The following is a 230,686-nucleotide window of genomic DNA, read 5'->3' on the forward strand; positions in this document are numbered from 1 at the left end:
AAATTTTAGGAGGACTGGTCCCTCAAAAAGAAATCATTCAGAACCCGGCAATGCTTTATATTGCGATCGGAATTTTGGGAGCAACCGTTATGCCGCATAACTTATATCTTCACAGCAGTATTGTACAAACAAGGGATTATACCCGTGATACGGAGGGAAAAAAAGAAGCTATAAAATTTGCTACATTAGACAGTACAGTATCCCTGATGCTCGCATTCTTCATTAACGCAGCGATCCTTATCCTTGCTGCAGCTACATTCCATACAACAGGAAACGAACATGTTGCAGATATTCATGACGCTTATAAAATGCTAACCCCTATTTTAGGTGCATCAATGGCGAGTATTGCATTTGCTATCGCTTTACTTGCTTCCGGACAAAATTCAACGCTTACAGGAACCCTCGCGGGGCAAATCGTTATGGAAGGCTTTCTTAATATCAGATTAAAACCGTGGCTGCGACGACTGATCACAAGGCTTATTGCTGTTGTTCCGGCGCTTATCGTTACTATTCTTTACGGAGAAAAAGGCACAACTGATTTGTTGGTATTAAGCCAGGTTATTCTTTCGATGCAGTTAAGTTTTGCCGTAGTTCCATTGGTTATGTTCACGAATGATAAGGCAAAGATGGGAGAATTTGTAAACAAACCATTCCTTAAAGTTTGTGTCTGGATTATTTCCATTATCATTATTATTTTAAATCTATATCTGCTGTATCAAACATTTACAGAGAAATAAAAACATTCAAAATACAGTTATCCAATTGACTATTGATTATTCTTTAAAGGGAGTGCTCAATAGTCAATTTTGCTTTACAAAGCCTATGATTTTAAATGGCAGACATTATCAATTTACAGACGTAATAAATTGACCTATTTACAATTCACAAAGGCATTTTATATTCATGGTTTTCTGCCTTAATGTCCTGATTTTTCCATTTGGCAGACCTTTTGTCAAACAATTCTGTAAATAAATATTGAATTATGGAAAACCAGGATATTAACGAAGAAAGCATCAATAATCAGGAAGAAAACAATATTCAGAACGAAACAACAGCTCAGGACAATGTGACAGCTGCCCCTACAACAGAGGAACTTTTGGCAGAAGAGAAAGACCGTTACATCAGATTGTATGCTGAATTCGAAAACTATAAAAAAAGAACATCTAAGGAGAAGATGGAATTCTTCCAGTATGCCAATCAGGAAATGATGGTTTCTATGTTAGGTGTTTTAGATGATTTTGAAAGAGCATTAAAGGAAATCGCTAAAAACGGAAATCCGGCTGACCTTCAGGGTGTAGAATTGATCTATCAGAAATTCAAAAATAAACTTACCGAGAAGGGTTTAAAGACAATGGAAGTAAAGGCTGGTGACAGTTTCAACGTAGATTTCCATGAAGCTATTACCCAAATTCCTGCCCCATCAGAGGATTTAAAAGGAAAAATCGTAGACGTTATCGAAACGGGATACACTTTAAATGATAAAGTAATCCGTTTTGCAAAAGTAGTAACAGGAAACTAAAATTCATAAATGATAAATGATGAGTGATAATTGATGAATGTTTCACTTATTAAACTTTAAAATATCTTTTATCATTTATCAACAATCAATTATTAAATTGTCATGTCAAAAAGAGATTATTACGAGGTTCTTGAGATCAGCAAATCTGCATCTGCCGACGAAATAAAAAAAGCATACCGAAAAATGGCCATCAAATATCACCCTGATAAAAATCCGGGAGACAAGGAGGCTGAAGAAAAATTTAAAGAGGCTGCTGAAGCTTATGAAGTATTAAGCGATGATCAGAAACGTGCCAGATATGACCAGTTCGGCCATGCCGGAGTAGGTGGAAATGGTGGTTTCGGAGGCGGAGGCTTCGGAGGCGGAATGAATATGGAGGATATTTTCAGCCAGTTTGGAGATATTTTCGGTGGTGGTTTCGGAGGATTTGGCGGCGGCGGTGGCCGTCAGCAGGTGAAAGGTTCTAATTTAAGAATCAGAATCAAGCTGAACCTTGAGGAAATGGTAAACGGAACTCACAAGACCATTAAAGTAAAAAAAATGAAGATGGCTGAAGGAGCCACTTCAAAAACATGTCCTACCTGTAATGGTTCCGGTGTTCAGCTTAAAGTAATGAATACTATGTTTGGTCAAATGCAGACACAAACAACATGCTCTACATGTCAGGGAATTGGTAAAGTTGCTGATAAAATCCCGGCTGGTGCCAATGCCCAAGGTCTGGTAAAAGATGAAGAGGAAATCACAATCAATATCCCTGCAGGAGCAAGAGACGGTATTCAGCTTAATGTAAGAGGAAAAGGAAATGATGCTCCATTTGGAGGAACTCCGGGAGACCTGTTGGTGATTATTGAAGAAGAAGTAGATCAAACGATCAAGAGAGAAGGCGATAATCTTCACCAGGAATTATACGTTTCATTTGCTGAAGCTGCTTTAGGAACAAAAAAAGAAATCCCTACCGTAGGCGGAAAAGTGAAAATTACCGTTGATCCGGGAACTCAATCCGGGAAAATCCTGAGATTAGCAGGAAAAGGACTTCCAAGCATCGATAGTTATGGAAAAGGAGATATGTTTATTCACATCAATGTATGGACACCACAAAAGCTGACCAAAGAACAGAAAGACTTCTTTGAAAAGCAGATGTCCAGCGGAGAAATGGTTGCAGAACCATCCGGAAAGGAAAAAACTTTTTTTGATAAAGTGAAAGATTTATTCAATTAATAAAAAAACCCTTTTAAAAGGGTTTTTTTTATACAAATAAGTCATTTCAACGTAAATTTTATTTTATATTTATAATAAAAATATAAAATGTTACCTTTAGTAAATGATACTCAAAATATTTACATTGAAATAACCAATTTAAGGCATGGAGGACTTGGATGGGAACTTGGAACTTGTTTATGGAGTCCTAAATTTGATTCTAGCTCAAAGAAAGCCTGGAAATTAATGGAACAAGTCAAAATCAATGATATAATCTTACATTTAGTAAAGCTCAACAATCATTATCATTTTTATGGAGTTTCGAAAGTCTGCACAAAAATCATTGAAACACGAGAATCCCCACCATTACCCGATAAATGGGAAAATATGATTCCATATCAAAGAATTAACCTTACTAATTTTAATAAAATTCCCAAACCTTTTCCAGTAAGTGAAATTTTTAATATTTATGAAACGCGCTTAAGAAATATTAAAAACGATAACATTGAAGGGCAATTCTATAATTTATATCAAAATCAGCTAAGGGTCTCCCAAAGGTATTTTGCAATATGTCCTCCTGAATTATATCAAATATTTGACGAAATCACCAATTTTATTGATTTCACTCCGATTATTAAAGATGATTATTATGATAATGTCCCTACTCTTCATGAGCCCCAAAATCCAGACTACACCCCACCTTCTAGGGTTCAAACAGTTGTTACAAGAATAATTAGAGATACAAAACTATCTAGGAATATTAAATCTGAACATAATTGGAAATGTCAAGTTTGTGGTAAAAGTATTTTATTACCTAATGGCTTTAATTATTCCGAAGGGCATCATCTAAAACCATTAGGAGGTGAGCACCAAGGTCCTGACATTTCTGGAAATATAATTATTGTTTGCCCCTATCACCATACAGAATTTGATTATGGTAGTATTGCTATTAATCCTATTACTAATTTAATAGAACATATTGACCCTCATAATGTATTCCATCATCAACAGCTAGCTTATACAAGAACAGATGTTGATGAAGAGTTTATAAAGTATCATTATGAAAAAAGGTTTAATCAATTATAATTTAAAAATCCTGTACTCAATTGAATACAGGATTTTTTTGGTTATTTAAATCTAATTCTGTTTTATTTTTTCGTAGCTAAAGAATATATCGCTTTTCCAATGGTAAAAACGGCTACAGCAGCTAATCCTCCTACAATTCCGAATGTAAATTCTTTAAGAACAGACGGCCATGTTGGTAATAATTCATGCAAATAATGAATATTATGGGCAAAAATACCTCCTGAAACCAAAATCAAAGCAATGGTTCCCACGATTCCTAAAAGCTTGATAATGATAGGCAATGCTTTTACCAGCAAATGGCCAAGCTTGGAAAAAAATCCTTTATCATGGCTTTTTCTGATAAGGCTGAAACCTGCGTCATCCATTCTCACGATCAGCGCTACAATTCCATATACCCCAACGGTAGCAATAAATGCAACAAAAGTAACGGTAAGAATCTGTGTAATAAGCGGATGCTCTTGCTGAATAACTGTTCCTAAAGCTATAATAACAATTTCAATAGAAAGAATGAAATCTGTTCTGATGGCTGAGTTTATTTTTGATTTTTCAGAAACTTCCGAGTTTTCATCTTCCTTACTTTCCTCCATTACCTCATGTCCCTTTTTGGAACGATGAAACAAGAACTCAATAATTTTCTCTACTCCTTCAAAGGCCAGATACAATCCTCCTAAAATAAGAATGATTTCTATAGCCGGTTTGTAGAGCCAGTTGAGCAAAAAAGCAATAGGAAGAATAATCAGCTTATTGATGAATGACCCTTTCGTAATTGCCCATAAAACCGGAAGCTCTCTTGAAGAAAGAAAACCTGTGGCTTTTTCTGCATTTACAGCCAGGTCGTCGCCCAAAATACCTGCTGTTTTCTGTGTAGCAATCTTACTGGTAACCGCTACATCATCCATCAATGCTGCAATATCATCCAAAATTGCAAAAAAGCCTGATGCCATATTTTAATTTTTTTTTAATCTTTGTTAAGTTCTGCAAAAATAAATATTAAAATCTATTTTTAATTTATTTCTGAATATTAATTTAAAAAATTTTCTGTTCAAACTGTTGATATGAACAAAAGTCTGCTTACTTTTAACCGTTTTTTAAAACCAGATACTATGCGGCATTCATCTTATATTTTAGCTTTAGGATCTTTGATTTTTATGTTGAACCCATTTTGTTCACCTTTACAAGCCCAAAATCAAACAAATGCAGCCAGCATAAATCCGGAAAAGAAAAAGCAGGAAATAGACAGCATTATAAAAGCCTATGCATCTGTTAATAAATTCAATGGAACTGCTTTGATTCATTATCAAAACAAAATTATTTTCGAAAGATCATACGGCTGGCAGGATGCAGAAAAAAAAATTCCTAATCAGAACAAAAGTATTTATCAGATCGCTTCTTTAACCAAATCTTTTACTGCTCTAGTGATTGTAAAGCTGGACGAAGAAGGAAAACTATCCGTGAAAGATCCTATCTCGAAGTTTATTCCGGATTATCCAAGGGGAAATGAAATTACGATTGAGCATCTCCTTACCCACTCCTCGGGAATTTATGAAGCATTACGAAATAAAGAATATGTCCGTTTGCTTCATACAGGAGAAATCATTAACAAAGATAAAGAGCTTTCTTTTTTTAAAAACGAGCCTTTGGATTTCAAACCCGGAACCCAATTCTCATATACCAATTCCGGATATATTTTATTAGGAGTAATCATTGAAAAGGTAACAGGACTCTCTTATGAAAATGCTGTAAGAAAATTCATTCTAAATCCTCTCAAGATGACACATACAGGCTTTGATTATTTAGATTTGAAAAGTCCGTATAAAACGGTTCCTTATTCTTATATATCAAAGACAAGACAAGATAAAACGGAAATATGGAATTCTACATTAACCGGTCCTGCAGGGCAGATATACAGTACTGTTGAAGATTTATACAATTATTATAAAGGATTGAGAGATTATAAAATTGTTTCCAAAGAAGCATTTAAAAAAGCGACAACGCCTTATTTAAGCGGCTATGGATATGGTTGGTTTATTGATGATCTTTACGGGAAAAAACTCATTAACCACGGCGGAAATATCGAAGGCTCTACCAGTTATTTTGCCATGCTTCCAAAGGATGATATCAGTATCATACTTCTTAACAACATCACAAGTAAAAAGCTGGAGAAAGCAGGAAATACTATTTTAGCAGCCCTCTTAGGGGAGCCTTACACGCTTCCGCAACCTAAGAAAGAAATAATTCTGAGTGCTGATTCGCTCAAAAAATATGCAGGTAATTATCAACTTTCTGATGATGATATTATCCATATTCTGTATGAAAACGGTCAGCTTTTTATTCAGAACAATAATGAACCTAAAGTAAGAATGCTGGCTGAAAAAGAGGATGCATTTTTTCTGCTGGATGATGATACCGAAATTTCTTTCACTTTCAAAAAAGGAGAAAAAGATATTATTATGATCAAAAAAGGACTTTCATCAAAAACAGCCGAAAAGCTTTAAATATCGGTTTCATACTCAATTAGTTGATCATCAATAGAATTTTCAGTATTTTTACTCTATGAAAAGGCTCATTCTCAGGTATCATTTTTTCGTTATGGGATCTCTAGGCTTTCTGCTGCAATCCTGCAATACGAAATTCAGAGTCTGGGTAGGCCCCGGCGGCCAGCAGAAGATTTATAATCTGAAATACGGAGAACATAAAAGACAGAAAATGGATGTCTTTCTTCCCAAAGATTATGCGGAAGATTCTCCTGTTGCTCTTATTGTACATGGAGGAGCCTGGACTCTGGGAAAGAAAGAACATATGATCCAGATTCAGAAAATGCTTTTTGAAAATGGAGTTCCAAGTATCAATATGAATTACAGATTGGTTTCTGCCAAGAAAAAAATTACCTATAAACAGCAGCTTGAAGATATTGGCCTCGCGATAGAAAAGTTCAATTCCTTATCTGAGAAAGCCGAGCTCAGGCCCAACAATTATATCATTCTGGGAGAAAGTGCCGGTGGCCATCTTGCTCTACTTTACGGTTATCAGCATCCGGATCAGATCAAAAAGATCATTTCTTTAAGCGGGCCTACTGATTTCTACAGTCCGGAATATCTTAATTCATTTTATTCCAAATATACCTCGCCTACCATTCAGAAGGTGGTTGGAATTAAATTTGACCGCAGCAACATTTCTGAAGCCTTTAAAGAAGCCAGCCCTATTGCCAATATTACAGATGTGCCGACCTTATTATTTCAGGGAAATAACGATGTTCTGGTTAACCCGCATCAGGGAATAGCTATGGATTCGGCACTCAGCCGGATGAATGTTCCGCATAAATTTATTTTTATGAAAGGAGCCGGCCATGCTCCAAGATTTTTCAGCAAGAGAAAAAGAGACAGCATCATCTATCCTAATATTCTGGAATGGATCAGAAAATAGAATCAGTTTTTGCTAATCATCTCTTTGTTTTCTACATCTAAAGCAAAAAAAAGCCATCTCATTTATTGAGACGGCTGTTGTATTTATTTTGTGTTATTTAATACTTATTCAAAATCGTTGTTCTCGTATTTTGATAAATCATCTTTCTTTCCGAAAACAAATTTGATGATTACCGGAAGTGTGGTCACCAATACGATCACAATAATGATATATTCCAGCTTTTCTTTTAAATTGATTCCAAACTGTTCCATGAATAATTTATCCAGATAATGACCAGCAAAGATCAAAATAAATGACCATAAAACGGCTCCGATGATATTATCTCTTAAGAACTCTTTTTTATCCATTTTTACAATCCCTGCAACAATTGGAGTAAAAGTTCTTACAACAGGTAAGAATCTTGCCATGATGATAGCTAAAGCTCCGTGTTTTTCGAAAAAATCATGAGCCTGATAAAGATATTTCTTTTTGAAGAGCATTGAGTCTGGCCTTTTATATAAAGCGGGACCTGCTTTTCTCCCAAAATAATATCCTACTTCATTTCCGATAATAGCAGCAAGAGCTACTCCTGAGGATAGTAATGTAGTATCCAAGAAATCGCTTCCCGTAGAGCCAAAAGTCTCTTTGATGATTTCAACTGCATAAATTCCTGAAACGAATAAAAGTGAATCTCCAGGCAGGAAAAACCCTACAAAAAGACCTGTTTCAGCAAAAACAATAAATAAAATAAGCCAAAACCCTCCCATTTTAATATAAAACTCCGGGTTTAATAAATCCTTCCAGCTATTGAAATCTTCCATATATATTGATGAACAACAAAAATAGGTGTAAAATATCTGAAACAAAAATTAATTATAAGATTTTAACTAAAATTCAGATATGATTTTTAAAGATCCAGATCATCATCGGAAACTGCTGTCCCATCGGCCATCAGGAAAGCTTTCAGGAATGGTGTGATATTACCATTCATTACAGCATCCACATCAGATGTTTCATGACCTGAGCGAACATCTTTTACCAGTTTGTAAGGATGCATTACGTAATTCCTGATCTGACTTCCCCACTCGATCTTCATTTTGTTGGCTTCTATTTCATTTCTTGCCTTCATACGTTCTTCCAATTCCATTTCATATAATCTTGAACGAAGGAGCTGCATGGCCTTTTCTTTATTTTGAAGCTGTGAACGGGATTCTGAGTTTTCAATGATAATTCCGGTAGGTGCGTGACGAAGACGTACCGCAGTTTCTACCTTGTTAACGTTCTGCCCTCCGGCTCCGGATGCTCTCATGGTTTCAAAACTGATATCGGCAGGATTAATATTAATCTCAATAGTATCATCCACCAACGGGTAAACATACACAGACACAAAGCTTGTATGACGTTTCGCATTACTGTCGAAAGGTGAAATTCTTACCAAACGGTGCACTCCGTTCTCTCCTTTCAGATATCCGAATGCATATTCTCCTTCAATTTCCAGGGTAACGGTTTTTACACCGGCTACATCTCCTTCCTGAAAGTTCAGTTCACGGATCTTATACCCCTGTTTTTCTGCCCACATTGTATACATTCTCATCAGCATGGATGCCCAATCGCAGCTTTCCGTACCTCCTGCTCCTGCAGTGATCTGAAGAACCGCAGAAAGTTCATCTCCTTCATTGGAAAGCATATTTTTAAATTCCAGGTCTTCAATTTTTTCCACCAATTCCGGAAAGGTTTCATCCAGTTCCTTTTCAGAATCGGGATCTTCTTTAGCAAAATCGGCTAAAACCTGAAGGTCTTCAAACTGTGTCTGAATTTCATCATAGCTTTCCACCCATTTTTTTTTGGAACGAAGCTGCTTCAGAAATGTTTCAGCGGTTTTAGGATTATCCCAAAACTCAGGAGCTGCCGTTTTTTCATCATCATTGGCAATTTCTATTTTCTTTTTTTCAATCTGAAGGTATCTGTGTAGGTCTTCAATTCTGGATTGAACTTCTTTTATCTGGTCGTTGTTGATCACGAATTTTTCTTTTTGCAAAAATAAGGAATTCTTTTAGAGTGGAGAGGTACGGGTTCAAAGTTCCAGGTTTAAAATTTTGAGTTCTAACTGAGAACTTTTTTTACATTATATTTAAACTTTAAAACAAGGTTAAATGGATATTAATGATTTGATCAATGAACGTCATGGTAATTTTACGCATTTAAAAAAATTAATTGTTTCAATTAATCTAATGCCAGGTATTTCCAAAAGCAGTTTTGATCATATAACTGAAAAATTACTTCAACATCTGGAAAAAGGAGTTGACAAAAACAAACTAAAAATCGTCATAGAAACAGAATTATGTCTGACCTATGGTCTTTATACCTATGAATTTAATTCAGAAGAATTGTCGGAAACTATTTTCGATTGGTGGAAAAATCATTAAAAAAAATTTTCTCTTTTTAGTATGAAAACAAGGAAAGCACAAAGAATATGTGCTATAACAATAAAAGGTAAAACTTTTCTACAATTCACTTTATCCAGTAAAAACCCATATATAGGAAACTGTAATAACCCTGCAACAAATAGGAAGGGTGAAATATTTTCATTAAATAAACTCCCAGTCATACTGAAAGGAAAAAGAACCAAAAACGGCCAATAACTTCCATGTCCTCCTCCAGCTGAGAATATTACAAAAAGTACAAGAGGCAGACTAAGTAAAGAAAAAAATACCCTGTATTTATATTGAGTCATCCAACATTATTCGTGTTCAAATTTAGGTAAATTATTACTTTGGATTATCAACAATATTTTTTTTAAATCATCTCAGCAACTATTTCTCCGATCTTCGGAGCTAATGCTACTCCCATTCCGGAAAGCCGTACTGCACAAAACTGTCTTTCCGAAATCTGTTTTACAATAGGTGTTTTCTCTGTTCCCATAGCCATTATTCCTGACCAGCGCAAAGCAATTTTAAATTTCTGATCCGGTAAGATCACTTCTTTTAAAAAATTTTCAAGGTGATTTTGCAGAAACTCTGTGGTTTCAAAAGCCGTGGTTTCTTCCGTTTTAAAATCCTGATTTCTCCCACCTCCCAGCAAAATTCTGTTCCCAAGATTCCTGAAGTAGTAGAACCCTTCATCATAATGAAAAGTTCCTCTCAGCTTCAATCCATCAATAGGTTCGGTCAGAATGATCTGTCCGCGGGCCGGAATAATTTCTTCTTCTTTCAGAAACTGGCCAGTAAAAGCATTTGTACAGTAAATAATCTGATCTGCTGTTACAGAAAGATCTTCTGAGAGTTGAACATGTATCTCATCTTTTGTTTCATCAATCCTTTTTACTGATGTTCCGAATAGAAATTCTACTTTTAACTCATAACATTTCTCCAGAAGTTTCTGAAGCAGCTTTCCGGAATGCAGGCTTCCTTCACATGGGTTTTCAATGAGGAAAGGGGATTTTCCAAGCCCGAATTCTTTTATTTTTTCCTGATCAGCGTAATAAGTCTTATCCAGTCCTGTTATTGATTTCAATTTTTCATTAACAGTGTCAAGGTACTGTAATGGCTCTTCATTACTGAGAATTTCATATCCTCCGTTCAGTTCAAAATCTATTTCATCGCTTTTAAAATATTGTCTGATTCTCTGAAGTCCGGCAAACCTCATCGCAACCAGTTCCAATGTTTTTTCCCAACCCATTTTCCGGGAATCGGCAATTATTTCCGTAAGGCTTCCAAAACATGCAAAACCGGCATTCCGTGTTGAGGCTCCCAGCGGAATCGTATTTCTTTCAATAACCAAAACAGATTGATCGGGATATTTCTCTTTAATGGATATCGCCGTCCAAAGGCCGGAAAATCCAGCTCCGATAATGATAATATCTCTCTTTCTGTAAAAAGTTTCTAGCTCCCAAATGCTGTTCATAGATAATCAGTGATGAATCTTTTTATGTTTTCTTCTAAAAACTTCCGGCTTTAATCCTCTTTTTTCTCATCCTCATTATGCTGAAACCCAATAGCCCGCTGGGGTTCTTCAACAATCCTGTACGTTTCCAGTTCATTTTTTAATGCCTGAATTCTGAACCTGAATTCATCAAAATTATTAATGATTACATCTGCCAGGAATCTTGCTACCTGATCAAGGTATTCCTCGGTAAGTTTTGCGGAAGCATCTCTTAAAGCTCCGTTCAAAAGGTTCTGATCAATCTTAAGCTTCTCGTTACGGGTTCTCTGGTAAAGGTTTTTTATACGCTTTTTTAAACTCTGGGTAAAGTCGACCAACATGGTATTGCTGAATGCTTTCATTCTTGAAGATACTTCATGCCAAAAAGGGACTTTATCTGCTTTGTTGTTTTTAAGTATTTTGTAGAGTAGAGAATCTTCTTCAAGCCCTCTGGTCATAGCATATAGGATAATTTCCGAACGCTCGGAGGCATTAGGCGGAAATATAGGAATCATCACATCAAATCTTCCCGGAGCGAGAATTTCTTCATCTATTTCTGAAACGGAATTGGCAGATCCTACCATTAAAACCCCTTCTTTTTCGAATTTTCCTATATAATGAAGAATAAGTTCCTGCGCCTCCAGATTGCAGGATGCGAGGTCTGTTTCTGCTCTTCTCTGCATCATAATTTCGTCAAAATCATCAAGGAAGAGTAATATTTTATTTTCTTTCATCATGGAAAGCAGAAAATCACTGAAGTTGATCTCACTTCCGTCAATCAGAGTAGTTCCCAGATAGTGCTTTTTAACTTCTTTAAACTGATATCCGATGATTTCGGCAATTTTATTGGCCCAGAAGATCTTACCGCTTCCAGGAGGTCCGTACAGAATAATTCCTGCGGGTCTGTTGATTCCCCAGTCTTTGATCTGCTGCGGGTTCAGGAAGGGTTCCAAAACGGCTGATGTATAAAAGAAAAGATCTCTGTATCCTATGAAATCTCTTTGCTGGAGGCTTGTTTTATGCCCGAAATAATCATAAACAAACTGATAGTTTCCCCCTAATTTGTTATCAATTCCATAACTTGAAATGGAAGATTTGAAAAATCCGTTGTCAAAAATATTCGGATTATTATCTTTAATTACTTTTTCAACTTTATCTTTAGGCTGATTGATGACTTCTGCAATCTGTTCAACCGTTTTATTTTTATCCAGATCTTTTTCATATAACCTTAAAAAATCTACGTTTTCACGCGCAAATTTTTCAAAATCGTCTTTCACATCAAAATTGGTACTGATACAGTCTACAAGTTCAAGATCAAAATCCTGTATAAACTGTTTTATGGCTTCTGCAGAAACATTGAGTTCGTCTGCGAGTTCAATTAATTTCATAACTTTTGATTAATTCAATCAAATTTAATGTATTTACAACTAAATTTAAATTGATTTATGATAATTCTGTAACATTTTCTAATTTACATAGACTACTACTATGTAAAACAAATTACATGGAAAAAATATTATCAGTAAAGAATTTGACAAAAAAATTCAAAAAAATAGTGGTAAACAATATTTCTTTTGATGTTGAAAAAGGAAATGTCTATGGTCTTCTTGGTCCAAACGGAAGCGGAAAGTCCACCACTTTTGGAATGCTGCTTTCAACAATCAATCCTACGAGTGGAGACTGGTTTTGGTTTGGTAAAAAAGGAACAGATCCTGAAACACTAAAAAGAATAGGAGCTATTATTGAGCAGCCCAATTTTTATCCTTATCTGAATGCGGAAACCAACCTTAAAATTGTTGCAGAAATTAAAGGAACGCCTTATTCAAGGATTGAAGAAGTTTTGAAAACCGTTAATCTATATGAAAGAAGAAAAGATGCATTCAAAACCTACTCTTTAGGAATGAAACAGCGTCTTTCGATTGCTTCTGCAATGCTGAATAACCCTGAAGTCTTAATTTTGGATGAGCCTACCAACGGCCTTGACCCTGAAGGGATTATTCAAATCAGAGAAATCATCAACGATATTGCTAAACAAGGTATTACTATTATTATTGCGAGTCATCTTCTGGATGAAATTGAAAAAATATGCAGCCATGTGATAGTACTGAAAGAGGGAAATTCCATCTATTGCGGAAGAGTGGATGAAATGACTTCCAATAATGGTTATTTTGAATTAAAAGCAGATAATAATACCTTACTTTTAAATATATTGAATGAACTTCAATGGTTTACCACCATCAATCTGGAGGGAGATCTTATTAAAGCCCAGATTCGTGATGATGCATCAATCTCTGCATCGGCTCTGAACCAAAAACTGGCAGAAAAAGGAGTTTTCTTATCTCATCTGACTAAGAAAAAACTATCTCTTGAATCTCAATTCCTTGAACTTGTAAAAAACACAAATTAATTATGATAAAGCTATTAAAACTTGAATACTACAAAAACCTGAACTACAAACCCTTCAAGGTTTTTACAATAATATATTTTGCGATCCTTATTGCATTGCTTTTTATTGGGTTGGTAGATTTTGATCTTTTCGGAGCAACCATCAATTTAAAAGAACAAGGCATTTATAATTTTCCGGAGATATGGAATTTTACAACATGGATTGTTGCTTTACTGAAGATATTTTTGGGATTAATTATTGTTTTCTCAATTTCACAGGAATTCAGCAACCGCATGTTCAAACAGAATACAATTGATGGATTGAGCAGAACAGATTTCATCAATTCAAAATTGCTTACCATAACTATTTTTACCACTGTATCTACCGTAATCCTGTTTGTTATTACTATGTTTTTAGGTTATCAGTACTCCAACACAACGGAATCTTCTAAGGTTTTTGCAGAGATTTTCTTTATTGGTAATTATTTTGTGAAATTATTTACATTCTTCTGTTTTTTAATGTTCTTATCTATTCTATTGAGAAAATCGGTATTTGTATTTCTTGCTCTTTTTGTTTTCTGGATTGTGGAAAGTATTTTATCCAGCGTGGAAGTTCTCACAAAAGTAGGGGGCATGCAGGGGGCGCAAAGAAATGAAATTCTTCAAAACGAATTCTTTGTAACAAATCTTTTACCACTGGAAAGTATGTCCAATCTTATTGCTAATCCAATGGTAAGACTGAATATGGCAAAAGCAATCGGAATGAAATATGAATTTCACTACCCTACAGAAAGCCTTATTGCTTGTCTGATCTGGTGTGCTCTCTTTATTATCGGATCGTATTGGATTCTAAGAAAGAGAGACTGGTAAATTCTACTATCTAAAATTGATAAATATTGGAGTGAATGCTCCCGCTTTGTATTTAAAATTGTTTTTAAAGTGATTCATTTTGAGTCACTTTTTGTTTTTTTGGCTTAAGATTTTCATTCGGTTTTGCTAAAAAACCATCTATGAAAAAAATATATTACGTCCCGGGATTGATAAGTGCACTGATCATTCCGATTTTATTCTGGTATTACGGAAATCAGAGAGTTCATCCGCCATATACAGTTGTAGATCTTGGGATTCCGGCGAAAATAAGGTCTGATGCAACTTTTGACAATACTTTTGAACCTTATAGAAACTGGAATTACAAAAAAATTGTAGTTAAACCTAATACCGCACTTCAAAATCAGGAGTTTTATGTTTCTGAACTGAAAAAATTACAGGCAAGAAATCAGAAAGAATCAGGAATTGAATTTGTAATCAATGATGAAAATAATTATCAGGACTTCATTGCTTTAATCAATGCCATGGCACTTTCTAAACAGGAGACGTATGGTGTTGATATCGAAAAAACAGGTCATTTTTTTGCCGTTCATTTTTATAAAGATCCTAATGTTAAGAAATCTGAATATGATTGCTTACTTTGCTACGATATCATCAGACCCGAATACAGACCTAATTTTTTTGAAACAACACAAACTTTACTCCCAACCCTTCCTAAAAAAATATACTACTTTATTTTTGGTTTTTTACTATTCTTAAATATCTCCATGCTCAGTATCTGGGAAAGATTTCAATTACATTATGATTCAAAATAAAAAGGCTGCCATCTGGCAGCCTTCCTTTCACATTACTTTTTATCTAACAACGGAAGATACTTTCCGTAACCTTTAGTCTCCATCTCCGCCTTTGGAATAAACTTCAGTGAAGCACTGTTGATACAGTATCGAAGTCCTCCTTTATCCTGAGGCCCATCTGTAAACACATGTCCCAGGTGTGCATCTCCTGTTTTACTTCTCACCTCTACTCTTGTCATTCCATGAGTACGGTCCATTTTTTCGTCAATCAGACTTTTGGTAATCGGTTTTGAGAAGCTTGGCCAGCCACATCCGGATTCAAATTTATCTGTTGAAATAAATAATGGTTCTCCAGTAGTAATATCTACATAGATTCCTTCGCGGGTTTCATTCCAGTATTCATTCTGGAAGGGTCTTTCTGTACCGTTTTCCTGAGTCACATTGTATTGTTCAGCCGTCAGCTTTTCTTTCAATACTTTTTTATCTTGCTTCTGATAAGCAGTTTTTGGAAGCGGATTCGCTTTTTTGGCCATTTCAAAAAGTCCCGGTTCAATATGACAGTAACCGCCCGGGTTTTTGTCAAGATAATCCTGATGATAATCTTCAGCTTTGTAGAAATTCTTCAATGGAATTGTTTCCACCAGTAACGGCTTATTATAATTTTTTGACAGTTGATGAACCTCATCTTTTACAACTGCTTCATCAGTTTTATTTGTGAAATAAATTCCCGTTCTGTATTGATTTCCTCTGTCATTTCCCTGCTGATCCTTACTTGTAGGGTCAATGGTTTTAAAATACAGATCAATTAACAGCTTCAAATCTACCTGATCGGGATCATATTTTACTTTTACCGTTTCGGCGAAACCTGTTGTATGGCTTACCACCTCTTCGTAAGTAGGATTTTGAGTATTTCCGTTGGCATAGCCTACTTCTGTTCCCACTACTCCACGGATTTGTTGAAAAAAGTGTTCAGTTCCCCAGAAACATCCACCTGCAAAATAAATCTCTCTAACGTTCTTATTATCCATAATTTCCTGTTTTTCTTTTTTAGATTCGGCCTCACCGGGCTTATTTTTCTTAAAAAGCCCGCTTCCTGCAGCAAAGACTGCAATACCCAGAATGATTCCGAGTACAATTAATATATTTTTCATATTTAGCTTTTTATTCATTACTTATTATTTTGAACGATCATTAATCCAAATCCTAAAAGCATCAGATCTTTTAAAATAAAGAAATCTGTCACAGGTACTCCATCTACTACTTTCCATATTCCCGGAGTTGTAAACAAATAGCTTAATGTTACCAGAAAAGTGATTATCATTCCTATTCCCGCATACTTTTTCAATACTGCAAATTTCGCACTAAATATCAGTAGTAAAGCAATGATAATTTCTATCGCTCCGATAAGATTTGACACTGCCTGCACACTCATTATTTTATACACAAAAGAGGTTAAGAAATGATTTTCTACCAAAGGCTTTATAGCTGCAGCTTCCGTAGGAGTAAATTTGAAGATACCAATCCACAGCAAAATAAGAGCAGCTCCGAAAAGTGAGATATAATATCCTGTTCTGTAAGTTGACTGATTGATTTCCTGTGATGTTCCGACCATGTTTTAAGATTTTAAATTATACTTTATTGTTTTCGTAAGTATAGTCGGAGCCTTTTTAAAATCCTGACAAAAAATTTTCTTAGAAATTTAGTTTTTTGATCACCTTATTTTTAAAATCCTGAATCTCAGATTCATCAATTTCAGTTTTCTTTTCTGAAAAGGTCTTTTGAAAAATTTTATCCAGAACGGCTAATTTTTCGCTGTACACCTTACACAATTTGCAAACCATCAAATGCAAATTAAGTTTCCAGCTTTCCCTGGACGAAATGGTACGGGCATTGCGTTTTTCCATGAGCAGGGTTGCTTGGCTGCATGGTAAAAATATTATATGTAGAATCTTCTTTATCATTGCTTATAATCTTGAAAACCAGTTAAACTCCAGACATTCTCTTAGCTGCATACGGGTTCGTTGTAAGATCTTCCAAAGGTTAGTCGTGGAAACATTCAATTCCTGACTTACTTCGGGTGCTTTTTTTTCTTCAATATAATACATTTTTAACAGGATCTTCCATCTGGAGGGTAGTTCTTCAATACATTCCTCCAAAGTTTTATTAAAGTCCTGATTGTCCAAAAGCTCGTCTCCGGAGGCTGATACATTCCAATCATTTAAAACGTCAGTATTCTTCCATGAACCTGTTTCGTCAAAAAAATGATCAAGTCTGATATTAGGTTCAGATTTGTATTTTTGTCTGTAAAAATCAGCAATTTTTCTATTCAGAATAGCCATCAGCCATGTTAACGGCTGGCTTTTTCCTTCAAAAGAATCATAAGCAGAAAATGCTGCAAGAAAAACTTCCTGCACCACATCCTGGGCATCTTCTTTATTGGAGAGCAGATACAACGCTTTCTTCAAAAGCGCACCAGAATACTCTTCTATCCAGCTTTTTAGAGTTTCGTTTTTCATCATTCAATAACTGTTTTTTTATCCATTCAGATCATTACGAAGATAATAAGTTAAATGGGAACTACCATTATATAAATAACTTAATAATACAAATATGAATTAAAAATGCCTGTTATATCTATTTTAAGCTTTATTTATAACGCTCAAATCCTCACAGTTCTTAAAAATCTATAAGATGTCAGTATTATGCAAATACTTGTAAGCCCATACTTGCCGCCATTCAAAACATAGCACAAAATTATTACAAATCGCTTAAAAATAGTAAATTTGCATCTTATCAAAATTTGATATTAAAAAAAGCAAAAGCAATACTATGACATCACAAGAGATACGTCAAAAATTTTTAGATTATTTTAAAAGTAAGGATCACCTTATTGTTCCTTCAGCTCCTATTGTGCTGAAAGACGATCCTACCCTTATGTTTTCCAACTCAGGAATGACGCAGTTTAAGGATTTTTTCCTTGGCTACAAAACACCTACCGCCCCAAGAATCGCCGATACACAGAAGTGTCTTAGAGTTTCCGGGAAGCATAATGATCTGGATGATGTAGGTAGAGATACTTACCACCATACCATGTTTGAAATGCTGGGTAACTGGTCTTTCGGGGATTACTTCAAAAAAGAGGCTATTGCTTTTGCCTGGGAATTACTGACTGAAGTATACGGAATTCCAAAAGAAAATTTATACGTTACAATCTTTGAAGGTGACGCTTCTGAAAACTTAAACAGAGACCAGGATGCATACGATTTCTGGAAATCTCATATTTCAGAGGACAGAATCATCAATGGAAATAAAAAAGATAACTTCTGGGAAATGGGTGAAAGCGGACCGTGCGGACCGTGTTCAGAGATCCATATTGACCTTAGAACTCCGGAAGAAAAAGCTGCTGTTCCGGGAATTTCTTTAGTAAACCAGGATCATCCGCAGGTAGTGGAAGTATGGAATCTGGTATTCATGGAATTCAACAGAAAAGCAGATAAATCTTTAGAAAAACTTCCTGCTCAGCACGTAGATACGGGAATGGGCTTTGAGCGTCTTTGTATGGCGCTTCAGGGAAAATCTTCCAACTATGATACAGATGTTTTCACTCCGCTTATTGCTAAAGTGGAAGAACTTTCAGGTAAAAAATATACCGGAATTCTGGAAGACGAAAAAGATATTGCAATTCGTGTTGTGGTAGACCATATCAGAGCGGTTTCTTTTGCTATTGCAGACGGGCAGCTCCCTTCAAGCGGAGGAGCAGGGTATGTAATCAGAAGAATACTAAGAAGAGCAATCTCTTATTCTTACCGATTCTTAGGAATGAAAGAACCTTTCCTTTATAAGCTTGTAGCCGTTCTTCAAGAACAAATGGGACCTTTCTTCCCAGAGCTTGAAAAGCAAGGAAAACTGGTTACTGAAGTAATCAAAAGTGAAGAAGATTCATTCTTAAATACAATCGAAACCGGGTTAATCCGAGTTGAAAAATTAATTCAGCAAACAATTGCAAACAATCAAAAAGTTTTACCTACTCTTGAGGTTTTCGAATTGTATGACACTTATGGATTCCCTGATGATTTAACAAGAATTATTGCAGAAGAAAAAGGATTAACCATTGATGAGGAAGGGTTTGATGCTGAAAGAGAAAAACAAAGAAAGCGTTCTCAACAAGATTCTGCCCAGAAAGTATATGACTGGGTAAACCTTGAATCAAAACCTGAAACATTTGTAGGTTATGATCAGATTGAATCTGAAACCTATATTACAAGATACAGAAAAGTAGAAAATAAAGACGGAGAATTCTATCAGGTTGTACTGAGCAGCTCTCCTTTCTACCCTGAAGGAGGTGGACAGGTTGGAGACAAAGGTATTCTTGAAAATGCCACTGAAAGCTTTGAAGTATTGGAAACCAAAAAGGAAAACGGACTGATCATTTCTTTAATTAATGGTCTTCCGAAAGATGCTGGTGCTCTATTCTATGCAAAAGTAAATGCTTCAGACAGAAAGAACTCTCAGGCTAACCACTCTGGGACTCACCTTCTGCATGAAGCTTTAAGAGATGTTTTAGGAACTCACGTAGAACAGAAAGGTTCTTATGTAGGTCCTGATTATCTTCGTTTCGACTTCTCTCATTTCAACAAAATGACTGAAGAAGAGCTGGCTTTAATTGAAGAAAAAGTAAACCAGAAGATCAAAGATCGTATTGCTTTGCAGGAATTCAGAAATATTCCTATTCAGGAAGCTTTGGATAAAGGTGCAATGGCTTTATTCGGTGAAAAATACGGTGACAGCGTGAGAATGATCCAGTTTGGAAGTTCAAAAGAGCTTTGTGGAGGAACTCACGTAAAAAATACCAGCGAAATCGGTCATTTTAAAATTACGTCTGAAGGTTCTGCAGCAGCAGGAATCAGAAGAATTGAAGCGATTTCCGGAGATAAATCTGAAGAATATTTTAAAAATCTTGAAAAACAGATTATTGAACTGTCTCAGTTATTAAAATCTAAGGATGTTGTAAGATCTATTGAGAAATTGATCGAGGAAAATACATCGTTAAAAGCTGAAGTAGATGCTCTTAAAAAAGAGAAAGCAAAGGGAGAAATCGGTGACTGGAAAAATGCTTATGAACAAAAGGGCAACAAGCAGCTTTTAGTTAAGAAAACATCTTTGGATGCAGGTTCTGTAAAAGATATCGTATTCCAGCTAAAAAGGGAGATCCCTACTTCGGTAACAATTATTCTTTCTGATGCAGACGGAAAACCTATGATTACCGTAGGAGTTTCTGACGATCTTGCAGCAGATTATCAGGCGGGAGCCATCGTAAAAGATCTTGCAAAAGAGATCCAAGGCGGCGGCGGCGGAAATCCTGGTTTTGCAACAGCAGGAGGTAAAAATCTTGATGGTTTGGAAAATGCTTACCAGAAGGCTTTGAATATCTAAAAATAGCACCACTTTGTGGCTTTTGAAGGATTTCATTATCCTGATTTAATATAAACAATAATCCCTTTCAGTTTTTGAAAGGGATTATTTATTTGTTAAATTTAATTTACCTGTAGATCAGTATACAAATTATCAACTACTTTTTCTAAAATTTCTCCTGTTTCATTAAAGCTGGCATTTGTCAATATAGATATCCCCATATTTTTTTTAGGGTAAATCACAAACCAATTCTGCATTCCGTATATCCCACCGTGATGTCTGTACATTAATCTATTATTATCTTCTATGATGTACCAATGATAACCTTCCCAAAAATCAGTGCCTTCTTTATATAATTTTTTATGAGATTCCTTTACAATAAGATTAGACTGGTCAAGTTGCAGTTTCATATATTTCACCAAATCCGGTGTTGTAGAATGCAATCCTGAAATCCCACCCCATAAAGTTCTATTGAAGTTAGGCATTAACTCGTTTTTATCGTTGTAACCTTTCACCAATCTTGCTCTGTCATTTTCAGTGAGTGTAAACTTGGTTTGGTTCATTTTATTAGGTTTCAAAACAAATTCAGTGACCAATTCCTCAAAAGGTTTTTGATAGACTTTTTCAAGTATATATGCAGTCACTTCAGGAGCTGTATTTGAATAGTAATATATCTCTCCAGGTTTTGTTTCAATTTTGATGAGTTTTAATCCTTCAAAGAAAGCTTCTTTATTTTCGCTTTTTATAGGAAAATTAGGAAAGCCACTTGTATGGGTGATGAGGTGCTTAATTCTTATGGGTTCACCTTTAAACTCTAAATTGGGATAAGATCCGTTAAGATAGATTCTAATATCATCCTCCATATTTATTTTTTTATCCAGGACAGCCTTAGCGGCTACATATCCTGTAAAAGTCTTAGTGACGGAAGCTAATTCATACAGTGTGGAATCGTTGGGTTTGTTTCCCTTTCCAATCGTTAATTCCCCAAAATGTTTCATTGTAGATTCACCATCTTTCAATACTGCAATGGAAACGGAATGAAATCTTTTGTCCTCTAATAGCTTAAGAGCATTTTTTGTAATTGCAGTTTCAACATTCTGTTTACTGATTTGCGGAACATTTTTACACCCAAGTAAGGCTATAAATAAAATAGAGGTTAAATATTTCATGGTTATAGTTTATCGTTTAATCTTCTGATTAAATGGTTAAATAGCATCTGGTTGTATGCCATGCATCCATCCAAATTATAATTTCTTTAAAAATACATAATTATCCATTAAGAAAGTAATATTGAAAACAAAAGGAGAAATCAATGGATAAAAATTTCTACAAAAAATTATATTTCCATGTAGTCTGTAACTTTTTGATCAATAGTCTCGTCTTATCTATAAAAAACAATGGCAAGATTATTATTTCTTTTATTTTTATTTTTTACTGTGCTTTTTTTTGGTCAGACTCAACTGAGAGTGCTCAATAAAAGCAATAAGCAGCCTATTCCAAACGCAGGTGTTTATTGTGATGACAATTTGCTTGGGAAAACCAATCAGGAAGGAATTTTATCTTTCAAAACAAAATGTAAAAAAGTCGAAATTCTTGCCAGTAATTTTGAAGATATTATAGCGGACGTTAAGGGGTCCATGGAGGTATCTATGCAGCCATCATCCGAAAAGAGAGAAAATATCGAACGGATTATTATTACGGATAAGAGTGATCCCAGAGCCTTGAAAATTCTGGATGAAGTCAATAGAAAGGCAAAAGAAAACTCACCAAAATCTTTAGATTCTTATAATTTTAAGTCGTATACCAAATTTTCAATTGATGTTGATCAGGATTCTATTGACACTTTCAAAAATTTTTTAGCGGTAAGAAGAGACTCTCTTTCAAAAGTTGACAGAAGAAATTTCAAACAGAAAGAAAGTGAAAAGAAGGATTCCTTAATCAATGAAGACTTTTTGAATGCTTCACAGGAAAGCCAGATGTTTCTTTGGGAAAAAGCCACTGAATACAAATATTCCAGGAAATATGGAGAAAAAACCAATATTATCAATAACAGAATGTCAGGGTTTAAAAATCCTATTTACGAAGCGTTAGCTATCAATATTTCAAATCTGGACAAAACTCCAAGACAACTGAGACCTGAAAACAGAAAACTGTTTCATTTTTATCTTTCTGATACGTTGCAGATTGACGGCAGAAAAACATATGTCATCAAATTCAAAGAAATTACCGATAAGAAAAAGCAGAATCCCAGAAAATTTAATGGAAAAATATATATTGACGCCCAAAGTTTTGCTTTGAAAAAGTTTGAAAGTGTCAATAAAAAACAAAACGAGGGAAATATTGTCTCTGTGTGGAAACCCATCAATAATAAATGGTTTCTGGATTATGAAGACATTAAACTAAAAATGGGCGACCAAACCTTTAATACCTCTAAAAAAGATAGTTTAAAACCGGGAGAAAAAATAAAATACAATAAAAAAAGATTTGGAAACTATCTCTATGTCAAAAACAGATTCTTCGATTTTGAATTAAATGAAGCGCAAAAAGCATCCGAATTTAAAGGCTATTCTCTCGAAATGAAAAATCCGGACGGAAGTCTTATGCAAAAATACAGAACTGACAGTCTTACTTCCAGAGAAAGCGCAACCTATACCAAAATCGACAGTTTTGTAGAAAAACATGACTTCGAAAAGAAGCTGAGCTTTTTAACCCAGCTAATGAGAGGAAACCTGAGGTACAAAATGATTGATTTTGATCTTACAAAATTTATCAGTTATGATAAATACCAGGGAATTCGTTTGGGAGCAGGAGTAAAACTTAACGAAAAATTCAATAAAACATTTTCTCCTGATGGCTATTTCGGATATGGCTTTAAAGATCATCACTGGAAATATGGTGTAGGGTTAGATATAAAATTATCAGACAAAAGAACCTCTGTTTTCCGGATCGATTACGTAGATGATGTATTTGCAGCCGGGAGATTCAATAATACTATGTGGGATGCAATGATGAAATTTTCTGACATCAATCTTGATCTTCACAACGGTAATTTCTATAAAAATCAAAAATGGGGAGCATCATTTCTTTATGATATTTCCAATTCATTAAGCATGAAAGTGGCGGTGAATAAAGAAAAACAGGAAGCTCTTTTCGATTATCAATATAAAAACTCAGGCAATCGTTTTGACAATACAAGCGCAACACTGTCTTTGAAATTTTCTCCGAATGACAAAAATATCATGACTCCAAGCGGGAAATACACCTATGAAAAAGGGTTTCCACAAGTTTTCATGAATTATGAGCAAGGGCTTAAAACTTTAGGCGGTGATCTCGATTATCAAAGACTGGATCTACTGCTTATTCATCAGTTCAGATCAAAATTGGGATATACCAACGTCAAGCTTTTTGGAGGAATATCCTCCGGTACTGCCCCAATCTGGAAAAACTTTGAGATTGCCGGACAAACAGATAACAATGCCGATAAATGGTCTTCAAAATTAAGTACCCCTACAAATCTGGGGTTTGCAACCATGCCTGCCGGAACTTTTTTTACGGATAAATTTGTTGCTTTCCATGTTTCACAATATCTGCCTTTCCGATTTAAAACGTTTGGCGACAGATATTCCAACATAGAAATTGAATATCAGTCTGCCATCGGAAATTTTAAAAACAGAGGAGACCATCAGTTCAATTTTCAGGTTCTTGATCATTACTATCAGGAGGTTGGGCTTATCTGGAACCGTTTCTTAGGAAGAAGTTTTGGTGTTGGATTTTCTTACAGACTGGGGTATTATCAGACTTCCCAATTTAAAGATAATTTCGGAGTGCAATTCAGACTCAATGTTCTATAAAAAGATCAGATATTATAAACCTACTTTAAACTCCTGAAAATTTCAGGAGTTTTTTATTTATATCCGTTCTAATTATTGATCTTCTCTTAACAAACTCTTATTCAATATTAAACTATTTGTTTTGTCTTCTTAAAACTTAGTTAACAATAGACCTTTAGTTTTGCCATAATCGAAATTCAAAAAAACAATTATGAAAATTAACAAAACTATCGGAGCTTTATTATTTGCAGCCCTTGTATTCCAGGGTTGTAATGATGATAATAATGGAGACAGTAATACTCCTACGAATGACAAAATCAAAATTGAAAATTTTTCCAAAGAATCTGCTTTTGTTTTTGGAATGCCAGGTTTTGAAAATCTGAACATCACGACGCTTATCTCAAGCTCCGATGTGCTTTCCGGATCTCCTGATTTTGTATTCGGAGGACAGCCGGACGGAATGGGAATTATGAAGGATCCTAACTCTGACGGATATCTGATGATTACCAACCACGAAATCAAACAATCTGTATCAAGAGTATATTTAGATAAAACATTCAAACCTTTCAAAGGAGAATACATTCTTAACGGAACAGGAGGAATGACAAGGTTATGTTCTGCTACTTTAGCAACTCCTGAAATCCATGGTTTCAGCGCATTCCTTACTGCTGGAGAATCTGGAGAAGAAAGTATGGTTCATGCCATAAATCCACTGGCACCGGCTTCTCAGGCATCTGATAAAACAAGAGTAAAGCCAGCTTTAGGAAAAGCTTCTATGGAAAATGCAGTTCCGCTTCCTAAAGATGTTTCTAATGGAAAATCTTATATTATGATTGGCGAGGACCAATCTTACTCTTCTTCTCATCAGTCTGCCGGACAATTGATTATGTACGTAGCAGATACACAAGGTGACCTGGAAAACGGAAAATTATATGCATTAAAAAGAACCAACAATAACTACACGGAAACTGACATGACAAAAGGAACCAGCTACGATGTAGAATTTGTTGAAATCCCTGGAGCTAAAACCCTTACAGGAGCACAGATCAATCAGAAAAATATTGACAATAATGCGATCCGTTTCTCAAGAGTTGAGGATGTAGATTACAGAAAAGGGGCAGGAAAAGGAAGAGAAATCTATTTTACCGCTACCGGAGAATCTTCTGACGGAATCAACCCAAAACCGGGATTAACAATGTGGGGAAGAGTGTATAAACTTGTTCTTAATGCCAATAACATGTTGACAGGAAAATTGGAGGTTGTAGCAGAGGGAGACTCCAACCCGGGGAAAAACCTTATCAATCCTGATAATTTATGTGTAACTGAAAACTATGTGTATATTCAGGAAGACGGGGATTCATATTACAAAGCTGCAGCCCATGATTCTTATATCTGGCAGCTGAATATTGCTACAAAACAGTATAAGCCATGGTTAAACATGAAGCATAACAGAAATGACGCGGCATGGCAGACTGCTTATAACCAGTCCGGAGATCTTCAGAAGTTCGGTTCTTGGGAGTTTGGGGCAATGACTGATATTTCTGATATTATTGGTGTTCCTAACACATTTACGGTAAACATCCACTCTCATACATGGCAATTGGATAAATTTAAGAACCCTGACGGATCCGGAGTTAATACCAACAAGGAAGGCGGACAGGTTGTTATTATCAGAAACGTAGAAAAATAAGTTTAATTATTCCATAAAAAATCAAAAGTATCAATAGAATTCTCTGTTGATACTTTTTCATACCTATGAAGAAACTTTCAAAATATCCTATTCTCTTATTTCTGTATGCTGCTTCAGCTCTTTTTGTGCTTTCTTATTGCAAGAATGATAAACAGCAGCCCGTTAATGAAGATCTCGGTTCCGTAAAAAATCAGATTCTCAAAAATAATGAGGATTTTGAAAAACAAATCAATGAGTTGATTCAGCTTATTTCCGGTAATCAGGATGAAAAAAAACTTCAGGAAAAGTTTGAACAACTAAGAAAAACTTACAAAAAAATGGAATGGGCGGTAGAGTATTTTCTTCCTCATTCTGCCCGGTTCATCAATGGTCCTGCCCTTCCTGAAATAGAAATGGATGAACACACGGAAATAGAACCGGAAGGACTTCAGGTTTTGGAAGAAATGTTATATCCTTATGACAAAGCCAATAAAGAAGAGATCATAAGGTTTTTAAACAAACTCATTAATAAAAGCAACACGATCAAAACAAATTTCCAGGTCATTACCGTAAGTAAAGATCAGGTTTTTGATGGATTAAGGCTGGAAGTTTTCAGAATTTCAAGCTTAGGAATTTCCGGATTCGACACTCCTGTTTCCGGTACATTCTTGCAGGAAATACCTTATGCTCTTCAAGGTGTGCAGGAAACGCTGCAGCAGATTTCAACAGATCAGTCTAAAGAAAAAGCGTTAAAAAGCATCATTTCCGAGATCAATTCCGCTATTAAAGTTCTAAAAAAAAATACGGATAAAAACTCTTTTGATTACGTCAATTTTATTCCTGATCATTTTAACAGGATAACGTCTTTATTGCTGGAATTTAAAAAACAGGAAAAGATTCCGGAAGTAGAAGTTACCACAGCTTTGAATAAAAATGCAGCTACTTTCTTTTCAAAAAATGCTTTTAATCCTAATGCCTTTACTCCGGGGAAAGAATTTGTATTTTCTGATGCAAAAGCAGCTCTCGGACAAAAGCTCTTTAATGATAAAATTCTTTCCAATGATAACAATAGGAGCTGTGCTACCTGTCACATTCCGGAAAAAGCATTTACTGACGGGCTTGCCAAATCAATGTCACTGGAAAATTCGGAACTTGCAAGAAATGCTCCGTCTCTGAATTATGCCGGATTTCAGCATGGCCAGTTCTGGGATATGCGTAAAGATGATCTGGAAGGTCAGAGCGCCGATGTTATATCCAACAAAGAAGAAATGCATGGTAATCTTGAAGTGATTATTGCGAAAATTAATAAGGATAAAGCCTATCAGTCTGAATTTAAAAAGATATATCATTCCCCAAAAACAGAAGTGTGGCAGTTGCAAAATGTATTGGCAAGCTATATCCGGTCTTTGGCAAAATTCAATTCTGATTTTGATGAATATATGCGCGGAAATAAATCTGCCATGACAGAGAATCAAAAGCGTGGGTTCAATCTTTTTGTCGGAAAGGCACAATGTGCAATATGCCATTTTATTCCTTTATTCAACGGAACAGTTCCGCCTACATTTAAGAAAACGGAGCAGGAAGTTCTGGGAATTGCCGTAAATGGGGAGAATAAAGCATTTGATAACGATCCGGGAAGAGGAAAATTCCATGAAACAGTGGCTGCATTACAGCACTCATTTAAAACTCCTACCCTTCGAAACATCAGTAAAACAGGGCCATACATGCATAACGGAGGCTACAAAACCCTGAAGGAAGTGATGAATTTTTATAACAAAGGAGGAGGAAAAGGAATGGGCTTTAAAGTAGAAAACCAAACGCTTTCAGATGCGCCACTAGAGCTTACAAACCCTGAAATTGACGATATTATTGAATTTATGAAAGCTTTGGATGATAGATAAGCTTTTCAAAAATATACAATAGAATACTAAGTAGTCTGTTTAAACAGCTTTAATATTAAAAACTCCTGAATCAAATCTTTTCAGGAGTTTTTTTATTCGAAATTTTCACAAAAAACAGAAAGACTATCTGGCTTGAATATTTAGTCTTCTTTAAATGCAAAAAGCGCATAAAAACATTAGATTAAATCAATGTTATACTGTGTTAAAAACTTTTACAGAACAATAAATATTATTAATTTTGAACTAGTTTTTTTACATGAAAAGGGTTTTACTGTTATTATTATTTCTGACCACCTTTTTGGCTTATTCGCAATCAAAAATCAAAGTTGTGGATGATGCCAATCAAAAGCCTGTTTCTAATGCTAAGATATCATGTGACAGCAAAATTATTGGATATACTAATGAACAAGGGGTTCTTGAGTTCAAAACCGGATGCAAGATCATAGAAATTGAAGCAGACTCTTACCAGAATGAAAGTACCATGGTTGAGAGCAGCATGGAAGTTTCCATGGTTAAGAAAACATCAAAAACAACAGCTATTGAAGCCATCGTTATTGAAGATAAAAGTGATCCCAGAGCATTGGAGATCCTGAAAAAAGTCAATAAGCTTTTCAATGAAAATTCGCCTAAAAGTCTGGGTTCTTATTCCTACAAATCTTATGAGAAAATCTCCCTGGATATTGATGAGGATAGTCTTTCACAATTTAATCAGTATTTTAATGATCTTAATCTTTTCAAAAAGAAAAGAGAAAAAGACTCGTTAAACAACATAAAGGCCAGAAAGATATTTTCCAAAAGCAAACTTTTCTTATGGGAAAGAGCTCAGGAATTCCTGTACTCCAAAAAATACGGTGAAAAGATCAATATCCTGGATAACAGGATCTCTGGTCTTAAACAGCCTATTTATGAAATGATTGCGCTTCAGCAAAGTAACAGGGATGTTGTGCCGGAGCAGGTAAAACCAGAAAACAGAGGTCTTTACAGGTTCTTCCTTTCTGATACAGTAACACTTGACGGGAGAAAGAATTTTGTGATCCGTTTCCGTGAGGTTAATTATAAGAACCTCGATAAAAAAAGAAAATACAATGGTGCTATTTACGTAGATATGGAAACCTACGGAATTAAAAAAATTGAAAATTCCAGCAAAAATAAAAATGACGGAATTATCACCAGTACATGGGTATTCTACAACAATAAATGGTTTCTTGCCCACGAAAAAGCAAAGCTTAAAATGGGTAAAATGGCGATGGATGACAAAGACCACGCCGAGGATAAGAAAAACAAAAAAAGCTTCGGTACTTATGCTTTCCTGACCTCAAAATATTTCGATTTTGAAGCTCCTATTGAAGAAAATCCCAAAGATTTTAAAGGCTATACTTTCTCTGTAAAGAATATTGACGGACATTCACTGGACAAATACAGAACCGATCCTCTCACTGAAAGGGAGCAAAATACCTATAAAACAATCGACAGTTTAGGAAAAAAATACAAAATCGACGGTAAGGCACAGATATTATCCGGATTGCTTAACGGCCAGATCAGGGTTCGTTCTGTAGATTTTGCTGTGGATGAGATTGTTAACTATAACTCCTATGAAGGATTCCGACTTGGATTAAAAGCTAAACTCAACGAAAATTTCAACCCATATTATTCTCCGGATTATTATTTTGCCTACGGTGTAAAAGACAGAAAATGGAAGTATGGAATGGGGCTGGATATAAAGACCACCCTGGAAAAGAATTCATTTTTCAGAGTTGAAATCTATGATGATGTAACGGCATCAGGAGAGTTCAACAGAAAGCTATGGAATTTTAAAATGAGAATGATGAATTTCGGGAATAACCTGAATAATGACAGGTATTTTCACTTCAAAGGAGCCTCATTATCTTATCTTAATGATGTAACCAACGGCCTTACCCTTGCTTTTGCAGTAAGACGAAATATAGAAGAAGCTGAGTTCGATTACCAGTTCAGAGACAGAGGTTCTTCGTATAAGAATTTCAATACTTTATTCACCTTAAAATATTCTCCGAATTCTACCAATATCATGACCCCTCAGGGCAAATCCCTTATTGATCAGAAATATCCGGAGCTTTATTTTAATTATGAACAGAGTTACCAGGCGCTGGGCGGAAATTTCAACTACTCCCGTTTTGATGCTCTTTTTGTACATAATTTCAAAACACCGATCGGAACTACAGGTTTCAGGTTGTATGGCGGTCTTGTATTGGGACAAGCTCCTATCTGGAAAAACTTTACCATGAACGGGCTTGCTTCTCCGGGAAAGGATTTCAACTTCAACCTTACTTCTTATCTTGGATTTGCAACACTGGAAGGCGGAAAGTATTATAATGACAAATTCATAGCGTATTATTTCACACACAAGCTTCCATGGTACTTCAAAAGTTTCGGACATAATGTTTCCAGCTTTGATTTTGTGCTGAGAGGAACTATTGGAGACATGAAGCATCCGGAGTATCATCAGTTTAAGTTCAAAAAACTGGACCACCTCTATCAGGAAGTAGGATTGGAATGGAATAATTTCCTTTCCAGCTATTTTAATCTGGGAATATTCTACAGGGTGGGCTATTATGCAACCCCGCATTTTAATCAGAATTTCGCTATTCAGTTCAAATTGAAATTCCTGGAATTCTAATACTTCCCTCCAAAGAACACACATTATAATATAACATTTATAGATTAAAAGATATGCAGACAATCGAAATAAAAGCAGAGCAGTTTTTTGAGTTATTAAAACTGAAAGATACCTCAATGTGGGAAATTTTCTCCCAAATGATCGACGGAAATGAAAAGGAAATCATCTTTTTAGACAACGACAATAAAATCCTTTTCAACTATATTTTACCTTCTGCAGTGGAAAAACTGGAAGAGGACAGAAAGGAATTCTCAAAACAGTTCTCAGAAAAATTAGCTAACTTCAACTAAAAATCCTGATGAACAAAAGTTATTTTTTTTCCCTTCTGGGCTTATTTTTCTTTAGTATCGGAAGTGCTCAAAATTATAAAAAGCCACTGGTATCCGCCATTAAAGAAGCCGATCTTCGTAAAGATATGTATGAACTGGCTGCCGATCAGTTCTGGGGCCGGGAAGCAGGAACTTTAGATGAACTGAAAGTTTCCATGTGGCTAGCTGATAAAGCCAAGGAGGCCGGAATGAAACCTGCCGGAGACAATGGAACATTTTTCCAGTTCTTTGACATGTACAGACATCAAATCATTCCTCAAAGCAGTATGAAAATTGGAGGTAACAACCTGAAATTATGGAATGATTTTCTGGTCTCGGAACCTGTTAATGCTTCTGTGGATGCAGACATCATCTATGCAGGAAATGCTGAACCTGAAGATCTGTCTAAGCTGAATATCAAAGGAAAAGTACTGGCTGTAAATGCTTCTGATAAAAATATCTCGAAGGACATGACACTTTTCGTAAGAAGATATCCTGGATTTGTACGAACGAAATATTATAACAAAGCTTTTGAGCTTGGAGCAAAAGCCATTATTTTCATTACGGATGATATTTCCGAGCAAAGCTGGGTAGAAGTGCTTCCTCAGATGACAAGAGGCAGTTATGGTGTAGAAGGGCTAAGAGAAAAGATCACCAATAATATTCCTGTTTTATGGATCAAAAGAGATCATGCAGACTGGGTAAAAAACAATCCTAAGATTTCCCTGAACCTGATCACTGAAACCTACAAATACCCTTCAGTAAACATCATTGGAAAAATAGAAGGAACCGATCCGGTTCTTAAAAATGAATATGTTCTCCTCAGCGGGCATCAGGATCACGACGGGATAAGACATCCTGTAAAAAATGATACGATTTACAATGGTGCTGACGACAATGCCAGTACCTGTGTAGCGATGCTGGCCATGGCAAGAGCCTACAAAAAACAACCCGGAAAAAGAAGTATTCTGTTTGTGTTCCATGGTGCCGAAGAAAGAGGTTTGTTAGGTTCAAGATGGCACGCTGCTCATCCTGTAGTTCCAAAAGAGAAAATTGCAGCAGTATTAAATGGTGATATGATCGGAAGAAATGATAATAATGAAGCGGCTTTATTGGGAGGAAATGCTCCTCATAAGAATTCGGAAGAGCTTGTAAAAATGGCGGAAGAAGCCAATAATGAAAGTACAAAATTCAAGTACCTGAAAGATTGGGATTCTCCGAGCCACGCTGAATATTTCTATTTCAGAAGTGATCATCTTCCGTATGCTAAAATCGGAATTCCTGCTGTATTTTTTACGAGTGTACTGCATGATCAGTATCATACTCCTCAGGATGAATCTGAAAACATCAATTATAAAAAGCTGTATAAAATGACTGAATGGATGTACAGAACATCCTGGAAGGTGGCTAATGAAACTGAGCGGCCGAAGGTAATTTCCAACTTTTCGCTTGAAAGATAGGGTATAAAATTCATCCATTATTTTGCAGAGCCTTCATAAGAGATAAATAAAAAAGCTTCACAGATTGTGAAGCCTTTTTTCATCCTTGTGTTTTTAGAATCTACGAAAATTAAGTATTAAATCATTTGTGTTATATTGTTCCGAAAAAAGAAATCTTTTTTCGATCTGTTTTTTAGATAAGCAGATTCATCAGAGACGGATCATTGTTGAGATAGTTGACAAAGAAATCATACTGCTTCATTTTATTAATCAACGGTGAGAAATCTTCCTTCTGCTTTAAAGCAATCCCTACAACAGCAATTCCTTTCTCTTTTGAATTTTTCTGAGTGTATTCAAAATAAGTAATATCATCATCAGTTCCCAGCACATCCATTACAAAAGTTTTTAATGCTCCGGGACGCTGCGGAAATCTTACCAGGAAGTAATGTTTTAATCCGGCATACAGCAATGCTTTTTCCTTGATTTCTTCCATCCGGGTAATATCATTATTGCTTCCGCTGATGATGCATACTACATTTTTTCCCTGTATTTCATCTTTGTATTTTTCCAGTGCGGTAACTGATAATGCTCCGGCTGGCTCCACTACAATGGCATCTTTATTATACAAGGACAATATGGTTTCGCATACAGATCCTTCATCTACCGTTACCATATCATACAGTACATTTTTACAGTGTTCGAACGTGAGTTCACCCACCTGCTGCACTGCTGCACCATCTACAAACCGGCTTATCTTTTCCAGAAGAACGGGCTTTCCTTTTTCAATAGCTTTTTTCATACTTGCCGCTGCTGAAGGTTCTACCCCGATGATCCTGGTATGTGGAGACAATTCCTTAAATACGGAACAGATCCCTGCCGCCAGCCCTCCGCCACCTATCGGTACAAAAAGATAATCGACTGAGTTTTCTGCCTGCTCCAGGATTTCCAATGCAGTTGTCGCCTGCCCTTCAATGATCGCCGGATCATCAAAGGGATGAATAAATGCGCTGTCGTGGTCTTTGCAAAACCTCATCGCGGCATCTTTTGCAGCATCAAATGTGTCTCCGTACAGAACAACATCAATATAACTTCCTCCGAACATTTTTACCTGCTCCAGCTTTTGTCCGGGTGTTGGCAAAGGCATAAAAATGGTTCCTTTCACCTTCATGGTATGGCATGCAAAAGCAACTCCCTGAGCGTGGTTTCCTGCACTGGCACAAACAACTCCTTTCTCAAGCTCTTCGCGGGACATGGTTGCCATTTTATTATATGCTCCTCTGATCTTGTAAGATCTTACCCTCTGAAGGTCTTCTCTTTTAAAACTTATATTGGAATTATAAATTCCTGACAGGTTATTATTGACAGCTAAAGGAGTTCTTACCACAACATTTCTCAGTCTTTCCTCCGCTTTATAGACATTCTCCAAAACGGGGGAACACGTTTCCTCTTTCATCATTGTTATTATTGGTTTAGTTATTCTCCGGTCTCAGACTTCTTACGGTCTTTCCGGCCTGCCACATTTCACTTTCCCTTAATTCGGTAAGTTCTACTTCCAGCTTTTCTCTGTAATCAGGTTTGCTGTTGCTGTCGATGGATCTTTGTGCTTCGTTTCCTTTGGCAACATTATCATATAGTTCTTCAAATAAAGGAGAAGTAGCATCTCTGAAACGCTTCCACCAGTCCAATGCACCTCTCTGTGCTGTTGTACTGCAATTGGCGTACATCCAATCCATTCCGTTTTCTGCAACCAGTGGCATTAATGACTGAGTTAGTTCTTCTACGGTTTCATTGAATGCTTCTGAAGGGCTGTGTCCATTTTTTCTCAGCACATCATATTGTGCGGCAAATATTCCCTGTACGGCTCCCATCAATGTTCCACGTTCTCCTGCAAGGTCGCTGTATACTTCTTTTTTAAAATCGGTTTCAAACAGATAACCACTTCCAATTGCTATTCCCAAAGCGGTAACTCTGTCCCTTGCTTTTCCTGTAGCATCCTGATAAACGGCAAAACTGCTATTTAGCCCTCTGTCCTGCAAAAACATTCTTCTTAACGATGTTCCTGAACCTTTAGGAGCTACAAGAAATACATCTACGTCAGCTGGAGGAACAATTCCTGTACGTTCATTGAAGGTAATTCCGAAACCATGGGAGAAATACAGTGCTTTTCCGGGAGTCAGATGTTGTTTTACTTTTGGCCAGTATTCGATCTGTGCGGCATCACTCAACAGGTAGCAGATGATGGTTCCTTTTTGCAGCGCTTCTTCAATTTCAAATAAGGTTTCACCAGGAACAAATCCGTCTGCTACTGCTTTATCCCATGATTTGGAGTTCTTCCTCTGCCCTACAATCACGTTAATTCCGTTATCTTTCTGATTAAGGGCCTGCCCCGGTCCCTGTACTCCATATCCTATTACTGCTACCACTTCATCTTTTAATACTTCCTGGGCTTTTTTTAATGGAAACTCTTCTCTTGTTACTACGTTTTCCTCTACTCCGCCAAAATTTAATCTTGCCATTTTTTTGATTTTATTTATTATTATTTATCTGATTATGAAACGGTTTAAACTATTATTTTTAAGTTTAAACGACTTTAATGGTATGCTTAACTCGCATATTCTACTACCGTAAGATTCGGGCTTCTATGATAATGAACCTCCAGAACATCTACCTGCTTTTCCATCTGGCGGGTGATTTTCTGAACTGACTCTTCGGTTTCTTTAATAATGATTACAAACTTTTTTACTTTCTCAATTTCGGAAGGACCTGCATTGAAACTTACAATAGAAATCCTTCTTCTTGAAAAAATAGCATTAATCCTGCTGATCAGCCCCAGATAATCTTCTGTATAGGCGGTAATGGTGTATTCTTTATGATCTGTTTTCATCTTTTTGATTTTTTAAAATTTATTATTCAAGACAATCTCCGACACACTCTTCCCCTGTGGAATCATCGGAAATACATTATGTTCTTTTCCTGTCATCACTTCAAGAAGAAAAGCTCCTTTATGATCAAGCATATCATGAAGTGCTTCTTTTAAATCTTCTCTTTGTGTAACTTTTCTACCGGGAATACTATATCCCTTCGCTACCTGTACAAAATCAGGGCTCTGAATATCTACAAATGAATATCTCTCTTTATGAAACAACTCCTGCCACTGTCTTACCATTCCCAGGTAACAATTATTAAGAATTAAAATCTTAACATCCGGACGATACTGCATGATGGTTCCTAATTCCTGAATATTCATCTGTGCACCTCCATCTCCCATTATAGCAATTACGGGACGGCTATTTTCTGCATAAGCAGCTCCCATAGCGGCAGGAAGACAGAATCCCATAGTCCCTAAACCACCACTTGTAATATTCGTGCGGGAATGTTTAAAGCGGGAATACCTGCAAGTTGCCATCTGGTGCTGTCCTACATCCGTTACAATTACAGCTTCACCGGCTGTCATTTCATTAAGATGACGAATCACTTCTCCCATTGTAATCTCACCATCTGTAGGATAAAGTTCACTGTTGATCAGATTTATACTTTCAATCTCGTGACAGTCTTTAAATCTTTCAAGCCAATCCGGATGTTCTCCTTTTTCAATCATTGCTGTCAAAATAGGAAGTGTATGTTTACAGTTTCCAAGAACCGGTACATCAACTTTTACATTTTTATTGATTTCAGCTTTATCAATATCAAGATGAATAATCTTTGCCTGCTTTGCGTATTGATCCAGCCTGCCTGTAACACGGTCATCAAAACGCATCCCAACAGCAACCAATACATCACATTCATTTGTTAAAATATTGGGCCCATAATTTCCGTGCATGCCCACCATTCCAACAGCTTGTGGGTGATCTGTAGGAATAGCGCTCATCCCTAAAACCGTCCATGCTATCGGAACTCCTGCTTTCTCTGCAAATTCCAGGAACTCTTTTTCAGCTTTTCCCAACATAATCCCTTGCCCTGCAATAACAAATGGTTTCTTTGCTTCGTTGATCAGAGCAGCGGCTCTTTCAATATATTCCAAATCAGGAACGGGATCCGGTTTATAACTTCTTAATGAATGACATGGAGAATATCCTTTATATGCGACAGATTGAAGCTGGGCATTTTTAGTTACATCAATCACGACCGGCCCCGGACGACCTGATTTTGCAATATAAAATGCTTTCGCCAGTACCTCAGGAAGCTCGTTGGCATCCGTTACCTGATAATTCCATTTGGTGACCGGACTTGTTATATTCATTACATCAATTTCCTGGAAGGCATCTGTTCCCAAAAGATGGTCAAAAACCTGTCCTGTAATGCATACCAAGGGCGTATTATCCAATAAAGCATCTGCTAATCCTGTAACAAGATTGGTAGCACCCGGTCCGCTGGTTGCTAAAACCACTCCTGTTTCTCCTGATACTCTTGCTAATCCCTGTGCAGCATGTACTGCTGCCTGCTCATGACGTACCAGAATATGTTCCAGTTTTCCATGATAATCATAAAGAGCATCATAAATAGGAATAATGGCACCTCCCGGATAGCCAAAAACCGTTTTTACACCTTCCTGAAGAAATGCTTCCAGGATTACCCGGCTTCCGCTAAGCTGTGTTTCTGTCGATAAATTTAAATTCTTCATGATGTTGGGTATTATGAAATTTCGTCTGTAACACAACCTTCTGCGGCAGATGAAACAGTCAATGCGTATTTATAAAGCAGTCCTTTCTTTACTTTCAAAGGAGGTTTCTGCCAGCCTTCTTTTCTTTGTTTAATTTCTTCTTCCGAAACTTTAAGCTGTATGGTATTGTTAACAGCATCTATCTCGATAAGGTCATTATCTTTTACAAAAGCAATCAATCCTCCTTCGTGGGCTTCCGGAGTGATATGTCCTACTACAAAACCATGGGTTCCTCCACTGAATCTTCCATCTGTAATTAAGGCAACACTGCTTCCTAAGCCTGCTCCTATAAGAGCACTGGTGGGTTTTAACATTTCCGGCATTCCGGGAGCTCCTTTCGGTCCTTCATTGCGGATAACAATAACGTCTCCATGCTGTACTGTTCCATCCTGAATTCCTCTGATGAGATTTTTTTCGCCATCAAAGACACGGGCCTTTCCTACAAAACGCTCACCTTCTTTTCCTGTTATTTTGGCTACACTACCCTTTTCAGCAAGGTTTCCATATAATATTCTCAGATGCCCGGTAGCTTTCACAGGCTCAGACAGAGGTTTTATAATTTTCTGTTTATTAAAATCCAGATTCGGAACATCTTTCAGGTTTTCAGCCAATGTCTTTCCGGTAACGGTAAGGCAATCTCCGTGTAACAATCCTTCTTCCAGCAGATATTTCATAACAGCAGGTGTTCCTCCGTGTTCATGCAGATCCTGCATCAGATATTTTCCACTTGGTTTAAGGTCCGCCAATACAGGTGTGCAGTCGCTCATCTTTTGAAAATCATCCTGCGATAAAGCTACCCCTACACTTTTTGCCATTGCTATAAAATGCAGTACAGCATTGGTACTTCCACCAAGAACCACGATTAAACGGAGTGCATTTTCGAAAGCTTTCCGCGTCATGATATCAGAAGGTTTGATGTCTCTTTCCAATAATATTTTCAGATATTTTCCAGCCTCGTGGCATTCGTTCTGTTTTTCTTTGCTTAAAGCCGGATTGGATGAGGAATAAGGAAGACTCATGCCTAGTGCTTCTATTGCTGAAGCCATTGTATTGGCCGTATACATTCCACCACATGCCCCGGCTCCGGGACAGGAATTCTTTACCACGCCATCAAAATCTTCTTCTGTTATTTCTCCAGCTATCTTTTTGCCCAAAGCTTCAAAAGCTGAAACGATATTAAGCGGTTCTCCTTTATAACAGCCCGGAGCAATAGTACCTCCGTACACCATGATGGATGGTCTGTCCAGTCTTCCCATTGCGATGATCGTTCCCGGCATATTTTTGTCACAGCCCGGCAGTGCAATTATTCCGTCATAATACTGAGCTCCACAGATGGCTTCAATACTGTCTGCAATTACATCGCGGCTTACCAGTGAATAACGCATTCCGTCTGTTCCGTTGCTCATTCCGTCGCTTACTCCAATGGTATTGAATATCAAACCTGCCAGCCCGTGGTTCCAAGTCCCTTTTTTAACCATTTTTGCAAGATCATTGAGGTGCATATTGCAGGTATTTCCGTCATAACCCATACTGGCGATTCCGACCTGTGCTTTATGCATATCTTCTTCTGTAAAACCTATTCCGTAAAGCATTGCTTTTGCAGCAGGCTGTTCTTTGTTTTGCGTGAATGTCTTTGAATATTTATTTAACATATTATCCTTCATTTGCGGTTCTTCTCTTTTCTTTTAAATGAAATTCTTTATTTAATTTTCATCCAAAACTACAGCTTGTAATATTTTTTTCATTTCCAACTTTCCTGAAAACTACAATATCCAATTGTCTGAAAAACAGATTTATTTATTTAATAATCAGCTATTTAAGTTTTAAAAATTTACAATGACAAAACTCTTACCCGTTTTAAATATGCCTGCTGTACTTTTTCACTTGCTGTACCTTCCCAGGGTTTTGTAAAAGGAACATCATCCAGTGAATCCAGAGCTACAATTTCTGCAGCGGTACCACAGAAAAAACCAGCATCTGCACCCCGCATTTCTTCTGGTTTAAAGAAGGTTTCTTTTACCGGAATGTTAAGCTCTTTACATAGTTCAAAAACTGTCTGTCTCGTAATTCCAGGGAGAATGCTTCCTTTTGCAGGGGTAAATAATGTTCCCTCTTTTTCATAAAAAACATTCGCTCCCGAACTCTCCGCTACATTGCCATTTTCATCAAGTACCAAAGCTTCATCATAGCCTTTGTCTTTGGCATCCTGACAAGCAAGGATAGAATTTACATAGTGACCGCCTACTTTTGCTTCTACTTTAAAAGCTTTAGGATTGGGGCGTTGAAAAGGAGATGTCATGATCTTCATTTTGTCTGCCAGATAGCCGTTATTCCATTCCCAGGCAAGAAGAGACAAGTACGATTTTTGTCCCTTTGAAAGTGACATATTAGGAGAACATGTAACCAACGGACGGATATAAGCATCAGAAAATCCGTTTCTTTCTAACAGCTCGTAAGTAAGATCCGTAAGTTCATCTACTGAATAATCGAAAGGAATATGCATAAGTTCTGCGGATCTTTTTAATCTTTCGTAGTGTTCTCTGGCTTTAAAAATCCTGGTTCCGTTTTCTGTACTGTAGGATTTTATTCCTTCAAAAACAGAGTAACCGTAATGGAGAGATTGCCCGTAAAGATCTGTTCCTGCTTCCTTAGCCTTCATAAATTTTCCATCAAAGAAGATGATCGTGTCGTTGTTGTAATACATGTTATAGTGGTTTAAATTTTAACAAAAGGGAATAAAAAAAGCCCTCTCACATTGTGAGAGGGCCGAAATATATGTACAGTCATATACCTTCCTTCTCACAGACGCAAGGGAATAATAATGACGATAATAATTACTGCTACTAACTGATACATATGCTGTACAAATAAAAAATTAAAAACAAAAAGGCCGCTTCAAATATGAAACGGCCTGTATATAATTTAAATTAAAATCTATTTAAAATGCCGTTTCCTTACTGTTGTAAATGACAACAGCAGCAATAGAAATGACAATAATATTTTTCTGATTCTTAAAATCCATGTTGCAAATGTATAAACTTTTTAATTACTCGCAAGTTTTTTTAACACTTTTTTATTTTTTTTCTAAAAATTGCTTCACAATCTCTTTGGTTTCCGCTACATCATGAACCCTTAGAATTTTTGCACCCTGCTCCAATACTTTCATGTGTAATTTCTGGGTTTCTTCATTAATTTCCATAGGAGACTTCCCTAAGGGTTTATAGATAAATGATTTTCTTGAAATCCCTATTAGCAAAGGGAATTTTCCAAATCCAAGATACTTCACTTCGTCAATCATTTTCATCTGGTCTTCTATCGTTTTTCCGAAACCGAAACCGGGATCCAGGATAATATCATTCACTCCTTTTTCTAAAAGTTCTGTTGTTTTTTGAGAGAAGTATTTATTTACTTCCAAGGTGATATCTTCAAACTTTATTTTATCATGCATGGTATCATAAGACGGATTAACATGCATCAGGATGTAGGGAAGCTTTGTTTCAGCGGCTGTGTCAAACATCTTGTTATCATACTGTCCTCCTGAAATATCGTTGATCATATCAATCCCTTCATTAAATCCGAATTTTACGGTTTCAGCGTAGAATGTATCCAGCGAGATCAATGCTTCCGGAAATTCTTTTTTAATCTGAGCAATGATGTTTCCCAATCTGCTTATCTCTTGTCCGGCACTCAGAAATTCTGCATTTGGGCGTGTAGATTGCGGTCCGATATCGATGATTTCTGCTCCTTCTTTCAATAGTTTTTCAGCATGTTTCAAAGCAGGTTTTTCATTATTGAATTGTCCACCGTCAGAAAAAGAATCCGGGGTAAGGTTGAGGATTCCCATAATCTTTGGAGTGTCAAGCTGTACCAGGCGACCGTTGCAGTTGATTGAATAGGTTGATGCAGGAATTGGGAAGTTAGGGAACATAGTGTTTATGATTGTTCAATGATTTTTTATGCTGCTAAATTAGTGATTTGTGAGCTGAATGAGAAATCGGAAATTAAGTTGATTTGTGTTTTTATTATTACTCATTGCATATTACTGATAAACAAAACCTAATTCGTATATTTGGAAGATTAAGAAGATTTATGCTAAAAACATCAGTACAATTCGAGAAAGTTATCAATCAATGTCGTGATCTTTTCGGTAAAAAATTACAGGATTACGGTGCAGCATGGAGGGTTTTAAGACCGAGTTCCATTACGGATCAGATTTATATTAAAGTCAACAGAATCCGTACGCTTCAGATGACTGATAAAAAGATGGTGGATGAGAGTGAGGAAGATGAATTTATCGCAATTGTCAACTATTCTATCATTGGGCTTATTCAGCTTGAGAAAGGCCTTTCCAATGATTTTAATGAAAATAAAGAAGAAATTTTAGGTCTGTATGACAAATATGCCAATGAAGCCAAGGCTTTAATGGAGAGAAAAAATCATGATTATGGTGAGGCATGGAGGGATATGAGAATCTCTTCTATTACGGATCTTATTTATCAAAAAGTATTAAGAACCAAACAGATTGAAGATAACCAGGGAAAAACTATTGTTTCAGAAGGGCTTGATGCCAATTATTTTGATATGCTGAACTATGCTGTTTTCTGTCTGATTAAGTTCTCTGAAAAAGAAAATCAATTCGAACCCAAAACTATTTAATATGATCAAAGGTTTATTACGCTTTATTATTGCTGTCATTTTTATCCTTTCAGGTTTTGTGAAAGCTGTGGATCTGGTAGGTTTTTCCTTCAAAATGGAAGAATATTTCTCGCCTTCAGTTTTCAATATGCCATTTTTAGAAAAGTTTGCCCTACTGTTCTCAATTATTGTAGTGGTGCTGGAACTTTTCCTCGGATTTATGCTATTGCTGAAATTAAAGCTTAAATTTACCTTATCTGCATTAATAGCACTTTGTGTGTTCTTTGGTTTCCTTACTTTTTATTCTGCCTATTTCAATGTTGTAACGGATTGCGGATGTTTTGGCGATGCAATCAAATTTACTCCCTGGCAAAGCTTTTTTAAAGATGTTGCTCTTTTGGCAGGGCTTATTATTCTGTTTGTCTTGTATAGAAAAGAATTCCGTAAAAAAGATGATTACAGCTATAACCAAAAAGAGTCTTCCCATACGTTTAAATATGTGATTCTGGGGGCTTTTTCTTTGGTGATGATTTATATTATGACACAGGGAATCATGCATGAACCAATCATTGATTTCCGTGATTATAAGATAGGAACTAATATTAAAGCTGAAAAAGAAAAAATCAATAAAAATCCTTCTGAATACAAGACTTTTTATTCTCTGAAAAACCAAAAAACAGGAAAAGTTTTAAGAATCAATCAGGACGATTATATTAAAGAAACAAAATACTGGGCTGAAGGTTCACCATGGAAGATTGAAGAAGGAAAAAACGAATCTGTACTGGTAAAAGAGGGCTATAAATCTGAGATTGTAAAATTTAAAATCGAAGATCCTACAGGAATGGAACTTACAGACGAAATCATCAAGGCTCCAAAAGCTATTCTGGTATTTTCATATCACCCAAAAGAGGTTCCTGCCGATCTGCTTCAAAAGGTGGAAGCTAAGGTCAATGCTCAGAAAGGAAGTCTTATTTATGGAATTTCAACTGAACCGAACACTTTTAAAACCATCAAAAATGCTATGATGGACGGTACAGCTATTAAAACGATTGCCAGAAGCAATCCGTTTGTACTGGTACTGGAAAACGGAAAAATTGTTGACAAACAGCCAGCAAAAGACTACGTTAATTAATTATCAAATGTAAACACACAACTTAAACATCAACAAACTCATGCAAAAATCAAATAAATCAATCGCCGGTTACCACTTATTAATGATCCTTTCTTCTGTAGACGGAGAGTTTGCTCCTGAAGAAGGAATGCTTGTGCAGCAGTATCTGGCAGATGAATTTCCTTTCAGAATGAATCTTGATAATGAACTGGAAACCCTGGCCCTTTTACAGCCTGAGGAATGGAAAGATCATTTTGAATTCCATGCAAGATGTTTCCACGAAGATTCTACGGAAGATGAGCGTGTCAAATTTGTTCAATTTGCAAAATCGCTGATCAAAGCAGATAATAAAGTGACTGAAGAAGAACATACCTTCTATGTGCTTCTGAAAAACCTTTGGGGACTGGCATAAACACAAATTCAAAAACTTAAAAATTCAAAAAAATACGATGAAAAAATTTTATTTAGCATTATTAGTAATGAGTGCATCTACATTTCAATCGCAGCAATTTCCGAACCTGAAAGCTCCTGTTGCAGAAAAACAGGAACACATCAGGGAAATCCATGGTGATAAGGTTAATGATCCTTATTACTGGATGATCGATTATTTTAAAAAAGGAAAAGATTCTACCAAAGTTGTTAATTATTTAAAGGCCGAAAACACCTATTGGGAAGGAATGATGAAAGATACTGAACCTTTCAGAGAAAAACTTTTCCAGGAAATGAAGGCCAGAATCAAGGAAAAGGACGAATCTGTACCGGTCTTTAAAAACGGATATTATTATTATACCCGAACTGAAGCCGGAAAACAATATTTTAAATACTGCAGAAAAAAAGGAAGCCTTACTGCTCCGGAAGAAATTCTTCTGGATGTAGATAAACTGGCAGAAGGCCATCCTTACTACGCTGCATCAGGTTTCAGCATCAGCCCGGATAATATGAAAATGATCTATGGTGTAGATGATGTTTCCAGAAGGCAGTATAAATTATTTTTGAAAGATCTTTCAACCGGAAAAACAACTGATCTCGGTATAAAAAACACAACAGGTTCTGCAACATGGGCCAATGACAATAAAACGATTTTCTATACTGCAAAAAATCCTGAAACACTTTTAACAGAAAAGATTTTCAGACATACATTGGGAACCGATTCTGCCAAAGATGTTCTCGTATATGAAGAAAAGGATAAAACCAATTATATCGGGGTAGGAAAAACAAAAAACAATAAATTCATCCTTATTGATTCCCGTGCCACTACTTCCTCCGAGACAAGATACCTGGATGCCAATGATCCCAACGGAAACTTTAAAGTTTTCCAGCCAAGAATCAAAAACGTTCTGTATGATGTAACTTCTCTGGAGGATAAATTTTTGGTTACTACGAACAAGGATGCCCTTAACTTCAAAGTGGTAGAAACTCCTCTAAATAAAACCGGAATTGAAAACTGGAAAGACTTTATTCCGCACAGAAAAGATGTTCTGATGGAAGACGTTAGTGCTTTTAAGAATTATCTTGTTTTCAGTGAAAGACAAAACGGACTATCCCAATTGGTGATCTATGACAGAAAAACGGGTAAAAAAGAGTTCCTGAAATTTGATGAAGCGGCCTATACGGTTTACCCTTCATCAAATCCTGAATATAATACAGATAATTTCCGTTTTGGGTATACTTCCATGATTACACCAAGTTCTCAGTTTGAGCAGGATCTAAAAACAGGAAAAAGAACTCTGCTGAAACAACAGGAAGTACTGGGAGGCTATAATAAAGAAAATTATACGACCGAAAGACTTTTTGCCACGGCAAAAGACGGAACGAAAATTCCGATTTCCATAGTGTATAAAAAAGGGTTTAAAAAAGATGGAAACAATCCGTTATTACTTTACGCATATGGTTCTTATGGAAGCTCCATGGATGCTACTTTCAGCAGTACCAGATTAAGTCTGTTAGACAGAGGTTTTGCTTTTGCTATCGCACACATCCGCGGAGGTCAGGAAATGGGAAGACAGTGGTATGAAGATGGTAAAATGATGAAAAAGAAAAACACATTTACGGACTTCATTGATTCCGGAGAATATCTGGTGAAAGAGAAATATACTTCTCCAAAACATCTGTATGCTCAGGGAGGAAGTGCAGGCGGTTTGCTAATGGGTGCTATTGCCAATATGAGCCCTAATCTTTGGAATGGAGTAATTTCACAGGTCCCATTTGTAGATGTTGTAAACACAATGCTTGATACAAGTATCCCGTTAACTACTAATGAATATGATGAATGGGGAAATCCAAATGATAAAGAGGCTTATTTTTATATGAAATCTTATTCTCCATATGAAAATATTGAGAAGAAAAATTACCCGAATCTATTGGTTACAACCGGACTGCATGATTCTCAGGTACAATATTTCGAGCCGGCAAAATGGGTAGCCAAACTGAGAGATATGAAAACTGATAAGAATGTACTTCTATTGAAAACAGATATGGATTATGGGCATGGCGGTGCTTCCGGAAGGTTTGATTATCTGAAGGATATTGCTTTGGTGTATGCTTTCATGTTCAAACTGGAAGGGATCAACAAATAATAAACGCACGCAGATTTTGCAAATTCCGCAGAGTCTGATGAGAGAATAATAAAGTAAATCAATATATAAATCTTATGAGAAGAAAAATAGTTGCAGGTAACTGGAAAATGAACAAAAATGTAATTGATGCACAGCAATTAATGATTCAGTTATTAAGCTATAAAAACAACAATGCTACCCACTGTGAAGTTTGGATTGCTCCGCCATCTCTTTATTTAATGATGGCAAAAGACATCTTTGAAAAGGATGAGATCGGGGTATTTTCTCAGGATATGAGTGAGCATGAAAGCGGTGCATACACCGGAGAAATTTCTGCAGACATGCTGGAATCTATCGATGCAAACGGTTCATTGATCGGACATTCAGAAAGAAGACAATACCACGGAGAAACGGATTCTCACTGTAACAGAAAAGTAAAATTAGCTTTAGATAAAGGTCTTACACCAATCTATTGTAACGGAGAAACTCTTGAGCAAAGAAAAGCAGGACAACACCTTGAGGTAGTAAAAAATCAAACTGAAGTCGCTCTTTTCACACTTTCTGCCGAAGAGATCAAAAAAGTTGTGATCGCTTACGAACCGGTTTGGGCTATCGGAACGGGAGAAACTGCAACTCCGGAGCAGGCTCAGGAAATTCATGCACACATCAGAAATATCATTGCTTCTAAATACGGACAGGAAGTAGCTGATGAGGTTTCTATCCTTTACGGTGGTTCTGTGAAACCTGATAATGCGAAAGAAATCTTCTCTCAGCCTGATATTGACGGAGGTCTGATTGGAGGGGCTGCTTTGAAACTAGAGGATTTTTCTAAAATTATTGAGGGTTTCAACTAAAAAACTCTTCATCAATAAAAGGGCATCTTTGATGCCCTTTTTCACAACCTCTGATGTGATCAGTCTAAAACCATATTTACTTTCGTTTTTATTTTTTAGAAAAACTAGTACACCAAAAAATAGAAAATAGATCCCAAAGATTTCATTTTTCCGAATATGTCTCTTAAAATTACTTAAATGGATTTTTTAAAAACGATCGCCACCATATCTGTTTTTATACTGTTCCTTCTTATTTTGTTTCTATTAACCTTAAAGTCCAATAAAAAGATTTCCAATCGGCTTTTTGCAGGATATCTTTTTTTCACAGCTGTTGATGCAAGCGGAGTTTTTATTTCACAACCCATCATTAGCACTTACCCCAATTTAGAGATTTTCAGATGGACTCTCATTTTATTTAATATACCCCTGTTTTATTTGTATGTTTTATCACTTTGCTATGAAAATTTTCGATTAAAAAGAAAACATCTGCTTCATATTATCCCTTTTATTATCATTAATATCATATTGGTTTCAGGAATATATTATACAGGGGATTTTGAAAAAAAATATTTTTTACAACATCATCATGAGACTGGTGAAATGATCTTCTTCCAATATTTGATAGAAATCCAATATTTGATTTACACTATTTCCATTTTTATGGTTTTGAAAAAAGCCAGAAATATTTATCTGGAAAATCAATCTTATTCTACCAACTTAGTTTATAAATGGTTATTTCAAATGACCTTGCTTTTTATGGCTGTCCATTATTTTGCAACCTTCAAAAATATATTGAGGTATACTGACAATCATCAACTACTGATATTTATAAACGGTTTTTTGGAAATCATCGCATTGATTATTACCAGCTGGTTTGTTTTAAAAGCATTAAAATATCCTGAATTTTTCAGAGGAGTTGATACTCAGTTACAATTAATACATGATTTTAACAATGAGACGCTGCCAAAAACTAAATCAGAAAACCAACAAAATTCAGATGAAAATATCACTATCCAACTCGAACTGCTGAAGAAATATATGACAGAAAAAAAACCGTATTTAGATCCAGCTCTTACGGTACAAAGCCTTGCGGCACAAATGAATATACCCAGCCGGGAATTATCCATTTTAATAAATTCTAATATGAATCAGCATTTTTTTGATTTTGTAAATAAATACCGTATCGAAAATGCAATGGAATTATTAACCAACCATTCTAAAAAAGATTATACTGTTCTAGAAATTTTGTATCAGGTGGGGTTCAATTCAAAATCATCATTTAATACTGCTTTTAAAAAACACACCGCTTTAACTCCTACAGAATATAGAAATACCTTTTATAAAACCAATTAGCTTCTTTTTATTTGGTTCGACTTTTTAAAATCGGTCGCTTTTCGGAAGATAATAATTCAAATTTGTCTGCTATAAAAACAGAGACTATTTTGTCTCACTTATAAAACAAAAAAGAATTATGAAAACAAAGAAAATGCTTTTCAGTTTATTATCCTTAGGAGTAAGTCTGTTGGGATTTGGTCAAGACACCATTAGACTAAAACCTTATATTGAAAACATGAAAACCATAGAGGTGGATATTGAAGGAAAAAAATATAATTTTCTATTTGACACTGGTGGAGCAGAAACTATTATTTCTCCAGAAATAGCAAAGTATTTTAATAAAAAAATATACGGAAGGGCAATTGGATTTAGAATGAGCGGAGAGATGGTTAAAGCTCAAAGATCAGATCATTTCTCAATGACTATAGGTTCCACAAAAATAGACCATCCAACAGTTGGTGTTTTTGATATCATGTCTATTTTGCCGAAAGAATTTCCAAAACTAGATGGTGTCATTTCTTTAAAATCTTTTGTTGACCATATTCTGACCCTCAATTTTTCTAAAAACACCATTATTGTAGAGAGTAAATCCTCGTCACCAAAAGCAATAAACGGAAAAAATCTTGTTGCCAGTAGATTCGCCAATGGCCTGAGCGCTACTGAGCTAAATATTTTTTTGAATATTCCAAAAGACAATCAATCGTACTGGTTTCTTTTTGATTCTGGAAACAGTGGACCTTTGCTGTTATCTACCGAAACTGCTGCAGCCTGGAGACTCTCCAAAGATAAAGATGGTATGAACTCGGAAACTCAATTTGCCATCGGAGAAAAAGTATTGGTCTCAAAATCATTTACACGAGATATTATTTATGATGGTGTACTCAATTTTGGAACTTTGTGCAACTATATTTTCACGATTGATTTTAAAAACAGCAAAATTTGGATAAAATAGTATACAGAAGCCATATTTATTCTTTTAAAAACCTTTTATTTCTTATTCAGGCCCATGATAATAAAAAAAGCGGCGGAATCTTCGATTCCGCCGCTTTTCGTTAAAAAAATCTAATTATTGAATATCGACTACATACATTGTTCCTTTGTCTACCTTACCTGTTTTAGGCAAAATTTTGGCTTTTGGATTTCCATTCCCATCATCTACTACTCCGAAATCATCATCATTGAAAACAGCCAGTTTATTGTTTCCTAAATAAACAATCCCTTCAAATTTATCATGCTCATAACCCAATTTTGCCACCAGGTCTACTGCTAACGTCTTGGATACTGCCTTTATCCCTGCATTGGTAATTTCATCCCATGTACATTGCTCTAAGGCTTTACCATTCACTTTTAAACCATCTACGGCATTAATATCAGTTCCGTTTACATCACTGGCGTTATTGAGGTTGATTCTGTATACTTTTTTAATTCCTCCCTGTGATCCGAAATTACCGTCTCTTTCAATAACTAAGAATTCATTGTTGCTTAACGCGGTAATATCACAAACTGAGTCAGAAGCTCCTCCATCTTGTTTGTATAAAAACTGTTTGGTCTGCCCTGTCAAAATATCAAATGTTACAATTCTTGTTAAAGTAGTGTTGGTGGCCAATGCTTTTGTAGGGACAAACATCATCGACTGTATGGTACCTACAAGTGTTTTTCCATCCGGGGTAATGCACAGTCCTTCCATTCCTCTATTGGCTCTTCTTTTTGCCAAAACTGCCGGTAACTTTCTTGGTCCTGTATTTACTCCTACCGGGCTTATCCTTTCCATTTCTACCCCATCTGCACTGTAATGTACGATATGCGGACCATATTCATCAGAAACCCAAAAGGTGCCATCTGCTGCTGCTACAATACTCTCACTATCCAGTCCATACTTATCCGTTCCTAAAATATTGCCGGAAGCATCATAAGCAACTTCACCCGTACTTCCCATACCTGCAGGATTGGGAAGTCCTGTAATAGGCTGCCCTGAAGGGTTTTTAAGTTTTATATATTTTATCACCTCAATATTTCCGTCTGCATTAATCTTAAAATGCATGATGGTTGGTGTAAAATTGGGAGTCAGAAATTTTTTCCCATTCTGATAATCTGTATTCGGACCACGATCTGTAATCACATAGAACTCCCCTTTTCTGGTAGGATGAGCTGCCGCTCCGGAACCGAATCCTCCATTGATCACATCTACTCCATTGATCGTGGCTAGTTTGGAAAATGGAAATTCCTGAGGGAGTTTGGAATAGTTAATATCCTGATTGTTTACCGGATCATCATCTTTACATGATGCCAATACTGTAAACACCAAAGCAGATAATAGTAATTTTTTCATATGTTATTTTATGGCTGCGAAAGTATAAATTGATTATAAACTGATGTTGAATATAATGATAATTGTATTTTAACAATAGAAGCAATAAAATGAACTCAATATGAATAATAAAAATTTTAATTTAAAAATAAAAAAACAACATTTATATCTTTTTTTTAATTAATCCGTAATAATACATTCTTAGATTGATAAAAAAATATACAATTCACAAAACAGCACTTAGATTTATATGATATATTTGCAGCGCTTTAAGGTTGAATATCATTCATTAATAGGGAATCAAGTAAAAATTTTTAATTCTTGAGCTGTACCCGCAACTGTAAACTGTTTTTACTTACAGCAAAAGAGACCACTGGATATTACGTCCGGGAAGGTAGCTGTAAGATGTGAGCCAGGAGACCTGCCTTAAATATACTGACTTCAGGGAAATCTTTTTTCTGAAGAAAAGTTTCGGGAATAAAACTTTAAATTAATTATATCATGAAAAAAATCTATTTTTTTTTCTTACTGCTTTGTATGCAGCTTCTGTCAGCCCAATTCACAGAAAATGACGTTAAATTTTGGGTAGGAACCGGTTCAAAGAAAGCCTATTTTATTGCAGATTTCAACGATGGCAGTGCTCCCAATTCTTATGCTTGGGGTTATCGTTTTGATTCGGATGCTTTAACGATGGAAGACCTGATAAACGCTATTGCCAATGCAGAACCTAAAATAGAGGTTGATATTCCTTCTGGTTTTTTATATAGTTTCAATTATAACCATCATATTCCCAGTCTTGATGATTACTGGTCTACCTGGTCGGGAACCACTCCTGCAGCACTGGCATTCAATAACGGAGTAAACAATGATCCATTAGTTGACGGAAGATGGTATGGAATTTCATACGGTTTTGATCCACCTACAAAACCATCCGCGCCCGTTCCGGCATACAGCTCAAAATGGTATGCTTCATCACAGATCACGAATTGGATTGGAACCGGAAATAATAAAAGCCTGGTGGTTATTGATTTTGGAACTGATACCAATGGAAATGCAAATTCTTTCGTATTCGGAATCCAATACAGCGGGACCATTAATGCACAACAGGCTTTACAGTTAATTCAGACACAGGCTCCTTATTTTAATTTTACGTCTGCTAATAACCAGATCTCTGCTTTATCTTTAAATACACTTACAGGCAATACCTCCGGATCAGACAGCTGGAAACTGTATAAAGGAAAAGATCTTTCAAGCTGGCAGGCGAAAACGGATCTTTCTCAGATCCAATTGAGCAATAATGACTGGATGGGACTAAGCTTCGGGCAGAGAGCACCATTTATCCCAACGGAAGCCACCAATTCAACGTTGGGAGTTTCTTCCGTTAATAAGAAAAAAACAGGTATATATCCCAATCCCGCAAGTGATTTCATTCAGATTGAAACCGCTGAAACCGTTAAAGAAGTCAATATTTATTCTACTTCGGGGCAAAAAGTAATGACTGCCCAGACCATGAGAATCGATATTCAATCTTTAAATCGGGGAATTTATTTTGTTGAAATTAAAACACCTGAGAATTCTACAATACATAAGATTATTAAGAAATAATGAAAGCGCCTTGATGGCGCTTTTTTATGAGCACAGATTAAACCACCACTTCAAAAGTTCTTTGAATTTTCGCCATCTCTCCACAGAAGGGCAATTTTGAAGCTTCAATACCTGTTTTATAATACTTTATTCAACAAAAAAATCACACCAAAATAGTGTGATTTTTTAATTGATTATGCAATCAATTAATTATTTTTTCTCTGTGGATCTCTGTAAAACCTCGTCTACCATTCCGTAGCCTTTAGCTTCTTCAGATGTCATCCAATAGTCTCTGTCAGAAGATTTCTCAACCCACTCATATGTTTGTCCTGAATGGTGAGCGATGATTTCATAAAGTTCCGACTTCAATTTTAACATCTCTCTCAAGTTGATCTCCATATCAGAAGCAACTCCCTGAGCACCACCTGAAGGCTGGTGAATCATTACTCTTGAATGCTTAAGTGCGGAACGCTTTCCTTTTTCTCCGGCAACCAGTAATACAGCTCCCATTGAAGCGGCCATACCTGTACAGATAGTAGCTACATCCGGTTTAATGATCTGCATAGTGTCATAAATTCCCAGCCCTGCATAAACGCTACCACCCGGAGAGTTAATATAGATCTGAATATCTTTTGACGGATCTGCACTTTCCAAGAATAAAAGCTGAGCCGTTACGATGTTAGCCACCTGATCATCAATTCCTGTTCCAAGGAAGATAATTCTGTCCATCATCAAACGGGAGAAAACGTCCATCTGGGCAACGTTCAATCTTCTTTCTTCCATGATGTACGGAGTTAAATTCGTTGGGCCATACATTCCCATATACTGATCGGTAGCCAAACCGTTGTTTCCTAAATGTTTTACAGAGAAATCTCTGAATTCCTTTTTAATGTCCATATTTCTATTATGTATTATTTATAAATATTCTTGAAGTTTAAATTACAATATTTATTCCTAAAATTTTATAGGACTTTTTGTCACAGAATACATTTTTTTCTGTCTCTAAACTACCTTTTCCGATCTACATAAATTCCTTTGATAGGTGAATATTCAATGATATTGCTCAGCCTTATAGAAGCCTGTTTCAATAAGGTTATTTTCTTGATAAGTTCATAATATTTAACCTCATCTGTACTGCTGTGCTGATCCAGTTCTTTTGCTGTTTCCGTGATCAGATAGTCAATATATCGGTATTTATGCAGTAGAACATCACCTGTGACCTGATCTGCCACTTTATCTCCATAATTGGGAGGATAAATATTTCTGGAAGCCCAGTTTTCAAGTTCATCCAGCGGCATCAGAGCATCCACAACTTTTGTAGTAATCTCTTCATCCATAAAAGATACAAAAAAGTTTCCACTTCTGAGCTCATCTTTCTGAATTCCTTCTCTCACCTGATTGATAATGATCTCATTTTCTTTAACTAAAAATGTATACTGCTCTTCTTCAAAATGATGGAGAATCTCTTCAATAACTGTAATCTGGTATTCTTCATTATTTTCATTTCTCCTTTTAAGAACAATATCTCCGAACATCAGCATGTGATCTACCAGTTTATTCTCCATAAACAGCACATCAAACAGGAAAGGATCTTCTTTTTCCTGATCCAGAGGAACAATCTCCATTTTCGGAGCTGCTTTCTCTTTCTGTTGCTGCTGCTGAACATGGTGAGTCTGATTTTGTGTAATCTGTTTCTGAACATCCAGTTCATTAAAAAGGCTCTGTTCAGAAAGTCCGAATTTATTGGAAACTTCCTTTAGGTATACTTCTCTTTTCAGCGCATTCTGTACAAAAGAAACTGATTTTACAATATCCCGAATAGCTTCCGCTTTTTTAATGGGATCATTTCCAATATCTTTTAAAAGGATTTCCGCTTTAAAGTCGATGAAATCCATCGCTTCATTTTCGATGTATTTTTCAACATAATCCTGCGGGTGTTTTCTTGCAAAGGAATCAGGATCATCACCATCCGGGAAGAGTAATACACGGATGTTCATTCCTTCGGTCAACAGCATATCAATACTTCGGAAGCTGGCTTTGATACCGGCATTATCACCATCGAAAAGAATGGTAACATTTTCCGTAAGTCTTTTGATCAGCTTAATCTGTTCGGTTGTCAGTGAAGTTCCGGAGCTTGCCACAACATTCTCAATCCCGGACATATGAAGGGAAATAACATCCATATACCCTTCCACCAAAAGGCAGGCATTCTTTCTGGATATGGCTTGTTTACTCTGGTTTAAGCCATAAAGAACATTAGATTTGTGATAAATTTCCGTCTCCGGAGAATTGAGGTATTTCGCAGTCTTAACATTATTCTTAAGGATCCTTGCCCCAAAACCTAAAACCCTTCCTGAGAAGCTATGAATCGGGAAAATAACCCTTTCTCTGAAACGATCTATTCCCGCCGGCGAATTTTCAGGAAAAATAGACAATCCGGATTTCTCAAGGATATCCTTGTTATAACCTTTTTCCAGTGCATATGCTGTAAAAGCATTCTTCTTTTCTGGCGAATATCCCAGCTGGAATTTTTTAATAATATCGTCTTTAAGCTCTCTTTCTTTAAAATAAGCCAATCCGATGCTTCTCCCCTCTTCTGCATCCCAAAGTATTTCCTGGAAATAGGTGTTGGCTACTTCATGAATCTTATACAGAAGATCTTTTTCAGTCTGTGCATGTTTAGCCTCTTCAGAAATTTCACGTTGATCTTCTTCAATTTCAATCCCATATTTCTTGGCTGCATGGCGGAGCGCTTCAGGATAAGTGAAGTTTTCAATTTCCATCAGGAAAGAAATTGCCGTTCCTCCTTTCCCTGTGGAGAAATCTTTCCAGATCTGCTTACTTGGTGAAACGACAAAGCTCGGAGATTTTTCCTCATGAAAAGGACTGAGCCCTTTAAAGTTAGACCCTGCTCTTTTCAACTGCACATACTCTCCCACAATCTCTTCTACCCTGATCGTGGAGAATATTTTATCTATGGTCTGCTTAGAAATCATGCTGTAAAATTAAGTATTTTTATGTAGATGTTGAACGTTTTTGGATTCAAGAATTTCGAAGATATTGAGTCATAATAAATAATATATTTACATTCAGTATTTTTGAAAATCGTGAAACTTAATATCCTATGAAATATTGGAGAATATGTTTAATAGCAGCAATCTGTTTATGTATTATTTTTGTCTTGTATATAGAATTTGGCGGCAGGTATATCTTAAATAACAACGATAAAAGAGATATTACCTGGAAAATCCGAACCAGTAAAAAGATACCTGAAAATTTCAAAAATTTTTATAACACCATGTATCTTAATTCCTTATCAGAAAATTCATGGAAATTATACATCAAACAGCTGATAAGCTCTAAAATAAACAACCAAGATTGTCCTTGTCATACCACAGGCAACAAGTTTATGCCTACTTTGGATATCAATAATAAGGCATCGTTAGATTACTTTCTCATAATACGGTATATTGAGCAAAATTATACTCAGGAAGATTGTTTGAATTTTAATTTCAGTAATTTTGACTTTTTATATAACAGGAAAGGTATTGAACAAGCTTCTCAATCTTTATTCAATAAACCAGTTACGGAATTGCAACCCATTGAGATGGCGGAAATACTTGCCCTGTATGAAAACCCTTTAAAAAATAACCGTTATAGAAATCCTGAATATACAAAAGCCAGGGCTACATATTTTTATAATTTGTATTTGAATAATTTGAACGAAAAATAAAATGAATTTTATCATCCATACAATCGAAGATTGGCAGGAAGTTGTTGATACCATTATTCCTGAATTAAAACATAATATCTTTTTGTTAAAAGGAAATCTGGGAGCCGGGAAAACCACTTTCACACAATTTCTGATGAAAAAGCTGGGAAGTAATGATGAAGTCAACTCTCCTACTTATTCTATTGTGAATGAATATAATACTCCAAAAGGGAAAATCTATCATTTTGATCTTTACCGCTTAAAAAACATTGAAGAAGTTTATGATATCGGGATTGAGGAGTATCTGGACAATTCTTTCCTTTGCATCATTGAGTGGCCGGAAGTGTATGAAGAAGAACTTTATGGGCTCAACTACCACACAATGAGTATTGTGAATACGGGTGAAAACAGAGAAGTTTCATTCGATTAAATATTATGTATCTTTGCTCAATAATTGAATACAAAAAACAATCTGTAAGACATAATTTAATTTAAGGATGAGTACAAATATTTTTACTCCTTTCACAGAAGAAGAATTAATGCCGAAAGAGGAAAAATTGGAGGTTATAAAGAAGGGAAAACAGTTCAGTATTGGAATTCCCAAAGAAACCTGTCTCAACGAAAGGAGAACCTGCATTACTCCTGACGCCGTACAGGTGTTGGTAGAGCATGGCCATGAGATCATTGTAGAATCTGGGGCCGGAGAAGGTTCATTTTTTACAGATTTACAGTATTCCGAATCAGGAGCAAAGATCACTAAAGATCCTAAGGAAGCTTTCGGACAAGACCTTATTTTAAAGGTTAATCCTCCTACGGAAGACGAAATTGAATACATGAAGGCGAATACTTATCTGGTTTCCGCCCTTCAGATCAACCTTAGAGATAAAGAATATTTCTTAAAACTTGCAGAGAAAAAAATAAATGCCATTGCTTTTGAATTCATTGTTGATGAATACAAACAACTGGCACTGGTAAGACTGGTAGGTGAAATTGCAGGAACTGTTTCTATTTTATACGGTTCAGAATTACTAGCCTTATCTAATGGTTTAATGCTTGGCGGAATTACCGGAGTAAGGCCTGCAGAAGTAGTTATCCTTGGAGCAGGAATTGTAGGTGAGTTTGCAACAAAGGCAGCCATAGGATTAGGAGCCAGTGTAAAAGTTTTCGACAATTCTCTATCTAAATTGAGAAGGCTTCACACGATGGTAGACAGCCGCGTACCTACTTCCATCATTGATCCTAAGGAACTCAGCAAAAGCTTAAGACGTGCTGATGTAGTTATAGGAGCACTACCAAGATTAAACATGACTCCTATCGTTACCGAAGATATGGTGATGAAAATGAAAAAAGGCAGCGTCATCATTGATATTACAATAGACAACGGTAAAGTTATTGAGACTTCAGAACTTACCACAATGGAAGATCCTTACATCATCAAACATGGTGTAATCCACTGCGGACTTCCGAACCTTACCTCAAGAATGCCGAGAACCACCACAAAGGCCATCTCGAATTTCTTCCTTTCCTATATTTTAAATTATGACGAAGAAGGCGGTTTTGAAAATATGCTGATCCGCAAAAACGAAATGAAGCAGAGCTTATACATGTACAAAGGAAGACATACTAAGAAGATTATCTGCGACCGTTTCGGGCTTACGTACCATGATATCAATCTTTTAATTTTCTAATGAAAAAACTGAAATTTTATGCCATCGGTTTTGTACCAGGGCTTTTGATCGTATTTTTTATATTAAACAAAAAAGGGGCAAGCTGCAGCGGTTATCTGCCAAACAGCCGGGTTATTGCAGAAACCCTTTCTAAAGAATTCAAATATTCTGAGGAAGCGAAAAATGCAATGGCTGCTTACAAGATTGATGAAAAGTTTGTGAAAGACAGCCTTATTACCAATGGAAAAGTAGATTTTGACCGAAGCCATGCACAAAAAAAACCATGCCCGGATTATCTTTTAACCTATCCTGAGAAAAAACCTGCATACGAAATCACTTTTGAGAAATGTGAGGAGAGTGTAACGGTAAACAGTCTTAAAAAGCTTAAATAGTTCCCGTAAAAATAATTTATGGACGGCAATTACTACATGATTCATGATTATCTGATATTTATCGGAGTTTTTGCTATTTTCCTTTTTCTGACTACCAGCATTTATCTGTTCAGCCAACATCAGAAACTGAAACAAAGGAATGCCAAATTATCGGAAACCAATAAGCTCATTGAGCAGCGCCTGAATGAAGTTCGGCTGGAACATATCGGAACCAAGCTCAATCCGCATTTGTTTAAAAATATTCTCAATTCCGTGCAATCCCACGCCTATCAGACCTATATGTCTCTGGATAAGCTGGCCAATGTTCTGGATTATATTTTATACGAAAGCAACAATAAATATGTAAGCCCGAAAGAAGAGATTACTTTTGCCTTAAGCCTTATTGAGATTAATAAGATCAAAATCAATCCTCTTTTTGATTTCAGAATAAAATCCAGAATCAACAAATCTGACTCCGTGTATGAAGAAAAGGTATTCGCACCGCTGATCTCTGTGGATCTTATTGAAAATGCCTTTAAACATACAGACTTTCTTGCACAGGATTCTTTCATTTCCATTTATATGGAACTGGAGAACGGAATTTTCACAATGAAAGTAAGCAATAAAGCATCTTTAAAAAATGTGCTGGAAAAAGAAAAAAGCGGTTTCGGAAGTCAGTCTTTCGATCAAAGGCTAAAAATGATTTACAGCACTTATTATCAACTGGAAAGAAGCTCAAAAAACGGAATCTTTACTGCAGAATTAAAAATCAATTTAGGAGAATTCTATGATAAAATGCGTTATTCTGGATGATGAATTACTGGCCATCAGTTATCTGAAACTTCTATGCGAGCAAATCGATAATGTAGAAGTGGTAAAAGCTTTCAATGATCCTAAAATTTTTCTGAACGAAATAGACAGCCTTGATTGTAATCTCTGCATCCTTGATATTGAAATGCCCGGAATGACAGGGCTCCAGGTAGCCGAAATTATTTCAGGCTCCAAAAAGATCATATTTACAACTGCTTATAAAGAATATGCTGCAGAAGCTTTCGATCTCAATGTTGTAGACTATGTGAGAAAGCCCATCAAAAAAGAAAGACTCATCCAGGCCTTCGAGAAAGCTAAAGAACTGATGGAAAGCACACCTAAAAAAGCTTTTATCGAATGGAATACCAATATCGGAAAAACAGTCATCTTCACTGAACAGATCTCCTACATCAAAACTTCGGAAATTGACAGCAGAGATAAAGATATTATTCTTAATGACGGAACTACCATTGTTTTAAAGAATCTTAATTTTAAAAATCTACTGGAAATGCTTCCCTCAAAAGACTTTGCACAGGTTAATAAAAAAGAGATTATTGCACTCTCTTCCATTAAGGTATTTTCCACCAACGAAGTTATTACAACCATATCTATTGGTGATGATCATTTCCTGAAACTCCAGATCGGAGATGCGTATAAAAATACGCTGGTAGAGCTTTTCACCAAATAATCTTGTTGGTCATTTGCTTCTTAAGGATAAATGAATTAAAATCTCACTTTCCTAAAATCTTATTTCTATTTTTTTTCAGCACGAAGGTTTTTTTATTACATTTTTCAGAACATTCATTACATTTAGAAAGCAAGGTCTTTTAACATAAACATATTCTTATCAACTTTGCACTAAAATATAGGAATCATGAATTTGGGGAAATATAGAAATTTAATTTTCTACATCACTACCATAGCCGTTTTCTCCTGCCTGATGTACTTTTTCATCATTGAAGGACAAACGCTGGAAATCAAAGAAAACATTGTTGCAAAAACCAGCAATGGATCTACCTGGGAAAACTTTCAGGAATCTTTTAAAACAAATCTCCATCATCCTCTTGCTCTTCTTTTGGCACAGATCGTTACTATTATTTTAACAGCAAGACTTTTCGGATGGATCTGTATGAAAATAAAACAACCGACTGTAATCGGAGAAATGGTTGCCGGTATTGTGCTCGGTCCCTCACTTTTAGGAATGTACTTTCCTGAATTTTCAGCATTTCTTTTTCCAAAAGAATCGCTAGGCAATTTACAGTTTCTCAGTCAGATAGGTCTTATCCTGTTTATGTATATTGTAGGAATGGAGCTGGATCTGAGTGTTTTAAGAAAAAAAGCCCATGATGCTGTAGTGATCAGCCACGCAAGCATCATCATTCCTTTTGCACTGGGAATCGGGTTGTCTTATTTTATTTATCAGGAATTTGCACCTTCTGGGATACAGTTTACTTCTTTTGCTCTGTTTATTGCAATATCAATGAGCATCACAGCTTTTCCGGTACTGGCAAGGATTGTTCAGGAAAGAAATCTTCAAAAAACCAAGCTGGGTACTATTGTTATTACCTGTGCAGCAGCAGACGATATTACAGCATGGTGTATTCTTGCCGCAGTAATCGCTATTGTAAAGGCCGGATCATTTGCAAGTTCCATTTATGTAATCATTATGGCTATCGCATATGTATTTTTAATGATTAAAATTGTAAGACCTTTCCTGAAAAGAATCGGAGATCTTCAGGCAGGAAAAAACACCATCAACAAACCTATGGTTGCTATTTTCTTCCTTACCCTGATCTTATCTTCTTATGCTACGGAAGTAATCGGAATTCATGCTTTATTCGGTGCATTTATGGCTGGAGCAATTATGCCTGAAAATGCAAAATTCCGTACACTTTTCATTGATAAAGTAGAAGATGTTGCACTGGTACTTCTTCTTCCACTATTCTTTGTATTTACAGGACTCCGTACTCAGATTGGTCTGCTAAATGACAGCCATTTATGGATGACGGCAGGATTTATCATTTTGACTGCAGTGCTTGGAAAATTTGCAGGAAGTGCCCTTACAGCCAAATTTGTCGGAATCAACTGGAAAGAAAGTTTAACCATCGGAGCCCTGATGAATACCAGAGGTTTAATGGAGCTTATTGTCCTGAACATTGGATACGATCTTGGTGTACTCGGACCTGAAATCTTTGCCATGCTTGTTATTATGGCATTATTTACCACATTCATGACCGGACCGGCTTTAGATTTTATCAATTTCATTTTTAAATCTAAAAAAGAAACGGATGAGACTGTTCATGAAAATGATTCCAAATATCGGGTTCTTCTTTCGTTTGACAAACCTGAATCAGGAAGTACACTTTTAAAACTGGCTCATGATTTTACCAATAAAATGAACGGGAATAAAAGTATTACCGCCATGAATATCGCTCCTGTAGATGAAATGCATGCCTACGACATCAACGAATATGAAGAATCTCAGTTCCAGAATGTTATTGAAACCTCTCACGAACTGAATCTGGAAGTTACTACTCTGTTCAAAGCCTCTACAGATATTGAAAACGACCTTACCAGTATTACCAATAAAGGACATTATGATCTTCTGCTGATCATGCTTGGAAAATCAATGTACGAAGGAAGTTTACTCGGCAGACTGCTGGGATTTACCACCAAAATCATTAACCCCGAAAAACTACTGAATACGGTAAAAGGAAAAGGGAATATATTTAACAATTCTCCGTTTGACGATTTCACTCTTCAAATTTTAGATAAAGCCAATATTCCTGTAGGCATTTTGGTGGAAAAAGATTTTAAGACAGCAGATAAAGTATTTGTACCGATTTTCAACCTGAGTGATTTTTACCTTCTTGAATATGCCAAAAGACTTATCAATAACAATAACTCACAAATCATTATCCTGGATGCTGCCGGCCAGATCCGGAACAATATAGAAGTGAAAGAGCTCATCAGAAGTATTGAACAGGTAGCTCCTAATCATATTACGCTATACAATGAGAAAAAAATTGAAAAGGAATTTCTGAATGCCCAGGACCTGATGCTCATCAGCAGTAAAAGCTGGAAAAACCTGATCGATACGAAAAGTCTCTGGCTTTCTGATATTCCGTCAACATTGATCATATCAAATCCATAAACACATAATACACACCGATATTTCTATTTCTATCTGAAGCTGTAAATATTATTCGTTGTCTGTAAAGAAAAAACGGGTATATTTATGGCTTCAATTTTTTTAGATATGCTGAGAATTAACAATGAAGGTGGAGTTATTATGCTGAAACCCTTTAATACCAGACTTTATAAAGGAATGAGATTTGATCAGCATAAACAGACTGATTTTTATAAAGAAAATACAGGATGTACAGGATACAAAAGCCGGATACTTTTGGTTTATTATTTTAATTAAAAGAATAGAAACAACCAAAATATAAGGTATCTTTCAGCCCATGTTTTTAAGGATCAATTGAAAATAACAGCTATATAAATACATAGAAAAATGATGATGCCCCAAAAAGGAATGAATGGACAGAAGGAAAAGAAATAAAGATTTTCCCCACGAAAACAATACATTTCTGAATCGGATTCTGAAAATATCCTCCAAAAAAGGAACCCTTATCTAAACTGCATTTCAAATTTCTATTGGAACCGTTTCATCGGTATGCGAAGTGCCGTAATCTGATGAGAAAGATTTAATAAGGAAAAAAAGAAAAACTAACTTATAACCAAAGAATAAGATTTTAATATGTGCCGATATGCCATGACGGTTTACAAAGGACACTATGCCTGTTTTAACTGCCAGAAAACGTTCAAACGCCGCCTCTTAAAGGATATCAACCGGGATACACTGACCTCGGCAGAAGCTAAGTGCCCCGAATGTGGAAATTTAATGGCCAATATGGGGCTAGACTTCAAATCGCCAGCAAAAAATGATGATAAACAATGGGCTCATATCCGGGATTTATATACTGTTGGAATCACTTTTCACTCGTGTGGATGTTCCGGCCCCGGATATATACCACAAGATCGTAAAGCGATTATTTCCTATCTGGAAAAAGTACGCTCTGAATATCTGAAATCTCTAGTTTTCTGGAGATACCGAATAGAACCTGAAAATAAAAAGGAACGTGAACAGGATTTTCAAAAAAACGGTGCCCATCTATGGACAGTCAACCGCAATGCTTTTAAAGAGACCGTAACCAACCAGGAAGGAATTAACTATTGGATCAGGAAAATCCAGGAAGTTGAAGAAAGACTTACTATCATCAAGGCAGATAATCCATAATTGCACATGTACACTTACATCCCTATCAAAGACAAGAAAAATCCCCTCCCTCGGAAGGGTGGCAAAAATTCAAAGCATTTTTGCTACGGTGGTTTTGATGATCTTTAAAAACTGTTCAGAAAAGTATACAGATCTGTATCCCTATCAAGTCCCATTTTCGTTTTTATTCTGGTCTTATATACTCTTGCGCTTGCATCCTTGATATTTTCAAGCAGGGAAACTTCTTTGGAAGACAAATTCAGTTTAAAATATACACAGAATTTTTTATCCTGTTGAGTTAAAAAAGGAAATCTCGTCGAAAGTTTATCTAAGAATAATTTATTTTCCTTAGAACTCTCATCAATAAGTTCATTACTGCCATTATCAATCTCGATAAGGTTATTGATCTTGAAAAACAGATCTTTTAAAACCTCTTCCATATCCATATTCTTGGATTTTTTAATTTTTTTAAGGTTTTCCAGGAATGCTTTTTCAGTTTCTACTTTTAAATTAAGATTGAGATGCAGATTATTGATCTTATTCTTATGAAGTTCAAGATCCTGTTCCAGAATTTTCCTGTTATTTTCCAGGAGTTGCCTTTCCTTTTCAGCAAGCTGTTTTTCCTTTTTACGTCTGTTCCGGAGGCTGATCATTATAATCACTAAAATGATAATAGATGCCGCCGCCAGAATCAGTACAATCAGATTTTTCTTTTTCTGGCTGGTGATCTGATAATCATACTTCTGATTAATATTTTTTATCGTATAGTTATTCAGCTGATCTGAAATTATAGCCATATTTCGCTCTGATTCCTTATCATGCTGCTCATTTAATTGCAGTAATGTTCTGGAAGTATCGTTCAGATTTTTGAAATCATTGATACTGCAGTAATACTTTTCAGCAATATTAAAGATCATAATCTTCTGATAAGTATCTTTCAGCTTGGGTTCAAGCTGCAAAAGAAAACTAACCTGAGGTTGTATTTTATGAATCTGCCCTGTTTTTTTGTACACCTCCCAAAGATTTTGAGTAGCTTCAATGGCATTAAAATAATGAAGCGGACTGTTTTTACAAAATTCCCATTCTTCAAGAAATAACTCTTCTGCTTTTTTATAATCTTTTACAATCTCCATGTATTTCCCCAATCGGGCTTTAAAGTAATTCAGATAATAATTATCTTCCTGATTTCTATGAGCTTTATTTTCTAAAATGCCAATAGCTACAACCGCTTCCTTAATGGCCATATTCGTTTTGCCCATCTCATTATAAGTAAGCCCAAAATTATTGTGCATAGAAGCCATATACAGCCGGTTATCTTTCTTAGTATATATCTTTAATGCTTTATCGAAATACCTTAAAGCCTCAGCATATTGTTTCCTTTGATAATACCATCTTCCTCTTGCATGATAAAGATGGGGAAGAAGATATTCATGCCCTCCTTCTTCATCCACTTTTATCGCTTCACTCAGATATCGGAATGAAAGCTCAGGAGAATTACTTTCAAAACGCAAGGCCAATGCCAGGTTACACAAAATGGTTATATAATCGTATTCTCCATTACTAAGCTTCAGCATATCATATAGTACAGGTAATTGTTTTACCGGTTCCTGATAAAGCTCATACATCTGAACATACTTACTGCTGATCAGATACTTTTTATCCCTGGTCTTTTTATATTTGTTTGCTTCCCTGACATATATTACTCTGAATTCAGCTTTTTGATCAATTAAATCTCCCTTATTAATTATCACACTAATTTCTTCAGTAAGATTGTGAAAATAGAGATTGTTGGCATCCTTATCTTTTTTTGAAGGCTGGCATGATACAATTAATAATAATGTAACCAATGCCCCTATAATAAATTTCATATTACAAAACTAGAGTTATACATAATTTTAAATAGTCACACCTATTTAAAAGATGACCTATTGTTAATTAAAGTAATGCAATAAACAATTACTTTAGTATATACCACAAGAATTCAACCATTAATTACGCTACACATAGTTGTTAATGCTATTAAAAACAAAAAGCACTACATATCAACTAATTAAACAAAAAAATGTATACAATATTTAAACCAAAAATGGCATTTTGTATACAATATTTAACAACGATTTCTTTATACCCCAATACAAACCTGCTATATATTTGCCCAAGAACTAAGACCAAAACTCACTTAAAAATTATTTCCAAAACTAACATTCAAAAAAAATATTATGATGATTCGAAATTCATTTTTGGTCAACCTTTCAACGTTAGCTGCGCTCTTGGGAGGTTTTTTTGCAACCAACGCACAGGTTGGGGTTAATACAACTACTCCGGCAGCCACTATGGATATTACAGCCAAAAATGCCAGTGGAACTACCACCACAGCAGAAGGGCTGTTAATCCCAAGAGTAGACAGACAGAGGGCACAAAGCATGACAGGGGTGGCTTTATCCACTTTAATTTATGTAAATAGTATTGCTACAGGAGCACAAACAGGGACTGCTGTGAACATAGATGCTGCAGGATACTATTATTACGATGGAACGGTATGGACCAAATTAAATGCAGGTTCAGGTACTGGTACAAATACCAACATTTATAACACTGATGGCACCCTTACCGGAGACAGAATAGTTACGCAGGGAAGCAACACATTAGCCTTTACCGGAACAGCAGCCAATGCTTTCTCTGTAGATGGACCAACCTTTTCTGTAGACGCCGCCAATAACGGGGTTGGAATGGGTACAGCCGCTCCAAATACAGCAGCAGTACTGGATCTTACTGCTACAAATAAGGGGTTACTAACTCCTCGTATCAGCCTTGCCAACACCGGAACCTGGGGACTTGCAGGAACACAAACAGCCGGGATGACTGTATACAATACAAATGCTGCTATTGCATCTTCTTCTTCTACCAATGCGTCTTCAGCAGGATCCTACCCTCCCAGCGTGAATGGTTTAGGATTATACACTTGGGATGGCTATGGCTGGGTTCCGCAAAATTCTGCACCAGAGGTCATGAAAGTACCATTCCCTGTCTATCCTGCCGGAGCTACCAGTGGTTCAGGAGGGTCAACAGCAACAGGTATTACAACATTGCCTCTTAATGCATTTACTTTTAATTCGATTTCCGGGGCAACAGTTACCAATGCAACAGGAGCAATTTCACTTCCGGCAGGAACATACAGAATCAGTGCAGGCTTATCTGCAAGAATTAGCAATCCGGGAAGCAATTTTAAATATATGACACTGATGGTTACTAATACTCCTAATGGGCTGGGAGACGTACTCGGCCAACATGTGCAGCCTACCACAATGGCTGGGATACCCGGCAATATAAACGGGAGCACTGTAATAAAAATACCTGCTGCAGGGGGAACAATTTATTTTACGGTTTTTGTAAACGGTCTTGCCGCCGGAGATACCTGGGCAACTTCAACAGCGAGCCCCCAAAGCTATGCGACAATTGAAAGAATCCATTAAAAGATACCTTATTCTAAACACACAACTGATATAATTCCCAATACATAGTGGATCAAAAAAATGATTCTTATTGCTTTCTTTTAGCCATAATAAATCAGGAAGAGATCCACTTTTGCTCCTCATAAACACAAATGATGATTTTTTAGCTATTATAATTTATGATTGATTTTAAAAATATTCATATAGGAAATTTAATAAAGCAAAGAGCCGATGAAATGCAGGTTAATATGACACGCATCTGCAATTTTTTCAAGTACAATGTAGAGCAGATTGAAAAAATGTATCAGTCTGAAGCAGTAAGTACAAAAGAATTGCTTCAATGGAGCAAATTGCTGGAATATGATTTTTTCAGATTATTTACCCAACATCTTATTTTGTATTATCCTCGGAATGCGCCCAAAAAAACAAAAAAATCAACTCTTTCCCTACCCAATTTCAGGAAGAATATTTACACCAAAGAAATAGTAGATTACATTCTTGAACTTATTAATTCGGGGGAAATGACAAAACAGCAAATCACAGATCAATATAAGATTCCAAAGAGTACGCTCCATCGATGGATCGAAAAATACAAATAATGATGGGGTTAAAATCAGTCATAAATTTTTAAACAGCCTTTCTTTAAAGGAATTTTTAAGTTTCCTCCCCAGTTTGGAAATGCTAAGATCATTCTTACTTAAATGCTATATACAATAATTAATTAACAACTGCTAAACGTAATATTTATGAAAGATACAAAGCCGGATTACAGGCGGATCTACACTGATATCATTAATAAAAAATTTCCTGAGAAAAAAGATTCATGCCTATATATTCTGAATAAAGAAGAACTGTCAGCTCTGGATGTCATAACACTGAACACAATTATATTTGGTTCATTAGATACAGAATCTCGGGAATTCAACCAAAAACACAAATCTTATGATGTAGATTCTATCAGAAAAATACTGGATTACAAAAAAAATAATAATCTGAGTAATATTGAAATGTCAAAAAAGTTTAAACTCAGCAGAAATACAATTTCAAAATGGAATAAATTTTTTCACTGATGATAAAAAGGCTATGACAGATTACAGTAATAAAGAGTTTAAAAAAAATAAAAAAAGTTATCACCGTATGTTATTTTTAAAAAAGAATATCATAATAATTATTCTGTTTGCCCTATTTATTGCTTTCAATATTCTTCTTCTTATTTATATTATTTTTAAACTTCTGTATCATATTATTTTCAAGTAATTTTTTTTAAAAAAAACACAGAACCTATTTATAAATACTTTTTTATTGAGATTTGCACCACAAAGATTTTTAGTTTAAAAAAAAATTTATAACTTCGTCCCATGAATTTCAACAAAGAAACATATTATTATAGAATTTTTAACTCAGATCTGGGATAGGGATTCTTATGAATATAATTTAAAACCTCGTCCTTGGCGAGGTTTTTTTATTTTTAAAAATTTATAAAAGATGAAAATAAGTATTATAGGAGCAGGATTGATTGGTGGTTCTATGGCTTTAAAATTAAGAGAAAAAAACATGGCCAGCTTCATCTATGGAATTGATAACAATAAACAACATATTACGGAAGCCCTGGATCTAAAAATAATTGATTCAGAAGCAACCCTGGAGCAAGGAATTAAAGATTCAGATCTTATTATCCTTGCGATTCCTGTGGATGCGGCCAGAAAATTACTACCGCAGATTCTCGATCTTGTATCAGAGCATCAGACAGTGATGGATGCCGGTTCTACAAAAGCAGGTATCGTTAATGCTGTCAGAAACCATCCGAAACGTTCAAGATTCGTAGCCTTTCACCCAATGTGGGGAACGGAAAACAGCGGCCCTAAATCAGCTATTTCAGACAGTTTCTCTGGAAAAGCCGGAGTTATCTGCAACAAAGAAGAATCCGCAGAAGATGCATTGAGTATTGTTGAAAAAATTGTTGAAGCCCTTGATATGCATATGATCTATATGAATGCAGAAGATCATGACATCCACACGGCTTATATCTCTCATATTTCTCACATTACATCATATGCACTTGCCAACACCGTACTGGAAAAGGAACGTGAAGAGGAAACAATCTTCCAGCTTGCAAGTTCCGGTTTTTCAAGCACTGTCCGTCTTGCAAAATCTCATCCAGAAATGTGGGTTCCTATTTTTAAACAAAACAAAGAAAATGTACTGGACGTACTGAATGAACATATTACTCAGCTAAGAAAATTCAAATCTGCCTTAGAAAAGGAGAACTTTGAATACCTTGAAGAGCTGATCACCAATGCCAACAGAATTAGAGGAATTTTAAGATAAATCCTTTTTATACGATACAAAAAACCAACAGTTTTTACTTTTATTTTATTAAAAAATCCTTAGACATTATTGCCTAAGGATTTTATATTTTTGATAAAACTATTTACACATTAACATTCCGGAACATTTACTGCAATAGCCAGCCCACCTTCAGATGTTTCTTTAAAGCGGTCGCTCATTGCCTGGGCTGTTTCCCACATCGTTTGGATTACTTCATCCAGGGTTACTCTTGCTTTCGCCGGATCACTTTCCAATGCGATGTTAGCGGCTGTAATTGCTTTCATTGCGCCCATTGTATTTCTTTCAATACATGGGATCTGCACAAGACCTTTGATCGGATCACAGGTTAATCCAAGGTGATGTTCCATTGCTATTTCTGCAGCCATTAGTACCTGTCCTACATTTCCACCCAGAATCTCAGTAAGTCCAGCGGCTGCCATCGCTGAAGAAACCCCTATTTCTGCCTGGCATCCGCCCATCGCTGCAGAAATGGTTGCATTTTTCTTGAACAAGGTCCCGATTTCACCTGCTACAAGAAGGAATCTCGCAATATCGTCCTCACTGGTAAAGGGAGTAAATGCCTGTGCATACATCAATACAGCCGGAATTACACCACTCGCTCCGTTCGTAGGTGCGGTAATAATTCTCCCAAAACTGGCATTTTCTTCATTCACAGCCAATGCAAAGCAGGCAATCCATTTATTGATATTGGTAAAGTTTTCTTCGGCATCCACAACCTGTTGGAACCATTCATCTTTATTTTTATAGATTTTATCTCCTAAAAGCTTTCTGTTGAGTCCGGCGGCTCTTCTGGTCACATTCAATCCTCCCGGAAGAACACCTTCTTTGTTAACTCCTTTATAAATGCATTCTTTAATCTGCTGCCAGATATAAAGTGCTTCCTGCCTTGTTTCGTCTTGCGTTCTCCAGCTTTCTTCATTAATTAAAATCAAATCTGAAATTCTGTTGAATCCTAATTTCTGGCAATATTTTGCGATGTCTGAAGCTTTATGGCAAGGGTACAGCGTACGTACACATTGCTTTTGTATCGAATTCTTTTCCTGGCTTGCGATAAAACCTCCTCCCACAGAATAAAAATCCTGTACAAGTTCAGTTCCATCTTCAAAAACAGCTCGAAAAATCATTCCGTTCGGGTGAAAATCAAGAGATTTTTTCATGTTTAACACCAAGTGATACCCGTAGATAAATGGAATCTCTTTTTCACCACCCAGATTAATGATCTGGGTATTTTTAATATGTTCTATTTTCTCATCAATTTTTGAAGTGTTGATGGTCTTAAAATCTTCACCATTCAAACCAAGCATTCCTGCGATATCAGTTCCGTGCCCGATTCCCGTTTTGGCAAGTGAGCCGAAAAATTCAAGAAAAACTTCCTTCACTTCAGCTATTGATCTCTCTCTCTTTATAATTCTTATGAATGCAGATGCTGCATTCCATGGCCCCATCGTATGCGAACTGGACGGGCCTATTCCAACTTTAATTATCTCAAAAACCGATATTGATTCCATATAAATGATTCGTCATTTCCTCAGAAACAAAGATACATGATAAATCCTAAAATCAATCTTCAAATTTTTAATCAAATCAATATATTATCAGAATGCAAAAGCTATTGCAGACATTCCTCATGCTGAGACATATCCAGCCCTTTATTTTCAGACTCTTCGGAAACCCTTAATGTAATAATAGAGTTTGTAATTTTATATAAAATCAGTGAACCAAAAAAAGTAAAAGCAGAAACCAAAATCAAAGCAGCCATATGATGTAAAAACACATCAATTCCACCATGAAGCAGACTGGCTTTTTCACCATGAGCAAAAACAGCAGTAAGAATCATTCCCATAATACCTCCTACTCCATGGCAGGCAAATACATCCAATGTATCGTCTATCTTCTTTAAAGCTTTCCAGTTTACCATTACATTTGAAACCACCGCTGTAATAAAGCCGATAAAAAGACTTTCCTGAATGCTTACAAAACCACAACCCGGAGTAATTGCGACCAATCCTACCACAGCTCCAATACAGGCACCTAAAGCAGACACGCTTCTTCCATTGATTCTATCAAAAAAAATCCAGGTCATCATCGCGGAAGCGGAAGCAATAGTAGTTGTTCCAAAAGCTGTTGCAGCAGATGCGGATGCGCTTAACGCAGATCCGGCATTAAATCCGAACCATCCAAACCATAACATTCCCGTTCCCAGAAGTACATACGGAATATTGGAAGGTTCATGATGCGGATTTTTTCGGTTTCCTACTACCATAGCACCAGCCAAAGCCGCAAAACCTGCACTCATATGCACTACTGTTCCTCCGGCAAAGTCTTTCACTCCAAAATATCTGTTCAAAAGACCTTCAGGATGCCATACCATGTGACATAGCGGTGTATAAATGCAGAGACTAAAAAGGACAATGAATAAAAGATAAGAAATAAAGCGGACCCTCTCCGCAAAAGAACCGGTAATAATTGCGGGAGTAATAACTGCAAATTTCATCTGAAACAAGGCAAACAGAATAAACGGAATGGTAGGAGCCATCATTTTATGAGGCAGATTTCCTACCCCGTTAAAAAAGGGATAACTTAATGGATTTCCGATAATCCCATAATGTTTCCCGGCAATGGTAATCCCTAAAGATTCACCAAAAGACAAAGAAAATCCTATGACAACCCAAACGAGAGAGATCACTCCCAAAGCAATAAAACTCTGCAGCATGGTAGAAATCACATTTTTCCGGCCCACCATTCCTCCATAAAAAAAAGAAAGACCGGGTGTCATCAACAGGACAAGTCCTGCTGCTGCCAGAATCCATGCTACATCTGCGCCTACAATTTTATCTTCACTTAAAAATTCTCCTGTATCAGGAATATCTGTAACCGGATTCCAGAACAAACCTCCAATGGCTACTAATGTGATAATGGAAAATGAAACGATCCACTTTAATCCTATTTTCATAAAATTTATATTTAACCCTATCAAATTTAAACATAAATTAAATAAAAAATACTTTTTTCACAACAACACCCCTGTAAAATTGATACATAAAAAATATTTATTAATTCTAACAAAACAACTCTTCAGTATTTTGGAAGCTTCTTTGGATTGGGCAATGGGAAAAAGATAGGACACCTTTCACCAAATACATGATATTATTTCTAATTCTACTGCATTTTTAATTTGTTCAAAAGTTTCATTTTTTTAACCTAATTGATTTTAAAGGGTATCAGCTAATTAAAATGGTACTTATTTTCTGAAAGATTCAAAAAAAACAAGAATTATAAAACTATAATTTTTTAGATTTAATTAAATTTTCATCAATTTAATTCAAATAAATATAATATTATATCACATAGTACACATATTAAAGGAATAATAACACTTTTTCAATATTTTCTATAATTTATAGTATATTATTATCATAAAACAACACAGTTATGAAAAAAAATTTATGGAGAGTAGTAGGTCTACTATTCTTAACCTGCAGTATTTACATTTCTGCACAAAGTCAAAGTATTAAAGCTGAAGATTTACCGGAGTATATTGTTCTCAATGCAGAGAACACTAAATTATTAGGAGGAATCGGGCTTAGTATAGCCAGTAAAAATTCTTCTTATAAGGAAAAGCTTGATCAATTGGAAGACGTAATCACAAACAAAAAAACTGGAGAAGGTGTCAGAAATCTGACAGACTTACTGAATGTAATGCATAAATACGGCTTTGAATACGTTGATGCTTTTCTTTCAAGCTCTTTGGGGCTGTCTGCAGGAGATGATTTTTCAATAGGTTCTAATAAGTCGAGAAGCAGTATTGTGTTTAGAAAAATTCATTCGCCCAGATAGATAGAGAAATAAATTAAATCAGGATAAATATTTATCCTGATTTTGATTTTAAGAATCTTTTAAATTTCATCTTTTTACAAGAAGATTCCAGGAAATCACCTTTGCTAGTTATTTTCCTGGCTTTTAAAAACTTCGTTTAATATTTTGGAAATTTCTTTATGCTTTGTAGCAGGAAATAAGTGTGTACCACCCTTTATCACATAATCCGGTTTTGAATAACGAATCGGAAAAACAATATCTTTATCTCCCAAAATCTGGATCACTTTAGGATTTTCTTCAAATTTCCATTCTGCAACCTTTTCTACCGACCATTTCAGATAATAAGGATCTTTAACTTTGAAATACTGGAGAAGCCTTGGATTTTTAGGATCGAAAAGTTTTCTCACAACAGCATATACATTAGCTGCTTTATCATTGAATAATCCTACGGGCAATATCCTCGGGATCTTGGTAACCTCTCCCGTTTTAATAAATCTTGATTTTTCTTTATCAGATTTTATACTGCCAAGGATCACTATTTTTTCTGCTGGTTTCAGGCGATTAATCTCCTGTACGATAATTCCTCCAAAAGAATATCCCAATAAACAAAACGGCTCAGAATCATCTACTTTTTCAGCCATTCTTTCAACATAAGCAGGAAAAGATTCGTTTTTCATTGGAATAAGCCAGTCTATAAAGACCAATTCAAAGTTCTTAGGAAATTCTATTCTTTCAAGAACTGTAAAATCTGCTCCAAGACCGCTTACAATGTAAATTTTCATAGTACTAATTTATAAAAAATACAATAATGAAGTCGTGTTAAAGTCCATTGAGTTTAAAAAAATTTTAAGATGTTACCAATTAATCAGTTCGTATTATTCAGGCTTTTTAAACACATTAAAAAATGTTAGGATATAAAAAAATGAGCAACCCATCAGGACTGCCCATTTCTATAATCATTATATATTCAATCTTATTTTTTCTTCTTCGGAACTCTATTCTCGTTATCCAACATTTCGGTAGAAACTTTAAATTGGATATCCATTTCGTTCTTAATGAAATAATCTTTTAATGAAGACTGATAGAATACTTTAAAGTCTCTCCTGTTTAGAGAAAATTTAGCAGATTCTATGGATGTTGTAAACTGAGTAACGTATACATTGGCGGGGAAAGAAATTGTTTTTCTCACTCCTTTAAGGGTAAGATCACCGTATACTGTAGAATTGTATTCACTGTTTGCTAAAGGAATAATTTTAGTCAAATGGAACTTAGCAACCGGAAATTTTTTCACTTCAAAGAAGTTGGTACTTTTCAAATCATTTGTAAGTTTAATCTGATCCTCATCAGAAACATCTCCAGCCATCAAACTTCTCATATCTATCACAAACTCTCCGTCTACCAGAACCGTATGGTCAAAGTTAAATTTTCCGCTTTTCAGCTTTACTGTTCCTGAGTGGGAAGAAGCTTCGGTTTTAACCACTTTATACCCCCACCATCTGATCTCTGATGAAGTCACTTTTGAAACCTTATCAAATTTCTTTTGAGCAGAAACAAATGATATACTTGCGCACACCATAGCAAACAATAGTAATCTTTTCATTCTTTTTTATTTACAATTCAACAAAAATAAAAAAAAGTGTAGAACTTCTACACTTTTAATAATCTTTTTTTGATTAATTTATTGAGCAGTTACCTTTACGGTCATATCAATATCATCTTTCACAAAAACATCCTGCATAGTAGACTTGTAAGCTACATCAAATTTCTGTCTGTCGAAAGAGAATTTGTTGGATACTAAACTTACTACTCCTTTGCTGTAAGAAATTTTAGCCGGGAAAGTTACCGGGTTTGTTTTTCCTTTTACCGTAAGGTTTCCTGTTACTAAAGAATTGTAGATTTTATCGTTGTTTTTCTTTACTGCAGTAATTTTGAAGCTTGCTGTAGGGAATTTTTCAACCTCGAAGAAGTCACCATTTTTAAGGTGTCCGTTTAATTTTTGCTGATATTCTCCTGAAAGGTCAGTTGCGTTGATGGAAGTCATATCCAAAACAAAGCTTCCTCCTACCAATTGGTTTCCTTTCATCACCATATCTCCGGATTTTACTTTTACGGTACCATCATGAGAACTCGCTTCAGATTTTGCTACTTTATATCCCCACCAGTGAATATCAGATGCTACTACTTTTTTTGATTGACCGAAAGCCAAACCTCCAGCTAAAACTGCTAATAAAAATATTTTTTTCATTGAATAGAATTATTTACTTATTTAATGAGACAAAGGTAATTATCTTATCCAATAGATTTCATTGATGTATATCAATAAATTTAATTATTTTCATGAATAATATCATCTCATAAAAAACTCCGAATTTCTTCGGAGCTGTATTTTATAACTGATAATAGGCTGTATAGAGCGCTACACCTTTTAATGCTGTGTGATTTTGTTTGACCAGGTAGATTGGAATATTTCTCAGCATTCCTTCCATTTTATCACTGATCTTGAATTTTTCGTAGAATTTATCTTTATCGATATATTCTCTCACAATCTGTGGAATATCTCCGGAAATCAGGAGTCCTCCTGTAGCTTTTACTTTCAATGTTAAGTTATTTGCTTCTCTTGCAAGGAACTCAAGGAAAGTATCCAAAGCAATTTTGCAGATCAGTACATTTTCTTCTACGGCAGCTTTGTAAAGTTCTTCCACAAAGTTTCCCTGTGCAAGACGTTCTCCCAACCATTCCGGTTCAGGATGTCTTTTTACATCTCTCAGGAATCTGTAAATATTGAATAAACCGGTCTTGGAAAGTACATTTTCCCAGCTTACAATTCCGTAGATATTATTTAAGAACTGGTAAAACTCAACTTCTACGTTGGTTCTTGGTGAAAATTCAGAGTGCCCTCCTTCAGTAGCGAAAGGTCTCAGGTATTTACCGTCAAAGAAGTATCCCGCTTCTCCCAAACCGTTTCCGGGAGCAAGGATTGCTACATTTCCCTTTTCAAGGTGACCGCTTGTATAAATAGCTTCAAGATCGTTATCTTCAAGAAGTGCCATTCCATAAGCGGAAGCTTCAAGGTCATTCAGCATTTCTACTTTTTCAAACCCAAAATCTCTGGCATATTCTTCGATATCTAAATTCCAGCCTAATCTTGCAGGATTACTTTTCCCGTCAAGTACTGGTCCCGGAACCGCCATTCCAAGGCGTTTTACATTTTCCAGCTGATTATCCTGGATAAACTTTCTTAAAATATCGGAAAAAGAAGCATATTCTTTTGTTGAATATGTATTTTGGATTTTTATCTCAAGACCTCCGTTACCGGAAACGAAATAGCCTAAGATGGTCATATCTTCACGGAGACTTGCCCCAATGATAGAAACATTATCATTATTACTGTTCTCTACTCCTGGTAAATAAAGTGGAAATTTCGGATTCAGAATCATAACCTCAAATTTTACCAAATATAATAATTGTTTTTGTAAATCCTGCACAGAACAAAAAAACCTTTCCACTTTCGTGAAAAGGTTTTGGTTAATAATTGTTTATATATTAAATCTAACTACTTTCCTAATGGAATATTGTAACCGAATCCTACCCCGATATTCCCCACATTATAGTCCTGACCTGGTAAATCTCCTTTTGTTCCTACAAAAACCTTCTGGTATTGTACGAAGAAGTTCCAGTCTCTGTTGTGGTATCCGATCTCCGGTTTAAGGTAGAAACCTCCGCTTGCTCTTTCAACGTTTGTATTGGATGCTACTGTTTTATCGCCAACCAAGAAACCATATCCTAAGTCTGTTCCGAAGTAGAACCCTGTTTGTTTAGGATAAATTCTTATTAAAGCTGCAACAGGAACCACACCTACATCGTTGTTTTTATAACCGTTGTTTTCTTTACCGAAATAGTGAGTATATCCTGATGCGATACCTAATCCAAATCCTGGAGTGATCAGGTTCTGGTAAGCTACATCTACACCAACAGCAGCGGAAAGATTATCTGCGGGAACTGCTAAACCAACATTTGCGCCCACTTTGATCATATTATTCATTTTAGAATCCTGTGCGCTTGCTATTCCTGCTGTTAAAATTCCAGCCAGCAATATTGCTTGTTTAAACATTTTCATAACTCTAATTTTTAAATTTTACTAAACAAGAGGATGTAAAAATCGTGCCAAGCAAGGGTTTTTCTCGGATTTTAACACACAAAAAAGATATAAACAAGTGAATATCAATATATTATTTTTAACAAAATTTAAATGTTTGTTTAACAAAAATTATCAAAAAAGGAATCAAAAAAGCTAATAACTCCCCAAATCGGATAATCATAACATCTGGTTACATTCCTACATTTTCTTTTATAGCTCTGGTAAATGCTTTACAGATAATATCCAGAATATCATTGGTTATTTCCGTGCCCCATCCTATTCCGTCAAATGCATGGGTTATACCCGGCATAAGATGAACTTCCGTAACCACTCCGGCCCGCAACAGCTTTTGTATGTAATCCAGTTGTTCATCAATCATAGGATCATTCTGGCTAATAACAAAACAAGCCCTGCATAATCCTGAAAGGTCTTCCATACGGTTAGGAATGACATACTTAGGAGGATTATTGAGATTTTCGCCCAGTATATGTTTCATTACGTGGATAATATTCTGACGATTGATTATATAGGTATCCTCTCCATGAATACGGCTCAGAAATTTATCCTGCTCCCTGTCATCCGTATTAGGATAAAGAGGAATCTGAATGAATGGAATGACTTCCTTCCTGTCCCGCGCCATCTGAGCTACAGAAAGTGTAAGCATTCCACCACCGCTGCCCCCTGTTATACCGATGTATTTTGGGTCTATATTGAGTAAATCGGCATTATCTTTTACCCATTTCAAGGCAGCATAACAGTCTTCCTGTCCTGCAGGAGCCGGATATTCGGGAGCAAGATGATAGTCTACACTTATTCCTACAGCTCCGCAGCCTTTGGAAAGATGCAGCGCTCTTGCATGTTCTGTATTCAGTCCTCCTATAACCGTTCCTCCTCCATGGTAAAGCAAAAAGGCTGGACGTTCCTGTGCCTGCTGATCCGGTTTATAAACCCTGATTTTCATATCTCCGACCGCTCCCGGAATCGTCATATCATAAAAACCCACTCCATCCATTTGCATAGGCTGTTCTGCTGAAGCAGTCTCCATTTGCCGAAGCATTTTAATGTCTTCAACGGTTTCGAAACTTATTTTAATACCGGATGCTGCAATCATCTGCTGCATTCCCTGAATTCTTTGGGAAAACTCAGGTGTTAAATAATATTTTTCCATAGTTGTCTTTTATTTTGGTTTTATAATATGGTAATATCTGTTTCAGTAACTCTTCGTATCTTCAGAAGAAGGTTTAAGTAAATGTTGTGTTTTCTCTGTAATAAATTTACAAAAAAACATAAGCCAACATGAGCCATATCCTTCAAAAAATGATCTTGAAGCTACTTAAAATAGATTTTCAAAGGTAAAAACCAAGTATTAGAAAGGTAAATTGAAATTTTAAAAGAATATTAACAATTCTTAACCTGTTTGTTACTTTAACCTTTTGGTTTCAACACTATCAAAAAAATAAATTCTCCCATGGCAGCTGATTCATTATTAAAAAACAAGCATCTTCTCTGGCGCGCAGGTTTTGGTGTTGGGATCAACCAAATTGACGATCTGAAAAATAAGGACATTAAAGCATTAATGAATGAGCTCTTCAAGGAAGACAGCTTCAGCGAGGTTAATTATGACACACCAGATCCGGATTCTGCAGCAGATTATATGAACAGTACAGCACCGGCAGAAAAGAAAAAGGAAATGCAGCGGATCAACCGGGAACAAAATAATGAACTGAATCTTAATTTCCTGGACAAGATTGTCAACAGCAAAGAACAGATGAGGGAAAAAATGGCCTTTTTTTGGCATGGTCATTTTGCTTCAAGAGTAATTAACCCAAGGTTTAACAGACAGCTTTTGAATACTATTCGGAAAAATGCACTGGGAAATTTTAAAGATCTGCTTTTTGAAGTTAGCCAGTCACCGGCAATGCTTAATTTCCTGAATAACCAGCAAAATAAAAAAGACCATCCGAACGAGAATTTTGCCCGCGAAGTTATGGAGCTTTTTACTATGGGAAGAGGAAATTACACTGAAAAGGACGTTAGAGAAGGGGCAAGAGCATTTACAGGATGGAGCTATGATAAAGAAGGAAATTTTAAAGAAAGAAAAAACCTTCATGATGAGGGAGCAAAGACATTCTTAGGAAAAACCGGTCATTTCGACGGCGCTGATGTATTGAATATAATTCTGGAACAAAAAGCAACGGCCCAATTTATTACTACCAAGATCTATAAATTTTTTGTCAACGAAAAAGCTGATCAGGATATTATTTCCAAACTGAGTTCTAATTTTTACAATTCAGGATACGATATTAAAAAACTGATGACCGAAATATTTTCAAGTTCCTGGTTCTATGATCAGAAAAATATCGGAAACAGAATCAAGTCTCCTGTAGAACTGATGGCCGGAATTATGCGTATACTTCCCATGAACATTCAGAATCCGGAAAACCTCATCGTATATCAGAAACTGCTGGGACAAATGCTGCTGTACCCGCCCAATGTAGCAGGATGGCCAAACGGAAAATCATGGATTGACAGTTCTACATTAATGCTTAGACTTCAGGTTCCTCAGATCTGGTCCGGACTCCGGCCTTTGGAATATACCCCGCGGGAAGATGATGATATTGACATGGGAATGAAATCCAGAGAAACTGCTTTAAACAAGACCTTTAAAAACCCCAATATCACCATAGACTGGAGCCGTATTGAAAAGATCTTTGCTCATAAAAACTGTGAGGATTACCTTCTTCAGAATGCTCAAAGTCTCGATATGAATTCGGTTAATAACTACTCTGATAAAAGTCTCAAAATGACTGTCATTAATCTGATGTCTACGCCGGAATATCAGCTGATGTAAATAAAGACGGCTAAATACCATCTGCAATCTAAACAAACTTATCATCTTCCTAAAGCACAAAAGTTATGTTAATCAAAAGAAGAGAATTTCTCAAAATAAGCTCACTGGCTACCGCTTCTATGTTCATGCCTAATTTCCTAAAAGCCATGACATTGGATGAAGCGCTGCCTTCCAATCAGAATATCCTGGTGGTACTGCAGTTCACGGGTGGTAATGACGGGTTGAATACTGTTATTCCAATGAAAAATGATATCTATTTCAGGGAAAGGAAAACACTGGCTATCCAGGATTCTCTGGGATTAACTGACGAGGCGGGAATCAACCCTGCTCTTTCGTATTTTAAAGAACTCTTTGATAACGGAGAGCTTTCTGTGATGAATAACGTAGGATATCCTAATCCTGACAAATCGCATTTCCGAAGTATGGATATCTGGCAATCGGCAAGCAGAAGTGATGAATTCCTGGAAACAGGCTGGCTTGGGCGCTTTCTTGATGAAGAATGTTACCGTTGTGACCATCCCACTCAGGCGCTGGAGGTAGATGACATGCTGAGCCTTGCCTTAAAAGGGGAAAATAATAAAGCTTTTGCCTTCAAAGACCCGAAAAGACTCTATCAAACCAGCCAGGAGAAATATTTTAAGTCACTTTATGATCACCATCACGATGATGAAACGGTTTCTTATCTTTATCAGACACTAGGATCTACGATCAATAATGCCGATTATATTTTTGAGAAAAGCAAAGCAAAAAAAACGGAACAAGCTTATCCCAATTCTCAATTAGGAAAAGATTTTAAAACGGTAGCTTCTTTAATAAAGTCTGATATCAATACTCAGGTCTACTATCTGTCAGTGGGTAGTTTCGATACCCATGTGAATCAGAATGAGCGCCAGAAAAAACTATTCAGCGATATCAATGAAGCTGTGAAATCATTTGTAGCGGATATGAAAAGCAACGGTCTTTTCAATAATATACTGCTGATGACCTTTTCTGAGTTTGGCCGACGCGTTGCCCAGAATGCGAGTAACGGAACAGATCACGGAACTGCCAATCAAATGTTTTTCATCAGTGGAAACCTGAAGAAAAAAGGCTTATTAAATACACTTCCCGATCTTCAGAATCTGAATGAAGGTGATTTGATCTATAAGGAAGACTTCAGAAAAGTCTATGCTACGGTTCTTAAAAACTGGCTGAAAGCTGATTCTTCCAAAGTATTGGGATGGAAAGACGGAATTTATGATTTTGTATAATCTTTTTAACCATAAAGGATTCTAAGTATTACTGTTGTTTTTAGATTGTTAGATTCCTTCGGAATGACACAATTGAAATAATGTTCATCCATGCCCTTGCCATTCCGTAGGATCTAGCCATCTTATTCAAAAAATACACTCCCGAGTTGAAGACGTGAGAATTTCCCCTTCTTTGTAGGGGCGGCAAAAATTCAAAGAATTTTTGCCAGGGTGGCCAACTTCCTTCATCTCTTCACTGTTAACAATAAAAAAAAGAGACTGTACACTTTCATGACAGTCTCTTTTTCAATAATTTTAAACTTAAACTACTTGTTCGTTTAAGCAGTAATCTGCTTTGGCTCTTTCTCTTTCTGATCTACCTTTTTATCAAGTTTTTCAGATATTTTTTTAACAATATATTCTATCGCTATAGGTGCTAAGATGGCAATTAATGCTTTAAATATTCTTGATTTCATAATGTGATATTGTGTTTGGATTAATGCAATTTCTAAGCCAAGATAAAAAACAGTAATAAATTAATAATTATTCACAATATGGTTAATTTTAATCAGGAACTATAAGATTCTGATAGTTTTTACTTCCGGTTTTGAACTTTTCTTCCATTCTCAACCTTAATTTTCTCGGTTTATGAACAATCAGCGAATCTCCAAACCCCAGCAACATTCTTTCCAGTTCAAAATTGATCTGAACACAAATTTTAAATAAGGCTCCTTCACTATTTTCGCTGATAATCTCCTGGCTTTTATGCAGCGGTTTTGTTTTTACATAAGGTGTATTTCCTGAATCTACCCAAAAAATAACATTTCTGGGATCCATTGATTCTGAAACTGTAACTCCTACAATATCTTTAAAATATTCATCACCATCCAGATCCTTATCAATATACGCAATACTTTCCTCTATCTCTATATTCTCCATCCTGTCCAGCGCCAGATTGTACATTTTCTGTTTATAAAGACAGATCAAGAACCAACGGTTATTGAATTCTTTCAAAAGCTGAGGATGAACCATATAAATATTGGATTCTCTAGCTGTGAAACTTTTATAAAGAATCTTCAGTACCTTTTTATTGGAAATGCTTTCATAAAGGATATCAATATGCTCCAATCCCTTCAGCTGCTCATTTTTATCCAGATGTATAATAGATTTCTGGCTGGTTGCATGAATGGAATCTTCCAGTTTTTGGATGACTCCGTTCATTTCTTTAAACATCGAAAAGTCTTTGAACTGTTTTAAAATCTGGACAGCATTATTCATCGCTTTCAGATCACTTTCATTCACTGAGATATTATGAATGCTGTAATCAGAATCACTGTAACGGTAATATTTTCTTTCATAGACCTCGATAGGAGCTTCATACCCGAACTTTTCACTTCGCATATTCTGCAGATCCAGCTGAACGGTTCGTTTACTTACATAGGATTCTTTTCCTTCAAACTCAAATAAAGCTTCGGAACATTCATCAATGAGATCTTCCAACGTATATTTCCTGTATTTGTTCTTAAGACACTTATCCAGTGTTTTGTATCGGATCAGAGCATTTTTATTGGATGACATTATTTTATTTTTATATTGGAAAAGCCAAAAAGCTGGATTATATATTGGTTTTCCCTCTTTTTGGCTTTCATTTTTTAAAATTATTTCTCCATTAAAGCATTCCCTTCAAAGATAATACCTTCCCAACCGGAGTTCATAAAATTTCTAATATTCTGATGGTCCTTTCCTTCGGGATTTTTCAAGACATCTTCTCTGTAGAATTCTCCGAAAAGAAAAAGGGTTTCTTCTTTTGTAAAATTCTGAAGCTTTGCAAAACTGAATACTTTACAAGAACCGTTATTCTGTCCGGCCTGATTAGCAGCATCGCCATTCTGAAAAGCCGTAGGTGTAAAATCGTAATTAGCATCAATATGTGCAATAACATCATTAAACTGGATCGTTTCCGGGAAATGTTTTAATTGTTCTGATAGTACCATAGTTGTTTGTTTTAATTATACCTATAGATCGGGGGAAAGCAACTCTTCACATTCACTTTTCCTTTCTCATTGTTTTATTTTTATACTTTTTTGTAAAAATAATTATTTTTTCCAATCTACGCAAAACTATTGCGCAATAAGGTATTTACTTTGCACTATCAAAATGAAAAAAAGATGGAATTTAATGGAAATCATTTAATCGAATTAGGATATAGACCGGCAAAATGGTTTAAAGATGCCATTACCTATATCAATGAGAATAATCTGGATGAACATCAGATCACTGAATATCTGGTACAGTTCAAACAACCGGATATTATTCCACTTCATGAAACAGCGAAAGATTTTATCATTAATATCCGGGCTGAGCACGAAAGTGAAAATGATAATGTAGATAAAGTAATCAAAACAATGAAAGTTCTGATGAAAACACCTACGCTTATTGGGGGTGCATTAATGCCGGATGCCTGTCCTACAGGTCCGGAAGGTCTTATACCGGTAGGTGGTGTTGTGATTGCCCAAAATGCAATTCACCCGGGATTCCATAGTGCCGATATCTGCTGTTCTGTAATGCTGACAGATTTTGGAAAAACCAATCCTAAAGATATTCTGGATGCTGCTCATTCTGTAACGCACTTCGGATATGGAGGAAGACCAAGAGGAGAGCAAATGCCGATGTCTCAGGAACTGATGGATGCATTCAGAAAAAATGAATTCTTAAATGATGAAAAACTGATCAGTATTGCACGTTCTCATATGGGAACCCAGGGAGACGGAAATCACTTCCTATTCGTAGGTATTTCCAAAAACACAGGAAATACCATGCTGGTTACTCATCATGGTTCAAGAGCACCCGGAGCTGCTTTGTATGATAAAGGTATGAAAGTAGCCAACCGTTTCAGACAGGATATCTCTCCTGAAACATTGAGAGAAAACGCCTGGATTCCTTATGATACAGAAGAAGGTAAGGCTTACTGGGAAGCACTTCAGTTAATCAGACAATGGACTAAGGAAAACCATACTTCAATCCATGATGCTGTACTGAATAAATTGGAAATAGAAAAAGAAAACAGATATTGGAATGAGCATAATTTCGTTTTCAAAGATGGTGATCTGTTTTATCATGCAAAAGGAGCCACGCCGCTGGATGATAAGTTTATGCCTGATATCACAGGACCAAGACTGATCCCGTTGAATATGGCCGAACCGGTACTGATTGTTCAGGGAAAGACCAATGAAAGAAATCTGGGTTTTGCTCCACACGGAGCCGGAAGAAATTTTAGCAGAAGCCAGCATAAAAAATCTCTTGCTCATAAAACGACTGAAGAGATCTTTAAAGAGGAAACTGAAGGATTGGATATCCGTTTCTATTCCAATGAGATTGATATCTCCGAGCTGCCAACAGCCTATAAAAGTGCCAGAAATGTAAGAGCACAGATTGAGGAATACGGGCTTTGTGAAGTATTGGATGAAGTGATGCCCTATGGATGTATCATGGCCGGGGATGTGCAGAAAAATGCACCATGGAAGAAAAAGAAAAAATTCAGAAAAGCCTAGTCTGAATGGTATAACACTGAATATTTTTAAAGCCTTATCAGTGTAAAAACGATAAGATGGATAAAATACTAATAACCGACATTACAGGGGTAAAAACCTGTAATGTTCTTGAAAACTTTTAATAAAGGCAGGGGCAGTAGCTCAGATGGTAGAGCAACAAAATTACTTTTCGCTGTTTGGCAGATAAAGTTCCTATAGATTACAATTGTGTGTCACAGGTTCGAGTCCTGTCTGCTCCTCAATAAAGTGGAAATGATTATATTCACCTATCAGTTATTTTCATGTATCAAAAAATGTAAGGCAAAGAAAGTTCCTATATTTCCTGATTTACTTTCCGCCTTTTTACAAATTATAAGGCAAACGGGGTTCCTATATTTTTGGAAAATACTCCCCGCCTTTTTTAAAAATTATAGGTAAAAGGAGTTCCTATACTATTCACTTTTAATGAACATACTCCTCACTTATTTAATTTTATTATTATGAAAACACTACAACTGTTTAATGCCGTTCTGGCTAAAAGGTCTGATGAAAAACCTTTTGTTTCCGATGACGGATTCGTAATTGAATCTGATGCGCTTTGGGCAAAAAAAGAGATCATCAGTTATTATTCAAAAGAGAAATTGAATGGAAATGATCTTAATAAAACTTTTCATAAGTCCTGGGAAGTTATCAGGAACAGTACCCGGTTTGAACTGTTGATGGAACAGATCACTCATTATATTTCAACCTATGGAAGCCGCTTTCAGGATGAAATTTATATTCCGGATGAAGTATTGAATATTCCTAACATGAAATTGAATTTCAAAGTTTTTAAAGCTTATTCTCTGGAAGAAATGACAGATAAATGTTTGTCATTGCTTAAGTCCGGAATTGCTTTAAAGGAAGAAACTATTAATGATCTGCTTTACATTCTAACGAAAGAGCTTGGTTATACTTTTACGGGTAAGGAAAATATCAGAAATAAGGAAGCTGTTATAAAAATAGCAGATCTGTATCATGTTTATCCTGAAAATACAGTTGAGTTTTTCCGTTATATAATTTATAAAACAACGAATACAACGCTTTTAATTAAAAATGATGAACTGATTTCCTTAATCAAGCAAAGCAGATTTGACCCAAGCTATTTCTTTGAAAATTTTGGTCTGGAAAAATTAGCAGAAATTTTTAACAGATTTAAACCGCTATTTCTTGCGTATAAAAACAAATCTTCAAAAACGATTAATAAAATTTCAAAGCTATCCAAGGTTTACCATCAGCCATTAGTTTCAAACCCTTTGAATGATGCTACCAGTACATTGCTGGAAGAAAGTGACCTTCACTGGCTTGATAATGCAACTCCGTTTGCACTTTTTAAAGCTTTATCTGCATGTTATCAGAGAATGTACGGACAGGATACTTTTGTGTACAGAATCAGAAATGGTAAATCATGGGTTAAAACCGGGAAAAACAGTTCGGTAAATGAGATGAATTTTGATTTTATCCTGGCTTATTTAAAATCCAGATTCGATCTTTCAGGAAAGAAATTCTATTTTCCTGAGGATGTAGAATTCGGACTTCCTACTTCTGAAAAGATGTTTGTGGGAAATATTCCGACAGGAACAAGGTTCTCCGGTGAAAAACTTGCCGTGGGTATCTATTGGGAAGATGCATGGGGAGCTAATGACCTCGATCTTTCCGGATTGAATATCAGCGGAAAAACAGGTTGGAATGCGGCCTATAATCAGGGAGACGGAAATCTGATGTATTCAGGAGATATGACTTCTGCACCTAATGGTGCTGTTGAATATCTGTATGCGAACAATGGCCTGAATACACCTACTCTGATCATGAATAATGTTTACTCAGGAAAGACTGAATGTGGTTATAAAATTGTTGTAGGAAAAGGAGATCATATTTCGAGAGATTATATGATGAACCCGAATCATCTTTTTGCAGAAGCCAGATGTAATTCTGTTCAAAGACAGACTATTCTGGGGATGTTGCTGCCTAAAGGAGAAAAACAGTCTTTTGTACTTCTGAATTTCGGTGCGGGGCATTCTCATGTTTCAGGAAATTCCGAGATCTCGGTAATGGCGACTAATGCGCTTTATCAGCAATGGTATGAGCCAATGTCTTTTAATCTTTTGATTAAAGAATTAGGAGCAACCATCACCTCTGAAAAAAATGAATCAGATTTCGATTTCTCACTGGAAAGTCTTGAAAAAGATAGTTTTACCAGAGTTTTTAAATAATTTTTTCTAGCGTCACCTGAATATCGGGTGGCGTTTTTTTGAAACAAAATAGTGAAAAACCATTCAGTCAAAAAATTCTTTGATTTTTCGCCGCCTCTCCAGAGGAAGGAAATTCTCCCGTTTTCAACTCAAACATGGATCTTTTTATCCATACTTTTTTCATTCTGTAGGAATTAAAATATTCTATTCTTGATAGTAACGACTTTTATAATGGCTATACATTCATTTTTTTGACAGAATAAAGCCCTTCATTTACAGTAATAATGACTTTCTTTCCATAATCAATCTGAATCTTGAACATATTTTCAAGAGGAAACTGAAGCACCGTCTGAAGAATCAGCCGAATGGCTCCGGCATGAGTAATGATAAGTATTGTATGCAGATGTTCTTTCTGAATCAGCTCATTCCAGAAAGCAAGGATTCGAGATTGCATTTCAAGCAGGTTTTCTCCGTTTGTTGCTCTTATATTGATAAAATCATTATACCAGGGATTGATTTCTTCTTCAGGAATTTCAGTCCATTTTTTCAGTTCCCAACTCCCAAAATTCATTTCCCGTAGTCTTTCATCAGTCTGATAATTTAGTTTAAAATGATCGGCCAAGAGTGTACAACGATGGGAAGGACTTGAAATAACCCAGTCAAAATCCGTATCGAAATTCAAATCATTAAAATCTTCATGATATTCCTTACGCAAAGGCATTTCTGCGAAGCCATAACACAGATTTTCCGGATTTTCTACAGCGGTATGACGAATCAGATGAATTTCCATACGATTATTGTTCCCAGATAAAATAAAACTTCAGTTACCTGCTGTACCGCCCCAAGACAGTCTCCCGTATATCCTCCGATATGCTTTTTAAAATACCACCCCATACAGATCTTTCCAAGATAAGCTAAAGCAAAAGCAAACATTAAACGCCAGTCGGGAATGAGAGCAAAAGAAATCAGAACACTTACAAATCCTACGATCAGAGCCATTCCATCTAAGGGTTTATTCGCTAGGGGTTTGGATTTACTGGTATCAATATCTGTAACATAATGATGAGTGTAGATCATAGTTCCGGAAATAAACCTGCTTGCAGAATGAGCCAGAATAATAATACATAAGGTCTTCAACACATCAATCGTTCCCAAAGCCTGGATACTAAGAAACTTTAAAGCAAAAAGCAGAATAATCCCTATTGTTCCGTATGCTCCTACCCGGCTGTCTTTCATAATAGTCAGAATTTTCTCTTTTCCATATCCGCCCCCGAAACTATCACACATATCTGTAAAACCGTCTTCGTGAAATGCTCCTGTGAGTAAAACACTGCTGATTATCATCAGAACAATTCCTATTTCCAGATTAAAAAGCTGGGAAGAAAGATATAAAATGGCAGCATTTATCAAGCCTACCAGCAATCCGATCCAGGCAAAATATTTCTGGGATTTATTCATGATCTCCCCGGAATATGGAATGGTAAAAGGAACCGGAATACGGGTAAAGAACATTAGAGCTGTGGCAAAATAAATCAGTTCGTTTTTAAGTCCTTTCATTATTCTTTATTTGATACATGTGCATCTTCAAAACTTGACATTTCATTCAGGAAATTAACCGCACTTTGAATAAGCGGATATGCCAACGCACAGCCTGTTCCTTCTCCCAGACGCAGATTTAAATTCAGCAGGGCTTTTTGTCCCAACAATTCCAACAGTTGAAGATGAGCGTTTTCATCACTTACATGACAGAAAATACAGTTCTTCAGAATTTCAGGATTCTTTTTCCACGCTGCAGCCACAGCAACAGTGGCGATGAAACCGTCTACCATAATCAGCATATTCTGACGAAACGCTTCTTCCATAGCACCAATCATCTGGACAATTTCCAATCCGCCGAAAGTTTGCGTGATCTCATCAACAGCCGATACATCCGAATGTCTTTCAATGGCCTGAGACAAGATACGGATCTTATTCTGCAACTGATCATCATTCAAACCTGTCCCTCTTCCGATGCAGCTTACAAGAGGAAGGTCAAAGAGCTTACTCATCATTAGTGAAGAAGCCGAAGTATTACCGATTCCCATTTCTCCGAATCCGATGATATTACATCCTGTTGCTGCAATTTCAGATACCACAGATCTTCCGTTTTCCAAAGCCTGGTGGTACTCTTCCGATGTCATTGCGGGTTCTTCCAGAATATTACGGCTTGATTTTCTCACTTTTCTATCAATCAAAGCTAAACCGCTGGGAAAATCAAAATTCACACCGGCATCAACAATTTTGATTTCAATTCCCTGTTGTCTGCAAAAAACATTGATGGCTGCTCCTCCACCCAGAAAATTCATCACCATTTGATAGGTTACTTCCTGTGGATAGGCACTCACTCCTGCTCCTGCAATTCCATGATCTGCTGCAAAGACCACCATATAAGGGGATAAGAGCTCAGGAGAAGTTGTATTTTGAACCATTCCTATTTTATGAGCAAGGTGTTCCAGATCTCCCAATGCACCTAAAGGCTTTGTTTTAAAATCAATTTTATGCTGTAATTCGTTTGATAACATGGATGTAATGGAGTTAAGATGTGCAATATTAGTGAAATGAGGTATTTTGTACAATGTATTTTAGATGTTAAATGCCCTTGCCCACATTATTCTTTTACTTTCAAAACTTTTTAGCAGAAATCCCGTAAATCAAAACATTACGTAATAACATTGCGTACATCCTCTGTTACTTTGCATTATAAATAAAAAAACATGACACCAAAAATACTGGAAAAAATAAAAGAAGTCGAGGCAAGACGTGGCGTAGAAGTCCTTCTTGCAGTAGAATCAGGAAGCAGAGCCTGGGGATTTGCTTCTCCTGACAGCGATTATGATATACGTTTCATATACCGCCATGAAAAAGACTGGTATCTTTCTCCCTGGGATAAGGATGAAACAATAGAGTTTATGACAGAAGATGATCTTGACGGCTCCGGCTGGGATCTGAGAAAGACTTTTCACCTTTTACTAAAGTCAAACGCGGCATTGCTGAGCTGGTTCTATTCCCCTATCGTTTATAAAGCGGATGAAAAGTTTATGGAACTGTTCACACCATTGGTTGATGCCTGCTTTTCTCCGATAGCTGTTTCTTATCATTATTTAAGCATGAGTAAGAAATATCTGGAAGCCTGCAGAACTGATGAAGTAAAATTAAAAAGTTACTTTTATTACTTACGAACTACATTAACAGGAAAATGGATCATAGAAAAAGGAACCGTTCCTCCTGTATTGTTCAGTGATCTGCTTGTTTTAACGGATGATGCAACCAGACGGAAAATAGAAGATCTAGTCACCTTAAAAGCAGCCAAAGGAGAATCCTATTACCATCCGAACGATTGGGATCTTTTTGATTTCCTTGAGAAAACCGTCACGGAGAATGAAGAAAAATCAAAGAGCCTGGCAGGAGGAAAGGTGGATAAAGGTGAGATGGAGAGGGTTTTCAGGGAGATATTAAAGTAAAATGATATAAAAGCTTATGTGTATTAATTAAAAAAGCTGTATTAAAAAATTAGAGTTATGGAAATGGTTATTTTCACTGGGATTCCTGCAAGTGGAAAGAGTTCCTTTTACAAGGAGTATTTTTTCAATTCGCACATCAGAATCAGCTTGGATTTACTGAACACAAGAAATAAAGAAGGAAAGTTACTTCAGTATTGTTTTGAAACACAATCAAAGATGGTCATTGATAATACGAATATAACGAAAGAAAGCCGGAAAAAATATATTGAATACGCTCTACATAACAAATATGAAGTGATCGGGTATTATTTCGAAAGCAGTATTCAGGATTGTTTGGAACGAAACAAAAACAGAAAAGATTCTATCAATGAAATTGGAATAAAGGCGAAATATAAAGAGCTGGAAAAGCCATTATTTGAGGAAGGTTTTGATAAAATATTCATAGTAAAAATTGTAGGAGAAAAATTTGAAATTTGTGATTATGAAATTTGAAGAAATAGAAGCTTTAATGCGCAAAAATGAAAGTCTTTCGGAACAGTATGTCCTCCCGGAAAACTTTATTGTTGTGAGATTAGACGGAAGAGGATTTACAAAGCTCACCAAAGAGAAACTGTCGCTTGAAAAGCCCTTTGACAAGAGATTCAGTGAGGTGATGGTTGATATAACAAAGCATCTTTTTAACATTGGATTTAAGGTCATCTATGGTTATACTCAAAGTGATGAAATTTCACTGCTAATCCATAAAAATGATAATACTTTCAGCAGAAAAATAAGAAAAATTAATTCTATACTAGCGGGGGAAGCGAGCGCTTTTTTCAGTTTGCAGTTTCAGGAAATCTGTGTTTTTGACTGTCGAACAATTGCCATTCCTAATTTGGAAATGCTTCTGGATTATTTTTGCTGGAGACAGGAAGATTCTCACAGAAATTCACTTTCGGCTTATTGTTACTGGACATTAAGAAAAAATGGATTGAGTGCAAAGCAGGCTACGGAAAAAATTGAAAAGATGTCTATGACTGATAAAAACGAATTACTTTTTCAGCATGGGATCAATTATAATACTCTTCCCATATGGCAAAAAAGAGGGATAGGAATTTTAAATAAAGAAGTGAAAAAACAAAGTTTCAATCCTGTTACAAAAGAGCCTGTTGTTTATTTGAGAAACGAACTGTTTGTGGAAAAAGAATTGATGATCCGCGAGGAATATAGAGTTTTTTTAAGAGAAATTTTTGATACATTTTAATTTTTTGAAGTCAACTTCCACAATTATCACCAGAAAGAAATATAAAATTATGACCATTTCAGACCTAAAAAACAAAAACCTCCTCCTCTTCGAAGCCATCTCCGGAAGTCGCGCTTTCGGATTAGCAACGGAAACTTCAGATACGGATATCCGTGGGGTATATTACCTGCCGAAGGAAGATTTCTTTGGGCTGAATTATATTCCGCAGATTTCCAATGAAACGAATGATATTACCTATTATGAAATCGGGAGGTTTGTAGAATTATTGCAGAAAAATAATCCTAATATTCTGGAAATTCTGGCCAGTCCGGAAGATTGTATTCAATATAAACATCCTTTGATGGATCTGCTGAAAACGGAGGATTTTCTTTCGAAATTGTGCAAAGATACTTTTGCAGGATATGCCATTTCACAAATCAAAAAAGCGAAAGGTCTTAACAAAAAAATTGTAAACCCACTTGATAAAGAAAGAAAATCAATTCTGGATTTCTGTTTTATCCTTGATGGGCAAGGTTCTGTATCTTTGAAAAAATGGTTACTGGAAAATGAAAAAATTCAGGAACGCTGCGGATTAGCAGGCATTGATCATACAAAGGGAATGTTCGCTTTGTTTTATGATAACTTCGGAAATTTGGGCTATAAAGGAATAACTCAACATGAAGAAGCCAACCAGGTTTCCGTATCATCCGTTCCGAAAGAAGAGAAACCGACTGCTTATCTGTTCTGCAATCTGGATGCTTATTCCGTTTACTGTAAGGAGTACAGGGAGTATTGGAAATGGGCTGCTGAGCGTAACGAAGACCGGTATAATGTCAACCAGATGCATGGCCAAAATTATGACAGTAAAAATATGATGCATACGATCCGGCTGCTGCAGTCGTGTGAACAGATATTTAAAATCAACGCTCTGAAAATCCATGTAGAAAACAGGAATGAGCTGTTGGATATTAAATCAGGAAATCAATCTTATGAAAAGGTGATGCAAAAGGCAGAAAATCTTATACAAGCTATAGAAAGTCATTATTCAAACTCCAGCCTTCCAGACTCTCCGGATCTGGAAAAAACAACAAAACTCCTGGTCCAGATAAGAGAAAAACTATATAATAAGTAATGGATAGTGGGGTGATTGGATTCCAGCACTCCACTTTCAAACTCAATAACTCACTTCTTCGAAGCCTTTGCGATTGGGTTATAATCCAGACAGATCTTGATCCAGTATTCAAAGTCATCCGGTTTCTGAAAACCAATGGGTTCTACGTAGCAATAGCCCTGAAGCTGCTTTTCTTTCATAATCATCGGCAGGAAGCCTTTCTTTTCCGAAACCTCATCTTCCAATTCAGGATCATAACGGCACATGAGATTATCGTGACTCACATTAATACACATTTTTCCGTTCACAAGAAAAGATAGTCCGCTGAACATTTTCTTCTCTTCAACCTCAATATTTTCAACAATTGAAAGTCGTTCACGGATGCGGTCGGCAAGTTCAATACTATAAGCCATGATTTCAGATTTTTTATCATTTAAAATTAATTAAAAACTGCGATTATAACAACATTTACAATACTTCATTTGGAAGATCATAATTCAAAAAAATAAAATTTTATTTAAATTAATTATTGTTTTACGATAATTAATTATACATTTGCAATATCAATTAATGCTCGTATTATGAACCAGACCAAAATTATTTCGAGGATTTTATTTTATATCTGCTCTGTATTGTCAGCAGGATATTTAATCACTTTTGCGTATTCCTTATTCTCTCTGATCACCGGATTCTCGGTTACACCTTACAGAGAAGGACAGTTCCTTCACATCAATTATCCATTTACAGAAGAACCATTTCTGAATATAGAAAACAATTACCCATATATAATATTCTCTTTTATATTAGTCCTTATCACTTATGGAATCTTTTTTTGGTTATCTGCGAGGGTCTTCAAAGTATTTTTCCAGCAGAGGCTTTTCACTCAGGAGAATATCATCCATCTTAAGAAATTTTACCTATATAATATTTTCATTCCACTTCCCTTAGTTATTATCGCGAGTTTCTTTGTGGAAGTAGAGAGTATGATCTGGGGACTGGTGTTTATTCACTTTATGCTTGGAATTTTCTGTCTGTTTCTTGCGAATATCTTTAAGCAAGGACTACATTTGCAAAACGAACAAGACCTATTTATTTAAAATGCCAATTATAGTCAACTTAGATGTAATGCTTGCCAAACGAAAAATGCAGAGTAAAGAATTGGCAGAAAAGCTGGGAATCACTCCTGTGAATCTTTCGATTTTAAAAACCGGAAAAGCCAAAGGTGTACGCTTTGATACCCTGGAAGCCATCTGTAAAATCCTGGAATGCCAGCCGGGAGACATCCTTGAATTTAAAGAGTAGCTGACTAGAGTCTGAGAGTGAGCGTGCAAAAACTACGCATATAACCTCCAGCGTCCCGCTTCCAGCCACTAATTCCTAATTTCTAACCTCTAAAATAGCTGCCAAAAGGCGGCCTGTCATTCTATTATCCAAACACAACCTTATGAATACATTATCTATTAACAACCTTAGCCTTACTTACAAAAATGGTTTTCAAGCCATTAAAGACATTTCCCTGGAAATTAAAAACGGCATGTTCGGTTTACTGGGGCCTAACGGAGCTGGAAAATCGTCTTTGATGAAAACAATTGTCGGGCTTCAGAAACCAACTTCGGGAACTTTACTTTTCAATGATGTAGACATTATTAAAAATCCGGATTACATTAAAAAGAATCTTGGCTTTTTACCACAGGATTTCGGGGTATATCCTAAAGTTTCAGCTTATGATCTGCTGGACCACATTGCTGTATTGAAGGGTATTATCCATAGTAACCAACGTAAAAATCAAATCCTGAGCCTGCTTGAAAAGGTTAATCTTTCAGATTTTTCGAAAAAAGAAGTACATACTTTTTCTGGAGGAATGAAGCAGCGTTTCGGGGTAGCCCAGGCATTATTGGGAGATCCGAAAATCATCATCGTTGATGAACCTACTGCAGGACTGGATCCGGAAGAACGTAATCGTTTCAATGCTTTACTGAGCAATATCAGCCAGGACATGATCGTCATTCTCTCAACCCATCTTGTAGAAGACGTAAGAAACCTCTGCTCCGAAATGGCTGTAATGAATCATGGACAAATCCTCAGAAAAGGAAATCCTGGAAAATTAATTGCAGAGCTGGAAAACAGAATCTGGTCAAAACCCATTGATAAAAACGAGCTGGAAAACTATGGTTCAAATTATGAAATCATCAGCAGACAGTTGCTGGAAAGAGAGCTTCATATTACCGTATTTTCTCAGGAACATCCCAAAGATTTTATTCCCGTCACACCTTTACTGGAGCATGTTTATTTCCATACGCTAACCTCAAAACCTTAATCATGAACACTATATTTTTATTTGAAGCCGGACGCAGCACCAAGCACTGGCTCACCTACCTTGTGGCTTTAATGTTGACTGCCCTTGGGATTTTCTGTGGCAATCAGTTCAATCTTTCCGTTGGAGAAGGAATCTATTTAAACGCTCCCTACACCATCGGATTTATGACCGGAATGCTGAGCCTTGCGGTTATTTTCTTTGCCACAATTTATGCATTATACCAGCTTTTTAAAGATCAGGATTCGAAATTTGATGTTATTCTGTTTTCTTTTCCTTTTTCAAAATTCACTTATCTGAAAGGTAAATTCTATATCTATTTCCTTCTAACATTTCTAAGTTTTGCTTTTTTAATAACCGGATTGATAATCGGACAAATGATGAGAAGCGGAAGTGAAGTGCAAGAAAGATTTAATATCTTTTACTATCTGTATCCATTAGTGATCTTTGGATTCATCAACAGTCTGCTCGTTTGCAGTTTCCTGTTTTTCCTCTCTCTTATAGTCAGAAAAAAGCTATTGGTTGTTGTTGGAGGTCTGCTTTTGTATGTTTTATATATGATCGTTTTACTCTTTTCCAATTCCCCGTTTATGGCCGGAAGTCTGCCTCAGTCATTGGAAACGCAGCAGCTTTCAGCTTTAATTGATCCGTTCGGATTATCAGCTTACTTTATGCAGGCTCGTGAACTTACGGTTCATCAGAAAAATATGCAGTTTGTACCTTTTACAGGATATTTATTATTGAACAGAATTCTCTTTCTGCTCATTTCCATAGCATTTTTTCTTCTTTCCTTTAAATTATTTTCATTTTCAAATGCTTCAAGGCAAAAGGTGAAAAATGAAGTTGAAAAAGCTCGGATCTTATCTGAAACTATCCCATCGGAATATTCCGTTGCTTCATCTGATTTTAATTGGGAGGCTTCATGGAGATCCGTAATCTCATTTGTAAAAATTGACCTGATTTATCTCTTCAAAAGTATTGCTGTTCCCGCCGCATCCATCTTGGTGCTATTTTGTGTCGGAATGGAAATGTACGCAGAGATTGAAAAAGGAATTCGTCTCCCGCAGAAATATGCAGGTTCAGGATTAATGGCTGTAACTATCTCAGAAAATTTTCATCTGCTGGGACTGCTGGTTTCTGCTTATTTTCTTAATGATCTGTATTGGAGAAGCCGATTATCAGGCTTTTTTCTGATCGAAAATACTGCATTTTTTGCCAGAAATAAATTAACCGGACATTTTATTGCAATCAGTGTTCTTTTGTTTTTCTTTACAGGAATTTTAATTGTCCAGGGAATTGTTTTTCAGGCAGCATATCAATATTTTCATATCGATTGGAACGCCTATCTGGCAGTTTTTCTTTTCAATACTTTCCCTCTGATCTTATTCTCCGGATTTATTCTAATAATCAATAATAAGATTCGGAATAAATTCATTGCATTAGGCATCTCCGTTCTTTCCGTTTTTATTCTTGCAGGACCGGTTTCCGGGAAGTTTATTTCTTATCCTCTTTTCAGAATATTTTCAGACTTTAAAGGCAGTTATAGCGATTTCAACGGATATGGTATTTATGAAGAATCTTTTGCTCAAAGATTATTATTCGGGGCTGGCATCATTGCTATTTTGTGGATGTTTAACAGATGGATCAATAGTAAAAAAATCCCTGTCGGTTCATCTGTTTTCAGTCTGGTATTGCTTCTTTTGGGAAGCTGGACCGGAATATTATTTATGAAAGGTTATATTCCAAAAGATGATGAAAAATCAATATTGACTTCGGTTCAGTACGAAAGGAATTTCAGGAAATATGGGAGGCTTCCACAACCTGACATTACGGATATCACGACTGAAATCAAACTCTATCCTTCTGAAAATTCGTATCAGATCAATGGAAAGTATACACTCAAAAATCAAACAGATAAACCTGTCAGTAAAATCCTTGTCAATTTTAACGATGATCTTAAAATAGAGTCTGCAGTATTTAAATCCGGATATGAAACTATGAAAATTACCAATCTCGTTACGGAAGTTAGTTTAAAGCACCCTTTGCAGCCCGGCGAAACAGCAAGTATGGACTTTACATTATCTTATCAATGGTATGCAGTCAATGGCCATCAGTCTTTTAATGCCATCATTGAAAATGGTTCTTTTATGAGGATCAGCAGATATTATCCAACCATCGGTTACCAGAAGGATTATGAAATTCAAGACAAAAATACACGAAATAAATACCAGCTTGGAAAACTTACCGAGTTGAAAAAACCTGAAGCTCCTGAAGTTTTCAAAAAAGATTTTATCAATCTGAATATGATCATTTCAACTGAAAAAGGCCAAACCGCCGTAGGGACAGGTGATCTTGTCAGAAAATGGAATCAGGCCAGCAGAGATTATTTTCTATATAAAGCAGACCAAATTCCTTTCCGTTTTGCTGTTTCTTCTGCGAAATATGAAATAAAAAGCATCTATTACAAAGGAATTACAATCAATATTCTGTATCATAAAAAGCATTTTGAAAATGTGGATCATCTCCTTGAAAATGCAAAGCTTACTTTAGACTACTGCCAGCAGAATTTTGGAAAATATCCATTTAAAACCATCAGTTTTTCAGAAATATCGTCTTTTACCCGAGGTTTTGCTGCCACCGCCTACCCTTCTGCTATCTTTATGCCTGAAGATATGGTTTTTCATGCCAATATTCATGCTGATAAGAACCAGGACGTCATTAATGAACTGGCTGGCCATGAGCTGTCTCATATCTGGTGGGGAAACAGTCTGATCAATCCTGATGACAGAGAAGGATCTGTTATGCTCACCGAAACTTTGGCGATGTACACGGAGATGATGCTTTATAAAAAAATGCACGGCTCGGAACAAATGATGGAAAGAGTAAAAGTACATCAACAAATCTATGATAATGAAAAAGGATTGTCCGAAAACGTCCCACTCTATAAAGCTAAAGGAGATGATACCCATATTTCCTATTCAAAAGGGGCCGTAGTAATGGTTGCACTCAGCCACTTAATTGGTGAAGACCGTGTGAATACAGCTTTAAAAAATTTCCTTATTCATAATCAGTACCCGAAAAAACCAACGTCGCTGGATCTTCTCAATGAATTGTATAAGGTTTCACCGGATGCCCAAACCACGAAAAAGATTGAAAAATTATTTAAAACCATAGAAAATATTCAAACGGGCTCAAACTCTGAAACACTCAATAATAAAGCAAAATCAGAAGAACCTATTGGAAGTTTTTGATTTAATCAGATTTTTTTTTCAGGATGTTGTAACAAAATAAAAATGCAATCAACAAATTAATTGACATATCAATAATTGATATATCATTTTTTAAATCTGAAAATATGGAAAAATTAAATTCAATTATATTCTACAATATAGACAAAACAATCAGAGCTTACAGAAACTATGCACAGCGTGAGCTGAAAGCCAATGGTTTTACGATCACAATTGATCAGTGGCTGATCATCAAAGCGATTCTGGAAAACCCGGGAATTACCCAGAATGAAATTGGTGATCTTGTTTTCAAAGACAATGCTTCTGTAACGAGAATAATTGATTTAATGGTAAAATCTGAATATATCGTAAGACATGTTCATCCTGATGATCGTAGAAAAACCAACCTGGAAGTAACAGATTCAGGGAAAAAGATCATCAAGGAAGTTCAGAGTATCGTTGAAAAAAATCGAAAAACGGCTCTGAAGGGAATTTCAAAGGATGAACTTGAAGTGATGTATTCGGCTTTACTTACAATTTCAGAAAACTGTCTCAACCCTAAAAAGTAAAATACGATGACCAGAATATTCTCACTCTTATTAATCTGGATACTGATGCTGTTCAGCAATATAGTTTCCGCACAGGCGATGCAAAATCTTTCGCTGTCAGGAAATATCAGATCCGATAAAACAGATCAGCTGGAGATCCATCTCTTTGATGCTGATCAAAAATTAATTAAAACAGAAATTACAGACTCTGGCGGTACCTTCAGCTTTGAAGACCTGAAAGGGGGAACCTATCGTTTAAAGATCACCAGAAACGGCTCCGAGGTATATCATTCGGAAAACATCTCATTGGCAGAAAATAAAAAGCTCCCTCCTATTGATCTGAATGTAAAATCTATTGAAGGGGTAACGATCACCAAAACCAAACCTCTGATTGAAAGACAGGACGGCAAAATGATTATGAATGTTGAAAACAGTATCGCCAGTACAGGAAATTCTGCTTTTGAAGTATTGGAAAAAGCACCGGGAGTCACTATTGATAACAATGATAACATCAGTCTTCGCGGAAAAGGAAATCTTCTGATCCAGATTGACGGTAAAAATACTCCCATGACCGGAAGTGACCTGGCTAATTATCTTAGAGGAATACCTTCTTCTACTATTGAAAAGATAGAATTCATCACTAATCCTTCATCAAAGTATGATGCGGCGGGTTCTTCCATCATCAATATAAAGCTCAAAAAGGAACAGAGAAAAGGTACCAATGGAAGTGTTTCAACCTCTCTGGGAATGGGAAAATATATTAAAAATAATAACAGTTTAAGCATCAACCACAGAAATAAGAAAGTCAATATTTTTGCCAACTACAGCTTTGCGTATAGAGAAGCATATAACAGACTGGTGCTCGACAGAAATTTTTATGACAACAATATCTTTACAAAAGCCTATATACAAGATAATTTTCTAAAGTTTAAATTCAACAATCACATTGCAAAAGCCGGGATGGATTATTATATGAATGATAAAAATATTCTGGGTTTTTCGGTAGGTCTTATCTCGAATAATTTTAATCTTAATGGTGATAATTCCAATCTTACAGTTGGCAGTACCCGTCGGCCTGAAAGTACTTTTAATACGCTTAATGCTTCTAACGACAAATGGACTAATGTTTCAGTTAATTTAAATCATAAATACACTATTGATTCTTTGGGTTCGGAAATATCTACCGATTTTGATTACATCAATTATTCAAACTCTTCTTTACAAAATTTTGAAACCAGAACACATGATATAGCCAGCAACCAGGATTATCTGGATATCCGGAAAGGTGATCTGAACGGCAAGCTGAATATTTATTCTTTAAAGTCTGATCTTACCAAAAACTTCAGCAACGATTGGAAGCTGGAAAGCGGGATTAAAACCAGTTTTGTAAAGACTGATAATGATCTGAAATTCTTTAATGCAACTACAGGAACTCCTGTTCCCGATCCTAATAGAACCAATCATTTCATTTATGAAGAAAACATCAATGCTGTATACGGAAATGTTATTAAAAAATGGGAGAAATTTAAAGTAACGGCAGGATTAAGGTTAGAAAATACGAATGTGAAAGGAACTCAGATTACCACTAATCAGATCAATAAAAGAAATTATACCCAATTATTTCCAAGTGCTGTTTTTTCTTATGATCTGACAGAGAAAAGCAGCCTGGAAATTAATCTAAGCAGAAGAATTACGAGACCAAGTTATAATCAGCTAAATCCTTTTAAACTCTATCTTGATCCAACAACAATGGCAGCGGGAAATCCAGACCTGAACCCACAAACAACAATGAATTACGAGCTTACCTACAGTATCAACAATAAATATTTTGCAACCGTAAGCTACAGTAGGACATCGGATAATATTACGGACATCCTGAAACCTATTGTAGAAGGCGGCCAGAATGTTACGGTACAGACCTTTGAAAATCTGAACTCGGTATCTTATTATGGGTTAAATCTGATTGCACCGGTAAAAGTTACAAAATGGTGGGACATGAACAACAGCGCTAATTTTTACTATGGCTCATACACCGGAAATCTTTCAGGAACGCAAATTAATAACAAAGGCAACTTCACTTTCAGCATCAACAGTATCAATTCCTTTAAACTTGGAAACGGATTCACTGCCGAGCTTACCGGAAATTATAAGGCCAGAGAGATTTATGCTTATCTGAATGCAAGTCCGAACTGGTATCTGAATATTGGAGCCCAAAAGAAATTTCAAAATAATAGTGTCCTAAAACTTTCCTTTACGGATCTATTTTTTACAAGCAACCTCAAAGGACAGACTGTTTACAATAATTATATAGAAAACTTTGCAGTGAAAAGAGATACACGTGTGGCAACACTTTCTTACACCTATAATTTCGGATCTTCTAAAAACGGACAGCCCAGAAAAACCGGAGGTGCCGATGATCTGAAACAAAGGATTGGAAATTAATAGATGCTGGAAACACATGAAACAAAAAAATCCCTCAAAACTGAGGGATTTTTTATATAGTAAGAATATATCTTATGCTTCGTTAGAAGGGGTTTGGTTTTCTGCCGGCTTTTCACCTTGTGGCTTTTGTCCTTCCGGTCTTCTTTGACCTTCTGGTCTTCCTTGTCCTTCTTGTCTTGGTTTTCCTTCCGGTTTTGGAGGTCTTGGTAAAAGAACTTTACGGGAAAGTTTCATTTTCTTACGATCATCATAACCCATGAACTTCACTTCTACTTCATCACCTTCAGCATAAGGAACTTTGTCTAAACGAGCCCATTCAATTTCAGAAATGTGAAGAAGCCCTTCTGTTCCTTTAGCAATAGCTACGAAAGCTCCGAAATCCATTACTTTTACTACTTTACCTTTGTAAACTTCGCCTACAACCGGTACGAAAGTAATTTCATTGATCTTAGCAATAGCAGCGTTGATTTTTTCTCTGTCTGTACCTGCAATCTCAATACGTCCGATTTCTCCGATTTCTTCGATAGCAATAACAGTTTCTGTATCTTTCTGCAATTGTTGGATAATTTTTCCACCAGGTCCGATTACAGCACCAATGAAGTCTTTTGGAATCTCCATTACTACCATTTTCGGAGCGTGAGGTTTCACGTCTGCTCTTGGCTGAGAAATTGTTTCAGTGATTTTATTTAAGATGTGTAATCTTCCGTCTTTAGCCTGCATTAAAGCTTTCTCCATGATATCCATAGAAAGTCCCTGGATCTTAATATCCATCTGACAAGCTGTGATACCGTCTGCAGTACCTGTTACTTTGAAATCCATATCTCCCAGGTGATCTTCATCTCCTAAGATATCGGAAAGTACGGTAAATTTACCTGATTTTTTATCAGTGATCAGACCCATAGCAATTCCTGAAACCGGTTTTGTGATCTGAACTCCTGCGTCCATCAATGCTAATGTACCTGCACAAACAGTTGCCATTGAAGATGAACCGTTAGATTCAAGGATATCGGAAACAATTCTGATTGTGTATGGGTTTTCTGCAGGAATTACGGCTGTTAAAGCTCTTTGAGCTAAGTTTCCGTGTCCTACTTCTCTTCTTGAAGTTCCTCTTAAAGGTCTTGCTTCACCTGTAGAGAATGGAGGGAAATTATAATGTAAGAAGAATCTCTCATCATGCTGCGTGATTACGCTGTCGATCATGTTTGCATCTTTTACAGAACCTAGAGTTACTGCTGTCAAAGACTGAGTTTCTCCTCTTGTAAATACGGCTGAACCGTGAGCACCCGGAAGGTAATCAACTTCAGACCAGATTGGACGGATCGTTTGAGGATCACGTCCATCAAGACGGATATTGTCTTCAAGGATCATCTGACGCATAGCTTCTTTCTCTACGTCATGGTAATATACTTTAACGAAAGGAGTTACTCTCGCCAATTCTTCTTCATTTTCAGCATACTGAGCTAAAAACTCTTCAAGAACCGCTTTGAACTTCTCACCTCTTTCTTCTTTATTGGATGGAGTTTTTGCTACTTCATATACTTTATCATAGCACTCTTTCCATACTTTTTCACGAATCTCTTCGTCATGCTCTTCGTGGCTGTATTCTCTTTTAGGGAAAGCTTTTCCTACTTTTTCCGCTAATCTTTCCTGAGCTTCAATTTGTTTTTTGATTTCTACGTGAGCGAAGTTGATAGCTTCAATCATTTCCTGCTCGGAAATTTCCTTCATCTCACCTTCAACCATTACGATAGAGTCTTTAGTAGCTCCTACCATAATATCGATATCAGCTTTCAACAAGTTTTCGTAGCTTGGATTAACAGACATTTGTCCGTCAATTCTTACTACTCTTGCCTCAGACATTGGCCCGTTAAAAGGAATATCTGTAATTGCAATAGCAGCAGAAGCGGCAAGACCTGCCAATGCTTCCGGCATTACTTCTTTATCATAAGAGATCAAAGAGATCATCACCTGTACTTCTGCATGGAAATCTTCAGGGAAAAGAGGACGCAATACTCTGTCCACTAATCTCATTGTAAGCACTTCATCATCAGATGGTTTTGCTTCTCTACGGAAGAAATTTCCAGGAATTCTTCCTCCTGCATAGAACTTTTCTCTATAATCTACTGTTAATGGTAAAAAGTCTACACCAGGATTTGCTTCTTTGTTGGCTACAACAGTTGCTAATAGCATTGTTCCGCCACACTTAACCACTACAGATCCGTCAGCCTGCTTAGCCAGCTTTCCCGTTTCAATAGTGATCTCCCTGCCATCTGCAAGGGTAATCGTTTCTATAAACGCTTGAGGTATACTCATAAATTTGCTTCTTTATACTCCGTATTGAGTATGATTAATATTTAAACTCTTTAAATTTTCGTTTGCAAAGGTAACGTATAATAATGATATATTAAATTTTTCGTTTGCATAAATAGGCTCTTAAAATACAAAAAATTGGCTATCAGTTGATGAAAGAATCAAAAATCACCATCATTATTCATAATTTGTAAAAATAAAAAACAGTTTTTTAAAGATAATGCATTGAAAAATCCTCGTGTTTTTGTATTATTGTCTCAAAAAATGAAAATAATATTTCAATCTGAAAAAAAGTATACATTTCATTATAAAAATCATTAAAATAATTGCAAAAACATAGGTTGATCCCTATATTTGCCCTACTTCACCAAATACAATGCTGTAGGCAAAAAAGCTAAGGCCTCGTCCTTAACACAATAAATAAATGTTTATGATTAATAAAGAAGTACAATCACCAGGCAGGAATTATACGGTTCCATTGATTACCATCACCCTGCTGTTTTTTATGTGGGGATTCATCACCTGTATGAATGATATCCTGATCCCTTATCTGAAGCAACTTTTCAAGCTTACCTTTTTCGAATCTATGCTGGTACAGTTCTGTTTTTTCGGAGCTTACTTTATAGGATCGCTTATCTATTTCCTGATCTCTATTTCCAAGGGAGATCCAATTAATAAATTAGGGTATAAGAAAGGAATTTTATTCGGAATCTTTCTTGCGGCTTTTGGCTGTATTTTATTCTATCCGGCGGCTACGTTTTCTTATTACCCGTTGTTTTTAGGAGCTTTATTCATTCTGGGACTGGGTTTCACTGTATTACAGATTACCGCCAATGCTTATGTTTCATTACTTGGAAGTGAAGAATCCGCTTCCAGCCGTTTGAATATGACCCAGGCTTTTAATGCTTTCGGAACTACAATTGCACCGGTATTGGGGGGCCACCTTATTTTTGAATTTTTCTCTGCTCCTGACGGATCATTCAGCGCTGTGGCTACAAGAATTCCATATCTGATTTTTGCTGGGATTCTTTTACTGGTTGCTTTATTGATCTCAAGGGTAAAGCTTCCGTCATTCCAGATGGGAGGAGAAGAGGTTGTAAAAGGCTGGGGTGCTCTTGAATTCAATCATCTGAAATTTGGAGTATTTACCATGTTCTGCTATGTAGGCGGAGAAGTTGCTGTGGGAAGTTTTATCATCAGCTTTCTGGAACAGCCACAAATTATGGGCTTTAACGAAATCATCAGTAAGAATTACCTTTCACTGTATTGGGGAGGAGCTATGATCGGGCGTTTCCTTGGGGCTATATCATTAAATCAGTCATTAAGCCAGGATAAGAAAGCAATCTATATGCTGGGTGCGGCAGGGGCGGTTTTCCTTGTTATCTTCAGCATCGTGAATCTTACTTTCTCTCAGATCAGCTTTTTCCTTGTATTTATTGTTCTGAACTTCATCGCCTTCTTCATAGGTAAAGCAGCTCCTGCAAGAACGTTATCAATTTTCGCAGCGATCAATGTTGCATTATTGATTTCCGCTATGGTCAACCATGGTGAACTGGCCATGTATAGTATTTTAGGTATTGGAATTTTCAACTCTATCATGTTCTCCAATATTTATACACTGGCTATTTCAGGTTTGGGGAAATATACCAGCCAGGGATCTTCTTTGGTGGTAATGGCAATTTTAGGAGGAGCAATTGTTCCTATTTTCCAGGGATATCTTGCAGATCAGTTTGGGGTACAGCATTCATTTATCATTCCTGTATTCTGCTATCTGGTGATTCTCATCTTTGGGGTTTACTGTACCAAATATCTTAAACATGTAGAAGCTACAGAGACTAAATCAGGCCACTAACAATCATTACGAAAATAGTATATAACCGGAATATCTTTGATATTCCGGTTTTTTTTCATAAATTTTAATCCGTAACTTTTTTTATTAAAAAAGAGACTCATCTGATAAGATCATTAAAGCCTATTCTCATGAAATTGCAGTTAAAACTTGAATATGCAGCATTTCTTCTATTAGGAATTCTTGCTTTTGCTCAAACAGAATATTCATGGTGGTGGTTTGCAGGCCTCTTTTTTGCGCCTGATATTTCCATGCTGGGATATACCATTAATAATAAGGTAGGAGCTTTTTTCTATAATCTCTTTCATCATTTTGGAGCAGCCATTATTGTTTATCTTGCCGGAACAGCTTTATCCCTACCCTATTTACAGATGATTGGAGCTATCTTATTTTCTCATTCTGCCTTTGATCGGATTTTGGGTTATGGATTGAAGTATCCGGACAGCTTTAAGAATACACACTTGGGGAAGATTGGAAAGAATGCGGAGTAATTGTTACCTGCTATCAACTGCCCGTCAAAAATTCTTTGAATATTAACCACTTCTCCGGAGGATGGGTATTTTTGTGACTTTTGTGGTTACATTAAAAATAAAAAAGCAACCTCTTTCGAAGTTGCTTTTTATTTTGAAAATCTTTATAGATTATTTTCTTAAACCTAGTTCAGCAATAATTGCTCTATATCTTGCGATATCTTTGTTTTTAAGGTAATCTAGTAAGCTTTTTCTCTTACCTACCAATTTCACTAGAGATCTCTCTGTGTTGAAATCATGACGGTTAGCCTTTAAGTGCTGAGATAAGTGATTGATTCTGAAAGTGAAAAGTGCAATTTGCCCTTCAGCACTTCCTGTGTCTTGTGCAGATTTTCCGTGTTTTGCGAAAATTTCCTGCTTTTTGTCTGTTGTTAAGTACATTCCAATATTGTTTAATGATTATTATGTAACGGGTGCAAAATTACGACTTATTTTTGATTCTGCAAACATTATTGATTTCATAAATCAAATTTGATAGAAAAAAATGTTAAAAATTTCTTAATAAATTTTATGCATTCCAACGAAAAGGCAGTAATTTTGCATTCGAAATTACAAATGAAAAAAATTATATTTTTTACAGCGGTCACTACTTTTTTATTCATCGGCTTTACTTCGGTAAAAGCTCAGAGAAATGCTGATGATAAAGTAAAAAAAGTCCTATACTTCAATCCTGAGGTAGAACCTGATATTGATGAAATAAAGGATCCCACCAATAACGCCTTTTTTGATGCTGTTTCCGATAACTTCAGCGGAAGAAGAAATAAAATGCTTCGTGCAGAAGTTCAGGTACCTTATGACAGCATAGATAAACAAACCATTGTAGATTACTGTGTTAATAACGATGCTGATTTTGCTATTGTTTCCAAAGTGAGATATTTCAAAGTGGGGCTTGGGAAATATGTTTTCTCCAATCAGGTTGTTGTGAGTATGAAACTTTTTGGTGCCGATGGAAATCTTGTTACAGAATCAGATCATGATACGTACAGAAAAAATATGCGTCTTTTAGGATCTACCGTTAATTCCATTAAAATAGGTACGGAAGGAGCTATGAAAGGCATCCTTAAAAAGCTTAGAAAATTAAAACCAACAGAAACGGAACTTTAGTTAAAATAATGAAAGTCGGTTTTGCTTTCCAGATTAATTCTCAATGAGTCTGATGATGTAAACTGATACTCTTTATTATTCTTTCTTTTGTTTTTCATAGACCATTCCCTGCTATTCATTTCTATTTTACAGACTATCTGAACGAACTTCATTAGTTTAGCTTTACATTAAATCTAATCATTATGAAGAATCTAAAAAAACTTAGCAGAAACAATCTGAAAGGGATCTCAGGAAGTATTATACGCCTCCAAAAATGTCAATACCATTTTGAATGCCCCGGAGGTTCATGCTGCCATAGAGCATGTGTAAGTTATCCTTGCCCTGAGCTATAAAATTCCGTATTAAAATGCAAAGCGCTTGTTGTATAAAACAGGTGCTTTTTCTTTTTAACGAACACAACTACCTGATTAACAATTAAATATTTTCACCAATTAATGAATAATATAAAAATATTTATTATATTAGTATAACATTAAAATCTAAATCACATGAAAAATCTAAAGAAACTCAGCAGAGAAAAAGCAAAACAAATTAACGGAGGAGCTATTGAAGGATGCAGTGAAAGTAATCCTTGTACGGCTGGATGGTGCTGTTTTGGCATCTGTTCTCCTTTCATTTGCCTGGAATAAAAAAATTATATCAACCTATTTAAACTTATGATTATGAAAAATTCAAATTTTAAGAAACTCAGCAGACAAGAGCAAAAAGAAATTAAGGGTAACGGAATTATTAGAGGCTGTACAGAACATTTTGAATGCCCGGGTGGTTCATGCTGCCGAAACAGATGTGTTTTGTATCCATGTCCTTTGGAATAATTCAGAAAAAAATATCAGCCAACACCTGTTTTCTACAGGTGTTTTTTTTAAACAACATTCAATAAAGTACTGATTCATAATCAAATATTTTCACCGGATAATGAATAATATGAAAATATTTATTATTTTAGTTCAACATTAAAACTTAAAACATATGAAAAATTTAAAGAAACTCAGTAGAGAAAAAGCAAAACAGATTAATGGTGGTATAGGACCTACAAAATGCAGCGAAACAAGACCTTGTTTTATTGGATTCTGTTGTAGAGGTGCATGTATGGAGTATGCATGTATTGAAGATTAGTAAGAAATTTTTTAATCTTATTACAATTAATCATCATGAAAAATTCAAATCTAAAAAAACTCAACAGACAGGAACAAAGAGGAATAAACGGAGGTGCAATAAAGAAATGCGGTGACGATTCGGATTGCGGACCTTACAATTGCTGCACAAACAGTGTCTGCACATACATTCCTACTTCAGAATGTGGACCAATTTAAAAAAATATTGGAATTTTAAAATTTAATTTTTTGAACATCCGTTTCGGCGGATGTTTTTTGTTCTTATTATGAAGCACTAAACTTTAATTAATCCTTAATTTTGTCAGTTTATTGCTTAGTCTTAAAAATTTGAATTATTTTTGCATATCCAAAAAATTTCACGTTTTGAATTCTAGAGACGAACTTATCTTCAACCCTGCCGATATTGCCGAAACTCTCAGTGAACTTCCTGCTGATGAGAGGCTACTCGCGTTCCTGAAAGTTCCGAAAGAATACAAAGCTGAAGTTTTCTCACATCTGGATCCTGATTTCCAGGAAGATACCATCAGAAGTATTGGAAGCGATGAAGTTTCCGAGATCCTGAATGCAATGACTCCGGATGACAGAACTGCCCTTTTCGAGGATTTTCCGGATGAACTGATCAAATACTCTATCAATCATCTTAATCCGCAGGAAAGAAGAATTGCCTTAAAACTTCTTGGTTATAATTCCGATTCTATTGCCCGTCTGATGACTCCATATTATATTCAGATCCGTAAGGAATGGACTGTAAAAAGATGTCTTCAACAAATTAAAAAGGTAGGAAGAAGAGTGGAAACCATGAACTACCTATATGTTGTAGATGAAAGGAACCGCCTGATTGATGACCTTGCTATCGGAACTTTATTACTGGAAGAGGAAGATACGCTGGTTTCTGATATTACAGACAATCATTTCGTTGCGATTACTACTACAACCTCCAAAGAAGATGCGGTAACCTATTTCGAAAAATATGACCGAGGCGCCCTTCCTATTATTACAGAAGCCGGTGTCCTGGTAGGAATTGTAACTATTGACGACATTCTCGATCAGATTGAACAACAAAACACGGAAGATATCCAGAAATTCGGGGGATTGGAAGCACTAGACCTTCCCTACACCCAAACTTCATGGACTGAAATGATTAAGAAAAGAGCGACCTGGCTGATCATTTTATTTGTTTCGGAAATGCTGACCGCTTCAGCAATGGGATATTTCGATAAAGAGATTCAGAAGGCTGTTGTACTCGCATTATTTGTTCCTTTAATCATCTCCAGCGGGGGAAATTCGGGATCGCAAGCTGCCACATTGATTATCCGTGCCATGGCACTTCAGGAAATCAATCTTAAAGACTGGTGGTATGTTATGAGAAAGGAAATCATCTCCGGATTATGTCTCGGAGCTATTTTGGGGGTTATCGGGTTTATAAGAATTATGCTTTGGCAGCAAATTGGTCTTTTTGATTACGGCCAATACTGGGTTTACGTAGGATTAAGTGTTTCTGTTTCCCTGATTGCGATTGTACTTTGGGGAACTTTATCAGGTTCTATGATTCCGTTTGTCTTAAAAAGATTAAATCTGGACCCTGCTACTTCTTCTGCTCCATTTGTCGCAACATTGGTGGATGTTACCGGACTTATTATTTATTTTACAGTAGCCGGACTTTTCTTAACCGGAAAACTTTTGTAATTTTAGGCATCCTCTAAAATGCCAATATGAAAATCGTTTCTCTTGTACCCTCTATTACTGAGGCTTTATTTGATCTGGGACTTACCGAAAATGAAGTTATCGGCAGGACAAAATTCTGTATTCACCCACAGGATAAAATAAAAAATGTCGCTGTTATCGGTGGTACAAAAAACATCAATATTGAGAAGATCAAAGCCCTAAAACCCGATCTCATCCTTGCCAATAAAGAGGAAAATGTAAAAGATCAGGTGGAAGCTTTAATGAGTGACTTTAAAGTCACCGTAACCCATGTGGAAACTATAGAAGATAATTATTACCTTCTTAAAAATCTTGGGAAACTTTTCGGAAAAGAGGAAAAAGCACAGCTTTTCAACCTTAAAATCTATGAAATCCTCAATCAGGCAAAGCTTGAATCTTCCGTAAAAGCGGCTTATCTCATATGGAAGAATCCATACATGACGATTGGTTCAGATACATTTATTCATCACATCTTATCGGAAATAGGTTTTCAAAATATTTTTAAAGACCAAACCCGCTATCCTCAGATTGAAATTAAGGATCTTGCAGACGCAGATGTTATTATGCTTTCCTCCGAACCGTTTCCTTTTAAAGAAAAACATATTGAGGAACTGCAAGTCTTTTATCCGAATAAAAAAATCATGATTGTAGACGGCGAAGCATTTTCCTGGTATGGAACTCATATCGCGAAATGTGAGAATTATTTTAAGGAACTTCTTGCTGAAATTCATCTGATGCAGCAAAGCTGATTCTTAATAATCATTTTTAAACTCAAAACATTAAACTTTAATTTGTATGTCTGATACAGTTATATTATCTGAGGGAGCAGAATTTAATCACGTAATCCAGGAAGTTTCAAAATACATCAATCTGTATGTAATGGCATTTGAAAAGAATGAAAGAACCATTATACGCATGGATAAGCGTGAAAATATGTATGGTGGAAACGGCATTGTATATATGCTGCAGATGTTTGATCAGAAAGAGCTCGCTAATAATCGTTTGGCGGCTTATATGGTTTTATTGAACAAGGGCGATGAATCCGGGTTTCATACTCATAATGCAAGAAATGAAGAAGAGCTTTATGTTGTCATCCATGGAACGGGAGAATATAGAGAAAGAACCGGAACGGAGGGAACAATACGTACAAAAAAACTTCGGAAAGGAGACATAACAGCCATCAGTTCCATAGGATATCATTCTGTTGAAAACACGGGTGATGAGCCTTTAATTATGTTTGTGATTACCACGAATAATCCATAAAAAAACTCCGGCTGAAATAGCTGGAGTTTTTAATTTATTTATTGTCAATTTTCAATTACAAAATCTTAGAAACTTCATTACAAAGCCACTCTAATAATTCACGGTCTTCCTCTGTAAAAGGATTGATTTTGTGAGAATCGATATCAATCTGGCCGATATTTTTCCCATCTTTAAAGATAGGAACTACAATCTCAGCTTTTGTATCGATTGAGCAGCTTAAATAATTGCTTTCTTCGTTCACATCAGGAACTACAAATGTTTCATTGGATACTGCAACCTGACCGCAAATTCCTTTCCCGTAAGGAATAATCGTATGATCTGTAGGCGCTCCAACGTATGGGCCTAAGATCAATTCATCTTTATCTCCATTTTTGAAATAGAAACCTGTCCAGTTGAAGTAAGAAATCTCCTGATCCAATAAGTGACAAACTTTCTCAAGTTTTTCTTCTGTATTATGCTTAGGACTTTCAAGAATTGAGGAAAGTCTTTTCTTTAATTCTGACATTGTATATAATTTTTTAAGAGAATTGTTTTAGGGAAAGTTCTTCTTTATAACCGAACATTCCGCGCTCTTTAATCATTTCTGCTACGCCTTCCGGAACCTGGGTTTCCCAGCCTTTGGTACAACAAGCAATTTTTCTCAATATTTCTCTTGAGTAAATTTCCAAAAACTCCGGATTATAATTGGTAATATCTACAATACGGTTATTACGTTTGAAATACTTGTATAATTCTTTCAGGTTCTCTTCTACTTTCAGATTTGAAGAATCCAGCAACTGATGGGTTTCAGGATCTTTATATGGATACAGATACACTCTCATCCCGTTTCTGAAAAATTTACCGAACGCTTCAAGAATGCCTCCTGATAAGTTTTTATAATATTTCTCATCAAATACCATCAACAGGTTATTTACCCCCATCGCAACCCCAATATCTCCACCGGTGTAAGATGCGAAATAATCAATCAGTCTGTAATATTCCGAGAAGTTTGAAATAATAACAGTATAGCCTAATTTGCCAAGAATATCAACCCGATCCAGGAAATCTCTTTCGTCTATATCTCCGTCTGCTCTCAGGTTAGAAATGGTAATCTCTATCAGAACTTCTGTATCTTCCTGCGTACAGGTGGCATCTTTCAGGAACATATCCAAACCGTTCTGAAGCATGTCGATATTTACTTTCGTTACCGGTCTGAAACTTCCTCTTACTGCAAAAATATTTTTCTTATACAATACGTCTGCCGGAAGCATATTATTTCCTTGAGAATTGAAGATCACCGCATCGGTCATTCCATTCTTTACCAGCTGAAGAGACATCAGTCTGTTGTCTACATACGCAAAGGCAGGTCCGCTGAAATCGATCATATCAATTTCCAGGTTGTCTTTGGCTACATCATCATATAGAGATTCAACTAAAGTTCTAGGATTATCAAAATAATTGAAAGCTCCGAAAATAAGGTTTACTCCCAGGTTTCCTAAAGTTTCCTGCTGTAGAGTAGCATCATTTTCCTTGAATTTCACATGGATCACGATCTCGTTGTAGTCTTCATTTTCTTTGGTCTGAAAACGAATTCCTACCCAGCCGTGACCTTTTACAGTTTTGTCGAAGTTAATAGTCGTTACCGTATTCGCATAAGAGAAGAATTTTCTATCGGGATTGTTATCTCTTGAAATTCTTTCTTCAATCAAAGCAACTTCATAACGAAGCATTTTGCGAAGCCTGTTTTGGGTAACGTACCTGTTTTTTGCTTCCTTTCCGTAGATGGCATCACTAAAATCTTTGTCGTAAGCAGACATCGCCTTAGCAATTGTACCGGAAGCTCCCCCTGCTCTAAAAAAGTGACGAACAGTCTCCTGCCCTGCTCCAATTTCCGCGAAAGTACCATAAATAGTAGGATCTAGATTAATTGTTAATGCTTTTTGTTTAGGAGTTAGTTTCTGATACATTAGGACATTAAATTTTTTGTAAATTTACCAAAATTAAACCAACCTCAAAACAAAATGAAGTTGAAATTTTTAGGAACTGGTACTTCCCAAGGTGTGCCCGTTATAGGCTGTACATGTGAAGTGTGTACCTCCGAAAATCCCAAAGACAAACGTTTACGCTCTTCTGTAATGGTAACTACGGAGGAAAATAAAAAAATACTGATCGACTGCGGCCCGGATTTCAGGCAGCAAATGCTTACCAACCATGAACATAACGTAGACATCGCGCTCATTACTCATGAACACAATGACCACGTAATTGGACTGGATGATATGCGTCCATTGATTTTTAAAAGTGGAAAAGACGTTCCACTATACTGCTATTCAAGGGTTGCTCATGAAATCAAAAACAGATTCCCTTACGCTTTTGCAGATGTAAGATATCCCGGAGCTCCTGCTTTTGAGCTTCACGAAATCGAAAACAAGCCGTTTCAGGTACTGGATACGGAAATTACCCCTGTGGAAGTGATTCATTATAAAATTACGGTCTTCGGATATAAATTTAAAAATCTGGCCTATATTACTGATGCCGGATTTATTTCCGATACGGAAAAGGAAAAACTGAAAAATCTGGATGTACTGATCTTAAACTGTATCAGAAAATTTGACCCGCATCCTGCTCATTTTATCCTTCCGGATGTCATTCAGCTTTTTGAAGAGCTAAAACCTAAAAAATTATTTCTGACCCACATCAGCCATCATTTAGGTTTGCATGATATTGAAGATAAGCAGCTTCCGGCCGGAATGCACCTTGCCTACGATGGTTTGGAACTTACTTTTTAAAATATTTTCTCAAAAAAGCTTTTGAACATTGAAAAAAGTTTATATATTTGCACACCAATTTGAAACAAACATCACGTTTGAAGTAAACATCAAGCCCAGGTGGCGGAATTGGTAGACGCGCTGGTCTCAAACACCAGTTCTTAGGAGTACCGGTTCGATCCCGGTCCTGGGTACAAAAAACCTCTGAAATCACTTGATTTTCAGAGGTTTTTAATTTTTAGGGTGGCTGATCTTTCATCTTACAGAAATATTTTATTTTGATGAAATAACTTTAGCAATATTCGCTGAATTTAACGTGAATCCATTGGTTGGAAATCTTTTATAAGAAAGCTGTTTGATTTCATATCGGGTTTCTTTTCCTAATCCTACCTGAACTGAAGTCACTTTTTCATCATATATATTTTTGTTTATATCTATAAAAATTTCACTATCAGTAATAAGTCTGCTTTCAATATTGGTATGTAAGGTATATTTCAAAGATCCATTATTGGATGATATCATTTTTTTCTCCAATTCACGGTCTCCTTCCACAGATTCTTTTAAAACATATGTTGGCATTCCTTTATCATTATATAAAAACTTCAGATTCCATTTGTCCAGGTAATCACTTGCCTGGGTTCTATAGGACTCCATGTAGCCTTTTAGTATTTTAAAATCTTTATGTTTATATTTTTCATATGAAGAGATATATTTTAAATCACCAAAATTATACCCCGGCAGGAAGTCTTCCAAAAAATCAATAAGATCAGGAATGTTTAAATACTCATTAACGTTTTTCTGCAAATAGCTGAAATAAGGGTCATTTAAATAAAATACATCCTTTTCTCCCACTAAAATTGTTTTATCCTTTTCATTGAATGCAATTTTAAGTTTGTTTGTATAACTTTCATTTTTAGAGGTTAACAAAAGAGTATTTTCGTTTTTTGTTAAGGTATATACATCCGGTACTTTCTTCTCCGATACCTGCGAGTCAGTAAATCTGTAAAAAGCAATGCTGTCTTTTTTCGGACTGAGTATATAAATAAGGTTATTTCTATGTATTTTATCTTTTTTATCAATTCTTTTATCATCAACATATTCTCCCTTATCAATAGTTTTATTAACGATATGATTGATAATATATGATTTAGAAGCTTGTGCACAAGCATTTGTATGCAATACTACTAAAATGAATAATATATATGCTAATTTTCTCATTAATTAAACTTTTACTTTTTTCCAAAATATAGTATATCCAGCAACTCGTGTTGCTTCCAGACCAAAAGACCTTTTAGTTGCATTTGTATAATAAAAATCACCTGTTGTCCAATAGTCTTTTTTTGCAAAATCATCATTAGGAAGAGAATAAATTGCTTTATTTTTTCCTTTTACCGTTTTGTGTGTATGCGTCCCTTTATCACAACCTTCTTCATGAACCGAGTTATAAGCTAAAGTTGATCCTCTTCTTCCAGTTACTTTACTTTCAAACGAATCATAGAGGCTTTTACTTATTTTTATATAATCATACTCATCAAACTTATTATGACCGTATTTTGTGGTGCTGTCCGGTTTTAAGTCAGTATCAATACCCCAGGCAAGAAAATCTTCGCCATCCCATTGTGTTGCATTATCAGTTGGATCACTTTTAACCTCATCCACATCTCTTAAAAGAGCATCAATTGCCCCTGCTCTGGAATACAAAGAAATGGTATCTTTTTCTGAAGTTTTCATTTCAACCTTATCCTTAGCCTCAACACTGGAATAACTGGAATTTAATAGCTGAAACATTGTTTTTCCAACTCTTTTTGCTTCATTATAATTTGTATGTGCTATGTATAAATATTCTTCTTTTTCTGATGAAAGACCTTCATGTTTAATAATATTACACACTTTCTGGAAATCACTATGTACGATATTCAGCTTTTTAGGGCTTTTATAAATATCTTCTTCCGATCCTTTTCCTTCGCAGGCATATACATCATTTTCATTTCCTTTTTTCTGGCCTTTTACATTTCCTTCGAAACTTCCATTATAGTTATAAAAATAACCATTTATTTTTTCTTTTGATTCAGGTACAGGAGCTCCGGCTGCATCCACGGTTTCCGGCTGATGAATTTGTCCGCTATCGGTAATTTTAATATCTACACCACCATAAGTACAGGGAATGGTACTTTTCTGCAGTAACACGAATTGTTCCTGAGAAAGATAGGTACCTACATCCTGCCAATCTCTTACATTCATCACAGAGGCACATGGTGCTGCCATTTGTGGGCTCTTTTTACAGTTTCCTGTGAAAATTAAACTTTTCGGTCCCCTCTCTTTTACAGTTGCTGTTTTCTTTTCCTGTATTGTAGGAGTATCATAATTCACTTTCATAATACCCTGGGGAACCGTACACAATGTACATTCCAGGGTTGCGGTATCTATTACCACTTTTAAACCATCTTCTACTTTATCCTTCTCTTCGTTTTCAGCACGCTTCTCCTCCATTTTCTTACTATTCTCTGCCTTCATCTGTTCGCTGTCCTGTGTAGAACTCTGGCTCTGAGTTTCCGGAGGTGCAACTTCTCCGCTGTTATTTACCCTATCCATAATAATGAATGTTTTAAATGTAAATTCCGTTTTCTGACTTCTATAAAGCCTTCTTCATACCGATCTCCTCTGCATACGAATAATCCTCTGAAATGGTCTGTTTTTGTATATTCCATGTTTTCAGCAGAGATTTTCAGTATCATTTTTTCACCATCTTTTACGGGGGTCATAATCTCTGTAAATCCATCTGGAGACTGCCTTTTTCTTTTGGTGTCAAATGATCCCAGCAAACCATTGAAAAGCAGCCCAAACATATTATATTCACCTAAAAAATCAATCAATTTCATTTCATCCTCTAATATGCTGCTGATCTGGTTAAAATAATTATCTATGGCTTCACCTTTATGTGTTTTCGATAGCTTAGTCTGAATTTCACCCCATCTTAGGCGCAGAAAAAGCAGATTATCTACCGCTGTTATGTTACCTTCATTATCTACTTTTAATTCCAGTTCATCAAACAAATAACTGATTCTTTTTATCAGTTTCCCCATGGAAGTATCATGATCTGAGAAGTCGAACTCAACCACTAAAATATGAAACCGATGTTCTTCTTTTGCTTTTCCCAAATAATAGACCTCAACTTGTCTGGCATAGCTTTTCATTATTGCATAAACCGGATTTTTCTGTTCTGTGACAATTGTTTCCAGTCTGTATGTTTTCTGATGAAGATTTTGTAATATTCTGAATATCATTCTCCGTATATTCTTCTTTGATAATCATTATTGGGATCCATTCCCATCCAATCTCTGTTTGCTGACCAATGAAGATATTCATGACGCATAATTCTCAATAATTTCTGAGGATGATAGGCTGTAACAACAACCTCCTGCAAGGTTTGTGTTTTGATTATATTACCATCTTTATCTACTGTTTCATCGGAAGGTTTTTCCCATATTGGTTCTGGGTTTTCTGCCCTTTCTCTGGCTCTTTCTTTTTTCTCTTTTTCAAATTCTTCATCTGATTGAAAATTCCACTTTTCTCCACCCGTAAAGACATAATTATGCAAAAGATCTTTTGTGTGAGGCAGATATTGATCATGATCAATAGAATAAGTTGCTTCTGTCTTCGTAATTATCTGATGATCATAAAGATTAACACCAAGTTCTTCCATAAAATGAAGCGGAATATAGCTGTACTCTTTTCTTAAAAAACGTATACCTGTTATTTTACGATACACATTTCCAAAACTTATGGCATTCAGAAATTTATTATTGATTTCGATTTGTTCTTTATAATACCAGTGTTCATCAATCAATTGTTGCCGGCGCTTATTTAAGAACCACAATGGTTTATGATTGGAAGTTTCAATTTCATCAACGGTTTCCATTCCGTTTTCGTAAGCACCGCCAATATCGCAATGGACCCCCGGAAATTCTTTTTCAATACTTCCGGGAAAACGGGTCAGCGAAAAATTTTCACGATGTTCATTGGCTGCCGTAAAGTGAACCGCTCTAAAATAAGATCCGGGATTCTTAAGCTGCAATTGTTCTACATCATCACCAAAGTTATGTTTAGGGCCTAAGACAGAATGTTTCATTCCTTCCCATCCCACACGTCTCAATGCACCCATATCACCAAATTCTTCATATGATGAAACAGTATCATAGACACCAATGAAACGTACATCCAGCTCAATATTTTCCAATTCCTGCTCTGATACAATTTTCTTGCTTAAAAGATAATATCCTAGAAAACCAAATTTTGGCAGTTTACCATTTTTAATATATTTCGGGTCTACTTCCGTATCGTCTTTATCTATCCATATATCTCCATATTCGGGAACCATAACAGGACCTTCGGGAGAATTAAACTGGGTATACCCCACAATTTTCCTTGATTTTTTGATCTCGACATCCTGATTTCTTTTAATTCCATTGATTTCGTAAGCAAAATTCCTTGCTGCTGCGGCTCCACGGCTAAATCCGAAAGTATCAATCGTAATTCTGGTTAATACTTTTTTCCCGCGTTGTTGTTTTTTTAAAGCACCAATCCTGTCAGCAGTCATTTCACATCCCTTTCTCACCTTTCCTCTCACTCCGGTTATACCGGAACCGTACTGAAATCCATCATCCACATCTCTGCTGTTATTCAGTGTACCAATACCTTCCACATAAACACCGTAATTATATTGCTCACAACATTTATACATTCTGGCTACATTGGTATAATCATTACTGAAACTATTATCAACCCCTTGTTTATCCAGCCATCCTCTATGACTGGATTTAAGGTACCGATCGTACTCAGAATCATTATCTGTTATATCTTTATTGTCAAGTTTTTTATATTCTTTTTCCTGTTGTTCCCTTGTTTTTTCAATTGCTTTTTCCTTCTTCAATATATCATCCCTGGAATCTGTACTTTCGATCTTATTCTTGCCATCTCTGTACTTCATTCTTAGTTCGCTGTTCTTCAAATTGTTCAAGGTACCATCAAAGAACACTCCTATTTCCAAATGTATCTCATCTGTAGGAGGTTTAGCATTACCGGTGTTATATACCAAAGTCTTTCCCATAGTATTTTTGTTTTAGAAAACTTCGATCTTATCTGTTTTTATAAATGCTTCTTTACCATTTTCACCTTTCAGGATTATTGTAAAATAGCTATTAGACTCATTCACCTTTACAATAATATTAGCCTTAGTCGAATTAGGATCGTCTCCAAACACAGCTTTAAAAGCTTCAAAACCAGACTTTTCATTCAGATCACAATCTGCTCCATATTTCTTATTATCGGAACCTATAAAATCAAAACCAATGGTTCTGGGTATTGCTCTTAATTCATTCCCTAATAAAGAAATTTTAGCAGCATCAAGCTGTTCCCATTCTCCATTAACAGCGGATACACCAACATCTGTTGATGGATCTAGTTTAGCATTTTCAGGAAGCTCAAAACTAAGCTTCCAACTGTATCTTGTTCTATAGGTATCCCATAAACCGAAAGGAATGGGTTTTCCTTTATTTTTCTCTCTTATTTCAGCAGGAATTACTTTACCATTATTTAATACTTCATCGAGATAATCTTTCCTCCAGAAACGATTTTCATGACTATCCAGCTTGGCAATTTCAGATTCAGGAATTGTCACTTTTTTCCCCTGGTATCGCCCTACTTCCTTCTGAACGCCGACTCCTGCCACCCAAACCACAACTACACCGCCGGGAGCCATTCCCACACCAATCTCGTTATAATTCAAATGTTCGGTTTCACCACTCCCATTCGTTACTTTTACCTGGTAGCCTTTACTGAAATACTCTTTAATTTTAGCGGTATCAATAGCAGTATCAATCATGTAGAACTGGTTTTCCAGATAAGACATCCAGATAAAATCCAGACGGGTGGGTAAACTTTTAAAACCATTTCCCATCCCATGATTAATAGCGCCCCAAACATTTCTTCCGGGAGCTATACCAAAGCCGAGTCCTACCCATTCTCCACCTTCGCATTCTATTCCTCCGTTGTAAACTTCCATAGGATATCCCAAGGGCGCAGAAGTTCCCTCAGTCCATTCATATTTTGTCATAGTTTTAGTTTTTTGATGGTCTTTCTTCTCCTGACATGAAATCTGGATAAAAAATAAAAAGCTTAAGAGATATTGTAATACTTTATTCATTATTGACACCTTTCAGTTCAGCATTTAACTACGCCTGATTATTATATGTTTCTAACCTTTATTCACTTTGGCATCTATTTTTCCAAGCATTTTTGCTACCCCTGAACTTTGCAGTAAAATATCACCATTTTTAGCTTTATGAGTAGTTGTGGAAGTAGTTTCTTTAAGATCGCCTGTTACATTGATCGTTTTATTTTCATTGATCGTCTGCTTATAATTTTTTGAGGTGAATTGATGATTATTGATGATATTGACAGCATTATCATTTCCTACACTCGTTTTCATATCTTTTCCGACGTTGATGGCCAGATCTTCTCCAACATTAAAGGTCATATTCTTAGGAGATGTCACGATAATATTTCCTTTACCATCCATAAAATAATTATTTCCACTTGGATCAATAATATTGACACTTCCTTCCGTATCATTCATTAAAATCCTGATTCCGCTTCTGGTCTGTATCGACTTTAAATGATTATCTACTCCGCCGCCTAAAGCAGTTTCTCCATGAAACATTCCTCCCATTACAAAAGGACGGTCCGGGTGGTTGTGGACAAATCCTACCATTACCTGATCTCCGACTTCCGGGATAGCTACGTAACCTCTGTTCTGTGTAATCTGATCTGTTCCACCGGCATCCGGGGCCATCATTCTGATAAAGTTAGTAGTATCATGAAGCTGCCAGTCAAATCTTACGGTAACCCTTCCTTGTCCAAGCGGGTCAGTATTTGAGATTACAGTTGCAATCTGAGGTTGTGCAATTGGCATGATAAAATCCGGAGTTGGAATATATCCTGTATCTGAAGCAATGGCCTCAAATCTTCCGGAATAACGTCCCAAAGTATCCACTTCATGAACAACCTCTGTCATCATCAGCTTGGTGAAATAAGAGGTTTTATTGGTATCTGTTTTCCGCATATTGATGTCAGCAACACATCCGGGATATAAAAACGGAATGGTAGTTCCTCCGGAAACGGTAAAAACCTCTACGGCTTTACTTCCTGCCGTACTTGTCTGGGAAATAACAACATCCATATCTGTTGCTGCTTTTATGGGGGCAACCTGTAATGATGGAGTTTTGAATATTCCTTCATTATTTTTATAAGCAGTTTTCGCCAGATTACCGACGTGTTTTATAGGAGTTTCTCCGGAAGTCAGCTTAGCATTTGAGCTGCTGTTATATCCGTAAAAATTAGGTTTGATGTGTACTGCTTTCAGCTCTACATTCACATCAGAGACATTACTGCCGTATATTAATTCAAGTGATTTGTTTTGTGGCGGCATATTTCCGAAATGCAGTATTTCACCATCATAATAAAACTGTTCGCCATAGGCTTCTGCCATTCTGCAGAGATAATTATAATGTGTTTCATTATACTGAGCACTGTAAAGGATCTGAGAAGATGCTTTAGCATTGATCTTCACATCAAATTTGCTGCTTTCAATTCCCTGTTTAATCACATCTTCGGCAATGATCCCCATATTTACCGACTTATCTCCCCCAAAACTTTGAGTGTGCGGAGCAGCATCCAATAAAATGGTAGGGCTGTATCCTTTTAGTACGATATTTCCAAGACTGTGATTTTCCTGGCTGAACCCCACTTTGGTGATCACACCTACAAAGGTTCTTTCCGGGCTACCTTCTACATCTTTATATTTAAAAACAACGGTTAATCGTTTTCCTAAAAACTGCTGAGCCTCTTCCAGGTCATGGTTTTGTACTCCTTCTAAAGTATCATGTGCTAATGTAAGTTCAAAATTATGGTGTTTTTTTACGCTCTGCTGTAAACGGAAGTGCTTGAAGTGCTTTATCATTTTACCTTCAATCACGATATCCAGTTTCACCACACGGTTGATTCCAGGAATATGATTCTCCGAAATCTTTTCGGAATTCGAGATGTTTTTGTTCATATTATGTAGAGTGTTTGGTGAGGTTTTTATTTTGATAAAAAATCTAAAACAAATGACCTTTATATAAAGTTATAAATTTTTTACAATATAAAATTTACGTTTATTAGCTTTATATTAAAAATTATAGCATTTTTTTCATTTCCATTAGTAGGAAATAATTAGTGACAAAAAAACAGAACAGTATTCCGTATGACGGATGTACCATTCTGTTTTTATATCTAAGTGATTGTTAAAGGATCTTATCCATTAGATGAAGGCCAAGCTCCATGGTAAGAAGACGTTCCAAGATCAATTTGCTCTGCACTTATCACAAAGCTGATGTACATACTGTTTTCATCTACTGCATCAAAGTCTACTTCGTGCTGGATTACGTAACCGTTTTCCCATTTCAATGTTGTTAATGTACCTTCTTCATGAGATTTGTTGAAGGTAACTTCTCCTACCGTAGGCTTGTATTTACCATTCAATAAACTTTCAAGGATGTCAGATTTTTCAGTAGCTTCTACTGTAATTTTGATCAATGCATTGGAAGGATCTGATGCTACACGTCCTGAAACGTCTGTAGCTCTTGACACGCTGTAATTAAGCTTTAATAATTTCTGTCCTTCTCCGTTGTTGAATTTTAAGATTCCTCTTGAATTTCTTTCTGCCATGATTGTAAATTTTAATCGTTAATATTTTGTGATTTGATGTTGATTATGTCACCAAATTTAGATGTATTTATATTAACAAAATACACTTTTACTAAAAATCTGAAAAAGTGTAGTATTTTTACGACTAACACTTGTTAGGTAAAATATACACTGTAAATCAAAAACTTACTATCGACAAAAGAGAAATAAAGGTTTATTAGAAATATAAAAAATTGCTATTTCCAGGTATAGTTAAGATAAAATTGAGTTTGGAAAAAATTAAAAGTTCTATTCTACATTAACTCCAAATACATGCCCTACCAATGCCGTAATTCCCATCGCTACCGTTCCCCAGAAACAGATTCTCAATACCGCTATTTTAATGCTTGAACCTCCGGTTTTGGCTGAAATTGCTCCTAAAAGCATAAGAAATAGAATAGAACATCCATATTGGAAATATACCATTTGATGAATAGGCGCTACAAGAGAAACTGTAAACGGAAGCAGAGCCCCTACTGCAAACGATCCGAATGAAGCGATAGCTGCCTGTAAAGGTTTGGCCTGTGTTATTTCATTGATTCCCAACTCGTCTCTGGCATGTGCTCCCAAAGCGTCGTGCTCGGTAAGTTCTGTGGCCACCAGCAATGCGGTTTCCTTACTGCACCCTCTTCTTTCGTAAATTTTTGCCAGTTCTCTGAGTTCTACTTCCGGCATTTGTTCAAGTTCTCGTTTTTCACGCATCAGATCGGCTTTTTCCGTATCTTCCTGTGAACTTACAGAGACATATTCACCAGCTGCCATAGACATTGCTCCCGCAATCATTCCAGCTAAAGCCGCTAAAATAATGATATCACGTTCCGGCTCTGCTGCTGCCACTCCTATTACGATACTTGTAGTAGATAATAATCCGTCATTGGCACCTAATACCGCCGCCCGAAGCCAGCCCACCCTGTTTACATAATGTTTCTCCAACTGATGATGCATAATAATAAAATATTTTATTTAAAGTAAAAAGCAGAAGGCTGAAAGAGAGAAACCATTAGGCTTATTAATTAGCAGTTTTTAATTTTTTACTTTCACTTACAGCATGCTGCCCAAAATCTTTTTTAAGAATCTCAGTTAAAGTTACCCAATCTTTTTTCAAGAATGATTTTAAATTACGTTCATGTTATTGTGGATAAAACCTCATCTGCTCAAAAATATAATTGGGGTTTGTTCTTAGTAAATCAATCAGCTGCTTCAGCTCAGATTCTTCCCAGGTCTTCTGGAACATTTCATCATGAATAAGCATCACCACATTATTCCGGGTAAATGCCTTATCTGATGTACACAACCTCTGAACCGCCGCATACATTTCATCTACAGTCTGAATCGGAGTTCCGTCACTAGGATGGTGCTGCCATTCCACATCCCAGCCAACCACTTTATATCCAAGGGCAGCCAGCTGATCTGCTGTCTGAATACCATTGGTCACATCATTTTTTGATCTTCCTCCCAATCTCCACATATTTCGTCCCGGAAGACGTACGATTTTATAGGGAAGCTTCAACAAAATCTGATTGTACTGAATATCTTTTACGGATTTATCTACGTCATTATAAAATGCTTCATAATGATCATTGGCATGGGTAAAACTATGGTTGTATTCGTCAATGTAGGGATTCTGATCATAATATTTAGCGTAAGTATCCATCTGCTTGTCTTTAATAACATGCTCTCCTACCATGAAAACACTGATCTTAATCTTTTCTTTCAAAATAATATCATTGATGTTCTCACTTCCATTCAACGGGCCATCATCGAAAGTAAGGTAGATATAACATTTATCTGATGAGGGAATTATTTTCTGTGAATACAATATGTTTCCTAACATTAAAAAAAATCCGGTAAGGGTAATAAATAGTCTATCCATAATGTGTGATTTATCTGCAAATATAATAAGGAACAAAGAAATGACAGGCTTTATATTATTAAATTTCACAAGTTAATACCCTATGAATCAAATCATAAATCATTGAATGCGCCTCTTCTTATTCGGAAATTCCTGTTTTCTTATCTTTGCACCTTAGATTCCGACAACAAATTTCAATGAGTTTATTATATATCAACTGGGATATCAATCCCGAAATTGCCAATATTTTAGGAATTCCTTTAAAATATTACGGCCTTTTATTTCTTACAGGTCTTGTTTTATGTTTAAACATTCTAAAACGCATTTATAAGAAAGAGAACCTAAGCTCACAGGCACACGAGGCTTTATTTTCCTATGCTTTGATAGGAATTCTGGTAGGTGCTAGACTTGGACACTGTATTTTTTATGATTTTGATTATTATTCCCAGCATCCGCTTGAAATCTTTTTACCTATTCAGAGAGGTCCGGATGGAGCTTATCACTTTACAGGTTTTGCCGGACTGGCGAGCCACGGCGGAGGAATCGGACTGGTAATCATGCTGCTTTTGTATGCCAGAAAGTTTTCCATTCCTTTCATGACTGTGCTCGATGCCATTGCTATCGTACTTCCGCTGGGCGGTACTTTTATCAGGCTGGCCAACCTTATGAATTCTGAAATCATAGGTGTTCCTACAAATGTTCCCTGGGCATTTGTATTCCGCCAGGTGGATGATCTGCCGAGACACCCTGCCCAGCTTTATGAAGCCATCTCTTATGCCATTATTTTCCTGTTTATCTACTTCATATATAAGAAAAACATATTTAAAATAGGGAGAGGATTTTATTTTGGAATCAGCATCCTCCTTATTTTTATCATGAGAATATTGATCGAATTCATAAAGGTGGATCAGGTTGAATTTGAACACGGAATGATTTTGAATATGGGACAGATTCTCAGTATTCCTTTCGTACTTCTGGGGCTATTCTTCATTATCAAAAGTATGTTGGAAAAAGAGAAAATGAAAACGGTATAATTTCCGGTTATCCTTATTACAACAAAGCTGTTTAAACAATATAAGTATATAAGGTTGTTACTCTTGTTAAATAAAAAACTCACTGAAAGTTGTTTTTCAGTGAGTTTCTTTTTTAAAGAATTATAATGATTATCTTGTTGTATATCCACCATTAGCAAAGATGGTCTGTCCGGTGATCCACCACCCGTCAGTTACCAAAAATTCTACTAGCGGAGCGATATCTTTAATATCGGTAAGCCCGCCCAGTGCTGATGCGGATTTATGGTAGGCTACGGCATCATCAGTTTCCTGTCCATAGAAAAAAGGAGTATCCATCGGCCCTGGTGCCACTGCGGTTACAGAAATTCCTCTGGCCCCAAATTCTTTGGATGCAGCTCTTGTAAAATGCTCTACAGGGGCTTTTGCTCCTGCATACGTGGAATAAAGGCCTGTATAAGCTGCTAATAATGAAGTAACAATAGTACAGATCTTACCATGATCATTGAGCTTTTTCCCTGCTTCCTGCAAGAAGAAATAGGCAGATTTTGAATTCACATTGAACATCGTATCATATTCTGCTTCTGTGGTTTCGGCAAACGGCTTTTTCAAGACCATCCCTACTGTGTTGATTGCAACATCAACCCCTCCGAAACGGGAAATAGTTTCGTCAAAGAATTTAGTAACATTTTCTACTTTGGTAAGATCTCCCTGAAACAGAAACGCTTCCGCTCCCAAAGCCTGTACTTCTGCAAGTGTTTTTTCACTTTCCACCCTTGAACTTTCACTGTTGTAGTGGATCGCCAGCTTTGCACCTTTAGCAGCAAAATCTCTGCTTAATAATCCTCCCAGGTTTTTACCTCCTCCTGCAATTAAAACAACTTTTCCTTTTACATTTTGTGTTGACATTATTTTTATTTTTAAATGTTAATGAAGCAAAGATGGATAATAAAAGCTATCCCAGCATGGTGAAATTTTCGGTTTTTTATTATACTAATTAGAGCTTACTGGTTAAAGATATTACTCAATATCAAATTTCTGGCTTGATAATAAAAGTTTAAACCATTTTTATTGTCAGAAAAAATGAAACAAAAAATATAAACAAGATTTTTTAATACAACTCTATTGGCCAGTCAGATACAGCTTTTAAGACGATCAAATATTAAACAATTATTAATAATTCTCTATCATCTTTAAACTTTAGGCATAACATTTGATGCTTATCCACCCGTATTATTATACACCACATCATTCTAATATATTTTTTTATAATCCTCGGTCCGCTGGGGATTTTTTTGTACGGTTTCTAAAGTAAGCAGTATATTTATGTTAAAACCATTTCTGATAATCAATCATTTAAAACTGTATTATTCATTTTATTGTTGTATATTTGCATATTAAATAACTAAGTCACTACTTTGTTTTCTGTAACGACCGGAATATTTTTATTCAGTCTTTGCTTTTTGAGCAGCCATATTTTTAACTTTTATTCTTCTATTAAGAACAATACTTGTCGGAATTTTAAAGCTCTGTATGATTGGAGACCTCCAAGACAGAAAACATCGGCAGGCTTTACAGGTCTAAGGCAGACCGGATTGAATCAATTAATTTATAGAAACTAAATACTAAACATAATTTATGGCAGATTCTTTTTCTAAAAAGGAAAATTTCAAGAAAAAAATTCAAAAGCAAAAAGAAAAGGCGCTGAGACGCGAAGAACGTAAAACGAACAACAACAAAGGAAAGGATATGGAGGACGTATTCATGTATGTAGATGAATTCGGAAGGTTAACTTCTACTCCGCCTGAACAAAGACAGGAAGTAAACCTTGATGATATTCAACTGGGTGCAGCTCCTATTATTGAGGAAGATCCAAGAAAAACAGGAATTGTTACTTTCCTGAGTGAAAAAGGTTATGGTTTTATTACCGAAGATAATACTAAGGAGAATATCTTCTTCCACAACAACAACTGTGCAGAACCTGTAAAAAAAGGGAACAAGGTTTCTTTTGAAAAAGAGAAGTCTCCAAAAGGATTTTCTGCGGTTGAAATCCAGATTGTCAAATAAAATCTGATCTACAAGATATCTTCTGTTAACTGAAGATATGTATGTTTTAAATAATACAGAAAGCCACCTTTTCAGGTGGCTTTCTTCATACATCGTAAAAAATAAAAATGGGCCGGTTTAAAAACCGGCAAAAGAGTATTGTAAATTATTCTAATTTTCCTCCCAACGCTTTAAACAACAGAACATTATTTCTTGTATTCTGATGTTGAAACTGAAGCAGATCAAGCTCCGCTGTAAGTTTACTTTTCTGGGAATTGATCAATTCAAAATAATTGGCATATCCTGTCAGATAAAGATCATTGGAAACCTCCACACCACGGTCAAGAAAACCAACCTCTTCGGATTTCAGTTTCAGCATACGCTCATAGATCTTAGTTTGTTTTAAAATAGACTGAAGTTCATTAAAAGCTGTGGTTACACTTTTCTGATAATTTAAAAAGGCTATTTCCTGCTCTTTACTTGCTACTTTAAATTCATATTTCAGCTGTCCTTTATTAAAAACAGGAACCATTAATCCTCCCAGCAGCTGCCCTGCCAATGAACTCGGCTTGAAAAATGTTTCTACGGAAAAGGAATTCAGTCCGAAACCTGCACCAAGATCAATCTTAGGATAAAAAGCGGCCCGTGCAGCCTTTGCATCAGCTTGTGAAGCTTCCAGCACATAATAATTGGAGGCTACATCCGGTCTGGAATGAATAACATTTTCTACATTGATGGTCTTATTGAGAACTTCCATATTGGTAGGCATTAGTATTTTGCCACGTTTTACATCACCTCCATAGCTTCCGGTAAGGGTAGTGATCGCTTGTTCTACGGTTACGATCTCTACTTTAATATGTTCAATCTCTGCCAGCCAGTTGTTATTCTGAGCCTTAAACTGCTGTACAGCAAGCTCTGTGGCTTTTCCCACTTCACGTTGTGCTAAAACGATTTCAAATGCTCTCTGCTGGAGTTTATAGTTTTTCTGATAAATCTCCAAACGATTATCGAGAGCAACCAGCTGATAATAGAGGTTCGCAATATCTGTGAAAAGTTCTACCTGCAGTAATCTAAGTCCTTCCGTAGAAGCCAGGTATTTTTTTTGGGCAGCAATCTTCTTATTTTTGAGTTTTCCCCAGGCATCAATTTCCCAGCTACTTCTGGCTCCTAGCCAATAATTGGGGGTAAAATTACGGTTGATCTTCTGATCTTCGGTAATATTGGGTGAAAGGTTTGTATCATAGTTTCCAACCCCTTCCATTGTATATTTCCCATATCGATTTCCGGAAGCTTCTACTCCTACCTCCAGAGAAGGAAGCAGATCCATTTTTGATCTTTGAAGAAAACTATTGGCTATTTCTACTCTTTGCTGCGCAATCTGGAAATCAGGATTAGCCTGAACCACTTTATCAAAAAGGCCAAGCAGATGCTGATCTGTAAAATACGCTTTCAGATTGAGCTGCTGAAATTCATCTGTAGGGGTATTTTTTTCAGTTTTAATGGCCTCATGCGGTAGTGTCTGTGCCTTTTTCAGTTCAGTTACTTTTGGAACGGCACAGGAAACAAGGCTCAAAGCAGCAATTCCATACCATACATTTCTATGATTTAATCTTTTCATCTTTCTTCTTATTTTCAAGTTTTGCAAAGAATATATACAGTCCAGGAATGACTACCAGTCCGAAAATAGTTCCTATCAACATTCCTCCAGCCGCCGCTGTACCGATAGAACGGTTACCAATTGCACCAGCCCCTGATGCTATACATAAAGGAATAAGCCCTGCTACAAAAGCAAAGGAAGTCATCAGGATTGGTCTCAGACGCTGTCTGGCTCCTTCAATTGCAGCCGGAATGATATCAAAGCCCTGTTTGTTTCTTGCTACAGCAAATTCCACAATCAGAATGGCATTTTTAGCTAGAAGCCCAATCAGCATTACTAAAGCTACCTGTGCATAGATATTATTATCCAATCCTGCCAGCACCAATGCGATATAAGATCCGAAAATACCTGTCGGAAGGCTTAATAGCACAGGCATCGGAAGAAGGAAGCTCTCATATTGAGCTGCTAATAAAAGGTAAACAAACAGAAGACAGATCAGGAAAATATAAACAGTCTGGTTTCCTGACAGGATTTCTTCTCTCGTCATCCCTGACCATTCAATATCAAATCCTCTTGGGAGTGTCTCTTTTGCCACACGTTCTACGGCAGCAATAGCATCTCCAGAACTGTAACCGTCTGCCGGTTCTCCATTAATCATTGCTGACATATACATATTGTACCTCGTCAATACTTCGGGACCGTACACCTTCTCTATCGTAATGAATGTTGAGAAAGGAACCATTTCACCCTTATCATTTTTTAAATATAGATTCAAAATACTTTCAGGGGTGTCTCTATGTTCCGGACTTGCCTGAACCATTACTTTATACATCTGGCTGAAACGGATAAAATTAGTAGCATAATATGATCCCAGCATCGTCTGCAGCGTTGACATTGCATTGTCTACCGATACTCCTTTCTTCGCAGCCATATCATAATCCACATTAATCATATATTGAGGAAACGTAGCATCGAAACTGGTAAAACTGTTCTGCAGCTCTGGAGCTTCGTTCAGTTTTTTCACAAAGTCTTTGGTTATTTTATCTGTATTCTCGATGGTTCCACCTGTTCTATCTAATAAACGCAATTCAAAACCACTGGTATTTCCGAATCCGGGAACGGTAGGCGGAGCAAAAATTTCAATCTGAGCATCTGCAATTCCTTTTGTTTTATCTGAAAGTTCTGTGATCAGATCATTGACTGAAATACTTCTTTCTTTCCAGTCTTTAAGATTAATCATCGCCATTCCGTAAGATGAACCTGCGATTTCTGTCACAATACTGTATCCGGCAAGGGTTGTTACGTTTTCCACGCCTTTTATTTTCTTTGCAATTACCGTTACTTCATCCAGCACTTTTTCAGTTCTTTCTACGGTTGCTCCCTGTGGAGTGGTTACACTTACGTATACCATTCCCTGATCCTCCATCGGGATAAAGCCTGTTGGCAGGAATTTGCTGGTCACAAAAGTAAGTCCGATGAATAGGAACAGTAATCCAAAAGTAATGGTGGTTCTTGTTGCAAATTTTGACAGTATTCCCACATAACTATTGGTTAATCTGTCAAAGCCTGTATTAAAGCTCTGGAAGAAGCGGTCCACAATTGTTTTCTTCTTATGGTGATCATGCGGTTTTAAAATAATAGCACAAAGCGCCGGTGTAAGTGTTAATGCATTCACTCCTGAAATAACGATACTGATTGCCAGTGTTAATGAAAACTGTCTGTAAAAAACACCTACCGGGCCATCAAGGAAAGCCACCGGAATAAATACTGCAGACATTACAATGGTGATAGCTACTACCGCTCCTGCAATTTCTTTGGTTGCACTAATGGTAGCATCCATCGCATTCATACCTTCTTCCATCTTTACGTGGACGGCTTCTACGACGACAATGGCATTATCTACTACAATTCCGATTGCTAAAACCAATGCAAAAAGGGTGAGTAAGTTCACTGAGAAATCCAGCATATTCATGAAGGCAAAAGTTCCTACAAGAGCTACCGGAACAGCCAGTACGGGGATTAGCGTAGAACGCCAGTCCTGAAGGAATATAAACACTACAATTCCTACCAGGATAAAGGCTTCGATAAGGGTTGTAAGTACCGCACTGATAGAGGCATCCAAGAATCTGGAAACATCATAAGCCATGTTATATTCCATCCCCGGAGGGAAAGAAGTCACTTTCAGCTCTTCCATTTTAGCTTTTACACTTTCAATTACTTCAGAAGCATTGGAACCGGGACGCTGTTTCATCATGATAGATGCGGAAGGTCTTCCGTCTGTTTTGGAAACCATTCCGTAATTCATAGCCCCAAATTCTACTTTGGCGATATCTTTCAGTTTTAAGATCGTTCCATCTACATCAGATCTGATAGGAACTTCCTCATATTGTTTAGGCTCAAAAAACTTCCCTTTGTATTTAATCACATATTGAAGCTGGCTGGAGGTTTTCCCTGATGTTTCACCTACTTTTCCGGGCGCTGCCGAAATATTCTGCTTTTGTAAGGAAGTAATAACTTCGTCTGCCGAAATATTGTAAGCCGCCATCTTCTGCGGATCAAGCCACACTCTCATTGAGTATTCTTTCTGTCCCATAATCTCGGCACGTCCTACTCCATCAATACGTTTCAACTCCTGAAGGACATTGATATCCGTAAAGTTGTAAATAAACTGCTCATCCTGGCTCGGATCTGTACTCGTAATGTTGAGGTACATCAGCATACTGTTTACCTCTTTTTCTGTAGTTACCCCTGCTCTGATTACTTCTTCAGGAAGTTCATCAAGAATTGTGGTTACCCTGTTCTGAACGTTCACCGCTGCTACATCAGGATCTGTTCCTACTTCAAAAAATACCTGAATAAGGGTAAGCCCGTCATTGGAAGTTACCGTAGACATATACGTCATTCCGGGAACTCCATTGATTGCACGTTCCAAAGGAAGAGCTACCGCATTAGCGGATACTTCGGCATTAGCTCCGGTATATTTCGCTGTTACGGTTACCGAAGGAGGTACAATATCCGGAAACTGGGTAATCGGCATCTTTAGTAAAGCCATAATTCCCAGCAATACAAATAATATGGAAATAACCAACGAAAGAACCTTTCGTCTTATAAACATTTCTACCATTGTAAATTGATTTAAAGATTATGAAAGGTTAATACTTCTTTTTGATTTTAATAATATCTCCGTCTTTCAGAGATTGTGTTCCTTCATATATGATTAAATCTCCTTTTTTAAGACCGCTTTCTACGATATAAGAATCTCTCAGCGTAGTTCCGATCTTAATGTTGGTCATTTTCACTTTGTTTTGCTTATCCACAACAAAAACATAAGTCTTATCCTGGATGGAGAAGGTTGATTTCTGAGGAATAAGCATGGCATTGGCCTGATGCTCTGAAATAATAAGCTTCCCGGAGGTTCCGTGCTTGATGAGACGATCTGGATTCGGGAAAAGTACTTTATAGCGGATAGATCCGGTAGTTCTGTCGATTTCTCCCTCCGCCGTCTTTAAAGCACCGTTAAACTGATAATTTACTCCGTTAGGTAATGTCAATTCAATTTTCTGATGATTGCCGATCTTATCATTCGCTAAAAGCTCAAAATATAAATTTTCCGGGATCGAAAAGTAAGCGTATACTTCATTAAGCTGGGACAATGTGGTTAATAATGTACCATTTTCCACTAAACTTCCGTCTTTATGCGGGATTACGTCAATCACACCGTCAAAAGGCGCTGTAATTCTGGTAAAGCTTATTTTCTGAAGAACTGCTCTTTTCTCCGCATCTGCAAAGGCATGCTTTGCTTTAGCAGAGGAAAGCTTAGCTTTTACCATTTCCAATTCGTTGTTGGCTACAAACTTTTTAGCATGAAGGCTCTGGATTTGTTTCAGCTCTACTTCAGCAATGCGTACATCGGCTTCCGTTTGTTTTAAAGCTGCATTTGCTTTTAAAAGTTCCATTTGAAGTTCGGCATCATTGATCTTAAATAAAGCCTGCCCCTGATGTACAAACTGCCCTTCATTCACGTAAATATTCTGTATAATACCTCCGATTCTGGAGCGCATTTCTACATTTTTCTTAGCCTGAATATCGGTTACAAACTGGTTGCTTACCAGTGTATCTTTTTCTTTGATTTCAAGAACGGGAACTTCTTTTTCTTTCTGGTTGTCTTTTTTCTTGTCTTTACTGCATGACACAGCGAATAATGTTGCAAAAATGCAAATTATTACGTTTTTAAAATACATTGTAAAATGTTTAAGTTATAGAATTTTTCGTTAAAATAATCTGATTTCTAATAACTTATTCTTAATACAACTGGAGGAGATGGAGAAAGGATTTTACCCCGCAAATAGTAGATACCGCAATTTCAGGAAGTGTAATTTTTGGAATAACTTTTAATATTCCTGAAAAATCTGCAATGTTATGATCGTTTTTACGGGCTGCATGTTTTACAATTTTTGAAGCTGCAGGCACAGCATGCGTGTTCATATCTGCTTCCTCATATACATCCAGAAGATGGATGTTATTTACATGGGGTACATGGGGAATATTCCGTAACGATTTTTCTGCCCAATTCGAGTTGAAAAGGGAAAAAACCAATAGGATATAGAATATGAAAAATGACTTCAGACCTGCCATGTCAATCAGAACACATTTAGTTTTTCAGTAAAAACGATAGTGAGGCAAAAATAGGGATTTTTACCCGGAAACACGGTCCTTTAATTGTTAAAAAAACTTAAACAATGAGTAGGTGATGGATATTTTTAATCGCAAAAAGATTAAAATCGGAAATATTCAAATACGCAAAAATTTGTTGGAATGGTCTCAGAACAACCTGCTCAATACTCTGAAACGGTAATCAAAAATATGTTCTAATTTCTTTTTAACAAAAAGGCTGTGGGCTATTTCTCCCAAAAACCCCATGGGAAGCTCATAATCTATTGTATCTCTCATTAAAACACCTTCATCATTGGGAAAAAACTCATGATGGTGATTCCATAGTTTATATGGCCCTTTTTTCTGAAAATCAATAAAGCTTTTTTGAAAATCGACGTGTGTAATTTCTGTCTGCCATTTCATTTTAATCCCAAATAAAGGAGAAACGTAATAATCAATAAGCATTCCTTCATAGATTTCATCATCTGTCATTTCTGTCAAAACTATAAAGCCCATGTCTTTGGGAGTTATTTCAGAAAGATTATTGGCAGAGGAGAAAAACTTCCATGCGGTTTCTATATCACAATGGAGCTGTTGTTCGCGGAAAAGCTTATGTTTCATAGAGCATCAGAATTGAAGAACAAATGTATGACAAAGATTTAATTATATATCCACATTAAAACAGGTTTTCCTGCTTTCTGAATCATAGGATCAATCTCCTTCATGGCATTATTGGAAACGGTAGGACAACCCCAGCCTTCCGGCGAGCCTTTTGGGAACACTTCGTCATCACTCATCATATCCCAGGAATGAAAAACAATAACCCTTTTTAATGCATTACTGTTGGTTTCTTCAAGCCCATGCATCAGATATTTCACATTAATTCCCCAGTCGCTGTATCCTCTTCCTTGTAATTTGTACTTTCCCAACGATGAAAGATGGCTTCCGTCTTCATTACTAAATTCTGGATTACTTTTGGAATTGTCTCTGCTCCACGAATTAGAACCACATCCATGTCCTACCAAGTATTTTTTCGAAACAGAATTGGTTTTAAAATCCCAGACAAAAAAACGTTTGATTCCGGAATGAAGGCTCATATCGATCAGAATACAGAAATCCGTATTCCACTTCTTTGAGGTACAGAATTTCAAAGCTTCTTCTGCTTTTATTTTTATTCTGGAGAGATCTGCTTCAGGTTTTTTCTCTACAACAACGGGAACTTTGGCAGCTGATGGAACTTCTTTTTTATTCTGAGAGCATGAACCAACCGAAAGGAGAATAAACAGTGAGATATAAAATCCTTTCATATCCTATTTATAATGTTGAAAAATTCCAAAATCTGAAGGGGTCCAGAGTGCTGCTTTCTGTCCGGCTGCTTTTAAAGCATTATTAGACCACGTATTGCATGTATAAAGGAAACTGTAGGTCCCTTTAGCATCATAAAAGGCATCATTGTCACCATATACGGCATTTGTTGGAATTAATATAAATTTTCCGTTCTGATCTCTGTCAAATTTATCTTCCACAAATTTGACCAGTTGTTCATATTGACCTCTGCTGATCATGATCATTTTGCAGTCGTCTCCTTCTTTCATGGTATTGTAATAGGTACAGTGCATGGCCGAATCACTTAACCAGAATGCTGCTTTAACTGCGGTTGAGAATTTAAGATCTGCCCAAGTGGGAGTATCAAGATAGAAGCCTTTATCTCCCCAACCTATACCAATATACTGATAGTCTGTTCTTTTTGATTTAGTATCGGCAAAAGGAATTTTGGTACTCCAGTCCTGCACATCGTTTTTTACAGGCATTACAATATCTGTGTGTACACCGTTCGTATAAATATAGATAGGAATTTCTTTCTTCTGACCGTCGTCTTTGGCAGAAACAGGAATATAAGGTATCAGCAAACCGAGAATCACATAAATAATCACAATTCCCAAAATAATCCCTACTATTTTCAGGATGTACATTAATATAACTTTCACCGTCATGTTTTTGAATAAAATTTAATCTTAATTTTTAGTAAAAGTATTTGTTTTAATCGGAAAAATGATTATATTTAGTTATGAAATATTCATAAATATGCGTAAAAATACCAAATCCCAAAAAAGATTTAAAGTAAGAGTAAAAACTGCTCCTAAAAGAATACAAAAAAGACGTTGATTTTCGGTGAGATTTGATCTCCTGAAAGTCAATTTTTCTTTTTAGGAAAGGCTTTTCAAGCAACTTATTGTAAAAAATCTTAACCTCCTTAAAGCAGAAAACTTAAGGAATGGTCGATTATCAGCTTTAGTTTGGAACTTCACAAAATTCCGAAGAAGGGATCGTCACCAAAAGTTCAGGATAAAATCAGTCGGAAGGTTTCTGCAAAAACTCAATATTTCTCTTCAAGCCTGCAAATTTGGTTCTTTTCACGGGTGACTTTCTGAAGATTTCAGAGAAAATTTCCTGGGTAAGTTCTTTCCATTCTCCTTTTTTAAAGTTTTTCAACGCTTCATTCGGTTTGAAACGGGTTTGTTTATTGGGTGCGGAGAAGCGGTTCCATGGGCAGACATCCTGACAGATATCGCATCCGAACATCCAATCATCCATTTTATCTTTAAAATAATCGGGAATTTCATTTTTGAGTTCTATTGTGGCGTACGAGATACAGCGGCTTCCATCAATAATTTTTTCGGAAACAATAGCATTGGTAGGACAGGCATCTATACATTTTCTGCATGTTCCGCAATGATCGGTTGTTTCGTGATCAGCAATCAGTTCCAGATCACAGATAATTTCGGCAAGAAAATAAAAGGACCCGTTTTGTTTGGTAATGAGATTGGCATTTTTTCCTACCCACCCAATTCCTGACTTCTTTGCCCAGCTTCTTTCCATAATGGGTGCGGAATCTACAAAAACCCTGAACCCAAATTCTCCGATCTCATCCTGTAGTTCGGCCACCATTTCACGGAGAATTTCCTTGATTACTTCATGATAATCTTCTGCATATGCATATTTGGATATCTTATAATTCTCCAGTACCGAAATTTTTTCTTCCGGAAAATAATTATAAGAAAGTGAAATCACAGATTTGGAACCTTCAACCAAAAGTCTCGGATCAAGTCTTTTATCGAAATGATTTTCCATATACTTCATCTCTCCGTTGAAGTTATTCTTAAGCCACTGCTCAAGGCGTGGTGCATCTTCTTCGAGAAAATCTGCTTTAGAAATACCACAACCCTGAAATCCAAAACTTTTTGCCTTGGATTTGATCAGTTGGGAATATTTTTCAGCGTTTACATTCATAATTTCACAGTGCAAAACTAAGATTATTTTATCAATCTTCCGATTTTCAAAACATACCATGTTTCATTTCTGTATCGGTTCCCTTCTGAAAAATTATGTTTTCATTAAGATTTTTTTCAAAAAAAAATTGCGTAATTTCGTCTGGAATTTAATGTTTAAAACAAACAACTATGTCTTTAATAGAAGTAATACAATCCGGAAACTATGAATTAATAGACGTTCGCGAGCCAATGGAGCTTGAAATGGACGGAAATATAGATGGAGCTAAGAATATTCCTTTAGGTGAAGTAGAAGACAGACAGGACGAAATCCTATCTATTGAAAAACCTGTGATCTTATTCTGCAGAAGTGGAAACAGAAGCGGAAAAGCATTGGAATACCTTAATTCTCAAGGATTAAAGGACGGTTATAACGGCGGAGGCTGGGCTGACCTTAAGGCTGTTCTTGAAGCAAACAGAGGAACTTTTTAAAAAGTTCCTTTTTTTATATTTTTAATTGAGTTATGAATCTGAAGGAGCGATTTGAACAGCTTTGCAGTTCTTTTACAGAAGATAAAAACTTAATAAGCAGTCTCTGGAAAGAAATTGAAACCCAATATTCCGGGAAAGGCAGATATTATCATGATCTTCTTCATCTTGAAAATATGTTCCGGGAACTTGAGGAGGTGAGAAGCCATATTTCTGACTTTACAGCAATTTCTTTTTCTGTATTCTATCATGATGTTATTTATGATGCTACCTCGAAATCCAACGAAGAAAAAAGTGCCAGGAAAGCTGAAAAAAGATTGAAAGAAATGGGAGCTGGTAATGATTATATAGAAAATATTTCAACTCAGATTCTGGCTACAAAACATCATCAAAGATCTGATAATGGTGATACGAATTATCTTTTGGATGCTGATCTCTCGGTGCTAGGAAAAGATCTCAGGACTTATTTAGATTATACTCAAAAGATAAGGAGGGAATACTCTATTTATCCAGACCTTCTTTATAAACCGGGAAGAAAAAAGGTACTCCAGCATTTCCTTGAACTTGAAAGTATTTTTAAAACAGAATATTTTAAAAGAAAATATGAAGCTCAGGCAAAAGAAAATATAGCTGCTGAGATTCAGTTATTATAATCACCTTAAAACAACGAAGACACCTTATTGATAAAGTGTCTTGTTTATTTTAGAGATAATTTTCTTATTTCTTTTCATTGATAAATTCTGCTGCTCTTATCAATACCTGCTCCGGAACTTCCTTGTGTGGTGTATGACCAATCCCGGGAATAATATATTTCTCTGCAGATCCACTCACCTGGGTAACGGTCTTTTCAACCTGATCCAACGTACCATATTCATCGCTTTCTCCTTGTATAAATAATAACGGGCACTGAATGTCTTTTAAAAGATATTCAATATTCCAGCTTCTGTAATCATCCCGGGTCCAGGTTTCAGTCCAGGCTTTGAAAAGGTTTTCCACCTTATCGCCATGGTATTTTTGGAGACGTTCTGCAAGGTTTGTCGTTTTATAGGCATCCCATGCATCGTAAACACCTTTTAATGTTACTTCTTCCACAAAGATATGCCCTGCTTCACAAACAACGGCTTTTATCTTTTCCGGATATTTTGCGGCAGTGATCAGAGCGATTGTCCCTCCATCACTGTGCCCAAAAAGAATGGCTTGATCAATATTCATTTCAGTCAGTAAATCATTCAGTACATCGGCTTCCAGTTCCATATAATTTACGGGTCTTTCATGGGTCTGCATGGGATCTGATTTCCCGTAGCCTAAACGGTCATAAGCAAGGGTATTGCACTGTGTTGCTTCGGATAATTGAGAAGGTAAATTTCTCCAAAGCTGTACTGAACCTAATGAATCATGCAGAAAAACAATTGTAGGTCTTTTTTCAAATGTACTATTGTATTCTATATACAGGTTTTGGCCGCTCACATTTATTATTTTATTCTCTATCATTTTTACAATCAATTTAAAGTTTAACACCGATACTTCCACCGATTCAAATCCGGACAAAAATATTAATTAGCAAAATAAATACGAAATAAAAACTTTAAATATGTAAAAAATCCCACATTTAACATACAAATCAATACATCATTCATAAAGCAATCTATTTTTATATATTTACAGGAAAAAATCCGGATGGATATATTAGGAAAACAAGAGCTGGAATTATTAAGAATTCTTCAGAAGAGTTCACGGTTTGACATTACGGATCTTACTGAAAGATTAAATATGTCCCGTACATCCATATATGACAAGATAAAAAAGCTGGAAAACGAAGGATATATTACCAATTATGTTGCTCTGATTGATCCGAAAAAGGTAGGTTTAAACTTCACCGTTATTATAACAGTATCGCTGAACAGCCAGCAGATTGAATATGTAGAAGAATTTTCAAGAAAAATTGCAACGTTGGATGAGGTGGTGGAAGCTTATGTTACCGGAGGGATCTTTGATTATATTTTAAAGGTTGTGGTACAAAGTCCTGAAGCGTTCAGTGAATTTATTGCGACTAAATTATCTGTCATTCCTCATATCAGTAAAATCAAAAGTTCTTTTGTCATGAATCATATCAAACAGTCTACGGAACTTCATTTTTAATAAAAAAAGGAACCCGTGGCAGGTTCCTTTTTTTATTTTATAGGGTAGGTATTTTTACTTCTTCAAATTCTTTTAAGAGATGACTGAAAACGGTTTCCACCGGAAGAATATCATTAATCAGGGCCGAAACCTGGCCTATTTCCAGTTCTCCGTCTTCCAACTCTCCTTCAAACATTCCTCTTTTTGCTCTGGCTCTTCCTAATGAAGCGATTAAGGCTTCTTTACTTCTTCCACTCTGGTAGATGTCTTCCAGCTCGTTGAAAAATTTATTTTTAACCATTCTTACAGGAGCCAGTTCCTTCAAAGTAAGATGGGTATCTCCTTCCTGCAATTCTGTGATTTTCTTTTTCCAATTTTCATGTGCACTTGCTTCTGTAGTTGCGGCAAAGCGTGATCCGATCTGTACACCATCCGCCCCTAAAATCATAGCGGCTTTCATCTGTGAACCTAAAGCAATTCCACCCGCGGCAATTAATGGCTTGGTGATATGCTTTTTTACGTTGGGAATCAGACAAAACGTTGTGGTTTCATCACGTCCGTTATGTCCTCCTGCTTCAAAACCTTCGGCTACAATGGCATCTACTCCTGCGTCCTCACATTTTACTGCAAATTTGGTAGAAGAGACAACGTGAGCTACTTTTATTCCTTCTTTCTGAAGGGTTTCCGTATAAGTCTTCGGGTTTCCGGCAGAAGTAAATACAATCTTTACTCCTTCTTCCAGAATAATCTGAATAATCTCCTCAAGGTTGGGGTATAACATAGGAACATTAACCCCAAAAGGTTTATCTGTTGCCTGTTTACATTTCTGAATATTTTCTCTCAGAATATCAGGATACATACTCCCTGCTCCTATTAATCCTAATCCGCCACAATTGGAAACGGCTGATGCCAGTCTCCATCCTGAATGCCAGATCATTCCTGCCTGGATAATCGGATATTTGATATTAAAAAGTTGTGAAATTCTATTGTGGCTGGTCTGCATATCATGAATCTTTTTTGCCGAATTGAAATCTATAAAATTGCTCATATGTAAAAATACTAAAAACAACCATCACCAAACGCTTCTACTAAATAAAAATATACACAAAACCTGAGAGTATCATTTTCTATATTTATTCAAAATACTATCAATAACAGGACTTATTGTTAAAAAGCTTTGAACAAGTTCATGTATATCTTTCCCTATATCATCTTCTTTTAACTCTACCCAACCCTGCATTAATGTTAAGGGGCCATAATTTACACTTACATTAGGCCAATCTTTCTGGTATTCTAAAAATTCGCTTCTAAAATCCTGGGCGAAATTTCTGCTCGATATTTTATAGTTTTTCAATGATCTAAGCTTCAGAGCATGTATATTATAATATATTTTTCTTTCACGAATTGCTTCATCATGGATCCAAATCGAAAAGAAAATTCGTCCCTCCGAATCTAAAGGCGACTGTGGATCTCCGGCCCATTCCGGTTTATACACTTTAAGGGCGACAGATTCCAAAACCATCTCTACAGACAATTTCAATCCGTTATTACTAAGTATCTTTTCAGGAATTTCAGATGCGGCCAAATGAAATTTTCTAAGGTAAAAAGTATAATCCATACCCTTAATTTTTGTAAATATATTATACTTTTTTCAGGGCGAGGCAATAAATAAAAAACCTTCAGAGATTCTGAAGGTTTTCGTATTATTTTTTCATTGATTCTTTTTTCCAGTTCGACTTAAAGTTACAGCTATCGTAACGTCCGTCAATTGAAATAAAGGTTGTTGGCAATTTTGAGTTAACAAATTTTTCAACCATTTCATTTTTCTTTTTATTCAGCGCCATCTGTTTGATTCTGCTGAAGTCTGTTTCCAGAGTAATCTGGTGAGAAGGAATTACATCGTCAATTTTAATAATCTTAATTGCTTTTCTTCTGTTCTCTTCATCCTCAAAAGCTGTAGTAATATCTCCTTTGTTCAATCCAGCCAATTCGTAGCTGATCGTTCCCGGAATACTTTCTCTTTCAATTTTATCAGAACCGTCTGCTCCAGGAATAACTCCTGCGTTGAACTTTGTTCTTTTATCATCTGAAAATTTAAAAGCAGCATCTTTAAATGTCATTTTACCGTTTATAATAAGACCTCTGATGCTGTCTAATTTTGCTTTTGCAGTTTTAATCTCTTCATCTGTAGGAGTTGCCTTCAACAAAATATGTCTTGCATCATATACTTTCCCAGATTTCTTCAGTAACTGAATAATGTGGAATCCAAATTCAGACTCAATAGGATCTGAAATTTCATTCTCCTGAAGGTTCAGAGCTGCAGCTTCAAATGGCTTTACCATCTGACCTTTATTGATGTTTTTATACAAACCTCCGTTGGAAGCAGATCCTTCATCTTCAGAATAGATTCTTGCCTGGCTTTCAAAAGTTTCTCCTCCCAGAATATCCTGTTTGATCTTTTTCAATCTATTAATAAGATCCTGTTTATGAGCTTCTGTCAACGATGGATAGATCATGATCTGAGCCAGAGTAACTTCATCTTTAATTTGTGGCAGCTGCGTTTTATACATATTATAAAAGTCAGTAACCTCATTTGGAGTTACGTCAGCTTTATCTGTAATTCTCTGATATTTTGCCTGTCCGTAATACTGGTCTGTATCAATTTTTTCGATAGCATTCTTCATCTCATAAGCATTTCTGAACTTATAAGCGGCAAGTAGTGTTTTTTCGTCAGGAAATTGAGAAAGCAACTGACGGTATTTTGCGTTAGCCTGTTCTTTAATTGCTGCAGAACGGTTTTCAATTAATGTATCTTTTTTTGCTTCATAAACAAGAAGCTTATTGCTGATAAGGTTTTCCAGGAACTCACATTTATCTGTGTTACTAGCTCCCTGCTGTTTTCCATAATTCATCTGCTCGATTACATCAGATTCCAAAACAATCTCATCCCCGATAACAGCTGCAATACCATCCACTAAATCTCCTGGTTTTAACTGGGCATTCATCCTGTTTGAAGAGAATATCAAGATGAAAATCCCAAGAAGATAAGTGATTTTTAGTTTATTTGTCATTTTACTATTTTAACAAGTTGCAAATTTAGAATTCTTAACGAATTTCACTCAATTTTTTATTATAAATATTTCTTAAAAAGACTTATTTATTGTAGTTCAACATCAAATGTCGTTAATTCTTTGAATTGTCTCAATCTGCTGAACATATCAGACTCCTCTACTTCCTGGATTCTTTCTGTTCCGAATTTTTCTACTGTAAATGAAGCCATTGCAGATCCTACGATCAATGCAGATTTCATAGTATCGAAATCAAATTTTCCTTTTTTAGCAAGGTAAGCAGCAAATCCTCCTGCAAAAGTATCTCCAGCTCCGGTTGGATCGAAAACTTCTTCCAATGGAAGTGCCGGGATAGCGAATACTTTATTATCATGGAAAAGCAAAGCTCCGTGCTCTCCTTTTTTAATGATTACATATTCAGGCCCCATTGTATGAATCTTTTTAGCCGCTTTTACTAAAGAATATTCTCCGGAAAGTTGTCTGGCTTCTTCATCATTGATGGTAATTACGTCTGTTTTTGCAATCATATCCATCAGAATATCCCATGCGCTGTCCATCCAGAAATTCATTGTATCAAGGATAACAAGCTTAGGACGGTTGTTCATTTTTTCAAGAACTGATAACTGAACTCCAGGGTGTAGGTTTCCAAGTAACAAAATTTCGGCATCCTGCATTGAATCTGGGATTTTAGGATCGAAGTTTTCCAATACATTAACTTCTGTAGCTAACGTATCTCTGGTATTCAGATCGTTATGATATCTTCCCGCCCAGAAGAAAGTTTTTCCTTCTTTTACGATTTCAATTCCTTCGATGTTTACTTCTCTGTCTGTGAACATATCAAGATGTTCCTGTGGAAAGTCTCCTCCTACTACAGAAACAATTCCGGATTTAACGCCTAAAATAGATGAAGTGATCCCAATATAAGTGGCAGCACCGCCTAAGATTTTGTCCGTTTTACCAAATGGTGTTTCAATTGCATCAAATGCAACACTTCCTACAACTAAAAGTTTCATATATTTTTCAATGTATATTAAAAGTAATTATTTTTTCCATTCAAAAGAATCCAGCAGATGCTTCATATCATTCTTGATATAATTTACTGCAGGAGCCAGAGAGTCCGGTTTCGGTCTCGAATTAAAGTATAAATAAGCAGTTACAAAATGTTTTGTACTGTCTGTAATGTAAAACTGAAGATTGGATGCACTCTGCCCTTTCAATTCATAGAAGTTTCCGTATACCTTTTTTTCAGGATATTCAAAAGATTTTGTATCTATGGAGCTGGCTTTGATGGTATGTTCGTATACCATTTTTTCGGCTTCCTTGATATGATCGGCAAAATCATTCTGTATCGGATAATAGGTCACAAAAAGCTTAGCCTTCATTTTTGGATAGTTCAGATAGAACCAGCAAGGTTTCTTAGCCGGAGAGATCGAAGCGAACTCCGAATATTCAAAGGTATAAGCGCAGTTGTTTTCAAACTTTTGATATTTCGGTGCGGGATATTCCAGACGCAGTTCTCCGTAAGGTTTCGGAACAGAGTCTTTTCCACATGAAACTAAAAGCAGTGATACAAAAATAAAAATGACTTTTTTAATCATTTTGCAAAAGTACAAATTAGATTTCAGATTTCAGAAGACAAATTTCAGTCTTTCAGAGAGTTTTGAATGTAATTTTCCAGAGGCTTTGGAAAAGACTTTTCGTGAGAACCTTTCACATCCGTAATCTGGTACTGATTTTCAGTTATAAAATCATTCCATACCTTCTCTGAAGCCACCTCAACATTAAATATTTCAATGCTTAAATTCTTATGGGTAAGCTTATGGGTAACCATTTTTGAATGGGTGATGAACTGCTCCATACCAGGAGAAATGGACTCAGGAAATTCAAACAGTTTCTTCCAAATAAAGTCATCTTTTCTCTGGCGGATCAAAAATTTTCCGTTTCTATGAACAAAATAATAGGTTAAAGCAAGGTCTTCTGTTTTTACTTTTTTTGTTTTTAAAGGATATAAGGAAACTTTCTGAGTGGAAAAAGCCAGGCAGTCTTCATTAACAGGGCATTCTCCACAAAGAGGATTTTTGGGTTTACAGATCTCGGAACCGATATCCATCATTGCCTGATTGAAATCGCCCACATTTTCCGGCATCACCAAAGCTGCCAGTTCAGAGAAATAATTAAAAGCTCTTGAATTTGAGATATCGAAATCATCAGCGAAGAAACGGCTCAGAACACGGTAGAAATTTCCGTCAACAGCAGGCATCTTGCCTCCGAAACAAATACTTGAAACAGCTGCAGCGGTGTATTTCCCTACTCCTTTTAATTTTAAGATTTCTTCATACTGATCCGGAAAAATACCATGATAATCTGTCATGATCTGCTGTGCAGCTTTATGAATATTGATCGCTCTTGAATAATATCCTAAGCCTTTCCAATATAATAAAACCTCATTTTCTTCAGCTTCTGCCAAAGTTTTCACATCCGGAAATCTTTCGATAAAATTATTGTAATGGTTTAACCCCTGGTTGATTCTCGTCTGCTGAAATACAATTTCACAGATCCAGATTTTATAAGGATCTTTTGTTTGTCTGAAAGGTAAATCACGCGCATTATTCCTGTACCATTCCAGGATTTTGTTACCAATATATAGAAAGTCTGAATTTCTGCTATCCTTCTCCAAAAATTTTTTGTTTATCTGTTTATAAGATACTTTGACTTTGCTCCGTATCTTATATTTTGCAAAGATAAAATTTATTTATCAGCTTTCACAGAATATACGGGAGCTGCTTTCAGCCATTGATATTTCAGGTTTCTGTCTTTGGCAATGAAACGGAATCCTTCCAGTTTCTTCAGGTATACATACATTGAATCACTATTCTTGATCTTCAATTTATAAGGAGACAAAAAAAGCATTGGCATTTCCGATGTAGAATCTCTTACCGTTTTCAATACTTTCCCAGCGCTTACTTTGTAAAGATAAAATGATTTTCCGCGGCCTTTTGAACTGTCAGCCAGCTTTACAGCTGAACTTGCAAGCACAAGTTCACTCTTATCAAAGCACTCTTCTCTGTTCATTATATAAGCTTTTCCTTCCTGATGTTCATCTGCAAAAAGATCATCTTCATAATGGGCCGGGCTCTGGTATTTTTTTTCACAACTTATCAGAAGCACCATCAATACGGCTGGTAAGCCCATGATAAGCTTTTTATTCATATTAAATTTCATAGGTGTTGGTAGAAAAAAACCGATGTAAAAGCTGCATCGGTTTTTGTTATTTTAAAATAAGTTGATTTTATTCCTGAGCATATTCTGCATCCCATTCGTTACCATCATCTCCTTTGTGTCCGTCTAATTTAATAACGAAACTTTTTGTAGGGAAATAAGGAGTCATGCGGATATCCAGCCATACTCTGTCTTTGTTCACTCTATCCTGTTCGAAACGAACAATCTTGAACTTTTCAATTAACTTGTCCGGGCCTTTGATATTATCCAGGAATGTTACGATCTGTCTTCTCAAATCGTCTTCATTCTTAGCATTCCAGTTTTCGAAAGCTCTTCTGTTAAGGAAGTCTAGTAATACTTTGGTCACGTAGTCGAATACACGAACTACTGAATACGTCTGAAGACCGATATTGTCTCCTGTAAATAATGTCTTTGCAGAGAAAGCCATGATTTTTCCGTACTCATTTACCATTGGAACAAGTCCCATTTTTTCCAACTGAGAAATTTCACTTTTCTTCAATTCGAATTTTACGGCATCTACTTCATTGATATTACCATGTTTTTTACCTGCTGCTACCTGAGACATCAGTGTTTTGTGGATTTTTCCGGCCAATGAAGTGGAAGGTGGAAGTTCTACATTTTCTTCTTCTCCTACTTCTTCAGCCTTACCACGTCCTACCAGCCAGTTACACGTCATAATAACGTTACTTCTGTGAAGTTCACCTCCTGTAAGATTTGCAGAGTGGAATAAATCTACTACGTCATCCGGTTTATCAAGGTTAGCGAAGTCTGTAACCATCATAACTTTATTCTCGTTACAGATTTTTGCCCACTTTTCAATAACTTTATTTGATCCTAAATATCCAGGGATGGCAAGGATTGAATAGTTATCTCTAAGGTCTAAACGATCGTAGTAATTTTTGAATTCTTCTGAAATTGCATCAATGAATAACGGATTATCCAAATCTGAAACCTGATCTAGACTTGCATTAACAATGCTTACGTTATCCACTTTGTCCAATTCTGTATTTTTATAGAATTGAGCTACTGTTCTGTAGTTGGTTTCCAACAGACGAACTGCATCCAGTGTATTTTTTAGATTTTTCTTTAGATTCTGATCAGCCTGCTGTGCTTTATTTTTACACGTATCGGCCATTTTATCTGCAGATTCGCTTCCTTCCAGAAGGCTTACCCAAAGGTTAATCTTCTGAAGAAGTTCTTTTCTTTCATCTGCTTTATTTCCGTCATTAAGGAAAATTTCCTTTCTTGCTTTTCTTGTTGGGTTCATATTGGCGATACCGTCCACAACGGATTCAACAAAGCCAAAACCTCCCATTTTATTGAGCTCTGCAAGCGGATTGCCTTTTGGCTGCCCTGAGTGCTGCTGCTGATTCTGCTGTTGGCTTTCCTGCGCCTGTAATTTGCTATCCATGATTTAATGTAAAGTCTTTAATTATTTTTCAAGTTCTTGTGCCACATCTTTCAATACCTCAATGAACGCAGCTCTTGTTTGCTCGTTCTCCAACATATTGCGTAGAATTTTATTTGTTTTCAGCTGACGTACGATTTTATTGTACTGCTCCTGTTCCATGCTCAGCTGCTGCAGATAGTCTGACTTCTGAGTAAGGCTTTTAGGAGTAAAGTCTCCAAGGTTTTGAAAACGGAATTCTTCTTCTACCATTCCGCCGTCTTCTGTTTCATGCTGTACAGCTACAGAAGGCTGGAAATGTTTGAAAACGTCTTCCACTGTTTTTAATCCTGTTACAATTTCAGGGGTGTAAGATTCTTCTGTTGTAAGCTGGCTTACTATCAGTGATTTATTTTCCTGTATTTCCTGAATAGCTTCATTAGCGTCCACTTTTACTTCGTTTCCGCCAACACCATAATTAAACATTGCCATATTATTATTATTTTGAGATTTACTATTTGGGTTTAGATCTGTATTTGAGTAATTTACAGACAAATCAAATAAATTACCAATCCAGCGTTTAAATTTATAAAAAAACTATTACATACAAAATTTTGACAAGATTTTTCTTGACTTATTTAAATTTATCTGCACTTATTAAACATACAATCATCAACTTATGATGTCACTAAGCTATGAAAAAATAAATAAAATAAATCATAAAAAAATAAAATAAAAACCTTGGGTCTTCTTAAAAGTATTAAAGGAATTTCAGAAGGAGAATTCTTGTGGTATTTCAAAAAATACTGAGAAAATATTTTTTATATTTAAAGAAAGTAAAGAAAATCATGAAGGATGTAAAAATAGCATTTAGAAAACCAATATTTCCAATTTCAGAAGCATTACAGCAGTATCTGGAAAAATATAACAGAACAACAAAGATCCATTTTCTGTATGAAGACCTGCTGAGGTTCAGCGACAGTGTGAATCTTCTGGATAAAGACGGCAAAGATACTTTGTGGCTTGGGGTGCTGTATTCGGAAAGTGAGTTTAAAGAAATAGAGGCTAATTTAAATAAAATTTACACCCTCCTTCATTCTGACGGAGATACTGCTACCTTACCTTATCTGAAAGTGGATACTATCGACTTTTGTACTTTTGGAAACTCTAAACCTTTTCGGGTTCGGGTGAGAAATATTCTGAATGATAATTATACTAATTTTTATATTAAGCAGGCAGATGCTTCCCGCATTTACGGACTGGAACTCGAAGATCTTCTTTCCCCTAACCGTATTAATTTTCTGATTTACAGAAACACTTTGATAGAAGAGCATATTTTAGGGATTCCCGGAGATGTTTTTATTCAGAAACATTTACCAAACTGTACGGAGCTGGAAAAGGCACAGATTTCCAAAGAATTTGTAAAATTCAATGAGCGCTGTCTTATCGGCCTTCTTGGTGACATGCGTTCTTATAATTATGTTGTAATTCCTATACATGATTTCGACCAGGTTATTTACAGAATTCGTCCCATCGATTTTGATCAGCAAACGTATGAAGGGAATCTGAAAGTTTATCTTCCGCAATATTTCAAAGAAAACAACCAGATGGTCAATATGGTGCTGGAAAAACTGAAACCCAGTTCCATAGAACAATACCGTAAGGAAGTACGCTCACAAATTGTAAAAAGGGTAACCAGCAGCAAAAACAGATTCGATGAGCTCATTGCGATTATGAAAAAAGACAACATCTCCCCGGAAGCCAATATTACGGAACTAAAAACGGCTTTACGAAAACTTACCTATGATGTCAATTTCAAGTATTGTAAAACCATGGGAGACATTATAGAAACCGGAATAAATTTTGTTCTCAAAAATTATAAGAAAGAATATTAAAAAGAAAATCCATCTCACTTAATTGAGACGGATTATTTCTTTTCTAACAATTTTTGGCAAAGATTACCAAATTTTTATTCTGTCCTGAGGAGCTTTATACATTTTGTCTCCCGGTTTGATATCAAATGCTTTGATAAATGAATCCTGGTTCACCAATGGACCGAATGCTCTGAACATCCCCGGAGAGTGCGGATCTGTTTTCACCTGATTAATCATATACTGATCGGTAGCCTTCGTTCTCCAAACGGTTGCCCAGCTCAGGAAAAATCGTTGATCCTGTGTAAATCCACTAATTTTTCCAGGGTTTCCTTTATCTTTTAAATACATTTGAAGGGCGTCATAAGCTACTGCAACACCTCCTAAGTCACCGATATTTTCACCACTTGTAAACTTACCGTTCACGAAGCTGCCTTTTACGGGTTCATACCCACTGTATTGTGCTGCCAGCTGTCCTACTTTTGCGTCAAAGTTTTTACGGTCAGCATCTGTCCACCAGTTGTTAAGGTTACCATCACCATCGAAGCGGGAACCGCTGTCATCAAATCCGTGAGAAATTTCGTGACCAATTACAGCACCAATTCCACCAAAGTTCACTGCAGCATCTGCCTTAGGATTATAGAAAGGCGGCTGAAGGATTGCAGCCGGGAATACGATCTCATTGTTTGACCCGCTGTAATAAGCATTCACAGTTTGTGGAGACATTCCCCACTCTGTTTTATCAACCGGTTTTCCTACTTTATCCAGGCTTCTCTGATATTGCCATGCAGATACATTCTGAAGATTGGAATATAATGTTGCTCCTTGTTTCGGAGATTCTACTTTTAATTGGCTATAATCCTTCCATTTGTCCGGATAAGCGATCTTCACCGTAAATTTAGAAAGTTTTTCCTGTGCTTTTACTTTGGTCTCAGGAGACATCCAGTCTATATTTGCGATATGTGTTTTGAATGATTTTAAAAGATAATCAATATATGTTTCCATCTGCTGCTTTGCTTCAGGAGTGAAATATTTGTCTACATATAATTTACCGAAGGCTTCTCCAAGAACACCATTCACTAAGGAAAGTCCTCTTTTATTCATCGGGCGCTGTTCTTTCTGGCCCTGTAAATATTTTGCATAGAAATCAAATCTGATCTGCTCCAGGCTATCATCCAGATTGCTTGCATTTCCGTTAATGATGTGGTATTTCAGATAGTCTTTCAATAAAGGAAGATTCTTCTGTGTGATAAACTGATCCATATTCTGGTAATACTTCAGCTCTCCGATGATCACTCTGTCTGTATTCACTCCGGCATCTTTCAGATATTTGGCAAGATCAACATTTTTAACGATCCCTGATAATTCTGAAACATTTTTAGGGTTGTATCTTAAATTAGCATCTCTGTTCTGTTCAAGAGTTAATAAATAATTCCCAAGCTGCTTTTCAAAATCCACAACATTCTGTGCTGCCTGAGCTGAGTTTTTATATCCTAAAACACCAAATAATTTTCCAACATAGGTCTGATATTCTGCCAGGGTTTTAGTATTGGCTTCGTTTACTTTCTGATAGTAATCTCTTCCTAAGCCAAGATCCGGACCTCCAAGATACACCGCATTCATTTTAGAATTCTTCATATCCGCACTTACTCTCCAGCCATAGAAAGAATTATCTCCTAATCTCGTAGCTTCGAGAAGGTATTTCTGAAGATCATTAAGGTTTTTAATGGCATCTACTTTTGCCAGATCAGCTTTGATGGGAGCTAATCCTTCGGCATTTCTCTTATTGGTATCCATAAAAGAAGCGTAAAGATTCTGGATCTTCTGCCCTTCGGAGCCGGCAGGATATGATTCTGTAAGGATTTTGTTCAATATATCTAATGAAGCATCATCCACATTTTCTCTCAAAGCATTGAAAGATCCCCAATTGGCTTTATCGGAAGGAATCGGAGTGGTTTTCACCCAATTTCCATTCACATAGCTAAAAAAGTCATCCTGCGGGCGAACACTTGTATCCATATACGATAAATTGATCCCCTCTTCTTTTACTTCCCCTTTTACCGGCTTTTCAATTTTTGCCATAGTTTCAGTTTTTGTCTCTGTTCCGGCAGTTTTTGCTGCTCCGCACGAATTGAGAAATACAATACCTGAAAGGGCAAGTATTCCAATATTTAGCTTTTTCATTAAGATGATTTTTGATTTTACACAAACTTATCAAATATACAAACTTTAATGATATGTAATGAATGGTAATTGATATATGGTGTGGGAAATTGAAAAATTCAATGTTGAAGTTACCTAGCTTCTATCATCTTTTATCTACTACCTAAAAAAACAAAACCGCTCATTGCTGAGCGGTTGTTATTGTTACCAGATTTTGATTCTGTCTTCCGGAGCTTTGTATAACTTGTCTCCTTTTTTCACGTCGAATGCTTTATAGAAAGCATCAACATTGATCAATGGACCAAAACTTCTGAAATATCCCGGAGAATGCGGGTCAGTTTTCACCTGGTTGATCATATATTTCTCGCTTGACAATGTTCTCCAAACTGTTGCCCAGCTTAGGAAGAATCTCTGATCCTGAGTGAATCCACTGATTTTCCCTGGATTTCCTTTATCTTTTAGATACATCTGAAGAGCATCATAAGCGATGTTTACCCCTCCTAAGTCAGCAATATTTTCACCGTTTGTGAACGTTCCGTTTACGAAAGTTCCTTTCACCGGCTCATATTTATCATACTGAGAAGCAAGTGCTTTGGTAGCTTTTTCGAAGTTTGCTTTATCCTCAGGTGTCCACCAGTCTACAAGGTTACCGTCTGCATCGAACTGTGCTCCTGAATCATCAAATCCGTGGCTCATTTCGTGACCGATAACTGCACCGATTCCTCCGAAGTTTACAGCTGCATCCGCTTTAGGATTAAAGAATGGCGGCTGAAGGATTGCGGCAGGGAATACGATCTCGTTATTTACAGGGTTATAGTATGCATTTACAGTTTGTGGAGTCATTCCCCATTCTGTTTTATCAACCGGCTTACCAATTTTAGCTAGGTCTTTGTTGTACTGCCACTCTCCAATGTTTTGAAGGTTTTTATATAACGTTCCTCCTTTAGCTTCAGGAACGATTTCCAATTTTGAATAATCTTTCCATTTATCAGGGTAAGCAACTTTTACAGTAAACTTGTTCAGTTTCTGCATTGCTTTTTCTTTAGTGGTAGCTGACATCCAGGCTAAGTTGTTGATATGAACGGCAAAGCTTTTCTTTAGATAGTCAATCAATTCCACCATCTGAGCTTTTGCTTCAGCAGGGAAATATTTCTCAACATATAATTTTCCGAAGGCTTCCCCTAAATTTCTATTGATCAGCTCAAATCCTCTTTTGTTCAATGCTCTTTGTTCCTGCTGGCCTCTTAAATATTTTCCGAAGAAAGCAAACTTCATATCTCCCAGTTTTTCACTCAGGTAAGAAGCGCTTCCGTTGATCATATGGAATTTCAGATAATCCTTGATTACAGGAAGATTCTGAGCGCTAACCAGTTTATCGAAGTTTTTATAGTATCCTAATTCTCCAATGATTACTCTATCCGTACTCACTCCTACTTTTTTAAGGTAGCCAGGAATATCAACACCTTTTACCAAAGCAGAAAGTTCCGGCATCGTCTGAGGGTTGTACTGAAGAGTATTATCACGGCTCTGCTCATTTGTAAGGTAAGTGTTCGCTATACTTTTTTCATAGTTCACAATACCTTTTGCTGCTTCATCAGCGTTTTTATAGCCTAACTCTTTTAGCATTGAAGCTACATATTTCTGGTACTCAGCAATAGCTTCCGTATTTTTATCGTTTACTTTCTGATAATAATCTCTTCCTAAACCAAGAGATGCTTCTCCTAAGTAAACAGCATTCATTTTAGAATCTTTTAAATCCGCATATACTCCCCATCCGTAGAAAGTGTTTTCACCTTCTTTGGTAACAGATGCCAGGTAACTCTGAAGATCAGCCATATTTTTAATAGCATCAATTTTATTCAGATTTTCCTGGATAGGTTTGATTCCGTCTGCATTTCTTTTCTGCATGTTCATATAAGAAGCATACAGATCCTGAATTTTCTTACCTTCACTTCCGTCAGCAAATTTGTCTTTCAAAAGAGAGTTCAGGATTGTCATGGAATTGTTATCCGTATCCTCAGCTAATTTATTGAAGCTTCCCCAAGTTGGCTTATCGGATGGAATTTTAGCTGTTTTCATCCAAGTACCACTTACGTAGTTATAAAAATCATCCTGTGGACGTACCGAAGTATCCATCAAGCTAAGGTCTAAGCCTTTATCTGTGTTATTCACTACTGTTTTAGTAGTTTTAGCTTGTGCGCTCATCGTATTCTGAGTGCAGATCCCTGCTATTAAAAACAAAGAAAGCGTTATTTTTTTCATTATGATAACAATTTTTAGAATATGTATAATTTATTTATTATTTGTTACGTTGACGTGAAACAAATTTAAACAAATAACATCATAGCATAATAATAATTTGTAAAAGATAGAAGCTGGGTGCCGGAAGCTGGAAGTTATGAAAATCATACAATAACTCCCAGCTTCATTCTTCCAGCTTCCTAACTCCTTAAGAAGTTACTATCTCTTTTACATTTCCTGTTCTTTTCAGGAATCCCCAAGACTGCATTTCGCCTTTCAATGCTTTTCTTAAACTTTTAAATAATACAATATACATCAGCCATCTATACCCGAATCTCTGCGGAATAATATACAGCAGATTGGTTAACTTCTCCCGCTGTATCACAAATGCTATTAAAGCCAGTGAAGCATCTACCAAAAGGAAGATCAGATAATAGAAGAATATTTTATCTCCGTTTCCGGAAAGAATTCCAAAGAACATGATTACATCCGCCAACGGTGAGAAAAACGGAATAATATATTGGAATAATAAAATATTCGGCATGGCCCAAAGTCCCAATCCTTTATATTTAGGGTTAAGGAATGTCTGTCTCTGTTTCCAGAACATCTGCATGATCCCGTAGGTCCATCGGAAACGCTGTTTTAAAAACTGTTTTACCGTTTCCGGGGCTTCTGTTACTGCCACAGCATTGTTTTCGTTTGCTACGGTATATCCTGCTTTTAATATTTTTACAGTAATATCACAATCTTCGGCCAGGGTATCGGAAGAATATCCTCCCGCCTCAATAATTACTGATCTTCTAAACGCTCCGATAGCACCCGGAATTACAGTAATTGCATTGATATGGGCATAAGCCAGCCTGTCAAAATTCTGACTTGTGGTATATTCTATAGCCTGCCATCGGGTAAGCCAGTTCACCGTGTTTCCTACTTTTACATTTCCTGCTACTGCGGCAATCTTTTCTTCAGGTTTTGAATTTAAAAATCTTGCAATCAGATATTTCACAGCATCTTGCTGTAATTTGGTGTCTGCATCAATACACACTACGTACTCTGCATCAGTATGAGAAATTCCGAAGTTTAAAGCCGTAGCTTTTCCACCATTCGATTTCGTAAAGATCTTAAGGTTTGGATGATCCGGGAATGCTTCTTTTGCCTTCTCATAAGTTGAATCTTTACTTCCGTCATCCACCATAATGATATTGAAATTCGGATAGGTTTGTTTCAATAAATTATTCAGGGAAGAAACAATATTCACTTCTTCATTATAAGCGGGCACAATGATGGAAACTTTCGGATAAGATGTAAGGCTTGGAAATTCTCCCAATATCTTCTCTTTTTTTCGTTCCTTAAATGCCCAATATGCCATCAGCAGCAGTCTGATCAGCCCTAATACAATAAAAATCGTAAATAATGCTACCAGAAAATGGCTGATTCCGTAAATTACCGTAGCCAAAATCAGGTTAAGCTGCATCACGTAATAAGATTTCGTCTTAGGAACTTCCGGCATCAGTTCACTTTTGCTTTTGTGCAGAATACTTGTAAGATTCGTAAAATGATATCCTTGTTTCTGAAGCGTTGGAATTAAGATTTTTAAAGCTTTTACTGTTTCTTCTCTTGTATCTCCACCCGCATCATGAAGAAGGATGATATTTCCTCTCTCCTGCTTAACTCCTGCCATTACACGTTTTACGATCTCATCAGCTTTTATACCTGGCTGCCAGTCTTCCGGATCTATATTTTCCCCAATGTCAAGGTAATTCTGCTGTCTTGCCAATGCCACCGGAATGATCTCTTCAGAGGTAGTAGGTTCCGAATCCGCATTATACGGAGCTCTGAACAGAATTGTACTATGCCCTGTTATACATTCAATTAGTAATCTGGTGAGTTTCAGTTCTAGTAAAGCCCTCTCCGGGCTTACTTTCGCTACATTTTCATGGGTAAACGTATGGTTACCTATTTCATGACCTTCGCGATAGATTCTTTTGACAAGCGGAAGATTCTTTTCTGCGTTTAAGCCTACCAGAAAGAATGCTGCCGGAACATGATATTTAGACAATACATCCAGTACCTGCGGAGTATAAGTTTCGTCAGGACCGTCATCAAAGGTCAGTACCAGTTCCTTTTGCGGAGCGCTTCCGTATTTTTTTACTTCGTAAGAACTGGGATAAGTAATATAATTCTCATCAGTAATAATTTTCTCCTTCGGATCTATTTCCAGGGCAATTTTACCGTCGTGAGGAGTATTCAGAACATCCAAAACTTCTCCATCTCCAATATAATCCACCATGGTTTGTCCTTTTACATTTTCCAGCGTTTTTAAATTCAGCTTGGAAAGACCGGCAAACGTAAGATCTTTATCATAGAAATTCCAGACTCTGCTGTCTTCACTTCCCAGTCTCCAAAGCGCAGTTCCGGCTAATGGATATTCCGATGAAAAACGCATGGTATTGAAAATAGAAGCAGCATCATTGAAGAATACCGTATGGGTAAGGTTTTTGGAATCTGTATAAGAGTAGTTTAAATTAAATGTATTGTCATTAAAGTCAATTACCGCTTTACTTGCACTTGCTTTTGTAATCGCCTGCATATAAGTAACGGAAGTATTGTCATCCTTGTTAGAGCTCCAGTCATATCCATAAGCACCCAGCCCCAGAATAATTTTGTGCGGACCCGTTTGTTTTACAATTTTACCTGTCTGTTCCTCTATCCATTTTTGAGAAGAAACCGGGCCGGCATCACTTCCTGCGGAATATTCGTCATAAGCCATCAGAACAAAATAATCTACATAAGGATCCAGTCTCGGGATATTGTAATCATCATTATCCGTCATAATATCCATAGTAACCAGCAATTGATTCTTTTTGAAGGTCTCTGAGAGCTCTTTCATAAAAGCAATGAGATTTTCATCAGAATTCAGATTCATGTCTTCAAAGTCAATATTAATTCCTTTGAAATGATATTTTTTGCATTGCTGGGTAATTTTTTGGATCAGATGTGTTCTTTTCTGTGGATCATTAAGAACTTTAACAAGTCCTTCAGAACGGAATTCTCTGTCAGAGTTATTACTCAGCATCGGCATAGCTGCCACACCGGTTCTTTTGATCACTTTATACCCTTCAGGGTCTACATTGGTTTTCAGATCTCCTGTTTTAGGATCCAGGAAAAACCATTCCGGGAAAACAAGATTCACGTGTCTGATATTTCGTTTCAGAGACATCAACGACTGAGGGTCCCAGGCTACATAAAATGCAGATCGGATACCGCCGGGAAATTGTGCCCAGTTGCGGTTCTGATTTTTATATCTTTCTGCTCTTGCCTTTTCAATTTTGTCAAGGCTGGTATGAATGGTTTTCTCGGAAATAAAGTTTCGGAACCCTTTATATTCTTTTGAGATTTTATTCTCCTGAAGATAAGGTTTATTAGCGGTAATTACGGCTTTATAATCTTCCTTAAAAGGAATTTTAGGACTTCTGTCCAGTTTCATCATCAGCCCCAAAGCAAGCAGCAGCAGTATTCCTACAAAGATAAAAATACGGCTTCCCCATTGTACTTTTTTCCAGCGTTTCTTACTGTTGGTCTGAAAAATCTGTTTGGAATTTTCCACGATTTTAAAATTTTAATGAATGGTTTTCAAAAAGTGTGAAAAACTATATTAAAATTAATTAAAAAAAAATTAAAAAGAAAAACCTATACTCAGTTGTTCATAAGGAGGCTCACAAGATCCTGAATCACCTTCTGGGAAACGAAATCCATGAAATCTACTCTTTCCAGATGCGGCATATATAATTTGGATGTTACTTCCTTGTCATGAATCCTTATTGTGTAGAAAACCGTTCCTATGTCTTTACCATCCTCTCCTTTTCCGGGGCCTGCAACACCGGTTGTTGAAAGAGATATATCAGTTCCAAATAATTCCTGGCATCCTTTGGCCATTTCCTGTGCTACCTCTTCACTTACCACTGTAAACCGGTTTACAGTTTCCTGGGAAACATTTAAAATCCGGACCTTCTTTTCTGTGGCATAGGCTATCATTCCGCCAAGAAAATATTTCGAACTTCCGGAAACTGAAGTGATCATTTTCGCCAGTTCACCTCCGGTACAGCTTTCAGCTGTGGAAATAGTCAATTTTCTATCAGTAAGCATTTCTGCCAGTATATTTTCGATCTTATCCTCAGATACCGCAATTACATGGCCTTCCACCAAAGGCAGAAGTTTCTGGATCTCATCTTCCGTTTGTTGTTTCAGTGCATCTTCATTGTCGCCGGATGCCGTAAGCCTGAGTTTTACACGGGTTCCGATCGGCAGGTAAGATAATGCAAGGTTTCCCGGAAGAGCAAGTTCCCAATCTTCTATTTTATCTGCAAGGATACTTTCGGGAATTCCTACTACGGAAACAATTCTGGTATGGATATAATTCAGCTTGAATCTTTTTTGCAAGTAGGGAATAATCTGATCTTTGATCAATGGTTTTACTTCATAAGGAACTCCGGGCAGACTATAACATAATTTCCCATCCATTTCCATCATCATGCAAGGTGCTGTTCCGTAGTGATTTTGGAAAACGATGGATTTAGCAGGTACAAAAGCCTGTTCTTTATTCCTTTCCAGAATATCCAGACGGCCCCTTCTCTCCATGTATGCTTTCAGATGATTGAAAGTAACCTCATCCAAAGCAATTTCGTCATCGAAAAACTCTGCAAGCGCTTTTTTCGTCTTGTCATCACGGGTTGGACCGAGACCTCCTGTTGTAATTACAAGGTCTCCCAATTCAAAAGCAGCACTCAATGTATTTTTGATGGTTTCAATTTCGTCTGAAATAGTGAAAATCTGAGAAACTTTAATGCCTATATTTTTCAGTTCGGTAGCAATAAAATTAGAATTGGTATCTACGGTATTTCCTGAAAGGATTTCATCACCAATCGTAATCAGAACAGCTTTTTCCATATTATAATCTCTTGAAAAAAATTCTCTGCAAATGACGGAAAAATCTACGGCTGCGGCAATATAAATTGATTTTTTCTATTTTTGACAGAATTTATTTAAAACTACAATACAATTATGTCTAAATATGATGATGCTTCATGGCATTATGGCGGAGATTTTCCAGAAGGACTTCCCCAGAAAAACGGAGCTACCCACACAGGAATGTTCCTGAACTGGTGCATCCATAACAATCTGGTTTCTGATGAACTGAAGGAAGATGCAGCAGAAGAAATAGAAAAACTAAAACGAAGAGAAATCACCGGAGCAGAATTTATTCTTGAAACCTGCGATGGGAAATTTTCTGAATACGATCTGAGTGAGCTGGGAAATCTTTTTGCAAAGGATTACTACGCCGATGACACTAATTTTGGAAATAGATACAGTTCGTTTGCCGATGATTATGTTAATCTTTTTGATTCTAAAGCAGAAGAAAATGACTATGAATATGAAACTTTTTATCACATTGAAGATACTTATGAAAACTATGATCTTATGAAACAGGTTATTGATCATCGTTTTGAGGAGTGGAAAGAATATATTAAGAGTTAAATTGCGAAAAGGCAAAAGGGCGAAAAGGGAGATCAGTATATTGTCTTATACTCAGTTCGTTCTTTCGCAATTTTGCTCTTTTGCCTTCTCGGCTCTCCTATTTATTGATTATGTTTCACCCAAATAAGTTCATTCGTATCGTAGCCTATCTTTTTTGCTTTTTCCAAAAAACGCTGTCTGATGCTTTCTGGAATAGCAGTGGTTCTTGAGAGAATCCATAGATATTTCAGGCTGCTTCCCGCTACCAGAGCATACTGATAGTCTTCATCAATATCTATGACGTTATATCCCGCCCAAATGGGTTTAAAAAACGAAACCTTTAACCTGGCTTCCGTAGTATCTTTTACAAATTTGGCTTCACCAATGGACTCGTTCCAGACCTTTTTAAGATAATCGTAGCCTTTATTTCTGACCTGAACCGTCCCATCCGGATTTTCAGAATATTCAGCAGTCACATTATCCATATTTTTTTCGAACCTGTAATCTAAACGGGCAATTTCATACCATCTTCCCAGATATTTCTTAAGATCAAAATTCTTTACTGCAGCAGCTCCTTTGGGAATTCTTACAGACCATGAATTGAAAACGAGGAGCCCCAGAGCCCCCAATGAAACGGGAAGTATAATTTTGTGAATAGTTTTCATAGCATGTATATTTGTGTGGTTCTTATAAAACGTCAAAAATAATGCCTTTGGGCTGTTAAGGAACAATAAATTCTAAGAGAAGACCTTCAGGAAATTATCTTTAAAACTACCCGAAACTTCAATTTCAGTATCATCAGAAAGCATCACAGTTCCACTTTTATGGTAAGATTTCACAAAAGCTGTATTGATAATATGTGAACGGTGAACTCTCACAAAAGGACTTTCTAACAAATCATCAAAATACTTCAGAAACCTGCATACCATTTTCTTGGAACCATCCGTAAGGTAAACCTGCGTAAAATTTCCATCCGCCTGAAGCCTTACAATATCTTCAGTTTTCACTACATCAAACCCTTGTAAAGTGGGAAGGATAAGCTGTTGTTTTTCGGGTTTCAGTTTTAAATTTTCAAGAAGGATTTTATTTCTATTGAGTTCTTCTTTTTTCTCAAGGCTTTCAGCTACTTTGTTTACGGCAAGAATCAGCTCCTGGATATCAATAGGTTTTAAAATATAATAGCTGGCAGATTTATTCAATGCCTGTAATGAGTACTGTGAAAAAGCAGTGATAAAGATGGTTTCATAGGAAAGATCTTTAGTGGCCTCCAATACATCGAAGGCATTCCCGAAAGGCATTTCTACATCCAGAAAGACCAGCTGCGGCTTTTTTTCAGTAATCAACGGAACAGCTTCTTTAATATTTTCTGCTTCTCCGAGAATTTCCACCTGCGGACAATATTTTGTGAGATAGCTTCTTAAAACTTCTCTTGCGATGATTTCATCGTCTACAATTACGGCCTTTATTTTCATTGAAGTCAGATATTAGATAGCAAATCGCAGTTTGCAGATGCAAATTATGAATATTTACCCAGCTATACAATCTTAGACTTTCCTCAAAGCCGGATCATATCTTTTTCCATTTCCATGCGTATAGGACGATCAATATGGTGATAATACATTCCAGAACAGCAAAAAATGTATAAAATAAATACCAGTTTGAAAAGGATGAGATGCCAATGAATAACATAATCAGCGTAAAAAATATTCCAAAAATAATATTAAGCATTCTGTTGATAACAGGTTTTAAAATTAAAGATAAAAAGACCATGACCGCAGGAATTCCCAGTACAATAGCAGCAGTCAATAGTTTGGCAGGAGAATCCAGGAGGTGATTTCCTTCTGAAAGTCCACGTGTTTTTCCCGGAGTATACAGCTCAAAATAATCACCGTACAGATAGCATAGAGTAACCGAAGTCCAGAGCCCGGCGAGTATTATTTTTATATTGACCGGAATATTCTCAAATTTTACAGATTGCTTCATCTTAATTTTTTATTTTTAAAGGTTGGTTCTTTTACTTCTTACTCCGAAAATGAGCATCCAGAGCCCTATTCCGATCTCTCCTAGGGTTGCCGGCAATGTAATATAACTGGAAATTGTATAATCTGAGAAATGTGGAATTAACGTTCTTCCGAAAACATTCAGAAGATATCCAAAACAGCCCAGCATTAGGAAAACTCCTAAAATTTTAGGTAGAAAATCTGATTTATAAACCAGATATCCGAAAGGGAAAAGCCAGAGTCCCCAAAAAATCTGTGCTATCAGAATTCCTTTATTATAATTGCTCAACAAAAACATTACCTGAGCCTGTAACTGTACAGGATTAAAGACTTTTGAATATTCAGCATCTTCAATAATACCAAGCACAGAAAACTTATTTTGCAGGTTGATAAAGGAAACAGGAATGCTTATAAGGGCAAGAATAACCATTAATTGAGCATAAGTTCCGTTTACATTTCTGAGGAGTTGATATAAAGCCAAAGGAAGCAAAGTAAAGGCGATATAACAGACTATACTGACAGCAATGCTTCCTCTGAACAATTGTACAGAGGAAGAAATATTTTGGAATGTCAGTTGCGGATTCTCCCGGACGATCAGTTGAGAAGGAACATACATCAAGCTGAAAAATCCGGTTAGTATAACAACGAGATAAAGAAATCCCGCCAATCTGGCTGTTTTAGTGTTACTAGTCATTTTGGGTTAAGCTTTTATCTTCTAAGACAACAACTTTTTCAAAATGGTTACAATATCTTCAAATGGTAAGTAACAAATAAGAGATGAGGGAACCTTAACTTGTAGTATTCAGGGCTTTTCTGTAGTGAATTTTCTATTCAATAAATATATTTTTATTAATTTAGACATTCATTAAAAATGATAACCAAACGAAATAGCATGAAAACAAAATTTCTAATTCTTATCTGTATAAGTGTGTTCGGCTTTTCTTTTTCACAGATAAAAATATCAAAAAGAGAAGATCTCAGCAGAATCAATAAAAACTGGGTACTTACCAAAACGAAATCCGGAACCTATGGGATTTCTGATAAAAATGGAAAAGTTGTTGTACAGCCTGTGTATTCAAAAATTAACACATTCGGGGAATATTCTGATGATTTGGCTCTGGTAAAAAATATATCGGGGGCTTATGGTTTTATCAACAGTTCCGGAAGTGAAATTATACCATGTAATTATGAACTGGAATATATTAAAACCCATTTTTCTTCTCTGCATAAAAAATATATCAGGTAATAAGGATATTCATCTCTCAACTGAGTTTTGACTATGTTAAATTAATTTTCAGGGTAACCAAAACTCCGTTATTATCTTCTTTATCTTTTACAGAGCATGTAATGTTTTTGTGATACAGATCATTCAGCAATTGAATTCTTTCCAGTGTATTTTTCATACCTCTTCCCTCTCTTGTTTTCTGGTGCTGGGTTTTCTGTTTTTTGCTTTCTTCAATTCCTATTCCGTTGTCTTCAATAATAATTTTCAGGTCCTGTCCGCTTTTTTCAAAGTTCAATTTTAAAAAACCTTTTTCTGTTCTGTAGCGGAGCCCATGCCAGATTGCATTTTCCAGAAACGGCTGAATGAGCATTCCCGGAATCTGCAGATGCTGCATATTTAAATCGTCATCAACCTCAATCTCATAATCGAATTTATCTGTAAAACGTGTTTTTTCCAGGGCCAGGTAATTCTGCAGAAGATCAAGCTCCTGCTGGAAAGGGATAAAGTCTTCTGTAGAGTTTTCCATCACTCCGCGCATCAGCTTGGAAAATTTCGTCAGGTATTGATTGGCCTCCAGCTCATTGTTGGTAGCAATAAAATGATTGACACTATTTAGGCTATTGAAGATAAAATGTGGATTCATCTCTCTTCGAAGCGACTGTAATGCGATTTTTTTATTTTTCGCCTGAACTTTTTTTAGTGTTCTGAAAATAAAAATAATCAGCCCGGTAAGCAGAATTAATACTCCGATTAAGCTATAATTAAAGACATTTTTCTTGCGGATAAGTTCATCTTTCAGTTCTTTTTCTTTTTCCAGTTGCGAGATCCTCTGTTCGGTATCTTCCAGAATTTTATTGTCTACCAGACTTCTGTCTTTGGAAACGAGGTCCGGTAATTTTCCCAAAAAGTCTCTGTACAGCTTCACGGAAGCATCCACGTTTCCTGAAATCGCATACAGGCTGTCCAGTTTTTTTACACTTTTCTGGGCTTCCAGTGTATGCCCTTTATCTAAGGCTATTCCATAGGCATTTTTCAGCAAATCCACCGCTTCATTCGGATCATTCTTTTTAATGTAAATATCCGCCAGTTCCTGAATCTGATTGACTTTTTCCTGAGAGTTTTCTTTCACAAAATCTTCTTTCAGTACTTTCTTTTTTGCTTCAATAGCTTTATCAAAGTTTTTATTTTCAACATAAAGATCGGCAAGCTTCTGATTAATTGCTAATGCTTGTTGTGGTGCTTCTCTTTTTGAAATTTTATAGGCAGTATTCAGATTTTCTTCTGCTTTATACATATCTTTTTGCTGCATATTGACATCTGCCAGCTGGCTGTAACTTTCCGCCAGGTCGGTCTTTTCTACTTCTTTACTGCTGATATTGATATTATTCTGAATTGCTTCAGCCTTAAGCTCCGGTGTGGAAGAAGAAAGCCTTGCCACATCATTGGAATTCACCGCCTTGCTTTTTTCGCTGTAAGACACCTGTGCCGCCATGTTGTAATTACTGATGGCCGGATTTATTTTATTTTGTTTTTCCTGAGACTGGGCCAGTCTTCGGGTTGCCTTCTCAATATTGGGTTTATCATTGAGCTTTTCATAAAGCTTTTTGGCTTTGGTGTAGTATTCTTCGCTTTTAGGGAAATTTCCTCCATTGAAAAAGGTCTCACCAATATTATAGTAAGAATCAGCTTGTGCGGATTCATTTTTAGAATCAATTGCTTTTCTCAGTTTCCTTGTTTCTACCTGAACTTCTTCAACAGCAGCGCTGGTATTCGTAGTCTGGGAATACATTGTATTTCCCAGGAACACCAGTAAAAAGATGGTAAAAAGTTTAAGCATTTTCATAAAGCAAAGATATACATATATATAGTGCATTCAAAAACTATTCACCAAGCGAAATTACCCATTCACCAAGTTTACTCTCTGAAGCTGTGATCTTAAATTTGAGTTCAAGGAATACCTCAGGTTGAGGTTAATCATCATTTCAATAACTTAAATACTCCTGATCATTCAATTATATCTTTTCTAAAGTAAATATCCATTTTTTAAGGCTCACCAAGTGAAAGCTCCATTTCACCAAGTCTCCCGGTTTTCGGTTATTAATCAGCGTAATTTTACTCCAGAATTTAAAATTTAAAAACAGGAAATTATGAAATTGAAACATTTTTTATTAATCGGAATTTTAACTTTAGGAAGCTTTGTAAACGCTCAGGAAGTAAAGAAAAATGCCATTGAAGTTACCGGCGTTGCCGAAATGGAAGTAGAACCGGATGAAATTATCTTCAGTATCGGAATAAAAGCAGACAATAAAAATGATCTTGCGGATAATGAAAAGAAGCTGTTTGAAATACTAAAAGCTGCAGGTGTAAAGAATGAAGATATCAAGTTCAAATCCATGTACCAGAATATGTATTCCAAAACAGCTAAGTTTTCTAAGAATTATCAGTTTAAAGCCGGTGCAAAATCAAGTCTTAGTAAAATTTTTGAGGATTTGAATCAAAAATGGGTAAGCAGCCTGAACATTGCAGAGGTAAAGAATACTAAAATTGCAGATTTCAGAAAAGCAGTGAAGATCAACGCATTGAAAGCAGCTAAAGAAAAAGCTGATTACCTGCTGGAAAGTATGGGTAAAAAAGTCGGAAATCCTATCGAAATTGTAGAAATAGAAGATTATACCAGCGATATGATTATGCCGGCAGCTTATAAAGGAAGAGCAAGTAATATTCAATTGGAAATGGCAGATGCTCCGGTAGATTATTCTTTTGATAATATTGAAAATATGAAACTGAAATACAGTATCAAAACGAGATACGAAATCCTTTAAACAACAGATTTAAGAGACAGTCCGCAAGGGCTGTTTTTTTATAATAAACCTGTAGATTCTAAGGATAACCTTGAATGCAGACTTCGGCTACACTCGGCCTGACAGCAGTTGAAAAAACAACTTTTCATGTTAAAAATTTCACATTAGGCTTATTTCAAATCTCTTTTCAATCTGTAATCGTCTTGGCTACTCTTCCACCAAGTGAAAGCCGTACTTCACCAAGTCTCCGGATTTTCGGTCTTAAATAGGGATAATTTTACTTCAGAAATTCAAAATAATAAACGATGAAACACTATTTTTTAATACTCTTTATATTTTCGGCAGCCTTTACCAAAGCTCAGGAAATCAAAAAAGAAATTGAAGTAAAGCAGGCCACTGTATTTCTTCAGGGTGCGAAGGTCTTCGGAAGTACCAGTGTAAGTCTTCAGAAAGGGCGAAACATGATAAGAATTGTAAATCTTCCAAATAATCTGGATGAAAATACATATAAAATTAATCTTGAAAAAAATACGACCCTGCTTTCCATCACTCCTCAAAGCAATTTTCTGAAAAGTGATGAGCTGTCTGACGGTGAAAAGAAACTGAATGACGAAAAAAAGAAACTTCAGAGACAGGTTAATCTTTTGAATATTCAGATTAAAAATTTAACCGGTGAACAGAATATCATCAATGATAATCTAAAAGTTTCCACCAATGATAAATCTACTCCTCAGGAACAGCTTATCAAACTTACGGAATTCTATAGAAAAAGAATGCTGGAAATTGATAATCAGGTATTTCTTCTCAATGAACAGAAAACAGTGCTGGATGAAAGCATCGTGAAACTCAACAACCAGTCTGCGGAAGAACAAACTCATAAAAATAACAATCGTAAAGAACTTCTGCTTGAAATTCTGGCAGATAATGAAACCAGCCTGAATCTTGGGGTAAGTTATATTGTTTCCGATGCCGGATGGATCCCTTCTTATGACTTGCGTGCCCAATCTGTAAAGAAACCTCTTGAAATGGTATATAAAGGGAAAATATATCAGAAAACCGGACAAGATTGGAAAAATATAAAATTGTTTGTATCTACATACAGACCATCATATAACCAGGACAGACCTATTCTCTCTCCGCTTTATGTTGCTGAATATACTCCTTATAATTCTCAGGCGGAGATTGCCGATTATAAATTTAAAAAAGAAACAGCAGCAGTAAATGCCTATCAAATGAGAGAAGTTGAAGCGGTAAAACCAAGTCAGATTCCGGTTGCTTCCGTTTCCGACAGCCAGATGAATGTGATCTATGAACTGAATTACAATCAGACTATTGTAAGCCAGGAAAAGGAGCAATATGTTATCCTGGATAAGAAACAAATTGATGCCACTTACAAGTATCATACGGTTCCTAAACTTAATAATCAGGTATTCCTGATGGCTTTTATTAAAAACTGGCAGAACCTCAATCTTATTAACGGAGAAGCCCATATTTATTTTGAAGATAATTATATAGGAAAAACGAATATCACAAACAATTATGTGAAAGATGAATTTCCGGTCTCGCTTGGTGCAGATGAAAGAATTGCTGTGAAGAGAATCAAACTTGAAGATAAAGCATCACAGAAATCAATGAATTCTAATAAATGGGAAACAGAATCTTATCAGATCAGCATCAGAAATAATACGAAAGAAAATATTGAGCTGGAAGTTCTGGATCAGCTTCCGATCAGTGAAAATTCTAAGATCACGGTAAAAACAACAGATCTTGGCGGCGGAAATTACGATGAAAAAACGGGAAGTATCCTTTGGAATAAAAATATAAGTTCGGGAGGTTCGGAAAAAATAGTCTTCTCATATGAAGTGAAATACCCTAAAGAAATGAAGATCCAGTATTACAGCAGATAACCTATAAAAAATAATGATATGACTCCTTTTAAAATTTTAGCGCTTACAGCGGGTATAGCTTTTTTAAGTGCCGGAAGCTATAAAGAAAATAATGCTGACAATAATTTACCGGTACAAAATGTATCATTGGCTCCGGTAAGTTCACTCACAAAAGATAGTAAAATCCAGGTGGCCCTTTTACTGGATACTTCCAATAGTATGGACGGGCTGATTGATCAGGCCAAATCCAGATTGTGGAATATAGTAAATACCCTGACCACCCTTAAATACAACGGGCAGGCTCCTCAGATTGAAATTGCTCTGTATGAATATGGCAATGACGGAATCCGTGATGAAAATTATATCCGCCAGGTTACTCCTCTCACGCAGGATCTTGATCTTGTTTCGGAAAAACTATTCGCCCTCAGAACCAATGGTGGCAGTGAATATTGCGGCGCTGTGATCCGCGATGCATCTGCCAACCTGAACTGGGACGGCAATGAGAAAAGCATGAAACTGATTTATATTGCAGGAAATGAACCGTTTGATCAGGGAAAAATAAATTATAAAGAGACCGTTTCAAAAGCAAAGGATAAAAATATTTATACCAATACCATCTTTTGTGGAAGCCGGGAAGAAGGAATCCAGACTTTCTGGCAAAACGGAGCATTATTAGGAGGTGGAAAATATTTCAATATTGATAGTAACAGAAAAGTAATTTATATTGAAACTCCATACGACATCAGAATTTCAGAATGCAATGCAAAGCTGAACGACACTTACATTTATTATGGAAATCACGGCTCGGAATACAGGATTAAGCAGATAACACAGGATAAAAATGCTGAAGCTCAATCGGCATCTAACCTGGTGGAAAGAGCTGTTGCCAAATCTAAAAAGAATGCTTACAAAAATGACCACTGGGATCTGGTGGACAAAGCTGAAAAGGATGCCGGATTTATTGCCAATGTAAAAGAAAGTGAACTTCCTGCCGAGTTGAAGGGAAAAAGCAAGGCAGAAATTCAAAAAATGGTGTCTGTAAAATCTGTTGCCCGGGAAAAAATTCAGAAAGAAATTGAAGAACTTTCTAAAAAACGTCAGACCTATATTGATGGTGAAATGAAAAAACGTGGGACTAGTGATTCTGATGATCTGGGAAAAGCAATCGAAAGGTCTATTCTCGAATTGGCCAAGAAAAATGGATATAGTTTGTAATGGTAAGCGGGTTAAAACCCGCTTTTTTTGAACCACCCCGTCAAAAATTCTTTGAATTTTCGCCACCCTAAAGAGGAGGTGAATTGATTGCTTCCGATTGAGGTATTTATCCGTAGTATCAATTTATTTTTTTATGGTTTACTGAGATTCGTATGGAATGACACAATTGGAGTTGTTGTCTGTTCATACAACTTATCATTTCGTAGAAATCAAAACAATATTAATTATAGTTTAAAAATTGATTTCTTTTAACCCTTTATCAGCAGAATCTGAGCTTAAGATTAATTATCTCCCAAACTTAAAATACCTTGACAGCGGATGTTTTTTGTTCTTCATAAATAATGAGGTCATTTCCATTCCTGTTACGGAAAAGGTGATTCCATTTCCTCCAAAACCTAATACAAAATAAGAGTTCCTGAATTTTTTATGTTCTCCAATATATGGCAAACCATCTTTTGTTTCCCCGAATGTTCCTGCCCATGCAAAGTCAGGGTAAAAGTGATCATCCGGTTTTATTTTTTGTAAAGCTTTTATGATTTGTTTTTCCTTCTTATCTAATATTGAATCCCGCTTTTCGGCATCATAAAAGTCTTCATCTCCGCCACCTATCAAAAGCCTTCCATCATCAGTAGTCCGCATATAGAGATACGGGTCGTCCGTATTCCAGACCAGTGTATTACTGATATTTTTCAACTTGTCTTTATCAATTTCAGAAACAATAGCATAGGTACTTTTCAGATTAACAAAGTTTTCTTTCAGCAGATTTTTGCTTTCATATCCGATGCAGAAAATAATCTTTTTTGTTTTAATCTTAAACCCGCTACCCGTTGTCACCAGATTAAAACCTTTATGATATTCTACGTTCACCATTTCGGTTTTATCAAATATTTTCAATCCTTTTTTTTCATTACGAATAAAGAGTTCATGAGCAAATTGAAAAGCATCAATACTGGCTCCTTGTGTTGAAAGAATACCGCCAAACGTATTTTCGAATCCAAATTTTTCTAAAACTTGTTGCGCATCCAGCCATTTCACTTCAAATCCGACAGATTTTCTGGTCTCATATTCTTTTTTCAGCCATTCAACATCTTTCTTTTTTGAAGCAAAATATAGGGATTCTTTACGTTTGAAGCCCACTTTGGATTTGGTAAGCATTGTAAGCTTTTCTATCAAATCAATGGCATCACTACAGGCTTTATAACTTAGAACGGCTCCTTTCTCACCTATTTTTTTTGTTAGCTCATACAAGGGAATATCTATTTCATATTGAAGCATGGAAGTGGTAGCTGATGTGCTTCCGTTGCAGAGTTCCCGTTTATCAATAAGAACCGTATCATAGCCGTCTTCTATCATCTGATGGGCAATGAGACTTCCTGTAATTCCGCCTCCTACAATAAGTACATCACATTCTTCATTTGATTTCAGGGACGGGTAAGATGCCATCAATCCGTTTTTTAAAAGCCAGAAAGGTTCATTCGATTTGAGATCCATATTGATATTTTACATTAAAAACAACAACATTTATACCTTTTTTAACAATTTCTCGCCAAATTATGGTGTAATTATTGTTGTTCCTTTAAACTCAACCACCAAAAAATATTCATTATGATAACAATTATTCCAGAAGCCCCGGAGAATGTTGCGGCATTCAATGCAACGGGAGAAGTGACTAAAGAGGATTTTGAAAAACTGGTAATTCCGCGTGTAAAAGAGAAGGTAGATCAATTCGGTGAGCTGAATTACTTATTGTATTTGGATACCGATCTGGATAATTTTACCATGGGAGCGTGGCTTGAAGATGCGCTTTTAGGTTTAAAAAACCTCGCGAAATGGAATCGTACAGCGATTGTTACAGACGAAGCAGGTATACGGAACTTCACAAGTATTTTTAGTGTTCTGATGCCGGGAGAGTTTAAAGCTTTCCCTAAAGAAAACCTATACAATGCCCTCTACTGGTGTAAAAACGGCGATGAAGTAGAGGCATAGACCTATTTATTTAATATGAAAATCGGCTGCATCTTCAGATGCAGCCGATTTTTATTTTCTAAAGATCATACGCTCGTTTACGTAAAAACTGCCAGATCGTGGGTTTATCATTTTGATGTATTATTTATCGCATGGAACACATTCTGCAGCAGTCTCCTCTTCATTTGCTGTTTTCGATCCGTACAGATACATATATCTTATACTTACCACCAGCCCAATAAAAGTCATCCCGACTCCTACCAATGATGGATAATTGTAGGGTAATTTATATTCTAAAGGAATTCCTCCAAGAAAAGCACCCATAGCATTGGCAATATTAAACCCTGCCTGCATAAAGGCTGCCGCCATCATTTCACTCTTTGGGGCTGCCTTCATCATCATAATATTGATGGGAGATGCAATAGACATGGATAAAGCACCGCACATAAACGTCAGTACAAGGGCTGTGTTTTGATATTCTGCAAAGAAAAACACTCCCGTCAGCGAAATCATCATCAGGAAAATCAGAAGTGCACATGTTTTTTCCGGCCCCAATTTATCTGAAATAATACCTCCTGCCAGATTTCCTACCACCATTCCCGCTCCGGCCAATACCATCACATAAGCCATCTGGCTGCTCTTGATTCCGGCAACAACCGTCATTAAAGGTGTAATATAACTTAACCATGTGAAAAGGCCTCCAAAACCAATCGCAGTAATGGTAAGCACCAGCCAGGATTGTTTATTTTTAAGGAATTTCAATTCTTCCAGGAAGTGAGTATCCTGATTGGATTCCATTGAGGGAAGCCATAGTTTTAAAAATAATATGGCAAAAAGACCAATCACCGCAACAATGGCAAAGTACAACCTCCAATGGAAGGTATGTCCGATATAAGTAACCAGAGGAACCATTGCCAGATTGGCTACAGTAAGCCCTGTAAACATCATTGAAATATAAAATGCCTCCTTTCCTTTTCCGGCCATTCTGGAGGCCACTACTGTTCCTACACCGAAGAATGCTCCGTGAGGAAGCCCGGACAGAAATCTTATTACCAGCATGCTATTATAGCCCGGAGCAATAGCGGAAAGCCCGTTAAACAGGGTAAATAGAATCATAAAAGCCATCAGAACTTTTTTAGGCGGGAACTTTACAGAGTAACCAATCAGAATTGGCGCTCCGATTACAACTCCCATCGCATAAGCAGAAATTAAATGCCCGGCTTGCGGAATCGTGATCTGTAATGTCTTGGCAATATCCGGCAATAGTCCCATTACGGTAAATTCCGTAGTTCCTATTCCCAAACCGCCGATGGCCAGTGGTATTATTCTTTTATCAATCTTCATTGTTACTAAATCTTTTTTCTGAATTATTCTTCTTCAAATTACAAATGATGGTTTCATTATCATTTTGAAAGTGCAAAAATCGAAAGAAAGTTTGAATTTCACTTCTCTTTGAATGATAAAAATTTGCTCCATATTAACCTTTTTATTTAATTTTAAATCCACAAATAATCAAATCAGAACAAAATGAAAATCCAGAAAGAAATTATTGAATTTGAAAAGGGAAAATCATTCAAATTATTTGCTCCTTCCCTAAAGAACTGTTTTTTCTGGCATTATCATCCTGAGATTGAGTTGGTTTATGTGGAGGCAGTAAATGGGATCCGGCATGTGGGAAAAGATATTTCCGGCTTTACAGATAGTGATTTACTACTGATTGGTTCCAATGTTCCTCATCTTAATTTCGATTATGGTATTCAGACCGAATGTAAACAACTCGTATTGCAGATGCGGGAAAACTTCCTGCAGGATATCATTCTTCCGATCCCTGAGTTTGAGAATATCAAAAATCTTTTAGAACGATCTTATCTCGGGTTATCTTTTTCCGGAGAAACAAAAAAAACGGTTGTTGAAAAACTCCAAATCATTAAAGGTCAAAATTCTTTCCTGTCCCTCATGGGGCTGATTGAAATTTTGCAGATCCTCGCCAATTCATCTGAAGTAAAAGAGCTTAATAAGGAAGATACCAGAATCAAGTGGTTCTTAAATGATAAGATCAGAATGGGAACTATCTATGACTATATTCATGAAAATTATGATAAAAAGCCCAACGTCAATGAAATTGCAAAAATTGTCAGCCTGAGCACGCCAGCCTTCTGCCGGTATTTTAAAAAGCAAACGAATATGACCTTTACAGACTTTGTGAATAACTACCGCATCAATCAGGCTAAAATATTTCTGCTAAAGGATTATTCTGTAACTGAAGTTTGTTTCCAGGTAGGTTTTGAAAGTCTTTCTTATTTCAATAAACTGTTTAAACAGCATACTGGTGAAACGCCCTCTGAATTCAAGAAAAAACATTTTAAGGCTATTGAAGTGAACGGGCGGATTGCCGGAATAACGAGGGAATCTGCTTGTAATAAGTAGTGTTATTTTATAATTTACTTTGATTCTCCAATTTTCCAGGTTTTGATTGAAACCAATGTGAATTGATTCATATTTTCTCTAATCCCCGAAGAAAATGTAGAAATATTCAAAACCAGATTCTATCAAAGCGATTTGGGGAAGATATATCAATCGTTACCTTGAGTTGATATAGTCCGATTACCTAGATTAAAAGAACAAATCAATACCAAGGAAATAAAAACCGAGCAATCTTCTTAAAAATCGCTCGGTTCTTTATCTTTTTAAGCTTAGAACATCTTTACTTGTCTATATTTACGAATGTGTCTATAATAAAAAGGAGACCTTAATGGTCTCCCTTTCTGTATATCTAAAAAATTCATTATTCATAAGCTCCCTCCAAGAGCTTACTTCCTATTGAGTTCTAATACTAATATTTCATATAATTCGAGCTATAACTATCACTTTACTTAATTAACCACATCGTTTCATTGATATCGTCACCGCTTGGATACTGCTTATTAATCGCATTGGTAAGATTAGTATTGTTATTATTAATTTCAGACGAAGGATACATCCATCTTTTAGGAATTTTACCGTTATTCAGAATCCCTTGTCCATTTGTATTAAATTTAGGGAAACCTGTTCTCCTTTGATCATAAAATATCCGCCAACCGGTATTGAAAAATAAAGCCGTATGTTTTTGATCCATAATCTGCTCTATCTCTTTTCCAGGCTGAAGATTAATGGCCGACTGAGCAAGGTAATTATTGGCATCAGCCGTGCTAATCTTATAGAAATTCATAGAAGCATTGATGGCTTTTAAATAATAAGCATTAGCACTCCCACCGATCCAACCGCGTACAGCTGCTTCTGCCAAAATAAACTGCAATTCTGCATAGCCCATCAGCAATGTCGGTTCATTGATAGGGTCATTAAAATATCTGGGATTAATTCTGGATGCCAATCCATTGGAGGCTTTTGTAGAATTCTCGCCCAAATCACCACTTCCATATAATCCATCATAATAACTAAATGGATCTGATGGATCGGTTCCCACGGTGCTGGTTTTCTTTTCAGCCATTTTAAACAATCTTGGATCTTTAGTCGTTCTCAGCTTATCAACGAAACTCTGCTCCATATAATAGGCTGTTTTAAGATCATTGCTATTAAAATAAGGATAACGATTGTTCACCAGATTATAGAAAGATAAAGCACCGTTATCTTCTCCGGTTTCCATAATGGGGTTTTGAGCAGGATTATTAACGATATCTGCAAAAACCTGTTTTACATTGAGTTCCGGATCATCTGTTCTTTTGGACAGGTCCATTAAAATCCTCAAGCGGTAAGAATTAATCAATTTTCTCCACTTCAAAACAGATCCGTTATAAATGAGGTCTCCCACAATAGAAGTATTGAGATTTGAAAGCTCTGTATTAGCCAATGCCAATTCACTAAGCACACTTTTATAAATGCTTTTCTGGTCATCATATTTCGGATAGAAATTATCTGCTTTTATGGCTTCACTATAAGGAATATCTCCAAATGTTTCAGATAATGAGATAAAATAATAAGACTTAAAAAAGCGAGCTAATGCAATATATTCTTTACCGCCTTTTTTAATGGCTTCCTCTATCATTTTCTGTACCTGCTTGATATTATCATAGGCGCCAAAAGATCCTCTTTGCCAATTGTAATACTGCTGAGCATTAACGCCATTGATATACGTCAGCTGTCTTGATGCTAAAGCCGCTTCAGCTTTGATTGTACTAAAAGCATTCACCTCAATTCCCGGAAGAATATTGCCTGCATCTACACTTTTGGGACGGTTGGGATCATCCTGATAATCTTCGACCCTGCTGCAGCTTACTAAGCTTAATCCAACCATGAATAGGGATATATATTTTTGAGTTAATTTCATTTCTATTGTATTTATGATTAGAATTTCATGTTGATATTTACCCCAAAACTTCTTGTTGCCGGAGTTTGAAGCTGATCCATCCCTGAATCCGGATCTACATTTTTAATGGCAGAAGCCAGCCAAAGGTTTCTTCCGATCAAGGAAATACTCGCCGAAGACAAATTCAGTTTTTTTGCAAAAGATTTTTCGAAATTGTAGGTAAGCGTTACTTCTCTTAATTTGATAAAGGTCTGTTTGTAGTAATGATAATTACTTTCAAAGGCATTGCTTGTAGTTTGCATATAGCCATTATAATTTACCGCAACATCATTAGGAACAAAAACACGGGTATCTGATTTTACATTACCATTCTGATCATAAGTAATAGATCCGCTTACCACTCTCACTCCCGGAGCAACATACGTATTATGTCCTGCGTTTGCATCGTCTCTGTATTGGTTGACGGTTCCCGGTGCAATCCCACCCCACCACATTTTCTGATTGGTGGTAGAATACATTGTCCCTCCGATTCGCCCGTCAAATAATAAAGAGAGTGAAAAATTGCGATAACTAAAATTATGGGAAAAGCCATACGTCCAGTCCGGATCCGAATAGCCCATTTTGCTTTCAAAAGGGGCTGTAGAATTGACAGGATATCCATTTTTCAGCACCAGCTGACCATCTGGAGAAGTTTCATAAGGCATAGCCGTAAGTTTATCCATCCTTTCTCCTACCTTCACATAGTTTTCTCTACCATTTGCAGGGTTATAAACCATAGCATAATCTCTGCCTCCGTAACCTTCCTTCAAATATTTACGATATCTGCTCAAATTAAGCTGAGAACTCCATGTAAAATTTGAATGTTTGATAATATCTCCATTCAATGTAATTTCTATTCCTTTTCTTTCATATTTATTCCCATTGGTAAGGTAATATTTATAACCTACTCCCTCCGACAAAGGAATTTTCGCCAGATTGTTATAATCACTGGTTTGATAATAAGCAACATCCAGACTGATTCTGTTTTTGAGAAATCCTAAATTGGTTCCTACTTCCCATGAATCTACTGTTTCAGGCTTTATATTTCCATTAATCAGCTTATCACCGAAATAAAATGAGGATTGCCCGTTCCAGTTAATATTACTTTTTTCAAAAGCTGTAATATAGCCATAAGTATCATCCGCTATTTTTCCTGTAGAAACCTGGGCAAAAGAACCTCTTAATTTGGCAAAATTAATCCACGCCGGAAGGTTCAACAGCTGGTTCAACAATAAAGATCCTGAAATAGACGGGTAGAAATATTCATTATTGCCTTTAGGAAGGGTGGAAACTTTATCATAACGTGCTGTCATGTTCAGAAAGAATGTTTTGTAGAATTCCATATCCACATAACCATATACACTATTTATCTGTTCATATTCTTTTCTGTTTCTGCTGCCATCTGTTGGAGCAAATAATGGACCTATGCTATTAAAAAGGTTATACCATCCCGGTGTAACCAGACCGTCAGTTCGTATTTCACTATTTTTAAGTTCTCTGTAATAATTTGAGACATACATCTCGCCACTTAATGTAAAATTATCAGAATAATGGTTTTGATATTTAAGACCTAATTCTGAAGTGATATCAAAATAATTTCCGTTCACCTGGGTATAATTCCCCAGTGATTTATTACCATATCCAATATAACTTTTAGGTTCCCTGAATTCACGGTTTAAACTATATATATTAGCTCCTACACGAGCTTTGGCAGATAAATTCGGGACAATCTTGTATTCCACATTAACATTTCCCAAGATATTATCTTTATAGTAGGGTCTCAGGTATTCATATGCCTGAAAATAGGGATTGTTATAATAAGACACATTATAATGTCTTTGCTGATAACCTTCTTTTCCTGCTACCCAGTAATTTCTCAGGTCTCTGATATCTACATCCGCCCCAGTCCATAACACCAGATTGTACAGATAATTTGTTGGTCCATAACCTACTTCCGGGAAATTGGAGGTATATTCTTTGTTATACGTTAAAGTTGAATTAATCATAAGGTCCTTAATAGGATTTACGGACCCTGCTAAGCTGATGGATGTTGTTTTCAAATTGGTATTCGGAACAATTCCTTTCTGGTAAATATTAGAAAAGGAAAGCCTGAAAGTTGCCTTTTCACTCCCCCAATCCACACTTACATTATTTGACTGAATGATCCCGGTATCGAAGAAATTTTTAATATTATCCTTACCGCGGGAGATCCAAGGTAGCGGAACCAACTTTCCCGTTACTGGGTCTACAGGACTGTTGTATTGTGGCGTTTCAAAATATCCGCTGGGTGTAGTAGGATCTTTCTGATCTAGTTTTGGTCCCCAGATCCAACCTCCACCTTCACTTCCGGAACCTTCTCCGTTAATATAGGCATACTTTCCATTATTCCCGGCACCATATACGGTCTGAACTTTCGGGATACGAATAAAAGAGGTCTGAAACATTGTAGAATTGTTAAAGGAAACCGTCATTTTTCCTTTTTTCCCTTTCTTAGTGGTAATCATGATGGCTCCGTCCTTCCCTACAGACCCGTACAATGCAGAAGCAGTAGGACCTTTTAATACACTGATATTGTCCACATCATCAGCATTTACCCTCCATAAATCAGCTGTTCTGTCCGGTACTCCGTCAATAACAATAAGAGGTTTTGCTCCCCTCAGATTAATTCCCGGATCCTGAAAAAGATCAGTGCTGTTTTTAATATTCAATCCGGCAACACGTCCGGAAAGTGAATTGATAAAGTTAGGTTCTTTTGCTTTCTCAAAAACATCTCCTTTTACTTCCTGAACTGCGTAACCTATTGCTTTCTTTTCTTTTTTGATTCCCAAAGCTGTAATAACAACCTCGTCAATTTTTTTTTCATGAGCCTTTAAGGTATCAGTACCTTCTATTTTCGGTATCTTTTGGCCATAAGCTTCCCAGCTGACGACTAAGCCCAGCCCAATTAATAATTGTAATTTCATGAGTAAATTCCTTTATTTAGTAGATTTATTGATCCAGGTATTCAGAAAACCCTCTTTGGTTTTCAGTACAATTTTATAGATATCAGAATGCCTGGTCTTCATTTTAAAAGTAAATCGACCACTATTGAGCTTGGTCTTACCCAGTAACTGATAGGAATCCGTACCTCCATTTTTGAAATTATTGGTATCTGCTATATACACTTCTGCCCATTCAGTGGAAGGGTGAGTTGTTTTCCAGGTTACCTCGAGTACTTGATCGGATAATAGCTCAGCTTTCAGATGATAAGCTGTTCTATTGTTAAGTAAATCTATACCATCTATTTCCTGCTGAACCGTTACAGGTATCTTCAGATCCAGGAAATTAGTTATTGTAGGCAATATATCCGTAACTGCTACACGATTGTTTTTCGCATATGCATTAATATTGGGTTTATTGATAGCAATCCATGTATTTCGCTCTCTTTCGCTTTGTCCACCATGTCCTTTTCCATTGCTTGCAGATCTGCCATGATCGGTAGTAACCACAAATAACCAGTCTTCACCATATTTTGCTTCACGCTCCTTTACAGCATCATATATTTTCCCGATAAGCCGGTCTTCGAAAGAAATAGCTTTATATAAAATCTCGCCATCTCCGTGACGATGTCCCATGTCATCAGTAAATTCTAAATATACCCACGATACGTCTGGAGCATTCTGTGTGATATAATCAACTGCTTTTCCTGCTACCAGGCTATCGATTTTACGGATATATACGCTTTGTTTATCGTGTGGAAAATTCAATGTATCTTTTTCCATTCCGTCATACGCAAAATCCATTTTAATCTTCTTTGTAGCTTCAAGATTTTCACCGATCAGTTTGGTCCGATTATCTTCCCATGTTGAAAATACAGCTGTTTTTTTGTTCGGGAACTGATCTTTTAAGAGTCTGAAAATGGTAGGATAGCTGTAATTAGGATTTTTGATATCATTGTCGTAGACATTATGCTTGTTGACCCAGGTTCCTGTCAACAGACTATTATACCCTACTGCCGAAATTGTTGGTGTTTCGCTATATCCTCCCTTCTCTCCGCCTACATAAGCTTTCAATAATGCTCCGTCTTTTTTAACTCTATTAAGGTTAGGAATTTCAGCTTTATTCAGCATATCTTCTGCAATACCATCTACGATAATAAAGACCACTTTTTTTTGTGATTGGTGGTTTTGGGCAAAGACACTGCAACTAAGAAATGAGAATAGAATAAGTAAAGAATTTTTTAGGAATTTCATCTGTTGTTTTTTTAATTCTGGCAAAAATCCATAAAAAACACCCATTAGCTTTTAATAAAACATTAATAAACTAACCCAAAGTATTAAGTTTAATTAAAATAAAATTCCCTTAATGTAAGAGGCTGCCTCATTTTTGAGACAGCCTCCTGTATATTTTAATGAATATGTTTCTCTGCGTGATAAGAACTTCTTACAAGAGGAGAACTTTCAACGTGCCTGAAGCCTAAGCTTCTTGCAAAATCACCGAACTCATCAAATTCTTCCGGTGTAATGAATTTTTTTACAGGAAGATGTTTTTTAGTCGGCTGTAAGTATTGTCCAAGCGTAATAACGTCTACATTAGCATTTCTAATGTCTTCGATAGTCTGGAAAACCTCATCTTTGGTTTCACCTAAACCAAGCATTACACCTGTTTTTGTTCTTCTTTGTCCGGCTTCTTTCAGATATCTTAATACTTCAAGACTTCTTTCATATTTTGCCTGAATTCTTACTTCTCTTGTCAGACGTTTTACTGTTTCCATATTGTGAGAGATCACTTCAGGAGCAACTTCTACTAATCTGTCAAGATGTTTTGTAATTCCCTGGAAATCCGGAATCAGAGTTTCCATGGTTGTTCCCGGAGAAATTCTTCTTACGGCATTTACGGTTTCTCCCCAAAGAATAGATCCCATATCTTTAAGATCGTCACGGTCTACAGAAGTAAGAACCGCATGTTTAATCTTCATTAATTTAATGGAACGGGCTACTTTTTCAGGTTCATCCCAGTTTACATCAAGCGGCTTTCCTGTTTTTACTCCACAGAATCCGCAGCTTCTTGTACAGATATTTCCAAGGATCATGAAAGTTGCAGTACCTTCTCCCCAACATTCTCCCATGTTCGGGCAGCTTCCGCTTTGACAGATGGTATTTAATTTATATTTATCAACCAAAGTTCTAAGCTCTCTGTAGTTCTTTCCTGTAGGAAGTTTTACACGGATCCACTTTGGTTTTTGAACGGTAGTATCTTGAACTAAATTTTCCATTTCTAAAATTGAAGTTCAAAGTTAAGGATTTTTTAATGGAAACCATCAACCGGAGAAATTGATGAAACTTATAATTCAAAATTTCTTAGACTAAGCTCTCTACTAATGAATAAACATAAAATACTCTGGCAGATCAAAGAGATCATGCAGATTTTTAATAATTTCCTGTAAAATGGGCTTTTGAGAAAATATCTTTTTGATTTAGTTTTCTAAGATCTAGTTATCATCGAATTCATTATTCTTCAATAATTCGGCTAAGACTTTTTTCGCTCGCATTACCCTTACTTTGGTATTGGCAACGGAGATCCCCAGCTCCTCAGCGATTTCTTTGATACTTTTTTCTTCAAAGAAACGCAGTTTGATAATGTCCTGATAATTGGCATCCAGAGATTCTATGGTTTTAATGATCTTTTTTTGTTCTTCTTCTGAAATAAGAAGTTCTTCCGGAGATTTTGCATACTGATTTTTAACCTCATCAAGATTTTCAACAGCATCTTCATTTTCTCGGTTTTTCTTTCTCCAAAAATCAATAACCGTATTTTGGGCAATGGTAAGTATCCAGGTTTTAAACTGAAAATGTGGATCAAACATATCCAACTTTGACAGTACTTTGGAAAAAACATTCACCGTAATCTCATCTGCATCATTTTCATCCCTAACTTTCTTCATAACGAATGAGAAAACATCCACCCAAAAAACATTGATGAGTTTAGTCTGGGCCTTCTGGTCTTTGTCCTTGGCCTTTTGGATGAGCAGGAATAGCTGTTCGTCGTTCATTAATAACAAATATAGATTATTTGGAGCGAAAAAGCAATGAAGTAAAATAGCAAAACGGTGAAAAAGCGAAAAGGCAAAATTGCTGATCAATAATTCTGCTTTTTTATCCTCTAATCTCTATAAATACGGCCTTGCTCATCTGCAGGGATTAAATACTATTTCACCTTTTCGCCCTCTTACCCCCCTTCCGTACATCAACTTTCTTCAAATACATCTATAAAAAACCGTTTCACAATTTTGCAGTTCCTCCTTTTTGCTTTTTCACCCTTAATACTTCTGAATTTACTATCTTTGCACGGTAAAATTTTAAAGTAAAAAATCAAATGAATTCCTTTATAGAAGAACTGAAATGGCGTGGTCTGTTTGCCGATATGATGCCAGGAACCGATGAACAACTGAATAAAGAGGTAACTACTGCATATATTGGTTTTGATCCTACTGCCGATTCTTTACATATCGGAAGTCTTATTCAGATAAAAATTCTAGCTCACTTTCAGCAGCATGGCCACAAGCCGATAGCTTTAGTGGGAGGTGCTACCGGGATGATCGGAGATCCGTCCGGAAAATCTGCAGAAAGAAACCTTTTGGATGAGGAAACTCTTTTACATTATGTTGACTGCCTGAAGAACCAGCTTTCAAAATTTTTGAATTTTGAGGGTAACGAGCCCAATCAAGCTGAACTGGTAAATAACTACGACTGGATGAAAAATATCTCTTTCCTTGATTTTGCTAAAAATATCGGGAAGAATATTACGGTTAACTATATGATGGCCAAAGATTCTGTGAAGAAAAGATTCTCAGGGGAAAGCGGTGCAGACGGAATGAGTTTTACGGAATTTACATATCAGTTAATTCAGGGATATGATTTTCTTCATTTATATCAGAACAACAATGTAAAGTTACAGATGGGAGGTTCTGATCAATGGGGAAATATCACAACAGGAACAGAACTGATCCGTAGAAAAGCTCAAGGTGAGGCCTTTGCATTAACGGTTCCTTTGATCACAAAAGCGGATGGTTCCAAATTCGGAAAATCTGAAAGTGGAGAAAACTACTGGCTCGATAAAAAGAAAACTTCTCCATACAAATTCTACCAGTTCTGGTTAAATGCTACGGATGAGGATGCTGAAAGGTTCATCAAATTCTATACTTTCCTTGGAAAAGAGGAGATTGAAGCTTTAATTGAAGAACACAAAACAGCTCCACACGAAAGAAAGCTGCAAAAGAAACTGGCTGAAGAGGTAACGATTTGGGTACATGGAAGAGAGGAATATGAAAAAGCTCTGAAAGCTTCTGAAATCCTTTTCGGACGTTCTACTGCTGAAGACCTTGTAAGCCTTGATGAAGCAACTTTCCTTGAGGTTTTTGATGGGGTTCCTCAGAAAGAAATTGCAAAAGCTGATGTATTAGGAGTGAATATTATTGATCTTCTTTCTGAAAAATCAGGTTTCTTAAAATCTAAAAGTGAGGCACAAAGGGAAATTAAGGGAAATTCAATTTCTGTAAATAAGCAAAAAGTAAATGATACTTTTATGGCTAATGAAACTGATCTTATTGACGGAAAATTCCTATTGCTTCAAAAAGGTAAAAAAAGCTACTTCATTGTAAAAGTTCAATAGACCGGATAATATTTCAACATATAAAAAAGACTGTCTCTGACAGTCTTTTTCATTTTGCTATAATAACAAAAGCCGTGACAATTTTCACGGCCAAATTGAGAAAGTTACCATTTTTTAAATGTCGTAAAATCATTTAAGGCAATAAAAAAAACTCTGAAAAAAACTGATTAGTATTAAAAACTTTATTGAAATATAGTTAGAATTTATAAGTAACACCACCTTTTCCTCCTGAAGCAACAGATCCACCTCCTAATTCTACATGCACGGCAAGATTTTTAGTAAAAAAATATCTTCCGCCTACCTGTCCTGCGAAACCTATTCCCGAAGATTTCCCGTCATAGTAGTCATAATCAGATCCTTTATATTTGTAGGAAAAGGAATTATAAGCTAAGGTTGCTCCTGCATAAAAATCCCATTTGTTTGGAATTTTAAGTAAAGTATTAAAATGATAATTTCCATTGATTCCTGCCCCGAACCATCTCCCTTTTATATCCCCATAATAGTTCTCCGTAGCATAACTTCCTTCAATACCTACTGTAATATCGTTATGAATTGCATAATCTACTCCTGCTGATATCGGAAGCCCCCATCCATTTGCCACCCCAATGTCTGCATTGATCTGGGCTTCACCTTTCTGTAATCTCTGGGCGTTTATACTTCCAAAAAGGGAAATCATTCCCAGCATAAAAATTCTTTTTTTCATTCTCTAGTTAATTTTCTGTATTCTTCTGTTCTGCAAAACTATCCGTGAATACAACAAAACACAACCCTTAAAAATCCGTATTTTTTTCTACTGATTTTTAGGTATTTTTCATCCGTATTTTTTTAATTATCTTCACATGTAATAAAAAAATAACCTGGCAACACTGAAAATCAAACTGATGAACAGATTACTTTGTCTTCTGTATATTTTAATCCACTTTACAGTAAAGGCTCAGGGCTTGTTTCCTCTTGATGAAAAAAGATATATTGACAGCCTGCAGCTTACTGTGAATAGCAATGTGAACAATCTTTCAAAAGCTAATGCCTACTTTCTTTTATCCAGTTATTATAAAAATATGGATACTGTTTTAAGCAAAGAGTATTTGGAAAATGGAAAAGCAGCAGGTGGAAAAGATCATTTTATTTCTGCAGTTTACTACTATTATGAAGGCCAATATTATCAGGATCAGAATAAAGAAAAAGCAACCGAGTCATTCCAAAAAGCTATTTCAATACTTTCTCAACTAAAAAATACCAAAGCTGATTTTTATTTGGGTTTATGCTGGTATCATTATGGAGTTTCACAGAAAAATAAACAAGGATATCCGTTCCTGATCAAAACTATGCTCGAAAAAAGCATTCCCATTGCTGAAAAAAATGGGGACAGTAAAATTCTGGGGTACTTATACACTCAGCTTGCCTTAATGCTTACTTATAATGCAGAATTTGAAAAAGCAGGAATCTACAATGAAAAAGCCCTCCGGATACTTGAAAAGAAAGCACCCCATTCTACCGAGTTATTTTATGCCTATCTTAATACAAACAGTAACTATTGTTATCAGGTAAAATGCAGCATAGGAAAGCAATTCCTAGATAAAGCAGGGAATATGATACGCCCTTATCAGAACTCTTCTTACAATACTTTTTATTATTTTAATAAAGCATTGTATTTTATTGGTAATCAAGATTATATACAAGCACTTCAGACCATTGAAAAAGGACTATCTTATGCTAAAAAATTCAATCAGAAACTACAAATACAAATGTTTTATTTTCACAAATATGACATTTTCAAAAAATTAAAAAGATATACGGAAGCCAAACAGCTTTTAGAAGAAATATTAGAGGAGAGGACACTTTCCAGAGATCTTAACAACAGAAAAACGATTTACAGCCATCTTTCTAACCTCAATGAAATTATGGGAAATCCTCAGGAGGCACTGGCGTGGGAGAAAAAATATTCCAAATTAAATGACAGCCTGAACGCTGAAAATGTTAAACTGGAAATCAATAAGCTGGAAACCAAATTTAATACTTCTGAGAAAGAGAAAAAAATAGCTTTCCTTAATTCTGAAAAAAATCAGAAACAGATGGAAGTTAATCAAAAGAACTCTTATTTGTGGGTACTGAGTCTTATTCTGTTATTATTTTTGAGTCTTTTGATCTTCTTATTCATCATTTACAGAAAAAATAAAAAATTATCCGAGCAAAAAGAAATCAACCTTCAGCAGAAGATTGAAGATATTAAACAAAAGGAAGAGCTATCGCTTACTAAAGCAATTCTTGATGGTGAAGAAAGAGAAAGGGAACGTATTGCAAGAGATCTGCATGATGGTCTGGGCGGAATGCTCGCCGGAGTTAAAATCAACTTTTCTACCTGGTCATCCAGTAATTTAGATTATGAAAAAGACAAGGATTTTTATAAGATTCTGAAGCAACTGGACGGTGCAGTGAGCGAACTCAGGCATGTAGCCCGAAATTTAATGCCGGAATCATTGCTTAATTTTGGTTTGGAAACCGCTCTACATGATCTGTGTGAATTTTATAACAGAAAAAATCTCGAAATTGATTTTCAGGCGATCAATATTGAAAAAGATCTGCCATTAAATATTCAGCTTAATATTTACAGAATCGTACAGGAGTTATTGGCTAATGCCGTAAAACATGCTCAAGCAAGCAATATTCTGTTACAATGTTCTCAATCCAGAGAAAATTTCCTGATCACGGTTGAGGATAATGGAAAAGGGTTCAATAAAGATATAGAAAAGACTACCAAAAGCCTGGGACTTCGTAATCTGAAAAACAGGGTTAATTATCTGAAGGGAAAGATGGAAATAACTTCTGACCATCAGGGGACTACAATTAATATAGAACTTAATATAAATGGAGAATGAAAAAATAAATATTGTCATCGTAGACGATCATCCTATCGTCATAGAAGGTCTGAGAATGATGTTGAACAGCCAACCATTTTTTAATGTGGCTGAAAGTTTCGTTTCCGGCTCCGAAACCATGAGCTATATCCGGTCTCATAAAGTTGATATCATACTTCTGGATATTGCTTTACCTGATGCCAATGGAACTGAACTCTGCAGGGAAATCAAAAAAATATCCCCGGAAACCTCCGTAATTATGTTCAGTAACCGTTCTGAACGAAGCATTATTATGCAGTCTATACAAAACGGAGCGAGTGGATATCTGCTCAAGAATACTTCTATCAATGAATTGGTGATATGTATCAAAGGAGCTCTTTCCGGAGACATTGTTTTCTGTAACGAAACCAAACAGATTATCAGCCGTCCTTCTCAAAATGATGTTCCAATTCCGAGGCTTACCAAACGGGAAAAACAAATTCTCCAGCTGGTAGCTCAGGGAAAAACCAGCAATATAATTGCAGAAGAACTTTTTTTGAGTCCCCTCACTGTGGATACTCATCGTAAAAATTTATTGCAGAAGTTCCATGCGAAAAATTCAACAGAGCTTATCAACCGGGCAGTGCAACAACGCTTGATTGAGGAATAAAAAAACCGCTTGAAAAAGCGGTTTCATTTTATATAAATTAATTAATTTTATGGCTCTAAGAAGCTATAATCAATAGAAGCTACTAATACTCCTTTTCCTTTTTTCTTAACGGTTCTTACCACTTCTCCGTCAATATAAAGATTGATCGTCAATTCTGAATTATCATCCGGCATTGATGCATTCGCGTCAAGGTTTAGCTGTGCCTGGCTGGAGTTCACAAAGAATTCTCCACTTGTCCAGGGTGACTTTAAAGGGGTTTGTGTTGTATTGTACATTGTATTCTGAACAGTTCCTACTTGCGTCACAATACTGATGATATCAGCTCCGGCAGTTGTTTTTACTTCAAATTGAACAACGTGATCTTTAAAGTCTTCGTCGTCATCTTTTTTACAAGAATTTACAACGGTAATCACAGAAAATAATAAAACGAATAAAAAAGAAAGTCTAAGTAAACTTTTTGAATTGTAAAATTGCTTCATTTCTCCAAATAGATTTTTTAATGTTTCAAATATAAGTTTTTTATTAATATAAAAATAACTTTTATGAAAAATTTCCAATAAAGATTTGCAAACACTATCAAATTAACAAAAAACAGAAATCACTCTTAAAATCCAATTATATACTCCAAATAATCAATCATTAAACATAAAGCACCGTGAGCCTCAAGTTCTTTATACGAATAATAAAACTTAGAATCCTGAATGTAATTTATTAATTATATTTGCTGTATGAATTTAGATTACCTAGTAAGAGAGCCGGAAAATATTACCCCAAATACCCCTATTCTTTTTATGCTTCACGGCTATGGCAGCAATGAGCAGGATCTTTTCAGTTTCAGAGAAACTCTTCCCAATGACTGGATTATTGTAAGCTTCAGAGCTCCTCATGATACCCAATTTGAAGGATATTCATGGTATGATATCAACTTCAATGATCCTGAAAACTTTATTGATTTACCTCAGGCTAAAGAATCTCTAAATGCTGTATTAGAAAGCATCCTGAAGATCATCAACCATTATGGTCTTACGGAGAGTAAAACACATTTATGCGGCTTCAGCCAGGGAGGAATATTGTGTTATTCACTAGCCTTAAAATATCCTGAACTGTTTAACTACGTTGCATGTCTCAGCAGTTATCCTGAAGATAAGCTCCTTGACGGTATGATCAAAGATAAAAAGAAACTGGAGGGACTTCGTTTCTTTGTTTCACATGGTACAGATGATGCAGTTATTCCTTTAGAATGGGCAAGAAAAGGTGCTGAACTTCTTTATGATCTTGGCTGCTATTTTACTTTCAGAGAATATATGAGCGGGCATGGTGTTAATCAGAAAAATTATATGGATTTAATGGATTTTTTTTCTAAATAAACGGAACTTCCATTTGAATTAAATTCACAACATACCACTCAATTTATTGTAGTTTATACAAACATTCCTGTATTTGGAATGTTTTTTTATTATCATATCTATAATTTCACTAAATTCAGTAAATGAAATTTAAATTTCTTTTACTAGGATTTTTTTTAAGCGTTTTTGTGAATGCACAAAACTCTTTTGAACTGATTAATACCAAAAAAGCAGTTATTCCTTTTCAGTTTATCAACAACCTTATCTTTATCCCTATCAATGTAAATGGTGTTGATCTCACGTTTCTGTTGGATACCGGTGTTTCGGAAACTATTCTTTTCAGCCTCGAAAATAAAGAACTGAAGCTTGAAAATGTAGAAAAAGTTAAGTTTTCCGGGCTTGGAGGAAGCTTAAGCATTGACGGTTTAAAGGCAGATCGTAATCTGGGCAAAATAGGGGATGTTATTATTAACACCTCAATGTCTCTCTATATTATTATTGATGAGGAGTTTAATATTTCTTCTCATGTCGGAATTCCTGTGAATGGAGTGATCGGATACCATTTTTTCAAAGATCATCTTGTTTACATTGATTATCTGACAAAAAAATTAACCGTTTATGAAAATCCGGATCTTTTAAAAAAGAAACTAAGAAAATTTGAAGAAATTCCTATTACAATAGAAAGAGACAAACCCTATCTTCATGCCGATGTGGAAATGACTAATGAAAAGAAAGAGTCAAAGCTGTTGATTGATCTTGGAAATAGTGATGCGCTATGGCTATTCCCTACTCTCATTAAAAATTTTGTTTATAACAGACCTAATATTGATGATTTTCTGGGACGCGGCTTCAATGGAGATATTTACGGTAAAAGAAGCCGTATCCATAATTTTTATGTTGGAAGTTTTAAATTTGAAAAACCCCTTACGGCTATGCCTGATGAATTTTCTATCCAACACGTCAATCTAGTGGAAAACAGGAAAGGTTCTGTAGGCAGTGAAATCATGCGGCGGTTTGCAGTAGTTTTTGATTATCCCAATAAAAAGTTATATTTGAAGAAAAACAGACATTTTGATGATCCTTTTCACTTTAATATGAGTGGACTGGATTTCAGGCAGGACGGATTAGAATGGGAGCAGGACAGGGTAAAAATTGAAACTAAAAATTCATCTGTTGCCATAAATGAATTCAGCGCATTTCAATATAAATTCAGTTTAAAACCTATATTTTCTATTGCCGGAGTAAGGAAAGATTCTCCTGCTTATGAAGCCGGCCTGAAAAAAGATGATAGAATCCTCAGTATTAACGGAGCCAAAACTTCGGATATGACACTGGAAAAAATAGTGGAACTCATGAAATCTAATGAAGGACGAACAATCACTATGGTTGTTCAAAGAAAAAACCAGGAGCTTACTTTAAGCTTCACGCTGGAAGATCCAATTCCTTATCAAGAATAAAGTGTATGAAAACTGAAGAAACCACATTAGACAGAATAAGAACCCGCCCAAGGTTCAAAATGTTTACGCATCTTACTAAGGAAGAATATGCTGACAATCTAAAGCAATATCTCACTGGGCATAAAGATGAGTTTGCAGGCAACATCAACAAAGAAGTTGCTACCATCTGGGTGGAAACAGAATATGACAGTTACTGGAAACCCCGCCTTGCCTTACGGGTAGAAATTGAAGACGAACACACCGTAATACGCGGAGTATTTGGCCCCAGCTCTGCAGTGTGGACATTTTTTATGTTCCTCTATTTTTCTTTCTCCATACTCTGGATGACGTTCTTCACCATGTACTATGTGGAAAAACAAATAAAAAGCGCTGAATACCCGTGGGCACTGAGCGCTTCTTTTGTAATGTTATTTTTTATTCTGCTTACTTATATTGCTGCAAGATTCGGGCAGCATAAAGGCAAAGACGAAATGCTTAAACTGAGAAAGTTTGCTGAAGAATCTACTTTGCAGTTTGAAAAGAAAATTAATTAGCAGGAAATTCCGCAGGCTTTTCATTCTGAACCGGTACAGCCGAAGCTTTTGCCATCTTAATGGAGTCTACTACTTTTTCTCTGTTACTCTGCTCTTTCAGCATTTTCGGAACCTCCGGCTCCAGAAGTTTTGTAAGTTCTTCAACAGAAATATTGTTGGCATTCGGATCATCCAGAAGTTTTCTCCAGGGCTTTCTTCCTCCCCATTTATAGTCTCCGAATACCATTACTGCAGTACCTCTTGCTTTTGTAGTGGCCCCACCCGGATTCAGTATCCAGGTATCTGCATAAGAGTACAGCCATTGTGCATCTTTTCTCAATAATCGCAGACAAGAGTGTGAGGCAGGATATCCGGGAAGTGTGTATTCATGCCACCCGATACCGCCAATATTATGGATATTAAAATTATAAGGAAGTTTCCACTCACTGCTTACCGTAGAGATTGCCAGTTTCTTTTTCCAGTTGGCAAAAGTAAGTCCTCTTGTTGTCTGAGCTGCTTTTTTACCCATACTGGTTGGCCCCCATCTTACAAGACTTCCATTGGAATACACTCCAAAAGCCTGTATCGGGTATGAAAAGATCACAAATTTCTTCACACCACTTAATACATCCAGCTGCATCGGAAACGGAGAATAAGCCATAAGTGTAGTGTCTATTTTTGCAGGAACTACCAGAGTATCCGCATTCCATTTACTTTTAGAATCCAGTCTGTTTAAAGCCAGAATAGCCGTACGTTCTTCTACACTGTATTTTTTACTATATTCAGAATAGATGGAATCACGCATCTTCTTATCTTTTGGAAGAACAAAAGCATTATAAAACCCATTCTCCTGCATTACCGGCGGAACAGATTCTTTCTTCACCACAGGTACGGAGTCTTTCTTCACAGAGTCTTTTTCTGCTTCCGGTGTTTCTGAAGCAGAGACAGTATCTTTAAAAGTATCGCTTATTTTTTCTATTTCTTTTTTACAGGAAACTAGGAAAACTGCACACAAGCACGCGTATAGAAATGATTTTTTCACAGATATGTTCTTCATAAATAAATCGGTCATTTAGTTTGGCTACCCAGTACAAATATCAGACCTAAAATTGAATCCTAAAAGACATTATTAAAAATACCGTAAAAAAACGGAATTTTCATTATGATAAATGAAGAGTAACTGATCAGTTTATCCTCTTTAATGATTGATTTCATTATAAAGAACAATATATCTGTTATAATGATATATCCAGAGCGCCCACCAAGGCAGAGCCATAATTAGAAAAATGAAAATTCCTTCACCAGACACTTCTCCATCCATAATTATTAAAAATGAATATAAAGACACAATAAACGGAACCAAAAACCAAGTCAATAGTACTTTCATTTTTCCCTGAAATGATTTTAAAATAGAAAAAAGACTGCAAAAAGAAAGTATACTTAATGAAAGTAATCCCAAAATGGCAAAGCCATATACCAAGCCACTCATATCACAATATCTCGGTGTTTCCCTGACTTCTTTTGTAAGACTCAAAAATATAATCAGAAAAATAACGGTAAGGATTGTAGATAACAGCCAGGTCTTAAGTATGGAAAGCAGGATAAATTTTCTTTTTGACATCAACTCATTGTTTACCCGCTAAAATAACCATAAAACATCAGCATACAAAAAATATGAACTGTATAGAAATAAAAAAGTCTTCTATTTCTAGAAGACTTTTTGCGATCCGGACGGGACTCGAACCCGCGACCTCCGCCGTGACAGGGCGGCATTCTAACCAGCTGAACTACCGGATCAATTTTTTTAAAAAGAAATTGAGAAAACTTCTGCGATCCGGACGGGACTCGAACCCGCGACCTCCGCCGTGACAGGGCGGCATTCTAACCAGCTGAACTACCGGATCAATTTTTTAAAAAGAAATTGAGAAAACTTCTGCGATCCGGACGGGACTCGAACCCGCGACCTCCGCCGTGACAGGGCGGCATTCTAACCAGCTGAACTACCGGATCAATTTTTTAAAAAGAAATTGAGAAAACTTCTGCGATCCGGACGGGACTCGAACCCGCGACCTCCGCCGTGACAGGGCGGCATTCTAACCAACTGAACTACCGGATCAAAAATGTAAAGAACTTCGTTTCTTTTTCGTGGTTGCAAAATTACACCTTTTTTTATTACCCACAAATTATTTTCAAAAAAAATGTCTCCCAATCATGGAAGACATTCATTATCAAACTTAATTTTTTATAAGTGAGCGCTTAATTTTTCAGCGATTACCTCTTTTGGAGCTACACCTACTAATTTGTCCACTACTTCTCCGTTCTTAAAGATAAGAACTGTAGGAATATTTCTGATACCATACTGCATAGAGATTTCCTGGTTGTTGTCCACGTCTACTTTTCCTACTACTGCTTTACCTTCAAAATCTGATGCTACTTCTTCGATGATTGGTCCTAAAGTTCTGCAAGGTCCGCACCATACTGCCCAGAAGTCTACTAATACCGGTTTATCTGATTTTAAAACCGTATCCTGAAATGAGCTGTCTGTAATTTCTAAAGCCATTTTTGTTTCTTTTATTTTAATTAATATTATTTTCTTTTTTGTCTTTTTCGGATGTTCAAAATTACGATTTTTAATGCATAAGACTATCTATGCTCAACATTAGTTTTTTCTATAGTGTAATCTTTTGAAATTTCCTTTAAAGCGTTTACCAGTGTATCGATTTCTGCTTTTGTAGTCATATGGCTGAAAGAAATACGTAATGGTGTACAATGATCCATTTCATCCTCAGAAAGTACCATCATCATTACCATTGAAGGCTTTGAGGCTCCGGACGAGCATGCACTTCCTTGAGAAATAGCAATCCCTTTCATATCCAGCTGAAGTCCTATTAATGGGTTTTTATAAGGCAATAAGGCACTTAACACGGTATAAAGACTGTTCTCCTTCTCAGCGCTTCTTCCATTGAATTTTATTCCTTCTATCTCGGCAGATAGTCTTTCGATCGCATAATCTTTAATTTCCTGCATATGATTGGTATAGGCTTCCATATGATTAAGAGAAAGCTCCAATGCCTTACCAAGTCCTACAATACCACAAACATTTTCAGTTCCTGCTCTTAGGCTTCTTTCCTGAGGTCCTCCGGTAATGATTCCTTTCATACCTGTTGCTTTTCTGATGAAGGCAAAACCAGCTCCTTTCGGGCCATGAAATTTATGGGCACTGCAAGAAGCGAAGTCTACAGGAATATCAGAGAAATCAAGATTCATGTGAGCCATTGTCTGTACCGTATCCGAGTGGAAAAGAGCGTTATGCTCTTTGCAAAGTTCTGCAACATTCTTAAGATTAATGATGTTCCCGATCTCGTTGTTGGCATGCATTAAGCTTACCAGTGTTTTTTTATCTGAAGCTTTTAATAATTCTTCTAATTTATTAAGATCAATATCTCCTTTTTCATTGGGACGGATATAATTTACTTCTACTCCTTTTCTGTTTTTCATATCCAGAATACTTTCAGACACGCATTTGTGTTCTAAAGGAGAGCTGATGATTCTTTCTACTCCAAGGTGTTCTACTGCAGATTTGATGATCATGTTGTTTGATTCGGTTCCACAGGAAGTGAAAATGATTTCAGCAGGAGTTACATGAAGATAGTCTGCAACCTGTCTTCTTACATTTTCAATAAGGATCTTTGCTTCTTGTCCGAAGCTATGCGTTGAAGACGGGTTTCCGAAATTCATCTTCATAGTGCCCACCATTGCATCTATAACTTCTTCTGCAAGCGGAGTGGTTGCGGCATTATCTAAATATACTTTATCCATTATTATTTTGAATATTTTAATTCTACGGAGGAAAACTGGTAATCTGAAGGGACTGTAAATATAAACCAAGGGCTGGAAATAACCTGAATTTCCATTCCTCCGGATGGTTCACCGGCAGGAACTTCCACATACAGTATATTATTCTTCAAAGCAGTTCCTTTAATCTCTCTGATCTGGTGGCTTCCTGATCTGAAAGTTCCCAGATTATACAGGACCACTTTTTTGTCTTTCGGGAATTTCGGATAGCTGACGTTCGGAGCATCTTTTCCTAAGTCTACAATTCCAAAACTTCCACGGATTACGTTACGAAAATCCTTTTCATCTTTGATGATTCTAAAGCCGGGTGTTTCCGCTCCTCCCTGTGATTCAGAAACAAGGAGCTCTGCACTATTCTGCATAGCAACTGACTTTTGAGATGGTGCGCCTGCACAGCTCATAAAGATTGCTGCACATGTTATCAACAGGCTTTTCATTTTTTACAATTTTATCTCCCAAAATTAATGAAAAAATTGGTAATGTCCCTCATTTGCCCACTTCAACATTGGCCGATCTCCGGAAGTATCACCAAATGCGATAATTTTATCGTACCTGGAATCATTGATTTCTTCTTTAATTCTCACCAGTTTTTCTTTTCCGTTACAATTTTTCCCGACAAAATTGCCTGTAAAAATCCCGTTTTTAAACTCTGCCCGCGTAGAAACAAGCTCCATTTTCAGTTCTTCAGCAAATGGCTTCACCCAGATATCCAGTGAGGCTGTCACCAATAAGCTTTGTGTATTATTCCTATCGATATTTTTAATAAAGTCTAAGGCATTCTCCCTTACAATTTTAGGATAATGCAATTCAAAGAATTGTTTGGATTTCAGTTCAATTTTTTCCTGGGTTTGTCCTTTTAAAATAGAACCGATAAAACTTTTCTTTACCTTTTCTGTTTCTGCCAGTTTAAGTTTCAGCAGAATAAAGAGAGGTACATGTCTTAAAAATTGTATACGGTATTTTGTAGAATCGTAGAATTTAAGATACATAAACATGGTATCCTTATACGTTAGGGTTCCGTCAAAATCAAAACAATACAATTTTTTCATTTTTTAAAGCTTTAATTTTTTGAATATAAACTCAGGGATATTCCTGATAATCATCATAATAATACTCCAAACCGGCAAAACATATGCCACATTCTTTTCCTTTTTAAAGGCTTTATAGATACACGCTGCTGCCTGTTTGGGAGTGGCTGTCAGTTTTGGGTTCAAAGGAAGTCCTTCTGTCATTTTAGTAGCCATAAAGCCTGGTTTAATGGTGAGAACATGAACTTTCTTATCAAAAAGATAATTCCTCAAACCACTTAAATAAGCTGTAAAAGCTGCTTTTGCACTTCCATAGATAAAATTACTCTGTCTTCCCCTATCTCCCGCTACTGATGAAAGGCCAATGATTGTTCCCGATCTTCTGCTTTCAAATTTTTGAGCAAAATAATTCATTACAGGCACCAGCTTTGAATAATTGATATCAATAATACGTTCCGTATTCCTGTTATCATATAACCCTTCTTCTGTTCCTTCTCCCAAATATCCTACGGCACAAAATAATACATTTGAATTGATATGATCAAATTTGTTGTAATCAATTTCTTTCATCAGATCCAGTTCAATTACTTCGGCCTGCTGCAGAAACTTCACATCAATATGTCTTGCAAACCTCTCTGTAGTTTCTTTATTTGAGGTAAAAAGATAGATTTTTTCAAACTTTTCTCCTTCCTGAAGTGCTTTTTCCACAAACGCCTGTGCTACTTCAGATGTACTTCCAAGAACTATCATTACGAGTTGTTATTTATGATTCTTTTGTGCTGTAAAGACACAAATTTAGGATTTCGAATATTTTTCAGGTAGTTGGTAAGTGATGACCTGCTCATGCTGTCTTTCGTAAGGTAAATTCTACCCCCGAATTCCTGAACAATGCCATCAAGCTGGTCTACCAGCTTTTTCAGTTTCGAATTCACTTTAAAATCCAAAGCCAATGTATATCCTTCTACCGGAAATGAGTTGTAAGCTTCCTGATTATGTTTTCCGAATAATTTTAATACGGCTAAGAATGAACCGTTTCCGCTTTTGGCTATTGTTTCCAGAATTCTTTTCATTCCTTCTTTTCCTGCTTCTTTAGGAATCACCATCTGATATTGAATAAACCCGGATTTCCCATAAATCTTGTTCCAGTCATTGATTACATCCAGCGGATAAAAGAATGTTTCATAATCGATAAAGTTCTTCACTTCTTTTTTAGACTGTTTTTTATAGTACAGCCAGTTGAAGATTTTTACGGTCAATGCATTCAATACAAATCCAGGAAAATAGAAAGGAACCGTAGGCTGTAATTTTTTCTTTAATCTTAAAGGTGTTTTGGCAAGGTTTTGCGGAAGTTCATGTTGAAAAGCATGCTCTCCTCTCATCAGAATACTTCTTCCGATGTTTTTACCTTTCTGAAGACAATCGATCCAGGCTACCGTATAAGTCCAGTTTTCGCTTTCATCAAACAGTCTAAAGATCTCATCAAGGTTTTCTGCTTTGATGCTTTCCTGTCGGATGTATGCAGATTCTATATTTTTAAGCTTAAATTTTGCTGTTAGAATAATTCCTGTAAGTCCCATTCCGCCAATTGTAGCCCAGAACTTTTCAGCATTTTCATCTCTTGAACAGGTAATGATTTCCCCGTTTTCGGTCATTAATTTAAATTCAATCACATATTCAGAGAAACATCCTTCTGCATGGTGATTCTTTCCATGCACATCAGAAGCAATGGCTCCTCCTACTGAAATAAACTTTGTACCGGGAGTAACATATAAAAAATATCCTTGAGGAACTGCTATTTCCAGGACATCCGAAAGCAGGACTCCGGATTCGCATTCTATAACACCGTTTAAACGGTCAAAACTGATGAATTTATTTAATTTTTTTGTAGAAAATATAGATTCTCCCAACGAAGCATCTCCATAGCATCTTCCGTTTCCTCTTGCAATAACTTCGTTATGATTGAGTACAAATTCTTTTATTTTTTTGAAGCTGTCCTCAGATCTCATTTCTTTTTCTACGATTGGGAAATTACCCCAATTTGTAACTTTCTGTATGAAATTCGGCTTCATTTCTTAAAGTAGATTTGAATTAAAAATGTGGCTACCCAAAGTAATAAAGTAACCTGTATGTAGCGGTCTCTGTAAACAATCTTCGTTGGAGATTCGGTTCTGTTATATACCAGTGTCTGCTGCAGATATCGCAATAATGCAAATACTACAAAAACCACTGTATAGAAAACCCTTTTATGAAATCTTGCCTGAACTTCCGGCGACAGGGTAAACATGAGATAACATACGATGGCCAGTGTAATGGAAATAGACAGAGCAATATCTGCAAACTGAACGTTATAACCATCCAGTGCTCTTCTTGTTTTTCCTGAGACCTGAGCATTGATAAGCTCACCTCTCCTTTTTCCTATAGCCAGTACCAGCGCCAGCACAAAAGTTAATAAAATAGCCCATTGTGAAATACTGATTCCTGTAATATAACCACCGGCCAGTACCCGCAGTACAAATCCTATGGCAATAATGAAGATATCAATAATAGGAACATGTTTAAGTTTAAATGTATACGCCAGATTCATTACGACATAAAAAGCAATGATTGCTTCGAATTTCCAAAGCGCCTGATGAAAGTAAAGCTGAGCGGAAAATACAAGTACAATATCTGCAATTACCAACCCGATAAGGATTCCGATTGCTTTTGATTTTGAAATAACACCACTGGCTAAAGGTCGTCTCCTTTTTTCGGGATGTTTTCTGTCTGCTTCAATATCATTATAATCATTCAGAATATAAACAACACTTGCCGCCAGGGAAAAAATGACAAATGCAAAAATACTTTTAAGAAGTAAATCAAAATTGGTGATATTACCTGAAAAGAACAGAGGGACAAATACAAACAGGTTCTTCACCCATTGCTCTACACGGAGCAGTTTTAAATATTTCTTCATTTATGTTATTTCTTCCGAAATTTTTATTTGTTTTTTAATGATTGTCAGAAACCTTTATCATTTTTTGTGTACTTCAAGGGTTTTGAATCATAAAAGTTTCTAATACAAAAGTAATAAATTCAAAATTTCCAGCATAAAAATACAAAAAAAACCGCCGGGGCGGTCTTTTACGAAAATATTTATGTGTTAAATTAATTACTGTCCTTGTTTGGCGTCATTAATCATTTTTTCATTTGCAGTAATGGCAAACTCTACTCTTCTGTTTTTAGCTCTTCCTTCATCCGTATCATTGCTTGCAACCGGCATATTTTTACCTTCACCTTTTGTGAACATTCTGCTTGATGCAATTCCTTTCCCTACTAAGTAAGCTTTTACCGCATCTGCTCTTCTTTGTGAAAGAGCTAAGTTATACGCATCTTTACCTACACTGTCTGTATAACCATAGATGTTAATATTGGTATCAGGGTTATCTCCTAATACTGTTGCCAGTTTATCCAGGTTGGTTTGTGCCACAGAAGTAAGATTTGAAGAATCGAAAGCAAAGTTTACAATACTTTCATTCATAGTAACTTTAATACCATCTCCTACTCTTTCTACCTGTGCTCCCGGTAATGTTTCTTTGATATCTTTCGCCTGCTTATCCATTTTGTTACCAATAACGTTACCGGCAACACCACCTATAATACCTCCTAATACGGCACCGATAGCTCCATTTCCACCTCTACCTACATTGTTTCCTAAAATACCTCCTAATACAGCTCCTGATGCAGCTCCTACAGCCGTACCTCTTTGTTGGTGATTTGAATTTTGTACTGCTTCACAACTTGTCAATAATAATGCTGATGACAAGAAAAGAGCTCCTACGTATGTTTTTGTAAATTTCATTTTTTTTGATCTTTTATGTTGATAAATTATTTCATTCCTGCTCTCTGGAAGTTGTAAACTACTTTTACATTACCTCCTTCAAATGGAACGTCTTGCTGAAGTGAAAACTGATCTGTTGTCTGATTGATCAGTGTAAGAGTGTATCCAGCTATATTTTGTTTTGCTTTAGTACCCGCAGCAATTTTTTTAAACATAAACGTATTACCGTCTTTTACTTCAAATTTGATAGGTTGTGTAACTGCCGGGCAATTTCCACCTCCGTTTAAAGTATACGCTCCTGTCCAGTTATTAGGAATCAATCTCCAGTGGCTTCCTACGAAGCATTGTGCATCCGCTCCTTCATCAAAAGGTTTGATTTTAAACCCTTTATCATAATCTATGCTAACAATCTCCCAATCTCCCTTCATTTTAAGGAAGTCTGCTCTCTGATTTTGAGATGTAGCTGCTTTATTAACAGAGGAACACGACACTGCAAAAAGTGATGTTCCTAACATCCCTGCAAGTAGTAACTTTTTCATTTTGTTGTTTATTATTTTGTTACTATAAAGTTACAAAAAACCGTGCCAAGATTTAAAATAAAAATAAAAAGTCCGAAAAAAATTCGGACTCTTTATGGTTTCTCCTTAAATACAGGAAGATAAATTATTTTTTAACAGCCTTTTTTACGGATTTCGAAGGTTTTGTTTTGCCTGCTGGTTTCCCGTTATAGAAATTATTATAAGCATATTCTGCTGCTTTTTTCACGTCAATAACACCTCCAGACTGAGAGTAATCAGCAAATCCATTAGCTGTACTTGGATTACTGGATTTTACAAGCGCTTCAATAATCTGGTAAGGCTTCAGGTCTGGCATATAAGCCAATAAAACGGCTGCTGCTCCGGCTGCAACCGGTGAAGCCATTGAAGTTCCCTGAAGGTATCTGTATTCGTTCTTAGGAACGGTAGAATAAATCTCTTCTCCCGGAGCGAATACATTAACCATTTTCTTATTGTAATTGGAGAAATCTGCTCTCAGTTCATTGTTTTTATTGGTACTTGCCCCTACCACAAGAACATTGCTTACAAATGGTTTGTCATCTGTAACATTTTTAAAGTTGGTAGGATAAGCCAGATGTTCTGCAACATCTTCGTTTTCGTTACCTGCAGCTTTTACCAGGAGAACTCCTTTATCTTCTGCATATTTGAATGCATCCCAAACTACATTCTTCCCTGGTGAAACAGGCTTACCGAAGCTCATATTCAGAACTTTTGCTCCGTTGTCTACGGCATATCTGATGGCATTGGCAACGTCTTTATCTCTCTCATCTCCGTTAGGAACGGTTCTTACAGACATTATCTTTGCAACTTTTGAAGCTACTCCGTACTGAACTTCTTTTCCTTGTGGAAGTCCTGCAATGATTCCTGCCACGTGAGTTCCGTGTTCTGCATCCGGGCCTTCATAATGGTTGTTTCCGTAGATTTTTTCGTTGTAATCATCATAGTTATCTCCTACGATTTCTTTTCTCGGATCATAGCTCAGATCATATTGTTTTGCTGCTGGAGCGAAGTGGTCGATTGCTTCCTTCATCTGCTCCTTCATTGCTTTTTCAAATTCAGCTGCTGATTTTCCTTTAAATTCAGGGCTTTGAGAGATCTGCCCTAAGAATTCAAGTGCAATTGCATCTTTTTGGTCTGTAGGTGCTTTAATTGCAGAAATAGTTTCAGCTGTTACAGGTTTTCCTCCTAATAGTTTTACCATATTAGGAATCAAATCGTTCAGCATAGAATAAGTTTGGAAGTTTTGTTTTGCTTCGATACTTTTTTTATTGAAAAGATCTTTAGCTTTCATGTACATATCAAAATCATCCTTCATTTTAACCTGGTTGGCTTTATTTTTTGCGGAATCATCCCCTTCAAAGATCGGCTTATACTTGGCAACTACTCTTGTTACTTCCATATTGTCGATATCAATATCTCCGTTTTTCCCTCCGATGAAATTCCATCCATGTACATCATCGATGTATCCGTTTCCGTCATCATCTTTACCGTTTCCGGGAATTTCGTTAGGATTATTCCATACATTTTTCACCAATCCCGGGTGATCTACCTGTACACCGCTATCTAAAACTCCAACTACTACAGTTTTAGGCTTTAAGCCTTTAGATTCTAAATATTTATAAGCATTTTCTGTATTTACACCATATACTTTGGAAGTTGAAAAATCTTTATGATACCATGTCATCAGATCCTTATCTTCATTTGGGTCAATACTTTTAGCTTTGGATTCCTGTGCAAAGGAAAAGCTAAAACCTGCTAAAAAAACTGCAGCTAATAATACCTTTTTCATATGCTGATATTTAATTTAAGGTTTTAATCAATCGCTATAGTACCTTGCCATATTGCTGTGAACTTTATGAATAGCGATATCTTAATTAATATGATTGTTTTATACTTTTTATATAAGTCATCGTTTCAGGGCCTTTGTTACAAATAAGATCTAAAACTGACAAATCTTCTAAAAATCCCAATTTGTCTGAGAATGTCTGGTAATATGCTTCCATTTCAAATTCTGAAGGATGCTTTGCCGAGAACTTCTCTCTTAAATTAATGCTTTCCGGATTTTTGATATATTCTTCATTCAAAGAGTGTGCCTTTTCTGTTTTAAGTATCTGTTGGATCACTTCTATCCCTTTAAGGTTAAAATCAAGCAGGAATTTTTCTTTCAGATCAAATATTTTTCTGAACTTTTCTTCGTAATATTCGAAATAAGGTGAGCTTTGGTAAGCTGTTTTAATGGATTTCCAATGGAGTGTTCTCCAATCTTCACGGTAAGAGATTTCAATATCTTTAAATTCTCTTTTCCCGTTATGATGGATTGGAATTATTAATGATAATTTTCCGTTGGCTCCATAGATGTTTGCCCGGTTTCTGTATGTCTGTTTCGGGAAGTTTTCAAATTGTTCAAATACAATTTCATTCTCAGCATCCAAAAACACTGAAAACCATGAAACCGGAGGCAAATAAAATGCCGGCAATAATACATTCTTCATATTCATAATACAAAAATGAAGTATTTTTTCAAATACTTCATTCTATTTTAAATTTTATTTTATTTATAATTCGTCTTCAGTTTTTTTCTTTCTGAATAATTTAACGAAATATTCCCACCCGAAGAACAGAATCAGTATCATTGCCGCAATCCACCAGTATGAAGTTTTGTTGGCTTCTCCTGTATTGGTTGCTTTAAACATTCTGTCCCAACGGATCTTGAAAGGTGCCTGATAAGTAGAGCTGCTGTCTGAGAAAGCTCCTTGAAGACTCATCCATGTAAACATCGGCTTTCCAACTATATTTTCTTCCGGAACGAAACCAAAGAATCTGGCATCTAATGATGCGTCTCTGTTGTCCCCGATCATCATATAATAATCCTGCTGAATAGTGTACTGATTAGCTTCTTTACCGTTAATGAAGATCTTTCCATTCTTTTTCTCAAGGTTGTTGTGCTCATACTCGGAAATGATCCACTGGTACATTGGTAATGTTTCCTTATTGATGGCTACCACATCTCCTTTTTTAGGAATTCTCACTGGCCCGTACCAATCCTGGTTCCAAGGCTTGTTGATTGGGAAAATAGATTGTGTAGTATCAATTTTTGTTTTGGCTTCGTCTCTGTAATATACTGCGGCTTCTCCTTTTGGCGAAATCTCTTCTCTCATATCGATTACCTGAGAAAGCCCTTTAATTTCTTTTGCCGTCTTATCGGTTAATCCCTGAAAAGCATAAAGGTATCCTTTTTCCGTCTGTACTTCCTGAACTGGTAAAAACCCGTAAGTATTGTATAATGAAGGAATATCCAACTGGCTTCCCGTAGTTACGATATATCTGTGCTGTACTTCCTGATCTCCCAGAACGGTTTCCGGTTTTCCGTTAACAAAAAGTCTTCCGGCTCTCATTTCAAAAGTATCCCCTGCTGTGGCAACACATCTTTTTACGTAAGGATCTTTTCTATCGATTGCAGTATGTACAGAATCCTGAGGGTAGTTGAAAACTACCACATCATTTTTCTGAGGTTTATTGAATTGTAAAATTCTTGTATAAGGCAATTTTACAGCATCTACGTAAGATTTCGGATCATCTTTAGGGTTTCCTTTCTGCCCTGTATCCATAATAGTTCCCTGAAGGAATGGTATTGCTACCGGGCGCATTGGCATTCTATACCCATAGCTCCATTTATTTACAAAAAGGAAGTCTCCTACCAACAATGTTCTCTCCATAGATCCTGTAGGAATTCCGAACGGCTGCGTAACAAAAACGTGAATGATGGTTGCAAAAACTACCGCAAAGGTAATAGACCCAAAGAATGTATCTTTCTTTTTGTCATTTTTTTCTTCGTCTGTCAGGAACAGATCGTTTGCATTTTCATCTTCTAACTCAACATCTTTAGAATAGTTGATCACAGCCATATAAATAAACGGCAGGATTACGGTAAGAATCTGATCTTTGAAAAGTGTCTTTCCGAACTTCTTTACTAGATAAAGATGGAAAACAGACATCATGATAGGCCCAACAATCGGAAGATAAGACAGGATGGCCCACCATTTCGGATGTTTGGTTTCTTTCAGGATAATGAAATAGTTATAGAAAGGTATAAAAGCAAATAAAGGACTATATCCCATTTTCTTGAACAGCTTCCATGTTGAAATCCCCATCAATATGGATAAAATGAGGACATACACTGTATACGTTAAAAAATAATTCATAAATTTTTTGTGCCTATTCTTATGATATAAATGATAAAATGATGAGTAATAAATGATAACAGCAGTCCGCTAATTACAATTCACTATTCATCATTTTCTGTTTATTTGTCTGCAATTTACAGAATTTGTTACAAATTAAAGCCCCAAAACGTCTTTCATTCCGAAGTTTCCTTTTTTATCTTTGATCCATTCGGCAGCAACTACTGCTCCCAATGCAAAACCGTTTCTGTTGAAAGCGGTATGCTTGATCTCGATTTCATCCACTTCACTTCGATAATACACACTGTGAGTTCCGGGAACCTCATCTTCACGTACTGCAAAAATTCCTAACTGCTTTCCTTCTGTTTCTTCCAGCTTCCAGGCATCGAATTTCGGATTGTTTTGGATGATTCCTTCTGCGATGGAAATCGCCGTTCCACTTGGAGCATCTTTTTTATGGATGTGGTGAATTTCTTCTAACTGACAAGAATATTCATCAACATTCTTCATCAGGTCAGCAAGCTTTTCGTTTAATGCAAAGAATAAATTTACTCCTAAACTAAAGTTGGAACCGTACAGGAATGCGGTATTATTTTCAACAGCCAGTCTTTCTATTTCAGTTTTCTGATCCAGCCAGCCTGTTGTTCCGCAGATTACAGGAATTTTATTTTCAAGACAAGCTTTAATATTTTCAAATGCAACTTCCGGCAGGGAAAATTCAATCACAACATCCGGATTATTAAGATTTTCAGCTGTTGGGGTTTCCTTCAGACGGGCAACTACTTCATGACCTCTCTTCTGTGCGATCTCATCAATGATCTTACCCATTTTACCGTAACCAACTAATGCTATTTTCATATAATCTTTTTTATTTTTTACACTGCATATAATCCTTAAATCTTTGTGCAGTTATCTTGTCTGTTAAAATCTGTAACTTAAACTAAACCCTGTTTTTGGAGCACTGTATCCGTACTGATCCTGGATTACCGATGGTTTAAAGCTCAGATCCGGATCATGGCGGCTTTCATAAAGGTGTGCATCTACTACGGCATCTACAATATTCAGAATATAGATCAAACCTGTAATGGCGATTGCATAGTCTCTTTGCCTTTTTGCTCTGTCCTGCGCGTTCCCTAAGGCTTTTTTATCTAGCCACGGATGGGTATCGACAAACTCATTAGGTGTTCCGTTCAGCTTCGCAACGTAGTACTCTCGATATTTTTTGTACTGATTATCATTCCAGACAGCAATACCGACTCCGGCTCCTACCGCTCCCCAAACAATGGGAATTTTCCAGTATTTTTTATTGTAGAACTGTCCTAATCCCGGCAGTACTGCTGAATAAAGTCCCGCTCTTGTAGGATTCAGTTTTATGGTTTTTACTGTTGGTCCGTTGGCTTTTTCAAGGTCTTCAATAATCTTTGCCTCGGTTTTACTCGGTTTTACCGCACGGGGTTCCTGTTTCGGAGGAGTCTGCATCCGAACAGTATCGATAGGGTTTACTTGTGAGTAAGCCAGTGTGGCAATACACAAGAAAAATGTGAAAAATATTTTCTTCATTATTTAATATGAGATAAAATATATTCCAGCTCTTCTTCATTTTTGAAGTCCAGAACAATTTTACCTTTTTTACCGTTTCCAGAAGCTTTGATCTCAACTTTTACGTCTAAGATATCTGCAAGTGTTTTCTGGGCTCTTTTATAGTTATTGGAAAGTTCGGCATTCACTTTTTTTGCTGCCGGAGACTTTGGATTCTTCAGTGCTGCAGCTGCCTGCTCTGCCTGACGAACATTTAATTTTTCTTTAATGATCAGTTCAAATAAAGTCTGCTGATCTTCTTCTGTTTCAAGACTGATGATTGCTCTACCATGCCCTGCAGAAATTTCACCGCTTCTGATTGCGTTCTGGATATCGGGGTTCAATCTCAATAATCTGATTGAGTTGGTAATGGTACTTCTATCTTTTCCGATTCTCTGGCTCAGATTTTCCTGAGTAAGCCCGATCTCTTCTAAAAGTCTGTGATAGGTCAGGGCAATTTCAATAGCGTCAAGATCTTCTCTCTGGATGTTTTCCACAAGAGCCATCTCAAGAAGTTCCTGATCATTTACCAAACGGATATAAGCAGGAATAGTTGTTAAACCTGCAATTTTTGATGCTCTGTAACGTCTTTCCCCGGAAATGATCTCGAATTTCTCACCGTCTTTTCTTAAAGTAATCGGCTGAATTACCCCCAGGTTTTTGATCGACTGTGCAAGTTCGTTTAATGCTTTTTCATCAAAATAAGTTCTCGGCTGCGTCGGGTTTGGATAAATATCTTCAAGTGCAACTTCTACAATATTTCCCACAAACTTATCTGCCCCTTCATCAGTAGCCGAATTGATAGTTGCTTTGGATTCTGCACTTAAAATGGCACCTAAACCGCGTCCCATAGCTCTTTTTTTGTCCTTCATAGATATAATTGATAAATGATGTTTTGATAAGTGATGACTGGCATTCACTTAATGGCCATTTATTATTAATTTAATTCTTTACTAAATTTTCGTTCTTCAAAAGAACTTCTTCTGCCAGCTGAATATACTGGACAGCTCCTTTACTTTCAGCATCATAATTCAGGATACTTTCTCCGAAACTTGGTGCTTCACTTAATCTTACGTTTCTGCTGATGATGGTTTCAAAAACCATTTCAGGGAAGTGTAAGTTCACTTCTTCTACCACCTGATTAGACAGTCTTAATCTGCTGTCATACATTGTAAGAAGAAGCCCTTCTATTCCAAGGTCTTTATTATGAATTTTCTGAACGTTCTTAACGGTATTCAGAAGTTTTCCAAGTCCTTCTAATGCAAAATATTCACACTGGATCGGAATGATCACAGAATCTGCTGCCGTAAGGGCGTTTACTGTAATAAGCCCTAAACTCGGTGCACAATCGATGATGATATAATCATAATCATCTCTTACACTGGCTAATGCTTTTTTCAGCATGTATTCACGATCTTCCTTGTCTACCAATTCGATTTCCGCGGCTACAAGGTCGATATGTGAAGGAATAATATCCAGGTTTGGAGTTGCAGTTCTTTTGATACAAAGTCTTGTATCTGCACTATGCTCCAGTAGATTATATGTAGAATACTGAACATCTTCCACTCCCAGACCAGACGTAGCATTCGCCTGAGGATCAGCGTCAATAATTAATATTCTTTTCTCCAATACCCCTAATGCTGCTGCCAGGTTTACAGCGGTGGTCGTTTTACCAACACCTCCTTTTTGATTAGCAATACCTATGATTTTTGCCATTATTAGAACTTTAAGTTTCAAAAATACACTTTTTTCTTTGCAGTAAGTGAACAGTGAAATTCAAAATTGAGTTAAAATATTGTTAATAAGTACTTTAACGATAAAAAAAATTATCCACAAAAAAAATTCTTTGTGGATAACTATTTGAAATTTGTTTTTAAGGATTAATTATCAAACTTCATAGAGATTGGAAATTTGAAATAACTTCTTACGAATTCTCCTTTTTTGTTTTTGGCAGGAATCCATTTTCCTTTATTGGAGATTGTTTTAATTGTTCTCATTGCCTCATTATTAAAATCGGCGTTGGTTCCGTTAGCTTTTACCCCTGAAATTGTTCCATCCATCTCTACAATAAATGTTACGGTAGTTTTCACTACATCTTCGGATTCAAATCCTGAACCGTCGAAGTTGTTCATTACTTTATTTCTGAAAGAATCTATTCCTCCTACAAAACTAGCTTCTACTCCAAGTTCTCCAGATTCTGCGATTTTATTTTTATCTACAGGATCAGAAATTACCGGAGGAGGTGTAGTAATAACAGGGCCTGTTCCTACTGATATAGTTGGTGCATGCGGTGTATTTGGTACCACCGGATCTCCTTTAAAGTTATTTGTAAACCCTGCTACTGCATCATCAGGAACAGGATCTTTTTTTACATTATCCTGAGCTGTACTTGACGGGGTAGGCACTGTACTGTCAAATGTTTTGGTATTGGGAGGATTCACAGGCTGTACCGGAGTAATTTTCACCGGAGGTTTAACCGGATCATCCGGAATCAACACTGGTGGCGGAAGTACATATCCCCCACCTGTTGTAACTTCCGTAGTTTTAAATGCAGAAATCACAAATGGTGTAATGGATACTGCCGCCATTAAACTAGCTCCTATAAAAAGTGCTTTAGTTAATATTCTATCTGATTCGTTTCTTAATACATAAGCACCATATTCTTTGTTGCGGTGCTCAAAGAGAACTTCGTTAAAACGAAATTCCTGGTTTTGATTCTGTTGTTTCATCACTATTACTTAATTTAAACTGTTAAAAAGCGATTATTAGTTTGTTAGTTCTTATCGATAAGCATTGTTTCAATATCAAAACATCTGCCATAATTTTATCAAAACAACATAATATTAGAAAATTTTATGAAAATGTTTAAACTTTAACATTTTTAAATAAAAAGTTCATACACAAAAACAGGTATATTTCTTATGAGAATAAATAAATGCAGGAAAACAAAAACAACAGAGCAACAGCTCATTAGTTAACCCTGTCAAGGTTTAGAACCTTGACAGGGTTAGCAGGGTTAATAAATAAACAAAGAGACTGTCATTGGACAGTCTCTTTGTTTGTTTATGTTCTAAGAATATTAGAATAACTCTTTTCTGATAATGTTCTGACTTCTTTCAGGACCTACAGAAACCAAGTATACGTTAATTCCTAAATATTTCTCGATAAACTCGATGTATTTCTGAGCATTGTCAGGAAGTTCATCGTAGCTTCTTGCTTTTGTAATATCTTCACTCCAACCTGGTAAATCCTGGTAGATTGGTTCGTAATTGTATAATTTTTCTGTTGAAGAAGTGAAATAATCGATGATTTTCCCATCTTCAGTTTTATAATGCGTAACAACTTTCAGGTTTTCAATGCCTGTAAGAACATCTAATTTTGTAATAACCAGATTATTGATCCCATTAATCATACAAGCATGCTTCAAAGACACAAGATCTAACCATCCTGTTCTTCTCGGTCTGCCTGTTGTAGCGCCGAATTCACCACCGATTTGTCTGATGCTTTCTCCTAGTTCATTATCTAATTCAGAAGGGAAAGGTCCGTTTCCAACTCTTGTACAGTAAGCTTTTGCTACACCAATTAAGTTCTGAAGTGAAGTTGGCGGAACCCCTGCTCCTGAACAAACTCCTCCTGTAGATGGAGAAGATGAAGTTACATATGGATACGTTCCGAAGTCGATATCAAGCATTAACGCCTGTGCTCCCTCAAATAAAACGTTTTTACCGTCTCTGATTGCTTCATTCAGCTCTAATTCAGTATCAACGATTCTGTCCTGAAGCTGTTTTCCGATTTCTAAATATTCGTTGTAGATTTCTTCAACGTCTAATGTTGGCTTTCCGTAATATTTTTCAAAAAGAGAATTTTTAACTTTTAAGTTCTTCTCAATTTTATCTCTTAAAATTTCAGGGTTTAAAAGATCTACCATTCTGATCCCTACTCTTGCTATTTTATCTTCATAACAAGGTCCGATTCCTTTTTTGGTAGTTCCGATCTGAGTTCCTCCGTGTTCCTCTTCACGGTAAGTATCCAAAAGGATGTGGTAAGGCATGATAACATGCGCTCTTCTGCTGATAAAGATATGATCTGTTCTCAAGCCTTTGCTCTCGATCTGACCAACTTCTTTAATAAAAGACTTAGGGTTTACCACTACTCCGTTCGCAATGATACATTTCCCTTTGCATTGAAGAACTCCTGAAGGAAGAAGGTGTAGAACGAATTTTTCATCTCCTACATAAACCGTGTGACCAGCGTTGTCTCCACCCTGGAAACGCACTACATAGTCTGATTTTGCTGATAAAACATCCGTTATTTTTCCTTTGCCTTCATCTCCGTACTGAAGACCTACAACTACATAAGTTGACATATTTTACTTTTGTTTTTAGATTCGTGCAAAATTACTTTTAAAAAAAATGACGACCAAATTCTAGAGGATATTTATTTTGGGTCGGGGTAAAATCATGAGGTTGAATGCCACTCTATTTACTCCGTCTTTACTTTCATACCTTGCTAAAATAACCTATTTTTACCATAAAAACATTTAAAATGAAATTTAAAACTCTGATTCTATTTCTTATTCTTCCTCTATCATTTTTAAAAGCTCAAAATAAAAATAAGATCAATGATTATTTAAATATACCAGGCCCAATACATTTGAATCAGAAAGAATATAATCTTGTTTGGAGTTCTCATCCTAATGAAAATTATTTCAAACAAGAATATTTGAGTTCAAAGGAAGATATCAATAAATACAACAGTATGGTTTTAATTGACTTTGTAAAAGGTGATTTCAGCCTTAAAGAAATTGTTGATCAAAAAGTGGCAGAGCTTCAGGAAATGAAAAAGGTGAATCCGGTTGTTAATTATCAGATTCTTGAAAAAAATGGAGAATACATTTTAGATTTTCTTATCAGTAAAAATTCAAAAGACGGCGAAGAAATATTAATGGCGGAAAGAAATATTTACCGTTATAAACTTATTAATAAGAACCAAAGTAAAGGTGTTCTTCTTTTTGCAATTAGCGAAAGAGGGTATCCTGAAAATATGGATTCTTTTTTTAATAATTTAAAAGCTAATACTTCTAAATTAATTGAAATGGTTGGAAATTATAAACTTCCTGATATTGAAATAAAATAATAACTCGTTATGATCTTATCCAAAAAATCAGACTATTTAACCTCAAACATCAACAGTAAATCTAAGCTCTTCTACACCCTGTTCTCTCCGGAAACGGCAAAAGCCACACTGCTTATAGTTCACGGCATGCAGGAACACAGCGGCAGATATGCTGAGATTGCTGAATATTTTGCCAATCATGGAATTGCGGTATTGACCTATGATCATCTGGGACATGGAAAATCTGTGAAAGATAAAAAAGAGATAGGTTTCTTTCAACTCGACAAACCGAATGAAAGGCTTGTTGCCGATGCTGAAATGATGGCTGATCATCTTGCAGAGCAATATCCTGATGTTCCGCATTTTATTCTTGGGCATTCTATGGGATCTTTTGTAACACGCTGCCTTCTTCAGAGAGCAAGCGGTAAATTTTCGGGAGCTGTTATTACAGGAACAGGAGGACCTTTGCCCGGAATTGATCTGTTAAGAGGATATTTATCTTTAGCAACTGCCATTGCACCCTATCACCGGACTTTTCTGAATTCCGTTTTCACCAGCGTAAATAACAAACATTTTAAGAAAGATAAAGATTTTAGTGATACCAGCTGGCTAAGTATCAATCCTGAAAACCGAAAAGCATTTGAAAAGGATGAACTTTGTGGAATTCCGTTTACCCATAATGCATTTTATACTTTATTTACGATCTATAAAAAAGCTACAGCAAGAAACTGGGCTGCATCCATTCCCAAATCATTTCCTTTTCTGTTTGTGAGCGGACAGAATGATCCGATCGGGGATTTTGGAAAAGGAGTTATGAAAACAATAAATAACTTAAAAGCTGATGGATTCAATGATGTGAGCTTCAGTATTTATAGGGACATGCGTCACGAGATCTTGAACGAAGAAATACGGGAAGAGGTATTGAAGGGAATCTATAATTGGATCTTAGAATATTAAGAGCTCTCGCAGATCATACAGATTTCGCGGATATATAAATGTAAAGATTATGAGAATTCATATTTTCGGGGCATCCGGTTCCGGAGTGACTACACTAGGAAAAGCATTATCTGAACAACTCAATATTGAATACTTTGACAGTGATGATTTTTTCTGGCTTAAAACAGAAATTCCTTTTACTGAAAAGCAGGATCCTGAAATCAGAAATAAAAAAGCTTCTGATATTCTTCACCATACCTGCAGCTGGATTTTCGGAGGTTCCATTATCCATTGGGGAGAGAATATCTTCCCGCCGTTTGATCTTATTGTTTTTATTTATCTGCCTCCGGAAATAAGGTTGGAAAGGCTGAGAAAAAGGGAATACGAAAGATATGGAGACATGATCATCATCAATAAGGAAAGGGCAAAAAAGTTTGAGGAGTTTATGGAGTGGGCAAAGGACTATGATTATGATACAGGTATTGCCAACAGAACTTTAAATGCCCACCGTCAATGGATTTCCCACATAAATGCTCCCTTCATTGAACTATCCGGGGAGAGTGAGCTCAACCAGAAAATTGAAATTATCCTGAATACAATCAAACAGACAAAATAAAATCCGGAATAATATATTTTAGATTATCCCGCTTTCCATTACGGCTCTGAACTTAGCCATCTATCCAATTTTATATCTATTCATTATTTTTATAAATTTGAGCCTTATGTCTTAAAGAATGAACAGGATCGACAGGCTTATTTCTGTACTCACCACTTTACAATCCAAAAAGTTTGTAACTGCCGATTATATTGCTGAAAAGTATGAAATTAGCATCAGAACGGTGTATAGAGATATTAAAGCTTTAGGAGAAATTGGTGTTCCTATTGATTATGAACAACAAAAAGGGTATACTGTTTTACAGGGATTTTTTCTTCCCCCGATTTTGTTGACCAGAGATGAAGCCAATGCCCTGATCATGATTTCCAGGCTTTCGGAACGTTATACGGATAAGACCATTCAGAAAAATGTTTCTAATGCAATTGATAAAATAAAATCGGTATTACGACATAGTGAAAAAGAGAAAGCAGATCTCCTTCAGGAGAAGATTGGAATCTATGTTTCTCCGGAAACAGATCACAGTAAAGACTATCTTACTATTATACAGAACGCTATCGTTGACAAACAAATATTGAAGATCAATTACCTCAACAACCAGAATGAAGGAAGTGAGAGGGAAATTGAACCTATTGGCATGAGCTTTTACACCAATCAGTGGCATCTGATCGCCTGGTGCTGGAAGAGAAATGAATATCGGGATTTTAAAGTTTTACAAATTCAGGACTTGAAGAATACCGCTCAGTTATTCAAAAAAGAGGTACATTTTACTCTTGAGGAGTATATTAATTCTTTGAGATAGTTAAGCGGGAAGAAGGGAGCTGGAGGCTGGAAGCTTATTCTAAACAGAGGGTTTTCGAAGACCATCCTCATGACTATCTCTAAAATCGAATAACAGGTTATCAATCTATCCAAGCATCCTTTTTATCATTTTCTCAAGGATAGGAGCTTCTCTTTCTTGAAAATGGAAGATCCATCAACTCACCTTCCGACATCTGTAACTTCCCTCTTCCTGCTTCCTACTTCAAAACTTTTCTATTAAAAAAAACAGACTGACATAAGGTTGACAGTGCCCTCATTTACCTTTGCTCCAAAATGTAATAAGAAACATGGAAAAAGTGTACAAAAACTGTCAGAGCTGCGGAATGCCTCTGAAAAAATCGCCCAACGGAGGCGGAACTAATACAGACGGAACAATTAGTAATCAATATTGCAGCTACTGTTATGAAAAAGGACAATTCAAGCAACCGGATATTACCGCAAAAGAAATGCAGGAGTTTGTAAAACACAAAATGAAAGATATGGGATTTCCAGGTTTTCTGGCCGGCTTATTTTCAAAAGGAATTCCTAAATTAGAACGCTGGAAAAATCAAAATTAATTCCCATGACAATAGAAGAACTTATAAAAGACAAGGCTGTAAAATCAAAAGAAAAAGTGGACATCATCAGCAAATGGGTCATTGAGGCTTCTTTACCTGCCGATGAACTGATCGCTTTCGCTGAAAAATCAAAAGATCCGGTAAAAGCCACTTGTATAGAAGCCCTGGAATATGCTACTAAACAAAATCCCGAGATTGCAGATGAAACCGTATTCTCATTTGTTATCAACACCCTTACCGAAAAAGCGCCAAGAATAAAATGGGAAAGTGCTAAAGTTATTGGCAATACAGCTCATTTATTTCCCGAAAAATTAGATGATGCTATCACCAATCTCATCCACAATACAGAACATGAAGGAACCGTGGTACGCTGGAGTGCGGCATTTGCATTGGGAGAAATTTTAAAATTGAAAACAAATCATAACACCACTCTACTTTCGGCTCTTGAAAATATTAGTGAGAAGGAAGAGAAAAACAGTATTAAGAAAATCTATCTTGATGCAATTAAGAAAACAAAGAAATAATCTTTTTTTATGAAAAGAACAATCCCGGATAACATTTATCCGGGATTTTCTTTTATAAGTTTCGGCTAAAGCCCGTCCCTATTGAATAGGTCTTTATACATACACCTCTGCGCAATCGATGGCATCAGTGAGAAATACAACCATCAGTTCAGCATTACTTCTCTGTCAATTCCAATTTCTTCCAGAAAAACTTCATCATGAGAAATCACCAGAAGTGTTCCATGATAATCCTTAATGGAATGAGTAAGAATTCCCACATTTTGAAGATCAAGATTATTGGTGGGTTCATCAAGAATGATCATATCGGGAGCTTTATTACTGATGGAAAGTCCGCATAACAACAATCGTAACCGTTCTCCTCCACTCAGAACCGCACATTTTTTATCCCAGCTCTCTTTATTAAACAAAAATCTGGACAATAGTGTTTTCACTTCAGATTCCGGTAAAGCACTGTCATTAAAGGTCTGAACAAATTCATCAATTGTCAAGTCATTTTTGATCAGAGAATATTCCTGGTCAATATAAATGCTGTTGAATCCGGATGCGTTGATCGTTCCTTCTGAGGGTTCTATATTCCCTTGAAGAAGTTTGATTAATGTAGTTTTTCCGGAACCGTTTGAGCCTTTAACAGAAATTCTTTCTCCGCTTCGGATTTCAATATTCAGATTTTCCGACCACAAATTTCCCTTTCCATAACTGAAATTAACATCCTCTGCAGTGATTAGAATTTTTCCTGAATGCAGACCGGAATCATTGAAATTAACCTTCATCTGATCGGAATTTTTCAGGGATGAACGTAAGTCTCTTAAATCTCCGGAAATCCCGCTGATCTTTTCTGCATGTACGCTTTTCAGCTTTGAAGTATTTTTTTCAGCATTATTCCGGAGCGTATTCATCATAATTCTGGCAACCCCCGATTTTTCCTGCTTCTGCTTTCCTTTTGCATCCAGTTTCTGTTTACGTTCCATTGTTTCACGTTCTTTTGCTTTTGCCTTTTTCAATGCTCTTTCTTTAGCATGAATATCATTATGTAAGGCCTCTTCCTCTATTTCTTTTTGTTCTGCATAGAAATCATAATTCCCTCCATAAGTGGAAATTCCCTGGTTGCTTAATTCAAATATCGTATCCACAAGATTGAGTAAAGTGCGATCATGACTTACAATAACAATGGTTGCATCTGTTTTACCAATAAGTTCATACAGTAATTTTCTTCCTTCACTATCAAGATGGTTGGTGGGTTCATCCAGAATAATGATATCAGGCTGGCAGATTTGAATTCCCGCCAGAAAAACTTTAGTCTTCTGTCCTCCGCTTAAATCTTCAAGCCTCTGCGTTAATTCAAAATTATCCAGTTTCCAATATTGCAAGGCACTCTGACAACGTTCTTCAATATCCCAGTCGTCATTTAATGTTTCAAAATAGACTTCATCTATGTCTCCTTCTGTAATTCTTTGCAGGGCATACAGTTTCTGGTCTATTTTCAGACATTCTGCAATGGTTTGATGATTAAAGTTTCCGAATATCTGCGGAACATAAAACATATTACCATGAATATTAATATTTCCGTGTAAAGGCTGTATTTCGCCTCCTATCATTCTCAGCAGGGTAGATTTTCCCATACCATTATTTCCCACCAATGCTGATTTGGTGTGTGATTGTATTGTTAAATTGATATGATTCAATAGTAGATCTCCTCCCGGAAACCCAAAGGATATATTTTGCAGTAAAATCATGATTTCTTTCTTAATAGTAGTTAAATACCAAAAAAAATTTGGTAATTATTATGATGTCAAATCGAAAGAAATTATATCCTACATGTCTGGATGTTTAGGTTTTGAAAGAACAAAGATAGTTATTTTCAGAATATCTTAATGTTAAGATCAAAAAACCTCAGTGCGTTCTGGTTGATGATGGATGGATGGTATTTTTTTATCAGTATTTCAAACACCGGAATTTTCTTATGATTCATAAATTTCACTTTTTTAAAGCTATGGCTTCTTAAATCGTTAAAAAAATAAACTTATTCTGATTTAAACAGACTTCACTTTCCAATAAAATTCCCACTTTTTGCAATCATCAAACTTTCAAACTGATAAAAACAGGAAAGTATTTTAATCAAAAATCCGTAACTTTGCCTCCTACTAAAAATTTTATGGAAAGCATTAGAGTTCACGACAAAAATTTCGTTCCTTATCTGGAGGATGCCGAAATTCAGGAAATTGTAAAAGAGACAGCGTTAAGAATTTATGAAGATTACAAGGATGAAGTTCCTGTTTTCATTGGCGTTTTAAATGGAGTAATCATGTTCTTCTCCGATCTTTTAAAATATTACCCGGGTGAATGCGAAATTGCCTTCATTCAAATGAGTTCTTATGTAGGAACTGAATCTACGGGAATCGTTTATCAGAAAATGGAACTTACCAAAGATGTGAAAGACCGTCATATTATCCTTGTAGAAGATATTGTTGATACAGGAAACACCGTGGAAAGTCTTTTCAAATACTTTAAGGAAACCCAACGTCCTAAATCTGTAAAACTGGCAAGTTTCTTACTGAAGCCTGAGATTTACAAGAAAGATTTCAAGCTGGATTATATCGGAAAGGAAATTCCAAACAAGTTTGTTCTTGGATATGGACTGGATTATGATGAATTGGGAAGAAACCTGCCTAATTTATACCAGTTGGAAGACGGACAAATCAACCATTAAACGCTGTTGGCTATTAGCTGATAGCTTTTAGCTTAAAAAGTAAAATAAAGAAATAAATTTAATAATAACTAAAAAAAGCTGAAAGCAAAATGCCATTTGCCAAAAGCGAATCAACATTATGATAAACATTGTTCTGTTCGGCCCTCCAGGAAGTGGAAAAGGAACACAAGCTCAGAATCTAATCGAAAAATTCAATTTAAAACAGGTTTCAACGGGTGATCTTTTCAGATATAACATGAAAAACGACACTGAACTTGGAAAACTGGCTAAGTCTTACATCGATAAGGGAGAATTGGTTCCGGATCAGGTAACAACAGATATGCTGATTGACGAGATCAGAAAACCAACCGATACCAACGGTTTTATTTTTGACGGATATCCAAGAACTACTGCTCAGACAGAGGCATTGGAGAAAATCGTGAAAGAAGAGCTGAATGACAAGATTGATATCTGTCTTGCTTTGGTGGTAGAGGATAAAATTTTGGTTGAAAGACTTTTGAAAAGAGGTGAAACCAGCGGAAGATCAGACGACAGCAATGTAGAGATCATCGAAAACAGAATTAAAGAATATTATACTAAAACAGCAGAAGTAGCCGAGCTTTATAAGCAACAGGGGAAATATGTAGAGGTAAACGGTGTTGGAGAAATTGATGAGATTTCCCAAAAGCTTTTCGCTGAGGTAGAGAAAATTAAATAATCGAGATTCGGGATACGGGATTTATATTTTCGTCCCGTAGCTCGCAACTCGTAACAAATACTATATGTCTAACTTTGTAGATTACGTAAAGATCCATTGTAAAAGCGGACACGGAGGTGCTGGTTCTGCCCACCTTCGCCGTGAGAAGTATATTCCTAAAGGTGGTCCTGACGGTGGCGACGGAGGTCGCGGAGGTCACGTCATTATGAGAGGAAATGCAAATGAATGGACTTTACTTCCGCTTCGATACACCCGCCATATAAAAGCTGAGCGTGGTGAAAATGGAGCAAAAAACCAACTTACCGGTGCTGACGGTTCTGATATTTATATTGATGTTCCTATCGGGACTATCGCTAAAAATGAAGAAGGAGAAATTATCGGTGAAATCCTTGAAGACAAACAGGAAATCGTTTTGATGGAAGGTGGAAAAGGAGGAAAAGGAAACGAACATTTCAAATCTTCTACCAATCAGACTCCAAGATATGCCCAACCTGGTATGGATGGCCAGGAAGGCTATGTTGTTTTCGAACTTAAAATTTTGGCCGATGTAGGATTAGTTGGGTTTCCCAATGCCGGAAAATCTACACTTTTAGCTTCTGTTTCTGCAGCAAAGCCAAAAATTGCAAACTATGCTTTTACTACACTAACTCCTAACCTTGGGATTGTAGATTACAGAAATTACAAATCTTTTGTAATGGCTGATATTCCGGGGATTATTGAAGGAGCAGCTGAAGGAAAAGGCCTGGGACACAGATTCCTGAGACATATTGAGAGAAACTCTATTCTTTTATTTTTAATTCCGGCAGATTCTGAAGATCACTTCCAGGAGTTTAAAATTCTGGAAAATGAATTAAAGGAATACAATCCTGAACTTCTGGATAAAGACTTTATTATTTCCATTTCAAAATCCGACCTTCTGGATGATGAACTGAAAAAAGAGATCGCAGCAGAATTTCCGGAAAACAAACAGCCCTTATTCTTCTCGGGTGTTACCGGAGAAGGTCTTATGGAGCTGAAAGATGCGATCTGGAAACAATTGCATGGATAAGAAACCGGTTTAAAATTCGAGATCAGATTAAAGATATAAAAAAGAGAAGCAACAACGCTTCTCTTTTTTTATATTTACAATCGTTAGCTGTTTCAGTCCTTTATATTGGAACAATTATTGAAAGATTTACCCAAATATAAGCTATGAAATATCTACTAGGCCTTTGTGCATTTATATTATTGTTTTCCTGCGCACCACAGAAATCAAATTCAAAATATTCTAAAATTGAATATGAAGCCACTCCTTGTTTTGGGTTCTGCCCTGTTTTTAAAATGACCATTAATCCGGACAGAACAGCAGTATTTGAAGCAGAACATTTTAATTTTAATGACAAACCTTCAAAAGATGAATTTTCAAAACCACGCGAAGGGACATTCAAAGGAACCCTCAAAGAAGAGGATTACAACAAACTTATCGTTTTAATGGATAGATTGGACATCAAAAATCTGAATGATAAATATGGAGAACACAATATTAGTGATCTTCCGACCTCTTATTTAAGAATCAAATTTGCTGACGGCACTTCAAAAAATGTGGAAGATTACGGAAAACGAGGAAGTGAAAAACTTTCTGAGGTATATCAGTTCTTTGAAAACCTTAGAAAGAATCAGCAATGGACGAAGGTGAAATAGAATTTATATACTTCTAAACATTTCTAAAATACCGTAGACTAAAAATACAAAAAGGGTAATGTTCAATAACAAAACCCTTTTTAGAATACCATGACTGACATGGCTCATTGGATAAACATTCCATATTATACCAAGTAACTAAATTATCTTCTCCAGTTACAAATCCGGTATTGGTATCATAGGAAAGATTATTTTCATTATTGGTTCATCTCCAATCTGATCTTATCATGATCCGTTTCAGATGCTTTATCTATGATTAACAAAAGTTCGTCTTCGGTATAATTTTCTTTGGGTGAACTCAACAATTCCTGTTTTAGATTATTAAGTCTTTTTACTGCTACGTCTGTATATTCCTTAGGAACATCTTTCAGCATTGTTTTCTTATTGAGACTGTTCAGCTTTGCCAGCACCATCCTTTTAGAAATTTCTTTAATACTCATAGTTTTATTTGAAGACTCATTCAAATCTTCATCCCTCGAACATGAGTTTAATGTTAATGCAAAAGCAAAAATAAAACATAATCTTAATAGTTTTTTTTTCATCATTTCTAATATTTATATTTTTAAATTAAACTGTGTTTTTAAAAAGAGAATAATTTTTTCCGAAAGGTATGACGAAAATACATTGGGGCAATTGGCATTAATATTTATTAATGCGTTAAATAAGATCATATAAATGAAAGAATTACTATGAATAAAAGATTTTACAAATAGTTGAGAGTGATGTATCCTTATCCTAATCCGGCAAAATAATATATTGCATTACATAATTTTCGAAAAAATTAAATAATGGAAAGCATCAATATTATTATTTAAAAAGGGTACGGGAATCAGAGAATCTTCAGCCCATCATATCTTAATTTTTTTTAAACTACCTTTGCAGAATGTAATTCTTTCAGACTGAAGGAATTTTTATTTAAATTTTAAAATAATTCATTTGAATTTTACAGACTTAAACTTAATAGAACCTATTGCAAAAGCAATCCAGGAGCAGGGATACACGACTCCGACTCCTATTCAGGAAAGATCTATTCCTGATATATTAGAAGGCAGAGACTTTTTAGGCTGTGCCCAGACCGGAACAGGAAAAACAGCTGCTTTTTCTATCCCCATTCTACAGAATTTATCTAAAAATAAAATCCCCAATAAACATATAAAAGCATTAATCCTGACTCCAACCAGAGAACTTGCGATTCAGATTGAAGAAAACATTAATGCCTATGGTAAATATCTTCCTCTAAAACAACTTGTTATTTTCGGAGGAGTAAAACAGGGTAACCAGGAAGCTGCACTGAAAAAAGGGGTAGACATTCTTGTCGCAACACCAGGAAGACTACTTGACTTCATTGCTCAGGGGATTATCAGTTTAAAAAACCTGGAAATCTTTGTTCTTGACGAAGCAGACAGAATGCTTGATATGGGTTTTGTACATGATGTTAAAAGGATCATTAAACTTTTACCACAAAGAAGACAGACCTTATTCTTCTCAGCAACAATGCCGGGAGAGATTCAAAAACTGGCTAATTCTATCCTGAACAATCCTGTAAAGGTAGAAGTGACACCCGTTTCTTCTACGGCCGATACCATTAAGCAATCCGTTTATTTTGTAGAAAAAGAAAACAAGCTGAATTTGTTATCTCATATTCTGCAAAATGATATTTCAGATTCGGTGCTGGTTTTTGCAAGAACAAAGCACGGAGCTGATAAAATTGCAAGAAAACTTCAGAAAGATGAAATTTCTGCAGAAGCTATTCATGGGAATAAATCTCAGAATGCTAGACAAAATGCTTTGAACAATTTTAAATCCGGAAAAACAAGAGTTCTTGTCGCTACTGATATTGCTGCAAGAGGGATTGATATTGATGAATTGAAATTCGTTATCAACTTTGAACTTTCTGATGTTTCTGAAACTTATGTACACAGAATCGGAAGAACGGGAAGAGCCGGAGCGGAAGGAACTTCTATCTCTTTTGTAGACGGGCTTGATCTTTTGAACTTAAAGAACACGGAAAAACTGATCGGGAAGAAAATTCCGATAATCAAAGACCACCCGTTCCATACGGATGATCTTGTTGCCCAAAAAAGGGATTCTAATAACAAACCTGTAGCTGCAGGTGGTGGAAAACCTAAAACAGCGAGCAACGGTAATAATTCAAGATCGAATAACAACCGTAAAAAGCCTGCTGCAGGCGCTTCGGTAGGATTTAAGAAACCTAAGAACAAAAATTTCACAAGAAAGAAATAAAAAACAAACCCCTTTTCAACGTTGAAAAGGGGTTTTTATTTATCCTAAAATTACAATTTTATTGCTTAAGCTAACTGAGTTCGGGATAAGAACCGGAAGTTTTAATAGAGAGTTGGGAGGCTCGGAGCTGTAAGAGGAAAGCTATTGAGGTATAATATTAACAGTAACCTCCATCTTCTCTCATCAAGCTTCCAGGCGTTTTACTTAAAAATATTTTTTGCATTCTCTGTCGTAATGCGGTCTATCTCTGAGAAATCTTTTCCATAGATATTTACCAGCTTTCCGGCTACCAGGTCAAGATAAGAACTTTCATTTCTTTTTCCTCTGTGCGGAACCGGTGCCAGATAAGGAGAGTCCGTTTCCAGGACAATTTTATCCAAAGGAATTTCATGAAGAAACTGATCTATTTTCCCATTTTTAAAGGTTACAACTCCACCAATTCCTAAAATAAAATTCAGATCGACGGCATGTTTCGCCTGTTCAAGATTTCCTGAAAAACAATGAAAGATTCCTCTCAATTTCGGGTGTTTTTTTCTTTCTAAAACCTCGAATGTCTCATCAAAGCTTTCTCTGGTATGAATAACGATTGGAAGATCTTTTTCGACAGCCCAATCAATCTGTTGTTCAAAAGCTTTCACCTGGATATCCAATGTGGTTTTATCCCAATATAAATCAATTCCGATCTCTCCGATCGCAGGGAAATGTCTCTGATCGAGATAATTCTTAACAATTTTAAGTTCTTGTTCCCATGATTCAGGTTTTACATAACAAGGATGCAACCCCATCATTGAGAAAATCTGTCCCGGATATTCTGTTTCCAGCTTCAGCATTTTCTCATGAGATTCTGAATCAATAGCAGGAAGATAGAATTCTGTAATCCCTTTATCTAAAGCTCTTTGAATAGCTTCATTCCTGTCCTCATCGAACTCCTCTGCATATAAATGTGTATGTGTATCAATCATTTTCTATAATTTCAACAGATCTTCGTAAGGATTTTCAAGACCCAGCAGTATGCCAAATGCCGGCTCTGTCTTTATTCCCTGTTGTTTCAGATCTATTATTTTTTGTTTAAAATCTTCTCCTTTTTCTTGTAATATTTTGTATTCAGCAATCATATGAAGATAGGCATTCTGCTGTATCGTAGGCTTATTCTGTCCGAAAATTTCAATAGGAAATTCTTCCAGCATAAAGTTTAAGGTAATACATTTTTCACCGTTTACTATGGGATATTCCACTTGAACGTCTACATCGTAAGGAATAAGTCTGCTCAACATTAAAACATCCAGAAAGTCTTCTTCAAATCTTAAATCGACCTCCAGAATAATATCCAGATCACTGTCTTCTATATCAATTTCGATAGGAACTGTACCCGCTAAAATAGGTGAATAACCATCTAATTTTTCAAAAACATAATACTTTGTCAGAACTTCATAAGCCCTTCTCTGTCTTTCATTTCCGCCTTTTAAATAGTCAATCCCGGTAAAATCCATCATTAAAATATCTTATGTTTTACCTTTAGCCGCTGATTTTCAATTCTCTGATCTAATTTTTCTCTGAATTCAATAAATTTCGGATCTTTTTTATCATTGGTCTTGTGCTCCAACGCCTTGACAATTTTGAAATTCTCTGTAATGAAATTCTGTGTTTCACCTGAAAAATAGGCATTCCCGAATTTTTCAAAAATATAGCCCACCGCCTGTGTGCTGGGATGAATCATATCTTCTTTGTAAAAACGATAATCTCTCAGATCATCCATTAAAATTTCATAGACCGGCAGATAATGACAGTTTTCAAACATTGAAATAGATTCATGAATGGCCGTAATCAGTTTGGATTTACTCAACTGATTTTCCACCATCCCATCTTTGGTATGACGTACAGGAGAAACAGTAAACAAAATCTGTACACCTTCTTTGCAAATATCTTTGAGATCCAGAATAGTCTGATAAATAGCGGTCGTTAGTTCCTGATGTGAGAGCAGTCTCTTCTCAAAAAACTTCTGCGGAATTTTATGACAATTGGCTACCAGTTTTTTCTTTGGCAGAAATTCATAGATAAATGAGGAGCCGTAAGTAATGATAATCCAATCGGCTTCCTGAAGAAAAGCATTACCATTTTCGATGGCCTGATTAATCTTATCTAAGGTCTGGTGAATGTATCGTGTGTCAAAGCTTGTATGATGGTCCAGGGAAATATATTCCTCGTTATAAGTAATTAATTCTTCTTCTGCATAAAAATCTGAATCATGAAGCCTTTTAACCTCATTATTAATAGAAAAAGGATTAAAAATAGTACCAAACGGGTTATTGAGTGTCTGAAGCTGCCCGTCTTTCAGCAAATCTGTCATTTCAGAAGCAAAACATGATCCTATTGAAAATATTTTATCTTCAATCTCAATCTTCTTCTCTGATGCGGGGATGTCAACTTCGGTTCTGAATTTCATTGTACAGGTATTAGGTTACAGGAAACAGGCGGCAGGTAAATTGCTGCTACCTGCCGCCTTCCTCTGTTACCTATATTAACTTTCTCTTCTCAACAAATAATTTGCCAGTTCTATGAATGGCTTTTTCTTTTCTTCAGAAACATCAATTTTCTGAAGGTAGCTTTGTCCGATCTCATTGTGTTTTTCAATCAGACGTAATGCTTTCTCGTCTACTTTTGTTCTTCTGAAAATCTTTTCCACTCCATATACTTTATCCACATTTTCAGTCTTTTTAGAGTACCAATAATCCAGTTCTTTTCTTTCTTCATCAGTAGCATGTTCTCTTGCCAGCAGATAAAGAACCGTTTTTTTATTTTCATAAATATCTCCGGCATGTTTTTTACCGAATTGCGCCTGATCTCCGAATACATCAAGATAATCATCCATGATCTGGAATGCGATTCCGATATGTTTTCCGAAGTTAAAAATGGCTTTTGCATCTTTAAAATCAGCTCTTGCGATCAAGGCTCCGATCTCAAATGAAGAAGCACTCAATACTCCGGTTTTATATGTAATCATTCTGATGTAATCATCAAAAGTAACATTCTCCTGTGTCTCGAAATTAATATCATATTGCTGCCCTTCGCATAACAGAAGTCCGGTATGTGTAAAAATTCTGATACAGGCTTTAAAAATTTCAGGTTCAAGGTCTTCAAAAAACTTATAGGCTTTCAGCATCAGTCCATCTCCGGAAAGGATACCCACGTTCAAACCGTGTAAGGTATGAATGGTAGGTTTGTTTCTTCTTAAAGGAGCTTCATCCATAATATCATCATGGATCAAAGTGAAATTATGGAAAAATTCAATAGCCAATGCCGGCTTTATGGCTTGTTTAAGATCTCCATCAAACAGATCGCAAGCCATCAGTACCATAATAGGACGAAGACGCTTTCCACCATGGGAAATTATATAATTCATCGGATCATACAGTTCCGAAGGTTTGTCTTTAAAAGTGTATTTATTAATGGCGTCGGCAACTATCTGCTGGTATCTGTCTAAAAATTCCATAAAATCTTATAATTTGAACAAAAATACAATTTTTCGAGGCTTTATAAAACAAAAAACTTTGCCCGAACGGACAAAGTTTATATGATTGTATGATTTGTATCTTAAGAGAAGAATGTTACAACAAGGTAAGTAATTCCTGCTACAATTGCAGAGATTGGAATGGTTAATACCCAAGCCCAAAGAAGGCTTACAGTCACTCCCCATCTTACCGCAGAAACTCTCTTTGTTAATCCAACCCCGATGATAGAACCAGTAATTGTATGTGTTGTAGATACCGGGATACTTAAACGGTCAGTAATAAATAATGTAATAGCACCCGCTGTTTCAGCACTTACTCCTTCTAATGAAGTTACCTTAGTGATCTTCGTACCCATAGTTTTGATGATCTTCCAACCACCGCTCATTGTTCCTAAACCGATCGCTAAGAAAGAAACCAAAGGAACCCAAAGATAGTGTTGCGCGAAATAATCAAAACGAGCAGCAGGCTCAAGATTTACATACAGAGGGTCATTCAGCATATCAACATGATAATAAATCAATGCTGCCCCGATAATACCCATTACTTTCTGAGCGTCATTCAAACCGTGACCTAAGCTGAATAAAGCTGAAGAAGCAAGCTGTAATCTTTTAAATGTCTGATCTGCTTTATGAGGATTTGATTTTTTGAAAATGTGTACAATGATCAATGTTATGATAATTGATATCACCATACCTATGATCGGTGCCATAAAGATAAACAGGAAGATAGGGATTACTACATCAAATTTCACCACACTCTGCGTTGTGACCTGATGAAAGGCCTGTTTAAAGGTTTCAAAAGTACCTAAATCCGGCTGTGTAGCCACCACATCATGATAATCAAGCATAAAAGCGTGCATCAATGCTGCTCCTAAAAACCCTCCGATCAATGTATGTGAAGAAGAAGAAGGAATACCAAACCACCATGTAAGAAGGTTCCATGCAATAGCAGCAATAAGACCGGATACAATTACTTCAAGGTTGATAAAATTCTCATTAACTGTTTTCGCAATTGTATTACCAATTCTAAACTCTCCAATAACATATGCAGCTAAAAAGAATGCTGCAAAGTTCCATAGCGCCGCCCAAAGTACAGCCTGGAATGGAGTTAAAACTTTTGTAGAAACTATAGTCGCAATTGAGTTGGCAGCATCATGGAAACCATTGATATAATCGAAGATTAACGCCAGAACAATAATAACTATAAGTAAAATAGGAAATTCCATTTTTTGCTATGTATTAGGCGTATTTAATCATGATGTTCTCAATTGTATTGGCAACATCTTCTGCTTTGTCCGTTACAATTTCAAGATAGTTCAGTACAGATGAAACTTTAATGATGTTAATTGCATCGTTTGTTTCAAATAGTTCTACCATTGAATTGGAAAGCAGATCATCAGCAATATTTTCAATAGAGTTTACCTTAATACAAGCTTCTTTCACCTGCTCCATATTTTTGAAACCTTTAAGGTTTTTCATAGCATTCTGAATTTCAAGACATGCTTTGTGGATCAATAAAGAGAAGTCTGAATAAGCCTTCATCTCTGGTGATTTGTATAGGAAAATATATTTTGTGGAAGCGTAGATATAATCAGCGATATCATCCAGTCCTGTTGCCAATGTGTGAATATCCTCACGGTCAAAAGGAGTAATGAAGTTTTTCCCTAATTCTACGAAGATTTCGTGAGTAAGTTCATCATTTTTATGCTCGAAGTCGCTCATTTTTTTCAACATTGAGTCATCATTAAGATCGAAATCCTTGATTCCTGTGTTGAATTCTTCAGACATTGCAACTAGATTTTCAGTTACTTTTTCGAAAAGTACAAAGAAGATTTTATCTTTTGGTTGAAAAGCGTGGAAAATATTACCAATTCCCATTTTTTAGTATTTATAATTCGTGTGCAAATTTCTTAAAAAAGGATTGTACGTGAAACTATATAACATTAAGTTTTGTTAACATTAGCTTACCCACTGATTATCAAATAAAAAAACCGGCATTAATGCCGGTTTGTATGGTATAAAGAAGAGATTAGTTTGCTACTTCAGCTCTCATATCTTTTCCTTTAAACTTCATGGATTGAATATTGCTTAAAACATTATCCTTAAATGATTTTTCAACTTCAAAGAAAGAGAATTTCTCTAAAATTTCGATATCACCGATTTCAGCTCTTTTCTTGCTTTTTCCGCCAGCAGTAGCCTTGTTGATAATATCTAAAACATCAAGCTTCTTCAAGTGGTCTTTTTTTCCAAGATTGAAGAAGAATCTTACCATATTCTCATCTTTTCTTCTTGGCTTTCCACCACGATCTCTATCTCTTCGCTCTCCTCTGTCTCTGTCGCGACCTCTATCTCTGTCTCTGTCACGTCCACGGTCTCTTCTTGAGTAATCATCGTCTCTGCTGCTTAACTTCTGCTCCATAAGATCATGCTTGTCTTTGTAATACAAGGCAAGATCCTTCAACTGAAACTGTAGTAACTGGTGAACCAGCTCCTCTTTTGTAAAGTTGCTCAGATCCGGGATTAAGCTATCATCAAATTCGAAAAGATCTTCGTGTTCCGTCAATAATTTTTCGAAAACACCACCTACCTGAGCTTTAATAATCTGGTCTCCTGTAGGAATAAATCTTTCGTTAATTTCAATTTTTGTTGCAGATTTAATCTGCTTCAGTTTTCTGCTTTCTTCAGGCTTAATCAAAGCCATAGAAATACCGTCTTTTCCAGCTCTACCTGTTCTTCCGCTTCTGTGAACGAATACTTCTGGATCATCCGGTAAAGAGAAGTGAATAACGTGTGTCAGAGAGTTTACATCCAATCCTCTTGCTGCAACATCTGTAGCCACAAGAATATCAATATTTTTCAATCTGAACTTCTTCATTACTGTATCTCTCTGTGCCTGAGAAAGATCACCATGAAGAGCATCAGCTGCATACCCATTCTGCATTAAGAAATCGGCAACTTCCTGAGTTTCCATTCTCGTTCTACAGAAGATAATGGAATACTGATTAGGGTTGGCATCAATTAGCCTCTTTAATGCTTCTTTTTTCTGACGATAACCTACAACATAGTATTCGTGAGTAATGTTCTTCTTCACTTCGTTGATAGAACCTACTGAAATACGGTGTGGTTTTGTAAGATAATTTTTGGAAATTCTTTCTACTTCTTTATTCATCGTTGCTGAGAATAAGAAAGTTTGTTTTGTTTCCGGAGTTTCGCTTAGAATGGTTTCCAATTCGTCTTTGAATCCCATAGAAAGCATTTCATCAGCTTCGTCTAATACTAACCAATGAATAGCAGAAAAGTCTAATGCTTTTCTGTTGATAAGATCGATTACTCTTCCCGGAGTTCCCACAATAATCTGTGGCTTATCCTTCAAAGATCTCATCTGCTCTACAATACTACTTCCACCATAAACCGCAGTTGTTTTGATGTCTTTCATATACTTAGAGTAATTCTTTATGTCCTTCGAAATCTGAAGACATAATTCCCGTGTCGGACAAAGCACCAATAATTGGATTTTGCGACTCGTATCGTCAATCATATCCAAAATCGGAAGCGAAAATGCTGCTGTTTTGCCTGTCCCTGTCTGCGCAAGTGCGATCAAGTCGCGAATATCTGAAAGAATAAAAGGGATAGTCTGTTTTTGGATTTCTGTTGGGCTTTCGTAGCCCAGTTCGCCAATTGCCTTAAGGATATCAGGACTTAAATTGGTTTCCGTAAATAAATTCATTAACTATTTTAAAATTTTTGCAAAGATACAATAATTATTTGATTTGTTTTTGAACAAAGTTTTAAATATCCAAACTTAAATTCAGAATTTTTTAATGTATTTTTAATTTTTGGAAAATTAAATCCAAAAAAAGAAGCTTTAAGTTAAAAAGTTGTTAAACATTATTTTTTTTTATTAAATTGGATTAATTTTTTCTGTGTTATTTATGAATTTTCAAAAATAAAGCCATGAAACGCAAATTTTTCTTTTTGATATTCTTATGTATCGCCTTTAAAATATTTGCACAAACCACCAATTATCCGGCCACATGGACTCTGGAAAATTGTATTGAATATGCAAAAGAGAATAATATTTCCATCAATTCTCAAAGGCTTTCAAAAAATTCAGCACAACAGGATCTGCTTCAGGCCCGGGATGCAAAATACCCCAACCTGAACGGAACCGTTTCTCAGGGGCTATTTGCGGTGAACGGCGGCCAGGGTCTTCAAATGACTGGTGTGCAGTCACAAAATATAGGAGCCAATTCTTCCATGACGCTTTATCATGCAGGTTATATTAAAAATAACGAAACTTCGAAAAACCTGCTGGTTCAGATGGCAGATCTTTCTGTACAGGAATCCGAGAACAATATAGCAATCAGTATTACCCAGGCTTATCTGAATATTCTGATGAATCAGGAGAATATCATTTCTCTTGAAAATGTCCTGAAAACCACACAAACCCAGCTAAAACAAGGAGACCAGCTATACAATGCCGGAAGCCTTTCCAAATTAAACTACCTCCAGATTCAATCACAGGTAGCTCAGGATCAGTACAATCTGATATCAGCCCAGAACAACCTGCGGACCAATACTGTTAATTTAAAACAAATTCTGCAACTGCCTTCCAATTATGATTTTCAGATTGTAAAACCAGACAGTATTATTGTGGAGGATCAGTTAAAATCTTTACAGGAGGTTCAGAATCTGGCACAAAACCAACGTCCGGAAATAAAATACGGAGAACTGAATGTAGAAAATTCCAACACCAATCTGAAAATTGCCCAGGCATCTATTCAGCCAACATTGAGCCTGACAGGAAATATTTCAACCAATTACGCTAACGGAAGCGGAAATTATTTTAATCAACTGGGAAATAATTTTTACATGCCCATCGGACTAAGCCTTGGAATCCCGATTTATAATAACAGGATCTATAAAACACAGGTTGAAAAATCAAAAATAGCAATAGAACAGGCCAACCTTGATCTGCTCAACACAAAAACCATCCTTAACCAGCAGATTGAACAAGCTTATATTAGCCTCCAAAATGCTCTTTCACAATATGATTCCGCTTCCAAACAAATGGAAATCAGCAAACAGAGCTACGATATTGTTAATGCGCAAATGAAGATCGGCAGTATTGATTATGTGCAGCTTCAACAGCAGCGATTGCTTTACATTCAGTCTATTCAGAATTATCTGCAGGCAAAATATACTGCAGTTCTCAATAAACAGATCTACGAATTTTATGCAGGTAACCCTATAAATCTAAAGTAAACTATGAAAACAAAGAACAAAAAATGGTTGTACTGGGTTGTGGGCGGCATCATTGCAATTGGTGCAGTCTGGTTTTTTTTCATCAGAGAAAAAGAAATAAAGATCCAGCTGGAAACAGTAAAGCCGGAAATGGGAGAAATTTCAAATTCCATTACGGCAACAGGAACCATTCAACCTGTGGACACGGTTGCTGTGGGTACCCAAGTATCAGGGATCATTAAAAATATTTATGTTGACTTTAACTCTACTGTAAAGAAAGGACAGCTTCTGGCTACTTTAGATCCGGATCTGCTCAAATTTCAATCAGAACAATATCAGGCTAATTTACAGAATGCAAAAAGTAATCTTGCTTATAATGAAATCAATATCAACAGACAATCCCAGCTCTATAAGGTAGGTGCTATCAGCAAAGCAGATTTTGATAATGCCACCAATCAGTACAAAATGGCAAAAGCCCAGGTAGGTACTGTAACAGCCCAGCTTTCTACTGCTAATAAAAATCTATCCCTTACGAATATCTATTCTCCGATAGACGGAACGGTTCTCAACAGAAATGTAAGTGAGGGACAAACCGTTGCATCCAGCTTCAGCACTCCTACCCTGTTTAGTATTGCTAAGGATCTCACTAAAATGAGGGTTCGTGCTTCGGTGGATGAAGCTGATATCGGAAATGTAAAAGTGGGCCAGAAAGCAACCTTTACCGTTGATGCCTTTCCTGATGAAACATTTAACGGTGAGGTTTCGGAAGTACGTCTTCATCCCACTGTTTCCTCAAATGTGGTGAATTACACAACGATCATCAATGCTGACAACTCCAGTTTAAAACTTAAACCGGGAATGACGGCCAATATTACCATCTTCACCCAGATCTTAAACAATGTCATGAAAATTCCTGTGGCCGCTACAAGTTTCAGGCCGGATAGTCTTGTTATCAAAAAATATAAAGTTAACGCTCCATTTGCAAACGGCAAAAAACATGAAAAAGGACAATGGAAGAAACAAAATAAAGGAGCTGAAATGAAAAATGAGGCAGCAGTCTGGATCATTGCTCAGGACAGTACCATATCCCGCAAAAAAATAAAAACAGGAATGGACAACGATACGGAAATACAGGTTATTTCTGGATTGAATAAAAATGACAATATCATTACCGGTTATAAAGTTCTATCTAAAAAAACTTCCGGCGGACAGGCAAAAAGCCCTTTCATGCCGCAAAGAAGAGGTGGTGGAAATAATAAAAACAGCGGCGGCGGTGGCGGACCAAGATAAAAAATAACAGATGCTGAATTTTAAATTCTTATTCCAAATCCACCACGATACAACAACGAAACCAGCAACTAGCAACCAGCAACTAGCAACTAGCAACTAGCAACTAGCAACTAGCAAACCTAAAACAAAAATCATGGCAGAAAAAATTCTGGAGATTATGGATCTAAAGAGGGAATTCAAGATGGGTGAGGAAATTGTTCATGCATTGAAGGGAGTAACCTTTACGGTAGAAAGAGGTGAGTTTGTAACCATTATGGGAAGCAGCGGATCCGGAAAATCTACTCTACTGAATATTATAGGCTGCCTGGATAAGCCTTCCGCCGGAGATTATATCCTGGACGGGGTAAATGTAAAAAACCTTGACCGGGATGAGCTTGCTGTTCTCAGAAATCAAAAAATCGGGTTTGTTTTTCAAGCCTACAATCTCCTCCCGAGAACTACCGCTAAAGAAAATGTGGAACTTCCGCTTCTTTACAACTCAAAAGTGTCCACCGAAGAACGTCATAAAAGGGCTTTACAGGCATTGGCTGCCGTAAAACTGGAAAGCAGGGTGGACCATCTTCCTAATCAGATGTCCGGAGGGCAGCAGCAAAGAGTCGCCATTGCCCGCGCCCTGGTAAATGAGCCTGTAATGATCCTTGCGGATGAAGCCACCGGAAACCTAGATACAAGAACGTCTTATGAAATCATGGCTCTTATGCAGGACCTCCATAAGCAGGGACGAACAATAGTCTTTGTTACCCATGAGCCTGACATTGCCACCTTCAGCAGCAGAACTGTAACACTCCGGGACGGGAAAGTTATTAAAGACGTTAAAAACGACAATATAAAATCTGCCAGAGAAGCCCTGGAAAGCCTTCCTGTAAATGATGATTATCAATAGTTTTAAACTCAAAAACAATTGCAATGAACCTTTCAAATCTCTTCAGAATTGCCTGGAAAGCTCTTTTACGGAATAAGCTTCGTGCTTTTTTAACCATGCTCGGAATCATTATCGGTGTGGCCTCAGTGATTGCGATGACCGCTATTGGAGAAGGTTCAAAAAAAAGCATCAGCGATCAGCTTTCTTCCATGGGTTCCAATATGATTACGATACGCCCGTCAAGTAATGTAAATGTTTCCGGAGGTGCCAGAATCGGGGCTTCCGGGCTGCAGACTTTGAAACTTCAGGATGCAGATGCTATTTCAAAAGGAGCTCCCGATGTCTCTTACGTTTCTCCGGCAGTACAGGCCAATGGACAATCCATCAGTGGCCCGAACAACTGGCCGACTCAATTACAGGGGGTAAACGAAGAATATTTTAACATCAGAGACTGGAGTATTGCAGATGGAAGTCTTTTTACAAAAAAAGATGTTACCTCATCCAATAAAGTATGTCTTTTAGGACAAACGGTTTACACTAATTTATTCCCCAATGGTGAAAATCCTGTGGGAACAATTATCAGATTTAATAAAGTCCCGATGAAAGTCATTGGAATTCTGGCTCCCAAAGGCTCCAATGCATTCGGGCAGGACCAGGATGATGTAATTATTGCCCCTTTCAATACGGTTCAGAGAAGATTTCTGGGAATTACATACGTTCAGACCATTTATGCCGCTTCTACCAATGAAAATACATCACAGCAGGCTACAGATCAGGTTTCTGAGATTTTAAGAAAACAGCATAAACTTCCTGTTGACGGAAGTAATGATGATTTCAGTGTAAGAACCCAGGCAGAATTAATTTCTACCATGAG

Annotated in this window: 214 protein-coding genes, 6 tRNA genes and 1 riboswitch (2 of these 221 only partly in view); of the genes, 101 read left to right on the forward strand and 119 right to left on the reverse strand. The window is 36.3% G+C overall.

Translation table 11 applies throughout. From position 1 onward, the window contains the following. The 4 genes from F3J23_RS15130 to F3J23_RS15145 all read left to right on the forward strand — a co-directional run. A protein-coding gene (locus F3J23_RS15130) for an Nramp family divalent metal transporter (RefSeq protein ID WP_167030765.1) crosses the window boundary here: on the forward strand, positions 1-737 show its 3' portion. It extends 598 nt beyond the left edge of the window; 737 of the gene's 1,335 nt are visible here — the last part of the coding sequence; its start codon lies off the left edge, out of view; the stop codon is at positions 735-737. A 242-nt stretch (positions 738-979) separates the two neighbouring features. Further along, positions 980-1,519, forward strand: coding sequence for a nucleotide exchange factor GrpE (locus tag F3J23_RS15135; protein ID WP_410498023.1), 540 nt, complete (start codon positions 980-982; stop codon positions 1,517-1,519). A gap of 102 nt (positions 1,520-1,621) precedes the next feature. Further along, complete coding sequence (dnaJ, locus tag F3J23_RS15140; protein WP_167030771.1) at positions 1,622-2,737, forward strand: molecular chaperone DnaJ; 1,116 nt, start codon at positions 1,622-1,624, stop codon at positions 2,735-2,737. Between the two features lie 87 nt (positions 2,738-2,824). Then, positions 2,825-3,802, forward strand: a complete 978-nt coding sequence (locus F3J23_RS15145; RefSeq protein ID WP_167030774.1) for an HNH endonuclease — start codon at positions 2,825-2,827, stop codon at positions 3,800-3,802. Positions 3,803-3,864: 62 nt separating this feature from the next. On the opposite strand, the gene F3J23_RS15150 is transcribed toward F3J23_RS15145, so the two are convergent. Further along, positions 3,865-4,746: a DUF808 domain-containing protein gene (locus F3J23_RS15150; RefSeq protein ID WP_167030777.1), complete on the reverse strand. Its 882-nt coding sequence runs from the start codon at positions 4,744-4,746 to the stop codon at positions 3,865-3,867. Positions 4,747-4,857: 111 nt separating this feature from the next. Here F3J23_RS15150 and F3J23_RS15155 point away from each other — a divergent pair, with 111 nt between their 5' ends. Next, positions 4,858-6,297, forward strand: a complete 1,440-nt coding sequence (locus F3J23_RS15155; protein WP_167030780.1) for a serine hydrolase — start codon at positions 4,858-4,860, stop codon at positions 6,295-6,297. Positions 6,298-6,355: 58 nt separating this feature from the next. After that, positions 6,356-7,225, forward strand: coding sequence for an alpha/beta hydrolase (locus F3J23_RS15160; protein ID WP_167030783.1), 870 nt, complete (start codon positions 6,356-6,358; stop codon positions 7,223-7,225). A 104-nt stretch (positions 7,226-7,329) separates the two neighbouring features. Here the strand turns inward: F3J23_RS15160 and F3J23_RS15165 are convergent, their stop codons facing one another. Together F3J23_RS15165 and prfB are read right to left on the reverse strand one after the other, a co-directional pair. Then, entirely contained in the window at positions 7,330-8,025 is a 696-nt protein-coding gene (locus tag F3J23_RS15165) for a DedA family protein (protein WP_167030786.1), read from the reverse strand. A gap of 86 nt (positions 8,026-8,111) precedes the next feature. Then, on the reverse strand, positions 8,112-9,224 hold the full coding sequence (gene prfB / locus F3J23_RS15170; protein ID WP_167031416.1) for a peptide chain release factor 2: 1,113 nt from the start codon (positions 9,222-9,224) through the stop codon (positions 8,112-8,114). 133 nt (positions 9,225-9,357) lie between these two features. Between prfB and F3J23_RS15175 the strand changes: the two genes are divergently transcribed. Continuing rightward, a complete protein-coding gene (locus F3J23_RS15175; protein ID WP_167030789.1) occupies positions 9,358-9,630 on the forward strand; it encodes a hypothetical protein in 273 nt (90 codons plus the stop codon). 21 nt (positions 9,631-9,651) lie between these two features. Continuing rightward, complete coding sequence (locus F3J23_RS15180; protein WP_167030792.1) at positions 9,652-9,846, forward strand: hypothetical protein; 195 nt, start codon at positions 9,652-9,654, stop codon at positions 9,844-9,846. A gap of 154 nt (positions 9,847-10,000) precedes the next feature. Here the strand turns inward: F3J23_RS15180 and F3J23_RS15185 are convergent, their stop codons facing one another. After that, positions 10,001-11,107: an NAD(P)/FAD-dependent oxidoreductase gene (locus F3J23_RS15185; protein ID WP_167030795.1), complete on the reverse strand. Its 1,107-nt coding sequence runs from the start codon at positions 11,105-11,107 to the stop codon at positions 10,001-10,003. 50 nt (positions 11,108-11,157) lie between these two features. After that, positions 11,158-12,513 carry an AAA family ATPase gene (locus tag F3J23_RS15190; RefSeq protein WP_167030798.1) on the reverse strand — a complete coding sequence of 452 codons (1,356 nt, stop codon included), beginning with the start codon at positions 12,511-12,513 and terminating at the stop codon, positions 11,158-11,160. 116 nt (positions 12,514-12,629) lie between these two features. Here F3J23_RS15190 and F3J23_RS15195 point away from each other — a divergent pair, with 116 nt between their 5' ends. From F3J23_RS15195 to F3J23_RS15205, 3 genes are all read left to right on the forward strand, one after another. Then, positions 12,630-13,532: an ABC transporter ATP-binding protein gene (locus F3J23_RS15195; protein WP_167030801.1), complete on the forward strand. Its 903-nt coding sequence runs from the start codon at positions 12,630-12,632 to the stop codon at positions 13,530-13,532. A gap of 2 nt (positions 13,533-13,534) precedes the next feature. Further along, a complete protein-coding gene (locus tag F3J23_RS15200; protein WP_167030802.1) occupies positions 13,535-14,380 on the forward strand; it encodes an ABC transporter permease in 846 nt (281 codons plus the stop codon). A 140-nt stretch (positions 14,381-14,520) separates the two neighbouring features. Further along, positions 14,521-15,153, forward strand: a complete 633-nt coding sequence (locus F3J23_RS15205; protein WP_167030803.1) for a hypothetical protein — start codon at positions 14,521-14,523, stop codon at positions 15,151-15,153. A gap of 32 nt (positions 15,154-15,185) precedes the next feature. Here F3J23_RS15205 and msrB read toward each other — a convergent pair whose 3' ends face one another. The 4 genes from msrB to F3J23_RS15225 form a co-directional block, all read right to left on the reverse strand. Continuing rightward, positions 15,186-16,283, reverse strand: a complete 1,098-nt coding sequence (gene msrB, locus F3J23_RS15210) for a peptide-methionine (R)-S-oxide reductase MsrB (RefSeq protein WP_167030804.1) — start codon at positions 16,281-16,283, stop codon at positions 15,186-15,188. 17 nt (positions 16,284-16,300) lie between these two features. Continuing rightward, positions 16,301-16,744 (reverse strand): DUF417 family protein, encoded by a 444-nt coding sequence (locus F3J23_RS15215; protein ID WP_167030805.1) that lies wholly within the window; start codon positions 16,742-16,744, stop codon positions 16,301-16,303. 79 nt (positions 16,745-16,823) lie between these two features. After that, positions 16,824-17,036 (reverse strand): hypothetical protein, encoded by a 213-nt coding sequence (locus F3J23_RS15220; RefSeq protein WP_228455353.1) that lies wholly within the window; start codon positions 17,034-17,036, stop codon positions 16,824-16,826. Between the two features lie 60 nt (positions 17,037-17,096). Then, a complete protein-coding gene (locus tag F3J23_RS15225) occupies positions 17,097-17,651 on the reverse strand; it encodes a sigma-70 family RNA polymerase sigma factor (RefSeq protein ID WP_167030807.1) in 555 nt (184 codons plus the stop codon). A gap of 310 nt (positions 17,652-17,961) precedes the next feature. On the opposite strand from F3J23_RS15225, the gene alaS reads away from it, so the two are divergent. Next, entirely contained in the window at positions 17,962-20,565 is a 2,604-nt protein-coding gene (alaS, locus tag F3J23_RS15230; protein ID WP_167030808.1) for an alanine--tRNA ligase, read from the forward strand. Positions 20,566-20,666: 101 nt separating this feature from the next. Here the strand turns inward: alaS and F3J23_RS15235 are convergent, their stop codons facing one another. Next, a complete protein-coding gene (locus F3J23_RS15235; RefSeq protein ID WP_167030809.1) occupies positions 20,667-21,713 on the reverse strand; it encodes a serine hydrolase domain-containing protein in 1,047 nt (348 codons plus the stop codon). A gap of 228 nt (positions 21,714-21,941) precedes the next feature. On the opposite strand from F3J23_RS15235, the gene F3J23_RS15240 reads away from it, so the two are divergent. The 6 genes from F3J23_RS15240 (at position 21,942) to F3J23_RS15265 (ending at position 32,368) form a co-directional block, all read left to right on the forward strand. Further along, entirely contained in the window at positions 21,942-24,395 is a 2,454-nt protein-coding gene (locus tag F3J23_RS15240; RefSeq protein WP_167030811.1) for a DUF5686 family protein, read from the forward strand. Positions 24,396-24,585: 190 nt separating this feature from the next. After that, positions 24,586-26,064 (forward strand): hypothetical protein, encoded by a 1,479-nt coding sequence (locus tag F3J23_RS15245; protein ID WP_167030813.1) that lies wholly within the window; start codon positions 24,586-24,588, stop codon positions 26,062-26,064. A 65-nt stretch (positions 26,065-26,129) separates the two neighbouring features. Continuing rightward, complete coding sequence (locus tag F3J23_RS15250; protein WP_167030815.1) at positions 26,130-27,944, forward strand: cytochrome-c peroxidase; 1,815 nt, start codon at positions 26,130-26,132, stop codon at positions 27,942-27,944. 256 nt (positions 27,945-28,200) lie between these two features. Then, complete coding sequence (locus tag F3J23_RS15255; protein WP_167030817.1) at positions 28,201-30,600, forward strand: hypothetical protein; 2,400 nt, start codon at positions 28,201-28,203, stop codon at positions 30,598-30,600. 53 nt (positions 30,601-30,653) lie between these two features. Further along, the gene (locus tag F3J23_RS15260; RefSeq protein ID WP_167030819.1) at positions 30,654-30,890 is read left to right on the forward strand and encodes a hypothetical protein; all 237 of its coding nucleotides are present in this window, start codon (positions 30,654-30,656) and stop codon (positions 30,888-30,890) included. An 8-nt stretch (positions 30,891-30,898) separates the two neighbouring features. Beyond that, positions 30,899-32,368 (forward strand): M20/M25/M40 family metallo-hydrolase, encoded by a 1,470-nt coding sequence (locus F3J23_RS15265; RefSeq protein ID WP_167030821.1) that lies wholly within the window; start codon positions 30,899-30,901, stop codon positions 32,366-32,368. A 172-nt stretch (positions 32,369-32,540) separates the two neighbouring features. Here F3J23_RS15265 and ilvA read toward each other — a convergent pair whose 3' ends face one another. From ilvA to folP, 7 genes are all read right to left on the reverse strand, one after another. Continuing rightward, the gene (ilvA, locus tag F3J23_RS15270) at positions 32,541-33,803 is read right to left on the reverse strand and encodes a threonine ammonia-lyase (RefSeq protein WP_167030823.1); all 1,263 of its coding nucleotides are present in this window, start codon (positions 33,801-33,803) and stop codon (positions 32,541-32,543) included. Positions 33,804-33,816: 13 nt separating this feature from the next. After that, positions 33,817-34,863: a ketol-acid reductoisomerase gene (ilvC, locus tag F3J23_RS15275; protein ID WP_167030825.1), complete on the reverse strand. Its 1,047-nt coding sequence runs from the start codon at positions 34,861-34,863 to the stop codon at positions 33,817-33,819. A gap of 86 nt (positions 34,864-34,949) precedes the next feature. Further along, entirely contained in the window at positions 34,950-35,231 is a 282-nt protein-coding gene (locus F3J23_RS15280) for an ACT domain-containing protein (protein ID WP_167030828.1), read from the reverse strand. A 12-nt stretch (positions 35,232-35,243) separates the two neighbouring features. Continuing rightward, the gene (gene ilvB / locus F3J23_RS15285; RefSeq protein ID WP_167030831.1) at positions 35,244-36,968 is read right to left on the reverse strand and encodes a biosynthetic-type acetolactate synthase large subunit; all 1,725 of its coding nucleotides are present in this window, start codon (positions 36,966-36,968) and stop codon (positions 35,244-35,246) included. An 11-nt stretch (positions 36,969-36,979) separates the two neighbouring features. Beyond that, on the reverse strand, positions 36,980-38,659 hold the full coding sequence (gene ilvD, locus F3J23_RS15290) for a dihydroxy-acid dehydratase (RefSeq protein WP_185156464.1): 1,680 nt from the start codon (positions 38,657-38,659) through the stop codon (positions 36,980-36,982). A gap of 179 nt (positions 38,660-38,838) precedes the next feature. Next, positions 38,839-39,711 (reverse strand): branched-chain-amino-acid transaminase, encoded by an 873-nt coding sequence (ilvE, locus tag F3J23_RS15295; RefSeq protein ID WP_167030838.1) that lies wholly within the window; start codon positions 39,709-39,711, stop codon positions 38,839-38,841. Between the two features lie 369 nt (positions 39,712-40,080). After that, positions 40,081-40,851 (reverse strand): dihydropteroate synthase, encoded by a 771-nt coding sequence (gene folP, locus F3J23_RS15300; protein ID WP_167031418.1) that lies wholly within the window; start codon positions 40,849-40,851, stop codon positions 40,081-40,083. Positions 40,852-41,096: 245 nt separating this feature from the next. Between folP and F3J23_RS15305 the strand changes: the two genes are divergently transcribed. The 7 genes from F3J23_RS15305 to F3J23_RS15335 all read left to right on the forward strand — a co-directional run bounded on the left by F3J23_RS15305 (position 41,097) and on the right by F3J23_RS15335 (position 48,428). Continuing rightward, a complete protein-coding gene (locus tag F3J23_RS15305) occupies positions 41,097-41,663 on the forward strand; it encodes a DUF1599 domain-containing protein (RefSeq protein ID WP_167030841.1) in 567 nt (188 codons plus the stop codon). A gap of 1 nt (position 41,664) precedes the next feature. Beyond that, the gene (locus F3J23_RS15310; protein ID WP_167030844.1) at positions 41,665-42,774 is read left to right on the forward strand and encodes a BT_3928 family protein; all 1,110 of its coding nucleotides are present in this window, start codon (positions 41,665-41,667) and stop codon (positions 42,772-42,774) included. A 40-nt stretch (positions 42,775-42,814) separates the two neighbouring features. Continuing rightward, positions 42,815-43,165, forward strand: coding sequence for a TerB family tellurite resistance protein (locus F3J23_RS15315; protein ID WP_167030847.1), 351 nt, complete (start codon positions 42,815-42,817; stop codon positions 43,163-43,165). Positions 43,166-43,202: 37 nt separating this feature from the next. Next, positions 43,203-45,329 (forward strand): S9 family peptidase, encoded by a 2,127-nt coding sequence (locus F3J23_RS15320; protein ID WP_167030850.1) that lies wholly within the window; start codon positions 43,203-43,205, stop codon positions 45,327-45,329. Between the two features lie 74 nt (positions 45,330-45,403). Next, positions 45,404-46,162 (forward strand): triose-phosphate isomerase, encoded by a 759-nt coding sequence (gene tpiA / locus F3J23_RS15325; RefSeq protein ID WP_167030853.1) that lies wholly within the window; start codon positions 45,404-45,406, stop codon positions 46,160-46,162. Between the two features lie 177 nt (positions 46,163-46,339). Continuing rightward, the gene (locus F3J23_RS15330; protein WP_167030856.1) at positions 46,340-47,494 is read left to right on the forward strand and encodes a helix-turn-helix domain-containing protein; all 1,155 of its coding nucleotides are present in this window, start codon (positions 46,340-46,342) and stop codon (positions 47,492-47,494) included. Positions 47,495-47,612: 118 nt separating this feature from the next. Then, complete coding sequence (locus tag F3J23_RS15335) at positions 47,613-48,428, forward strand: aspartyl protease family protein (protein WP_167030859.1); 816 nt, start codon at positions 47,613-47,615, stop codon at positions 48,426-48,428. A 114-nt stretch (positions 48,429-48,542) separates the two neighbouring features. Here the strand turns inward: F3J23_RS15335 and F3J23_RS15340 are convergent, their stop codons facing one another. Beyond that, positions 48,543-49,805 (reverse strand): esterase-like activity of phytase family protein, encoded by a 1,263-nt coding sequence (locus tag F3J23_RS15340; RefSeq protein ID WP_167030862.1) that lies wholly within the window; start codon positions 49,803-49,805, stop codon positions 48,543-48,545. Positions 49,806-50,039: 234 nt separating this feature from the next. Further along, positions 50,040-50,228, forward strand: a riboswitch (cobalamin riboswitch). A gap of 57 nt (positions 50,229-50,285) precedes the next feature. On the opposite strand from F3J23_RS15340, the gene F3J23_RS15345 reads away from it, so the two are divergent. Further along, positions 50,286-51,389, forward strand: coding sequence for a T9SS type A sorting domain-containing protein (locus tag F3J23_RS15345; protein WP_167030865.1), 1,104 nt, complete (start codon positions 50,286-50,288; stop codon positions 51,387-51,389). 189 nt (positions 51,390-51,578) lie between these two features. Here F3J23_RS15345 and clpP read toward each other — a convergent pair whose 3' ends face one another. Both clpP and dnaG read right to left on the reverse strand, forming a co-directional pair. Beyond that, on the reverse strand, positions 51,579-52,265 hold the full coding sequence (gene clpP, locus F3J23_RS15350; RefSeq protein ID WP_167030867.1) for an ATP-dependent Clp endopeptidase proteolytic subunit ClpP: 687 nt from the start codon (positions 52,263-52,265) through the stop codon (positions 51,579-51,581). A 110-nt stretch (positions 52,266-52,375) separates the two neighbouring features. Next, positions 52,376-54,364 carry a DNA primase gene (gene dnaG, locus F3J23_RS15355; RefSeq protein ID WP_167030870.1) on the reverse strand — a complete coding sequence of 663 codons (1,989 nt, stop codon included), beginning with the start codon at positions 54,362-54,364 and terminating at the stop codon, positions 52,376-52,378. 413 nt (positions 54,365-54,777) lie between these two features. On the opposite strand from dnaG, the gene F3J23_RS21840 reads away from it, so the two are divergent. From F3J23_RS21840 to F3J23_RS15400, 9 genes are all read left to right on the forward strand, one after another. Then, positions 54,778-55,101 carry a transglycosylase domain-containing protein gene (locus F3J23_RS21840; RefSeq protein ID WP_410498025.1) on the forward strand — a complete coding sequence of 108 codons (324 nt, stop codon included), beginning with the start codon at positions 54,778-54,780 and terminating at the stop codon, positions 55,099-55,101. A 1-nt stretch (position 55,102) separates the two neighbouring features. Beyond that, positions 55,103-55,510 (forward strand): tRNA (adenosine(37)-N6)-threonylcarbamoyltransferase complex ATPase subunit type 1 TsaE, encoded by a 408-nt coding sequence (tsaE, locus tag F3J23_RS15365; RefSeq protein WP_167030876.1) that lies wholly within the window; start codon positions 55,103-55,105, stop codon positions 55,508-55,510. A 67-nt stretch (positions 55,511-55,577) separates the two neighbouring features. After that, complete coding sequence (locus F3J23_RS15370; RefSeq protein ID WP_167030878.1) at positions 55,578-56,768, forward strand: alanine dehydrogenase; 1,191 nt, start codon at positions 55,578-55,580, stop codon at positions 56,766-56,768. Then, positions 56,768-57,139: a hypothetical protein gene (locus F3J23_RS15375; protein WP_167030880.1), complete on the forward strand. Its 372-nt coding sequence runs from the start codon at positions 56,768-56,770 to the stop codon at positions 57,137-57,139. Before F3J23_RS15370 ends, F3J23_RS15375 begins: the two co-directional genes overlap by 1 nt. A gap of 18 nt (positions 57,140-57,157) precedes the next feature. Then, positions 57,158-57,931 (forward strand): histidine kinase, encoded by a 774-nt coding sequence (locus tag F3J23_RS15380; protein WP_185156465.1) that lies wholly within the window; start codon positions 57,158-57,160, stop codon positions 57,929-57,931. Continuing rightward, the gene (locus F3J23_RS15385) at positions 57,906-58,616 is read left to right on the forward strand and encodes a LytR/AlgR family response regulator transcription factor (RefSeq protein WP_167030882.1); all 711 of its coding nucleotides are present in this window, start codon (positions 57,906-57,908) and stop codon (positions 58,614-58,616) included. Before F3J23_RS15380 ends, F3J23_RS15385 begins: the two co-directional genes overlap by 26 nt. A gap of 186 nt (positions 58,617-58,802) precedes the next feature. Beyond that, positions 58,803-61,082: a cation:proton antiporter gene (locus F3J23_RS15390; RefSeq protein ID WP_228455354.1), complete on the forward strand. Its 2,280-nt coding sequence runs from the start codon at positions 58,803-58,805 to the stop codon at positions 61,080-61,082. 84 nt (positions 61,083-61,166) lie between these two features. Continuing rightward, on the forward strand, positions 61,167-61,355 hold the full coding sequence (locus F3J23_RS15395; protein ID WP_167030884.1) for a hypothetical protein: 189 nt from the start codon (positions 61,167-61,169) through the stop codon (positions 61,353-61,355). 351 nt (positions 61,356-61,706) lie between these two features. Next, positions 61,707-62,231: a hypothetical protein gene (locus F3J23_RS15400; RefSeq protein ID WP_228455355.1), complete on the forward strand. Its 525-nt coding sequence runs from the start codon at positions 61,707-61,709 to the stop codon at positions 62,229-62,231. A gap of 104 nt (positions 62,232-62,335) precedes the next feature. On the opposite strand, the gene F3J23_RS15405 is transcribed toward F3J23_RS15400, so the two are convergent. Beyond that, positions 62,336-64,078, reverse strand: a complete 1,743-nt coding sequence (locus tag F3J23_RS15405; protein ID WP_167030888.1) for a tetratricopeptide repeat protein — start codon at positions 64,076-64,078, stop codon at positions 62,336-62,338. A gap of 351 nt (positions 64,079-64,429) precedes the next feature. Between F3J23_RS15405 and F3J23_RS15410 the strand changes: the two genes are divergently transcribed. The 4 genes from F3J23_RS15410 to F3J23_RS15425 all read left to right on the forward strand — a co-directional run bounded on the left by F3J23_RS15410 (position 64,430) and on the right by F3J23_RS15425 (position 67,990). Next, positions 64,430-65,683, forward strand: coding sequence for a hypothetical protein (locus tag F3J23_RS15410; protein WP_167030890.1), 1,254 nt, complete (start codon positions 64,430-64,432; stop codon positions 65,681-65,683). A 227-nt stretch (positions 65,684-65,910) separates the two neighbouring features. Further along, entirely contained in the window at positions 65,911-66,261 is a 351-nt protein-coding gene (locus F3J23_RS15415; RefSeq protein WP_317167731.1) for a helix-turn-helix domain-containing protein, read from the forward strand. 147 nt (positions 66,262-66,408) lie between these two features. Then, positions 66,409-66,732 (forward strand): helix-turn-helix domain-containing protein, encoded by a 324-nt coding sequence (locus F3J23_RS15420; protein WP_167030893.1) that lies wholly within the window; start codon positions 66,409-66,411, stop codon positions 66,730-66,732. A 415-nt stretch (positions 66,733-67,147) separates the two neighbouring features. After that, positions 67,148-67,990, forward strand: coding sequence for a prephenate dehydrogenase (locus F3J23_RS15425; protein WP_167030896.1), 843 nt, complete (start codon positions 67,148-67,150; stop codon positions 67,988-67,990). A gap of 110 nt (positions 67,991-68,100) precedes the next feature. On the opposite strand, the gene F3J23_RS15430 is transcribed toward F3J23_RS15425, so the two are convergent. Together F3J23_RS15430 and F3J23_RS15435 are read right to left on the reverse strand one after the other, a co-directional pair. Further along, complete coding sequence (locus F3J23_RS15430; RefSeq protein WP_167030899.1) at positions 68,101-69,519, reverse strand: L-serine ammonia-lyase; 1,419 nt, start codon at positions 69,517-69,519, stop codon at positions 68,101-68,103. A gap of 101 nt (positions 69,520-69,620) precedes the next feature. Continuing rightward, a complete protein-coding gene (locus tag F3J23_RS15435) occupies positions 69,621-70,964 on the reverse strand; it encodes an ammonium transporter (protein ID WP_167030902.1) in 1,344 nt (447 codons plus the stop codon). A gap of 479 nt (positions 70,965-71,443) precedes the next feature. On the opposite strand from F3J23_RS15435, the gene F3J23_RS15440 reads away from it, so the two are divergent. Further along, positions 71,444-71,848 (forward strand): hypothetical protein, encoded by a 405-nt coding sequence (locus F3J23_RS15440; RefSeq protein ID WP_167030905.1) that lies wholly within the window; start codon positions 71,444-71,446, stop codon positions 71,846-71,848. A 104-nt stretch (positions 71,849-71,952) separates the two neighbouring features. Here the strand turns inward: F3J23_RS15440 and F3J23_RS15445 are convergent, their stop codons facing one another. The 6 genes from F3J23_RS15445 to F3J23_RS15470 form a co-directional block, all read right to left on the reverse strand. After that, positions 71,953-72,609, reverse strand: a complete 657-nt coding sequence (locus F3J23_RS15445; protein WP_167030908.1) for an alpha/beta hydrolase — start codon at positions 72,607-72,609, stop codon at positions 71,953-71,955. A 191-nt stretch (positions 72,610-72,800) separates the two neighbouring features. Beyond that, on the reverse strand, positions 72,801-73,427 hold the full coding sequence (locus F3J23_RS15450; RefSeq protein ID WP_167030911.1) for a YceI family protein: 627 nt from the start codon (positions 73,425-73,427) through the stop codon (positions 72,801-72,803). 78 nt (positions 73,428-73,505) lie between these two features. Then, entirely contained in the window at positions 73,506-74,072 is a 567-nt protein-coding gene (locus tag F3J23_RS15455; protein ID WP_167030914.1) for a YceI family protein, read from the reverse strand. Between the two features lie 142 nt (positions 74,073-74,214). After that, a complete protein-coding gene (locus tag F3J23_RS15460; protein WP_167030917.1) occupies positions 74,215-75,264 on the reverse strand; it encodes a glucokinase in 1,050 nt (349 codons plus the stop codon). A 116-nt stretch (positions 75,265-75,380) separates the two neighbouring features. After that, entirely contained in the window at positions 75,381-75,944 is a 564-nt protein-coding gene (locus F3J23_RS15465; protein ID WP_167030920.1) for a hypothetical protein, read from the reverse strand. Between the two features lie 211 nt (positions 75,945-76,155). Beyond that, a complete protein-coding gene (locus tag F3J23_RS15470; protein WP_167030923.1) occupies positions 76,156-77,133 on the reverse strand; it encodes an alpha/beta hydrolase in 978 nt (325 codons plus the stop codon). 300 nt (positions 77,134-77,433) lie between these two features. Between F3J23_RS15470 and F3J23_RS15475 the strand changes: the two genes are divergently transcribed. After that, a complete protein-coding gene (locus F3J23_RS15475; RefSeq protein ID WP_167030927.1) occupies positions 77,434-78,816 on the forward strand; it encodes a DUF1800 family protein in 1,383 nt (460 codons plus the stop codon). Positions 78,817-78,881: 65 nt separating this feature from the next. After that, positions 78,882-80,066, forward strand: coding sequence for a DUF1501 domain-containing protein (locus F3J23_RS15480; RefSeq protein WP_167030929.1), 1,185 nt, complete (start codon positions 78,882-78,884; stop codon positions 80,064-80,066). 317 nt (positions 80,067-80,383) lie between these two features. Here the strand turns inward: F3J23_RS15480 and F3J23_RS15485 are convergent, their stop codons facing one another. The 3 genes from F3J23_RS15485 to F3J23_RS15495 form a co-directional block, all read right to left on the reverse strand. Continuing rightward, positions 80,384-80,521 carry a hypothetical protein gene (locus tag F3J23_RS15485; RefSeq protein WP_167030932.1) on the reverse strand — a complete coding sequence of 46 codons (138 nt, stop codon included), beginning with the start codon at positions 80,519-80,521 and terminating at the stop codon, positions 80,384-80,386. 88 nt (positions 80,522-80,609) lie between these two features. Then, on the reverse strand, positions 80,610-81,623 hold the full coding sequence (locus F3J23_RS15490; protein WP_167030935.1) for a helix-turn-helix transcriptional regulator: 1,014 nt from the start codon (positions 81,621-81,623) through the stop codon (positions 80,610-80,612). Between the two features lie 80 nt (positions 81,624-81,703). Then, positions 81,704-82,039, reverse strand: coding sequence for a HopJ type III effector protein (locus tag F3J23_RS15495; protein WP_167030938.1), 336 nt, complete (start codon positions 82,037-82,039; stop codon positions 81,704-81,706). A gap of 174 nt (positions 82,040-82,213) precedes the next feature. Between F3J23_RS15495 and F3J23_RS15500 the strand changes: the two genes are divergently transcribed. The 3 genes from F3J23_RS15500 (at position 82,214) to F3J23_RS15510 (ending at position 85,827) form a co-directional block, all read left to right on the forward strand. Further along, entirely contained in the window at positions 82,214-83,596 is a 1,383-nt protein-coding gene (locus F3J23_RS15500) for an RtcB family protein (protein WP_167030941.1), read from the forward strand. 130 nt (positions 83,597-83,726) lie between these two features. Then, positions 83,727-83,835, forward strand: a tRNA-OTHER gene (locus tag F3J23_RS15505). A 240-nt stretch (positions 83,836-84,075) separates the two neighbouring features. After that, on the forward strand, positions 84,076-85,827 hold the full coding sequence (locus F3J23_RS15510) for a hypothetical protein (protein WP_167030944.1): 1,752 nt from the start codon (positions 84,076-84,078) through the stop codon (positions 85,825-85,827). Between the two features lie 214 nt (positions 85,828-86,041). On the opposite strand, the gene cobC is transcribed toward F3J23_RS15510, so the two are convergent. The 3 genes from cobC to cobT are packed head-to-tail and all read right to left on the reverse strand — an operon-like array spanning position 86,042 to position 88,421. Beyond that, positions 86,042-86,596 (reverse strand): alpha-ribazole phosphatase family protein, encoded by a 555-nt coding sequence (gene cobC, locus F3J23_RS15515; RefSeq protein WP_167030947.1) that lies wholly within the window; start codon positions 86,594-86,596, stop codon positions 86,042-86,044. Beyond that, positions 86,581-87,363, reverse strand: a complete 783-nt coding sequence (gene cobS, locus F3J23_RS15520; RefSeq protein ID WP_167030950.1) for an adenosylcobinamide-GDP ribazoletransferase — start codon at positions 87,361-87,363, stop codon at positions 86,581-86,583. The genes cobC and cobS overlap by 16 nt, the downstream gene beginning before the upstream one ends. Further along, positions 87,363-88,421 carry a nicotinate-nucleotide--dimethylbenzimidazole phosphoribosyltransferase gene (gene cobT / locus F3J23_RS15525; RefSeq protein WP_228455356.1) on the reverse strand — a complete coding sequence of 353 codons (1,059 nt, stop codon included), beginning with the start codon at positions 88,419-88,421 and terminating at the stop codon, positions 87,363-87,365. Before cobT ends, cobS begins: the two co-directional genes overlap by 1 nt. A gap of 138 nt (positions 88,422-88,559) precedes the next feature. On the opposite strand from cobT, the gene F3J23_RS15530 reads away from it, so the two are divergent. The 4 genes from F3J23_RS15530 to F3J23_RS15545 are packed head-to-tail and all read left to right on the forward strand — an operon-like array spanning position 88,560 to position 91,660. Continuing rightward, entirely contained in the window at positions 88,560-89,306 is a 747-nt protein-coding gene (locus F3J23_RS15530) for a DNA polymerase beta superfamily protein (RefSeq protein ID WP_167030957.1), read from the forward strand. 57 nt (positions 89,307-89,363) lie between these two features. Then, positions 89,364-89,798 carry an AAA family ATPase gene (locus F3J23_RS15535; RefSeq protein ID WP_167030960.1) on the forward strand — a complete coding sequence of 145 codons (435 nt, stop codon included), beginning with the start codon at positions 89,364-89,366 and terminating at the stop codon, positions 89,796-89,798. After that, complete coding sequence (locus F3J23_RS15540) at positions 89,788-90,549, forward strand: tRNA(His) guanylyltransferase Thg1 family protein (RefSeq protein WP_167030963.1); 762 nt, start codon at positions 89,788-89,790, stop codon at positions 90,547-90,549. Before F3J23_RS15535 ends, F3J23_RS15540 begins: the two co-directional genes overlap by 11 nt. 49 nt (positions 90,550-90,598) lie before the next feature. Beyond that, a complete protein-coding gene (locus F3J23_RS15545) occupies positions 90,599-91,660 on the forward strand; it encodes a DNA polymerase beta superfamily protein (protein ID WP_167030966.1) in 1,062 nt (353 codons plus the stop codon). 50 nt (positions 91,661-91,710) lie between these two features. Here the strand turns inward: F3J23_RS15545 and F3J23_RS15550 are convergent, their stop codons facing one another. After that, positions 91,711-92,052, reverse strand: a complete 342-nt coding sequence (locus tag F3J23_RS15550) for a TfoX/Sxy family protein (protein ID WP_167030970.1) — start codon at positions 92,050-92,052, stop codon at positions 91,711-91,713. 168 nt (positions 92,053-92,220) lie between these two features. On the opposite strand from F3J23_RS15550, the gene F3J23_RS15555 reads away from it, so the two are divergent. The 6 genes from F3J23_RS15555 to F3J23_RS15580 all read left to right on the forward strand — a co-directional run bounded on the left by F3J23_RS15555 (position 92,221) and on the right by F3J23_RS15580 (position 100,170). Continuing rightward, a complete protein-coding gene (locus tag F3J23_RS15555; RefSeq protein ID WP_167030973.1) occupies positions 92,221-92,736 on the forward strand; it encodes a DUF2975 domain-containing protein in 516 nt (171 codons plus the stop codon). A gap of 1 nt (position 92,737) precedes the next feature. After that, complete coding sequence (locus tag F3J23_RS15560) at positions 92,738-92,941, forward strand: helix-turn-helix domain-containing protein (RefSeq protein WP_002980904.1); 204 nt, start codon at positions 92,738-92,740, stop codon at positions 92,939-92,941. Positions 92,942-93,083: 142 nt separating this feature from the next. Then, entirely contained in the window at positions 93,084-93,956 is an 873-nt protein-coding gene (locus F3J23_RS15565; RefSeq protein ID WP_167030976.1) for an ABC transporter ATP-binding protein, read from the forward strand. Positions 93,957-93,958: 2 nt separating this feature from the next. Then, positions 93,959-97,204, forward strand: a complete 3,246-nt coding sequence (locus F3J23_RS15570) for an ABC transporter permease/M1 family aminopeptidase (RefSeq protein WP_167030979.1) — start codon at positions 93,959-93,961, stop codon at positions 97,202-97,204. Between the two features lie 104 nt (positions 97,205-97,308). Further along, positions 97,309-97,749, forward strand: a complete 441-nt coding sequence (locus F3J23_RS15575) for a MarR family winged helix-turn-helix transcriptional regulator (RefSeq protein WP_167030982.1) — start codon at positions 97,309-97,311, stop codon at positions 97,747-97,749. 6 nt (positions 97,750-97,755) lie between these two features. After that, positions 97,756-100,170, forward strand: a complete 2,415-nt coding sequence (locus tag F3J23_RS15580; RefSeq protein WP_167030985.1) for a TonB-dependent receptor — start codon at positions 97,756-97,758, stop codon at positions 100,168-100,170. Between the two features lie 72 nt (positions 100,171-100,242). On the opposite strand, the gene F3J23_RS15585 is transcribed toward F3J23_RS15580, so the two are convergent. Beyond that, positions 100,243-102,483: a polyribonucleotide nucleotidyltransferase gene (locus tag F3J23_RS15585; protein WP_167030988.1), complete on the reverse strand. Its 2,241-nt coding sequence runs from the start codon at positions 102,481-102,483 to the stop codon at positions 100,243-100,245. Positions 102,484-102,910: 427 nt separating this feature from the next. On the opposite strand from F3J23_RS15585, the gene F3J23_RS15590 reads away from it, so the two are divergent. After that, entirely contained in the window at positions 102,911-104,332 is a 1,422-nt protein-coding gene (locus tag F3J23_RS15590) for a sugar MFS transporter (RefSeq protein WP_167030991.1), read from the forward strand. 128 nt (positions 104,333-104,460) lie between these two features. Further along, positions 104,461-104,820, forward strand: a complete 360-nt coding sequence (locus F3J23_RS15595) for a DUF4260 domain-containing protein (protein ID WP_167030994.1) — start codon at positions 104,461-104,463, stop codon at positions 104,818-104,820. A gap of 150 nt (positions 104,821-104,970) precedes the next feature. Here F3J23_RS15595 and rpsO read toward each other — a convergent pair whose 3' ends face one another. Continuing rightward, positions 104,971-105,240: a 30S ribosomal protein S15 gene (rpsO, locus tag F3J23_RS15600; protein ID WP_034692246.1), complete on the reverse strand. Its 270-nt coding sequence runs from the start codon at positions 105,238-105,240 to the stop codon at positions 104,971-104,973. A gap of 174 nt (positions 105,241-105,414) precedes the next feature. On the opposite strand from rpsO, the gene F3J23_RS15605 reads away from it, so the two are divergent. From F3J23_RS15605 to F3J23_RS15635, 8 genes are all read left to right on the forward strand, one after another. Next, entirely contained in the window at positions 105,415-105,963 is a 549-nt protein-coding gene (locus tag F3J23_RS15605) for a pyruvate decarboxylase (protein WP_167030997.1), read from the forward strand. Positions 105,964-106,145: 182 nt separating this feature from the next. Beyond that, positions 106,146-106,295 carry a bacteriocin-like protein gene (locus F3J23_RS15610; RefSeq protein WP_167031000.1) on the forward strand — a complete coding sequence of 50 codons (150 nt, stop codon included), beginning with the start codon at positions 106,146-106,148 and terminating at the stop codon, positions 106,293-106,295. A 156-nt stretch (positions 106,296-106,451) separates the two neighbouring features. Beyond that, positions 106,452-106,592: a bacteriocin-like protein gene (locus tag F3J23_RS15615; RefSeq protein WP_167031003.1), complete on the forward strand. Its 141-nt coding sequence runs from the start codon at positions 106,452-106,454 to the stop codon at positions 106,590-106,592. A gap of 33 nt (positions 106,593-106,625) precedes the next feature. Beyond that, positions 106,626-106,778: a bacteriocin-like protein gene (locus F3J23_RS15620; RefSeq protein ID WP_167031005.1), complete on the forward strand. Its 153-nt coding sequence runs from the start codon at positions 106,626-106,628 to the stop codon at positions 106,776-106,778. Between the two features lie 154 nt (positions 106,779-106,932). Then, entirely contained in the window at positions 106,933-107,079 is a 147-nt protein-coding gene (locus F3J23_RS21845; protein WP_410497985.1) for a bacteriocin-like protein, read from the forward strand. Positions 107,080-107,441: 362 nt separating this feature from the next. After that, complete coding sequence (gene mgtE, locus F3J23_RS15625) at positions 107,442-108,764, forward strand: magnesium transporter (protein WP_167031008.1); 1,323 nt, start codon at positions 107,442-107,444, stop codon at positions 108,762-108,764. Between the two features lie 26 nt (positions 108,765-108,790). Further along, positions 108,791-109,531 carry an ABC transporter substrate-binding protein gene (locus F3J23_RS15630; RefSeq protein WP_167031011.1) on the forward strand — a complete coding sequence of 247 codons (741 nt, stop codon included), beginning with the start codon at positions 108,791-108,793 and terminating at the stop codon, positions 109,529-109,531. 46 nt (positions 109,532-109,577) lie between these two features. Then, positions 109,578-110,045, forward strand: coding sequence for a cupin domain-containing protein (locus F3J23_RS15635; RefSeq protein ID WP_167031014.1), 468 nt, complete (start codon positions 109,578-109,580; stop codon positions 110,043-110,045). A gap of 55 nt (positions 110,046-110,100) precedes the next feature. Here F3J23_RS15635 and F3J23_RS15640 read toward each other — a convergent pair whose 3' ends face one another. Next, a complete protein-coding gene (locus F3J23_RS15640; RefSeq protein WP_167031017.1) occupies positions 110,101-110,550 on the reverse strand; it encodes a GAF domain-containing protein in 450 nt (149 codons plus the stop codon). A gap of 13 nt (positions 110,551-110,563) precedes the next feature. After that, positions 110,564-111,991, reverse strand: a complete 1,428-nt coding sequence (locus F3J23_RS15645) for a TonB-dependent receptor (RefSeq protein ID WP_167031020.1) — start codon at positions 111,989-111,991, stop codon at positions 110,564-110,566. A gap of 54 nt (positions 111,992-112,045) precedes the next feature. Between F3J23_RS15645 and F3J23_RS15650 the strand changes: the two genes are divergently transcribed. Together F3J23_RS15650 and F3J23_RS15655 are read left to right on the forward strand one after the other, a co-directional pair. Beyond that, entirely contained in the window at positions 112,046-112,813 is a 768-nt protein-coding gene (locus F3J23_RS15650; protein ID WP_167031023.1) for an MBL fold metallo-hydrolase, read from the forward strand. Positions 112,814-112,906: 93 nt separating this feature from the next. Beyond that, a tRNA-Leu gene (locus F3J23_RS15655) sits at positions 112,907-112,986 on the forward strand. Positions 112,987-113,065: 79 nt separating this feature from the next. Here F3J23_RS15655 and F3J23_RS15660 read toward each other — a convergent pair. From F3J23_RS15660 to F3J23_RS15700, 9 genes are all read right to left on the reverse strand, one after another. Further along, on the reverse strand, positions 113,066-114,010 hold the full coding sequence (locus F3J23_RS15660; RefSeq protein WP_167031026.1) for a hypothetical protein: 945 nt from the start codon (positions 114,008-114,010) through the stop codon (positions 113,066-113,068). 3 nt (positions 114,011-114,013) lie between these two features. Beyond that, the gene (locus F3J23_RS15665; protein WP_167031029.1) at positions 114,014-115,384 is read right to left on the reverse strand and encodes a DUF4280 domain-containing protein; all 1,371 of its coding nucleotides are present in this window, start codon (positions 115,382-115,384) and stop codon (positions 114,014-114,016) included. Continuing rightward, positions 115,372-116,076, reverse strand: coding sequence for a hypothetical protein (locus F3J23_RS15670; protein ID WP_167031032.1), 705 nt, complete (start codon positions 116,074-116,076; stop codon positions 115,372-115,374). The genes F3J23_RS15665 and F3J23_RS15670 overlap by 13 nt, the downstream gene beginning before the upstream one ends. Beyond that, a complete protein-coding gene (locus tag F3J23_RS15675) occupies positions 116,073-117,899 on the reverse strand; it encodes a phospholipase effector Tle1 domain-containing protein (RefSeq protein WP_167031035.1) in 1,827 nt (608 codons plus the stop codon). The genes F3J23_RS15670 and F3J23_RS15675 overlap by 4 nt, the downstream gene beginning before the upstream one ends. A 12-nt stretch (positions 117,900-117,911) precedes the next feature. After that, on the reverse strand, positions 117,912-118,994 hold the full coding sequence (locus F3J23_RS15680; protein WP_167031039.1) for a DUF2931 family protein: 1,083 nt from the start codon (positions 118,992-118,994) through the stop codon (positions 117,912-117,914). Between the two features lie 51 nt (positions 118,995-119,045). Next, the gene (locus tag F3J23_RS15685; protein WP_167031041.1) at positions 119,046-120,905 is read right to left on the reverse strand and encodes a type VI secretion system Vgr family protein; all 1,860 of its coding nucleotides are present in this window, start codon (positions 120,903-120,905) and stop codon (positions 119,046-119,048) included. Between the two features lie 239 nt (positions 120,906-121,144). Further along, positions 121,145-121,558, reverse strand: coding sequence for a type VI secretion system tube protein TssD (gene tssD / locus F3J23_RS15690; protein ID WP_167031044.1), 414 nt, complete (start codon positions 121,556-121,558; stop codon positions 121,145-121,147). 267 nt (positions 121,559-121,825) lie between these two features. After that, positions 121,826-122,521, reverse strand: a complete 696-nt coding sequence (locus F3J23_RS15695) for a VIT family protein (RefSeq protein ID WP_167031047.1) — start codon at positions 122,519-122,521, stop codon at positions 121,826-121,828. Between the two features lie 184 nt (positions 122,522-122,705). Beyond that, positions 122,706-123,449 (reverse strand): polysaccharide deacetylase family protein, encoded by a 744-nt coding sequence (locus F3J23_RS15700; protein WP_167031050.1) that lies wholly within the window; start codon positions 123,447-123,449, stop codon positions 122,706-122,708. Between the two features lie 176 nt (positions 123,450-123,625). On the opposite strand from F3J23_RS15700, the gene lgt reads away from it, so the two are divergent. Further along, positions 123,626-124,462, forward strand: a complete 837-nt coding sequence (lgt, locus tag F3J23_RS15705; RefSeq protein WP_167031053.1) for a prolipoprotein diacylglyceryl transferase — start codon at positions 123,626-123,628, stop codon at positions 124,460-124,462. Between the two features lie 129 nt (positions 124,463-124,591). On the opposite strand, the gene F3J23_RS15710 is transcribed toward lgt, so the two are convergent. After that, positions 124,592-125,347: an SDR family oxidoreductase gene (locus F3J23_RS15710; RefSeq protein ID WP_167031056.1), complete on the reverse strand. Its 756-nt coding sequence runs from the start codon at positions 125,345-125,347 to the stop codon at positions 124,592-124,594. Between the two features lie 729 nt (positions 125,348-126,076). On the opposite strand from F3J23_RS15710, the gene F3J23_RS15715 reads away from it, so the two are divergent. Continuing rightward, positions 126,077-126,505: a cold shock domain-containing protein gene (locus F3J23_RS15715; protein ID WP_065396973.1), complete on the forward strand. Its 429-nt coding sequence runs from the start codon at positions 126,077-126,079 to the stop codon at positions 126,503-126,505. A gap of 145 nt (positions 126,506-126,650) precedes the next feature. Here F3J23_RS15715 and F3J23_RS15720 read toward each other — a convergent pair whose 3' ends face one another. From F3J23_RS15720 to queG, 8 genes are all read right to left on the reverse strand, one after another. Next, a complete protein-coding gene (locus F3J23_RS15720; RefSeq protein WP_167031059.1) occupies positions 126,651-128,102 on the reverse strand; it encodes a TolC family protein in 1,452 nt (483 codons plus the stop codon). Continuing rightward, positions 128,083-131,205, reverse strand: coding sequence for an efflux RND transporter permease subunit (locus tag F3J23_RS15725; protein WP_167031062.1), 3,123 nt, complete (start codon positions 131,203-131,205; stop codon positions 128,083-128,085). Before F3J23_RS15725 ends, F3J23_RS15720 begins: the two co-directional genes overlap by 20 nt. 28 nt (positions 131,206-131,233) lie before the next feature. Continuing rightward, positions 131,234-132,322 (reverse strand): efflux RND transporter periplasmic adaptor subunit, encoded by a 1,089-nt coding sequence (locus F3J23_RS15730; protein ID WP_167031065.1) that lies wholly within the window; start codon positions 132,320-132,322, stop codon positions 131,234-131,236. 61 nt (positions 132,323-132,383) lie between these two features. Next, positions 132,384-132,716 carry a hypothetical protein gene (locus F3J23_RS15735; RefSeq protein ID WP_167031068.1) on the reverse strand — a complete coding sequence of 111 codons (333 nt, stop codon included), beginning with the start codon at positions 132,714-132,716 and terminating at the stop codon, positions 132,384-132,386. 186 nt (positions 132,717-132,902) lie between these two features. Further along, entirely contained in the window at positions 132,903-133,355 is a 453-nt protein-coding gene (locus tag F3J23_RS15740) for an SRPBCC family protein (RefSeq protein ID WP_167031071.1), read from the reverse strand. A gap of 38 nt (positions 133,356-133,393) precedes the next feature. Further along, on the reverse strand, positions 133,394-134,041 hold the full coding sequence (locus tag F3J23_RS15745; protein ID WP_167031074.1) for a murein L,D-transpeptidase catalytic domain-containing protein: 648 nt from the start codon (positions 134,039-134,041) through the stop codon (positions 133,394-133,396). A gap of 3 nt (positions 134,042-134,044) precedes the next feature. Then, positions 134,045-134,728 carry a TIGR02117 family protein gene (locus F3J23_RS15750; RefSeq protein ID WP_167031077.1) on the reverse strand — a complete coding sequence of 228 codons (684 nt, stop codon included), beginning with the start codon at positions 134,726-134,728 and terminating at the stop codon, positions 134,045-134,047. 358 nt (positions 134,729-135,086) lie between these two features. Continuing rightward, positions 135,087-136,025: a tRNA epoxyqueuosine(34) reductase QueG gene (gene queG, locus F3J23_RS15755; protein WP_167031080.1), complete on the reverse strand. Its 939-nt coding sequence runs from the start codon at positions 136,023-136,025 to the stop codon at positions 135,087-135,089. A 170-nt stretch (positions 136,026-136,195) separates the two neighbouring features. Here queG and F3J23_RS15760 point away from each other — a divergent pair, with 170 nt between their 5' ends. Both F3J23_RS15760 and F3J23_RS15765 read left to right on the forward strand, forming a co-directional pair. Then, a complete protein-coding gene (locus tag F3J23_RS15760) occupies positions 136,196-136,495 on the forward strand; it encodes a rhodanese-like domain-containing protein (protein WP_167031083.1) in 300 nt (99 codons plus the stop codon). 32 nt (positions 136,496-136,527) lie between these two features. Then, positions 136,528-137,145 carry a hypothetical protein gene (locus F3J23_RS15765; RefSeq protein ID WP_167031086.1) on the forward strand — a complete coding sequence of 206 codons (618 nt, stop codon included), beginning with the start codon at positions 136,528-136,530 and terminating at the stop codon, positions 137,143-137,145. A 64-nt stretch (positions 137,146-137,209) separates the two neighbouring features. On the opposite strand, the gene F3J23_RS15770 is transcribed toward F3J23_RS15765, so the two are convergent. Beyond that, on the reverse strand, positions 137,210-137,959 hold the full coding sequence (locus F3J23_RS15770) for an alpha/beta hydrolase (protein ID WP_317167735.1): 750 nt from the start codon (positions 137,957-137,959) through the stop codon (positions 137,210-137,212). Positions 137,960-138,169: 210 nt separating this feature from the next. Between F3J23_RS15770 and F3J23_RS15775 the strand changes: the two genes are divergently transcribed. Continuing rightward, entirely contained in the window at positions 138,170-138,631 is a 462-nt protein-coding gene (locus F3J23_RS15775; protein ID WP_167031089.1) for an Lrp/AsnC family transcriptional regulator, read from the forward strand. Between the two features lie 37 nt (positions 138,632-138,668). Here F3J23_RS15775 and F3J23_RS15780 read toward each other — a convergent pair whose 3' ends face one another. From F3J23_RS15780 to F3J23_RS15820, 9 genes are all read right to left on the reverse strand, one after another. Continuing rightward, entirely contained in the window at positions 138,669-139,658 is a 990-nt protein-coding gene (locus F3J23_RS15780) for an NAD(P)H-dependent flavin oxidoreductase (RefSeq protein WP_228455357.1), read from the reverse strand. Positions 139,659-139,730: 72 nt separating this feature from the next. Then, the gene (locus F3J23_RS15785; protein ID WP_167031093.1) at positions 139,731-140,228 is read right to left on the reverse strand and encodes a hypothetical protein; all 498 of its coding nucleotides are present in this window, start codon (positions 140,226-140,228) and stop codon (positions 139,731-139,733) included. A gap of 85 nt (positions 140,229-140,313) precedes the next feature. After that, entirely contained in the window at positions 140,314-141,681 is a 1,368-nt protein-coding gene (locus F3J23_RS15790; RefSeq protein ID WP_167031096.1) for a peptidylprolyl isomerase, read from the reverse strand. 86 nt (positions 141,682-141,767) lie between these two features. After that, entirely contained in the window at positions 141,768-142,691 is a 924-nt protein-coding gene (locus tag F3J23_RS15795; protein WP_167031099.1) for a PfkB family carbohydrate kinase, read from the reverse strand. Between the two features lie 27 nt (positions 142,692-142,718). Next, positions 142,719-143,276 (reverse strand): gliding motility lipoprotein GldD, encoded by a 558-nt coding sequence (gene gldD, locus F3J23_RS15800; RefSeq protein WP_167031102.1) that lies wholly within the window; start codon positions 143,274-143,276, stop codon positions 142,719-142,721. 44 nt (positions 143,277-143,320) lie between these two features. Continuing rightward, positions 143,321-144,355: an A/G-specific adenine glycosylase gene (gene mutY / locus F3J23_RS15805; protein WP_167031105.1), complete on the reverse strand. Its 1,035-nt coding sequence runs from the start codon at positions 144,353-144,355 to the stop codon at positions 143,321-143,323. A 71-nt stretch (positions 144,356-144,426) separates the two neighbouring features. Further along, a complete protein-coding gene (locus F3J23_RS15810) occupies positions 144,427-144,888 on the reverse strand; it encodes a hypothetical protein (RefSeq protein WP_228455358.1) in 462 nt (153 codons plus the stop codon). A 79-nt stretch (positions 144,889-144,967) separates the two neighbouring features. Beyond that, positions 144,968-146,329 carry a DUF5458 family protein gene (locus F3J23_RS15815; RefSeq protein WP_167031111.1) on the reverse strand — a complete coding sequence of 454 codons (1,362 nt, stop codon included), beginning with the start codon at positions 146,327-146,329 and terminating at the stop codon, positions 144,968-144,970. 21 nt (positions 146,330-146,350) lie between these two features. Beyond that, a complete protein-coding gene (locus tag F3J23_RS15820) occupies positions 146,351-146,797 on the reverse strand; it encodes a type VI secretion system contractile sheath small subunit (protein WP_167031114.1) in 447 nt (148 codons plus the stop codon). A 356-nt stretch (positions 146,798-147,153) separates the two neighbouring features. Here F3J23_RS15820 and F3J23_RS15825 point away from each other — a divergent pair, with 356 nt between their 5' ends. Next, on the forward strand, positions 147,154-148,200 hold the full coding sequence (locus F3J23_RS15825; protein WP_167031117.1) for a hypothetical protein: 1,047 nt from the start codon (positions 147,154-147,156) through the stop codon (positions 148,198-148,200). A 63-nt stretch (positions 148,201-148,263) separates the two neighbouring features. On the opposite strand, the gene F3J23_RS15830 is transcribed toward F3J23_RS15825, so the two are convergent. The 4 genes from F3J23_RS15830 to F3J23_RS15845 all read right to left on the reverse strand — a co-directional run bounded on the left by F3J23_RS15830 (position 148,264) and on the right by F3J23_RS15845 (position 157,527). After that, positions 148,264-150,360 carry a M13 family metallopeptidase gene (locus tag F3J23_RS15830; RefSeq protein ID WP_167031121.1) on the reverse strand — a complete coding sequence of 699 codons (2,097 nt, stop codon included), beginning with the start codon at positions 150,358-150,360 and terminating at the stop codon, positions 148,264-148,266. A 183-nt stretch (positions 150,361-150,543) separates the two neighbouring features. Beyond that, a complete protein-coding gene (locus F3J23_RS15835; protein ID WP_167031124.1) occupies positions 150,544-152,601 on the reverse strand; it encodes a M13 family metallopeptidase in 2,058 nt (685 codons plus the stop codon). 187 nt (positions 152,602-152,788) lie between these two features. Beyond that, positions 152,789-156,187: a polysaccharide deacetylase family protein gene (locus F3J23_RS15840; protein ID WP_167031127.1), complete on the reverse strand. Its 3,399-nt coding sequence runs from the start codon at positions 156,185-156,187 to the stop codon at positions 152,789-152,791. 89 nt (positions 156,188-156,276) lie between these two features. Continuing rightward, positions 156,277-157,527 (reverse strand): CinA family nicotinamide mononucleotide deamidase-related protein, encoded by a 1,251-nt coding sequence (locus tag F3J23_RS15845; RefSeq protein ID WP_167031130.1) that lies wholly within the window; start codon positions 157,525-157,527, stop codon positions 156,277-156,279. A gap of 114 nt (positions 157,528-157,641) precedes the next feature. Here F3J23_RS15845 and F3J23_RS15850 point away from each other — a divergent pair, with 114 nt between their 5' ends. Next, positions 157,642-158,115 carry a hypothetical protein gene (locus F3J23_RS15850; protein WP_167031133.1) on the forward strand — a complete coding sequence of 158 codons (474 nt, stop codon included), beginning with the start codon at positions 157,642-157,644 and terminating at the stop codon, positions 158,113-158,115. Positions 158,116-158,216: 101 nt separating this feature from the next. On the opposite strand, the gene F3J23_RS15855 is transcribed toward F3J23_RS15850, so the two are convergent. The 4 genes from F3J23_RS15855 to F3J23_RS15870 form a co-directional block, all read right to left on the reverse strand. Beyond that, complete coding sequence (locus F3J23_RS15855) at positions 158,217-158,759, reverse strand: lipocalin family protein (protein WP_167031136.1); 543 nt, start codon at positions 158,757-158,759, stop codon at positions 158,217-158,219. 72 nt (positions 158,760-158,831) lie between these two features. Further along, positions 158,832-159,566, reverse strand: a complete 735-nt coding sequence (locus tag F3J23_RS15860; protein ID WP_167031139.1) for a LytR/AlgR family response regulator transcription factor — start codon at positions 159,564-159,566, stop codon at positions 158,832-158,834. Positions 159,567-159,660: 94 nt separating this feature from the next. Then, entirely contained in the window at positions 159,661-160,077 is a 417-nt protein-coding gene (locus F3J23_RS15865; protein WP_167031142.1) for a DUF6326 family protein, read from the reverse strand. A 15-nt stretch (positions 160,078-160,092) separates the two neighbouring features. Further along, a complete protein-coding gene (locus F3J23_RS15870) occupies positions 160,093-160,788 on the reverse strand; it encodes a DUF4386 domain-containing protein (RefSeq protein ID WP_167031145.1) in 696 nt (231 codons plus the stop codon). A gap of 198 nt (positions 160,789-160,986) precedes the next feature. Between F3J23_RS15870 and F3J23_RS15875 the strand changes: the two genes are divergently transcribed. Beyond that, positions 160,987-161,340, forward strand: a complete 354-nt coding sequence (locus F3J23_RS15875) for a WG repeat-containing protein (RefSeq protein ID WP_185156467.1) — start codon at positions 160,987-160,989, stop codon at positions 161,338-161,340. A 31-nt stretch (positions 161,341-161,371) separates the two neighbouring features. Here the strand turns inward: F3J23_RS15875 and F3J23_RS15880 are convergent, their stop codons facing one another. After that, the gene (locus F3J23_RS15880; RefSeq protein WP_167031151.1) at positions 161,372-163,162 is read right to left on the reverse strand and encodes a histidine kinase; all 1,791 of its coding nucleotides are present in this window, start codon (positions 163,160-163,162) and stop codon (positions 161,372-161,374) included. Between the two features lie 304 nt (positions 163,163-163,466). On the opposite strand from F3J23_RS15880, the gene F3J23_RS15885 reads away from it, so the two are divergent. From F3J23_RS15885 to F3J23_RS15895, 3 genes are all read left to right on the forward strand, one after another. Beyond that, on the forward strand, positions 163,467-164,141 hold the full coding sequence (locus F3J23_RS15885; RefSeq protein WP_167031154.1) for an SIMPL domain-containing protein: 675 nt from the start codon (positions 163,467-163,469) through the stop codon (positions 164,139-164,141). Between the two features lie 284 nt (positions 164,142-164,425). Then, positions 164,426-166,027 carry a DUF4139 domain-containing protein gene (locus F3J23_RS15890; RefSeq protein WP_167031157.1) on the forward strand — a complete coding sequence of 534 codons (1,602 nt, stop codon included), beginning with the start codon at positions 164,426-164,428 and terminating at the stop codon, positions 166,025-166,027. An 18-nt stretch (positions 166,028-166,045) separates the two neighbouring features. Then, complete coding sequence (locus F3J23_RS15895) at positions 166,046-167,221, forward strand: vWA domain-containing protein (protein WP_167031160.1); 1,176 nt, start codon at positions 166,046-166,048, stop codon at positions 167,219-167,221. A 285-nt stretch (positions 167,222-167,506) separates the two neighbouring features. Here the strand turns inward: F3J23_RS15895 and F3J23_RS15900 are convergent, their stop codons facing one another. Further along, positions 167,507-168,712 carry an NAD(P)/FAD-dependent oxidoreductase gene (locus F3J23_RS15900; protein WP_167031163.1) on the reverse strand — a complete coding sequence of 402 codons (1,206 nt, stop codon included), beginning with the start codon at positions 168,710-168,712 and terminating at the stop codon, positions 167,507-167,509. A 114-nt stretch (positions 168,713-168,826) separates the two neighbouring features. Between F3J23_RS15900 and F3J23_RS15905 the strand changes: the two genes are divergently transcribed. Beyond that, on the forward strand, positions 168,827-169,207 hold the full coding sequence (locus F3J23_RS15905) for an STAS/SEC14 domain-containing protein (RefSeq protein WP_167031165.1): 381 nt from the start codon (positions 168,827-168,829) through the stop codon (positions 169,205-169,207). Positions 169,208-169,327: 120 nt separating this feature from the next. Here F3J23_RS15905 and F3J23_RS15910 read toward each other — a convergent pair whose 3' ends face one another. Beyond that, entirely contained in the window at positions 169,328-170,530 is a 1,203-nt protein-coding gene (locus tag F3J23_RS15910) for an MFS transporter (protein WP_167031168.1), read from the reverse strand. A 183-nt stretch (positions 170,531-170,713) separates the two neighbouring features. Here F3J23_RS15910 and F3J23_RS15915 point away from each other — a divergent pair, with 183 nt between their 5' ends. Continuing rightward, positions 170,714-171,613 (forward strand): AraC family transcriptional regulator, encoded by a 900-nt coding sequence (locus F3J23_RS15915; protein WP_167031171.1) that lies wholly within the window; start codon positions 170,714-170,716, stop codon positions 171,611-171,613. 442 nt (positions 171,614-172,055) lie between these two features. On the opposite strand, the gene F3J23_RS15920 is transcribed toward F3J23_RS15915, so the two are convergent. From F3J23_RS15920 to F3J23_RS15940, 5 genes are all read right to left on the reverse strand, one after another. Continuing rightward, the gene (locus F3J23_RS15920; RefSeq protein WP_167031174.1) at positions 172,056-173,510 is read right to left on the reverse strand and encodes a SusD/RagB family nutrient-binding outer membrane lipoprotein; all 1,455 of its coding nucleotides are present in this window, start codon (positions 173,508-173,510) and stop codon (positions 172,056-172,058) included. Between the two features lie 17 nt (positions 173,511-173,527). Continuing rightward, the gene (locus F3J23_RS15925) at positions 173,528-176,491 is read right to left on the reverse strand and encodes a SusC/RagA family TonB-linked outer membrane protein (protein WP_167031177.1); all 2,964 of its coding nucleotides are present in this window, start codon (positions 176,489-176,491) and stop codon (positions 173,528-173,530) included. A gap of 12 nt (positions 176,492-176,503) precedes the next feature. Next, complete coding sequence (locus tag F3J23_RS15930; RefSeq protein ID WP_167031180.1) at positions 176,504-177,760, reverse strand: alkaline phosphatase family protein; 1,257 nt, start codon at positions 177,758-177,760, stop codon at positions 176,504-176,506. 155 nt (positions 177,761-177,915) lie between these two features. After that, a complete protein-coding gene (gene lipA, locus F3J23_RS15935; RefSeq protein WP_160139755.1) occupies positions 177,916-178,782 on the reverse strand; it encodes a lipoyl synthase in 867 nt (288 codons plus the stop codon). A 216-nt stretch (positions 178,783-178,998) separates the two neighbouring features. Beyond that, the gene (locus F3J23_RS15940) at positions 178,999-179,559 is read right to left on the reverse strand and encodes an RNA polymerase sigma factor (protein WP_047420407.1); all 561 of its coding nucleotides are present in this window, start codon (positions 179,557-179,559) and stop codon (positions 178,999-179,001) included. Positions 179,560-179,882: 323 nt separating this feature from the next. On the opposite strand from F3J23_RS15940, the gene tyrS reads away from it, so the two are divergent. Continuing rightward, the gene (tyrS, locus tag F3J23_RS15945; RefSeq protein WP_167031183.1) at positions 179,883-181,178 is read left to right on the forward strand and encodes a tyrosine--tRNA ligase; all 1,296 of its coding nucleotides are present in this window, start codon (positions 179,883-179,885) and stop codon (positions 181,176-181,178) included. A 196-nt stretch (positions 181,179-181,374) separates the two neighbouring features. Here tyrS and F3J23_RS15950 read toward each other — a convergent pair whose 3' ends face one another. Continuing rightward, positions 181,375-181,881: an outer membrane protein gene (locus F3J23_RS15950; RefSeq protein WP_167031186.1), complete on the reverse strand. Its 507-nt coding sequence runs from the start codon at positions 181,879-181,881 to the stop codon at positions 181,375-181,377. Between the two features lie 178 nt (positions 181,882-182,059). Here F3J23_RS15950 and F3J23_RS15955 point away from each other — a divergent pair, with 178 nt between their 5' ends. After that, entirely contained in the window at positions 182,060-184,054 is a 1,995-nt protein-coding gene (locus F3J23_RS15955) for a sensor histidine kinase (protein WP_167031191.1), read from the forward strand. Continuing rightward, a complete protein-coding gene (locus tag F3J23_RS15960) occupies positions 184,044-184,682 on the forward strand; it encodes a response regulator (protein ID WP_167031194.1) in 639 nt (212 codons plus the stop codon). The genes F3J23_RS15955 and F3J23_RS15960 overlap by 11 nt, the downstream gene beginning before the upstream one ends. 47 nt (positions 184,683-184,729) lie before the next feature. On the opposite strand, the gene F3J23_RS15965 is transcribed toward F3J23_RS15960, so the two are convergent. Beyond that, positions 184,730-185,161 carry a hypothetical protein gene (locus F3J23_RS15965; RefSeq protein WP_228455359.1) on the reverse strand — a complete coding sequence of 144 codons (432 nt, stop codon included), beginning with the start codon at positions 185,159-185,161 and terminating at the stop codon, positions 184,730-184,732. 249 nt (positions 185,162-185,410) lie between these two features. Between F3J23_RS15965 and F3J23_RS15970 the strand changes: the two genes are divergently transcribed. From F3J23_RS15970 to F3J23_RS15980, 3 genes are all read left to right on the forward strand, one after another. Further along, positions 185,411-186,049, forward strand: coding sequence for an alpha/beta hydrolase (locus F3J23_RS15970; protein ID WP_167031200.1), 639 nt, complete (start codon positions 185,411-185,413; stop codon positions 186,047-186,049). A 122-nt stretch (positions 186,050-186,171) separates the two neighbouring features. Next, positions 186,172-187,485, forward strand: coding sequence for a retropepsin-like aspartic protease (locus tag F3J23_RS15975; RefSeq protein ID WP_167031203.1), 1,314 nt, complete (start codon positions 186,172-186,174; stop codon positions 187,483-187,485). Positions 187,486-187,490: 5 nt separating this feature from the next. Next, positions 187,491-188,018, forward strand: a complete 528-nt coding sequence (locus F3J23_RS15980; protein ID WP_167031206.1) for a hypothetical protein — start codon at positions 187,491-187,493, stop codon at positions 188,016-188,018. Here F3J23_RS15980 and F3J23_RS15985 read toward each other — a convergent pair. The 24 genes from F3J23_RS15985 to F3J23_RS16100 form a co-directional block, all read right to left on the reverse strand. Continuing rightward, complete coding sequence (locus tag F3J23_RS15985) at positions 188,011-189,054, reverse strand: L,D-transpeptidase (RefSeq protein ID WP_185156468.1); 1,044 nt, start codon at positions 189,052-189,054, stop codon at positions 188,011-188,013. The genes F3J23_RS15980 and F3J23_RS15985 overlap by 8 nt on opposite strands. Before the next feature lie 141 nt (positions 189,055-189,195). After that, entirely contained in the window at positions 189,196-189,618 is a 423-nt protein-coding gene (locus F3J23_RS15990) for a hypothetical protein (RefSeq protein ID WP_167031209.1), read from the reverse strand. Positions 189,619-189,720: 102 nt separating this feature from the next. Next, positions 189,721-189,794, reverse strand: a tRNA-Asp gene (locus tag F3J23_RS15995). 33 nt (positions 189,795-189,827) lie between these two features. Continuing rightward, a tRNA-Asp gene (locus F3J23_RS16000) sits at positions 189,828-189,901 on the reverse strand. A gap of 32 nt (positions 189,902-189,933) precedes the next feature. Beyond that, positions 189,934-190,007, reverse strand: a tRNA-Asp gene (locus tag F3J23_RS16005). Between the two features lie 32 nt (positions 190,008-190,039). After that, positions 190,040-190,113, reverse strand: a tRNA-Asp gene (locus tag F3J23_RS16010). A 126-nt stretch (positions 190,114-190,239) separates the two neighbouring features. After that, positions 190,240-190,557, reverse strand: a complete 318-nt coding sequence (gene trxA, locus F3J23_RS16015) for a thioredoxin (RefSeq protein ID WP_027374941.1) — start codon at positions 190,555-190,557, stop codon at positions 190,240-190,242. 83 nt (positions 190,558-190,640) lie between these two features. After that, complete coding sequence (locus F3J23_RS16020) at positions 190,641-191,816, reverse strand: cysteine desulfurase family protein (RefSeq protein WP_167031211.1); 1,176 nt, start codon at positions 191,814-191,816, stop codon at positions 190,641-190,643. Between the two features lie 2 nt (positions 191,817-191,818). Next, complete coding sequence (locus F3J23_RS16025) at positions 191,819-192,289, reverse strand: hypothetical protein (RefSeq protein WP_167031214.1); 471 nt, start codon at positions 192,287-192,289, stop codon at positions 191,819-191,821. Positions 192,290-192,313: 24 nt separating this feature from the next. Next, positions 192,314-192,901 carry an HAD family hydrolase gene (locus F3J23_RS16030; RefSeq protein WP_167031217.1) on the reverse strand — a complete coding sequence of 196 codons (588 nt, stop codon included), beginning with the start codon at positions 192,899-192,901 and terminating at the stop codon, positions 192,314-192,316. Positions 192,902-192,904: 3 nt separating this feature from the next. Beyond that, a complete protein-coding gene (locus tag F3J23_RS16035) occupies positions 192,905-193,630 on the reverse strand; it encodes an SDR family NAD(P)-dependent oxidoreductase (RefSeq protein ID WP_167031220.1) in 726 nt (241 codons plus the stop codon). Further along, complete coding sequence (locus F3J23_RS16040; RefSeq protein WP_167031223.1) at positions 193,630-194,949, reverse strand: FAD-dependent oxidoreductase; 1,320 nt, start codon at positions 194,947-194,949, stop codon at positions 193,630-193,632. The genes F3J23_RS16035 and F3J23_RS16040 overlap by 1 nt, the downstream gene beginning before the upstream one ends. Beyond that, complete coding sequence (locus F3J23_RS16045; RefSeq protein WP_167031226.1) at positions 194,946-195,833, reverse strand: decaprenyl-phosphate phosphoribosyltransferase; 888 nt, start codon at positions 195,831-195,833, stop codon at positions 194,946-194,948. The genes F3J23_RS16040 and F3J23_RS16045 overlap by 4 nt, the downstream gene beginning before the upstream one ends. A 195-nt stretch (positions 195,834-196,028) precedes the next feature. Next, positions 196,029-196,718 (reverse strand): OmpA family protein, encoded by a 690-nt coding sequence (locus F3J23_RS16050; protein WP_167031229.1) that lies wholly within the window; start codon positions 196,716-196,718, stop codon positions 196,029-196,031. Positions 196,719-196,744: 26 nt separating this feature from the next. After that, positions 196,745-197,236 carry a lipocalin family protein gene (locus F3J23_RS16055; RefSeq protein ID WP_167031232.1) on the reverse strand — a complete coding sequence of 164 codons (492 nt, stop codon included), beginning with the start codon at positions 197,234-197,236 and terminating at the stop codon, positions 196,745-196,747. A gap of 124 nt (positions 197,237-197,360) precedes the next feature. Further along, positions 197,361-199,043: a S8 family serine peptidase gene (locus tag F3J23_RS16060; protein WP_167031235.1), complete on the reverse strand. Its 1,683-nt coding sequence runs from the start codon at positions 199,041-199,043 to the stop codon at positions 197,361-197,363. 85 nt (positions 199,044-199,128) lie between these two features. After that, positions 199,129-199,752: a WbqC family protein gene (locus tag F3J23_RS16065; protein WP_410498006.1), complete on the reverse strand. Its 624-nt coding sequence runs from the start codon at positions 199,750-199,752 to the stop codon at positions 199,129-199,131. A gap of 57 nt (positions 199,753-199,809) precedes the next feature. Next, positions 199,810-201,456: a signal peptidase I gene (gene lepB, locus F3J23_RS16070; RefSeq protein ID WP_167031240.1), complete on the reverse strand. Its 1,647-nt coding sequence runs from the start codon at positions 201,454-201,456 to the stop codon at positions 199,810-199,812. Positions 201,457-201,591: 135 nt separating this feature from the next. Further along, a complete protein-coding gene (gene dapB / locus F3J23_RS16075; protein ID WP_167031243.1) occupies positions 201,592-202,293 on the reverse strand; it encodes a 4-hydroxy-tetrahydrodipicolinate reductase in 702 nt (233 codons plus the stop codon). Positions 202,294-202,356: 63 nt separating this feature from the next. Next, positions 202,357-202,995, reverse strand: a complete 639-nt coding sequence (locus F3J23_RS16080; RefSeq protein ID WP_167031246.1) for a DUF5683 domain-containing protein — start codon at positions 202,993-202,995, stop codon at positions 202,357-202,359. Then, positions 202,995-203,885, reverse strand: a complete 891-nt coding sequence (locus F3J23_RS16085; RefSeq protein ID WP_167031249.1) for a ParB/RepB/Spo0J family partition protein — start codon at positions 203,883-203,885, stop codon at positions 202,995-202,997. Before F3J23_RS16085 ends, F3J23_RS16080 begins: the two co-directional genes overlap by 1 nt. Positions 203,886-203,955: 70 nt before the next feature. Further along, the gene (locus F3J23_RS16090) at positions 203,956-204,729 is read right to left on the reverse strand and encodes a ParA family protein (RefSeq protein WP_047099017.1); all 774 of its coding nucleotides are present in this window, start codon (positions 204,727-204,729) and stop codon (positions 203,956-203,958) included. A 164-nt stretch (positions 204,730-204,893) separates the two neighbouring features. Further along, the gene (locus tag F3J23_RS16095; protein WP_167031252.1) at positions 204,894-205,742 is read right to left on the reverse strand and encodes an energy transducer TonB; all 849 of its coding nucleotides are present in this window, start codon (positions 205,740-205,742) and stop codon (positions 204,894-204,896) included. Between the two features lie 350 nt (positions 205,743-206,092). Then, a complete protein-coding gene (locus F3J23_RS16100; protein ID WP_167031256.1) occupies positions 206,093-207,379 on the reverse strand; it encodes an adenylosuccinate synthase in 1,287 nt (428 codons plus the stop codon). A gap of 179 nt (positions 207,380-207,558) precedes the next feature. Between F3J23_RS16100 and F3J23_RS16105 the strand changes: the two genes are divergently transcribed. The 6 genes from F3J23_RS16105 to F3J23_RS16130 all read left to right on the forward strand — a co-directional run bounded on the left by F3J23_RS16105 (position 207,559) and on the right by F3J23_RS16130 (position 211,580). Continuing rightward, complete coding sequence (locus tag F3J23_RS16105) at positions 207,559-208,149, forward strand: hypothetical protein (RefSeq protein WP_167031259.1); 591 nt, start codon at positions 207,559-207,561, stop codon at positions 208,147-208,149. Between the two features lie 9 nt (positions 208,150-208,158). Beyond that, the gene (locus tag F3J23_RS16110) at positions 208,159-209,085 is read left to right on the forward strand and encodes an alpha/beta fold hydrolase (protein ID WP_167031262.1); all 927 of its coding nucleotides are present in this window, start codon (positions 208,159-208,161) and stop codon (positions 209,083-209,085) included. A gap of 49 nt (positions 209,086-209,134) precedes the next feature. Further along, a complete protein-coding gene (locus F3J23_RS16115; protein ID WP_167031265.1) occupies positions 209,135-209,680 on the forward strand; it encodes an AAA family ATPase in 546 nt (181 codons plus the stop codon). A gap of 118 nt (positions 209,681-209,798) precedes the next feature. Then, positions 209,799-210,479: a helix-turn-helix transcriptional regulator gene (locus tag F3J23_RS16120; RefSeq protein ID WP_167031268.1), complete on the forward strand. Its 681-nt coding sequence runs from the start codon at positions 209,799-209,801 to the stop codon at positions 210,477-210,479. Positions 210,480-210,786: 307 nt separating this feature from the next. Then, positions 210,787-211,056, forward strand: coding sequence for a zinc ribbon domain-containing protein (locus tag F3J23_RS16125; protein ID WP_167031271.1), 270 nt, complete (start codon positions 210,787-210,789; stop codon positions 211,054-211,056). Positions 211,057-211,061: 5 nt separating this feature from the next. After that, entirely contained in the window at positions 211,062-211,580 is a 519-nt protein-coding gene (locus F3J23_RS16130) for a HEAT repeat domain-containing protein (protein WP_167031274.1), read from the forward strand. Positions 211,581-211,723: 143 nt separating this feature from the next. On the opposite strand, the gene F3J23_RS16135 is transcribed toward F3J23_RS16130, so the two are convergent. Next, positions 211,724-213,313 carry an ABC-F family ATP-binding cassette domain-containing protein gene (locus F3J23_RS16135; protein WP_167031277.1) on the reverse strand — a complete coding sequence of 530 codons (1,590 nt, stop codon included), beginning with the start codon at positions 213,311-213,313 and terminating at the stop codon, positions 211,724-211,726. A gap of 419 nt (positions 213,314-213,732) precedes the next feature. On the opposite strand from F3J23_RS16135, the gene F3J23_RS16140 reads away from it, so the two are divergent. From F3J23_RS16140 to F3J23_RS16155, 4 genes are all read left to right on the forward strand, one after another. Then, a complete protein-coding gene (locus tag F3J23_RS16140; protein WP_167031280.1) occupies positions 213,733-214,287 on the forward strand; it encodes a phosphoribosyltransferase in 555 nt (184 codons plus the stop codon). 118 nt (positions 214,288-214,405) lie between these two features. Continuing rightward, on the forward strand, positions 214,406-214,984 hold the full coding sequence (locus F3J23_RS16145; RefSeq protein WP_167031283.1) for an adenylate kinase: 579 nt from the start codon (positions 214,406-214,408) through the stop codon (positions 214,982-214,984). Positions 214,985-215,048: 64 nt separating this feature from the next. Beyond that, positions 215,049-216,032, forward strand: coding sequence for a GTPase ObgE (gene obgE / locus F3J23_RS16150; RefSeq protein WP_167031286.1), 984 nt, complete (start codon positions 215,049-215,051; stop codon positions 216,030-216,032). A 143-nt stretch (positions 216,033-216,175) separates the two neighbouring features. Continuing rightward, on the forward strand, positions 216,176-216,664 hold the full coding sequence (locus F3J23_RS16155) for a DUF6438 domain-containing protein (RefSeq protein ID WP_167031289.1): 489 nt from the start codon (positions 216,176-216,178) through the stop codon (positions 216,662-216,664). A gap of 197 nt (positions 216,665-216,861) precedes the next feature. Here the strand turns inward: F3J23_RS16155 and F3J23_RS16160 are convergent, their stop codons facing one another. Then, positions 216,862-217,104 carry a hypothetical protein gene (locus F3J23_RS16160; protein ID WP_167031292.1) on the reverse strand — a complete coding sequence of 81 codons (243 nt, stop codon included), beginning with the start codon at positions 217,102-217,104 and terminating at the stop codon, positions 216,862-216,864. A 496-nt stretch (positions 217,105-217,600) separates the two neighbouring features. On the opposite strand from F3J23_RS16160, the gene F3J23_RS16165 reads away from it, so the two are divergent. Then, a complete protein-coding gene (locus F3J23_RS16165) occupies positions 217,601-218,908 on the forward strand; it encodes a DEAD/DEAH box helicase (protein WP_167031295.1) in 1,308 nt (435 codons plus the stop codon). A 200-nt stretch (positions 218,909-219,108) separates the two neighbouring features. Here the strand turns inward: F3J23_RS16165 and F3J23_RS16170 are convergent, their stop codons facing one another. The 7 genes from F3J23_RS16170 to F3J23_RS16200 all read right to left on the reverse strand — a co-directional run bounded on the left by F3J23_RS16170 (position 219,109) and on the right by F3J23_RS16200 (position 226,143). Then, positions 219,109-219,870 (reverse strand): TatD family hydrolase, encoded by a 762-nt coding sequence (locus F3J23_RS16170; RefSeq protein ID WP_167031297.1) that lies wholly within the window; start codon positions 219,868-219,870, stop codon positions 219,109-219,111. 3 nt (positions 219,871-219,873) lie between these two features. Then, a complete protein-coding gene (locus tag F3J23_RS16175; protein WP_167031300.1) occupies positions 219,874-220,401 on the reverse strand; it encodes a DUF4269 domain-containing protein in 528 nt (175 codons plus the stop codon). Next, positions 220,401-221,351: a GSCFA domain-containing protein gene (locus F3J23_RS16180; RefSeq protein WP_167031303.1), complete on the reverse strand. Its 951-nt coding sequence runs from the start codon at positions 221,349-221,351 to the stop codon at positions 220,401-220,403. Before F3J23_RS16180 ends, F3J23_RS16175 begins: the two co-directional genes overlap by 1 nt. 75 nt (positions 221,352-221,426) lie before the next feature. Continuing rightward, positions 221,427-222,398 (reverse strand): polyprenyl synthetase family protein, encoded by a 972-nt coding sequence (locus tag F3J23_RS16185; protein WP_167031304.1) that lies wholly within the window; start codon positions 222,396-222,398, stop codon positions 221,427-221,429. A gap of 101 nt (positions 222,399-222,499) precedes the next feature. After that, complete coding sequence (locus F3J23_RS16190; RefSeq protein ID WP_167031306.1) at positions 222,500-223,642, reverse strand: inorganic phosphate transporter; 1,143 nt, start codon at positions 223,640-223,642, stop codon at positions 222,500-222,502. A 13-nt stretch (positions 223,643-223,655) separates the two neighbouring features. Next, entirely contained in the window at positions 223,656-224,294 is a 639-nt protein-coding gene (locus tag F3J23_RS16195) for a DUF47 domain-containing protein (protein ID WP_027374906.1), read from the reverse strand. Positions 224,295-224,445: 151 nt separating this feature from the next. After that, positions 224,446-226,143 carry a DEAD/DEAH box helicase gene (locus F3J23_RS16200; RefSeq protein WP_167031309.1) on the reverse strand — a complete coding sequence of 566 codons (1,698 nt, stop codon included), beginning with the start codon at positions 226,141-226,143 and terminating at the stop codon, positions 224,446-224,448. Positions 226,144-226,370: 227 nt separating this feature from the next. Between F3J23_RS16200 and F3J23_RS16205 the strand changes: the two genes are divergently transcribed. The 4 genes from F3J23_RS16205 to F3J23_RS16220 form a co-directional block, all read left to right on the forward strand. Then, a complete protein-coding gene (locus F3J23_RS16205; protein WP_167031311.1) occupies positions 226,371-227,681 on the forward strand; it encodes a TolC family protein in 1,311 nt (436 codons plus the stop codon). A gap of 3 nt (positions 227,682-227,684) precedes the next feature. After that, complete coding sequence (locus F3J23_RS16210; protein WP_167031314.1) at positions 227,685-228,950, forward strand: efflux RND transporter periplasmic adaptor subunit; 1,266 nt, start codon at positions 227,685-227,687, stop codon at positions 228,948-228,950. Positions 228,951-229,083: 133 nt separating this feature from the next. Beyond that, positions 229,084-229,833: an ABC transporter ATP-binding protein gene (locus F3J23_RS16215; protein ID WP_167031317.1), complete on the forward strand. Its 750-nt coding sequence runs from the start codon at positions 229,084-229,086 to the stop codon at positions 229,831-229,833. Between the two features lie 23 nt (positions 229,834-229,856). Then, a protein-coding gene (locus F3J23_RS16220; protein WP_167031319.1) for an ABC transporter permease crosses the window boundary here: on the forward strand, positions 229,857-230,686 show its 5' portion. 400 nt of this gene lie beyond the right edge of the window; 830 of the gene's 1,230 nt are visible here — the first part of the coding sequence; its start codon is at positions 229,857-229,859; its stop codon lies beyond the right edge, outside the window.

This window comes from Chryseobacterium sp. Tr-659 (genome assembly GCF_011752975.1).
Taxonomy (GTDB): Bacteria; Bacteroidota; Bacteroidia; order Flavobacteriales; family Weeksellaceae; genus Chryseobacterium.

Bases quoted from the DNA above. Each gene is read 5' to 3' on its own strand.
- dnaJ (WP_167030771.1), top strand. From the start codon at position 1,622: ATGTCAAAAAGAGATTATTACGAGGTTCTTGAGATCAGCAAATCTGCA.
- F3J23_RS15145 (WP_167030774.1), top strand. From the start codon at position 2,825: ATGTTACCTTTAGTAAATGATACTCAAAATATTTACATTGAAATAACC.
- F3J23_RS15150 (WP_167030777.1), bottom strand. From the start codon at position 4,746: ATGGCATCAGGCTTTTTTGCAATTTTGGATGATATTGCAGCATTGATG.
- F3J23_RS15155 (WP_167030780.1), top strand. From the start codon at position 4,858: ATGAACAAAAGTCTGCTTACTTTTAACCGTTTTTTAAAACCAGATACT.
- F3J23_RS15160 (WP_167030783.1), top strand. From the start codon at position 6,356: ATGAAAAGGCTCATTCTCAGGTATCATTTTTTCGTTATGGGATCTCTA.
- F3J23_RS15165 (WP_167030786.1), bottom strand. From the start codon at position 8,025: ATGGAAGATTTCAATAGCTGGAAGGATTTATTAAACCCGGAGTTTTAT.
- F3J23_RS15175 (WP_167030789.1), top strand. From the start codon at position 9,358: ATGGATATTAATGATTTGATCAATGAACGTCATGGTAATTTTACGCAT.
- F3J23_RS15180 (WP_167030792.1), top strand. From the start codon at position 9,652: ATGAAAACAAGGAAAGCACAAAGAATATGTGCTATAACAATAAAAGGT.
- F3J23_RS15185 (WP_167030795.1), bottom strand. From the start codon at position 11,107: ATGAACAGCATTTGGGAGCTAGAAACTTTTTACAGAAAGAGAGATATT.
- F3J23_RS15190 (WP_167030798.1), bottom strand. From the start codon at position 12,513: ATGAAATTAATTGAACTCGCAGACGAACTCAATGTTTCTGCAGAAGCC.
- F3J23_RS15195 (WP_167030801.1), top strand. From the start codon at position 12,630: ATGGAAAAAATATTATCAGTAAAGAATTTGACAAAAAAATTCAAAAAA.
- F3J23_RS15200 (WP_167030802.1), top strand. From the start codon at position 13,535: ATGATAAAGCTATTAAAACTTGAATACTACAAAAACCTGAACTACAAA.
- F3J23_RS15205 (WP_167030803.1), top strand. From the start codon at position 14,521: ATGAAAAAAATATATTACGTCCCGGGATTGATAAGTGCACTGATCATT.
- msrB (WP_167030804.1), bottom strand. From the start codon at position 16,283: ATGAAAAATATATTAATTGTACTCGGAATCATTCTGGGTATTGCAGTC.
- F3J23_RS15215 (WP_167030805.1), bottom strand. From the start codon at position 16,744: ATGGTCGGAACATCACAGGAAATCAATCAGTCAACTTACAGAACAGGA.
- F3J23_RS15220 (WP_228455353.1), bottom strand. From the start codon at position 17,036: ATGGAAAAACGCAATGCCCGTACCATTTCGTCCAGGGAAAGCTGGAAA.
- F3J23_RS15225 (WP_167030807.1), bottom strand. From the start codon at position 17,651: ATGATGAAAAACGAAACTCTAAAAAGCTGGATAGAAGAGTATTCTGGT.
- alaS (WP_167030808.1), top strand. From the start codon at position 17,962: ATGACATCACAAGAGATACGTCAAAAATTTTTAGATTATTTTAAAAGT.
- F3J23_RS15235 (WP_167030809.1), bottom strand. From the start codon at position 21,713: ATGAAATATTTAACCTCTATTTTATTTATAGCCTTACTTGGGTGTAAA.
- F3J23_RS15240 (WP_167030811.1), top strand. From the start codon at position 21,942: ATGGCAAGATTATTATTTCTTTTATTTTTATTTTTTACTGTGCTTTTT.
- F3J23_RS15245 (WP_167030813.1), top strand. From the start codon at position 24,586: ATGAAAATTAACAAAACTATCGGAGCTTTATTATTTGCAGCCCTTGTA.
- F3J23_RS15250 (WP_167030815.1), top strand. From the start codon at position 26,130: ATGAAGAAACTTTCAAAATATCCTATTCTCTTATTTCTGTATGCTGCT.
- F3J23_RS15255 (WP_167030817.1), top strand. From the start codon at position 28,201: ATGAAAAGGGTTTTACTGTTATTATTATTTCTGACCACCTTTTTGGCT.
- F3J23_RS15260 (WP_167030819.1), top strand. From the start codon at position 30,654: ATGCAGACAATCGAAATAAAAGCAGAGCAGTTTTTTGAGTTATTAAAA.
- F3J23_RS15265 (WP_167030821.1), top strand. From the start codon at position 30,899: ATGAACAAAAGTTATTTTTTTTCCCTTCTGGGCTTATTTTTCTTTAGT.
- ilvA (WP_167030823.1), bottom strand. From the start codon at position 33,803: ATGATGAAAGAGGAAACGTGTTCCCCCGTTTTGGAGAATGTCTATAAA.
- ilvC (WP_167030825.1), bottom strand. From the start codon at position 34,863: ATGGCAAGATTAAATTTTGGCGGAGTAGAGGAAAACGTAGTAACAAGA.
- F3J23_RS15280 (WP_167030828.1), bottom strand. From the start codon at position 35,231: ATGAAAACAGATCATAAAGAATACACCATTACCGCCTATACAGAAGAT.
- ilvB (WP_167030831.1), bottom strand. From the start codon at position 36,968: ATGAAGAATTTAAATTTATCGACAGAAACACAGCTTAGCGGAAGCCGG.
- ilvD (WP_185156464.1), bottom strand. From the start codon at position 38,659: ATGTTAAATAAATATTCAAAGACATTCACGCAAAACAAAGAACAGCCT.
- ilvE (WP_167030838.1), bottom strand. From the start codon at position 39,711: ATGTATTACAACAACGACACGATCATCTTCTTTGATGGAAAATTTATG.
- folP (WP_167031418.1), bottom strand. From the start codon at position 40,851: ATGGGAATCCTCAACCTTACCCCGGATTCTTTTTCTGACGGTGGACAA.
- F3J23_RS15305 (WP_167030841.1), top strand. From the start codon at position 41,097: ATGCTAAAAACATCAGTACAATTCGAGAAAGTTATCAATCAATGTCGT.
- F3J23_RS15310 (WP_167030844.1), top strand. From the start codon at position 41,665: ATGATCAAAGGTTTATTACGCTTTATTATTGCTGTCATTTTTATCCTT.
- F3J23_RS15315 (WP_167030847.1), top strand. From the start codon at position 42,815: ATGCAAAAATCAAATAAATCAATCGCCGGTTACCACTTATTAATGATC.
- F3J23_RS15320 (WP_167030850.1), top strand. From the start codon at position 43,203: ATGAAAAAATTTTATTTAGCATTATTAGTAATGAGTGCATCTACATTT.
- tpiA (WP_167030853.1), top strand. From the start codon at position 45,404: ATGAGAAGAAAAATAGTTGCAGGTAACTGGAAAATGAACAAAAATGTA.
- F3J23_RS15330 (WP_167030856.1), top strand. From the start codon at position 46,340: ATGGATTTTTTAAAAACGATCGCCACCATATCTGTTTTTATACTGTTC.
- F3J23_RS15335 (WP_167030859.1), top strand. From the start codon at position 47,613: ATGAAAACAAAGAAAATGCTTTTCAGTTTATTATCCTTAGGAGTAAGT.
- F3J23_RS15340 (WP_167030862.1), bottom strand. From the start codon at position 49,805: ATGAAAAAATTACTATTATCTGCTTTGGTGTTTACAGTATTGGCATCA.
- F3J23_RS15345 (WP_167030865.1), top strand. From the start codon at position 50,286: ATGAAAAAAATCTATTTTTTTTTCTTACTGCTTTGTATGCAGCTTCTG.
- clpP (WP_167030867.1), bottom strand. From the start codon at position 52,265: ATGGACATTAAAAAGGAATTCAGAGATTTCTCTGTAAAACATTTAGGA.
- dnaG (WP_167030870.1), bottom strand. From the start codon at position 54,364: ATGATTTCTAAGCAGACCATAGATAAAATATTCTCCACGATCAGGGTA.
- F3J23_RS21840 (WP_410498025.1), top strand. From the start codon at position 54,778: ATGCCTACTTTGGATATCAATAATAAGGCATCGTTAGATTACTTTCTC.
- tsaE (WP_167030876.1), top strand. From the start codon at position 55,103: ATGAATTTTATCATCCATACAATCGAAGATTGGCAGGAAGTTGTTGAT.
- F3J23_RS15370 (WP_167030878.1), top strand. From the start codon at position 55,578: ATGAGTACAAATATTTTTACTCCTTTCACAGAAGAAGAATTAATGCCG.
- F3J23_RS15375 (WP_167030880.1), top strand. From the start codon at position 56,768: ATGAAAAAACTGAAATTTTATGCCATCGGTTTTGTACCAGGGCTTTTG.
- F3J23_RS15380 (WP_185156465.1), top strand. From the start codon at position 57,158: ATGGACGGCAATTACTACATGATTCATGATTATCTGATATTTATCGGA.
- F3J23_RS15385 (WP_167030882.1), top strand. From the start codon at position 57,906: ATGATAAAATGCGTTATTCTGGATGATGAATTACTGGCCATCAGTTAT.
- F3J23_RS15390 (WP_228455354.1), top strand. From the start codon at position 58,803: ATGAATTTGGGGAAATATAGAAATTTAATTTTCTACATCACTACCATA.
- F3J23_RS15395 (WP_167030884.1), top strand. From the start codon at position 61,167: ATGGCTTCAATTTTTTTAGATATGCTGAGAATTAACAATGAAGGTGGA.
- F3J23_RS15400 (WP_228455355.1), top strand. From the start codon at position 61,707: ATGACGGTTTACAAAGGACACTATGCCTGTTTTAACTGCCAGAAAACG.
- F3J23_RS15405 (WP_167030888.1), bottom strand. From the start codon at position 64,078: ATGAAATTTATTATAGGGGCATTGGTTACATTATTATTAATTGTATCA.
- F3J23_RS15410 (WP_167030890.1), top strand. From the start codon at position 64,430: ATGATGATTCGAAATTCATTTTTGGTCAACCTTTCAACGTTAGCTGCG.
- F3J23_RS15415 (WP_317167731.1), top strand. From the start codon at position 65,911: ATGACACGCATCTGCAATTTTTTCAAGTACAATGTAGAGCAGATTGAA.
- F3J23_RS15420 (WP_167030893.1), top strand. From the start codon at position 66,409: ATGAAAGATACAAAGCCGGATTACAGGCGGATCTACACTGATATCATT.
- F3J23_RS15425 (WP_167030896.1), top strand. From the start codon at position 67,148: ATGAAAATAAGTATTATAGGAGCAGGATTGATTGGTGGTTCTATGGCT.
- F3J23_RS15430 (WP_167030899.1), bottom strand. From the start codon at position 69,519: ATGGAATCAATATCGGTTTTTGAGATAATTAAAGTTGGAATAGGCCCG.
- F3J23_RS15435 (WP_167030902.1), bottom strand. From the start codon at position 70,964: ATGAAAATAGGATTAAAGTGGATCGTTTCATTTTCCATTATCACATTA.
- F3J23_RS15440 (WP_167030905.1), top strand. From the start codon at position 71,444: ATGAAAAAAAATTTATGGAGAGTAGTAGGTCTACTATTCTTAACCTGC.
- F3J23_RS15445 (WP_167030908.1), bottom strand. From the start codon at position 72,609: ATGAAAATTTACATTGTAAGCGGTCTTGGAGCAGATTTTACAGTTCTT.
- F3J23_RS15450 (WP_167030911.1), bottom strand. From the start codon at position 73,427: ATGAAAAGATTACTATTGTTTGCTATGGTGTGCGCAAGTATATCATTT.
- F3J23_RS15455 (WP_167030914.1), bottom strand. From the start codon at position 74,072: ATGAAAAAAATATTTTTATTAGCAGTTTTAGCTGGAGGTTTGGCTTTC.
- F3J23_RS15460 (WP_167030917.1), bottom strand. From the start codon at position 75,264: ATGATTCTGAATCCGAAATTTCCACTTTATTTACCAGGAGTAGAGAAC.
- F3J23_RS15465 (WP_167030920.1), bottom strand. From the start codon at position 75,944: ATGAAAATGTTTAAACAAGCAATATTGCTGGCTGGAATTTTAACAGCA.
- F3J23_RS15470 (WP_167030923.1), bottom strand. From the start codon at position 77,133: ATGGAAAAATATTATTTAACACCTGAGTTTTCCCAAAGAATTCAGGGA.
- F3J23_RS15475 (WP_167030927.1), top strand. From the start codon at position 77,434: ATGGCAGCTGATTCATTATTAAAAAACAAGCATCTTCTCTGGCGCGCA.
- F3J23_RS15480 (WP_167030929.1), top strand. From the start codon at position 78,882: ATGTTAATCAAAAGAAGAGAATTTCTCAAAATAAGCTCACTGGCTACC.
- F3J23_RS15485 (WP_167030932.1), bottom strand. From the start codon at position 80,521: ATGAAATCAAGAATATTTAAAGCATTAATTGCCATCTTAGCACCTATA.
- F3J23_RS15490 (WP_167030935.1), bottom strand. From the start codon at position 81,623: ATGTCATCCAATAAAAATGCTCTGATCCGATACAAAACACTGGATAAG.
- F3J23_RS15495 (WP_167030938.1), bottom strand. From the start codon at position 82,039: ATGGTACTATCAGAACAATTAAAACATTTCCCGGAAACGATCCAGTTT.
- F3J23_RS15500 (WP_167030941.1), top strand. From the start codon at position 82,214: ATGGAATTTAATGGAAATCATTTAATCGAATTAGGATATAGACCGGCA.
- F3J23_RS15510 (WP_167030944.1), top strand. From the start codon at position 84,076: ATGAAAACACTACAACTGTTTAATGCCGTTCTGGCTAAAAGGTCTGAT.
- cobC (WP_167030947.1), bottom strand. From the start codon at position 86,596: ATGGAAATTCATCTGATTCGTCATACCGCTGTAGAAAATCCGGAAAAT.
- cobS (WP_167030950.1), bottom strand. From the start codon at position 87,363: ATGAAAGGACTTAAAAACGAACTGATTTATTTTGCCACAGCTCTAATG.
- F3J23_RS15530 (WP_167030957.1), top strand. From the start codon at position 88,560: ATGACACCAAAAATACTGGAAAAAATAAAAGAAGTCGAGGCAAGACGT.
- F3J23_RS15535 (WP_167030960.1), top strand. From the start codon at position 89,364: ATGGAAATGGTTATTTTCACTGGGATTCCTGCAAGTGGAAAGAGTTCC.
- F3J23_RS15540 (WP_167030963.1), top strand. From the start codon at position 89,788: ATGAAATTTGAAGAAATAGAAGCTTTAATGCGCAAAAATGAAAGTCTT.
- F3J23_RS15545 (WP_167030966.1), top strand. From the start codon at position 90,599: ATGACCATTTCAGACCTAAAAAACAAAAACCTCCTCCTCTTCGAAGCC.
- F3J23_RS15550 (WP_167030970.1), bottom strand. From the start codon at position 92,052: ATGGCTTATAGTATTGAACTTGCCGACCGCATCCGTGAACGACTTTCA.
- F3J23_RS15555 (WP_167030973.1), top strand. From the start codon at position 92,221: ATGAACCAGACCAAAATTATTTCGAGGATTTTATTTTATATCTGCTCT.
- F3J23_RS15560 (WP_002980904.1), top strand. From the start codon at position 92,738: ATGCCAATTATAGTCAACTTAGATGTAATGCTTGCCAAACGAAAAATG.
- F3J23_RS15565 (WP_167030976.1), top strand. From the start codon at position 93,084: ATGAATACATTATCTATTAACAACCTTAGCCTTACTTACAAAAATGGT.
- F3J23_RS15570 (WP_167030979.1), top strand. From the start codon at position 93,959: ATGAACACTATATTTTTATTTGAAGCCGGACGCAGCACCAAGCACTGG.
- F3J23_RS15575 (WP_167030982.1), top strand. From the start codon at position 97,309: ATGGAAAAATTAAATTCAATTATATTCTACAATATAGACAAAACAATC.
- F3J23_RS15580 (WP_167030985.1), top strand. From the start codon at position 97,756: ATGACCAGAATATTCTCACTCTTATTAATCTGGATACTGATGCTGTTC.
- F3J23_RS15585 (WP_167030988.1), bottom strand. From the start codon at position 102,483: ATGAGTATACCTCAAGCGTTTATAGAAACGATTACCCTTGCAGATGGC.
- F3J23_RS15590 (WP_167030991.1), top strand. From the start codon at position 102,911: ATGATTAATAAAGAAGTACAATCACCAGGCAGGAATTATACGGTTCCA.
- F3J23_RS15595 (WP_167030994.1), top strand. From the start codon at position 104,461: ATGAAATTGCAGTTAAAACTTGAATATGCAGCATTTCTTCTATTAGGA.
- rpsO (WP_034692246.1), bottom strand. From the start codon at position 105,240: ATGTACTTAACAACAGACAAAAAGCAGGAAATTTTCGCAAAACACGGA.
- F3J23_RS15605 (WP_167030997.1), top strand. From the start codon at position 105,415: ATGAAAAAAATTATATTTTTTACAGCGGTCACTACTTTTTTATTCATC.
- F3J23_RS15610 (WP_167031000.1), top strand. From the start codon at position 106,146: ATGAAGAATCTAAAAAAACTTAGCAGAAACAATCTGAAAGGGATCTCA.
- F3J23_RS15615 (WP_167031003.1), top strand. From the start codon at position 106,452: ATGAAAAATCTAAAGAAACTCAGCAGAGAAAAAGCAAAACAAATTAAC.
- F3J23_RS15620 (WP_167031005.1), top strand. From the start codon at position 106,626: ATGAAAAATTCAAATTTTAAGAAACTCAGCAGACAAGAGCAAAAAGAA.
- F3J23_RS21845 (WP_410497985.1), top strand. From the start codon at position 106,933: ATGAAAAATTTAAAGAAACTCAGTAGAGAAAAAGCAAAACAGATTAAT.
- F3J23_RS15630 (WP_167031011.1), top strand. From the start codon at position 108,791: ATGAAAATCGTTTCTCTTGTACCCTCTATTACTGAGGCTTTATTTGAT.
- F3J23_RS15635 (WP_167031014.1), top strand. From the start codon at position 109,578: ATGTCTGATACAGTTATATTATCTGAGGGAGCAGAATTTAATCACGTA.
- F3J23_RS15640 (WP_167031017.1), bottom strand. From the start codon at position 110,550: ATGTCAGAATTAAAGAAAAGACTTTCCTCAATTCTTGAAAGTCCTAAG.
- F3J23_RS15645 (WP_167031020.1), bottom strand. From the start codon at position 111,991: ATGTATCAGAAACTAACTCCTAAACAAAAAGCATTAACAATTAATCTA.
- F3J23_RS15650 (WP_167031023.1), top strand. From the start codon at position 112,046: ATGAAGTTGAAATTTTTAGGAACTGGTACTTCCCAAGGTGTGCCCGTT.
- F3J23_RS15660 (WP_167031026.1), bottom strand. From the start codon at position 114,010: ATGAGAAAATTAGCATATATATTATTCATTTTAGTAGTATTGCATACA.
- F3J23_RS15665 (WP_167031029.1), bottom strand. From the start codon at position 115,384: ATGGATAGGGTAAATAACAGCGGAGAAGTTGCACCTCCGGAAACTCAG.
- F3J23_RS15670 (WP_167031032.1), bottom strand. From the start codon at position 116,076: ATGATATTCAGAATATTACAAAATCTTCATCAGAAAACATACAGACTG.
- F3J23_RS15675 (WP_167031035.1), bottom strand. From the start codon at position 117,899: ATGGGAAAGACTTTGGTATATAACACCGGTAATGCTAAACCTCCTACA.
- F3J23_RS15680 (WP_167031039.1), bottom strand. From the start codon at position 118,994: ATGAATAAAGTATTACAATATCTCTTAAGCTTTTTATTTTTTATCCAG.
- F3J23_RS15685 (WP_167031041.1), bottom strand. From the start codon at position 120,905: ATGAACAAAAACATCTCGAATTCCGAAAAGATTTCGGAGAATCATATT.
- tssD (WP_167031044.1), bottom strand. From the start codon at position 121,558: ATGGCAGAAAGAAATTCAAGAGGAATCTTAAAATTCAACAACGGAGAA.
- F3J23_RS15695 (WP_167031047.1), bottom strand. From the start codon at position 122,521: ATGCATCATCAGTTGGAGAAACATTATGTAAACAGGGTGGGCTGGCTT.
- F3J23_RS15700 (WP_167031050.1), bottom strand. From the start codon at position 123,449: ATGGATAGACTATTTATTACCCTTACCGGATTTTTTTTAATGTTAGGA.
- lgt (WP_167031053.1), top strand. From the start codon at position 123,626: ATGAGTTTATTATATATCAACTGGGATATCAATCCCGAAATTGCCAAT.
- F3J23_RS15710 (WP_167031056.1), bottom strand. From the start codon at position 125,347: ATGTCAACACAAAATGTAAAAGGAAAAGTTGTTTTAATTGCAGGAGGA.
- F3J23_RS15715 (WP_065396973.1), top strand. From the start codon at position 126,077: ATGGCAGATTCTTTTTCTAAAAAGGAAAATTTCAAGAAAAAAATTCAA.
- F3J23_RS15720 (WP_167031059.1), bottom strand. From the start codon at position 128,102: ATGAAAAGATTAAATCATAGAAATGTATGGTATGGAATTGCTGCTTTG.
- F3J23_RS15725 (WP_167031062.1), bottom strand. From the start codon at position 131,205: ATGGTAGAAATGTTTATAAGACGAAAGGTTCTTTCGTTGGTTATTTCC.
- F3J23_RS15730 (WP_167031065.1), bottom strand. From the start codon at position 132,322: ATGTATTTTAAAAACGTAATAATTTGCATTTTTGCAACATTATTCGCT.
- F3J23_RS15735 (WP_167031068.1), bottom strand. From the start codon at position 132,716: ATGGCAGGTCTGAAGTCATTTTTCATATTCTATATCCTATTGGTTTTT.
- F3J23_RS15740 (WP_167031071.1), bottom strand. From the start codon at position 133,355: ATGAAACATAAGCTTTTCCGCGAACAACAGCTCCATTGTGATATAGAA.
- F3J23_RS15745 (WP_167031074.1), bottom strand. From the start codon at position 134,041: ATGAAAGGATTTTATATCTCACTGTTTATTCTCCTTTCGGTTGGTTCA.
- F3J23_RS15750 (WP_167031077.1), bottom strand. From the start codon at position 134,728: ATGACGGTGAAAGTTATATTAATGTACATCCTGAAAATAGTAGGGATT.
- queG (WP_167031080.1), bottom strand. From the start codon at position 136,025: ATGAATGTAAACGCTGAAAAATATTCCCAACTGATCAAATCCAAGGCA.
- F3J23_RS15760 (WP_167031083.1), top strand. From the start codon at position 136,196: ATGTCTTTAATAGAAGTAATACAATCCGGAAACTATGAATTAATAGAC.
- F3J23_RS15765 (WP_167031086.1), top strand. From the start codon at position 136,528: ATGAATCTGAAGGAGCGATTTGAACAGCTTTGCAGTTCTTTTACAGAA.
- F3J23_RS15775 (WP_167031089.1), top strand. From the start codon at position 138,170: ATGGATATATTAGGAAAACAAGAGCTGGAATTATTAAGAATTCTTCAG.
- F3J23_RS15780 (WP_228455357.1), bottom strand. From the start codon at position 139,658: ATGAGCAATTTTATAGATTTCAATTCGGCAAAAAAGATTCATGATATG.
- F3J23_RS15785 (WP_167031093.1), bottom strand. From the start codon at position 140,228: ATGGATTATACTTTTTACCTTAGAAAATTTCATTTGGCCGCATCTGAA.
- F3J23_RS15790 (WP_167031096.1), bottom strand. From the start codon at position 141,681: ATGACAAATAAACTAAAAATCACTTATCTTCTTGGGATTTTCATCTTG.
- F3J23_RS15795 (WP_167031099.1), bottom strand. From the start codon at position 142,691: ATGAAACTTTTAGTTGTAGGAAGTGTTGCATTTGATGCAATTGAAACA.
- gldD (WP_167031102.1), bottom strand. From the start codon at position 143,276: ATGATTAAAAAAGTCATTTTTATTTTTGTATCACTGCTTTTAGTTTCA.
- F3J23_RS15810 (WP_228455358.1), bottom strand. From the start codon at position 144,888: ATGAATAAAAAGCTTATCATGGGCTTACCAGCCGTATTGATGGTGCTT.
- F3J23_RS15815 (WP_167031111.1), bottom strand. From the start codon at position 146,329: ATGGATAGCAAATTACAGGCGCAGGAAAGCCAACAGCAGAATCAGCAG.
- F3J23_RS15820 (WP_167031114.1), bottom strand. From the start codon at position 146,797: ATGGCAATGTTTAATTATGGTGTTGGCGGAAACGAAGTAAAAGTGGAC.
- F3J23_RS15825 (WP_167031117.1), top strand. From the start codon at position 147,154: ATGAAGGATGTAAAAATAGCATTTAGAAAACCAATATTTCCAATTTCA.
- F3J23_RS15830 (WP_167031121.1), bottom strand. From the start codon at position 150,360: ATGAAAAAGCTAAATATTGGAATACTTGCCCTTTCAGGTATTGTATTT.
- F3J23_RS15835 (WP_167031124.1), bottom strand. From the start codon at position 152,601: ATGAAAAAAATAACGCTTTCTTTGTTTTTAATAGCAGGGATCTGCACT.
- F3J23_RS15845 (WP_167031130.1), bottom strand. From the start codon at position 157,527: ATGGAAAAAGCTGTTCTGATTACGATTGGTGATGAAATCCTTTCAGGA.
- F3J23_RS15850 (WP_167031133.1), top strand. From the start codon at position 157,642: ATGTCTAAATATGATGATGCTTCATGGCATTATGGCGGAGATTTTCCA.
- F3J23_RS15855 (WP_167031136.1), bottom strand. From the start codon at position 158,759: ATGAAAACTATTCACAAAATTATACTTCCCGTTTCATTGGGGGCTCTG.
- F3J23_RS15860 (WP_167031139.1), bottom strand. From the start codon at position 159,566: ATGAAAATAAAGGCCGTAATTGTAGACGATGAAATCATCGCAAGAGAA.
- F3J23_RS15865 (WP_167031142.1), bottom strand. From the start codon at position 160,077: ATGAAGCAATCTGTAAAATTTGAGAATATTCCGGTCAATATAAAAATA.
- F3J23_RS15870 (WP_167031145.1), bottom strand. From the start codon at position 160,788: ATGACTAGTAACACTAAAACAGCCAGATTGGCGGGATTTCTTTATCTC.
- F3J23_RS15875 (WP_185156467.1), top strand. From the start codon at position 160,987: ATGAAAACAAAATTTCTAATTCTTATCTGTATAAGTGTGTTCGGCTTT.
- F3J23_RS15880 (WP_167031151.1), bottom strand. From the start codon at position 163,162: ATGAAAATGCTTAAACTTTTTACCATCTTTTTACTGGTGTTCCTGGGA.
- F3J23_RS15885 (WP_167031154.1), top strand. From the start codon at position 163,467: ATGAAATTGAAACATTTTTTATTAATCGGAATTTTAACTTTAGGAAGC.
- F3J23_RS15890 (WP_167031157.1), top strand. From the start codon at position 164,426: ATGAAACACTATTTTTTAATACTCTTTATATTTTCGGCAGCCTTTACC.
- F3J23_RS15895 (WP_167031160.1), top strand. From the start codon at position 166,046: ATGACTCCTTTTAAAATTTTAGCGCTTACAGCGGGTATAGCTTTTTTA.
- F3J23_RS15900 (WP_167031163.1), bottom strand. From the start codon at position 168,712: ATGGATCTCAAATCGAATGAACCTTTCTGGCTTTTAAAAAACGGATTG.
- F3J23_RS15905 (WP_167031165.1), top strand. From the start codon at position 168,827: ATGATAACAATTATTCCAGAAGCCCCGGAGAATGTTGCGGCATTCAAT.
- F3J23_RS15910 (WP_167031168.1), bottom strand. From the start codon at position 170,530: ATGAAGATTGATAAAAGAATAATACCACTGGCCATCGGCGGTTTGGGA.
- F3J23_RS15915 (WP_167031171.1), top strand. From the start codon at position 170,714: ATGAAAATCCAGAAAGAAATTATTGAATTTGAAAAGGGAAAATCATTC.
- F3J23_RS15920 (WP_167031174.1), bottom strand. From the start codon at position 173,510: ATGAAATTAACTCAAAAATATATATCCCTATTCATGGTTGGATTAAGC.
- F3J23_RS15925 (WP_167031177.1), bottom strand. From the start codon at position 176,491: ATGAAATTACAATTATTAATTGGGCTGGGCTTAGTCGTCAGCTGGGAA.
- F3J23_RS15930 (WP_167031180.1), bottom strand. From the start codon at position 177,760: ATGAAATTCCTAAAAAATTCTTTACTTATTCTATTCTCATTTCTTAGT.
- lipA (WP_160139755.1), bottom strand. From the start codon at position 178,782: ATGGAAAATTTAGTTCAAGATACTACCGTTCAAAAACCAAAGTGGATC.
- F3J23_RS15940 (WP_047420407.1), bottom strand. From the start codon at position 179,559: ATGAACGACGAACAGCTATTCCTGCTCATCCAAAAGGCCAAGGACAAA.
- tyrS (WP_167031183.1), top strand. From the start codon at position 179,883: ATGAATTCCTTTATAGAAGAACTGAAATGGCGTGGTCTGTTTGCCGAT.
- F3J23_RS15950 (WP_167031186.1), bottom strand. From the start codon at position 181,881: ATGAAAAAAAGAATTTTTATGCTGGGAATGATTTCCCTTTTTGGAAGT.
- F3J23_RS15955 (WP_167031191.1), top strand. From the start codon at position 182,060: ATGAACAGATTACTTTGTCTTCTGTATATTTTAATCCACTTTACAGTA.
- F3J23_RS15960 (WP_167031194.1), top strand. From the start codon at position 184,044: ATGGAGAATGAAAAAATAAATATTGTCATCGTAGACGATCATCCTATC.
- F3J23_RS15965 (WP_228455359.1), bottom strand. From the start codon at position 185,161: ATGAAGCAATTTTACAATTCAAAAAGTTTACTTAGACTTTCTTTTTTA.
- F3J23_RS15970 (WP_167031200.1), top strand. From the start codon at position 185,411: ATGAATTTAGATTACCTAGTAAGAGAGCCGGAAAATATTACCCCAAAT.
- F3J23_RS15975 (WP_167031203.1), top strand. From the start codon at position 186,172: ATGAAATTTAAATTTCTTTTACTAGGATTTTTTTTAAGCGTTTTTGTG.
- F3J23_RS15980 (WP_167031206.1), top strand. From the start codon at position 187,491: ATGAAAACTGAAGAAACCACATTAGACAGAATAAGAACCCGCCCAAGG.
- F3J23_RS15985 (WP_185156468.1), bottom strand. From the start codon at position 189,054: ATGAAGAACATATCTGTGAAAAAATCATTTCTATACGCGTGCTTGTGT.
- F3J23_RS15990 (WP_167031209.1), bottom strand. From the start codon at position 189,618: ATGTCAAAAAGAAAATTTATCCTGCTTTCCATACTTAAGACCTGGCTG.
- trxA (WP_027374941.1), bottom strand. From the start codon at position 190,557: ATGGCTTTAGAAATTACAGACAGCTCATTTCAGGATACGGTTTTAAAA.
- F3J23_RS16020 (WP_167031211.1), bottom strand. From the start codon at position 191,816: ATGGATAAAGTATATTTAGATAATGCCGCAACCACTCCGCTTGCAGAA.
- F3J23_RS16025 (WP_167031214.1), bottom strand. From the start codon at position 192,289: ATGAAAAGCCTGTTGATAACATGTGCAGCAATCTTTATGAGCTGTGCA.
- F3J23_RS16030 (WP_167031217.1), bottom strand. From the start codon at position 192,901: ATGAAAAAATTGTATTGTTTTGATTTTGACGGAACCCTAACGTATAAG.
- F3J23_RS16035 (WP_167031220.1), bottom strand. From the start codon at position 193,630: ATGATAGTTCTTGGAAGTACATCTGAAGTAGCACAGGCGTTTGTGGAA.
- F3J23_RS16040 (WP_167031223.1), bottom strand. From the start codon at position 194,949: ATGAAGCCGAATTTCATACAGAAAGTTACAAATTGGGGTAATTTCCCA.
- F3J23_RS16045 (WP_167031226.1), bottom strand. From the start codon at position 195,833: ATGAAGAAATATTTAAAACTGCTCCGTGTAGAGCAATGGGTGAAGAAC.
- F3J23_RS16050 (WP_167031229.1), bottom strand. From the start codon at position 196,718: ATGAAATTTACAAAAACATACGTAGGAGCTCTTTTCTTGTCATCAGCA.
- F3J23_RS16055 (WP_167031232.1), bottom strand. From the start codon at position 197,236: ATGAAAAAGTTACTACTTGCAGGGATGTTAGGAACATCACTTTTTGCA.
- F3J23_RS16060 (WP_167031235.1), bottom strand. From the start codon at position 199,043: ATGAAAAAGGTATTATTAGCTGCAGTTTTTTTAGCAGGTTTTAGCTTT.
- F3J23_RS16065 (WP_410498006.1), bottom strand. From the start codon at position 199,752: ATGAATATGAAGAATGTATTATTGCCGGCATTTTATTTGCCTCCGGTT.
- lepB (WP_167031240.1), bottom strand. From the start codon at position 201,456: ATGAATTATTTTTTAACGTATACAGTGTATGTCCTCATTTTATCCATA.
- dapB (WP_167031243.1), bottom strand. From the start codon at position 202,293: ATGAAAATAGCATTAGTTGGTTACGGTAAAATGGGTAAGATCATTGAT.
- F3J23_RS16080 (WP_167031246.1), bottom strand. From the start codon at position 202,995: ATGAAGAAAATATTTTTCACATTTTTCTTGTGTATTGCCACACTGGCT.
- F3J23_RS16085 (WP_167031249.1), bottom strand. From the start codon at position 203,885: ATGAAGGACAAAAAAAGAGCTATGGGACGCGGTTTAGGTGCCATTTTA.
- F3J23_RS16090 (WP_047099017.1), bottom strand. From the start codon at position 204,729: ATGGCAAAAATCATAGGTATTGCTAATCAAAAAGGAGGTGTTGGTAAA.
- F3J23_RS16095 (WP_167031252.1), bottom strand. From the start codon at position 205,742: ATGAAACAACAGAATCAAAACCAGGAATTTCGTTTTAACGAAGTTCTC.
- F3J23_RS16100 (WP_167031256.1), bottom strand. From the start codon at position 207,379: ATGTCAACTTATGTAGTTGTAGGTCTTCAGTACGGAGATGAAGGCAAA.
- F3J23_RS16105 (WP_167031259.1), top strand. From the start codon at position 207,559: ATGAAATTTAAAACTCTGATTCTATTTCTTATTCTTCCTCTATCATTT.
- F3J23_RS16110 (WP_167031262.1), top strand. From the start codon at position 208,159: ATGATCTTATCCAAAAAATCAGACTATTTAACCTCAAACATCAACAGT.
- F3J23_RS16115 (WP_167031265.1), top strand. From the start codon at position 209,135: ATGAGAATTCATATTTTCGGGGCATCCGGTTCCGGAGTGACTACACTA.
- F3J23_RS16120 (WP_167031268.1), top strand. From the start codon at position 209,799: ATGAACAGGATCGACAGGCTTATTTCTGTACTCACCACTTTACAATCC.
- F3J23_RS16125 (WP_167031271.1), top strand. From the start codon at position 210,787: ATGGAAAAAGTGTACAAAAACTGTCAGAGCTGCGGAATGCCTCTGAAA.
- F3J23_RS16130 (WP_167031274.1), top strand. From the start codon at position 211,062: ATGACAATAGAAGAACTTATAAAAGACAAGGCTGTAAAATCAAAAGAA.
- F3J23_RS16135 (WP_167031277.1), bottom strand. From the start codon at position 213,313: ATGATTTTACTGCAAAATATATCCTTTGGGTTTCCGGGAGGAGATCTA.
- F3J23_RS16140 (WP_167031280.1), top strand. From the start codon at position 213,733: ATGGAAAGCATTAGAGTTCACGACAAAAATTTCGTTCCTTATCTGGAG.
- F3J23_RS16145 (WP_167031283.1), top strand. From the start codon at position 214,406: ATGATAAACATTGTTCTGTTCGGCCCTCCAGGAAGTGGAAAAGGAACA.
- obgE (WP_167031286.1), top strand. From the start codon at position 215,049: ATGTCTAACTTTGTAGATTACGTAAAGATCCATTGTAAAAGCGGACAC.
- F3J23_RS16155 (WP_167031289.1), top strand. From the start codon at position 216,176: ATGAAATATCTACTAGGCCTTTGTGCATTTATATTATTGTTTTCCTGC.
- F3J23_RS16160 (WP_167031292.1), bottom strand. From the start codon at position 217,104: ATGAGTATTAAAGAAATTTCTAAAAGGATGGTGCTGGCAAAGCTGAAC.
- F3J23_RS16170 (WP_167031297.1), bottom strand. From the start codon at position 219,870: ATGATTGATACACATACACATTTATATGCAGAGGAGTTCGATGAGGAC.
- F3J23_RS16175 (WP_167031300.1), bottom strand. From the start codon at position 220,401: ATGATGGATTTTACCGGGATTGACTATTTAAAAGGCGGAAATGAAAGA.
- F3J23_RS16180 (WP_167031303.1), bottom strand. From the start codon at position 221,351: ATGAAATTCAGAACCGAAGTTGACATCCCCGCATCAGAGAAGAAGATT.
- F3J23_RS16185 (WP_167031304.1), bottom strand. From the start codon at position 222,398: ATGGAATTTTTAGACAGATACCAGCAGATAGTTGCCGACGCCATTAAT.
- F3J23_RS16190 (WP_167031306.1), bottom strand. From the start codon at position 223,642: ATGGAATTTCCTATTTTACTTATAGTTATTATTGTTCTGGCGTTAATC.
- F3J23_RS16195 (WP_027374906.1), bottom strand. From the start codon at position 224,294: ATGGGAATTGGTAATATTTTCCACGCTTTTCAACCAAAAGATAAAATC.
- F3J23_RS16200 (WP_167031309.1), bottom strand. From the start codon at position 226,143: ATGAATTTATTTACGGAAACCAATTTAAGTCCTGATATCCTTAAGGCA.
- F3J23_RS16205 (WP_167031311.1), top strand. From the start codon at position 226,371: ATGAAACGCAAATTTTTCTTTTTGATATTCTTATGTATCGCCTTTAAA.
- F3J23_RS16210 (WP_167031314.1), top strand. From the start codon at position 227,685: ATGAAAACAAAGAACAAAAAATGGTTGTACTGGGTTGTGGGCGGCATC.
- F3J23_RS16215 (WP_167031317.1), top strand. From the start codon at position 229,084: ATGGCAGAAAAAATTCTGGAGATTATGGATCTAAAGAGGGAATTCAAG.